The organism is Paenibacillus sp. J22R232, assembly GCF_056269165.1.
On record NZ_JBWDNK010000009.1, the window covers coordinates 1 to 230,686 of the forward strand.

Consider the following 230,686-nt stretch of genomic DNA (forward strand, 5'->3'; position numbering starts at 1 on the left):
TGGAGGATCAAAGTAAGTTCCATAAAGCCATGTAAATAGGCCAAATAACAAGCTTGGCTACGTAATTTGATTATTTGGTTGGCAGCACTCCGGAATTAAGGGGTCTAACCGAAAGTACAACGTAGCCTGCTGACTTTCGCTTTTAAGCTTTCTATTGCAGAATGTGCAACGTAGCCCCACGGCTTGCTCTTTTGAGCTCTCTGTTGCAATAAACTTCAACTTGGAAATGATTGATTGGTTACCTGTCCAGCCTCTCCCATCCCTCTACCTCAACTACGTTGCAGTTTATACACTCTAATCGTCGTTTAAGTAACCACGCTCTTGCTACGCTGCAGTTTCTGCAACAGAACTTCGCTTTTTCAGCCAGGTATTCGCTTATAAAGGGGATTCTATTGTACTTTCTGCAACGTAGCCTCGCGTGACGCCCTTCATGTGAGCTTTCTATTGCAGAATGTGCAACGTAGCCCCACGGCTTGCTCTTTTGAGCTTCTATTACAATAAACTGCAACGCAGCGCCTCATTACTTGCTTTCGAGCCCTCTATTGCAGATCATGCAACGCAAACAAAACCGAGTTAGTTAAATGAATAGTTAATCAAAAAAATAATTAGTTAATTGAATAATTAGTTAATTAAATAGTTAGCAAGGTTACTCGGGAGCAAATATGGCGCATGATTGCATGGGTTAGCACACAAAGCGAACAATCGAGGGGTTGAGAATATATTCCTACCTAATATGATACATAATTTCATATCCCTACTTCACTAACCGAACATTCAAGGGTTTGAGAGTATATCCCAACCCCATATGATTCGCAAACTCAAAATAAAAAGGTTTGAGTTTGCAAACCCTGACATTATGCTGTCAGGGTTACTTCGTTACAATTAAGCTAATCATGTATAAGAACCGGAAAAAGGAGGTCGTGAACGTATGTCTCCATCATTACGCTCAAACACTGCTGCAGCCCCGCTGCTTAGCAACAAGCAGCTAAACCGCGCTTTGCTGTATAGACAGATGCTGCTGGAACGTTCCAGCGTAAGTGCCCTTGAAGCGATAGAACGGTTGGCCGGCATTCAAGCGCAAGCTCCAACCCCGGCCTACTTCGCACTTTGGACCCGGCTTGAGAACTTCCGCCATGAGGAGCTGTCTAATCTACTCATGGAACGGAAGGTTGTACGCATCGCGCTAATGCGTTCTACGATCCATCTGGTTAGCGCAAGCGATTGTTTGGAGATGCGCCCCGCGGTTCAACCGGTTTTGGAGAAAAGCCTGCAAAGCACGTTCGGAAAAGAGCTTAGAAGCTTGGAGTCAAGCGGCTTCGAGCTTACAGCCATCGCCAATGAAGGCCGCCGGTTAGCCGAAGAACAGCCGCGTACGTTCAATGAGCTCGGCAAGCTGCTCGCTGAACAGTGGCCTGAGGCTGCCCCCTCCGCTCTCAGCGCAATCATCCGAACCCTCGTCCCGCTTGTTCAAGTGCCGCCGCGCGGCATTTGGGGCGCAAGCGGTCAAGCGATGCATACCTCCGCGGAGAGCTGGCTCGGCCATTCGCTTGCTCATGCACCTTCAATTGAACGTATGCTGCTGCGATACCTCGCCGTTTTCGGACCAGCGAGCATCAAAGACATGCAGACATGGTCCGGACTAGGCAAGCTTCGCGAAACCGTTGAAAAGCTCCGCCCTACGCTGTGCACCTACGCAGATGAGCAAGGCAACGAGCTGTTCGACCTGCCGAATGCTCCTATACCGTCAAAAGATACGGCGGCTCCGCCACGGTTCCTTTCTGAATTCGACAACATGCTGCTCTCCTATGCCGACCGCAGCCGCATCATTGCCGAACGCTACAAGCCGCTCGTATTTACCGTTAACGGCATCATTCGTTCTACATTTCTAATCGACGGATTCGTATGCGGCACTTGGAAAATCGAACAGACGCGCCAATCAGCAAGCCTTTCTATTCAACCGTTCGAGAAGCTGGCTGCTGCCGATCGCGAAGCGTTAGCTGCGGAAGGAGAGAGGCTGCTTGCATTCGCAGCCGCTTCCGCTGCCTCCCATACGATTATTTTTACTGACTGATGACCGTGATTTTTATATTTCTATTTCTATTTCTAGTTCTATTTATAGTTCTATTTTTATCCGCCCAGAAAACCGGAGGACCGCAAACAGCGGTCCATTCGGTCCAACGCTTCCGTAAGCCTCGATACCGAGGATGCATAGGAGCACCGCAGGAAGCCTTCCCCGCCTTGCCCAAAAACATGACCGGGCACAGTCGCCACCCCTGCTTCAAAGAGCAGCTTTTGGGCAAAATCGTCCGAGCTTAGGCCCGTATGCGCGATCGACGGAAATGCATAAAACGCACCTTTCGGCTCATGGCATGGCAGCCCGATCTCCCTTAAGCCCTTGACGAACATCCGTCTGCGCTGAGCATAAGATTCCATCATCATGTCCTTTTCCGCTAGGCCGTTCCGAAGTGATTCGATTGCTGCAATCTGGCCAAGGATCGGCGCGCACATCACCGTGTATTGATGAATTTTGAGCATGGCCGCAATCAGCTCCTGATGTCCGCATGCATAACCGATTCGCCAGCCTGTCATCGCAAAAGCCTTCGAAAAGCCGCTAATGAGCAGCGTCCGTTCCCTCATTCCCGGCAGTGAAGCGAAGCTTGCATGCTTCTCTCCGTAAGTCAGCTCCGCGTAAATCTCATCTGAAATGACGATCAGGTTATTTTCCTCCACCAGCTTCGCGATCGGCAGCCAATCCTCATACTGCATAATCCCGCCAGTCGGATTGTTAGGGTAGTTAATAATAAGCACCTTAGACCGCGAAGTAAGCTCCGCCCTTAAAGCCTCTGCCGTAAGTTTAAAATGGTCCTTTGCGAACGTCTCCACCTCGACGACCTTCCCGCCGTTCAGCTGTGCAATCGGAGAATACGCGATATAGCTCGGAACGGGGACGAGGATCTCATCACCCGGACCGATCAGCGCCCGCAGCGCAAGATCGATCGCTTCGCTGCCGCCAACCGTTACGAGAATCTCGTTCGTCGGTTCATAGTGCACCTGAAAGCTACTATGCAAATAACTTCCTATTTCCTCTCTCAATTCGAGAAGGCCTGCGTTAGGCGTATAGGAGGTTTTGCCAAGCTCAAGCGCCCGAACGCAAGCCGCTCTCACATGTTCCGGCGTAACGAAGTCAGGCTCCCCGACGCCAAGCGAAATAATATCCTTGTTCCCTTCCGCTAAGCTAAAAAACTTACGAATGCCCGAAGGCGGGATTTGCTGTACAATCGGCGAGATCTGCTCGCGCATGGACCATGCTTTCATCTTTTTTCCCCCTAAATTAGGCTGCTGAACAAGACGAAACGGCTTCGCCGTCCTCTGCTAGAGGAAGGTATCCGTTTCTCGTAGAAATAGAAGAATACTTTATCGTGTGAAACGTATAAAGTCTTATATTTAAACAAAAAGAGACCCATCCCTATAAAGGGACGAGTCTCCACCCGTGTTACCACCCTAGTTTCACGCCAAGCGTGACACTCTGCTCATGCATCAGTCAATACATGTTCCCGTTAACGCTGGAAATGCGGCAGAGCTTACTCTCGTTCGGCCCGCTTCTCGGAGATGGCTTTCCGCTATGGCCCGAACGTTGGTTTTCAGCTGCCCCAACTCTCTGTCCGATCAGGCCTTTAACGTACTCTTTCTCGTCATGGAATGTATAAGCTATTCAGCTTGTCATTAATCGTTAACGCTTATCATGAAATTTTCACCAATGATATCACCAATAATGCGCATATGCAATACCCATTTTTGTTTCCGCAAGACATGAATGTTTGATAGCCATTTCCTATAAAGGTTATTCATTTTATATATTTCCCTTATAAACCCAGAAGCTGTAACATCCTACTTATCTTATCTTATCTTAACTCAACGCACCTTAACTTAACTCAACGCAACTTAACTTAACACAACTCAACTTAACGCAATCATCCAGCACGTAACGCGTCGCCGCAAAACCAAGGAGGTTACTATGCAATGAGTGATATCGTAAAAAAACACTTTGACGCTGCCGCGCCCAATTATGACCGGCAGCGCCGACAGCTTATTCCCTGCTTCGATGACTTTTACGGGCTGGCAACCCATGCGGTTGCTTGTGCGAATGAGAACCCGCGCATCCTTGATCTAGGTGCCGGTACAGGACTTTTTTCATCCTTTGTGCGCAGCAAATATCCCCGTGCATCTTTTACGTTAATTGATTTAAGCGAGGAAATGCTCAAAGAAGCGCATGCGCGTTTTGGGAACGATCCGGCTTTCAGCTATATCGCAGCAGACTATACGAGCTACGGCTATAGCGGCCCATACGATGCCGTTATTTCCTCCCTCTCCATTCACCATTTGACGCATCCTGCCAAAAGAGCGCTTTTCGCGACAATCCATGCGCTATTAGCCGATGGCGGCGTGTTCGTAAACGCTGACCAAGCATCAGGAGCAACACCTTATTGGGACGAATACTACATGTCTGAATGGCTTGCGGCAATTCGTAAAAGCGGGCTTTCGGACGATGCGGTTAACGCCTCAATTGAACGGCGAAAGGTAGATATCAATGCTGGCGTAGAGGAGCAGCTGCTCTGGTTATCAGAGGCAGGTTTTGCCGAGTCCGACTGTATATATAAGCATCACGGCTTCGCTGTTTTCACTGCAATCAAAAGCAGTTCAACCAACTAATCGCATAGCCCAATATGCCGTTAATACCAACAAATTAAGTGGGTATTAACGGCGTTTTCGTTTTAGCATGCTCTTCCTTAAAACAGCAATGACGTGCATGACACAGCCTATTTCATCTCTTTTTAAAATATACCACTTGCAATCCCTTTAATTCCGAGTATAATACTAGGTATACGAAAGCCACTGAGATTGGAGCTGCTCCACATGACACATTCCGATACACGCTTTGCCGCCAAATGGGTTGACGATTATTTGGATCTATACAATTTTGCCATAACCATTGGGGACGCTGAATGGCAGCAGCAAATCATTCAAACATTGCGCGCCAAAGACAACCATATCCAGCTTGAAATCGAGCATGGCATCCGCGTTGATTTATGGCTCCGTTTCGATAACATCAATCGTAAAATGCTTGATATATATGAACAGCTGCGGAATGCCCAGCATTCGGAACAGCAGCAAAAACAGCTTCGCGAGAAAGTTTGGGAATTTAAGCTTCAACGGGTGATGATCGCAAGCAAGCTGAAAGCTCACTACGCTTTATAAGGATTTTTCGTGCGAGGGAAGTTCAGCGGTTGTTTCTAGACAAAAAAAAAGCCCGCATGCAGTGATCTGCTCTGCTTAGCTATGTAAGGTAAAGTTACTCTATTCACGCAGGCATGCAGCCATCTGCTCTGCCTATCATGCAATGCTCATTCTATGAATGGCCAGACTCATAGGTGAACGGTACTACATCGATACCTGCTCCATGTCACGCATCATTTTCATCATCATCGTAGACATTTCGTCACATTCCTGCATTTTCATCATCATCATGTTCATATCCATGCTGTCCATCATGTTCATTTCCATGCATGTATCCATCATCATCTTCATGGACTTCATCTTGCACATCATTTCTTCCATGCACATGTTCATCATCATTTGCATTGCCATCTTTTCCATGTCCGTTCACCTCCCTTAGTCATCTCTTATACAGAAGATACTACAGCCTAGAAAATATTTCAAGGCTTTTTTTGTTTTTATTATTGATTTTTCAAATGTAAATATGATATAAATAAAGATTACACTTTAATTCACATTTATCCGGTTGGATTTATCGTGATGCTCGGACAATTATAACGATTCAAAAATCCAAGGATGCTTAGAGACGCTTACTCTGTGAGCTTCCCATATTCTATCCGGCTATTAGATACTAACCGCTGGTCAAAGGGACACCTAGGAATTCCAAGCCCGCTGGTTATATCCGGATGGCCTTCATCTCAACGACAAGACGAGGCTGTGCCCGCAGGTTTTCACCATGCAGGCACAGCCTCGCTTTGGTCATAACGGGTTATTCGTTAGCTGCCGGCAGCTCTGGATTCGGGTCAGGAGCAACATCATCCTTATGCGCTTCGATGAAGGCATGCGTATCATAGAGCATGGCCGCTGCCTCGCCGCGGGTCAGCACATGTGAAGGATCGAAGTTTCCAGCCTCGTCCAAGGATGCGATTTTGTATAGAAGCGCCCGTTGAATCGTACCTTGATAATCAATCGTGATATCCTTCTCGTCTTGAATCGGAATGAACATTTTGATCGTCGGGTACTGGCCTGTCAGCTCAAGCGCTTGGACCAAATAATGGGTGAACTGCTCTTTGGTCAGCTGCGCGGACGGGTCAATATCGGCCGGGATGTCGAGGCCATTATAGTGCGCAATCACGAAATCCTCCGCGAACCATGCGTCATTTTTCACTTGCGTATAATATCCGTCAGCGGTAGGCGCTTTATTGAAATCAATGGCCGCCAAGCTGATTTGAGTCGTTCTCACGATTAGCGAAATCCCCTGCGCGGCAGTAAGGCTGTCCTCCGGATGGAAAGCCGTATCGCTCACCCCTTTTATAATTCCCTGCTGCTGCAAGGCTTCAATTTTCACTTTGCTGCCTGCATTAGCAATATCGTTAAATGGCGTAGCGGCGAAGGCCTGTGTTGTAAAGGATGCAGAAAGCATGACCGCGACCGCTGCAATGGCTGTGCTCATTCTTTTCTTCATGGTCGACCACCTCTTCTGATTGGTTTGTCCGTTCTCCTATTTGAACGGACCAATGCCCAAAAAGGTTGCAGTCACCTTATATCTATGCTCTTTTCTGCCTGCGCATATACCTCTCTTCGAAGCTGTGCATATAGCAGGCAGAAGCCGGCAATGCCTACAGCCGCCAAGATGCTGCATAATTGATACATAGCCCGGGGACCTGCTTCCTCGAACATCACGCCTCCGATTATACCCGCTGCGATACCTGATAAACCGCCCCACGTAAGCGCATAGACTGCCTGTCCCGATGCTCTGAATTCGGCGGGAACCAGAAGTACGGTCAGCTGCGTTCCGATATAATAGTAACCGCCAAAGGTTAAGCAATGGAGCACTTGGATGAATATAATTTGCTGCGCGGTTTCCGCTCCCGACATGAGGAGCCAGCGCAGCGCGAAGAGCATGCTGATCACAACCAGGCACAGCACCATCGTCCTAGCATTCTTTTTCAAGTAACGGTCCAGCAGTAGAAAAACCGGTATTTCAAAGATAGATGACCAAAAGGCTGACCACCCAATGAGCGATGCTTCCCCGCCAAGCTCTTTGATATAAAGCGCAATGAAGGTCGTATTCATCGAGTTCGGAATAGAGATAACCAAACCGATCAACAAAAACAGCAGAAAGGATCGTTTGACGAACATGGAACGGTAGTTCACCTTACCCGCATGAGCCGCCCCTTTAGCTTCGCCTTTCGGCAGCGTAAAAGCAAAGCCGAGCGATAGGAGCATCATTGCCGTATAGATCACCCAGAGGCGCTCAATGCCAATCTGCCCGATGACAGGACCTGCAGCCACCGCCATCAGCGCCCAGCCTAAGGAGCCGAACAATCGAAAAGCGCCGAATTTGTGCGCGGTCCCCTCTATGCTATTGAGTATCAAGCTGTTGGTCTGCGAGAATAGCGGCATTTGGAAAAAGAAAAAGAACAGCATGCACACATATATAAGCGTGTACGATTGAAAAAGAAAAACAAACTGCATGATAATCATGCTTCCGATAAGCATGATGATGAGAATGAGCCTAATATTGCGAATCCGATCGCTCAAATAACCCCAAAGCGGATTGGCTACAATCGAGACGACTGGCCCTCCAGCCATCAAGGCGCCAATCTCAATGGTAGTCATCCCAACCGACTGCAAGTAAAGGGCAAAGAACGTGCTGTACACGGCAATCGCGCCATAGACAAAAAAATTAAACGCTTTAATCAAATGTAGTGACTGACTCTCGTTTCGATTCATATCCCTATCCTTCATCCAGCCGTCAGCGCGGGCTTGGCTTAGAGCTTCACGGCAGACGTGCGTGAACGTGCAATGACTTCGTCCGCGCCTACCTCCCGCCCCAGCTCCTCCGACATATAAATCCCTTCGCTAATCAGCATCGTATTCAGCGCAATCTCCGCTGTCGGGAGCAGCTGCACCCTGCCCTGCAGCGCCGCCACCCAGTGATGCTGGGAGGTGCTGTAAGCATCCTCGTTTTCGTTCAGCCGATGCCTGCGCAAATCCATCATATCGAGGTCAAGCGTGCTGTCCATATCCATATCGCATACCGTAGTGTGATAACTGAATGGCTGCGCTCCCGCGCCTACTTGATCATTCGGCAGTCTTATGCCGCCTTTCGATCCGGCAATGCTGCTGCCCTCGAAGCCGCCCAGATGCACGGCCCATGCCTCCACAATATCAAGCGTCAAGCCGCCAGCAAAGCGGATAAATCCGGTTGCCAGCTCCTCAACGTCAAAGCCGCTCTGTTCTTTGCGATCCGCGCGCATTTCCGTTTCCTGATACAGCTTCCCAGAAATGCGGTCCACCTGGGGATTGCCAAGAAGATATAGAAGCTGTGCGATATGGTACACGCCCATATCCAGCAAGGCCCCGCCTGCCGCCGTCTCCTTGCGCGTGAAATAAGGCGTGCCGTAGCCATCGACAAAGGGCCGGTTTCTTCTGCGGAAGCCCGTAGAGCGTGCATGGTACAGCCTGCCAAGCATACCGCCTTCAATGAGCGTTTTAGCTGCCTTGGTATCTTTACCATATAACGTGAACAGCTGGACATGCAAATGTTTTCCGTGCTTCCGCGCAGCCTCAACCATCGCCCTGCCATCCGAATAGGTCCCCGCTATCGGCTTCTCGCAGTAGACATGAAGGCCGGCTTCCAGCGCGGCGATCGTCACGGGAGCATGAAAGTTGTTGTGCAGGCAGACATCCACCGCATCCAGGTCATCCCGTTTCAGCAGCTCGCGGAAATCCGCATAAGCATGCGGAATGCCATACTGCTCCGCCACCCGGTTCGCTTCGAGCTCATTGACATCGCATACCGCCACCAGCTCCGCTCCAGGTATTCCTTTATATTTTTCAATATGCATTTTGCCGATTTGGCCAACGCCGATAATCGCAATTCGTATGTGGTTCATCTTAGTTCTCCCCTTCGCTAGATGGGGTCCCAGCATCCGCAAGCAGCTTTTTCACCTTGGCAATAAGCAGCTCTGTCTCGACATATTGATTGCCAGGAGCATTATATTCCACGCCGTAATATCCTTGATAACCCGCTTCCTTCAACAGGTGAATCGTCGACAAAGCCCCTTCTCCGTCCACCGTCTCTTCGTCGAAATGCGTATGGTAAGCCCACGGAGCAACCAGCCTGTCCCCATCCGCCTGATCCTCCTTCCAACGGCCCAGATGCACTAAAAAACCAAAGGACGGGTGATCGACAGCTTCCGCAAGACGCTTCATTTCGTTAGGGTTGAGCGACGCGCCCATATGGTTCTCCGGTCCGATAAGAAAGCCGTGATCCGCCGCAAAAGACGAGAATTGCTGATAACGCTTAACCGTGTACTCGAATTGCTCTTCGGACATTTTTTCCTCGTTCTTATAGCTGCCCCCCGTATCGATGCGCACAGTCTCTGCGCCTAATAAAACAGAAGCCTTAAGATGAAGCAAAGCATTCTCATACAGAAGCCTGCGCATATGCTCATCAGGGTCCCACAAATGTGCCCCATCAATAGCAAAGTTAATGAGGCGCAGCTCTTTTTCATCGAGTGCCTCGCGTATTTTACGAATATAGCTTTCATCAGCGAGCTTCATGATCGGCTTGCTGCTGCGGTCTATGAAAAAACCGTTCCACAAATCAACCGCATCCATCCGGTAACGGTATTTCACGGTTTCCAAATAGCCGAATACATCCATCTTGCCTTCCAAATACAAGTTATTGAAAGAATAACCACCGATAGATATTTTCATAATTGTTCCTCCCATAATAAATAGATTTGCGGACATACCTCATTATAAGCCTCGCTTCCGATCGGCCGCGGTGCACTTTCTTCTTATTAAGGGGTAAATTTCTACTCTCGTATCCGCGCGTCAATCTCTAGTTCGATATACCTCCTCTTATTTACAAATTCAATACAATTTCTAAATGATGGGATAATAATTGGCTGATATGATCTAGTAGAAATGAACGACATACGACAAACCGCTCCGAATTAACGCTGTCTGGGAGGGATCAAGCCGCTTACATACCGACCACAGCGTCGGAGTTTTGAATCATACTACAACCCCCATTAGAGAAAGGTGATCTCATTCCATGCAAATGAAAAAAGCAATGGCCATCTCCATGATCGCAGCTGCAATCAGCGCCTCGGCAGTTACTCCGGTATTCGCTCAAACGGCAGCTGCCAAGCAAGCGGTCCAAATTAACGCTTCCACCTTTCTGGTCAATGCAAATCCGGTTACTATCCGTACAGTCGTAGACGGCGGCGTAACGCTTGCTTCCGTTCGTGACATGATTAACGCAATCGGCGCTACGCTGCATATCAACAGCGACCACACAGTAGTCGTGAAATTCGGTGACCAAACGCTGAAATTCAAGCACGCTTCCAAATCCATCACGGTTAACGGCACAGCTACTCCAATCTCACACCCCGTGAAGGAGGTCGCATACTCCACGTTCATCGAGCCCGCTGCTTTCATAGAAGCGCTTGGCGGCAGCTACGAGAACAACGCGATCAGCACGGTAGAGCTGCTGGGCGGAGCAGAGCATGCTGTATGGGCTAATGCTTCCCAGCTGATTGTATCAAACTCGGCAGGTGAAGGACGCGAGGACTACCTGGTTAACGCGGCTACCGGCAAATATGAGCTGCTGCTCACATCCGAAGGCGCTTCTGAGCTTGTCCTTTCTCCTGATGGCACAAGCGTTGCTTACTCCGATGCGAACGGTGCCGTATTCACCATTGACCTAGCAACTAAGCAATCGAAGCAGGTTAGCACGGACAATTCCATCAAAAACGAGCTGCAATGGTCTAACGACGGCGCTTCGCTGTTCTTCCTGCAAGGCGACAAAAGCTCGGTCATCGCTAAAGTAACGCTGGCAGACGGCAAAGTATCCAAAGTGCTCGAGGATAAAGTCGATTACAAAGCGAACCTTGAAGTATCTGCTGACGGCACGCAATTCGCCTTCTACGTGTTCAAGCAGCCAAAAGTAACGGCCGACAGCAACAAGGACGTTGAGCTTGATGACGTTGCGATCGATGCAACGGGAACTGAACCGCAAATCTACTTCTACAATGCGAAAGCGGCAGACAACAAGCCTGCTCAGCTTACAAAGGATACTGCGGATAAAGTGTTCCTGCAGCTTTCGGCAGACGGCTCGAAGGTCAGCTACGTGAGCGTAAGCAATGATGAAGCAAGCCTAGGTCAACTGGTAACGATCGATAACACAGGCAAAGCAAGCACGCCTGCATTTGCCGAGAAGGATGTTTATCAGCTCGTTCAAGGCGGAAGCAAGCTTTACCTGCTGACGGCAGACGGAAACAGCACGAATGCAATCTATGAGGTTGACGGCGAGACTGGCGCAAGCAAGCTGGTACAAACCGTTTCCGACAGCACATCGGAGCTGATTGTATCAGGCAGCTCTAACTTCGCGGCGCTTATTGACGGACAGCTGGCTGTATGGACTAACGGCAGCTGGAAAAACATAACTAACTAATTAATGGAGGTATTCCCTAATGAAATGGTTTAAACAACTTACAATCGCAGCGCTTATCGCCGTAATCGGCTTCAGCTCTGTTCCCGCTTCAACGCCTACCGCAACCGCTGCAAGCAAGCTGAGCGGCAAAATCGTAATCAACGGCTCCTCTGCCCTGCTGCCTTTGACGCTGCAAGCTGCCAACGAATTCAAAAAGCTTAACCCGAAAGTAAAAATCTCTGCTTCCGCTGCCGGTTCGATCACAGGTCCTCAGGCAGTTCGCAAAGGCATCGCTAACATCGGCGCAGTAGACTGGGATGCTTCCAAGGATGTTCCAGGCTTCAAAAAGTTCGACGGCCAAGTCGCTCACAAGGTAGCTGTCATTCCTTTCGCTGCTGTCGTGAACAAAAACGTTACGGCAACCAACCTAACGACAAAAGAGCTGCAAGGCATCTTCTCCGGTAAAATCAAAAACTGGAAAGAGGTTGGCGGCAAGGATGCTGAAATTATCGTCGTAAACCGTACTTTCGGTTCTGGTACGCGTGTAAACTTCCAAGACAAAGCGCTTGACGGCACAGATTTCATGACCAAAGGCGACAATTACAAAGAAGTAAAAACGAGCGGCGACATGAAGTCCGCTATTGAAACAACGCCGAACGCAATCGGTTATATGGATCTTGCTTATGTAACGGACAAAATGACAGCCGTAAAGATCAACGACATCGCTCCAACTGAAGCGAACGTAATCAACGGCAAATACAAGGTATGGGGCTACGGCTATTACATGACCAAAGGCGAGCCTACCGGCGCTACCAAAGAATTCATTAAATACGTGCAAAGCACGAAGTTCCAAAACGGTTCTTTGAAAAAGCTTAAGTTCATTCCGATCTCGGCTATCAAATAATTTTCGATCTACGGAGCGGTCGGCTTGCGCGAATAAGCGCCTGAGCCGGCCGTTCTTTCCTTCAATGGCATTAAACATGATCGCCATTTATATTTCATAGCATAACGGGCAAAGCGGCCTACCAGCCGACTTCAGCCCCGTTTGCTTAGAGGAGCTTAACGTATATGTTGGAATCCACTCATGCCGGGCGGCAGCCGCGTCTCTCTTCAGAGCTTGGCAAAGCGATACTAGCGGGCAGCAGCAAGCCGTTTGACCGGAGATCCCGCTTATTTTTCTCGAACCGCCTCTTCCGTTACCTTTGCATCGCTGCAGCCAGCTTTGTATGTCTCATTCTCTTTCTCATCCTGCTGCTCATGTTCCGTACGGGCGTCCTTACCTTCAGCCATATTTCATTCGCGGACTTCTTCTTCAGCACCGAATGGAATCCCGAGAATGAGCAGTACGGAGCGCTGATCTTCATCTTCGGTACCTTCGCGCTTACCGCGCTAACGCTGCTCATATGCGTTCCGATTTCTTTGATTATCGCCGTATTCCTCTCGGTATTCGTACCGCCGTGGCTCAAAAACATGCTTCGTCCCGTACTGGACCTGCTTGTCGGCATCCCTTCCGTCGTTTATGGGTATTTAGGCTTAACCGTCCTCATTCCGCTCATCCGCAACGTAACGGGAAGCGGCATGGGCGACGGTCTGCTCGCAGCGGCACTCGTGCTTACCATTATGGTGCTGCCAACCGTCAGCCGAATTAGCGACGACGCGATCAGCGCGGTGCCTGCCAAGTTCAGCGATGCTTCTTATGCCCTCGGGGCTACCCGCTTCCAAACGGTATGGAGAGTTCTCCTCCCTTCTGCCAAGAGCGGAATTATGTACGCAGTCATTCTTGGCATGGCCCGCGCGGTCGGCGAGACGATGGCTGTCGTAATGGTCATTGGGAATACGCCGCAGCTTGCTGACAGCCTGCTAAAGCCTACATCCGTCCTAACAAGCAATATCGTCATGCAAATTTCCAACGTTCCGTTTGACTCTACATGGAACTATGCCCTTTATTTGATGGGCTTCCTGCTCCTTGTCATCTCCCTATTGATGATCGTGGCCATACGCTGGCTTCAACGGAAAGGGGCACAAGCATGAAGCATACTTTAGAAATGAGCCCGTCAGCCAACCCGTTCAGCGGCAAAAAAGGACTTAACCGTCTAAAAGACCGCATGTTTACGGGAATCGTTTGGACGCTTGGCGTCTTGATTATCGCCTTTATCTTCGGGCTTCTCTATCTCATTCTGCAGGATGGCCTTCCCAAAATAACTTGGGATTTCATATTCGGCCTGCCGAGCGAAATCGACGAAGGCGGAGGCATCGGACCGACGCTGATCAACTCCTTCTATATTTTGTTCATTTCCTTGCTCATTTCCATTCCGCTCGGCATGGCAGCAGGTATATACTTGGCGGAGTTCGCTCCGGACAACAAGCTGATCGGCTTCGTCCGCATTTGCGTGGAGGGTCTAGCCTCCGTGCCGTCCATTATTTTCGGCTTGTTCGGCATCGCCTTGTTCGTGGAATACTTTGAGATCGGGCTAACCATTCTTGGCGGTGCAGTCAGCCTTGCCTTCCTGAATCTGCCCGTGCTTACGCGCGTCACCGAGGAATCGATCCGTTCCGTCCCTAAGGAACTGAAAAGCGCATCCTTCGCGCTTGGGGGCACGCATTTGCAAACGATCACGCGTGCATTGATTCCGGCAGCACTCAGCGGCATTATAACGGGCATCTGCCTAGTCGCTGGCCGCGCATTCGGAGAAAGCGCCGTTATTATTTTGACCGCTGGCGTTACCACCTCCGGCGAAATGTGGGATTTCAGCCTATTCTCGCCGGGTGCCACGCTCGCTGTTCATCTATGGTACGTACAGTCGGAGGCTATTGTCGGCGATGCGCAGGAAATTGCGCAAAAAGCAGCAGCCGTGCTCGTATTCGTTGTGCTGCTTATCAACTTGGTCTTCCGCATACCGCTGTGGCTCAATGCGCGCCGCACGAAACGTTCGTAACGAACACCTCCTACAATTAAGCCAAACTTTCATCAGCCGCATCCTTCCCAGATGCGGCTAATCCCCGTATAGGCATTTATTGTAAAAAAAGGATACCCTCCGCAAAACAGCCGCGCTATAATAAAGGAGTACGCACAAGATTAAAGAATGGCGGTGCTGCTCCATGGTCAAATTACCTAAGCTGACCGTTCCCAAAACCTTTCTGGAAAGATCGCATGACGTGATCACAATCCTGTTGCTGGTGCTCTCCTTTTCCCATTTCATCATAAATTGGGCTGATCTTCCGCAGACGGTTGCCATCCATTTCAACGGTAGCGGCGAGGCGGATGGCTGGGGAAGCAAAGCCGTGCTGCTGCTGCTGCCCATTCTATTGCTTGTCATTTTCATCGGGCTTTCGCTATTGCGAAAAATCCCCCATCAATTTAACTATACAGCCGTTATTACGGATCAAAACGCTCTACATCACTACAGCAACGCCATTATTCTGCTTAGCTGGGTTAAGCTTGAGATTGTGCTCATCTTCAGCTATTTGCAGTGGGCCGTCATTCAAAACGCTCTGGGAGAATCAAGCGGCATTGGCTTGTGGCAGCTCCCAGCCGCTTTCCTCATTCTGCTTGGCACGATTCTCTATTACGTGATGAAATTAAGGAAATAGCGCGATAACCGCGTTCTGCCATATTGTAGTTTCCATCTCGATATCATTTTCTGATAGAATGGATAACACAGGCTATCTATCGGAGGTTAAGATTTTGGACTATATTATATTGGATATTGAATTTAATGGACGCAAATTCGCAAGCGAGCTGCCGATGGAGGTTATCGAGATCGGAGCCGTTCGGTTGAATAGCGAGCTGCAGCAGACCGATGAGTTTTCCGCTTTGATCAAACCCATCTATTTCGCCAAGCTGAACAACTTTATTAAGAAAAAAACCGGCATACCCCAGGAAGACATCGATACCGCAAGCCGGTTTCCCAAAGTCATCCGCGATTTCACCGCATGGCTGAACAAAAGCGAGTCTTTCCTGCTGTTTACTTGGGGCGGCGAGGATTTGAAGCGAATCGTCTATGATACGCGGATGCATAAGCTCGATGACAGCTTCTGGATGGCTGCCGATTATTTCGACCTGTTGAAAGGCTATATTCGTTATAAGAACGTTACGAACGACGTCAGCGTCGAGGCTGCCCTGCTTGATCTGGAGATTGATGCGCAGGGCTCTGCCCATCGCGCGCTGGACGATGCCCGTATGACAGCCGAAGTATTCCGCAAAATCTATGGCGAGCTTGATTTCAGCCTCAAGCAGCAATTCAAGGATATGTATACGAATGCCAAGGAACGGCGCATGGTCAAAAATGCGATACGGACCATGACCTCGCAGAAGGTAGTCCCGCAATGGGAGCTATTCGCCGAGAAATATCTCGCGGGAAAAGCCAGCTTCGAGGATGTACGGAAGGTCGCTGAGCTGCAGCAGTATTTTGATGCGGAGCTGGAGAAAGCCGCCAAGCCGACCGCCGGACAAGTCGGTTAATCCGAATAACCAACAATATAACAGAAACCCCCGATTCTTCCTGCGAAGACCGCATGGAATTGAATCGGGGGTTTTACAAGTATGGGAGAATAGACAGCAATGGAACGCAGCACCAAGTCAGTCGCAACCTTTGATTTGCTTTATGTTATTGGCATTATCGCCATTTCTTTTTCATCTATTTTCGTACGCTGGTCAGAAGCCGATGTCGCCGTCATCGCGATGTACAGGCTCTATTTGACTAACCTCATCATGCTGCCGCTCGTTTGGAAGTACCGTGCAGAAATGTTCCATCTCAGCGCAAAGCAATGGCGGCTGCTTGCCTTCTCAGGCGTCATGCTCGCCCTGCACTTCCTCCTATGGATGGCCTCCTTGCGCCTGACGACCGTCGCGAGCTCCACCGTCATTCTGACATTGGAGCCTGTCATGGTCATGCTTGGCTCTTACTTCATCTTCCGCATCAAGGCAAATCGGATGATGCTATGGGGCATGGGGCTGGCGCTCGTCGGCTCCGTCGTAATCGGATCAGGAGACTTTGCCCTCTCTGGCGATGCGTTGCTCGGAGATATTCTCTCCTTGCTCGGTGCGGCTGCCGTAGCCGTCCATATGCTGATCGGCAAGCAGCTCCGCAAAGATATGAGCGCCTTCGCCTACAACTTCTGGGTTTTTGCGCTTGCCGCTACGGCGCTTGCCTTCTACAATATCGTGCGAGGCAACTCATTCACAGGCTACAGCTCGAAGGAATGGGGCTTATTTCTGCTGCTCGCGATCGTGCCGACCTTGTTCGGCCATTACCTGTTCAACTGGCTGCTGAAGCATATGAGCGCCGCCGCTGTGTCCATGTCCGTACTCGGCGAGCCTGTCATTTCCTCCTTGCTCGCATGGGTGCTCCTCAAGGAAGCATTGACAGGGTATCAGCTGGCAGCCGGGGCATTGATCCTGTTTGGCGTTTGGCTGTTCATTCGGCACGGGAAGGAAAGAACATAACCGAATATGATTATAAAAAGGCCTCCTAAACCCTATTCATAACGGTTTAGGAGGCTTATTGACGACATATTCACTATCCTTGCCGGATTCGAGGCGGCTTTATTTTAAATTCGAATTGATTGCAAGGCGCTGTCCGTTCATTTGCGAGCAGCATTTGCTCCGCAGAAGCACGCATGCCTATGGCATTAAAAAGCTATAATCGCTGCTGGTTTAGCTGATGGTCGCTGCTCTCTCAGCTAAAGCTTCCGAAAGACTTAGCTTCGGTTTCCTACTTGCTTCGCTTCATTCAGCTGCTTGCTCAGCGACAATCCGCTACTTGCTTAGCAGTAGCAGATTATAAATAACCTGCGCGCTCTCCGCGCGCGTCAGCTTGCCATTCGGCATGAAGCTGCCGCCAGCATTGCCTCGCACCAGCTCAAGCTTTGAAGCGCTTGCGACCGAATCAGCCGCCCACTCGCTTATCTGGCCGCTATCCGCATAGCCGCCGGCATCATCACCCGGAACAACATCCCCCTTGCCGTTATTGACCGCATAAGCACGCATTACCATAACGGCCATCTCTTCACGGCTAATCGTTTCATTAGGCGCAAAGCTGCTGACGCTGCGTCCATTCACAAGGCCAAGCTTGCTTGCCGTTGCCACGTATGCAGCGTACCATTTATCCGCTCCGACATCCGCAAAGCTCGCTTTCCCATCTGCTTTGACGCTCAGCGCACGAACCAGCATAGCCGCGAATTCGGCGCGCGTCACTTGCGTTTGCGGCGCAAACCGCGTCTCATTAATGCCGTTTACGATTTGTTTTGCCGCCAGCGACTTAATCGCCTGCGAAGCCCAATGCCCAGCCCCCACATCGGCAAATGTTTTGTCATAGGCAAGCACCCCGTATTTGCTGAAGTGATATACGCTTGCGGAAACCAAGCCGCCCTCAAGCGTGCCGCTAACGTATTCAAGCCTGCCGCTATCGCTCATGTAATAAATGCCCGTCATATTGTTGCCGGCATTCACATCCGTTTGGATAACGAGCTTGACCGGCTTTTCGAACGTTGACAACGGAATCATTTTACCGTCTTTAGTCTGGACGCTTAACCGAAGATCATAGATCGGAGATGCCGCTTGCACCTCAACCCCTGATTGATTCGCCATTGCAAGCTTCAGCAAGTCATCCGCCGCCGCAGTCTTCATTTCATCAAGCTCGAATACGATGCGCGCACCTCCGGCCTCTCCCGCGGGAACAAGCGATTGGAGCGAAGCCAGCACCTCGCTTGGCAGCGTTACGGCAATGCCGTCCGCTTTGAGCTCCAAAGCATTTCCCGCCAATATTTCGGAGGCATTCACCGGTAACTGAACCTTCGTTTTTCCGGCTGCAATCTGCACGGATGCCTTGCCCTGACCAATCGCCTTCAGATTGCTTTCCTGTACCGCTTGAACATTCGTTTCCTGCGATGCGCCAGGCACGCCATTATTAGACCCTTCTGTACCCGGCACTTCTAAGCTTAAAATAACCGTGCCGCCTTCGTTGCGGCCAGGCACCTCTATCGTTAGCTCGCCGTTTGCTGCAACCGTGTAGCTGCTGCCGCCGTATTCGTCGTTAACCTTGGCTCCAGACGGGAACGGAACAGCTAGCGTAACCGTTTTGCTCTCCGCAGCTGTATTAATAAGGGTTACGACATTCACATTATTATATTGTTTATTGAATGCCAGATAGCCGAGCGCATCGGAGCCTGCAAGCTTCGTACGCGTTCCCTTCGCATAAACCTTCGAGAATTTTGCTCTAATGTTCAGCAGCTTCTCGTAATGATCATGCAGCGCTTGTTCTGTCACCAATTGCTCCCAAGGCATATCCGTACGGTTCTCGCTGAACAGCCCTGCGCCCATATCACGCGCATTGGCTCCCGAGCGGCCAAGCTCCTCCCCGTAGTAAATAACAGGCTGGCCCTTTGCCGTGATTTGCAGCGCCGCTGCAATTTTCAGTTTACCCTTGTCGCCGTCCACGAAATGGGAGAGGAAACCGTCTTCATCGTGACTGCTTAGGAACTGCCCCATCGTCGCCGTATTGTCCAGCTTCGCCTCCCGATCCGCGAGATACGCATCGACAGCATCAATCGAGCCGTTTACGAATTCCCTTGCGCGATCATTAAAGCTAAAATCAAGCAAGCTGTCCATTTGACCGCTGCGCAGCATGCCTCCATCGCCATCAATCGTGCCGCCATAATATTCGCCGATTAGCTTGAAGCCAGGATCAATTGCCGTCAACGCATTTTTGAACGCCTTCCAAGTCGTGCTCTCCACATGCTTAACGGTATCTACCCGGAAATAATCGATAGAATCACCGCGCTCCGTTCTCGCCCTCTCCAGCCATCCTGTTTGCCATTCGATTATTTTCTCGCGCACGGCCGGATCCTCCGTCTTAAGGTCAGGCAGATGATCGAGCTCCCCTTCAATCGGGTTCGTGCTTGCTTGCACGCCATTCGTTCTCAACATGCCGTCAAACCGCGCCTTGTCCTCCGGCGAAATACCCGGACGGCTCTCATCAGCCTTCAACCCATAGCCCGTATGGTTCAGCACCACGTCGACCATGATTTTAATCCCCTTGTCATGCGCTTTGTCGATCAGCTCCTTGAACGTATCCATATTGCCAAGATGCTCGTCGAGCTTCGTGAAATCCTTCGCCCAATAACCATGGTAGCCGTATTGCTTCGTATTGAAGTCGGCGCCCTTATTGAAATCAATATTGTCTACGATAGGCGTAATCCACAGCATATTAATGCCAAGCTCCTTCAAATAGTCCAGCTTGTCGATCATTCCCCTGAAATCCCCGCCGTGATAAGCTTCCAAATGCTCCTTATCCACATCCGCGTTATTGGTTGAATCTCCGTCCGCGAACCGATCGGTCAGCGCAAAGTAAATACGCGCCTCATCCCAGTCAAAGTCCAGCTTGCCCGCATAGGTTCTCGCCTTCACCGTTACCTTGCCGATATGCGTGTGCTTGTTGCCGTATTCATCTACCAGCGTAATCGGAATGTCCTTGACTCCAGCGGTTACGCTGTCTTTCACCGTGATCGTCTGGGCAAGCAGCTTCGTATCCAAACTCGCCTTAGCCGATCCTCCAAGCGCGGTTAAATCCATATACCCTTCCTCGAAAACGATATCCTCCGAAGCAGCTGCCTGAATGCGCAGCACCGTGCTTTCGTTGTGCGAAATGGTTGCCGGATTGGCGAAGGCCGTCATGGTAACGACTGGCTTCCGGTACGTTATGGCCGATTTGCCATCGACCGTATTGTTAGGATCGGTCATTTCAGCCGCAGCCTCATTCTTCTTCTTTACGATAAAGGTATATTCATAAGTGCCGCCTTCTACGTTAGCCAATGTGTACGTGAACCATTCTTTGGCGGAATCATAGCTCATTTCGTATTCCGAACCGTTCACCTTGACCGACGCATCGGTCAGATCGGTTGAATGGCCATTCCGGAACAGGATATCATCCCGGTATAGGAACGTAATGCTGCCATCCTGGAGAACAGGCCCGTTAATACTAGGCAAAATATCGACCTGGCTCACCATGCTCGTAATATTCACTTTCGTAAAAGCAGCCCCAGGCGCAATCGGAATGACGCGGTCATCCGGTATATCCTGCTTCGCCGTGTTCCAATCGGTGCCTTTGCGCACGACAAACCCTACGCTTGTCGCGTCCTGTGAAATCTCCAGCAGCACCGTTGCTACTCCGTTCTCTACTTTATCGAACTCTATCTGGTCATTTTTCACGCCCGTATTCCAAATCCACAAATTCCAATCCGCGTAATTTTGGTCGGGGCGGATATAGTTCAGCTGAACGTAACGCTTCGTCGATTCGGTTGTCACGGTAACCGTAGCACTTGCAGACATGCCTTTGTAGGTTGCCGTTATCGCAGCCGAGCCTGCTTTGATTGCCGTTACTAATCCACTAGGCGAAACACGGGCCGTTTGCGGCTTATCCGACAAATAAGTCGCTGCTCCCGTCACCCTTTTTTTGCTGCCATCGCTATATTTGGCATATACAACCGTTTGATGCGCCATGCCAACCTGCAGGGAATAGCTCTCACTGCTCAGTTCGAGTCCCGTAAGCTCAGCCGCTGCCGCATCCCGCTTAATAATGACTGCCGAAAGCGGTTCAAGCGTGATAGAGTCCGCTGCAAGCGTGAAGCCGGAAGGCGAAGCCACAGCCGCAATTCCCGCTTCATCATTATCCGCGACGACCGTGCCGCCCGTTAAATCTTCGGAGAGCGTCAGCGTTCTGGACTTGCTGTCCGCATTCATGAATACGTAATAGTGCCCAGATCCATCCGTTGCTTTGTTCTTATAAGCGATCACAAGATCGTTTGCTTTCATCTCCGCGGCCTCGACCAGAGTTACGTTGGAGTCAACAAGGTCTTTGTCCCCAAGCCGGAAAGCATCCGTATGCTTACGCAGCTCAATAAGCCCCGCCGTATACGTCTTCGTTACATGATTGACCGGATATGCTGCCGCATCGTCTGCCTTCTGCCAATCAAACTGATTAATGGCATCAGAAGAATCGTAGGAGTCATGGACAAAATAACCGAACGGATTGCCCGATGCATCTGCCAGCTCATGGTACTTCTGCTCCGGCTTGCCTGCTCCGAGCCACTGCTTCGTCCGTCCGTATTCTTGGCCCGCATGCAGGAACGCCGTTCCTTGCGAGGTCAGAATGAGCAGGTTGCCCAGCCGAATCCGCTGATGGATCTCCAGGTCATTGGCTGCTATCGCAGGATCCTTCCTGATCGACTGCGCGATCACGTCATAGAGAGGGAGATTGTCATGGGCTTCGATGTATTGGACCATGTCTCCCGGGTCATCCGCAGGCGTATTGCCCGGTTGGCCCTTAATGTTGTTAAGAATCGTCGCCAAGCTTCTGGCTCCGCCAGTAATGAACCTCGGCTCGCCTTCCGAGCCGTAGCCAGACTTCAGTTCGTTGCGGATTTCATCAGAGAACACGCCGACGCTGTCCGTTTTGTCCATCCAAGCCTGGTCCGCTCCTTTCCCTGCCAACGCCGGATCAGAAGCGGCTCCGCCGAACGTTTTCCAGCCCTCGCCGATAAATAGCGCATTCGGATTCACGCTTGCAGCCGCATCGTACGCGTTCTGCACGGCATCATAGGTCGCGTCGCCCATCATATCCCAGCGCATGCCGTCGATTTTGTATTCCTCGAACCAATATTTAACGGAATCAACCATTAGCTTCTCCGCCATGTTGTGCGAGGTTGCGAGGTTATTGCCGAATCCGCCTATATTGTTGCCGTTTGCGTCTTGGAACGCATAGTAGTTAGGTACGATATCGTTCAAAAAGCTGGCTTTCGCCATATGGGTGTAGACAACATCCAGAACTACGCCCATTCCTTCATTATGAATGGAATCAATGAGACTCTTAAGTTCCTTAACTCTGAGCTCAGGGTCCTTGGCATTTTCTGAATAAGCGCCGTCCGGCGAGAAATAGCTATGCGGATCGTAGCCCCAGTTGTATTCATTGTCGATCGCCGAATACTCCCTCTCTCTTGCGCCCATGGCCGCTTCGTCACCGAAGTACCACGCCATAACAGGCAGAAGCTGAATATGCGTTACGCCCAATGATTTAATGTAAGCCAGTTTATCCTTGAATGCCGCATATGTGCCAAATCGAGCGCCCAAGTCGCCTGCTATTGTGGGATCGGAAGTAAAATCACGGATATGCGCTTCCCAGATAATCGCGTCCTCCCGCTTTTCGTAGCTATCGATTTGGGCAAAATCAAAGTCTGCGGACGGATCGGTTCCGCTCAAATCAATAATGGCCGCTTTGCCGACCATATCCCCGTCCGGGCCCGCCTCTCCTTTGGTGTTCACCCGAAACTCCGCCATCGACTTCGCATAAGGGTCGAGCACTTGTTTCGTTATGCCTTCATTGGTCACATTATATTGGTAAAAGTAACCAAGCAAATCGGTAACGCCTGCTTCGTTCAGATCCGCAGGGTCGACACGCGCCGCCCAAACGCCTTTATTGCCCTTCGACAGCCCGATGCTGCCTACGAGCCGCTCCGCATCGTTTTTGTCGTAGACGTTTGCCGTAACCGAGCTGGCTTTGGGCGCCCAAAGCTTTAAGTTAACGCTGCCTTCCGCGTACGTCGCTCCGAGATCATCTCCGCTATAGCTGTAAAGCTCATCGAGAAGTCTCCATCCCGACTCGGCGGATACCGTTTTCCCTTGGTATGCTACGCTCAAAGGCGCATGATCCAGCAAAAAGCTTGCCGTAAGAACGGCCGTTTTTTTGTCTGCGTTCAAGGTAACCTGTTCAATGGAGACGGTGTCTCCATTTCTATCTACAATGCTGATCGCTTGCTTAAGCTCGCTTGCCGCGAGTCCGTCAGTCATCGTAAACCCCAGCAGCAGCTTGCTCTCTGAAACGATCTCCGCAGAGACTAGCCCCGTCGGCTGCTCCCAGTAAGGGGAGACGTAAACATGATCGTCATTTTGCTTAATCCAAAGCTGGTTATAGCGGTCGGCTAAGCTAAAAGACCGATTACCGCCGTCTTTATCTGCATCTCCCAGCGTGCGGTTGACGACTAAGAAGCTGATCTTTTGCGCATCCGCCTGCAGGGGAATGTCGACATAGCTGCCATAGCGGTCGGTATGCTCCTCCGTAAACGCAGCCGCACCGGCTGGCCAGCCAGTTGAAGGCACCGCTACCTGATCCCACAGCCATAAGCCGTACTCGCTCTGCTTCTTGTCTTCCCTGACGTAGTGGATGCGCACGGTGTTCGCTGGGAGATCCACCGGCTCGTAATACGAAACGGCATCCGATCCCTCCGTGATCCATACCTCGTTCATCTCAGGGACGCTAATCGCAACCAGCTTATCCCCGCCGTCCTTCGTACCGTCGGTACGGTTAACGATCAGGAAACCAACCTTCTTGGCGTTAGCCGCGAGCGGAATATCTGCATAAGCACCATAGCTGTCGCGTTTATCCTCCGGAAAAGCGGTTGCGCCCAGCGGCCAGCCTGCTGACGGAGCAGCAACCTGATCCCAAGCCCATATTCCTTGGTTGTCATAACGCGCATCGGATCTGCTGTAATGAATCCGAAGATGCTCGGCAGGAATCGGGTCCCCGCCTGGATCCGAAGGGTTCGGACCGGGATCTGACGGCGCCTTGAATGCAGCCGATACCGCATGGGTTGCCGCGTTATATTGAAAGGTAACCGGCAGGTCCGCCGGTAGACTTAACGCCTGATTTACTTCGGGATACGCGGCATCATCCCACGCTGCGCCCAACAGGATTTTGAACTCGTATTGGCCCTTGGGCAAATCTTTCTTGACCGTATACACGCCGTCGAAATCGGAATCGCTCAGTATGGCAAGCGCCGCTGCCGGAGACCAATCAGCAGCGTCACCCCATTCGGTCTGCAGATTGCCTACGACACGCGGAAGCTTATCGCCAGCTAACGGTGCATAATAAGTAGAGTCGGCGATTTTATGCGTATCGTGATTGTAATAGAAAGTGACCTCTGACGCTTCAGCGAGCGTCAGCTTGATATTCCCCCCATTCTCTGCTCCGCTTGGGTTCGTATAGCTGCTGAAGCCGTAGCTCTCATCCCACTTGCCATTCAGGGCAATCTTATATTCATAAGCTCCGGCAGGGAGCTCGGCCGTCATGCTGTAATAGCCGTTTCCGTTATCCGTCATGGTCGTCGCTGCCGCCGCCGGGTCCCAATCCCCCGTATGCCCTAGCTCCGATTGGAGGTCTCCTACCAGAACCACCTGCGTCGGAACCGCGGCGCTGACCCCAATTGGAACTGCCCCCACAATGGACCACAACATCGCTGCAACAAGCAGCAAAGAGAGTATTTTTTTGCGCTTGATCATAAAGCTCATTCGTTTAAACCTCCCCGATTATTGTGCATCCTCGCTGTAAAGCATTTGCATTTCATCCTACTATCGGTTTCCTGCCGCCCTCTCTTGCACCCACCTCCAGCTCCGTAATGCAGATCTCATTCATTGTGCAATCGTTTGCATAAATAGCAAAACGAATGAAAACCTCATCGTCTCACCTCTACAAATTGTGAAAATTACGCCAGTTCAGTCATGAAAGCGTTTACTAACTTCCATATTAATACTCCGATTAAAGTACTGTCAATTGTTTTTCATCGTTTCCTATTGTAGACGCATGTATATGTGCTCGTTTCTGCGAAAATGACATCGTTTGCACAAAAGTTGCACAACCTCTTCGGACAAAAAAAAGCCGGGCTTTCGCCCAGCCCTGCTCCTGCCTCTTGATCCTATGCGACCGTAAGCAATTAATGACCTATATTCGATATTACTGGCAATGCTCACCTAGGCCTATACTCACCATTACTGGCAATGCTCACATAAGCCTATACTCACCATTACTGGCAATGCTCGCATTGGCTGATATTCGCCTTTACTGACCATGCTGGCGTTGCTCCCCCGCTGCCTGCTAATCTGCGCTTTTAACAGCCGCGATCATCAAAAACATAGGGCGGCGAAGCTCGTCCTTCATATCGGGGTACTCGGCAAGCATCTCTTGCGATGGCTGAGGCTCAGAGAGCGCCTTGATACGAAAACCAGCTTCAATCAGCGAATTGATATAAGCGGCAACCGTTCGGTGATATTTCACCACGTCATGCCCCAAGAAATTCGTTTCCCTCGCGCCTTCCGAATAATAGCCGTCAACCGGCCAATGCAGCTTCTCGCCATTCGGGCCGTAATGCCAATCCTGCGCCGCATACGCGGTGAATACAGGATGCTCCGCCGATAGCACGAACGAGCCGCCTGCTGCGAGAGCCTCATAGACGGTTCGGCTCACGCTTGAGAAATCCTCTACGTAATGCAGCGCAAGAGAGCTCAGCACCACATCGAATTCACCCGGCTGAAAAGCTAGATCCTCAATCGCGCAGTTGCGATATTCAATCCCTGCGTCATTCGTCAGCGCTCTTGCCCGTTCGAGCATATTATCCGAGAGATCGATGCCAACGACCGATCGTGCCTGCTGCTCGCGCGCATATCTGCAATGCCAGCCGAACCCGCAGCCAAGGTCGAGCACTCTTTTGCCGCTAAGCTCAGGCAGCATTTCCCGCAGGACATGCCACTCCCCAGCCGCATCCAATCCGCCGATCGAGCGAGACATCGTGCTGTAATTCGCGAAAAAACCAGGTTCATCGTACTTATTTTGTTTCATTGCATCCATCCCCTCCTAGCTGGTCGGTTTTTTGCTGCTGCGCATGCCTGCCAATACCTTCACGCCTTCCTGCTTGCCCTCCGCAAACTGATGGTATTGCTCCGATTCTCTCGGTATAAGCGCAAGCTTACCCTCTTGATTGAAGTGAAGCCCCCAGCCATACTTCTTAGGCAGCATCGAAGCACGCATGCAAGCCGTTGGCTTGGAGAAGAACGTCTCCCTTATCTCCGCTTCCCGCTCCGCAAGCTCCTCGGGCGCGATTCCCTTATGGCGTACATGCACCTCATACAGCAGTTCCTCCTGCGTATATTGGTATGGCTGCTCGGCTGCAAGCTCATATTCCAAGCTCGGCTTCGTTCGCCCCCCCTTCTTGTCAGGCGGCACCAAGCCGAACTCAGCTGGGCAATCGGGCGAAACCGTAATAAACGTATTGTAATAATTCCATTCCATGCGGCTATCCTCCTCATACCGTTTCTACTCCCATTATAGCCCATTTTGCTGCAGGAATGTCCTGATACCTAGTGCCTCTGCCTGTCCACTGAAAAATGTCCGGCTTGCAGAGGCCGATATACAACGGATTGAGTAACAGAAACGCTAAATACCGAAGAAATAGCAGCCTATTGTAGCCGTACATGTCCCGACCTGCTAATATATGGGTATAGCAAGGAGGTTATGCTTATGAAGGCAGCTGGCTCGGAAGAGATTGAACCTATCATTCAGGCACAAAAGGCTTTTTTCGAAAAGGGAACGACCAAGGATCTGCAATTCCGTCTCCATCAGCTCAGCTTGCTTAAGCAAGCGATTAAGCGCTACGAGAAAGAGATTGTGGACGCATTGTTTCAAGATTTGCGCAAAAGCGAATTGGAAACCTACATGACCGAGATCATAATCGCAACGAATAGCATCACCCATACCATGAAGCAGCTTAAGAAATGGATAAAGCCGCAGAAGGTGAAAACGCCGCTATATTTGTTCCCGTCAAGCAGCCGGATCGTGAAGGAGCCCTATGGCACCGTATTGATTATCGGACCCTTTAATTATCCGTTCCAGCTCGTGATCGAGCCGCTTATCGGAGCGATTGCCGCAGGAAATTGCGCGATTGTGAAGCCTTCCGAGAATACGCCGCGCATTTCCGCATTGATTCAGCGCATGCTCAACGAGACGTTCGAGCAAGGTTATATCCATGTCGTTGAGGGAGAACGTGAAACCACGTCTTTGCTTATTCACGCGCCCGTTGATTATATATTCTTCACGGGAAGCATCGGCGTCGGCAAGATTGTTATGGAGGCTGCAGCCAAACGGCTTGTTCCCGTTACGCTCGAGCTGGGCGGTAAAAGTCCTGTCATCGTCGATTCCACGGCGAATCTCGAGCTTGCCGCCAAACGGATAATCTGGGGGAAATGCCTGAATACCGGGCAGACCTGCATATCGCCCGACTATATGCTCGTCCATGAATCAATCAAGGCGCCTCTGCTCGCCAAAATGAAGGAGGTTATTACTAGCTTCTACGGCTCTGACATCCAACATAACAAGGATTACGGCCGAATCGTTAACCGAAGGCAGTTCGACCGGCTTGCGGCCATTCTAGAGAAGGATCAGGCCAACATTGTTTTTGGGGGAAGCACTGACGCTGCCGATTTGTTTATCGAGCCCACCTTGCTCGACGGCATCACATGGGAAAGCGAAGCGATGTCTGAGGAAATATTCGGTCCGATTCTCCCCATTATGACGTATCGTCATATTGACGAGGCTGTCCGTGCGATCAACGCCCGGCCCAAGCCGCTCTCCTTGTACCTGTTCACGGAGAGCAAGCCGCTTGAGCATGAGGTCATGAACCGCATATCCTTCGGCGGCGGATGCATCAACGATACGATTCTTCACGCTTCTAACCCTCATCTACCGTTCGGCGGGGTCGGCACGTCAGGCGTTGGCGCTTACCATGGGAAACATAGCTTCGACGTGTTCTCGCATCGGAAGAGCATTCTGAAAAAGAGCGGGAAATTCGAGCTCGGGCTTGTGTTTCCGCCATATGGCGGTAAATTGGAAAGAATCAAAAAGCTGCTCAAATGAGCAGCCTTTTGATTCTTTTTTCTTATGCCGCATTTGAAGCCTACTGCTGCTTCTTATCCGTAATCATGATTTCCCCATCGTCGAAAAAGATCGCGTGAAACCTATATGGCTTATATTTTCAAAAAGCGGCGCAGGGCAGCGATAAGCAAATCGTGGTCCTCTTGATCCGGCAAGCCGGACACAGTCACCGTACCGATCTGTCCTTCTCCGCGTATGCGCAGCGGAAATGCGCCACCAGCACCTACGTAATCGGCGAACGGAAGCCCATGCTTCGCTTCCATCGTCGTGCCTTCGCTCTGGAGCTGGCAAGCCATTCTCCATGAGCTGGCCCCGAAATGGTTCGCGACATTGTTTTTACGACGAATCCAATCCTCGTTCTCCGGTGAAGTCCCTTCCATCGCATGTAGGAATTGCCGATGGCCGCCGAGGGTTACGTCTACCGTTATCCGCTTGCCCCTTTTCCTTGCTTCCTCTACGACGGCAAGCCCAAGCTCCAGCGCGGTATCATTCGTAAACATGGAAAACCGCAGCTCCCGCTCCTCCAGCTCCATTTGCTGTATTCTTTCTTGAATGGTTAATGTCATGGTCACTCTGGCTCCTCTTTGCTCATTCTCGCAAGGATGCGTTCGCCATCCCTACGCACCCATCTTAACGCTAATGACATGTCTTGCCAACAAGCTTCCGTATCATTTTTCCAAGCGATACAGCAGGTAGCTCTCCCCGGCCGCGACCTGGAATGCGCCCTCCTCACAAGCGATAGATGCTCCCGCTTCATTGCGCACTTCAAATTCGCCACTGTGTGCAATCGTGCAAATTCCGTTCATAGCGGCGGCTATTGAAGCACGACTCCACCCGCCTCCATCCCATGCAATTCCGACCGTAAAGCCCCCTCTTGCCCTCAAACCGGATACGCTTCCCTCCGGCCAAGCGCTTGGCAGAGCAGGCAGCAGCGCAATGCTATCATTATGGCTTTGCAGCAGCATCTCTGCTATGCCCGCGGTTCCGCCGAAATTGCCGTCAATTTGGAACGGAGGCCCATCGTTGAATAAATTAGCATGCGTCGAGCGGGAAAGCAGCGTACGCACGAATCGATGCGCCTCCTCCCCATCACGCAGCCTGGCGAATTGGTTGATCAGCCAGGCACAGCTCCAGCCCGTATGCCCGCCGCCGTTGCTCAGCCTGCGCTCCATCGTTATCCTTGCCGCAGCAAGAAGCTCCGGCGTTTCCTCCGTAAGCCGTTCTCCCGGATGAAGGTCGTATAATTGTGAAATATGCCTATGGCCAGGCTCGCTTTCCTCGAAATCATAAAACCATTCCTGAAGCTGGCCATGACGGCCGGTCTGAAGCGGCGGAAGCTTCGCCAAAGCCGCCTCCAGCTCCGCTGCGAATGCCGAATCGGCTTCTAATAATCGGCATGCCTCGATGCAGTGCGCGAACAGCTCGCGGACAATGCTGATATCCATTGTGCTTGCAAGCGATACGCTGCTTAATTCTCCGCTCTCTGTCATGAACTTATTCTCAGGCGAGGTCGATGGATTCGTTACCAGATATCCGCTGGGTCCCTCGATTAAGAAATCGAGTAAAAACATGGCACTGCCCTTTAGCAGCGGATATGCCGTCTTTTCCAGAAACGAGAGATCCAAGCTGTACGCATAGTGCTCCCACAAGTGCCGGGTCAGCCAAGCACCGCCAAGCGGCCAAAATGCCCAGCTAGCGTCCCCGCCGGTAGGGACGGTGGAGCGCCATAAATCCGTATTGTGGTGAGCTACCCATCCCCTTGCGGCATAATGGATTTGCGCCGTTCGCTGACCGGACTGTTCCAGCTCGCCCAGCATATCAAAAAGCGGACGATGGCATTCGCTAAGCGCGCATGCCTCTGCAGGCCAATAATTCATCTGCGTATTGATGTTGATCGTATAGTTGCTGTTCCATGGCGGCTGCACCTGATGGTTCCATATCCCTTGCAGATTGGCAGGCTGCGTTCCGGGCCTCGAACTCGCCATCAGCAAGTATCGACCATATTGCATATACAATGCTTCAAGCTGCGGATCCTCGCCCCCATCCCGATAAGCGATCAGCCGCTTATCGGTTGGCTGTTCCGCAGCTGCCGTCTTGCCGAGATCCAGCTCAACTCTGCCAAACAACCGGGTATGATCCGCTATGTGATTGCCGCGAAGCTCGCTGCTCCCACGCTTCTCCGCGGCTGCCATTCGATCCGTACAGCGTGCGCTTGCCGCTTGTAATCCAGCAGGCGCTTTATTATAACGAACAAAGTCGGTAGCAGCAGCAAGTAGAAACGTCACTTGCCGAGCGCCTGTGATGTGCAGCTTTCCACCCGAGGTTTCCCTTACCGCGCCATTCTCAAGCAGCACCTGCAGCTGGAGCTCAAAGGAGATGCTGCCTCCCTCCTCGAATAAGACCGGCTGAGGATGATCCCCTTTGTAATTATCGGCCACGTGAGTCGGACAGTGCCCGGTAAGAAGCAGCTTATTGCGCTCTGCCCGGGTCTTATGCGGGAGCAGGGAATCAACCGATACGAGCAGCTCCAGCTCCCCCGCGCTTGCTTCATAGGTAACGACCATGACGTCATCCACGGCGCTGACGTAAGCTTCCCTTATCACTTTCCCTATGCCCAACCCGTATTCTGAAGAGGCAATGCCCGTTGCCAAATCCAGCTCGCGCCTATAGCTGCCGCTATCACTCGCCGGAAGCCCCACATGCTCGACCCACAGGTTTCCTAGCGGCTGATACGGCTCCGTATTCACACCGAGCATCTTCTCATTGACCAACCGTTCCGCTTCGGCATATTGACCGTTGTCCACGCTGTCCCGCGCCTTTTTCAAATACCTTAACGCTTCGTAATTGTTCGTATCGCGCGGGAAGCCCGCCCATAACGTATCCTCGTTCAGTTGTATCCGTTCGCGGCCCGTGCCTCCGAATACCATCCCGCCAAGCCTCCCGTTTCCGATCGGCAGCGCCTCTTCCCATTTCATTGCGGGATGCTCGTACCAAAGCTTCCAGGTTTGCTGTTCGTTTCCAAGCTTGCTCACATCAATCTCCCCTTTCGCATGATGCCGGACTATGTCCTTCAGCAAAAAAAAGAGCGGACAAGCATCCCTGTCCGCTCCGTTATGATTTGATGCCTTTTATTATTTGATGCCTTTTTTCTCCAGATCGGCCAGATGGCGCTCATACATAACCTTCTCAACCTTGTCTGCGCCTACTTTGTCCATATCCTTCACGAAATCATTGTATATGTCGTCGAATTCCTTATCCGTTCCCGCTAGCACGAGCATCGGGATCGTTTTGTTCCATAGGTTCTTAATTTTGGCGTTGATTACGCCCTCCGGCGTTGAGCCCTCCGGCTCGATGTTCTCAAGCCCTAACGAGAAGCTGTCGAAATTGTATTTCTTCAGCAAATCCTTGGCTGCCGCTTGCTCAGGCTGCTTCTCGTCGAAGTCGCGCTTGTCTGCCGCATCCCATAGCTTGCCCGAGCGCCACATCAACGTGGAAGCCGTAAAGCCATACTGGCTGTACCAGGCGTTATTGTCGCTAAGCTCAAGCGCTTTTACTTCGTCCTTCGCTTTCGGCAGGCCGTCGATCATGTCATACGTTTCGCCTTCTTTGCCGTAGCGGAAATCCAGCTGTCCTTCGTCAGACCATGCATACTCCAAAAACTTAATGATGCGTTCCGGATTTTTTGCCTTTTTCGTAATGAAGAAGCCCTGCCAGCCCATTAGGCGGCTTGCCGGGTAACGAGGCTCTTGCCCGCCGACCTTTAGGCCGTCGAGAACGACATACGTTTTATCCTCGCCCAGCGTGCTTTTGATCTTCGGATTATATTGCGTATACATGCCATTCATGAAGGCTGAGGTTACGATAAAATTAGCGCCATAAATTTTCTCGTCATATTGCTCTTGCTTCGCAATCAGCTGCTGCGAATCGAATAAACCGTTTTTCGCCAGGCTGTTCACATAACGGAATGCGTCGATGAACTTCGAATCCCTCATCGGATACAGCACGCGCTGCGTGTCGTCCTTGATCCGGTTCTCCATATTCATCGGCGAGAACGAATCAATGAGGTAATCCATCGATAGGCTGCCTTGGAAGCCCCACATCGATACGTCAAATGATTCCATGCCGACCGGGCTTAGCTCCGGATACTTCGTTTTCGCTTGCTCCAAAAATTGCTGAAGCTGCTGCTCCGTCTCAATCTTCGGTTCGCCAAGCGCTTTGTATATGTCCTTGCGCACAAACCAAGGACGAATGCCCGTAATCGGAATGCCGTTCGTCAGTCGCTCTTCCGTCTCGTAGTTATTAGGCAAATACCACAGCTTGCCGTCCACGGAATGGTATTTGATAATTTCAGGGTCGATCAGATCCCTCAGCTTAGGCGCGTATTGGTCGATAAGCTCATCCAACGAATACAGCATGCCGTTGTTAATCAGCTTCGTCACCTGCGGATGGTTCCAATCCAGCATGAGGGTATCAGGCAAATCGTTCGAGGCAATCAATGTATTCAAGAAATCGTTATCATTGCCGGTAGCAAGAAAACGGTCTATCGTAACCCCTGTTTTCTCCGTAATTTGCTTCATATTCAGCTGATCTTTCCACAAATAGTTGGAAGCCCAAGTACCATAGAAATATTGGCGGAAAGTAAATGGCGAAGTGTCCTGCTTCCACTCGAGCTCATTCGAATCGCTGGATGCCTGCGGCGCATTGGCGGCATTGCCTGTCTCTGTGTTGGCGCCGCCATTGCTTGCTGCCGGATCGTTATTTTTGCCGCTGCTGCAGCCTGTAATCGCCAAGGCCAGCACGAGTATGAATGCCAAAGCAGCCGTAAGCGACTTTCTGTTTGATTGGTTCATGATGAATGAATCCTCCCTTTTCGAATTGCTTCTATATATCGGGCAGTTTGCCCGCGGAAGCCGTTGATTAGCCTTTGACCGAGCCGATCATGATGCCTTTGACGAAATACTTCTGCAGGAACGGATAAGAGAAAACGATTGGCAGCGTCGTAATGACCATCGTTGCCAGCTTCACGGATTCCGCAGTCACTGCTTTCATTCCCAGATTGCTCGCCATTAGGCTGACATTGCTGTTCGAGCTAATAATTTGCATAAGGATTTGCTGCAGCGTCCGCAAGCTTTCGCCGCCGTACAGCATCGCGTCAAACCAAGAGTTCCAGTGGAACACCGCATTATAGAGCGCGATTGTAGCGAGTACGGGCTTAGAGACCGGCAGTACCAGGCGCCAAAATATCGTCAGCTCGTGAGCGCCGTCCACTTTGGCCGATTCCTCCATCTCCTTCGGTATGCCCCGGAAGAAGGTAATCATAATCAAGGCATTGAACACGCTGAACAAATTGGGCAAAATATAAGCCAAGAAGCTGCCCTTAAGATGGAGATATTGGGCAATGAGCAAATATTGCGGAATAAGGCCGCCGCTGAAATACATGGTGATGATGGCCAGAATAAGAAACAGCTTGCGGCCGAGCAGCTCTGGCTTCGATACGCCGTACGAGAACGCTGCGGTGAAAAGGACGGCCGTGGCCGTTCCCACAATCGTACGCAGCACCGTTACTACGAAAGCATTGATCAGGCTCTCGTCCTGCAGCACCATTTTGTAATTCTCGAAGGAAAGCACGCGCGGCCAGAAGGTGATGCCGCCCCGCGCCGCATCGGCGGGATCGTTAAGCGAAGTAATCAATATATTATAGAACGGATATAAGGTCACGAAGGCAAGCAGCACGAGCAGCACGACATTCGCCGCATCGAACAGCTTCTCCCCCGTTGTCCGGTGTACAGCATTCATAGCTAACCCTCCTTTGATATACTAGATAGTCTGTTCCGGCCTGCGGTTAGAACAGGCTTTCTTTTGTCATTTTGCGTGATGAGTAATTGGCTCCCAGCATAAGCAGAAAGGCGACGACGGATTGAAACAATCCTACCGCGGTACCATATGAGAACCTGCCAAGCACAAGGCCCATCTCATAGGAGTAGATCGAAAGCACATTCGCTTGATCCTGCGTCATCGAATTTTTCATGAGGAACAGCTGATCAAAGTTGGCATTCACGAGACCGCCGACATTCAGAATGAGCAGGATGACGACCGTCGGCTTAATCGCCGGCAAGGTTACATGCCATATTTTGCGAAAGCGTCCCGCGCCGTCCACCGTTGCCGCTTCATATAGCTGCGGGTCAATGCTCGCGATAGCCGCTAAGAAAATAATCGAGTTCCAGCCGATGTTCTTCCATACTTCCGACACGACAACGAGCGTCGTGAAGGTTTTGGGATCGCCCATGAGCAGCTGATCCTGCGTGATCAGGCCGAGCCATTGGAGTAGTCCGCTGAGCGCTCCCGTTCTCGGATCAAGCAGCGTATACATAAAGCCGACAACGAATACCCATGAAATAAAGTAGGGCAGATAAGACAGCGACTGCACGACCTTCTTCAGTCGCTGTGCCCTTAGCTCATTGAGCATAATCGCCAGCAATATCGGCGCAGGGAATCCGAATAGCAGCTTCAGGAAGCTGATTTTAAACGTATTGGCAACCGAATCCAAAAAGCTTGGATCGATAAACAGCTCTTTGAAATTGGCTAGGCCGACCCATGGGCTGAAGGTGAAGCCCTGCACCGGGTTGTACTCCTCGAATGCAATAATAATGCCGTACATCGGCACGTAATGGAATATAATTAGCCAAATGACAGCCGGCAGCGTTAGGATCATTAAGTAGCGCTGTGCCCATAATCGCTTGCCGAAAGGGCTTCGCGCAGTCCCGCTGCTTGCTTTGGGCCTTGCGGCCATAGTCAAGTCCTCCATCTGTCCACCCCTTCTCTTGATGTTTTCCCTGCTCTTATTGTAGAAGATAGAATGGCAGCGAGATATATCAAAAAGTGTGGTTTGTTTCGTTAATCAACGCACTTTTAGAAACGCTTACATTTGCCGCCTATAATAACGAACGGCTGCCTGTCGCTCAGGCAGCCGTTCGTTATTATTCGCATTCTCATTTGCGATGCAGCATGTCTTGGTACTCCCCCGGCGAAATGCCGAATGCGTTTTTAAACACGGTGCAGAAGTAAGAGGTGCTTGGAATGCCAACTTCATGGGCGACTGCCGCCACTTTATAATGAGGCAAAGCCAGAAGTGACTTGGCCCTCTCCATTCTCACCGCTGCGAGCCGGTCGTGAAACGATTGTCCCGTCGTCTTCTTATATAATGACCCTAGATAATTAGGCGATAAGAATACCTCTTCCGCTATGGACTTCAGGCTAATATCCGATGACATGTACTTCAGCTCGATCAATTTGTTCACTTGGCGGATGACATACTCTTCTTTTCCGTCGCGCTTCTCTCTTATGGCCTTAACCGTTTCCGTGATAAAATGCTGCGTGTACGCATGGATAGCGGCAAGCGTCGGCAGCGCATATAGCTGTTCGCCAGGGTCCGTACCCAAGCGTTCCTCGGTTTGGCCCGTGCCTGCCAGCACGGATAGCTCGAAGAGCAGCCCGCTTATATAATGGCGAATATAGTCGCCTTCTGCGCCTCTCCGCTCCACCAGTGCTTGGAACATTCCCTCCGCGCTGGCAAGGGCTCTTGCTTCATCAAGCGCATGGACGGCATGGACGATGGCCTTCACGTGCTGGCTGCTCCGCTGCAAGAAATCGGCGACCTCGCTTAGAAAGCCTCCTCTCTCCCGCTCCACCTGCTCCAGGCTGACAATGCCGCCTTCGTCCCAGAACGATGCATAAGCCAGCACCTGCTCCGCCTGCTTGACGGAATCCGCAATATGGGCTAACCCGTCAACAACCGTCCCTGCTCCGATCTTCATATTGGGCAGCCATAGCCATCCGCTGTCTCCAGACAGCCGCCGGACGAGCATGGCAAAGAACTCCTCCTGCTGCTCCTTAGGCTCTGGAATAACGACGATCCACTGCCCCTCCCGATTATCCGAATAAGCGATCAGACTTGGACTTGGGAATAGATTACGCAGTCGCTCCGCGGTTCGGTCCTGCTTCGTCTCCGCGATTGCATACGCCATATATCTGCCATGCTCGGAGCCGAGTCCCTCTGCTTGCGCCACCTCCCTGACCTGCTTCGGCTCTAACGTTCCGAAGAGCAAATCATGCAGCCACTTTTCCTTCATCCGCTCGCGATGCTCCTCGACCTCAGCCCGCAGCCTATCCCGCTCCTGCTTGAAATGAACGTCCTCCTCGCATTCGCGGATCACTTTCTGTACCGCTTCGAGCAGCTTCTGCTCGCTGATTGGCTTCAGGACATAATGGCTCGCTCGTATATCAATGGCTTTGCGCGCGTATTCGAAGTCACCGTAGCCCGTCAAAATAATAATTCGGATATGCGGCTTAATCTCCTTGATTTTGCGGGACATCTCCAGTCCATCCATGCCCGGCATCCGAATATCGGTAATGATGATATCCGGGTCCAGCTCCAGCGTATGCTCCATGCCTTCAATCCCGTCGCGTGCCGTGCCGCATAGCTCAATGCCGAGGGAAGCCCAATCGAGGAAATCGACCAACCCTTCCCGCTCCCAACGCTCGTCCTCAACGATAAGCAATTTATACATAGTCACGCTCTCTCCTTGGCAAACGTAATCATTACCGACGTACCAATGCCCGGTGCGCTGTGAATGCGGAAGGCATGCTTATCGCCATAATAAGAGTTTAGCCTCTCCGTTATGTTTTTCACCGCATAGCCGCTGCCGCTCGTACGCTCTATATTGCCGACAAGCAGCGCGGCAAGCCGCTCTTTGGACATGCCGACGCCGTCGTCAATAACCTTGAAGCAAAGCATGTCGCCAGGCTCAAGCGAAGCTTTAATTTGCAGAGTCCCGCGGTCCCGCTTAGGCTCGATACCATGATTCAGCGCATTTTCAACAATCGGCTGAAGGATATTTTTGACGACGCAATACTCATAGACGCGCTCATCGATATCGTAAACGACATCAAACATTTCCTCGAACCGGAACTTTTGGATCGCCAAATACGCCTTTACCATCTCCAGCTCGTCCTTTATCAGAATCTCCCGCCTACCTTTGTTTAGCACCAGCCGGTAAAACTGCGCTAAAGCACCTGACAAATGGACGATTTCCGTTGAATTCGCCTTTCGTGCCACCCACGAGATGGTAGCCAGCGTATTGTAGAGAAAATGCGGATTAACCTGCGACTCCAGCGCCTTAAGCTCCGCTTCGCGCTCCATCAGCTGGCTTTTGTACACCGTCTCGACCAGCTCGTGAATCCGTTCCGTCATATGGTTGAAGCTAATCGCAATTTGAGAAAACTCATCATTGGACTGGACAGGCACCGAGACGGTTAATGAGCCTTCTTTTACCCGTTTCATGGCCAGTACAATCCGCTTCAGCCGCGATAGCAGCGCATTCGTGATGAAATAGACGACAAAGCCGAGCACGACGAGCGCAATGAGCAAAATGCCCGTAATGGAGAATGCGGACTCCTTCACCTTCTCGTTCAGCCCGCTGACGGGAAATATCCCGATTAAGCGCAGCCCAAGATCATGCAGCGGCACCGAAATCACGACCGACTTTCGTCCGTCTACCTTCAGCACCTGATTAAACCCCGTATCGACCGGCAGCTGTGCCAAGCCTTCGTCCGTAATTTGCTGCTTGAACAATCCGCTCTTATTGCTGGATACGACATGGTTGTCCCGATCAATCATAAAAAGCTCGCCGATCTGGCCCGTGCTCTCTGAACTCAATATATCGAATAAATCACTCTCTAATATTTCGATTTCAAGCAAGCCCACCGTATCGAAATACCGGATAGAATTAATTTTCTGATAGAATGAAAATACGTTCTCCGGCTCGCCGCGCTTCGGAATATTCAAGAGCAGCTTCTCGGTGTGGAGCCCTCGCCAGCCGAATATGTTCGTATCATCGCTCGTGGCCTCCCTCACCCATGGCTGGTCCTCGATGCGGGAAATTTGATAGAAGCTGTCGTAAATTTCCGGAATCGACGGGTTCGTCATATATACGCGCAGCGAATGCACGCTTGGGTTTTGCCTTAGCACATTTTCCACGTAAGGGCTAATGTTCGACGTGTAATCGTCATAGGCAAATGAATTTTTATTGAAATCGCTTCCCAAAAAGGTTTGAAGCCTAATATCCGAGGTAAGCAGCTTCGATATGTTCTGAATCATGCTCATCTTGTTCATCAGGCTGTTGCGCGTTTGCAGCAGGTTCTGCTCCATAACCATCTGTGCCTGCGATACGGCCGAGCCCGATAATTGCAAATACAGATAAATGCCGCAGGCGGACAAGGAAACAGCCAGAATACAAAGAAACGTCGCGACGAATTTCCAGGTCACGCTTAAATTTCGGAACAACTTCGTTATTTTATGCATAAGCCTAACCTTCTCCTCTTGGTGTAAACGCAAGAAACCGGCTTCCTGTCGATGCCGGCTTGGTTTCCTTACCTATACAGCGTTATCCAAAATGGGTATGTCCTATTCGCCCGCCGCTTCTTCGCCCCATACCGACTCCATCCATTTTCTTGCAATCAGCTCATGTCCGGCAGCGGTAGGATGCACCCCATCCCATAGCCAATAGCTCGCATCTGCCCGGGTACAAGCTTCATCGAACGCTGCCTGCAGCGGAACGAAAATAGCGCCGAACTGATGTGCTAGCTCGCGTACCGTGTGACGGTAAGCCGTTATCCGCTCCGACCATGCCTGCCAATTCCGGCTTGGCGCCCCCGTGTTCAGAACAAATGGCTCGCAAAGCACGAGCTGCGCTGCAGGCAGCACCTGCTTCGTTTCCTCCAAAATATGGCGGTATGCCCGCTCGTACCGATCCGTAATTCCGCTCGCCTCCCCGTTCAGCGACCGCCAAGCATCATTCACGCCGACCAGGATGCTGATGATATCGGGATTCAAGCTAATTGCGTCTTCATTCCATCTCGCATAGAGATCCGAGGCTCGATCGCCGCTTATTCCGCGGTTGATGATGAGCGGCTGCTGCTCTGCCCATGCAAAGCTGAGCCTTGCTCCCACAATGTACGCATAGCTATGTCCCAGTATATGATTGGGATCGTCGGTTCTTCCCCTTGCCCCATCCGTAATCGAGTCGCCTTGAAAAAGAATCACTCTTTTTTCCATCATGGAATGCCCCTTTGCCTATCTCTTTCGGATCTCTAGCATCCGTATGTTTATTATAGGCGAAAAAGATATTTTTCGTAATTTCAAAAATCAACGATCCTATCCATAATCAACGGAGGAGGCGGATAAACAGGATTATGCCCGCTTATTTATGAGAGTTTTCCCATGTACAGTTTTTGTTTAGAAAGATCGTGTAATATAAAGCTTATTGCTGGATATTTCCAATTCTATCGCTGTAGGTTGCGCCAAACTGCATGCAAGCTCGCTATTTGAGAGCAGCCAAGAAAATGCTAGGGCATGCGAGATGCATAAGTAGCATTTTGAATCTGGCTGAAATGGCTGATTAGGCCTATTCCACAGGTTTCGACAAGTCTGATAGAGTAGAAATAAGTTGAGGAATAAGGGAGAAGATCACGCTTTGAGTAACAATACTACACGCAGGAACAACCGTTCCAAGGGCAAAATGACATCATTCAAGAAATTAACGTTATCACTTTACGTGGCCGTCGTTATCATTCTCGTAGCCGTCTGCGGAGTACTCTACAGCAAATATACGAATTTGGCCGGCACCAATCTTCAATTAGAGACAGCTGGGCATGCTGACGCCAATAATCAACCGGAGAGCAGCAATTCCGCTAACTCCGATTCGGTGGACGAAGGTGTTCATGAAACGTTGCCCGTCACGGATGAGCCAATTCCGGCTGGCACGATCGATGCAGAGGAAACGACAGAACCAACTGAAGATGACGGGGAAATCGGGAACAACCCCGAGCCGGCAGTCACAGAAGCGCCGGTCAAGGACGCAGTAGAGCCGACCATACCGAAACAGACGGAAAAACCGAGCCAGGATGAGAAGGATGACGAAAGCAAGCCAGATGGCCAAAGCGCTGCTGTAAAGCTTCCTACGACCTATGTGGTCCAGAAGGGCGACACTTTGAGCACGATATCGGAGAAATTTTATCAATCCAAGGACCATTACGCGCTGCTTGCGGAGCATAACCATATTCTGTTTATTAACGATATGAAAGCAGGCGACAAGCTAACGATTCCTGCATTAACCTCAGGGAACGGTACATCAGGCAGCAAGCCGCAGGAAACCAAGGATTATTCCAAGATTAATCTTCCGGCAACCTATTTAATTCAAGCCGGCGATACCCTCACGGGTATATCCAGAATGTTTTATAAATCAGCGGAATATGCGGATTACATTGCCAATGAAAATAAGCTGGACAAAAACAAAGGGCTAAAGGCAGGCACCAACCTAGTCATCCCTTCCCTTAAGAACGATAAGCCTGATGAGTCCATTGGCTCTGGTGACAATTCGGAACCATTCGAAGCCACGGAGCATACGGTGCAAAAGGGCGAGACGCTCTATAGCATCTCCAAAATCTACTATGGCACAACCAAACACGCCTTGTTTATTGCGGACTACAACCATATCGTTGATATTGATCAGGTAAAAGCAGGCACGAAATTGAAAATCCCTAAGCCTTAACCTAGTGCCTTCCGTTCCCGTCCCTTTTCCAAGCTACATAAAAGCTTGATAAGCTAAGAACGGTATGCGAATAAAAAAAGCTCCGCAATCGCGGAGCTCCCGGCTGTCGAGAAAGCCTCGGCAGTCTTTTTTGCGTCAACCTGCACGAAAACAGGCATGAAGAAGGTCGCCTCCTCCTCGATCGGAAGGCTGAACATCTTTAATCCGGCCAGTCTCATTGCAAACTTTTTCTAAAAAAGAGAACCTCCGCGCTTTGAATAAACGCGGGGTTCCCTTCAATCCGAGGACAGCACGATGCTGTTCTCCCGTCTTCCTATTAGGCTTAAGCCTCGGCAAGGCCGTTCTTCACCCATTGCGCAACCGTTACCGTACGTTTGGCCTGATACTCTACCGCTGCTTTAACGTCTTCGACCATCTTCCCGCCTTGAACGGTCACGCTTGTTCCGTAAGGATTCCCGCCTGCTTCAAAGGTTACGGGACTCGAATAACCTGGCGCAGCCACAATCGCTCCCCAATGATACATGGAAGTATATAAGCCCAGAATCGTCTGCTCTTGGCCGCCATGGGCATTCTGAGCTGAAGTCATGCCGCTTACGACCTTATTGACAAGCTTGCCATTGAACCAAAGTGCGCCTGTGGAGTCGAGAAACTGCTTTACTGGACCTGGAATGCCGCCAAAGCGCGAAGGAATACTGAAAATAATCGCATCGGCCCACTCTAGGTCTTTGTATGTAACCTCTGGAATTTCCTTCGTTTCCGCGATATGCGCCCGCCAAATGGGATTAGCTTGAATAGCGTCCTCGGTTGCCAGCTCCGGTGTCTTCAGAATGCGCACCTCGGCTCCTGCCTCTTCGCCTCCCGCTGCCGCCCACTGCGCCATTTGGTAGTTCGTACCCGTAACACTGTAATAAATAATAGCCAGCTTCACCTTTGACATGCTGAACATCTCCCTCTGTATGCTGAATAATTGGAATTAACGCTGGTATAACGGATAATCGACTTGCGTTGGCACTTGAATCATAATCATTCGAAACGGCTGTTCCCCGTTAACCAACGTGATGGATTCAGCCTGTCCTTCCGCTTCCAATACCGTAAAATCCTTTTGTTTAAACAACGCCCTGCTTGTGCCTTCCGGGCTGAAGCTCCATAAGCCGTCGCCTCTAATAGCCAGCGCCGCCGCGGAATAGCCTTCGGGAATCGTAAATGCATATTCGGCTTCAGGCTCCAAGGTTAAATCCCACACATGGACATCCGCAACGAGCTGAACGGGAGCTCCCTCTCCTATAACGGTTTTAATTTGCACACCGCCATTGGTAGTGGAAACCGGAAAATCCTCCGCATTGTATTCACGGTAAGTCGGCGTTCTTTTCACCGCCTCGTTTAAGTTCGGCTCGAACCAAATTTGAAAGATCTCCGCATCGGGTCCGGTAATTTTCTCGCGATGCGATACGCCCGATCCGGTCTGCATGATCTGCGCCCCGCCTGGACCAACCGTGCTCTCCGTACCTAGAGTATCCCCGTGCTCGACCAGCCCGTTCACTACATAGGTCATAATCTCAAAGCCTTTATGCGGATGCAAGCCAATGCTGCCGCCTTCCTTGGCATGTGCCCATGCCCAATAAAACAATGGCCCTACCCCTTTCACCGCTTCCTGCTCCTGAGGGAACCCGATGGGCTTCTGTTCAATGATTCTGCCGTTTTCGAATGAGCCGACTGCCTGCTGCAGCGGCGTATATACATTCACTTTCATCTCATTTCTCCCCTTTCTCGCTTAAAGCCTCTGCATGAAGACCAACCTTCTTCAAGAGCACAATAAGCTGCTCTTTATCCACATTCTCCATTACATTCAATTGACGGCTAATAACGGCGGCATGCTTGGGAAAAATCTCGTCAAACAATGCTTGCCCCTCTTCCGTTAATTTCACGTTTGAGCCCCTTCGGTCCGTTGCGCTTGGTTCACGTCTCACGTAACCCTTCTTCTCCAGCTTATCGATAACGTAGGTAATGCTTCCGCTTGGAATCGAGAATTTCTCGCTTATCTTCTGGATAGGCTGTGGTCCCTTGCTGTACAGCAGCTCCAAAATCATAAAATGCTCTTGGCTTACGCCGTAGCTCTCCATATCCTTGCGTATATTGTCATGCAATGCCTTCGTAGCCTTATGCCAAATCCGGAAAAGTCTGAGGTCAAGCTGGTTTTGCTCATCAGGCTGATACATGGATGTACCTCCCTGCTTTTTATCTTAATTTAATGAATTCTATTATTAGGATACATTTATCCTAATACTAGGATACCACAAAGTCAATAACATTATTCTGATGCCAAGCGTAAACGGCTGTCACCGCCCTCTGTGGATAAAGCAATCGTTTCGCAGATATATAAGCACATTCATATATGAAAACATACGAATGCTTATATATTAAAAAACCGAGACCCTCCTTAAGGAAGGCCCCGGCATTGTGCAGCATTGTGACTACTGTTTCTCTAGCAGGCGCAAAATCAATGTCAGCGCCTCCGCCCGCGTAGCACTCGCGTTCGGATCGAACGTATTGTTTCCTTTTCCTTGTATATATCCGCCTTCAATGGCTGCTGCCGCCTCATTCCTTGCCCATGCCGGGAACTCGGTTGCGTCCGCGAAGGACAATACGGCGTTTTCTTTGACTTCCAGCTTAGCTGCTCGCGCGATAATAACCGCCAGCTCCGCTCGTGTAATCTCATTGCCCGCACGGAAGGTTTGGTCGTCATATCCGCCGATCAATCCTGCTTTGACCGCTCTAGCAATATGCTCCTGCGCCCATTTCGGCAATTCCTGTTTGTCATTGAAATTCGTCGCTTCCTTGCTGGCTTCCAGCTTTAGTGCGCGACTGATCATAACCGCAAATTCAGCACGGTTGATGACGGCATTCGGATGGAACTTGCCATCCTCGTAGCCTTTAGCGATTCCGAGTCCAATCGCTTTTTCAATAGCGACTTGAGCCCAGTGCCCTTGGATATCTTTCAACTCGGTCACGACTGGCTCAATCAGTTCTTCATCGGTTTCCTCCTCTTTTTTCGGAGGAAGCACATCGGAGCCGTCATAAGCTCTGATGCTTGACTCATCGAATTTGATATGGATGTCGTACTCATGATGGTATGACATTTCGGGCCAGTCGATTTTCACCCAGCCGCTCGTTACTTGCGACAGGTCCGATACGGGGAAGGATACCACTCTCGTGTTCTGCTCCACATTTCTGCTGACCGTCGAGACGTTAGCACCGTTAAATTTTAAGCCTGTTATTTCTTTGTCCTGCATGATTGTCAGGGAGATCGTTCTGCTGCTTCCAGCTACGCTTAACTTGGCATTCGGATTAATGTAGCCTTGCATGACCGAATCCTGTTCCGTTCCGAATTTCAAGATCCGAACATTGATGCTGTATTGGCCATTAGCCAATCCTCCGGCAGGAGGATTAGTATTCGGGTCAGGAACCGTAACGTTAATTTCAGCTGCTTTGAATGCAACGACCGCTGCCAGAAGCACCGTACGTGCTGCATCCGATTGCTCCTGCGTACCTGCTGTGCTTACCGTTTCAGCGCTAGCCGTCAGGATCGCGCTTTGCAGCGTGTTTTTCGCAGCTTCAGGATATTCGCCTTTCTTGGTACCTACTACCGCATCTTTGTGAACCGCTGTCGCTTGCGTAATGGCTAATGCCAAATCCGAATTATTCACATTATTGAAATTCAAGCGAATATCATGCGTTCTGTCATAGTTTTGAGCTGGAACGACTGTGCGTACTTGCGCGCTTGCAAGTGCCGACAGATCATCAACCTTGAACGTCACGACACGGGTATTCGCATTCTGGTCTTCGCTGACAACCGTTGTTTCCGCGAAAGCTCCGCTTGTTTTGACGCGGAATGCTTGAACCGTTGCGCTATCCTTTACCGTTAGCGTTACAAACGTAGAGCCTGATTCAATCGTTACGAGCGCCGGCTTCGCAAAGTAGCTATCCATGGTTGAGAATTGCTCTTTATCCGCATGAATAGCGGAGAAGTAAAGTACGGTGGACGCCGTTTCTTTGAATGCGGCAAGCGCAGCTTGCAGATCGGATTTCTCGCCTGCAATTTGCTGCCTCGTAGCAGCAAGATTGCGCGAAGTTTGCTCAGCCGATTGAATCGCGGCCTGCAGTTCGGCTTTGGCGTCAGCGTATTGCTGCTCTTCGCCTATAACGGCTGCGGCTGTATCATGCAGCTTCTGGGCATCAACGGCAGCCTGCTTAAGCTCGTCAAGCCATGCTGCGTTATAGCTGATATACGCTTCTTTCGTCGCGTCTCCCGATTTATATCTTACAAATGAAAGTCCTACCCAGACGTCATCGCCGGCAAGCATATTGCGCGAGATGACTTGATAAACCTTTTTATCCTCAGTAGAGCTTTTGCTTATTAAAAGTGCTTTATCTCTATTTCTTGTGAACAATAATCCATCCGTGGTCATACCGCCATTTTCCAATGCAAAGGATTGAACGACCTCGGAAATGGCTGATCCGTTAAACGTGAGGTTGACACTAGTACGGTTCTGCAAGCCTTGATTCGTAATCAGAACCGCTGTTTTTCCGATCTCATCTGCAAGATTCGACTCGACCTCAGTCGGAGCCAATGAATCCAATACATAGATTTTCGTAGGTGCTGACGCTACATACTGCCAGGTTGGAAAATCGACGTAGGCATAATTTATTTGGTTAACCGCTGCATCGACTGCCGCTTGCGTTGCTTTTTCATCGTTTAAGACAGCTTTAGCAATATTAATTTGATCAATAAAATTACTTTTCGAATTCTTTGCATACTCACCTGGCGTAATCGCAGAATAGAAAGCGCCTGGATTGCCTTCTGCTGTACCTAATTCCACCGAGGACGATGCTATTTCTTCCGATAGCGTAATCAGAAGGCTAAGGCCTGATTTATCCGCGGATAATAATAAGGATTTATAAAAGCTTAATGCTGCTTGAAGCTTCGTGTGAATGGCTTGGTAAAGGGTCGTATCCGAACCTGCAGCATCTCTTTCGCTTTCTGCAAGCAGGATACTGTCATAGAATGGCGTTTTGGAGCCAACCGGATAATCACCGAAGGACGTTCCTTCGTATGTACTTTCATAGACGGAGCGTGAGACCGAGATCAATTCATTTACATGCTCAAGGGTAATCGGCTGTTCCGAGCCGCCTCCGTTATTTTCACCGTTATCACCGCCCCCGGGTTGCTGGGGAAGCGTGCTTGTATTTAGACGCAATTGTACATTATACCAGTGGTTATACGTAAATCCGGGAATATCCTTAACCTCTACGTGCATGAGAATATCTTGTTTCTTGAATACGTCTTCAATATCGACTTGAACAATCCAATTCCCGGTTCCGTTATTCGCTTGGCGATACACGGCAGGCTGATAACCGTCTTGGCCATCAACTGCGTATCCGGAACCAACTGACGTTATGACTGCTTTGCTGCTTCCAACCTTGCGTGATCCTAGATAATGAAAGTAAGCGTAACTCTTGTTCGTAATTTCATGCTCGAACTTGGCTTTGCCGTCTTGAATAATGAGCTTGCCGGCGCTGCCTGTCTGCATGAAGCCGTCGGCAGCCGAGGCTGTCTCCATATTATCTTTCCAGTAGCTGTAGTTTATTGCATATTCACCGTCTGGAACCTTTGTTTCCTGCGGCTCCGCGGCATTGCTGATTTGAAATGACATGAGCAATAGTCCCAACGCAAGCAGCATGGATAATGACCGTTTAAACCTGTTTTTCAACTTGATACACTCCCTCTTCGCTTCCTGCTTCTGATCAAACAAACGGGATGAGAAGCGGCTGATTAGATCAAGCCGCTTCTCATCCTTATCGTTCAAGCTATCAGGTCGCTATTCTAATTTGTATTACAGCCAGTCAATTTGCAGGTTGAATGTTGCATCGTGTACATCCTCGATGTATACACGAAGCTCAACCGGAATGTTGGTAACCACGTCAGCTACCGGGAATGTGAATGTTGTGTTTCCGCCAACGACCGCTCTTGTTGCAAACACGCCGTTCACTTTAAGCGATGGGAAATAGTCGCCTGTAAGCGTAATGGTTGCCGTAGAACCCGTTACGTCGGCAGCACCGTTAATAAATGCGCTCGAGTGAGTCGCCGTGAAGGACGTTGCGCTGCCAGCGGAATCTAGGAAGCGATAGCTTTGCGATGCGGCAAAAGCCGGAATAGCCATAACTAGTGCAAATACCAAAGTCAAAAGCATCATAGGAACTAATTTCTTCATCGATTTCATCATTTTCAATACACTCCCTTAGTTTTGAATTCATATTTTCACTGCCGAAAAAGGTTTAATGACATGTAAAACGCTGTTCAGCTAAAGCTAATTCCGACTTCAACCCCCCTCTCTAAAGCGAAGATATGCCCACAGAAGAAGTTATGATGAAGACAATGATAATCATTATCATCTAAGGTGCAAAAAAAATTTCCGTGGCAGGAGCATACTCTTACAGGTGCAAGTCATATGCCTCTTGAAACTATCGTGAACGTGTACATCGCTCGTCGATAGCTTGATTTTATAGTCGATAGCTAAATTATGTCAATCCATTGATTGTCACTATTTATTTTTTAAATAGTTCGACTACGTCTTGCAACATCTTTACTTGCAATAAATAAACAAATATATATTTTAAAAAATATTATTTATATCTCTAATACAAATAATTAATTCTTATTTTTTCTAAATAAAACAGTAATGAATTAACTTTCGAATTAATTGATAACGATTATCATTATTATCCAGCGTTTTTTTGATACTCTTTTTTCGGGAATATGCCTTCCAAGCTGCAAGGACTTCTTCGGTATTTAACCCGTACTTCCACTGTTCAACTAAAAAAAGCTCCCGATTCATGAATCGGGAGCCACTCGACTAGCAGCATGGTTCTCAGTTAATGATCTTCTCCATGCCACAATTGACGGAATGTATCGCTAGCAGCAAGCAGCTCTTCCGCCGTTCCTTCAGCTTCAACCTCGCCGTCACGCATCACAACAATATGATCGGCCTGCGCCAGCGCTGTTTTCCGATGTGAAACGACAAGACAGGTCGCATCTCCACGCTCACGGAATAGCCTTGACCATAGCTTCTGCTCCGTCTCGACATCGAGCGCGCTCGAAAGATCATCGAATACATATAGCTCGCTATCACGCACAAGCATGCGCGCCGCAGCGGTTCGCTGCGCTTGGCCGCCTGACAGCTTGACGCCTCGGGGTCCAATCACCGTATCCAAACCATTCTGCAGATGGCCAAGATCATCCTCTAACACCGCCGTATGAAGCGCACGTGCTAGCTGCCCTTTCTGATCCGAGGCGCCCAGCAATATATTCTCGCGCAATGTGTCGCTGTACAGCCTCGGTACTTGTGCGGTATAAGCGCTGCGCGGCGGTACAAAGAAAGAACCGGGATCCTGCACCTCGCGCCCGTTCCATCGCACGATACCGGCAGTTTGCGGCAGTAAGCCAAGCAGCGTTCGCACGAGGGTTGTTTTCCCAGATCCAATTGGACCTGTAATGACGGTAAAAGAGCCCCGTTTTAGGCTGATATTAACAGATGCGATCCCCCTGCCCGTCTCAGGATAGGTATACGTCAACCCTTCGGCATCAAGCCGATCCAGCCTTTCGATTATCTCAGGCTCCCGTTTCGCCGTTCCTTCCGCTCTATCACCCTTTAGGTACAAACGGTTATGTGCCGTCAGCACCTGAGCCGGAGCTCCCTGCAATATGCCGGTTAAACGGAGCAGCGCGACAGTCATCTGCTTGAAATAAGTGAGGAATTTGCCAAAGTTCGAAATAAACTGCGTGACGAAGGTCAAATAATAGACGAACAGGGAGAAATCGCCTACCGTGAATTCGCCGCCGCGCATTTTTTGACCGGCAAGCAGCAGAATGAGGCCCGTTCCCAGGTTAACCGAATTGGAAAAGATCGAGTCCAGCACCTCGGTCATCAGTTTATCCTTCAGCATCGTTTTGCGGCGGTTGTCATTGAGCTGCCTGAACCTCGACATCACTCGTTTCTCCGCACCCGCGACCTGAATCGCCTGCACGCTGCCGAACATCTCACTAATGGCACCCGTTACTTTGGCCGTTGACTCACGGCTGTCTGAGCGGTATTTCTGCAGCCTCGTCGTAGCAAGCTGTGCCACGACTACCACGATGACGAGCGGCAAAAACACTAGCAGCGTCATTTGCGCATCGATCCGAATGAGAATGAAACACGATACGGCCGCGAAGCAGGTCATGCCGAATACATCGACGGACCAGCTGACAGCTTCCTCCGACTGGTCCACATCATCCCGGAAATGACTGATGGCCTCGCCCGGCGAGCAAGGGATGGCCCGTGCCCCGGGTTCTTTCAGTATATGCTCCAGCAAATTCCGTCTGAGCAGCATCCCCATGCGGAAACGGAAATTAACATCCGTTATAAACCCGATCAGCACCGCCATGCTGCGGGCAAGCGCTGCCCCAATTAATAATGCGATCAACCCCCAGGTGCTATAGGCCCCCGCCGAATCAATCGTTAGCGAATCGAAAAAAGCCTTCGTAATCAGGCCCGGAAAAATCGGCATTAAATAAATGATCGTCCAGACGAGGGCATTGGTGATATACCAGCCTGGGCGGTAGCAAATCAAACGCCACATGTACGTAAAGGTGCTCATGCCAGCACCTCCTCAAGACCGGCCGCCAGCATTCTGCTGAACGTGGACGTCGGATCTGCGGCCAGCTTTACGCGGGCACCGCTCTCTACGATGCGTCCTTGATCCAGAATGACGATCTGGTCGGCACGCTGTACGGTGGCAAGGCGATGCGCAATAATAATGCATGAGCGGCTGCTGAGCAGCTTCGTAATCGCCTGTTCCATACGGAATTCCGTAAGCGGATCAAGTCTAGACGAAGCCTCATCGAGAATGACGAGACCGGGATTTGTGAGAAAAACTCTTGCAAAAGCGAGCAGCTGAGCCTCACCGGCAGATAGGCTTGCGCCGCCTGAAGCGAGTGGCGTGTCAAGCCCATCCGGCAGCGTGTCATACCAGTTCCAGAGGCCTAGCTCGCGAAGTACGGCAACGATGTCCGAATCCGAGATGCTCTCGTCATAAAAAGTGAGGTTATCCCTGACGGTGCCTTGCAAAATTTCAATGTTTTGCGTGACGAGAGCAACCCTCGATCGCAGCTCGGCAAGCTTGCAATCCCTAATGTCCGTTCCGTTCAGCCTGATGCTGCCCTGCTGCGGGTCATAGAAGCGAAGCAGCAGCCGGGCCAGCGTCGTCTTCCCGCTTCCCGTACGCCCTAGCAAACCAAGCACCTCGCCTGGCTTTACCTGCAAATTCAGCTCCTGCAAAGTTGGAAATTCATCATAGCCGAACGTCACCTCGTTAAGCTCTACCGAAAGCGGGCCTTCCTTCAGCTTCGCTCCAGGTCCATCCGCAATGTTGGGGGCGGTATCGAACAGCTCGCGGATACGAAGCAGGCTGGCATCCGCTTTCTGCAAATCCTCGATTTGGGTACGTATCTTTTCGATCGGCTTTGCCAGCAGCTCCGTATAATAAAAAATCAAATAGACGGTCCCTATGGATATAGCGCCTGCTTTCCACAAAGAGGCACTAATCGCAAACGCCACGGCGTTACCTAAAGCGAACACGATTATCGTCGTAATCCACATCGTCGAGAATCCGAGAAACGCTTTTCTGCGCAAAGGCAGCATCCGCCTCAGCAGTGAATAGAAACGGTTCATAACGAATCCGGTTGCCCCGTTCGCACGCGTATCCTCTGTCCCTTCCAGATGCTCGCCGATATAACCGTAAAATTCAGCATTGATCTGTCGCCACTTTGCCCATACAGGCACCGCAAACTTACGGATCCATTGAATGACAGTCATTGCAAAAGCCACAAAAAGCAGCATGCCTAGGCCGATCCATATGTTTTCCCGAAATAACAATACGATAATGCCGATCATTAACAGCAAGTTGCCTGCCAGATGAATAAGGAAGCTGGAGAAAAAATTCGCAAGCGCATTGACATCGCCATCGACTCGTTCAATGATTGAGCCTGACGTGTTCGATTTGTGAAACGACATGTCAAGCCGGAGACAATGCTCGGCCAGGTCGCCGCGAAGCTGATTCGTCGCGCGCCATGCCAAGTTCTCGCCCACATACGTTGCGATGACAGACACAATCTGTTGAACAAGCGAGAAGCCAATAAACAGCGCTGCTGCATAATAAAGCGGCTGCAAGGCCTTGTCGGATTGTGCCGTATCTATAAAGTAGCGGATAATCTGCGGATTAACGAGCTGCAGTCCAATAGAGGAGAAAAGCAGCAGCGTAAGGCCCGCGAGCGCCTTTTTCTGTGGAAGCAAATAGCGGCTCAGCATCATCCGATAATGGCCGAATGCATTCCTATTATTTTTCTTGCTCATATTGCTCCCCTTTCACGCTGTTGAGCGATGCCCATTTTTCAAGGATATGGATACGGCGTCTTCAAACCAATTTTACCATAGATACTAGTGGCGGGAATGAATGGCTGGACCAAAAATAAGACATTGACCCTATTATACAGCATATGGTAATCTCTTATTGAACATTGTTCAAATAAAGGAGCTGTCCACCCATGTCACCACGAAAAGCAGTCGATCAAGAGCTTAGCAAAGAGCGTATATTGGAAACGGCTAGAGAGCAGTTTTCTCAGCTAGGCTATCGCGATGTGTCCATGCGCGCAATTGCAAAGGCGCTAGGCTACTCGCCCGGGTCGCTTTATTACCATTTTCGCGAAAAAGCTGATTTATTCAGTGCGATGACAACGTCAGATTTCGATCGGCTGAACGAACTGCTCCAAGACACGATGAACCAAACCCCCTCTCCCGGTGTTGGTCAGCTGCGCATGATATTTATGCAGTTTATTCGGTTTGGCCTCGACAACAAGCGCTCATTCGAGCTGATGTTCCTCATCCAGCAGCCAGAGCTTGAATGCTATACCATGAAGCCCAAAATGGCCAGCTATGAGAAATTTTCTAAAGCGGTAAAAGGATGCTTGCAAAACATCAATCCGGAACATGTTCTCAATGATGATATGGTCTGGGTACTCTTTCTCTCCCTCCACGGCTTTGTCAGCTTCTTTATCTCCAGTTCGCAAACCTTCGAGGAAGTATACGAACTTGCTACCCTTCATGTGCAATTGCTTCTGCGCGGACTGCAATAATTTTTTCGGAATTTTATTGAACACCAATCAATTAACGAAAGAGTGATGATGTTGATGAAAAAATGGAATCGCATACTCGTGTTTTCCCTTGCCTTTGCCATAGCTGGCTATGCCGCCGTCCAGTATGGCTCATTCAAAGCCAGCGATGCCGGCCTCGTCGCCGCAAAGCTGCAAGAGCCTGATTTTCAGCTTAAGCCTTGGGTTTACGTATTGTACGTCCACATCGTAACTGCCATATTGGCGCTCGTTATTGGCCCTTTTCAAATTTTCCAGAAGAAATCAAAGCCTCGGGGAACCCTGCACAAACAGCTCGGCTATGTTTATGTGCTCTCGATCGAGCTAAGCGGCATTGTCGGCATTTATTTGTCTTTTTACGCAACAGGCGGCCTTATTTCGGGTCTAGGCTTCTTTACGCTGGATATCCTTTGGCTGGCCACAACGTGGATGGGCTTGCGCAAAATAATGGCAGGAGATTTAAAGTCACATAAAGAATGGATGCTCCGCAGCTATGCGCTTACGTTTGCGGGGGTTACTCTGCGCATATGGCTCGCGCCACTCGTTATGCTTTTTGGTGATTTCGAAGCCGGCTATCACGCTGTCGCCTGGCTTTGCTGGGTGCCTAATTTGATTATTATGGAAGCGATTATCCGCAGAAAGACTCCCAAAGCGCCACTTCGCGTCCACGACAGCCAATCCCATCCGAATCTATGATAAACTAATAGGTAAACGATATGATTCGCGAGGAGATTAATGATGATCAAGCTCGTATCTTGGAACGTAAACGGTTTGAGAGCATGCGTAACCAAAGGTTTTTATGATTATTTTAAAGAAACGGACGCAGATATTTTCTGTCTTCAGGAAACGAAGCTTCAAGAAGGCCAGATTGCCATGGAGCTAGGCGAAGAGTATGACCAGTTTTGGAATTATGCAGAGAAGAAGGGCTACTCCGGCACGGCTGTGTTTACCAGAATCAAGCCTCTCTCCGTTCATTACGGCATTGAGGAGAACGCCGAGCCCGAGGGACGCGTCATTACGCTTGAATTCGAAGGCTTTTATTTGGTTACGGTTTATACGCCTAATGCGAAACGCGACTTAACAAGATTGGACTACAGGATGGAATGGGAAGACCGGTTCCGCAGCTATTTGCTGCAGCTGGATACGGTGAAGCCCGTAATCGTGTGTGGAGATCTCAATGTCGCGCATCAAGAAATCGACCTGAAGCATCCGAAGCCCAATCTTGGTAACTCCGGCTTCACCCTTGAGGAGCGCGGCAAAATGACCGATCTGCTCCAATCCGGATTTCTGGATACGTTCAGGCATCTCTATCCGGACCGCGCGGATGTGTACAGCTGGTGGTCATACATGCCTAAGGTGCGGGAGCGGAACGTAGGGTGGCGAATTGACTACTTCCTAGCCTCCGAAAGACTTCAGCCGTTACTCATCGATGCGCAGATCGACTGCCATATCATGGGCAGCGACCATTGCCCGGTGCTCCTCACCCTCGGGGACTTATAAGATATAAGACTTATTGGACTTATAGCCGCTTCCATTTCACATGTCAAATAAGCGTTTATCCTGCACAAGTACAGGATAAACGCTTATTCTTTCCTCGCCAATGACGGAATTTACTGATTCCAAAAAAAGCTTAAGCCCCTTCAGACGCTTGAAAGAAAAGCTCGTTCGCACCAATCAAGTCGGCTGCGTTTCCGTTAACCATTCCCGCTCACGCAATATAGCCAGCGCTTTTTGCATTTTGTCGATGTATGCGGGCTCTCGGCCCGAGCACATCAATTGAACATCCCCATTACCCCCGCCGCTCGCGATGCCGTAACGGCTTAGCAGTGCGGAAAGCCGCTTCACCGTGCCCACATTGCCATCAACGATCGCTATATGCGCAGGCAGCAATTTCCTTAGAATATCTTTATAGAAAGGATAATGCGTACAGCCAAGTACGATAATGCCGTATTGATCCAAATCATAGTCCGCAAGCTTGGCAAGGAAATAGTCATTCATAATCGATTGATCGAATTGCAGCGCCTCGCAGTAATGCACGAGCTCCGGCAGCGGCAGCGAATCGACGATCCCGTATTCATCCACGCGGGATACGAGTGCGTAATACTTAGGCAGCTGCAGGGTTAGCGGCGTAGCGAATACGAGTACTCTTTTGCCAGTTGCAAGGTTCATCTCTACTGCTGGCTTAACTGCCGGCTCCATGCCAACAATGGGAAGCGAATACCGATCTCTCAAATCATTAATAGCTATGCTGGTAGCCGTGTTGCAGGCTACTACCAAAGCGTCTATGCCTTCGTTCATCATCAAACCGACCGAATCGAGAATATACGCCCTAACATCCTCTTCGGCCTTCGTACCGTAGGGAACGTGCAGCGTGTCCGCCATATACAGAAAATCCTTGTCAGGAAGCCTATGGAGCGCTTCCGCCAGCACGGTAAGCCCGCCAATTCCCGAGTCAAAAAAACCAATTCGCATGTCTCATCGATTCCTTACGTTATATTGGAATAGAATAATTAATTGTCGCTATATCCATATTAACTCATTGCTACCCGCCATTAAAGCTTAACCTTTCTCATAAATGAAAAACGTCCCTGTCCGTATGGACAAGAGACGTCTGATTCACTGCTAAGGCGCCCGCTTTGGCAGCAAGCGGACATAATCGTCAGATAATTTCATGAGCTCTAGGATATAATCGTAATCCGCGCGGTATTGACTGAAATCGGAAACGGGTTGTTTCGTTCTTATGTCGATTGCCTTCCCATCCTCGAAGCCCTTGCCTGGCACGAACAGGATGTCATTATTGAAAAACGAACCCGTAGGGAGATAATACCTCATTCCGATCACATTGCTCGTCATATTGAGCAAGTCATGCCCGAAAGCCGTATATGCCTCATCTTTAAGCGAAACGCCTAGCAGGTTGGCTAGGGTAGGCATAATATCCACTTGGCCGCCTACTTGATCCATCACCTTCCCGCCAGCCCCCGGCACATGGACGAATAACGGAATGTTAAACCGGTCCAAATCTCCGTCATAAGTTATGCCAAGCTGCTCGCTGACCCAGGCAGGATCATTGTCCTTTTTCTGAAGGCCGTAATGGTCGCCGTAGGCTACCAATATCGTGTTTTCCCACAAGCCGCTCGCCTTTAGGCCATTGATAAACTGGCCCAATGCATAATCGGTATAGTTTAGCGCCGTTAAATAATCACCGAGCTGGGTATCTTTCAAGTTGTCCGGCATGCTTATTTTCTGCTTATCGTCTGGTACCTTGAACGGATGATGGCTGGATGTCGTTACAAATTGTGCGTAAAAGGACTTGTTTTGTCCCTTCATCTCTTGCAGCTTGCTCAAACCTACCTTATACAGCTCTTCATCGGAAGCGCCGAAGGAATTAAAGTGATCATTCTCAAAAGATGGCTTATCATAGTATTTCGCAAATCCCAGCGCAGGATACATACGGTTGCGATCCCAAAATGTCACGTCGTTTATATGGAACGTGTTCGTCTCGTACCCCTTCTCGCCCAGCAGCCTTGGAAGGCTCGGAAGCACTCGGTCTCCGTAGCCCGTTGACATCGCAATGACGCCGGTTGGGTATATCGAAGTGTTCGACAAAAACTCGGCGTCCGAGGTGTTCCCCTGTCCGATTTGCTGGAAGAAATGAGGAAAATAGAAACTTTCTTTCGCGAGCTCATTCAGAACCGGAGTAATCGGCTTTCCGGCAACGGATAGATTGATCGCGAAGTTTTGGAAAGCCTCCATCTGAATGACGATGACGTTTTTGCCTTTGGCAAACCCGAAGAAATTAGGCGTTCCCGCCTCAACGGATTGACCGATTTGGTCAAAATAATCCGCCTGAAGCGCCTCGGCGCTAGCCGACGTCTCTTCTACGCTGCCGCTCCGCAGTGCCGCCTGCTCCTTGTTCTCCTTGATCGCAGCGGCAACCTGATAATCCAGAAAGCCGAGGCTTTCTGCCTGGACGATCTCATTCGGAATGGAGCTGCCTGTCCAAATGTATCCGCCTGATACGGTAACACATAGCAGCGCAGCAATTCCGGCATACATGGGCTTTGCAATCCGTTTGCGCCCTTCCAAGAGAGGACCGTTCATGCGATTCCAGATGGCGATGACAGCAAGAACGATCACGTCAACAAAAAAGAGATAAAACGAAGGCTGCATAATCGATCCGACGCTTGTCCTGACCTGCAGCACTTGATCCAGCCCATGCAGCGCGGTGTACGTCGGAACCGTCCCGTAGTAGCTGAAATAAACCGTTGAAGCAAATAAGAGAAGCGAGATAATGCCATTCACGATACCAAAGACAGCCGCCTTCCATTTGGCAGAAGTCATAAGTTCAACGATGAATAGCAGCGCCAATACAGCTGATGCATCCGCCAGAAGACGGTCTGCTTGGATACCTTGAAATATAAAATGCCTGAACAGCAGCATTTTGAGCATGATCATGATGAAAATAACGACAAACGGTGATCGGCCGTAACGTTTCGAGAATAGTAACAAGCCCTTTCACTCCTTAATTGTACATGCCTAACGTAAATAGAAAAAACCGTCATGGCATGACGGCTACTCTAAACATTAATGTTAAGGGAATATGAAGGCAAATGCAACGGTCAAAAAAATGAAACCGAGGAAGCTTTCTCGCCATTCATATATCCGGATTCGAACGCAGAAACCTCGAATATGGAATCAACGATGATTGGCAATTGGTCCCTTAATGAGCTTGCGCCAAAAACGGAACGCGCATGGACACCCTTTTCCCCGAATACCTCATGCATAACGTCGGAAAAGCCATTCAGCACTTTATGATGCTCATCGAACTGCGGATCGGCATTCACGAAGCCTTGCGCCTTCACAACCTGCCTCACCTGGCTCAGGCTTACCACAGCGCTTTTCACTACGGCAAGAACTTCGATGGCCACCTCTCGTGCAAACAGATAGCCCTCTTCCGTCGTGAAATCACTGCCAAGCTTGCCACGTACCTTCGAAGATGGCCCTTTCCCGGAAACAAATAGAAGTCCTCCGGAGAATACATAGTTCGCATAACTGGCTGCCGGCCCGCTAGCCTCCGGCAACACGATTCCTAACACCGTTAATCTTTCTTCTACACGATCATGGATAGTTGTCATAGCGTCCCTGCTTTCTACAAGCTTATCGTGGATTGCTGTCCCTATGAACAAAGCATATACTATTATTGACCCCTGCTATAGTGACAGTTATTCATGATTTTAAAGGGTCAGATTGAGTGGCAATCACCTATGGAATTAATATTTGCAAGGCTAGAGGGCACCCCGTTGTACTTATCTCTTTATCTGCACATTCGCGCGCTTATCCAAGAGGGTTCGCTCAGAGACGGAGAAAAGCTGCCTTCCATCCGCATGCTGCGTGAACAAACCAAGCTAAGCAAAACAACGATTGAAACGGCTTACCATATGCTCCTTGAAGAGGGTTACGTTCACAGCAGGGCACGCGCCGGATTATACGTTGTCCAGCCGAATGAAGCTTTAGCAATGAAGGGCACCCACTCCAACCCGCTTGAGCACCGGCAATCCATGATGCATCGCCATGCAAGCCCGGCTCCTCAGCGAAATGAACGCGTCATCGACTTCAGTTTGCTTGCGATAGATGCGGCCTCCTTTCCGATTCGCCCCTGGAAAGCCATGCTTCACGAGGCGCTTGCCATCCATTACAGCGCTGCCCATCAATATGGCGACCCAAGCGGCGAGCTTGGTTTGCGTCTGCAATTGGCCAGCTATTTGAAACGGGCAAGAGGCGTTAACTGCAATCCAGAGCAATTATTAATCGGATCAGGCTTGTCTTACAGCATTCACATACTCTCCAAGCTGCTGGATGGCAAGCATGCGGTTGGGATAGAAGCAGGAGGTTTTGCGCAGGTAAGCCGTATTTTTGAGCAGCACGGTTTCCGTGTTATCCCGGTTTCTTTCGACTGTATGGATCATCTCGTTACCGAGCTCACTGCCAACGCTATTCAAGCGCTATACGTGACACCCTCTCATCGTCCATCAGCTAAACCACTGCCCTATGCAGCAAGAAAGCAGCTGCTTCGCTGGGCAGCGGACAACAGCACGTACCTCATCGAGGATGATTACGACGGAGATTTCCGTTATACCGGAAAAACCCTTCCGTCGCTTCAAAGCTTGGACGAGCACGGCTCCGTAATCTACGTCGGAACGTACTCCAAAGCCTTCACGCCTGCCCTGCGCATGAACTATACGGTTGTGCCGCCACAGCTGTACGCAAAGCTTAAGACGATTGAATATGCCCTGGCAAGCCCATCGCGGATCGATCAATGGGCCATGCAGCTGTTCATGGAACGCGGGCATTGGTACCGACATGTTCGCAGAATGCGCAACCTTTACCGGAGAAAGCATGCCAAGCTTTTAGCTTATTTGCGCTGTTATCTGCCACAATCGCTCAAAGTTAGCAAGGAGGCTGCTGGACTTTATGTTGAGATAACAGTCAACGCCGCTGTCAGCGAAGACGATTTAGTTAGACTGGCGGCAAACGAGGATGTTATCGTATATGGACCACAGAATCTCTCTCGTCCCATTAACCGTGAAGGCGTAACGATTTACCTTGGCTTCGGCGGTTTATCCGACCATGAGATGGAGCAAGGCGTTCAACTGCTGGCTCGTGCTTGGAGCAATGTTTTTGCTCATCAAATGGATGATTAGAAGGAGGCATTATTCTGAAAAACAATCATTTCCTCACCGATCTTGACGGGACGCTGCTGCATTCCGATGCGTCACTGTCCGCATATACGGTTGAAAGCATTGTTCGTGCTATGGAGGAAGGAGCCGTTATCAGCTACGCGACGGCGAGGAGCCACATCAGCTCTCACAAAATCGTCTCCGTTATCCCTTGGAAGCACCCAATCGTCTTGTACAACGGTGCCGTCATTTACGAGCCTCTCTCTATGAAAGTCATCGGCGGTCATTGGCTGGATAACGCAACCGTGAATGAAATCATCCAAATCGGAAGATCGTTTGCCATACTTCCTTATTTATTCGCATTGGATAAGGATGACCAAGAGCGCGTGCTGCATGAGAGGCTTGTCCGCAGCGGCGACCTCGCCTTCTTCGCGAGCCGCCCTAACGATCCGCGCTTCGGAGAGCTGTCGGTTCTTGCCTGTCCAGCTTCCTTTAGAGCATTAATGATTACCTACATAGGCTTGCTTCACGAGCTCGAACCGTTAAAGGATGAGGTGAGCCGACGGTTTGGCAGCCATGTCCATATCCATCTAATGAAGGATGCTTACATCGAGAATCATTACTTTCTAGAATTCAGCCACCGCCATGCGAACAAAAAGGAAGGACTCAGGCAATGGGCCGAGCTTGTCGGCTGCAAGCCGGAGGACGTAACCGTGTTCGGAGACAACTTGAACGATCTGGGCATGTTTGAGGCCGCGGGAACAAAGGTTGCTGTTTCGAACGCACACCCCGCTCTCCATGAGCTTGCTACCCATGTGACCCTCAGCAACGATGAAGACGGCGTAGCCGAATATATAAATGCCATCAAGCATAGACAACGCAAAGAGCTGCCCTAAGGTCTTGGACCTTGAGGACAGCTCCCGGCTACCGCTTCTTCTTACTTTTTCGCTACATATTTGCGGATATCGAATGCAACGGCAACGACGATGATCAAGCCTTTGATGATCAGCTGCCAGTTCGGATTGATACCGATATAAGTCAAGCCATAGTTAATGACGGTGAATATGAGCACGCCTGCGATAATGCCTTTCACGCGCCCTACCCCGCCCGTGGTGGACACGCCACCGACTACGCATGCCGCAATTGCGTCAAGCTCGTACATATTACCATAGTTGTTCGATGCCCCGCCCGTACGTGCCGCTTCGAGCACGCCGGCCAAGCCGTAGAGAGCGCCGGCAATCGCATAGATCCACATCAGGTTGCGCGCTACGTTAATTCCGGATACGTGCGCAGCCTGGATGTTGCCGCCGATGGCGTACATGTTTTTCCCAAGACGCGTTTTGTTGAACACGACCCAAACGATAAAAGCGACGAATATCGCGATTAGCACGATGTACGGTATCGAGAACTGGCCACCGCCTATAGAGCCCGTGCCGATTTCCGTAAAATCCTTGCGCAAGCCGCCGATTGGCTGTGAGTTGTTGGGCGGCATATCGAAATAAAGCGAGTTCGCGCCATAGACCGCGACCATCGTACCGAGCGTCGCAATGAAAGGCGGGACGTTAAACTTTGCCACGATTACGCCGTTGAGCAAGCCGACGAGCAGACCCACGATGATTGCGATCGCGATCGGAATGATCAATGAAAGCTGAGGCAGGTTCGGGAAAAATTTGCTGGCATAGTCAGGCATTTGCAGCATGGATGCCGAAACGACAGCGCTGAGGCCGACTACCCGTCCAGCAGACAAATCCGTACCAGCAGTAATGAGTACAAACGCGGCCCCGAGCGCAATGATCGTGCGGGTCGAGGATTGAATCAGCATATCTCTCAGTGTGGTGATGGACAAAAAGTTAGCATCTATGATGGCGATGCCGAGAATCAGTGCCACAAGCACGATCCAGATGGCGTTTTGTGAGAATGCGTGTTTAATTTTCATGCTTTTAGCAGCTTCCATTTGTCTCAACCTCCTTCAAATCCGTTATCTTAGCCTGTCTGTGCAGCTAACCGCATAATGCTTTGCTCCGTGGCGTTGTTGCTTTCGAGAATGCCGGTGGAGCGCCCTTCCGACATAACCATAATGCGGTCGGACATGCCGATCAGCTCCGGCATCTCGGACGAAATCATGATGATGCTTTTTCCTTGCTTAGCAAGCTCAATAATAATGCTGTATATTTCATATTTAGCCCCGATGTCGATGCCCCGCGTAGGTTCATCAAGCAGCAAGATATCAGGGTTCGTCAGCAGCCAGCGTGCCAGAAGCACCTTCTGTTGATTGCCTCCCGAGAGATTACGGATCAATTGATCGACTGACGGCGTCTTCGTCTTGAACTTCTCGACGCCTTTAACGGCTTCATCCCTCATCTTCGCTTCATTCAGGAAGCCAAAACGGTTCTGATACATGCCAAGGTTGGCGATCGCCGTATTCTCCTTCACGGACAAGACCGGGAATATTCCCGTAACGCGGCGTTCTTCCGTCAACAATGCGATTTTGTGCTTCTTCGCATCAATCGGCGATTTGATCGCAATCGGCTTGCCATCCTTATAGATGGAGCCCGATTTCACGGAACGAAGCCCGAACAACGCTTCAACGAGCTCCGTGCGCTGTGCCCCGACAAGACCGCCGATCCCAAGAATTTCACCTTTGCGAAGGTCGAACGATACATCCTTGAACGAATGCGCATGCGGTGAAGTCAGTCCTTCTACCCGCAGCATGACATCGCCCGGAACGTTCGTACGCTCCGGATAACGCTCCGATAGATCGCGTCCAACCATGCGGGTTATAATCGTATCAATGGTCAGCTCGGGAGCCGGCCATGTTCCGATGTATTTGCCGTCGCGCATAATGGTTACGTCATCCGAAATGCGCAATATTTCTTCCATCTTGTGCGAAATGTAAATAATCGAGACGCCGCGTGCGCGCAGCTTATTTATGATTGCAAACAGCTGCTCTACCTCATTGCCCGTAAGCGAGGAGGTCGGCTCATCCATGACTATGATTTTCGAATTGAACGATACCGCTTTGGCAATTTCGAGCGATTGGATTTTGGAAACCGACAATTCGCCGACCAACTGGTTCGGGTCGATCCCCATGTTCAGATCCTCGAACAGCGCCACGGTGTCGCGGTACATCTTTTTATGATCTATGAACCGGAAAGGCGAAATGCCCTTAACCGGGAATCTGCCAAGCCAAATGTTCTCCATCACACTGCGCTGCGGTACGGGATGAAGCTCCTGATGGATCATCGAAACGCCAAAATTTAATGCGTCCTTCGAGTTTTTAATATCAACCTTTTGTTCATCAAGAAAAATTTCGCCGGCATCCGGCTTATAAATACCAAACAAGCATTTCATCAATGTAGATTTGCCTGCGCCATTCTCTCCCATAAGCGCATGAACCGTACCGGGACGCACCTTTAGCGTTACATTGTCCAGTGCCTTGACACCCGGAAACGTCTTCGTAATCCCGTTCATTTCAAGCAAATAAGGATGCTGCTTTGCCATTGTATAGCCTCCTTTTGTCGAACCCGTTTTGCGTAAATGGGCGAAAAAAAACAGGGGCAACGCAAGTGACGTTATTCCCCTGCTCTCGTTCATCCATGTTGTTCCAGCTTATTATTTGCTAGCTTCCGTTACTTTTTTGTAAGGAATCCATACATATTTGCCGTCCGTAATTTCAAAGCCCGTGTTATCTTTCGTTGGCGTTTCGCCTGCAGCCAGTACGCTCATCAACTCAACCGTTGCTTTACCTTGGTTAGCTGCATCGTTCAATACCGTTCCAAGCAGCGTGCCTTCTTTCAGCGCTTGCTGTGCCGGATCCGTAGCATCTACGCCGACAACCGGCATGAATTTATTGTCTTTGAAATAACCCGCAGCCTTAAGCGCCTCGATTGCGCCAAGCGCCATATCGTCATTGTTCGCGATAACTGCTTCGATTTTGTCGCCTTTGGAAGACAGGAATGCAGCCATTTTCTCTTGGCCCTTCACGCGGTCCCACATTGCCGTATCTTCGGCAAGCTTCTCGACCTGAATGCCTGCGTCTTGAATCGCCTGCACGGAGAACTTCGTGCGAAGCTCAGCGTCTTGATGGCCTGGCTCGCCTTTCAGCATCACGTATTGCAGGATGCCATCGCCGTTTTTATCGGCTTCGGGATGAGCTTTCCAGTACTCTGCTACGATCTCGCCTTCCATCGTACCGGACTCTTCCGCTTTCGCTCCTACGAAAAACGCTTTATCCCATTTCGCCAAATCGTCTGCAAGCGGCTCGCGGTTGATGAATACGACCGGAATGTTTGCTTTTTGCGCTTTATCGATAATAATGCCAGCTGCCGTACGGTCGACCGGGTTAACCGACATCGCTTTTACTTTTTTCGTAATGAACAAATCGACTTTATCATTTTGCGTCGGCTGCGAGTTTTGGCTATCTACGATGTCTACTGCCATTTTACCTTCTGCCGCCGTCTCGATGGCATTGCGCACGCCGCTCATGAATGTATCGTCGAATTTATAAATGGCGACGCCTGCTTTGGGCAAGCCGCTAGTGCTTCCCTCTCCGTTGTCGCTACCGCAACCTGCTGCTGTCACTGCCAATGCTCCAATAACGAGCGCTGCTGTCCACTTTTTCATTTTTTATTGACCCCCTGGTGGATGAATTAACTACTGCTTCATTATGTCTCACTTCTCAGGAGATTCACATGTAATATCCTCATCATTTTTATTAATATTCTCATCTGTTTTGTATTTAATCCCCCTCATTGCACAACAGGGAATAGGAGCTTCTGGTTTTTGAGCCAGAACATATTCTCCTCGGTGATGAGCTCCATCCCTATTTCCACCTGCTCAGGAACGCTCTTTCCAGAGGCGGCTTGAAGGGCATGCTTAACGCTGAGATAGCCCATGCTGAACGGATTTTGGACGATTAACGCTTGAAGCTGATTTTCCTGCAGCAGCTCCAGCAGCTCCGAGGAGCTGTCGAAGCCAACCAATTTAATCTTCTCGCCAGCCTGTCTGTGCTTCAGCTCGAGCGCAGCGCCGATGGACGTCTCCGTATTCAGTGACAATACTCCGTCCAGCTTCTGCTTATCCAGCATGCTTCTGACTGCTGCTTGGCAAGCTCCGTATTCTTCGGAACAGTACTGGCCGTCTACTAGCCGAACGCCTGGATAATCCGTGACCGCATCACGGATTCCCTTCTCTCGAAGCTTCCCGTTAATGCCTCCTTTGCTGAAGGCAATAATGGCTACGTCTCCCTTTCCTCCGAGGCGATCGGCCATCTCGCGCATGGCTGCTTTCCCGGCAAGGTAATTGTCCGCTCCGATGTATGAATCGATATGGCCTGACGTAAGCAGACTATCTATCGCAATAACCGGAATATGGCGTTTGGCAGCTTCGATGAGAAATGGCTCAAACGCAGAGTCCGCATTCGCTCCCAGTACAATTGCGTCAGGCTTGGTCTCCAGCGACTGCATCGCTGTCTGCAGCTGCCCGTCAATATCCCCTTCATCGGCAGGCGCGGATACATGCAGCGTTATACCGAACTCTTTAACGGCTGCTTGTGCGCCCATTGTGACATTTTTCCAATAGTCTCCTTTGCTTGTTCGGAGAATGAGCTGGATCGTTTTCCCCGCCTCCTCCTGCTGAGGCTCCTCGGGACCAGGATAAAGCGCGGAATACAGCAAGCATAATGCCACAAGAAAGAGCAGCCAGCTTACAATCATGCTTTTATGTTTCACCATTAAGACTGCTCCCCTCCGTCGATTTGAATAGGCGTAAGCGCAGGGAAGCGAATCGTTATCGTTGTTCCCACCTCAAGCTCACTCTCGAACTGAAGCCCATAGGCGTCCCCAAAGTATAGCTTGATTCTTTCCTTTACGTTGGTAATGCCAACGCCTGAGCCCTTCGAGCTCACAACCGTTCCCGCTTGGATCTGAGAGAGCTGCTTCTCCGACATGCCGAGCCCGTCATCTTTAATTTGGATCACGATTTCACTGCCTTCAAGCCGCACTGAAACGGCAATATGCCCTTTGTCTACGGAAGGTTCGATCCCGTGCACGAGCGCGTTCTCAATTAGCGGCTGGACAATAAGCTTCAAGGTCGGATGAACCAGCGCCTCGTCCTGCAAATCAAAGGAGTAATCGAATTTATTTTTGAACCGCATCTGCTGAATGATGAGATAGTTGCGTGCGTGCTCCATCTCATCGGCAATCGTAATTAGGCTCTTGCCTTTGCCGATGCTGATCCGGAATAGCTTGGACAATGCCGTAATCGTCGTAATGACCTCTTCATTCTTGTTCATGCCCACCATCCGTACGACCGTATTGAGCGTGTTGTACAGGAAGTGGGGATTAATCTGAGCCTGCAGCGCCTCCAGCTCATATTTGCGCTTGCTTTCCTGCTCTGACACGATTCGGACCATAAGCTGCTTAATGGTGCCCATCATCGTATTGAATCGATCGGCAAGATGCTTGATTTCAAGAGGCCCCTCATCGCTGAACGCTTTATCAAAGTCACCTCGTTCCACGCTTTTCATAGATAGCTCAAGCCGTTTGATCGGCCTAGAAATCCGGCGTGCCACCAAGCTCGACAGCAAGAATACAATGAGCACTAGCGCGATGAGGAGCTTCGACATCGAGCGGTTTAGCTCCCAGGTTGTCGTCATGACTTCATCCATGTAGGACACGCCGACGACCTTCCAACCGACGTTACCGATGGTCTGGACGCTGATCATCTTGGCTTCCTCGGACGTTTCGTCGATAAAGCTGCCATACGTATGCTTAAGCGCAAGCTCGACATTTTCTTGTTTCAGGTTTGCATAAATGAGCTCAAGCTGCGGATGATACACGATATTGCCCGCCGATTCATCCAGCATGTACACGTAGCCCTTCTTCCCCAAGCTAATTCGCTCGGACAGCTCATCGATCGTACTGAAATTGACGTCCATCAGCAGCACGCCATTCACCTGCTTGCCGTTATGCTGAACGGTAATGCTTTTGCTCATGGATACGACCCACCTGTACTGCTGCTTGTACAAATTTTGCACGTGGGGCAGCGATATCGATAGATGTCCGGCTGTATCCATCGCGCTCCGGAACCAGCCTTCCTCCGAGATTTGAAGCGTTTCTTTCAGCTCTACGTTCGGCAAATCCAGCAGCAACTGTCCCTTATCGTCAAAGAGAACTAGCGATACCGTATCGGACCGCGTAGACATCATCGACTCGAGCTGCTGGCGCATCATATCCGATTCCACATTCTCGCTTTGACCGAGCGCATGATGCATCATATTGAACAAATCGGACGTAACCTCAACATAGTTTTCGAGGTTATAGCTGACTTGATCTACGATTTGCTGCGAATTGCGAAAAGCGTTGTCCTTCGCGGTTGCCGAGAAGCGGCCGAACAGAAGAACGCTGACAATCAGAATAATAAAGATGGAAAACAGCGTGAACGATACCGTTAGAATGAATTGAATGCTTCTGCGCTGCATTACTCCTCCTTCTCTGCCGGACTGCTTCGATATTCCTTGGCGGATACGCCGGCATATTTCTTAAAGCTCAGACTGAAGTAATTGGGATCCGCGAAGCCAACCTTCTCGGCAATCTCGAAAGCTTTCAGCTCCGTCGTGCGCAGCAGCTCCTTCGCTGCTTCCATCCGCAACTGCAGCAAATACGCACCGAAGGTGAGCTTCAGCTCTTTTTTGAACAAACCGCTGAAATACCCTGCACTGACATGCAACTGCCCGCATACTTTGGCTATCGACAGGTCGCTTTCATGGAAATGGCCTTTCGTATAGCTGATCGCGTCCTCCACGATTTGTTTGTAGGTATGCTGTCTGCGGCTCGCAATGCTTCTGCGGACTTTGGCGCACATCTCCCCGAACCAAATCTTCGTCTCCTGCGGGCTGTTCAGCTTCTGGTATTGGTTTAGAATCCCCCATCCTCCGCCGATAACGTCATCCTCATCCGTTTCCAGCACCTTAGTCAGCTTAATGATCGCAGTTACCATCTCCAGCAAATAATGCTGATAATCGGGGACTGAAGCCTGCACGCGCACGATTTCGTCGAATAGACCATCAACGACCTCCTCGAGCTCCTTCTCCGTGCCAAGCTTCACCGCACTGATCAAGCTCCGCTCCTTCGATTCATCGAAAAGCAGCTTCTCCTGGACGCGTTTCTCCATATCGTCAATGCAAATAATCATATTGCTGCCAAGTATCCGCCGATAATCCAGCGCCACCATCGCTGCCTCGTAGGCATATTTCAAGTTACCGAGCTCTCTGGTGAACGTGCCCACGCCAATCATGACCGGGAACCGCAAAAACCGTTCAATGCTTTGCAGAATCTCCTTCAATGCAGTCTGCGTTTCCTCCATCATCTGTGCTTGATCGCCATCCGGACTTACCGTGAACAAAACAACCTGATCCTGATGGATAAATACTTTGCCAAGCTCATGCCTTGCCCATATTTCGCTCGCGATGTTGCTGACCGAGAAAAGCTTCAGATCCAAATCCGTCGATGACGCCAAGGATATCGATGGCTTAGCGCCATTTTGCTCCGTCTGCTCGTCCGAATGATGCACCGAGATGATGGAAACGACATAACCTTCTCCATCCAGCTGCATGCCATACTTCCTTGCTTTCGCCGCGATATCGAGATGCGGCTGCTTTCGCGTAATTAATGAGGATAAAAACTTCTCCCGAACGATGGGGAGGCTAGTGCGGTAGTGCTCCTCCAACAGCTCGACATTGCTCCGCTGTTCGCGTTCCTCGTCCATCCGCCTCGCTACCTCCACAACGGTATCGGTCAGCTGTTTCGCTGAGAACGGTTTCAAAACGTAAGCCTCTACTTGCAGATGAATCGCTTGCTTGGCATATTCAAACTCATCATGACCGGATAAAATAACGATTCGCGTAATCGGATACGCCTTTCTAGCCCATTCCGACAGCTCGAGTCCATTCATATAAGGCATGCTAATATCGGTAATGAGCACATCGGGCTCCATCTTTTCGAATAATTCCATCGCTTCCTTGCCGTTCCCGGCCGTTCTGACCTCCGTGAAGCCGCAGGCCGTCCAATCGATCTCAACCATTAACCCTTCCGTCACTTCCGGCTCGTCGTCAACGAGCAGCAGCTTATACATGTGGCTCCCCCTAAAAAGCTTGCTATGGGCATGGCGCAGGCCTGCTGCCTGCATCCCGCCAATTCCCATTTTGCCATAGATTTCGCAATTGTACATACAGAAACCTTTGATCAAGGTAACCTCTGCTCATCCATTGCCTTATTATGCAAGTACAATGAACGAAACATACGGGTTTCGCTGCACGAAGAAAAGACCGATCTCCTTCACGCAGGATCATCGGTCTTCTTGTATGGGTAAGTCAACGAGCCACATTAGAGCTCAGTCCAAGTCACCGTCAACTGGACAATGTCTTCTTGAGGGGAAGCTAACGGGCCGCCGATCATAGACCAGCTATGTTTTTTCTCGGTATTCATGCCTTGAATGATGAGATTGTTATCGTCAATGGTCTGGCCTGCCTCATCCAGCTTCTGTGCATTAAAATAGTCTTTGTACGTTTTGGTGACGGACGCCATGCTCTCTTTGGTTGAAAAGATAAGCAATACCGACTTTTTGCCATCGGTCTCCGAGGAATGCGCCGTCGTAATCTCCGCATCCTGCGGCAGCGGAAAGTCCTTCGGCAAATACGCAGGAACCTTCTCCGCTCCAGTCGTATCGGCTACCCCCGTTTCGTTCCCGTTCACGGCGGGATCATCTGCTTGGCCCACAGCGTTTTGAGATGATGTTTCTAGCACGTTCTCGCCATTTGGCTCGCTCGGGTTATTTTCTGCAGCGGCATTGCTGCATGCCCCTAAAGCCATAACCAGTGCAAATGACATAACCGTATGACTCCATATCTTCTTTTTCAATACGTCAACTCCCTCTTCGCAGTTAGGCTCCCAGGTGTCTGATCAAATGTACTACCCTCCTATCTATTACCCCTCAATGAGCGTATGAAACGTTTATCCCATCCATTCCTGCTGCTGCATGACCCGACATTAAAAACAGCAACGATATTCAACGGTCGTGCAAAGAACCGAATGCTTAAGCATAACGATAAGAACAGCCCGCGGATTACCCACGGGCTGTTCTTATCAGAGATATGATGATTGCCGGTGCAGCTGCCTTGGAGCACTTTCCTATCGCTAGCAAACGTTTTCTCGCTTAATTAACGCCCTTTAGACCCCTTCTACTGATTCTGCGGCTGAAGAATCTCATGAAGGAACGCCTCTGCAATAGCAGGGTCGAAATGGCGACCGCTTTGTGCTTTAACCTCTGTAATCGCCTCAAGCGATGTCCATGCTTTTTTATAAGGCCTCTCATGGGTAAGCGCGTCATAGAAATCGGCAAGAGCCACGATACGCGCTTCAATGGGGATTTCTTCGCCCTTTAAACCTTGCGGATAACCCGTACCGTCCCATTTCTCATGATGCGATCTCGTAATGACTTCCGCCATCCGCAGCACATCGAAGGAGCTGCCTTCCAATATGCTTGCACCGATCAAGGTATGCAGCTTCATTTGTTCGAATTCGTCATGCTCGAAACGGCCAGGCTTCAGCAGGATATGGTCGGGTATACCGATTTTCCCGATATCGTGGAGAGGCGCGGCTCTGGCAATTAGCTCGACCTGCCATTCGGGGAGGCCCAAACGGCTTGCGATGCGGCTCGATAGCTGTCCTACCCGCTGCGTATGCATGCCGGTCATGTCATCGCGGTACTCCGCGGCACGTCCAAACAGCTCAAGTATTTCAAGCTGAGCCTTCTCCAGCTGTTCCGTGCGCTGCTTGACCCGCTCCTCCAGCAAAGCGTTATGGGATTGGAGCTGTTTATGAAGCTCACGCGTTTTAAGTAAATTATTAATGCGCAGAATAACCTCCGTACGGTCATACGGCTTTGTCAGAAAATCATTCACGCCTGCCTGCAACCCTTCTTGCCTGGCCTTCGGCGTGACGTCCGCGGTCAGCATCAGTACGGGCAAATAGTTGTCATGCCCCGTCTGCTCCCGAATCAGCTTGAGCGCCTCGATGCCATCCATTCCCGGCATATGCAGATCCAGCAGTATGATATCTGGATCAATGTCCTTCAGCAGCTGCAGAATTTGATGCGGATCAACCGTGCTGAATACGTGCTCGAAGCCAGCCCTGCCGAGAATTCGCTCGAGCAAGCTGATATTATATTCCTGATCGTCTACAATTAAAATTTTGGCTTGGTTCGGAGCAATTTGAGCCACGTTCGTCCTCCGTTCAGTTAATGCTCTCTGTTTGCAATAGAAGATTTATTTTACCTAGCAATCGATCCAGCACGACCGGCTTCGTGTCGAAGTCGTCGCAGCCTGCTTGGTAGGCCTTTTCGTCATCTCCCGCCATGGCATGCGCAGTCAGCGCTATAACGGGTATGCCCTTCAACTCCTCCGAGCTTTTGAGAAACCGGGTAGCCTCCCAACCATCCATGACCGGCAAGCTCATATCCATCAGAACAAGGTCGGGACGTTCAGAGCTAGCTAGCTCAACGCCCTGCTGGCCATCGTTAGCCGTAATGACGACAAAGCCTTTGCGAGTCAACCTCCGACTCAGCATATCCCGGTTCATCTCGTTATCCTCTACTAGTAAAATCTTATACATATAGCGGTCCTCCTTTAGCTGGCTTGCGCTTATTGCCGTATATAAGAGTGAATGGTCTGCATCAGGGACTGAGGGTCGGCAGAGCAACTCTGAATAATATGATTCAAATAGTGATATAGCTTTTGCCTATCAGCCGGCGCCATGTTTTCCTCCGTCAAGAGTACGACCGGAACCGGACCCCGCTTGTCCTGCTTTCTCCATTCCTCTAAGAAAGCAAGCCCATCCATTCCCGGCATCATTAAATCAAGCACAATTAGCGAAGGCTTTACCCTCCCCATACAAGCCAGCGCAATGACACCGTTCCGCGCTTCGCATACGTTATAGCCTTCCATGCGAAGCAGCCTCGCTGCTTGCTCGTTTGGCGACTTATCATCCTCAATGACCAGCACGGTATGCTCCGCGCGGTTCACGGCATAGTGATCCATAACGGCGATTACCGACTCGTTTTGAATCGGTTTTTCGAGAAACTCAGCGGCACCAAACGTACGGCTGGACTTTATATCCTCTCCCATGGACCAGATTACAACGGGAATAGCTGCCAATTCGGAATCGCTCTTCAGCTTATTCAGCACGTCCCATCCGTCGGTGCTTGGCATAAGAATATCCAGGCATATTACCTTTGGCTTCTGCTCCTTTGCCAGTCGCAGCCCCTCTGCTTCACTGCCTGCAAATGACAGCTCCCAGCCTGTTTCAGCCAAATAGGCCGCGATCTCCTCCCGATTTATCGCTTTGTCGTTGATAAATACAACCCGGACCGGATCTTCACGCACTCGCCGAGATTCGACCTCCTCATCGAACACCCCGCCATCGTCCGCGTCAGGAGGTGAGCCGGGAAGCCAGCACGTAAAGGTCGTGCCTAAGCCAAATTCGCTTTCTACGCTTATATCTCCGCCCATGATTTGACTAAAGCGCCGGCTGATCGCAAGTCCCAAGCCGGTACCCCCATATTTCCTCGTCGTTGAAGCATCCGCCTGCGTAAAGGGTTGAAACAGCTTCTCCAGCTGATCCGGCGTCATTCCAATTCCCGTATCCTTAATGCGGAAGGAGAAACCGAATCGCTTTCCTCTCGATTCCTTGTATACATCGAATGAAATAGAGCCCGCATCCGTGAATTTATTGGCGTTGCTGAGCAGATTAATGAGAATTTGCCGCAGCTTGGTCACGTCGGAGGTGATGACCCCCTCCTCCTTGCAATCGGTTTGAAGCTTATTCCCCTTGCTTTCTACTAGCGGCCGAATCGTCGTCATGACATCTTGAATCAAATCGGGCAAGCTGTACGATTCCAGATGAAGCTCCATCTTGCCTGCCTCAATCTTGGAAATATCAAGAATATCATTGATTAAAGCGAGCAGGTGATTGCCTGCTTTGTTGATTTTGGCCAAGTCCTCGGCAAAAAAAGATTCCCCCAGCTCCTCCGCTTCCTCCTGAAGCATCTCGCTGTAGCCGATGATCGCATTAAGCGGCGTACGCAGCTCATGACTCATATTCGCCAAAAACTGGCTTTTGATCATATTCGCTTTGATAGCTTCGTCATGCGCTTTGGCCAGCTGCTTTGTCCGTTCGGCAAGCTCGGTCTCCGCTTTGACCCGATCCGTAATATCCGTACGGATCGAAATGAATTGCCGCGGGCGGCGGTCATCATTAAGGAACGGCACGATGGTCGTATGCATCCAATACTCGCTGCCATCCTTGGCCCGGTTCTTGACCTCGCCTTTCCAGACCAGCCCTTGCTTGATCGTCTCCCACATCTCTTTGAAAAAGGATTTGGGATGGTACCCTGAATTGATAACCCGATGTGTCTTGCCGATTAGCTCTTCGCGATCATACATTGAAATTTCGCAAAACTTTTCATTGGTATATGTGATGACGCCTTTGTCATCCGTAATAGCCACAATAGACGAGGCGTCCAGCGCGTTTTCAATATCATGCAAATTTTCCATGGTATGAAGCAGTTTAATTTCATTTTGCTTGCGGGCCGTTATATCTGTCCCTATGGAAACATATTGGTAGACGACGCCTTGATCATTCACAATCGGCATAACCGTCATGCTTATCCAATATTCGGCGCCATCCTTGGCTCTGTTTTTCATTTCTCCTTTCCATACGAGCTTTTGGCTGATCGTTTTCCATAAGTTTTGGAAATGGGCTGCAGGATGGTAACCCGAATTTACCGTACGATGGCTTTGTCCGATGATCTCATTGCGGTCAAACTTGGAAATCTCGCAAAAATAATCATTCACATAGGTAATCATTCCATTGTCATTCGTAATCGAAATAATGGAGGATAGCTCCAATGCCGTTAATGCATGCTTTACATCTTTAAGTTCCGTTAACATCTGCTTCTCCTATCCAGCTCATGCTGTCCGCTAAGTAGTCAACCATTATGCATGCCTAAGAAAGATAAGGCCTAATCTCAGCCAGCAAGGACTGCGGATTAAAGGCTCCCTTCTGAACGATATTTTTCACGTATCCGCTTAGCTTCCGTTCATCTTCAGGCGTAATGCTCTTCGCCGTGAGGACAACTATCGGTATGCGCCTCCATGCCTCCTGCTTTCTGAGCTCTTCTATAAATTCAAAGCCGTCCATCTCCGGCATCATTAAATCTAGCAAGATGAGCGCAGGCACTTCCTTCTCCACGCTTGCCAGCGCTACGACACCGTTGCTGGCTTCACGAACGGTATAGCCTTCTTTTCGCAGCAGTCTCGCCACCAGCTCGCTTGCCGACGTATCATCCTCGATGACTAGAATCGAGTGCTGTTCGCGGATGGCAATATATTTGTCCATAACGGTGAGGAGCTGCTCTCTCTGAACCGGCTTCATCAGAAACTCAGAGGCACCCAGCGTGTACCCCAGCTGCCTATCGCTCGTCATGGACCATACGACAACCGGAATATCGGCCAGCTCCGGATCGCTCTTAAGCGCGCCAAGCACGCTCCATCCATCCATGCTAGGCATGAGAATGTCCAGGCAAATCACTTTAGGCTTCAGCATTTTGGCTAGCCGCAGCCCTTCCGGCCCGTTCTCGGCAAAAGCCAGGTTCCAACCCGTTTTGGCGAGATAACGCTGCATCAAATCACGGTTAAACGCTTCATCGTCAATGAGCAGTATGCTTACATGCCCAGCTTCTTCCTGCGAAAGCGATGCAGCATCCTTGATTAGGGACGGTATTGCCGCAAGCGCAACAGAAGGCGAGCTTGGCAGCCAGCACGTAAAGGTCGTTCCTACGCCGAATTCGCTCTCTACCTGAATGTCCCCGCCCATAATTTGACTGAAGCGCTGGCTGATCGCAAGCCCCAGCCCCGTTCCGCCGTACTTTCGCGTCGTAGAGGCGTCTGCCTGCGTAAAGGGCTGGAACAGCTTGGCCAGTTGAGCCTGCGTCATCCCGATTCCTGTATCCCGGACGCGGAAAGCGTAGCCAGACTGCCCGCCCCTTGCTTCACTGCAAGCCTCGAAGGTAATCGAGCCAGCCTCCGTAAATTTGTTGGCGTTGCTCAGCAAGTTGATAAGAATCTGCCGCAGCTTAGTCACGTCGGCCTGAATAATCCCGTCTTCCTCGCATTTCAATTGCAGCTCGTTGCCTTTCGCCTCTACTAATGGACGGATCGTCGTCATGACATCCTGAATTAATTCCGGCAGCCTGCTGTTTTCCAGATGCAGCTCCATCTTGCCCGCCTCGATTTTGGAAATATCGAGAATATCGTTAATAAGAGCCAGCAGATGGTTTCCTGCTTTGCTGATTTTGGACAAATCGTCTACGAATGAGGCCTCTCCAAGCTCTTCTGCCTCCTCTTGAAGCATCTCGCTATATCCGATAATCGCATTTAGCGGCGTGCGCAATTCATGGCTCATGTTCGCTAGAAATTGGCTTTTGATCAGATTCGCTTGAATCGCCTCGTCATGAGCTTTCGCAAGCTGTTCCGTACGGACTGCTACCAGATCCTCCAAGTGCTCATTTAACGCAAGCAGCTCCTGATTCATCAAATAAATTTCGTCCGACTTCTGCTGAAGCTCCGAATCCTTATACGCGAATTTTCGCGAGATATAAATGCCGATTATGGATAAGGCGAGCGTAACGAGCGTCCCTGTTGAAATGTAATAAGCAAGCCATTTCTGATTAAGCACGATGCCCGTGGATAAAGCCGATGCATCCATTACATGGAATTGAGCCCCCGCCATTCCCGTATAATGCATGCCGGCAATTGCAGCCCCCATTAACAGAGCCGCTCCCAGCTTCATCCACTCGCCTGCGTTTCCTATGACCTTACGGAAATAAATCGCCAGCAAAAGCGCTGTAATCGACGCAGCAATGGCTATTGCAATAGACAGCGTGAAGTACAGCGGGTCATATTCGATGTTGATCCGCATCGCAGCCATTCCGATATAATGCATGGCCGATATGCCCAACGCCAGCAGCAGGCCGCCAAAAAACACATGCTTGAACCGGGGCTCTGGCCGTCCTATGATTAGCAACGCGATAAAAGAACCCGCAATGGCGGCGAGTACCGAAACGAATACGGTGCTTAAATCATAGCTGACCGGCTCAGGCAAAGAGAATGCGAGCATCCCAACGAAATGCATCGACCATATCCCCATGGCCATAGCGATTGAGCCGAATAGGAGCCACCCCCATCGTTGTGCCCCTTTGGCAATGCTTAATCGCTCCACCATCACTAGAACGGTATAAGAGGCGACCACGGCAACGAGATAAGAAACGGCTACTAATGTTGAATCATGTGAACCATGAAGATGATTCATGGCGGACCCCCCTTTCGTGCAATTCTTTTTTCTATAACTAAGCGTGAAGCCGCTGCTGCAGCGCTAACGACAATTGATTCAGCTGCCTAATGGCCTGATCAACCTGCTCAGACTCTTCAATCTGGCGCTCGCAAGCTTCCGTAATCTGCTCTAGAGCAGCCATTCCTTCCTCGATCACCGCAGTGATGTCATGCATTTCGGCTGTTACTCCCGATGCCCCGTCCCTCACGCGGCTCTTCATTTCCATGCTGTCGTTCGATGCTTGAACAGCATGGTTAATCTTGCTAAGATTCGATTCGATTAACTCGATTGAATAAGCTTGATCGCCTAGGCCCCCGGTCATTTCCTCGCATACAAACCGCATCTGCCTATTCGTATGCGCAGCTTGATAGGAGGAGCGGAGAATCGTATCCGAAGTATGACCGATTTGCTTGGTAAGGCCGCGAAGCTCATCAAGCAATTGATTGAGTTTTTCTTCCTTATCCCTTTTCTCCTGCTCCAGCCGCTCGGTAATCGCCTGCTTGGATCGGATTTGCCAAATTTTCGCCCCGGATATAGCGGATAAGAAGGCTATATGCATGAACGCCTTGGAGGCTTCATAATCCGCGGATCCGAGCAATATCTCAGAAAAAAAGAAATAGCCTGCCGCATGCTGCACCGCAAATATAAAATTCGTCAGAAGAACGAGCCGGATATCATCATAAGAAGCAATCACGGCAATAACGATAAAGGCTGAAAAGTAGTAGGCAGAATGCCCGCCGCTCCCGCTGATGATCGAAATACTCGAAAACGATAACGTTAACGTATGAAGCCATCGCAACAGCATATGGTCTTTTTTCATTAAGAAAACGGAGTATGCCAGCATAAAGCTTATAAAAGGCAAAATGATCGGAATAGCCTCGCCCATTGCTTGTAGAGTGAGCATTCCGTGCATATCCTGCCACGGATTCATCATTCGTGTCGGCGGAAATATGATTACGCTGAGCAAAACGGCTGCACCCGAGAACCACAGCATGAAGCTGTTCTTCCTATCTAACATGAACCAGGCACCTTTCTCGATGGATTCCAAATCTTTCTACACGATCTGATTGTACAACAACCTAGCTGAAACAATTCTGAAACTGCTTGTCCCACGACAAAAAGCCATCCCCCGGAAAGGATGGCAACCTTGTATATTTCAAGCTTTTTATTCCGCAAACCCTTTGCGTCTCCAGTCCTGAAACCAGCTCTTTACTTCAGCCTGCGGCTTCAGAGCCAGCTCCTTATTCAACATCGCATGCAGCAGCTCATACTGCTTCTCGACCGCGAACCGATCGCCTAACCGATCATATAGCTGCATGAGCTCAAAATATACGCCTTCCTCGGTAGGCACTATTTGCTGGACACGCAAATACACCGTTATGGAGCCGGTTATCTGCTCATGCGCGTCATGGAAAGCAACAATCAGTCTCGCATGCTGAAGCCAGCTGTTACGCAATCGGATCTTTTCGGCTTCTGACCAAATATATTTATATTCATCCAGCAGATCTCCGCGGTAAAGTGAAAATACGGCGATATGCTGCTTTAGGGTTTCGCATGTCAAATCAGGCAAGAGCTGCCGCTCATTCTCCCATTGCTTATAGTCGAGTACGGTTCCCTGCAGGTCCAGCATGTATCCTTCGTCTACATTTAGAATTTGAATGGGGATTCCCTCTGCCTGCAATAGCTTCCTGATCTGATAAATGGCCGTATACAGCTGGGTAACCCCTCGTTTCCCGTCGATATCGCCCCATAAATCCGCAATAATCAGCTGCTTCCGTACCGGCTGGCCGCAGTTGTACAACAAATATGTGAATAGCTCCTGTGCCTTAAACGTTTTCCAACGAAGAGCAGCCGGCTCCTTTCCTCCTCTTTCGAACTGCAAGCTCTTGAAACAATGTACTTTCACCGAATGGCTCAGCGCTGCGGATGACGGAGCCGTCTCGTTCGACAGTTTCAGGCGTGCGAGCGTTTTTTGCAGCCGTTCCTCACTCACGGGCTTCAGTATATAATCCAGGGCATCCATTTCAAACGCTTGGATCGCGAATTCATCATAGACGGTAACAAATACGATTTTCATATGCGGCAGTACCGTGAGTATGCGCTCGGCCAGCTCTACGCCGCTCATCTCCGGCATTTCAATATCGAGAAAGACGACGTCCGGGAGCTGGGTGCAAATCGCATTTAATGCAGTCTTCGGGTTCCTGTACTTTCCTATTACTCGAATATCGCTAAACCGTTCGATTTCTTCAGCCAAATGCGTCAGCGCCAAAGGCTCGTCATCTACCACTATCGTCTTCATAAATGCCCACCTTTTCAATCGGCAGCCGGATCTGTACCTCTGTCCCAAGCCCAGGCCTGCTGTTAATGACCAATCCGAACCCGAACATTTGCTTCAAGCGCCTATCTATATTCCGTATGCCCAGCCCTCCGGAGGCTGAAGATTGGAGAATGCCGTCCAGCTTCTCTTGGCTCATTCCAACGCCATTATCCTTGACGGTAATGACGACATAGCCGCTATCCTGCGTAATGTGAACATCGATGCGCCCGCCTTCCGCCCTGCGCATGATGCCGTGTCTCACTGCGTTTTCCACTAAAGGCTGGATCGTTAGCGGGGGGACCTTGAATCTGATTCCGGCCTGTACGCTGATCTCAAAATCCAGCCAATCCTCAAATCGTATTTTTTCAATATGAAGATACGAATTCACGAGCTTATGCTCCCTTTCGAACGGAATTAGCGGCTCCGAATTGTCGAAGCGGAAGCTTTCTCTTAAATAATGGCCGAAATCCGTCAGCAAGCTCGCCATTTTCTCCGGCTGCCGTTTGCTGAGCGCAACGATCGCATTTAGCGTATTAAATAGGAAATGAGGTTTTATTTGCGCTTGAAGAAAAGCCAGCTCCAATTTGATCCTCTCCCCCACGGAATGCTTCAGCTGCAGCAAGGTTCTGACTCTGACTCTAAGCTCCGAAGCCTCAATTGGTTTGGCTAGAAAATCATTTGCCCCCGCTTGGCTCGCTATAATCGCGTAATCAGAATCCCTCGCATTCGTTAGCAGCAGGATCGGAAGCTCGAATAGATTATGCTGTTCCCTTATTCGTCTGCATAGCTCAATTCCCGACGTGCCCGGCAAGGTGCGGTTTACGATCATGAGATCGACCTGACCGTTTCTTTGCGTATGCTGCAGCGCATCTTTTGCGTTTCGTACAGCAGTCACTTGATAGTTGTCCAAAGCTAGAATGTTCATTAACAATTTCAAGTTAAGCGTATCGTCATCTACGACCACAACTTGAATCGTTCCAAGTGCTTGTCCCCATTCAAGCTTTCGTATACGGGGTCTTTCTTCTTCATTCCGACTATCGTAGGCGGCTTCACCCATCCACCCATTCTGCTTTCCCAGCTCTGAAGCAGCGGCAATCTCCTCCATCGCCAGCGATTCCGGGGCAAAAGGCAGAAGGATCTCAAACGAGGCTCCTTCCGAACTACCCGATCTAACGAGCAAGCTTCCCCCATGCAGCTCAATGAGTGCTTTGATCAGCGTCAGCCCGAGCTCTCCTCCCGTTTCGGCGAATCTCAGGCTATTCGGATCCTCTTGAAGAGCATGGACCGGTTTGGTCTGCTGCGCGTTGGCAAGCCCGCTGCCATGCATCGTTATTTTTATTTTTATTTCTTGCTGGAGCGGCTCGGCATCCACTCTGATCGTCCCGTCCACGGTAAGGTTAATGGCATGGCTTATTAAGCCCGTTAAGATTTGGTTCAACCGCTGCTCGTCGGCAAGGACAAAAGGAAATGATTTGTGTTCCATCTGATTAATGACGGATATCGAATCGGTAAACACACGGAATCGAAGCCGATCGATGACCTCCTCCACCATGATGGGCAAATCCAGCGGCCTCGCATGCAAAATAATCCCTTCTTCGCGCCATCTGGAGAAGTCCAGCAGATCATCGACTAATCTCCGCATCGTCCATCCTACGGATGCGACGAGGCGCAAATCATGTACTTGGGCGTTGTTCAACTCGCTGTCAGATTGCAGACGGGCTTCGACAATGCTGATAACCGCGTTTAACGGTACAATCATTTGCTCCGAGATGCCGGCCATAAACTTATTTTTATTCCGGTCCGTCTGTTTGAGCTTCATAGATAGTTCTTTTGTTTTCCGATAGGTAAGGAAGAACTGATTCAGAAAGATAAGCGAGAACGCCATGCTGAAGCCGACCACTTGGATAAAGTATAAGAAGTTCGATTCGCCGAAACCAAGCTGGATCAACATATTAAGAAATGCGTTCGCGCCAAATAGGCAAAACGCTATAAATGTATATCTCACCTGCTCGTCGCCGTTAAGCAAGGCACGCAGCAATACGAATATGACGTAAGCATATAGGAAAACCGTTCCAATCAGCCACACCGGAATGATTTGGGAAATGACGGGCAATGGTGCCGCCATGATGACGGTTGCGAATACCGCTGAGCAAATGAGCAGTACTCTCGCAACCCATGTCCTGATATTCTGTTGGTGCTGTTTATAAACAAACATAAACATCCCTAAATTCACACCCAGTATGGAGAGCCAATAGAAGCTGACGATAGAACGGTAGGGAATGCTCGGCAACAACCAAATCAACCATCTTGTCCCTTGATTCGTAACGAGCAGCGCGCTGCACATAAAAAACAGCCCTAGATAAAGCCAACCGTTGCGAGGTGACTGTGTATGAATAAGCGTAAAAAACATAGCCAGCAGCATAAATACGGCAATCATGCCGAATTCAAATGCCGAATCCCGCTGCTGCTCGCGCAGGACTGCCTCCAGCGAGCCTACTTGAATAGGTTGAATAATTCCACCGCTGGGCTTAAAGTCGAAGTTCGCTACCTGGACGAAGATATCAAGCTCTGTCTCCCTGGTTTCCCTGACCGCTATGTAAGGCTCGACATGCGGAGTGTAGGTTGTCCGGCTCATTGAAACGGTTCCGCTTGAGCCGATCTCCTCTCCATTGACGAACAAACGATGCGAAGAACGTATCAATGGCACCCGAAAGCCCAGCATTCCTTGTTCTTTTGGAGCCATTAACACCCGAAGCCGATAGGTTCCGTAGCCAAGCGACTCATCGAACATTTCAAAAATGCTTTCATTCTTCCAATTCCCTGGTACTAATACGGTTGCAAAAGCAGGCGACGACGATAAATCATCGGCTGCGCTAACGAATAGGTTCGGATAAAACTGCCATTCCCCAGACAGGTTGAGCAGTTCTTGTTCTTCCAGCTTCAAGCCCCTAACGTCCATAATCCCCTGGCTTGCTCGTGGCTGATCCCGCGTATGCATAATGGATTTCATGTTCAACGAGGCAAGCAGCAGGGCAATGACGCACATGATCCATATGTACTTGCGATCCATTCTTATCCCCTTCTCTATGCCTGCCTGCAGCAATCGCTTTATAGATGGTATTATAACGTATTTCAACGCTATCGACCGTGCTCTTTTCTCCAATTGCAAGCCATGAGGGTCTAGCTTATCCCTTATGAATCTCCTTTGTTGCTGGCTATTTCTTCGTTATCTTGTTATATTACCTTAGGTGAGTTTCGAATCTTGTTTTTGATGAGAGCTCCTTAGACTATAGAACGCGCAGGTGACGAACATGATTGAGGTAAAAACTTCTAAGCTAAGCGATGGAGAATTCAATAGAGGCGTATTTGCTACATGCGACATACCGCAAGGAACTTTATTTCACGAGGCACCCGTCATTCCATACCCGAATGAAGAGCATGAACACATAGAGAAAACGTTGCTTGCTGATTACGTGTTTGAGTATGGAGAGCACCATACGGCCCTCCTGCTCGGATACGGTATGCTGTTCAACCATTCTTACACCCCTAACGCCCATTACGATTTGAATTTCGATAACCATACGGTCGACTTTTTTGCCTATACGGATATTGCTGCGGGCGAAGAGATTCTAATCAATTACAATGGCGAAGTTGAAAACGACGATCCGCTCTGGTTCAACGAAGGCAAGGAATAATCAAAAAAAGAGGCTGCTTCCGGATATTGCCGGAAGCAGCCTCTCTGTTTTTAAATGGAATGCCTGTTAAGGGTTTTTAAGCAAAACCGCCATTCACCCGAATGGTCTGCCCTGTCATCCAGCGTGATTCCTCGCCTGACAGAAACAACACGACGCTTGCAATATCATCCGGCTCGCCCAAGCGTCCAAGGGAATTCATATTGACGATATTTTGGATTTGCTGTTCAGACTTCCCATCCTTGAACAGCTCTGTATTAATAGGACCCGGCGCAACCGCATTAATCGTAATGCCTTTATGTCCCAGCTCCTTCGCAAGCTGCCTCGTTATTTGTTCCACCGCGCCTTTCGTAGCCGCATACGCGCTGTAAGCCGGGAACATCATGCCGTTCACCGAGGTGGAGAAGTTGATGATCCGTCCGTTTGCATTCATATGCATAGCTGCCTGCTGACACGCAAAATAGGTTCCTTTTACGTTAATGGCAAACTGCTTGTCGAAATCGTCTTCCGTCATGCTGACAAGCGGCTTGGTAATCATGACCCCCGCATTGTTGACGAGAATATCGATTTGCCCGAACGTCTCCAGCGTCTTCCGGAAAAGCATCTCGATATCGGCTACCCGGCTAATATCTGCTTGAATGGCTGCTGCTTCGCCTCCCTGCTCCATGATTACGGCAACGACTTCCTCCGCTTTCGCCGGGCTGCTTGCATAATTAACGATAACCTTCGCGCCGCTGCGCGCTAACTCCTCCGCTATTTCCCTGCCGATCCCTCTCGACGCGCCTGTCACTAAAGCTACTTTGCCTGCCAATTTATGTTCCATTTCATTCATGCCCCCTCAGGTGTCCTGTTCTTAAATCGATTATATACGCCCCTCATGCAAATATCAAGTGACAATATCGTATTTTTGTCATTAGTTACATGCGTTCCTTTTCTTTTAACTTTCCCTTTGCGTAAAAAAACAAAAGCCCCTTCGATGGCTGCCATCAAAAGGACTCAATTTTAATTTGCATATGATGATACGATGCCCGAGAGCAGCAGTCCCCACACGAGCTCGAATTGCTCATTCGCTTGCTCGGAGGACCATTCCGCAACATGCGCGGGATGATGAAAACGGGACGTTGCCATAAAGATGGCATTCGCGGTCTTTATGGATGAGCCTGACTTGAATTCCCCTGTCCTTATGCCCTCTTCGATAATCACGGCCATTTGCCCAATTAATTTATCGACATGCGATGCAATGATTTCAACCGCATGTAAGGTAACCTCGGCATACATGGCGAACATCTCTGCATCCTCAGCCGCAAATTTACGCTTGCCTGCGATTAAAGCGTCCAGCCATAACCGAAGCCTGTCCGCTGCGCTTCCGTCCTTAATCGCTGCGATATCTTCAAGCGGCGCGGCGACGGATCGGTGCAGCCAACGCTCCGTGACAGCTTCGCGAAGAGCCGCTTTGCTCGCGAAATGGCGGTATAGCGTACCATGGCTGACTCCGAGCACCTTCGCCACGTCGACCACCGACGTTTTATCCGGTCCGAAGCGCCGGAGAACCTGCTCTGCCGCGTCTAATATTTGTTCCTTGCTAAGCGGTAAATCATTTGTCATTATGGGCCGCATATAACGATTGCCAGCTCCCTCGCGAGAGTAAGGCCATCCATCATGCTGCGTTTCCCCCCTTCAACGCTTTGGTTCTATACTATCATTCGCCTTTTCAGATGACAATGTTCATACTTTGTAATCAGTCATTTGAAGGGTTATTAGAATGATAGCAGCATCGAGGATTATGATTAAAGCATTCCCTTATTTTATGAATGAAATGTAGTCCATCTTACTGTTGACCTGCAGCAGAAGCTGCTCCGCCATATATTGCGCTGAATATTTAAACCTTGTTTCCGCCCAGTACATAATGACGCCAACCGTCGCAGACATGCGGTAGCTCAGCATGATCTCATAGTCCATGGGAGGATTGCTCTCCGCCATTTCAATATGCATCACCGTCCTCATCGACTCCCTAAGCACATCCACGAGCTCGAGTCCCAGCCTTCTATCCACCGATAGCAAGGCCATGAATTCATCCTTATGCGTTTCAATATGCTCAAACAGCTGCAAGCTGGACGGATATATTTCGGTTGCCCCGACTCGTTCCATTCCTTCATAAGGTATTAACAGCGTTTCCGCAAAGCCTCTCACAAAGTCTTGACGAATTTCGCGGAGAAGCTCTTCCTTTCCAACAAAATGGTTATAGAAGGTTCCGCGGTTGTAGTCCGCCCGCTCCGTTACGTCAAGAACGGTGACGAGCTCGTAACCCTTCTCCAAAACAAGCGCTACGAACGCCTCCTTAATGGCCTGCCGCGTCCTTCTTATTCTTCTATCCGTATGGGCATCCGTCGTCATTGCAATCCGCCTCCTTTACACATGCTGTTCATATTATAGAACATCCGACTGCAAATTCGCGAAGCGATCTGCCAAATCTCAGCTTGGAATACGGAATAGCAAGTAATTCAACATTTTAGCTTATAACGTCCAATTTCTCTAACATAACCGACGATCCCTTTGTATCCGTTGGATACATGACATGAGCCGCTCTGCTGCTCATTGTCCATCGAACCGTCCGGGCGTATGCTGAATATATAGCAAGTCTGATACAAATCCACGAAAAGGAAGCGATATATAATGAGTCAAACGCAACCAAAAACAGCTGTCATAACCGGTGCTGCCGGAGGCATTGGCAAGGAGCTCGCACGCCGTTTAGCGGAGCGTGGAATCAACCTGGTGCTCGTCGATTTGAACGCGGATGCTTTGCGCCAAACGGTGGACGAGCTTGGGCTGAATGAGGATCAAGCACTGATCGTAGCAGCAGACGTATCCAAGGAAGAAGATGTGCAACACTATGTAAACAAAGCGGTCGAGCGGTTTGGGACCATTGATTATTTCGCCAATAATGCCGGTATCGAAGGACCATCCGGACTCGTAGAGGAGCAAAGCGTCAAGGCGCTTGACCTCGTGTACAACGTTAACGTCCGCGGCGTTTTCCTAGGTCTTCATTATGTCATTCCCGTGATGAAAAAGCAGAAATCGGGCGCGATTCTAAATACGTCCTCGCTTGCCGGGTTAATGGGGGCGCCGGGAATGTCGCCTTATATTATGTCCAAGCATGCGGTTATTGGCCTCACGCGCGTTACAGCCAATGAGCTCGCACCCTACGGCATCCGCGTCAACGCCGTTCTTCCCGGGACGATCAATACGCGCATGATGCGCCAAATCGAAGAAAACTCCGGCAATGTTGCAGACTTTAAAGCTGCCAATGAAGCGGCAACGCCTATGGGCCGATACGGCGAACCGCAAGAGGTTGCCGCTGTTATGAACTTCTTGCTCTCCGACGAAGCATCTTTCGTAACGGCATCCCTCTATACCGTAGACGGCGGCATGATTGGGCAGTAAGCGAGGGTTCGGCATTCTCCCCATACTTCTCAAATAAGACTCGCCAAGGCGGATTCGCGGCATTGCTTGCGAACCCGCCTTTTCGCCGCTGCCTTAGTAACCCTCATAAATCCGGCAAATTGCCCGATTGTGTGCCTACTCGGAAAGGCGTGGTCACATCTTTGTAATTCATCATCATGCTCATGCCCATAGAAGCATGCATCAGATTATGGCAATGGGCCATCCATAACCCCGGATTATCTGCTTTCAAATAGATGACTGAGCTCATTTGATGTCAATGATACCAGGATGTGCCCGGAGAAGCGGCTATAAACGTATAGGTAAACGGCTCAGTCTTCAACTATATTTATTAATCAATCAATAACAAAATTCAATTCTTTATTGCAATACGGTTCGAAAACACGCCTCATGCTTTTCTCGCCATATAGGCAACCTGTGCTAACCAAGCCTTTCTTGTCTCTTCGTCCGAACGCTGTATGGCATCAAAAACAACATGGTATAACAGCTCGAAGCCGCAGTATTCAAAAATGCCTTTATCAGAGGTGAGTCGCAGCGCTTGATCGAGCCCGCTTGCGGCATATTCGGCATTCGATTTGCCCTGCGTATGGATAACGACCGCCTTCTTTCCCTTCAATAGGCCAATTTGCTCGCCATTCACGTATTTGTAGGCAAACCCATAGGTGAACACGCGCTCAATGTATCCTTTCAGAATAGCAGGCAGCCCCGTCCACCAAATCGGATAAATAAAGGTTACGACGTCGGCCCATTTCAGATGCTCCTGCTCCTGCTCAATATCCTCCGAAATACCTCCTATAATCTCGCTGCTGCTGACAACCGCCTGGAAACCAAGCGCATACAAATCACGGATGACCACCTCATGTCCCTTTTCCCGAAGGCCGTTTACAGCCGTTTCCAATATCGCATGGTTAAAGCTTTCTTTTCTAGGGTGCGCGTATACGATTAAATGGTTCATGTTATTTCTCCTCTCGAATGGGCAAGCATTTTTTTCAACTTTTTAGAATAGCGGTAAAATACCAATCAGGAACGAAACGTATAACTATGACGATGCCATAGCAATAACCTTCTTTGTTTACTATTGATTGATCAATAACAAATTAAGTTTTAAGTATTTAATCATTTTATGCCAACAAAAGATTTCATTGTAATTAATCAATCAATAACTCGTTGTTAAAAACCAAGCAATCCTTGGCTTAATCCTCCACAGCCATTAATTCAGGTAATGACAGCGCCAATGAAATGTTGCATAGCATCCCTCTTGCCAGAAAAATAAGCGTTTTCTCCTGCGGCCGTTCGAGTCCGGCGTTTTTGAAAGCCGTGTACACGATTTGCTGGATTTCACGAAAGCCGTTCTGCATGGTCTGGGTGATCGCTTCTTCTTTGATTGTCTGTGCTTGCATTTGAAGCAGCGTTTCATTCTGGTAATCGTCCATAATTTTCACGTACGCTTGAACGAGCTCATGCTCCAGCCGATCAGGGCCTGTCGTCGCAATAACGGAGCGAAATGCGTCAAAAATGCGAGTCCAAGATACTTCTAACGCTTCCTGCAGAAGTGCTTCCTTCGTCGAAAAGAAGCGAAATACGTAGGGCTGAGATATTTGCGCACGTTCTGCCACCTTCGCAGTCGTCGCCCTATAATAGCCAATTTCCGCGAATACCTCAATCGCAGCAGAAACAATTTCCGTTCGACGATTAGCGGAGGTTGATGATGCTTTCGACATTCAATAGCCCACCTTTACGTACCCGTTTGTTTAGTAATTGATCAATCACTAAACATAGAATACGCTATATGGTCATCCAATGCAAGCCTAAAATTAAAATAGATGATAATCGATCCAGTGGCGCAGCATTCTAATAAAGAATAGCTCCTTGTCATAAGAAAAGACTGCCCTCTCTGGCATTACGCCAGGTCGTGACAGTCTCTTATCTATGGTGGGTAAGCGGATGCTTACTTGGTTTGCCCGGAATAATATGTCCGAAGCACATCCATGATACCCAACGTGTTTTTCCGAAGATCCTTGGCGCTAAAGAACACATCGCCTTTGACTTCCGCATATTTCTTATTATATTCCAGCTGGTTAATCATCTCTTGCGCGCTTTGCCAGCCAGCCTCCTTCGTTCCTAGCTTGTACGGCGAATGTCCGATATAGAGATCAACGCCCGTACCCTTCAATTCATCAGCCCACCAGTCCACGAGCTTGTCATATCTCGCGACATTGAACGACAGGCTCCAGTAAATCTGGGGAGTGACGTAATCAATCCAGCCCTGCTTGATCCATGTCCGAACGTCCGCATACATATCGTCATAAGCCGTGATGCTTGCTTTCGTATCGGAGCCTGTATGATCTACCGCCTTGTTCCGCCAGACACCGAACGGACTTATTCCGTATTCCAACTGCGGGTCTGCTTGATGAATCGACTCGCCCAGCTGGCGGACGAATGTATTAATATTATTTCTCCGCCAGTCCGCTTTCGTCTGAATCTTGGTTGAATTAAACGTTTTGAAGGTCATGTCGTCAGCGAAAGCTACATTCGACGGGTAGAAATAATCATCCAGATGGACGCCGTCCACATCATACCCGTTCACGACTTCCATGATCGCGTTAATAATATGCTGGCGTGCCTCAGGAATACCCGGGTTGATATAAAGCTTGCCGGCTGCGTTCACGATCCAATCCGGATGCTCCTTTGTTACGTGGGTAGAAGCAAGCGACTCCGTTTTCGCGTCTACATGGGCACGAAACGGGTTGAACCATGCATGAAACTCCATATTCCTCTTATGAGCTTCCTCTACCATGAATGCAAGCGGATCATAGGTCGGCGCCAAGCCCTGAACACCCGTTACGTATTTGGACCAGGGAACCAACTTGGAAGGGTACAAAGCGTCGCCCGCAGGGCGTACCTGTACGAATACCGCATTCATTCCCATGCTTTGCAATTCGTCCAGCAAGCTTACAAATTCCCCCATTTGCTTCACGGGATTCAAATAAGAAGCCGCAGAAGGCCAGTCCAGGTTATACACCGTGGACACCCAAGCCCCGCGCATGCCTGCATTCGCATCCGGTTCCGGATTCGGTTCAGGGGGCGGTGTTACAGTACCATCAGTTGGTTGGTCAACTGTGGCTGAGCGCATCGTAATCGTACGATTGCTTTGGTTCCAATTGACCTGAAGGCCAAGCTGCTCGCTAACGAAGCGAAGCGGAACCATCACACGCCCGCTTTTAATGAGTACGGTATTATCTAGTCGTACAATGTCGCCGTTCACAGTCGCGACCGTATCTCCCTTAACCATTCGAATCGTATTTCCCTGGCGGCTCGTAATGCTAACCCGCTGCTCCGTCTGGCTCCAATCCACGCTCGCTTTCAGCTCCTCGCTGATGACCCGCAGCGGTACCATCGTTACATTAACCCCAGGCATAATATACGGAGCTACATCGCTCTTTATTGTCTTGCCATCCAGCACGATACGAATGTCTGCAGCCTCGGCCGCTTGAGCTGCGGGAGCTGCTATACACATGAAAATAGCTGCGCAAAGCAGCCAAAACGTCCATTTTCTTGCTCTCATTACCTTCATTCTCCTATCCGGCTACCCATGATATACCCTTCCAGAAATTAGACGCTTTCGGCTAGCCATAGGTTGCGCCGATGAACAAGTTAACGAGCAATCGTAAGTATGATTGTACTCCCCCTTCCCCGTCGAGACGATCGGGTAACGAGCTTCTCCGCCTCGGCGAGCTAAAAAATTACGCATAAGAAGCATCTTTATGCGGCAAACAAAACATGCTATTGTTATTTAGTGGAAAATAATAGTTAGTCATGAAAAGGATTCCTATCGGTGAGTGAATTTACAGCGGGCAACCTGACGCTCGTTTCGTTCAAAGAACAAATCACACCAGATCAGTTGAGTTACATAAAGGAGCTAAATGGGGAATGGCTTGTCTTTTTTACCGGTAAACTCAACCTAGAGGAAATGAGCTGGATACGGCCAGACCGCATTCATGACTAATGTTGATGACGTTTATGCGAATATCCTATCTATTTAAAACGCAAATAATAGCCCTTCCTTGTCTTATATTGGAGGGCATTTTTATTCGTTTTATCCATAATTCGAACGACCTTGCTGTCACAGCTGCGCTCAGCTTTCTGATTTGGCTATAACGGCTTTCTTGATGCTGCTCGGCTGTTTGGCAGGCATTGAAATCAGAAACCTACACCATTCCAAGCCAGATTGATCGGGGCTGAACTAGGCTAACGCTATTACATTGAAGGCTGTTTTTCAATAAACCGAACGACTTGCGGACTGCCTTCCGTATAAACGGATTGTTTACTGCATCGTTATGCGGAGCTCTTTGGCCTGCGCATCGAGTTGAACGGCCGCTTCTCCAATGCCCATAAATTCATTGACCGCTTGCTGGATACGCTGTTGGCTCTCTGCCACTGCGGACTTTGATTGCGTCGTTCCTTTCGTCATTTCATTGACGCGGGTAACGATTCCCTCTACATAGGTTCCCACTTCTTTTGTTGCCTCCTGCACCTGACCAGCAAGCTTGCGAACCTCCGTGGCCACAACGTTGAAGCCGCGCCCGTGCTCACCTGCATGCGCAGCCTCAATCGCCGCGTTCAGGGCCAGCAGATTCGTCTGGGACGCTACGTCACGGATCGTTCGCACAATACCGCTAATCAATTCCGTCTGCTTCTCAAGCTCGCGAAGCAGGACCATATTGCCATCCGTCTCTGTAGCTACCTTCTCTATCGCTAGCTCTACGTCCTGGCTCTGCGCGATTCCGGTTTTCGCCCGCCCGAGCAGCTCCTCCGACATCTCCAGCAATTCACCCGTAATTTTGGCCGTCGCTTGCTCGCGAACATTGATATCGGTAGCTATTTTTAATACAGCCTCGACACGTCCCTCCGCATTACGGATCGGCATGTAGGTTGCCTCCAGCCAGATCATGCCGCCATTTTTGGTCATTCGCAATATTTTATCCTGGAAAGGCCTTCCGCTGCGCAAGTTATCCCATAGCAAAGCATACTCAGCGCTGTTAACGAATTCTGTAGAGCAGAACTGCCGATGCATCATGCCCGGCATCTCTTCCGGCCGATATCCCATCGCCTGCGCAAAGTTCTCGTTAGCCCATAGCACCTGTCCCTGAGCATCGAATTCAATCATCGCTAGCGACTGCTCGACAGCTGTTAGAACCGACTCCTGATCAAGCACCTGGGTAGTAGTATAATGACTTGTTAGCTGTCCGCTCATGTTGAAATTCTCCTTTATATTTCCAATTCGATTACGTATGTATTTAATAGCGTCAATCGCATTGTACAAACCTTCTACAGTTATTGCAAGTATTTTCTAGGTAAAGTATAATAGCCAGCTCTTCCAGCTAAAAACAAGGCAGGAGAAGCTAAGGCAGCGTAGAGCCGAGGTTCAAAATACTTTTGATCCCTCATCGTCACGGCGACGAATTGCCAACCGTCTCGTATTCCGCCACGGAATCGGAGGCCGTGCTTCAATGGACGGGCGGGGAAGACCGGCTTACATTCCACAAGCAAAGCGATGGCCGCTCAGCTGTAGCCCTCATTCGTGATGGCCAGAAGCTGCTGGAGCTGTAGATCAAGATCTCTGCTAGAGAGTGGCAGCTTCTCTTCGCATGAAGCGTCACTCTTCGTTCCTCTCCGGGTATATGTCACATACACTGGTTAGGGAGGTGAAGATCTATGCTTCAAATGTCTTGGTACACAAAAGCATTAGGACTAGTCGGACAGCCGGTTGGCGTGTCTTTGGCAAACGGGCAAGGCGTTACCGGCGTATTGTGCAGCATGACCGGAGGCAATGCGGTGATACTGGAATATCTCTATCAAAGCCAATTTGCCACCAAACAATATCCGTTTCAATCGATACAAGATATAAACGCCTTCCCAGGCTGCAGCGTCCCGGGCCCGTTATTCTAAGCAGCCGGTTAGAAAATCCAGTTCCCGCTTTGTACCGTTATTTGGATTAAAAGCGGATGTCCCAAAAGTAGGTTTGTTACTTGACGAGACAGCACACTTGTTGAAAAAGTCAGCGAAGATAAAGAAATGGCGGTGCTAGGGAAGCTATCCCTGCACCGCCATTTCTACTTTTAGTCTATTGCCGCCTCTTAAGCAAATGATGGTATACGGAGCATTTAAATGTGCAGTTTATCTCGAATCCCCATTCAGGCAAGGCCCATCCATTCCAGAAGAGATATCGTGCTGACATGTTATGAACGGTCATAGGATTAGGGAAGCTTAGACCGTTCTGGGAATAATAAAAGAAATCTTCGTCCCTTGGCCGACAACGCTCTCCAGCCGCAGGCCTCTGCCATATAGCTGGTTAAGCCGCCTATCCGTGTTGCGAAGCCCGATTCCCTGTCCTTCCGCCGCTTCCCCAATAAGCAAGCTATTCAATCTATTATCCTCAATGCCAACGCCATCGTCTTCAATGACAACCTCCGTATAATCGGCATAACCTTTAATCCGAATGTACAAGCTGCCTCCGCGCGCGCGCTTCAGGATACCGTGCTTTACAGCATTTTCAACAAGCGGTTGAATAGACAGCGGCGGAAGCTCAAGCATCAGATTCTCATCGATCTCCCAATGCACCTGAAGCCTCTCATCGAAACGCTCCTTCTCGATATGGAGATAGGAGCGTACCAGCTTCAGTTCATGCTCCAAAACGACAACCCGCTCCAAATTTCTTGAGTCGAAGCTTGCGCGCAAATAATCGCCAAATTCGTTCAGAAGGCTCATCATTCGGTTCGTATCGATTTCGCTCAGCGCCCCGATTGCGTTTAACGTATTGAACAGAAAGTGAGGCTGGATCTGCGCCTGCAGCCAAGCCGCCTCCACGCGCAGCCGCTCCTTGAACGACTTGCGAATGCCCGTCAGCGCCCGCACCCGCGATTTCAGCTCCAGCACGTCCATAGGCTTCGTCAAATAATCGTTCGCGCCGGATTGGAAGCCCATCTCAATGTCCTCAGGCCTGCTTCGTGCAGTAAGAAGCAGAATCGGAAGCTCCGTTACTTCAAAACGCTGCCTAACCGCTTGCGTGAGCTGGTAGCCCGACATATTCGGCATCATCACGTCCGTAATGATCAAATCCCACTCTACGGTCGTCAATTGGTTTAATGCTTCTTTGCCGCTAGTCGCCGTTACGACCTCGAAGCCCTCATGCGATAATACGTTTCTCATTACGCTTAAATTAATTGGATCATCATCCACGACCAGCAGCTGCAAGCGGCTTACCGAACCTCCTGCCTGCGGCGCGTTCACCGGATCCGCAAAGGCGGACGCTGCTTCCCGCAGCATCGCCTGAACCGGAAGAGGGATTACTGAAGGCTTTTCTTCATCTACAGAAGCATTGGCTAACGGCAAAGCAAAGGTGAATGCAGTTCCAAAACCAAGTTTTGAGCTGACCGTAATCTCGCCTTCATGAAGCTCTATAAGCTGCTTGACAATGCCGAGACCCAGCCCTAAGCCGCTTGCATAAGCAGTATCACCGTCGACTCCCTGCTCGTAAGGCTCGAATGCTTTCCGAAGCTGTGCCTCGTCCATTCCGATACCCGTATCCGTTACGGTAATAACCGCTTGCCCGTCTTTCATTCGCGCGTCTACGGCTATGATGCCTTCATCCGTAAATTTCGCGGCGTTGTGAAGCAAATTAAATAAAATTTGCACAAGACGGTTCTCATCGGCAAGCACGGCAGGCAGCTCATCCGGAATGCGGTTGACGAGCTGAACAGGCTTGCCCGATGTCATCAAGCCAATCATGTCGCAAACGCCGACAGCAACTGCTTGAACGGAAACAGCCGCCAACTGGAGGCGAACCTGCTTCTCTTTGAGACGTGAAATATCAAGCAAATCATTGAGCAAGTATGACATGCGCTTGCCTACCGATAGGAGCAGGCCCATATTGTCACGATTTTTGGCATCGTCCACTCTCTCGTCTCCGCTTAGGATCGTCTGGGCGATGGCGAGCATGCCATGCAGCGGATTTCGCAGCTCATGAGAGGTTTGCACCAAAAACTGATCCTTGCGTTTATCTTCCTCGAGAAGTTTCTCGGCAAGCTTAGCCGTTTGATCCGAGCTCCGCAAATAACGCTTAAACCAATAAGAACCGAAGGCAATAAATGTTGCGATCATATCGAACGGGTAAAAGCCCATCTCCATCCAGCCCGTGTTTTTGACAATGCCCCAAATCGAGTTAACCGTAATCGCGCTGATCCCAAGCAAAATAAAAATAACATCTTTATTTCCTTTGCGCGCAGCCATAAATACGATAACCGGAACAGCCAAGAAAGAAATCATAACGAGCGGAACGTGGATATAATCCGTATACGTCAGCCATTCGACGGGCAAGAACGGAATGGTTGCCGCGTATACGGCACTAATTGCCGTATAAACGCGCAGTCCCCGAATTTGGCGTACCTCCGGCAGCAAGCATCTCGTGTATAGGAGAATGAGTACGGCCATCCCCAGATAAGACAAATAATATAGTTTGAGATTCCATTCGTAGCTAATCGGAAGCCATGCAATAAGCAGGTAGCTGTTATCGATGAGAATGGAGACAATGCCAAACAGCAGCAATAGAAAAAAGTACACCAGCGCCTTTTGCCGGACCCCCATTCCATAAAGAATAGCGGAATAAATAGCATGGCCCAGCAAAACCAGACATACCGATAGCTGCAGACCCGCGGAAAACCATGTGGTTCTGTGTACGGCCTGGTCGCTGCCGAATTTGATCGGCCAATAGATCCCCCCTGCGATCCGATCATTGAAATTAGCAACCTGAACAATAATCTCGATCTCTGCTTCGCCAGAGGAGAAGGTACCCGAGTACGGAACGATTCGCGGTTTATAGCTGTCAGCCGATGCGCCCGGCTGCCCGGCTTGAGCGATAACCCGGCCATTCACGATAATCTTTGACGATGCTGGGGTCGTCGGCAAATGGATGCCGTAGACGCGGTCTCCATCCGGTTTGACCTGTATGAGCAGGCGGTATGAACCGTAACCGAAGGTCGGGTTCCTGTCGTTTCCAAAAACATGGTTCCAGTTGCCCGGAACGTTAATCATCTGCATAGGCAGCTGTTCTTCCTTATCAATAGACGCTGAATTCGCCAGCAATTGATTCGGATAAAACGCCCATTCCCCGTTAAGCGAAATGGCTCTCCCCGATTCGAAATCCCACTCACGCAGATCCAATTCGCCGTGAATGGCATGCGCAGGCTCCGGTGGCGTTACGACAAAGAGCCAATAAAGCCGCAGGCTTGTTAGCGCTATTAAAAACAAAGTCATGTATACGATTATTTTTCTATTCTTTTTCATAGCTATATTTTTCGACAAAAAAGGATTGATTCCTGTCGGCAAATGAAGCTCGCCTTATAAAAGCTTCCAGCAGGCAGGAACAATCCCAATTCATGTCTTACATCTTCCTTTGATAAATAAGAATGCTTACTGCGTTGCTGCCGAAAATGAGCGCCATCCATACGGAAATGGCTGCCTGGATATGATCTGGATTAGGCTCCGCGAATTGGAAATACAAGATTTGAAATACGAAACCGGCCAATATAAAAATAAAGGCAATCTGGCTCGACTTGGCGAGTATCGTCCTGCCTCTCTCGTCTCTGCCGTCATTGCGGGCAAACCCAATATAAGCACCCAAACTCGCGATTACAATCATCATCATGACAATATAGATGGCCGTCAACATTATGCCTCACCTTTGCCTTTCTTCCCATAAATGAAAATCTCGTCAATTCTTTTCTCGAACAACTGCGCAATCTCGAAAGCCAGCATGAGCGAAGGATTATATTTGTTGGATTCCAGCGAGTTTATGGTCTGCCTCGTGACGTCAAGCTGCTCAGCTACATACTTCTGGGTCCATTTCCGCTCTGCTCTCAGCAAGAACAAATTGTTTTGCAATGTACCTTTGCTGATATCCAATATTCCGATCTCCTTTATGTCAAAAATATATTACATTTGTATTATATTTCTTACTCTCAGCCTTTGTCAACCATTTTACTGCCCCTCTTTCACTGGCTTTCCTAGCCATAAAAAAAGCCCTGCGATTACGAGCATCACAGAGCTTTCTTGACTATTGCGTTACGTTCCCGGCGGTATCTCCGGTGGAACATCCGGTTTGATCTCCGGGACGACATCCGGTTTGATCTCGGGCGGTGTCTGCGGAATAATTTCCGGTGCCGGCTGATTAGGCAGGATCTCCGGAGAAGCCGGCGGCGTTATTTCAGGTTTATTATCCGGATTGATGTTCGGAATTTCTGAGGTCACATTCAAGTAATCTGGCATAGCGCTGCATCTCCCTTCGTTTATAAGTATGTATACCCCAAACCGGCGCTATACTAACGAGCAATTTAAAATAAAGAGATTCTGCGATCCCTTAGCATTGCGCGGCATCTGCAAGGTTTTCATTGTAATTGAGAAACAGCCTTCTTGTCGTTTTATGTCCGGCATGTATGCCGATAATTAGCAATGAAAAAGGATGGGGCCTCAGCAATGAGACTCCATCCTTTCTGTTCTATTCCTCCACAACGCCAAGCGCCTTGTTCTTTTCCTTAAATCGCTCATTGTGAGAGGAAACGTAGGCTACTTTCGGTGCCTCGGGGTCCATATACAGCTTCGCGCTGTTCACGGCAAGCGCCGCATCGGTGAACGCCCCGGCGATGAGATTAAGCTTGCTATCGAAGTTGGCGAAGTCGCCCGCTGCGAAGATGCCAGGAAGGTTCGACTCCAGCTTCCCGTTGACAAATACATTCCAGTCATCCATCTTAAGGCCCCAGTCCTTAATGCCGCTGAAATCCGCCTTCAGTCCGTGATTGACGATCACCGCGTCTACTGTGAATTGTTCGGCCTCTCCCGATTCAAGATGGGCAACCGTCACGCGGTCAATCATTTCCCCATTGCTGCTGGACAGCTGGGTCACCTCGTACGGCGTCCGAACCTCAACGGAGGATTCCTTCATCTTGATGATATTTTTCTCATGCCCGCCGAATTGCTCGCGCCGGTGCACGACCGTAACCTGCTCGGCGATAGGCTCCAGCTCGTTTGCCCAATCGACTGCCGAATTGCCGCCTCCGGATATGAGCACGCGTTTCCCGCGGAAAGGCTCCAGCTCCTGAACGGTATAGTGCAGGTTAGAAACCTCGTATCGCTCAGCCCCTTCGAGCTCAAGCTTCGCCATTCTCAGAATGCCGCGCCCGATTGCCAGAACAATGGTGCGCGTCCAGTGCTTCTCCCCTTCAGAAGTAACGAGGATATACGTGCCGTCCTCCTGCTGCTCCATCCCATACACCTGCGTACCAAGTATAATCGTAGGATCGAAGGTTTTTGCCTGCTGCTCCAATTGAACGATTAGCTTCTCGCAAAGTGTGGGCGTCACTCCGCCAACGTCCCAAACCATCTTCTCGGGATAGATCAGCATGCGGCCTCCAAGCTGCTCATTCGCATCGATCACCTTGGTTTTCAAATCTCTCATTCCGCTATAGAAAGCAGCGTACATCCCAGCAGGGCCGCCGCCAATAATTGTGACATCGTATAATTCCAATTGCTCCGTCAACGTATTACCTCCTGAAACCTATATTTGAGATTGATTCTCACTATAATTGTAGACTTCGATCTCTCTTTTGATCAATGGACAAACTGTAAGGAGATTTTGTACAAACTTTGCAATTCGCTCTTATCATAGACACATTGACTAAGCAAGCGCATGCAGGATATCGTCAATTTTTTTGATGTTGGAGATAACGCCGTAATTCATCCAAGTCATAAAATCCACCTCATATACGCGGTTGTTTCTTACAGCCGGAAGAGCGGACCATAGCGGATGCTGAAGCAGCGCCCTCTCTTCACCGTCAGCCTGGCTATGCCATTTGTCGAATGTAACAAACAAATGATCAGCCGTTAGCATGGACAGCTCATCCAGCGAGAGCCTTGTCATTCTTGCATTGTTTCCCACAGCCTCAGCCTTCTGTATCCGGTGCGGGCATAAGCCCAAGTCTCCATAAAGTACGGCTGTGGCAAAACCTTTGCCCGTATCCGTATATTGATGTACGAAGTCGGCTGATATTCGCAAAAATGCGACGGTCTCTCCGCTCATGCTGCTCAGCTTCGTTCGAGCCTCACTTGCTTTTGCCTCGTAGCCCGCAATGACTTCCTCGGCCCGCTCCGAGCGCCCGACATAGCTGCCGACCATTCGAAGCAGCGCCCGCCAATTATCGCTATGCTCATCCAAAACGCAAAGAGGAGATACGCTGCGGCATTGTACGTATTCACTGTTCTGATAACGGTCCCGCAAAATAATAAAGTCGGGATTATGCGCAGACAGCGCTGTGAATTCATCGCTTTGCTCATCGAATGTCGGGACATGGTGAAGCGCTAGGTAATCCTGCTTCCCCCATTTCGCGTGGGAATACTGAACGACCGGCAATATATTAAGCGCGACAAGGAAATCCTCCAAAAACGGAGCCGCAACTCTGGGCTGGTCGCGGTGGCTGCGCCGGAATTGTCCCGGCGAAACGCCTACCATCTGCTTAAAGCGCCTATTGAAATAATATTCATTCGTGAACCCGGCATGCTCCGCAATTTCAGATAAGCGTTCTTCTCCCCGCATCAGCCGGCGCTTGGCTTGCTCGATTCGTACGCCATTCAAATATTGGAGCGGCACCAGCCCTGTCTTTTCCTTAAACAGACGGGTATATTTCCATCGGTCAATTCCCGCTAGGTCAGCCAATTCCTCAACCGTCAGCACATTCCGGTAATGCTGCTGGATATGCCGAATGGATTGGTCGATGCCTTCCCATTCAGCGGAGCCGAGCCTGCCGTTTACAGCCGCATGGTCTTGATTCTGGCTGATGAGCAGCAGCAGAAGCTCTTGAAAGCGGACAGAACAATGAAAACGTCTCAGCTCTTCCTGCTCATGCGTGCAGCCACAAATATCCTCGATCAGCTCCAGCACTCTGGCGAACGGCGTGCAAGCCAGCTCCGCCTTCGCTGGCAGTAAGTTATTTGCTCCTTTATCCTCTTTAACCGACTGCGATCCGAATATGAGCAAGTAGTAGGAAACGCCTTCGCCTTCCGGCTCCAATGCGGCAGCTGCCTCAGGTCGAAGCAAGAAACATTTTCCCGTACCCATTGCAAGTGGCGCCTCGCCCTTCATATGAATGCTGCCCCGACCTCTGGTCACAAGGAGCAGTGCATAAAAGCTTGCAGGTATGACCGGCTCGTGATCACGCTTCGCATTTCTTATGGACCGAATCGTTTGCAGGTTATATTGAGCGGCAGGAGCCGTAATCATAAGTTCGCTGTTGTGTTCTTCCATCGTTGAAACCCCGTTTCAATAATGAGAATGATTATCATTATTTATTGTAACGCAAAAAGAGCGGCTCTTCAACCATCGTTGAAAAGCTGCTCTTTCGGGATACGAAACGGCCAGCAAGACGCTGGTTTTTATGATTAAACCATTAAGGGGCCATCAGCTTCAGCAATTCGTCCATTTTTTTGAAATTCGCGGTGATCGCGCCCGTTTGCCAATAAGATCTCTCAACCGGATATACATGGCCTTCCTTCACCGCAGGAACGGCTTTCCAAAGCGGGCTATCCAGCAATTCCTTCAAAGCTTTGGCATTCTCCTCATCCTCCCAAGTTCCGTTCGAAGGGAGAAATACGATATGGTCCGCTCCGAGCTCGGGTACGGCTTCCTCAGACAATACCATATTGCCCTCAGTCATCGCTTCCGCAAATGCAGGCGCCTTAAGCTCCAAATCCTTATAAAGGATTTGACCGACAAATGAGTTTTGCGTACCAAAAATATTAATGGATTTGTCCACCACATTCATTCGGAGCACAACGATATTCTCATCGCCAACTGCCGCCTTCAGCTCCTCTTTCACTTCGGTGATCCGGTTATCGTATTCTTGCAATACCTGCTCTGCCTTCTCCGGCATTCCCAATAGATCCGCGATCACCTTCAGCGTTTCGCGAGTGTCAGACAACACCTCGTCCGTAAGGCGATAAGTAGGCGCTATTTTCGAATAGTTCTCGTAAATGGCTTCATCCACCTCGCCGGCGGCAATAATCAAGTCGGGCTCAGAAGCAAGAAGTGCCTCAATGTTGCCCGTCACATCAAACAATGGAACATCTAATTCAAGATAGTCCTGTTTGCCCCACATCGGGTTATAATATTGCACGATCGGCGTCACGCCAAGGGCAACCAAATAATCCTCGCGATATAATGCTGATACGCGTTTCGGTTGTACCGGTATTTCTACCTCACCGAATTGATCCGTAACCACTCTCTTTTCCGCAACCGCATTAGCTGCTTGGCTACTCGTGTTCGTTTCCGTTGTGGCGGAAGGCTGCTGCACTGCAGCATTCTCCGTTTGATCTCCCTCAGCACCGCAACCAGACAGCATGATAGCTGCCGAAAACAACGATATGTATCCTGCTTTTACCAATCCCCGCAAAGCCATGACCGTACCCTCTCCTATGCCCATTCATTTTTGTAAACTCGAATAATGATTATCATTATCACTCACATAGGCTCGATTGTACCTCACAACGCTTGCGGTGCTCAATGCACATTCTGAACAAAAATATTTATACAAACTCGGCAGCTGCTCGGATAGCGTGCTTAATCCCCAAAATTACAAACAACATATGAATCTGGTTTCATTCCGCTTTATCTAAAAGGTTTTCGTTCCTCACGGTAAGCTACCCGGATTCTTTGCGCACAGCATATCATTCATATTTAAATTATCACCTTTTGAACTTTTTATAAATCATCCATTCCTGGGAGTTATCTTCATAAAAGTTAGGGGCATGTCCATATGATATGCCCCTAGTTTATTCACTGTCACAACGTGGCTACGAACATACCTTGCAAAAGCTTACTGCTTGGTAATCATCCATGTGACCCCGTATTTATCTACCACTTCTCCATAATAGGCTCCCCATGGCTGAAGCGCGAGGGGATGCTTGCTTTCGCCTCCCTCGCTTAGCTTGGAATACGCTGTTCTGGCTTCTGATTCGTCATCATAGTTCACAGAAAGGCAGATGCTGCGGTTATACGCAACCGGCTCGAAGGAATCGGAGATCATTAGCGTATTTGCACCCGCCACCGTCAAAGCCAAATGCATCACTTTATCCTTCATCGCCTCGGGGATTCCCGGCGTGTCAGCGAATGTGCTGAGGAATTGAATCTCTCCCCCGAGTGACCCTATATAAAAATCCGCCTGGCCTCTTGCATCCTCCGACATCAAATAAGAGTTGATTCTTGCTCCCATAACCATTCAACAACCTTCCCGCTTAAATTTGTCTTTCTATATAGGACGACGTATGAACGATTGTGAAATCGACAAAGGAAAGAAAATATTTTTCATATATCCATTTACGCTACAGCATTCAGATTATTCCGCCAACACAGCTCATTACCTCTGAAGCTCCAATGATGTTCCCCAAGTGATTCTTATCTCTGGCTTTGTATGAATGGTTAATGGTCGCACATAATTTTCATCCATAAATTTAATCTTTATGCCTTCTGACTGCTGCTCCTTAAAAATTAAGATTTCATTTATGTTTTCTAAATCTAATTGCAATAGAGAATGCTGATCTACTCTCATGATGATTTCCCCGCATCTATTTGCTATGCCAATTATAAAATCAATCTCTCTATTCTCCCTAGCTAGCCTAAACTTTGTATCGCCGTACACCCATGGAATTCCTTCTTCAATGAGGCCTGCCTCACACTCAAATAAGTATTCCAACTCAAATAGCTCTGGGTGGTTCATACGATCGCCTGCTTTCGGAAAAATCCTGATATATATTGCGCATATTAAGGCTCATACCATCACATGTCTGTGAAATTGCTTGAAACGGGTCCCTTGATGCGTAAGCTCCCCTTGGTCACCTACAACTATCAGGCCATATCTGTCCGCTCTCACCGCTAATTCAATACGCGATTGATCATCCAGCTCGAAAGTAATGTAGTAATCCGTACTTGCGCTGGAATCGCCGGAACCTCCCCATACCTCTGTCCGCTTGTCAACGACCGTCACGAATCTTGTTACGGCTTCCGAAGCATTATTGCCCATCCAGGTCCTAATTCCCTTTACGATTACATAGAGGAATGTACCGACTACGATAACTAAGAGGAATCCTCCAAACCATTTGAAAAATAACGGCATTTCCTTTAGGAATCCGAAAAATCCGGGGCTCTCATCAAAACCAATCATATCATCTCTCCTTTGAGCGGATACCAAATACAAAAATCAATAGCAAATAGAATGATCGCTTAATCTATGCTGTCTATAAACGCAATAATGTCGTTATAAAATTTTTCTTTGTCCTGCCCCTTAAGAGCATGCCCGGAAGCTGCATATTCCTTGACCGTGAGCTTTGGGCACATGCTCTTATACCGTTCGAGGTCAGAGTCTGCCACTAATGAACCTTCAAGCAGACCTCGCGCCACTAAAACAGGCACATCAAAATTTCCTTTCAACTCGATTTGCCGCGATTCCGTCTGTATCCCTCTCACAGCCTCCGGCCTAATTTGTTGCGTCCGGTTAAATGGAATGAGATAGTTATGAATGTAATCTTCCGGCCACTCTTTATCCATTGCCCTATGCTCTGGTGGATAGTCTCCAACCATAATCGATTTAACTTTCGATTTGTGCTTTAATGCATATCCTAATGCATAAGAAACGCCGCGTGAGTAACTGAACAAATGAAAGGGGCCCAGCCCGGCATTCTGTACAACGGCTTCAATATCAGATATATGCTCGCCCAGGTTATATCCAAAGCTGGGTGTTTCACTTTCACCTCGTCCTCGGAACGAGAGGATCACGCTCCTTCTTGGCTGCACGGCTTCAAGCAAATCAATATACTCATCCGCCGTTTCTGATAACCCGGGACAAACGACTAATGTCGATTTGGCAGGATCGCAGCTATTGACTGAGTCCAAGTAATGTATTGCTATCTCGCCATTTGTCACATGCTTGGATATGTACAATGCCGTACCTCCTCTTCGAATAAGGAATGCGAATAGCTAATTATTTGTCTGCTTTCTCCCCTGCAATCCGCGACGGTTGAGCCCTGCACCCCTCACAAAAAAAGTACGGGAGCCCTCAGCGCTTCCGTACTCTTTCATATAAAGCTACATTCTGCGGCTGCTTCGCATCGAAGCCAAACAAACCAGCTGGTACACCAGCCACACGACTCCTGCAACCAGCATCATATCGAATACGACGTTGAACAGGAACAAATGCTTGCCCATATCCGCTTGGCCATCGCCAAGAATCGGGATCAGAAAGCTGAATATTCCGGTCAGGCCAAGCAATAGCATCAGCTCAACCGCAATACGGGAACGCTTGTCATAACGCCGCAGCCATTCGAAGGCTGCCGCCGCGAAATATAGCCCGTAAAAAACCGCGATAAACCACAATGCGTTTGGCATATAATGGCGCTTGAACTCGCTCCAAGTGCTGTAGCTGTATGCGATCGCGCCTGACGGCTTGCCTTCTGATTTCTCGAAGCTGCCTAAGTAGTAAGGCCTTATGGTCATCCCGTTCTCCGCGGCATACTCCATTTTGCTAATCAGCCTGGCAGGATGCTTGAGATAAAAGAGCAATACGTCCATATGCGAGATTCGGTCATAGAATTCCGCCTTTAAGGATGGATCATTCTGCTTAATTGCTGTGTCTCCTTGGAAATAATTCGTTCCTGCAAGCACCGACAATCGGCTAGGCAGCCCAAGCTCCTTCAAATCTCCTTCCACGTCCGGCGATTGATTCAAAATGCCAAAAAATACGGTTTGGTACATATTAATATGCTTGAAATCCTTCGGCGCCGCTGCATACATGACAATAGAAGCAAGGAAAGTCGCTGCGGACAGGATAATCGCGAGCTTGCGCCAGCTTTTGTCTTCTTTGAGCCAAGCATACCGTAGGCCAAGAAGGGCAAAGCCTACGCCAATCGGCGCGTTCTGCGTTTTGGAGCAAACAAGAAACAGAATGGCTGCAAAGAAAAGCACCAGTGTCTTGCGGGAAGGCTCCTCTTGCTTCGTAAGCAGCAGTCCGAGACCGATCGTCACTAAAAGGAATACAAATGACACTGGCTCCCCGAACAAAGAGTTGAAGTAAGCTACATACCCAATATCAGAGAAGACAAGCAGCATGAGCAGCGCCAGCACAACTGCCGTAACAACCGACTTTGTCTTGTTGTATTTAATAATAAGATAGCCTGCCGCAATCAACAATGCTGCATAAATACCGCCAAGAATCCGAACGTCAAACGCCGATCCGTTAAACAATTTTCCAATAAACCTAGCTATCGTTACAACAATAAACTGCGTAGACGGATAAAAGCCTCGAAAAAAATGATCATATGCAAAGTATGCATGCGCATAACCAAAAAAGCGATCCTCATACGACTCCAATTCATCATAATAATTCAATCCGGCCGAACCCATCATTCGTAGAAAATCGCCGTTGTCTGCCACTCCGATAAACGTTCCTCCGAAAAGCAGCCATATCGCGATGCAAGACGCTAGTACTACATATACATTTTCGATAGCAAAAAGCTTTCTCATCACTCTCTCTCTCCTACCCTATCAACTTCTCCTTCTCCGGTGCATGGCACACCTAAAATCTAGTAAAGAAGGAAACATTAAACTCAATCGTACCCCTGCCTTAGACAATCGTCAAGCTTGCCCAACTTGCACAGAGCAAAAAAAGCCGCCTTTATGAATCTAAAGGCGGCTCAGTCTTGCAAAGCGACTATCGTTATGCTCCCGGTTTCTTATGCACCCAGTATTTGTTCAATGCGGGCTAGACTATCCGCGCTTAGCTTAATTCCCGAAGCCTTCACATTCTCCTCTACCTGCTCCGGCCGGCTTGCGCCTACCAGCGCACTGCTTACGTTAGGCTGTCTTAGAATCCAAGCCAAGGCAAGCTGTCCTACCGTGAGCTCAAGCTCCTTCGCCACCCGGCCTAGCTCAATGACTTTGGCAATCTTCTCCTCCGTCACTCCCTTGCGCATGCCTTCCAGCTTCGAAGCACGGCTGCCTTCAGGAATATCGCTCACCGAGCTGTATTTGCCGGTAAGGAGGCCTTGAGCCAGCGGAGAGAATACAACTTGGCCAATTCCGCCGCGTTCGCCATACGGAATGACTTCTTTCTCAATATAACGATTAAACATATTATAAATCGGCTGGTTAGCAACGATACGATCCAATAAGTAGCGATCCGCAATCGCATGCGCTTCTACCATTTGAGCAGCCGTCCATTCGCTTACCCCTACATATAATACTTTCCCTTGCCGAACCAAGTCGCTCAGCGCTCGAAGCGTCTCGTCCATCGGCGTATTCGGGTCATGCCTATGGCAATAGTACAAATCCACATAATCTGCACCAAGGCGGTTCAAGCTGGCATGGCATTGCTCCATAATGTGCTTGCGCGACAATCCGCGGTCATTAGGCCCCTCGCCCATTTCCCCGAATACTTTCGTCGCGAGCACGTAGGATTCGCGCGGGAATGCCCGCAGCGTCTCGCCCAGCAGCTTCTCTGCTTCCCCTCGCTCGTACACATTTGCCGTGTCAAAAAAATTGACGCCAAGTCCATATGCCGATTGAATTGCTTTCACGGCATGATCGCGCTCAACGTATCCGCCATATGTCAACCAGCTGCCTAGACTAATTTCACTAACCTTCAAACCGCTTTTTCCCAAATGACGAAATTGCATTTTTACTCAGCTCCTCGTTATTCGATGCTCGCAAGCCATCAAAGCGCTATCTAGGCTTGCTTCTTTATTCTAGAGAAGTTGTTACTTATAGGGAAGAAGGGAAAAAAACATCACTATCTAGCGTGGAGTATAGATACTATATCATGCGTAACTACTCCTTTAACCAACTACAACCAATCACGCTTCTCCTATAAACATACGAAAACAGGAAGGACTAGTCCCGGCATGCCGGGTGTCCTACCTGCTTTTGCAATGATGCGGTTATCCCCCATTAATGAGCAGCACAGGCCGTTTAGATGCCGTGGCATTCTCTTTGGAGGCGACATCGACGCCAACATCCTCGGTTAAACCGACGATACGGAACGAGATCAAGCTGCCTGCATGGCTTTGAACGAAAGAGGTTACATCCAAATAGACATAGCCGCCTTCGGCGCTTGCCGTATCCGAGCCCTGCGAGGTGCCGGCCTCTGTTGGCCGGTTCGTATATTTTAGCGTCGATTCGCTCCATGACTGATTGCTGATGCCATATGCCCGCATAGGCACCGCTAGTGACGCGCTATGCAAATTCTCTACATAGAGCTTGATTTTCGCCGAGTTGATTGTCCCTGTTACCGCTGCCTTATTAAATTTCAAATAGGCTTCCCGCACGTAAGACGCGTTGGAATCTCTCTTTTTCACCGTCATAACCGTCTGCGCCCCATAGATATCTGCGCTGTACGTGCCGCCTCTTACGTGGCTATCCTCAATAACAGCAAGTGTCGTACCTCCAATGCCAGTGCCACCGCTTGTCGGCTTCCACCAATTCCCGGTCAAATAAAGCATATTCATTAAGTTGTACGTATCGCTAAAGTAATCCGATTTATTATTCTTTATCGCGTCCCAGCCCGCATTCACCCAAGCTTGATGGCTCGTGCTCGTTGTTGCGGCCGATACCAGCGGAGCGGTAAACACCGCTGTGCCATAGCTGTTCAAGGCATTTCCGCTTAATGTGTATCCTGCCGTGATGGAGGATGGCGAACCGCCTGTCTTGCCTTTAATCCAAACCGCTATTTTGTCAGCGATGGTTTTGCCTCTCGCGTCGCCATATAGCGCATAATCCATGACCATTCTTAGAGGTACCCGAGCGGCGTTATAGTAGTATTGATTGGTTTGCTGGAATTCGTCCAAATACCACTCCGGTGCAGGCTTGGCTGGCTGGTCTACGATAAAATCGGAAATTAATCCCGTTGTCGAGGCGTAGGCATTGCTGACTTGGGAGTAAGCCGTATATAGAGCGTTGATGACGTTCAGCCAAGTTTGATCGCCAGTGACCTCATGAAACGCGCGGAAATGGCTTAGCATCCAATCCGATGGCCGGGAATGCGATGCACTCGTAGAATCCCAATCACCCAAGTTCAACCGGTTGCTTGTGGTGACATTGCTTTGCTTAATCGCATTTATCATTGCTGTCGCTTCGGACAAATAGTTCACCGTGCCGCCTGACCCCCACTGATTGTGAGCAAGGATTAACGAATAAGCGATATCCAAATCCCCGTCGGTCGCCGAGCTGAAATGCCCTTGCGCGTTCGCGTGGTCAGCTACAACCCAGCCCATTAAGCTTGGATTGACGGAGCTTTTGAAAGCGCGGGCAGTCTTGAACAATCCGTTGTATATCGTCTGCGCATTCGTGTCATGACCTGCCATGAGCGCTGTGATGACCATTCCATAGCCCTGTCCCTCGGAGGTGCCGAGAGGCGTAAATCCGTCCGCATCGCCTGTAATTTCTCCCTTCACATAATAACCGCCAGGAAGAGAGGACAAATTATTTTTCAGATACTTACCCTTCCAATAATCATAATACGAGGAGACCGAAGTATTCATAGCGCTTTGCGTGACGTGATTCGGTTTAATGATGCCCGCATAATTCACCTGCTGCGGAAACGGCTTTGCCTCGCCTGCTGCGTGCACCGTATCCGCAAATGGCTTCGGTAGCGGCGCAAAGCTTGCGAGCACGATCGCGGCAAGCCCAATGGCAACCGCCTTCTTGCACGTATAAATCGTTCGATAAACGGATTGAAACATGTCTATTCCTCCCTAAAATTGTTTAAGCGCTTTAACTTTTAAAATAAAAAGAACCGAAGTTATATGCAAGCTGCGTAAAGGGAGCGCTCGAAAGTGATTCTATCACACATTTTACCTAGGAAATAGATGTAATTCGAATCATATGTTTGCTAGAATGACGCGGTATTTGTCGAGCGGTCACAATAAAGTTTAAACGGTTATACATTCACTTGAAGGATATGCCCCATCACATTAACCGATGCCCTTTGCCGTGGAGCCGTATGGGAGATGAACGCGATTAATGCCCACCTTAATGTCGCTAGCCTTATAAACAGACGCTTAGCTGCTAAGCTAAGCACCTGTTAAGCGATCCATGCTCGTTCCCGTCATTGCGAACCGGCTTTGCTGCCTACCCATGGACCGAAGTATGAATCGGCAACGGAAATCCATGCGTTCCGAGGATACGAATGTTCAGCCTATCCCTCCTTCGGAAGTATGCTCCGGTTCATCACTGGGGAGGAGAGAATAACCGATGTATTGACATTGCCGAAGGGCATAAGCCGCTCTACAAGCTCGCTTAGCGCATCCATCCCCGTAACCGACGCTTTCAAAATATAGCTGACCGTACCCGTTACGCGATGGCATTCCATAATTTCATCGTCATTCATAATTCGCTTCTCAAATGCTGTCGGGAATACCTTCAGTTCACTCATCTGTATGATGACCTGAATGTTTCTCCCGATCGCGGCCGGCGACACCCTTGCGCCAAATCCCGTAATGACGCCCTTCTCCTGCAGTCGAAGCAGTCTTTCCGATATGCTTGGGCGGCTAAGGGAGAGTCGCTTGGACAGCTCGCTTACCGTCATTCGTCCATCCTCCTGAAGCAATTGGAGCAGCGCTCTGTCAATTGGATCAATCATATCTATTCCTCCTTCACAATGGAGACCAAATGCTGTTATTTTCTTCAATGTTACATAAACTCACATAAATTTCATTCAGTTTATCATATAAGCGTTTCCTCTTGTTTTGTATGCTTAAATGAACAAACTCAAGCAGGCGGTGCATGCGATATGGCAAGGAAGTCAACCGACAAAGTGAAGGCAAACAGAAGGAAATGGCTTCATTTTGCAGCAAGCTGTCTCGTTACGGCCAGTGGTCTGGTTATCTTGAAGCATTCGCATATCGTTACCGGAGGCACGGCGGGACTTTCTTTAAGCATATCCCCTCTGATCCATGTCCAATTCCACTATTTGTTCATTCTGCTCAACCTTCCGTTTTTTGTGTTCTCCTACTTTTACATGGGCAAGCCCTTTACGATCAAAACCATCCTAGCCATCGTTCTTCTCTCCTTGTTTAGCAGCATGGACAGCGTATTGCCCGCATTCACGCTTCCTCCGCTGCTTGGGGCCTTTACCGGCGGGGCATTAATCGGTGCCGGCATTACCGCTCTGTTCAAAAATGGCGCTTCATTGGGCGGTGCGACGATTCTAGCGATTTATTTGCATAAAAATTACGGAATCAATCCCGGCAAAATCAACTTTACGTTCGATCTTCTAGTCGTCATCACCAGCCTAACCGCATTCTCGCTTACGAGCGGGCTGTACTCTGCGCTCTCTATCGCCGTCGCCTCCGGCGTATTATCCTTTTATAAAAAGAAGAGAAAGCGCACCGAATCTGCCAAAGCAGAGCCCTTGCCCAGTACCACGTCCGCTCTCCAGTAACGTTTGTAAATGAAAAAGCTGATCGCGGGTGTCCTCCCGCGATCAGCTTTTCCTTGCCGCTTCATACTCTACTCGGTTGCTGTCCATTCATTCGCCGCATGTACGATTAATGGCTTATATGATCAATCCCATTAATGAAAATCCGCGGGCTGCCCGCCAATTCCTATAGCTCGATGGAATGACGGGCATAGGTGTCGTCTACGCATTCTTTTTCCGGATCTGCTTATCCCGGTTCTCGCCCCATTCTTTGGCCTGAGCCGTGGCGATTGCAATCGCCCTGCCTTCTTCATAGCCATCCTCCAATAACGCGTTGGCAATTTCGATCGCTTTATTCCGGACAGGAGCCATGAAATTTTTCAGCGAATCGGGGTACTCGTCTTTTGTCCAAGGCATCTGCTATCCCTCCTTCCTATCGTGATTCGCAAGCTTGCAGCTCGCGCCGCAGCCAGCATAAGCTGCTATTATTTACCCATATGGGTGTCGTGCTTAAACAGATTTAACAGCAAAACGGCCTCAGAAGGCTATTGTTCGTAATATGCTGAGGCACAGGCTCCCACTGACACAGTAAACAGCCGCTACCCTGCAAATATGCAGGATAGCGGCTGTTTATTATCGCGGTTCTATATAGGTTTCACTTTCACTCTATATTTCAGCCCGTATCCTCTACATCGAAAATTGAGGCAAATAGCGGTGATGTGCCGCGAGCAATTGGTCAAGCACCTGCTTCGCTGCCGCTACCGAGCCTACCAGCGGATGTATGCAAAGCGCCTGCAGCGCCTTATCGTAGTCGCCGTGAACGGCTGCTTCGACCGTCAGCTCCTCGTAGGCCTTTACCACTTGCAGTAGTCCGCGAATTTGTGGTCCCGGTTGCTCGGATAATGCGATTGGATGCGCTCCTTCAGCATCAATAATCGCATTGACCTCTACGCTGGCATCATCCGGCAAGCAGGCAATAATGCCATTATTCCGTACATTAACCGTTTGGATATCGCCTTTGTCGTTATAGATTGCCGTCATCAGATTAACCGCTACCTCGGAATAGAAAGCTCCGCCCCGCTGCTCCAACTGGGGAGGCTTAATGGCAAGCTGAGGGTCTTGGTACAGCTTGAATAGCTCATCTTCCAGCCGCATGACCGTTTCAGCCCTCGTTCCAACGGACTGCATCGCCGCGAACTGCTCTTGAAGCATCTCATCGCGCAAATAATAGTAACGGTGATAGGCGCATGGCAAAGCTCCTAGCGATTGCAAAAATTGCGGGTCCCAGTCCAGATCGGGTATATTTTTCATGGTCATTCCGCCCGCGCCAGCCATCTCACGAAGAAATTGCTCCGTAATGTCCGCGCCCCTCACGATAATACGGGTAGTCCAGTTCAGATGGTTGATGCCCACCCATTCCAACTGTACCTTGGTCACCGGAACCTCGCACAGCTCCGCAATCTGATTGCGGAGTCCAATAGGCAAATTGCATAAACCAATCGTTTTTACGCCTCCGTATTTCAGCACCGCTTCCGTTACGATTCCTGCCGGATTGGTAAAGTTAATCAGAAAGGCATCCGGCGCAAGCTCACGGATATCGCGGCAAATATCGAGAATGACCGGAATGGTGCGCAGCGCCTTGGCGAAGCCGCCAGCACCGGTCGTCTCTTGCCCAATCATTCCGAGCTCGGCAGGAATGCGCTCATCGAGCGAACGAGCCGCCAACTGCCCTACGCGGATTTGCGTGCTGATGAAATCGGCATCCTTAATCGCCTCACGCCGGTCGAGAGTGACGCGAATATCGACTGCAAGCCCCGCCTTCTCGAACATCCGCTTCGCCAGCTCGCCGATTATGCGCAGCTTCTCCGCGCCTGCCTCCACATCGACAAGATAAAGCTGCTTAATCGGAAATTGATCGTAGTTTTTAATAAACCCTTCCATAAGCTCCGGCGTATACGAGGAGCCTCCGCCAATAACCGCGACCTTCAAATCTTTATGTTTCATTCTTGATAGCCTCCATATTGTACAAAAATAGGTTCGAGCGATTCCGTCCCATGAATGCCCGCCCGCTCCAGCGCAAGCAATACCGCGCCATATACAGGCGCCATTTCTGGAATGACGAGTTGATCATCGTTGTTCTCCGACCGCAGCGTCGCCTGCAGCTCATTCATCAAGTGGGGGCTGCGCCCCTTTTGAAGCACGCTGCCAATCAACACGATCGGAATCGGTTTGCCTTGGTTTCCGCCCAGCTTGCGGATAACGGCGTTTGCTGCCAGCCCAAGCTCTCTTCCCGTATCTTTCAGCAGCCCGATAGCGAGCGAATCTCCGTCAGCGGCCGCTTCATGCAGCACGATCGTCAGTGCTTCCGGCACGTTGGAAATGTCCTCGTCGAGCAGCCGCTCAATGGTAGTGCCCAAATGGTCATCGCCAAAGTAAGCCGCAACATAATCCGTCAGACTGCTACCTGCTTCACGGCCCTCCCATGAGCGAACGGCAGCCTGAAATGCCGCCGCGGCCAAATACTCTCCGCCTGCCCGGTCACCGAACAGCTCGCCAAAGCCGCCTACCTGGACGATCTCCCCCTGGCTGCTTCGTCCGGCCGCATTCGTCCCGCTGCCGCAAACGAGCACGACACCGGCATGGCTCCTGCTGCCCGTCCGCAAGCCGATCATCGTATCGCAGACAACGTCCCAGCTTTTGAACGGAATCGTAGCCAGTGCAGGCAATAAAAGCGAAAAGTCGATAGCGCGATCGGCTCCAGCAAGTCCGTATTGCACAAAATCAATTTGGTCCATGCGGAGACCCGCCTTTTCCAGCGCCAAATCAATAGCTTGCTTGATATGACCTAATGCCGCATCCACGCCGATCCTTTGATGATTGCCGCAGCCTGCAAATCCGGCCCCTAGCTTGATGCCTTGATCATTTACGATGACGGCATACGTTTTGCTGCCGCCGCCGTCAACCCCCATTACGATAGCTATAACAATCCCCTCTTTCCTCATGGCCGTAAGCGCATTCGGCTGCAGCTCTGCTGGTGTGGCAGAAGCAGCCGGTTCAAGGCAACAAGAAAGCCTGGACGGCTATTCAGTCATGACGACCGACAGCGCCCAGGCCAGGTTACCGAAACCTTTATTCGCCTTCGATCATTCCGTAGTATCGGCCCATCCAATAAGGAAGCGTAAAGGCCGTTGAATTGCTCATGTATCCATCATTGTAATCCACGCCGCCATATACGCCGTCACTAACATTCTCATCCGCAACGAACGGATTTTTGTTGTATTTGTATACTTTGTTCTCATCCGGCGGAAGCACGCGGTTAAGCAGCAGTTCCTCTTCGTCCCTTGCGCTGAAATCATCTAGATGCAGCACATCCTTGCGGGTTGAATTCATCACCGGCAGCTCAATGCGAATTTGCGGCGAGCGGTACATCATCCATACCGCCGACTCCAGGTCGACATCCGTGTTATCCTGATTCGAGAATTGGTAGACGAACGTGTACAGCGGATTGAGCTCGCGGCTCATATTTACCCACCATTGGTCCAAAATTTCCCGTAAATCCTTCACCCGGCTGGAGCCTGGGTCCTCTTCCAGTTCCAGTTCGATCAATGGCATGAACGAAATCGTAAACAAATGCTCATCGGAGTAGTTAACGGACAGCGTCACGTCCTGACGGGCGACGATGTCTTCGATCCTAGCCGGATCAGAGCTGTAATCGTCGAACTCCATATAATCGCGAGGAACGATATCCAGTCTCCGCTGCAAATGCTCCTTGGCGAAGTGGATGTATCCTTTGCCGTTTTCCGTTCCATCGTAGCTGTAATTCCACAGATTATTATAGGCTTGCTCATACTGCGCATAGTGCTCGCTGTAATCCGCTTTGCCCTTCGTTAAATACATCGTCGTTTTCAAAAAGCTCATAATTTCAATCGCGTTCAGCGGCCCGTCTTCATAGCCATAAGCAAACTCCCCCGGATTTTCCGGATCATCCTTCAGGAAATAGGAAGCAAACCATTTGGACCATGTCGTGGAATTGCCATGCGCGTCCACGATTCTAAAATCATTCGTAAGGATATGGTTCATCATCCGGTCTGCGAATTGGACCGTCAGCTCTTTCAAGTGAGCATCCTCACTGGAAGATCCGTCGAATAAATAGCGGTCTGCGTAATAGAAGAGACTGAAATGGGCCAGCACCTCATCCGCCGACGTATCTACCTTATAAATGATGTCCGTATCCGATATGCCCATGTCGCGGTACAAGGCCGCCAGCATCGGATCAAGATCCTCATTGATATCGGACTTCAAGCGCCAAGCGACGCCGGGCTCCAAGTAACCGACATTGCGCGGACCAGACACCGTCGTGTCGAATACGACAGGATAAATCCAATCCGGACCGTAGTAATTTTTGGTTCCCCAATCCGCATCATACGTTCTTCCGGTCATCGTCTCGTAAGCCTGCTTCGCTTCAAGGATTAAGTCAGGATCGGTAATCTGAAAGTTTTCAGCGCCTTTATCGCCAACAGCCTCGCGTGATTTCACCGCAAGCGCGTATCCGCCTGCTCCGGCTTCCTTCACTTCGAACCATAAGCCGCTGCGTTGCTCCTCCCCCTTCACGATGTAGGAACGCGTCGGGAAACCGTCTGCGCGGCCCGAAATTTGATTCAGCAGCAGTACCGCCTTGGTGGCTCTTGTTGCAGCAGCTTTAGCCTCCACGCGTTCTTGCTCGTTTCCTTCGCGCAGTGCTGTCTGGTAACGGAAAATCTCGCCAATGGCATATGCCGCTGTCCATAAGCCGTCATTGTCATTCGTTCTTGGCTTGCCCACATATTGTCCATTTACGATCGAATAATATTGATCCGGAATCATTCCGTTACGGTCATTGACCGTCTTCATGATATCTTCCTGAATATCCGCTTTTTCCTTCAGCGTCTTATTTTCCATAGCCAAATGGACGACGCCCTTGGCGTTCTGGATCCAGACGCCATTGCTGCCGTCGCTGTAAAGCCCGGTTACGACGTCATCGCCATTGTAGAGGTAGCGGGGGCCTGATAAATACTGCACGTAATCACGCGTATCCGCTTCGCTGAAATTCATGCGCGTAACCCCGCTTTTCGTTCCAATCCAAAGGGTATCGCCATCCTGCACGAATGCCGTCAATTGCTCCTCGCCGATCACTTTAAGCACCTGCAAATCGCTAGGTATCACCAAGGATGCCGCAAAGCCGGCTAGGATCGCGTCTTTGTCAGCTAGCGCCGAAAATTCCGAAGCGCTGTAATACTTCATGTCTTTCTGAGCCCGCTCCTCTAACGCGACGGGAGCAAATTTAGCGCTAGGCAAGGCTGCCGTGGCAGCAAAGGCGCTGAGCGGAATCGAAGCGAATACGCTGGCGCCAATAACGGCCGATACCATTGACTTGGTCCATCTTTTCATCGTGAGCCCTCCTCGTTATTTTATGGACGATTTATATTTGATTTGAGATACGGAATCTTTCGTCAGCACCCAAATGACATCGCCTTCCACAAGCAGCGCTTGAATCTCGCCCTTGAAATGCTCATCCTGGCGGAAAACCTCGACTTTGCCCGCATCCTGCTCATAAATGTTGAACCTTGTCAGCTCATTGGCCGAGGCTACCCATACCTTCCCGTCCGTATCCAATACGGAAGCAACGATATCGTCATCGCTAACCGGGAAAATCGATGGCTGTAGGGTCATCGTGTAATCAAGCGTTTTTTCGCCGATCAGCACGAGGTGATAGTTTCTAAGCTTCACAGGCACTTTCTGATCTGTAAAGCTAAAATATTTCACTGTGCCTACAGGATCCGGTGTTGGAGTTGGAACTGGAGTCGCCGTCGGTTCAGTTGTTGGTGTTGGCTCCGTTGTTGCCGTTGGAGCTGGTGTCGCTGTCGGCGTTGGCGTAACTCCAGGTGTCGGCGTCGTGCCCGAATTCCCGCCGCCCGTGCTGCCGCCAGTATTGTTCGCTGTTCCCTTCACCTCTTTGCCATTCACGATCGCCGTCAAGCCATCCTTCACGTTAACGGTGCTCACGCTTTGTTCAATCGTAACGCCGCTTGCTTGAATCTCGGCTTCTCTCACCTTGCCTGTTCCTTTTATGGAGGAGGCGCCGCCTAGCAATGCTTTGCCGATCTGCGAGGATGCGTCTACCGTTACGGATGCACCTGCGCCGGTGCCTTTGATTTCCAGTACCTCAATCTCCGCGTTGCTCAGGTCTACCACAGCTCCGCTTTCAATAACGAGCCGCTTGATCTTCCCCGTAATGCTGATGACTGCCGTAGAATCAGAAGGAGCCACCGTCACTGTGCCAACCGTATTAGGCGATTCAATGACCAGCTTGCCGGAGCGCTGGAAGACAAGGCTAGACAAAGAGCTTTCCCCTCTGATGACGACTCTAACCGGTGCCTGCTTGCGGTTTATGACCAGTTGTCCTCCGACGGTCGTGCCATCAAGCGTGACGCTGTTGACGCCGCCGCCTTCCACATAAAGGTTGCCTTTGACTGCGACCCCCTTCAACGTTGCATCGCCTTCTCCAATGCCCGAAGTCAGATATAGATTTCCGGCAATTTTAGATTGATTAAGCGAAATATCCCTTATATTCAATACCGCATTTCCGCTTGCATCGCGGTTATAGGTCCCAGCTGCATGAATCAGGTAGCCCATCACGTTATCGATCATCACTACGGCTTCCGCCCTCGTAATTTTCGCCGATGGCGCAAATTGATTGCCCGTTCTTCCCTGTGCGTACTGCTTCTCAAGCAAAGCGCTAACCGCATCCTGCGCCCATGCCGCAACCGCTTGCCCGTCGCTGAAGCCGCTATAGGCATTGGCGTTTTGCGCAGTCAGCTTGAACGCATTCGCCAGCACGACCGCGGCCTCCGCCCGCGTAATGCTCGCGGTTGGCTTCATAAGGCCCGAAGCGTCACCCTGTACGATGCCTGCGGCAAACGCTTTGGAAAATTCGTCCGCATACCACTTCGTTGCGGCAACATCCGCAAAGACTTGCGAGGAGGTGTCGCTGTAATTGAATACACGATTGACCAAGGCCACGAATTCGGCTCTCGTTATCGATTGGTTTTCATTCAAATTACCAGCTGCATCCCCTTTTAGAAGCCCTTCCGAAACCCATTCCTGCAGCGTGTCCGAAGCCCAATGCTTCGAGCTGCCGTCTGTTGCGGCGAAAGCTGCAACGGAAAATAATAACGTGCAAGCTGTCGTAAGGACGATTGCCGGTTTGCCGATTTTTCTCAACATCTACGATCCCTCCTGTTTTCTATTGAAATCCTATTGATTAAAAACCTGTTTTACTCTCTTGAAGCCTATATTCACTAGGGGTCATGGACACCGCTTTTCGAAATACCTGCGTAAAATGCCGCATATCCTGGTAGCCGACCCGCTCCGCGATATCCGTTATTTTGCAGGTCGAATGCTTAAGCAGCTCCTTAGCCTGCTCGATCCGAAGCTGAATGACATATTCCTTGTAGCCCATCCCGTTGCTTTGCTTGAACAAATGGCTGAAATAGACGGGATTCAAATATACGGCGGCTGCGACCTTCTCGAGCGTCAGGTTATTCTGGTAATTGTCCTGAATATACTTCAGCGCGGTCTGAACGATTACATTGTTGTTCGCTTCAGGCAGGCTTAGCTTTTCTACCGTCTCATCGGCTTGTGCCTGCATGAGCGTGACCTGCTTAGGGATATCGTCAAAAGCGGCCACCGGCTGTGAAACCTGCAGCCGGAACGCTCCGTTCAAGGACTGGTTCAGCTCCGTTTGCAGCTTGGCAAGCATGTCCCCGTCCTTGAACGACGCGGAAGCGAGAAACACGCCTAGCAACGAACGCTCCCCGAAGCTGACGCAAAATCCTTTGCCGCAGCTGCTCATCCACGCTGTCAGCGTTTCCTCCACCAGCAGATGCCTTCTGCGGGTATCCTCCTCAGGCAGCAGGCTGACCATAATCAGCCTGCTGCCTACGTATTCCCGTGCAATCGGAGTCATATCGTAGTGGCCGGTATCAAGTCCCGAGGCCCAGCGCTGGAATACGGCTTCCCGAATATAGTGGATATGGCGGTCAAGCTGCTCAAGCTCCACTTTGAGTGAGCGTTCGGCACGTATCGCTTCATCTGCCTCCTGCAGCAATTCAATGACCTTCTGCTTGCCGACCGGCTTCAGCAAATAATCTTTTGCTCCGTAGCGAAGTGCCTGTTGGGCGAAGGAAAAATCCGAATACGCGGAGATGACGATCCATCGAATGTCCTCGTAGTCTTTTTTCCCAACCCGCAGCAGCTCAAGCCCACCCATTCCCGGCATCATTACATCAAGGAAAACGATGTCGACCTCCGGCAGGCAAGGCAGCGCCGCTTCCCCGGAATCGGCCGTTTGCACGATGGCCGACGGAAAGGCAGCCTCAATCGTCCGCTTCACCCCATTGCGTATCGTCGGTTCGTCATCCACAATCAGAATCCTCATAACGCCGCCTCCCTGTCTGCACGCCGAATCCCTTGAAATGGCAAGGTGATAATCATCTGTGAGCCTTGGCCAACAGCAGATCGGACCGTAAGCCCGTAAGCTGTCCCGAATCGATAGGCCAGCCTGCGATGAACATTTGCGAGGCCTACGCCGGATCGCCCGCTCAAAGGTACTGAATTTTCAAACATCTCATTCATGACGGCAACCTTCTCTGGGGCAATGCCGATGCCGTTGTCCTCAATGGTGATGACGATATTCTGGTCAATGCGAGCGACCGCAATTCGGACAATCCCTCCGCTCCCCGCATGGCCAATGCCATGTATGACGGCATTCTCGACGATCGGCTGCAGGGTCATTTTCGGCAGGGTCAGATCGAGACCGTACTCTTCGCCTTCGAATTCGAATCTCAGCTTATTTCCGAAACGTGCCTGCGTAATGAGCGCATAGCGCCTGATCTGCTCCATTTCTTCCCCTAGCGTCGCTGAGGAGCCATTCGACCAATCGCTGCTGTAGCGAAAAATGCTCGATAACGCTAACACGACATTGCCTAAATACTCGTTGTCCTTCTCATCGAGCATCCAATACACCATATCGAGCGTATTGTAGAGAAAATGAGGATTTACCTGGGATTGAAGCGCATTCAATTGTGCGATTTTCTCGCTCTCGGACACCTGATTGTTTCGTTCAATCAGCTCGTTAATGCGCCGAACCATCTGATTGAAGCCCTCGGTCAGCAGCTCGGTTTCCTTGAACGATTTTAAAACCGGGGCTTCCTCGAACCTTCCTTGGCCAACCAGTCTCATATGCCGCATTAATTGCTTGAGCGGCGCCGTAAACGTAACCGAGACCAGCAAGGCGAATACGAGTGATACCACCAGCAAGCCGATCGTCAGACCGGTTAATAACCGTTGGATCGTATTGATCTCGACCGTCAAGTCGGATACCGGCGTTACGCTTACCGCATACCAGTTGTTCGTATTCAGCTTGGACACGACAATCTGCTCATCACCCGCGACAAAACGGCTGGACGTAGCGTTCTCGATCATGGGCAGCATGAAGCTTGGTTTCGACTGAAGCAAGGATACATCCAGATGGGCGATGACCTTATCCGACTCAGCAAGAAACGAGATCGAATGGTCTGTGACATTCATATTGCTCAAAATCGTCTGCAGCGCGTTCGGCTTAATCTCGATCAGCACCATGCCAATCGAATGGGATTTGTGCAAGTCCGTCAGCTTTCTTCCAAAGATGAATACGGGCCCCTTCTCGTTCTGATCGATAACCGAATGCTGCCTCATGCCAATCCATACGGTTTCTCCTGCCGATTGCTTAATCTGCTCATACCACGCCCGGCTGGCGAAGTCCGGGTCGATCACTTGCGTACTGCTTCCATAGCTGTACAAGCCATTGTCCAGATTAAACAGGTGGATGCCCAGAACATCGTCCCAAGAATAATAGATTGATCCCAGCGCGTTCGTAATGGTCCTCTCGTTGATTGCCCTAACCGCTGAGTTCGACTCTTTCTTGCCGAGCAGGCGCTGTATATCGGTGTTTGTAACGATCGATCGGCTTAAGCTGTCATAGCCCTTCAAGAGCAACTCGACATGCTCGCGTGCCTGGGACACGTTTTTGTAAGCCGCGTCGCCAAGCATGCTGTTGATTTGCTCGGTTGAGCGCTTCGAATACGATAATGAAAAGACGATAAGCAGGCAGAACGAACATGCAGAGAATAAAAGAAATAACCGTGTGCCGAATGAACGGAATTTGAACATTGTCATCATTATTGAACACCTTTTTCGTCGCAATATAATGAATAATGTCCGCATTATAACACGATATTTCAGCCTTTTATCGCTCCTGCAACCATTCCTTTCGTTATTTTTTCAGACAGTATGAAATAAATGGTTATAACTGGTATTGCACCCATTATTAAATAGGCTCCAATGGCTCCATGATTCGTTGAATACTGGCTGAAGAAGCTGTAAATCCCGAAAGGCAGCGTTTTTAAGCTTATTTTAGAAATGAAGGTCGAAGCCAGGATATACTCGTTCCATACGTCAATAAACGTCAGAATCGTCACCGTCATGAGCGGAGGAGCAATGATCGGCAGCATAATGTTAAAGAAAATGCGATAGACCGATGCCCCATCCATGCTCGCGGACTCTTCGATTTCACGGGGCACCGTCCGGAAGAAGCCGGATAGTATAAACACCGCGATCGGAATCGCAAAGGCGATATACGGCAGAATGAGCGAGAGATGCGTATTCAGAATGCCGATATTTTTGAAAATGACTACCAGCGGCAGCAGCGTCGATTGAATGGGAATCATGATGCCGATCAGGAAGAGCAGCATGACTGCCTTGCCCCATTTCCAATTGAAACGGGTAATGGCATACGATACCATCGCGCTTAATACCAGAGTGAACAGCAGCGTAATGCTCACCACGATCAGGCTGTTCGTTAAATACTGCAAATAATGTCCCGCGGTATAAGCCGAGGAGTAATTATCCCACTGCAGCGTGGCTGGCAGCGACAGGAATTGTCCCGACATAATCTCCTTATTCGTCTTGAATGAATAAAGCAGCAGCCACACCAGCGGATACACCTGTGATACAAATAGAACGGAAAACAATATCCATACCGCGATTTTTCTCATTCGGTCCACCTCATTGCCTGTTATTCCTTCCCTTGCTTCCCGTGCATGTGCAGCTACTGCATGCTATCCTCGGAGCTTTTGAACAATTTATTGAGCAGCACCGTTGCGAGCAAACATTCGATAACCAGGAAGATGGAGATCGCGCTCCCGTACCCGTATTCCAGCGCCGCAAATGTCTTGTTATACATATGGGTCGAGATCACCTCGGTCGCGTGTGCCGGACCGCCCGCGGTCATTACCATCACCATGTCGAATACCTTCAAGGAGCCGATTACGGCTAGAACCATCGAGATTTTGAAGACGGGAACGACGAGCGGGAACGTGATGTAGCGGTCTGCTTTCCAGCCGTCCGCCCCGTCGATTTTGGCTGCTTCGTATACCTCCTGCGAAATATTCTGTATCCCGGTGAATTGAATCAGAATATGGTAGCCCAGATACTGCCAGAGCGATACGAAGAACAATGCAAAAATCGATACCTCGGGATCGGCAAGCCACGTTCTCGTCCATGATTCCAAACCTACGAAATCAAGCGCATTGTTCAGCAGTCCGCCAAGAGAAGCCGGATTATAGATCGATTTCCAAAGCTGCCCGATTACGACCACCGAGAGAATGACCGGCAGAAAGTAACTCGACACGAGGAAATTGGGCTTGCGCACATAACGGGTCAGAAGCACGGCAATGAGCAAGGCGATGGGAATCTCAGCCATGGAGAAGAAAGCAAACATGATCGTTCTCCATACCGATGGCCAAAAGACAGGATCATGAGCCAGCATCGTTGAATAGTTGGATAGGCCAACGAACAGCTTCTCTCCGATGCCGTTCCATTGGAACAAGGAATAATAGGCGGCGACGGAAATCGGTACGAATACGAGCACCACATATAAGATGAGGCAAGGGAGAACGAAAACCGAAAGGGTCAGTTTTGAAATTTTGGCGGCGTGCATCGAATTATCCTCTCCCTTGCATGAGCTGGTTTCGTTTACTGGTTGTTGGTTTCAAATGCATTTTGATGCTCTCGAGCGGTATCTTCCGGTGGAATGGAGGATACGAACAGATTTTGAATGCTGTTGAGATGCGTCTGCGTCGTACTTGGATCCATCGTATTATCGAAAGCAATATCTCCGCCTTTTACCTTCTTGAAAATATCGAGTACGTCAATTGCCAGCTGCGAATACCCAGCCTGTGCAAAATCCCCCTGCACGACTTGCGCCACGCCAACCGCGTTTTTGAATTCAAACGATACCTTCGGATAATTCGTCATGAAATAATGAAGAAAATCCTTCGCTTCTTCCAAATGCGGGCTGTTCGCCGACAAAGCAAAGCCTGTGCCCGGCCCCAGCATGTATTCATCCAGATCGCCTTTACCGTCTACCGTAGGGAAAGGGAATACGCCAACCTTGCCTTTGATTTCCGCGTCATCCATGGCCCCGGTCGCCCAAGTGCCCATGAAATACATCGCCGCTTTGCCGGAAGTAAATAGGCTCTCCGCCGAATCGTAGTCGTAGGATGTCGCCCCTTCTTGGAAGCCCTTAGCTTCGATAAACTCACGGAACTTTGCCACGGATTGAACAAACGCAGGGTCCATGAAATCCTTCGTTTTCGCTTGAACATCGCTCAAGTAGCCCGGACCCGCCAGACGAAGGAGGATATTCATGAAGAAGTAGGAACCCGTCCATGTTTCTTTCTCGCCGACTACCATCGGGATAATTTGTTTGCCGTTAAACGTTTCTGCCGCCTGGATCAAATCGTCAAAGGTCGTTGGGATAGCTACACCCGCCTGCTCAAACAGTTCTTTGTTGTAATAAATGACGGCAATATTGTTGCCATCTGGCAGCGCGTACACATTATCATCGAACGTATAGTAATCTAAAATGCCGCTATGAAAGCTGGCGCCGAGACCGTCACGGTCCAGAATATCATTGAGAGGCGCCAGCTTGCCGCCCTCGACGAATGGCGCCATCTGCGCCGCTGCGTTCACAACCGTAATATCCGGCATATCATTGGATGCCGCTTGCGTTTTTAGTTTAATTTTTTGCTGGTCGATATTAAGGGAATCGACTTCGATCTTGATGTTCGGGTTAGCTGCCATGTAATCATCCGTAATTTGTCTCATCACCTTATGCTGCACATCGGTAGCATCGGGATAATGATTTTGAAAGGTCAGGGTAATCTGTTTCTTGGATTCCCCACCTTCCTTGACGGCCGTGGTTGGCTGCTCCGTGCCGCCATTGTTTCCGCTGCATGCGGTCAACACGAATAGCAGGCTGCACATCAGCAGTAAAGCAGACTTTCGTTTTGCATGATTCAAACCTTTCATCCCCCTTGTCGAACGTTGTCATTCCTATCTACAATTATGGCCCCGCCCGCCTCCACTGACTATGCGTAAACTATAGGGAGAATGTTCAATTATTATAGAAATGTAAAGAAAACACCCCTGTGAACATACCAAACAAAAAAAGGCCTTCCAATAATAGGAAGACCTTCTTGTTTGCTCAATCTTAATGATCTGCGATTGCTACCCAATGCCCCTTCTTTACTTCAACAAAAGTCGAGTGCTCCAGTCCGTAAGGGTCGGCTTTGGAGGCTTCGGTATGCGGCACTGCTTTTTTCAACGATTCAACCTTTGGATCGGGTACGGGAATCGCCGCGAGCAGCGATTTCGTATAGGCGTGAATCGGATTGGCGTACAGCTCCTCGCTTTCGGCAAGCTCGACGATTTTCCCCTTATACATCACCGCGACGCGATCGCTGATATGCTTGACCATCGATAAGTCATGAGCAATAAACAGATAGGTCAGCCCCAGCCGCTGCTGGAGCTCCTCGAGCAGCTTCACAATCTGTGCTTGTATGGAAACGTCCAATGCGGATAACGGCTCATCGCATACGATAAACTCCGGCTCAACGGCCAGCGTCCGTGCGATACCGATCCGCTGGCGCTGCCCGCCGGAAAATTCATGGGGATACCGCAGCGCATGCGAAGCATCAAGCCCCACCATCTCCAGCAGCTCCTCTACGCGTCTTTGACGCTCCTGCTTCGTTGTCGCTATCCCATGCACATCGAGCGCTTCGCCGATAATATCAACAATGCGCAACCTTGGATTGAGGGAGGCATATGGATCCTGGAAAATCATCCCCATATGCCGCCTCATCGTCTTCATTTCCGTGCGGTTCAATTGCTGCAGCGGAATGCCCCGATAGAGCACTTCGCCTCCTGTCGCCTCGTTTAATCGAAGAATCGTGCGGCCAGCCGTCGACTTGCCGCTACCGGATTCGCCAACCACGCCAAGCGTCTCGCCTGCCCGGATATCGAAGCTTATATCATTAACTGCCTTAACAATTTGTCCTTTGCCCATATCGAAATATTGCTTAAGCGCCCGCACCTGAAGCAGCGGCACATCATCCGCCTGCCTAGCGAGCGCCGGAGCAGGCTTTGCCTTTTTCTTCTCGTTCAGGCGAGGCAACGCGTTAAGCAGCTTGATTGTATATGGATGCTGCGGATTCGCAAAGATCTGCTCCGTCGTTCCCGTCTCGACGATCTCGCCGTCTTTCATAACGACAACACGGTCACACATGCCCGCGACTACGCCAAGGTCATGCGTAATGAGAATAATGGAGGTTCCCAGCTGCTTCTGTATATCCTTCATCTGATTAAGAATCTGCGCCTGTATGGTCACATCGAGCGACGTAGTCGGCTCGTCGGCGATGAGCAGCGAAGGCCGGCATGCGAGCGCTATGGCAATCATAACCCGCTGACGCATACCACCGGAGAACTCATGGGGATACTGTAAGTAGCGAGCTTCGCTATTTGGAATGCCTACAAGCTTCAGCATCTCAATCGCTTCGGCTTTCGCCTGCTGCTTGTTCAGCTTCCGGTGCTTAATCAAGCTCTCTTCAATTTGCTTGCCGATCCGCATCGTCGGATTAAGGGAGGACATCGGATCCTGGAAAATCATTCCGATATCCCGGCCTCTGATGCCTTCCATCTCCTTATCGGACTTAAAGGCCAGGTTCTGCCCTTGGAATAGCACCTCGCCATTCTTTACCATAGAAGGCGGCGATGGCAGCAGCCTCATAATCGTGCGGGCAGTAACGCTCTTCCCGCTCCCGGACTCACCAACGATGCCCAGCGTCTCGCCTTTATGAACTTCAAAGCTGACATGGCGAACGGCTTCTATTTCCTTGTCATGAGAAAAGAATGATACTGATAAGTCGTTAACTTGAAGTAATGTATGCATATCGTCACCTACGTTGTTATTATTTTCCAATAAAAGCCAAAAAGATTTCAAAAAGTAAGTAACTAATTTATATCTCAACCCTATTATATATTGTATAATGATTATAGTTTCAATCCAACCTTATGGTTATTGACTTTTTTCAATCCTTAAAATAAAATCTACTATATCGATCGGAATAATGCAATTAAAAAAAGCTTGAACGAAAAGGAGCGGACTAGCTTGATAGGGCACGCTACTGCAACGGGTAATGGCTTCGCTGATCGTTTGGCCGCCATATACCGCAAAATGTTATTACATCCATCCTATAGGCTGCTTCTCCTGCTTGCTGGAGCACCTGTTACCGTTATCGTTTACGTAGCGTACCAGCTGCTCAAATCCAAGAGCGGCTACAATGCCATCGTGGAAGAAACGAGAAACAAGCTGCTGAAATCGGGTTACCTGGACGAGCTGCTGCTGGAAGCCAAGGACCAGCTGCAGCGGAAGCATCGCTTCTTCGAACAGACGGTCAGCACGGAGCAGACCGCGCGCGAGGCCAAACAGATCGCTGCACTGAAATTCGAAGAAACACTGCAAGCGCAGTTAAAGGAACGTTTGTCCAGTCAGAGCGGCTTGAAGATTACGTTCGGCGACACTTACCATTCATTAGCGATGAACCCCTTCTTTATGGTTCTTTCGGTTATCATCGGATTGCCCATGTATGTGCTAATGGCCATCTATGCCAATCCTTATGTGAAATATATCGTAGAACGGCTGTTCATGGCCATTTTCGTTATTTTCGGAGTCGCCATCCTAGTCTTCACGATTCTTTACATCTCGCCGATGAATCCGGCAGCGAATCTGCTGGGCGAAACCGCTACTGCCGAACAAATTGCAACGTTCAACCATCTTTACGGATTGGACCAGCCTTATCTGGTTCAGCTATGGAATACGATTAAAGGCATATTAACCTTTGATCTTGGCAAATCATTTGCCGGCAACGAGAACGTAACAACGGCAATCGCGAATAAATTTCCGGTTACGCTAACCTTAACGTTTATCTCCACGTTGATCGCCGTTCTAATCGCCCTGCCGATCGGGATCCTGTCCGCTACAAGGCCGAATTCCTTTCTCGATTATACCTTTATGTTCATTGCCTTGCTTGGACTATCCATTCCCAACTTCTGGCAAGGACTTATCTTCATCCTTAATTTCTCTATTAAACTGCCCTGGTTGCCCGCCACTTATAATCCCGACAATTGGCTGTCCGCGATTATGCCAATCGTCGTGCTAGGTACGGGACTAACGGCTGCGGTAGCCAGAATGACGCGCTCCTCGACGCTGGAGGTCATTCACGAGGATTATATTACGACCGCCAAGGCAAAAGGACTTGCACGCAGGCATGTACTGTGGAAGCATGCCGTCGGCAACGCGCTTATCCCGATCATTACGGTTATCGGCCTCCAGTTCGGCGGCATGCTCGGCGGAGCAGCCGTCACGGAGAAAGTATTCAATATTAGCGGTATCGGCAGCTATATCGTAGACAAGCAGTTCATTCCCGATATCCCGAGCATTATGGGCGGGGTTGTCTATACGGCCATTACCATTTCCATCGTGAATGTGATTGTCGATTTGCTGTATGCGTTTTTTGATCCGAGAATTCGTTCCAAAATGAAACAATACTAAAGCAGGTGCTACTTTTGACGAATCCGTCCATCACCAAGCAAGAAGTCCAGTTCCGGCTGAAGTCCAGCCAGGAATATGGGCAAGCAAGCTTCTCAGGCATCGTATCCTTGGCTCTGGCGATTGTCCTGCTGCTGAACAGCTATATGCCCAGCACGGGAGCTTTCAAGCCTGCCGTCCTTATAGCCGGTCTCGCCTATATCGTGTTTACGCTGCTTCAGTTCGGCGTATGGGCGATCATTCGCAGGGATCTCATTCGAAATGGCGCCATAAAGCGTTCGACGAGGTCGCTCGGATATGTGCTGCTGCTCAGCTTGCTGAGTGCCAACATATTTATCGCCACCTCTGCTTTCCAGCTTGTGAAGGCGAAGAAAAGCGCTGCCTATACGCTGGCCGCATATGCATGGCTTACAACGGTTCTCGTTTTCGCCGTTTCCGCGCTCAATCTATTCAAGCCTTATGTGGCAAACGGATTTCTGACAGGCATGTTTCTGTTGATTGTTGCAGCCGTTCTGCAGCTTGCCGCTCTGCTTCTTATCGCTAAGCATGCCGACAAGGCCATATTGCCTCGCTGGATGTGGGCGGTTGCCGCCGTGCTTCTTTTGACCTCGGCCAGCGGCAATTTATTCGCCTTGTTTCTGGGGCTGCTGCTTATCTCCAAGCTTCGCGACAAGGGCCATACGTCCGGCTCCAAGCTGGGCGAAGTCGTAGAGCGCCTTTCGCGGAGCTCCACTTCGATGCTCGGGCTGCTCTTTATCCTGTTTTTGCTTACGTTGTCCATTACCAGCTATCTGACCTTCGATTACGGCATGGCCATTGCTAACAATTACAGCTTAATTCTGCAATCGCCGAATCTAGCCTATCCGCTTGGGACAGACAATTTCGGCAGGGATTTATTTTCAAGGATCGTATTCGGCGCCCGGATCTCATTGGTCGTTGGCCTTATGTCCACGCTCATCCCGGTCGTGATCGGCGGCGTGCTTGGCGCCATCTCCGGTTATTACGGACGCCATACGGACAACGTAATCATGAGAGCGCTGGATATCCTGTATGCCATTCCCGGTATATTGCTCGCCATCGCCATCATTGCGGCTTTCGGCGCAAGCACTGTCAATCTCATATTAGCGCTGAGCATCGGAGCCATTCCGACCTATGCGCGAACGATGAGAGCGAACGTGATGCTCGTATCCACGCTTGAGTATGTGCAAGCTGCACGCGCATTCGGCGCAAGCGACGGCGCCATTCTGTTCAAGCACATCGTGCCGAACTCCATCGCGCCCATGATCGTAAAGTCCACGCTTACGATAGGCACGGCTGTCATCTCCACCAGCAGCTTGAGCTATCTAGGACTCGGCGTAGAGCCGCATATTCCGGAATGGGGCAACATCCTCAAGCTTGGCAGCGCGTACCTGGAGACACATGCTTATACGGCCATTTATCCGGGGCTTGCCATTATTGCGCTCGTACTCTCGTTCAACTTCCTTGGCGACGGCCTGCGCGATGCGCTCGACCCAAAGCTGGACTAACGGGCAGCTTTTTAAACACGTAACTCATTCATATTCCATCGACTGCTACGTTACGAAACCATGAACGGACGATGAATGAATGTGAGTTAAACATAGAAATAGAATATATATCTGGAGGGAATACCATGAAGAACAAAACCAAGATTGGCGCTTTGCTGCTGCTTAGTGCTTCCATCATGCTCAGCGGTTGCAGCGTAACCACCAAGAACGACGCCGCGGAATCACCAAAGCCGTCCGAAGGCACAGAGCCAGTCGTGGACAGCAGCCCGGCCGATATCGAACTGCTCGGCATGAGCAGCAATGAGGCTGACATTAACATTATCCGCGATCAGCTGACTAAGAACGGATTCAACGTGAAGCTGAATGTACAAGCCGATTACGGCAGCTTCAAGTCCCAGCAGGACGCAGGCAACTTCGATATCGCATTGTCCAGCTGGACAACGGTAACGGGAAACCCGGATTACGCGGTTCGCTCGCTTTTCAAAACAGGCGGGGATTACAGCATTCTAGCGGATGCGGATATTGATGCCCTGATCGATGCTGCAGGCGCTCAAACACCGGCAGAGTATACGGAAACCTACAAGCAATTCGAGCAGCAGCTCGTATTCGACAAGGCTTATATCGCTCCATTGTACAATTCCTTGAAGGCGCAAGCGTTCAACCAAGAAGTACTGAACAAAGATTCCGTTCGCATCTCGAAATCCCGTTCGCTACCTTGGGAAGCTCTGGATTTCAAAGACACGGCTAAGCGTGCCAAGGACGCCTTGGTGCTGCAATCGACGATGCCAACCTTGACTTCGCTTGACCCAATCAAAGGCAACGACGGCTCCATCAATATTATTAATACGAATATGTACGTTCGCTTGGTGAACCTGACGGATGACGATAAAATCACTTCCAACGGCTCCCTGTCTTACAACCATGCCATTGCGGAAGGAAATTCTGATTACTATTTCATCCTAAGAGACAATATTAATTTCGCTCAAATTAAAAACAAGCTTGCCGTTGATACCGGCGAACGCGTTGGCGCAGACGATGTTATCTTCTCCCTTGACCGGGCGAAAGACAAAAACTCCGTACCTGACCACCGTACGTTCACGCTTCATGAGCATATCTCAAAAATCGAGCTCGTTACCGACGCAGCTTCGCTTGATAGCGTAAAAGTAACAGGCGGCGGCGATAGCGTGAAAGCAGCGCTAGAGAAAGGCCTTAGCGCACCGATTTCTGCACTTGTATCAGACAAAACGCAAGCAAGCAGCAAAGATGGCAAATACCAGGTCGTGAAGCTAACAACTACCGAGCCTTTCCCGCAAGTATTGAACTATTTGGCTCACCAATCCGCAGGCATCGTGTCCAAGAAGCAAGTGGAGAGCATCAATACGTATGACGTAGCCAAATTCGACGTGAACAAAGACATCCCTTACGGCGACCAGAACACGGTAACGGAAGGCAGTGCATACAACAACACACTTTATACGAGCGGCCCTTACATCCTTTCCAGCAAAAACGATTACGAAGCCATTTTCTACAAAAACCCTGCTTACTTTAAGGGCACGGACAATGAGCCAAAAATCAACAATATCAAAATCCGTTTCATCAAAGACGCGGACAGCAGCTTATCCGCGCTGCGCAGCGGCGAGATCCACCTTTACTACGGCGTTTCCGAAACGAAATACGATGTAGTTAAAAGCGACAGCAAGCTGACGCTTCAAACGATTCCGAGCAACGCGGTTTCTTATCTGCTTTTCAACACAAAAAACCGTCCGGTAGCAACTAGCGCTGATTTGAGAAAAGCCGTGCTTTACTCCATCAATCAAGACGAGATTCTTGCATACTACGGCGGCAATAAATTCAAAGCGGTATCCACGCTGAGCCCGCTTGTTGACACAGGACTAGAGCTGAAGGCCGATTCGGCGAAAGTGAAGGAATTCCTGGCTGCATACAACGCAAGCAAATAAACCTTCATAACGAAGCAGAAACGCCTGACTGCGTCTTTTCTATAGACGCCATCGTTTCGGCGAAACGTATCCTTATATTTGGAAAAAGACTGCCTCAGCTCATCCACGGTGACGGGGCAGTCTTTTTCTCATATGGCTGATCTTATGCAAAAAACGAAAAGGAGCAACTGCATATGTCCAATATCAATAAACCTGAAGCAAGCCTCTCCCAGTGGGATGCCCTAATGCTGGAATCGCTCAAAGCGCATGGCTGGACGAATGAAGAATTGATTAACAAAGTGCGTACCGGAGATCTTCCTGTGGATGATAGCAAATTCCAATTTGATTATAAGGGATTAACCGCGTTTGCCTCCGAAAATGCGAGCAGCTTTGAGCAGGCCGTGAATCAAGGCTACCAGATCAAATACAATACGATTCGCGGCATCCATAGCTGGATTCTCGTTGCGCTTCGGCATGAGGCAGAGCTGCTGCTGGAGCCTGGCCATGAAGCGGTAGTTGCAGCCTTGTCAGAGGGAGAAGCTCAGCATCTGACCTCCGTCCTTTCTTTTGGGTGGCATCTGGTTCTGCTACGCGATGCGCAGGCCTCGGGCGGCAAGGCTTCATACCGGATTGAGCCTATCCAGCGTTGATTCCAGACCAAATAGGATCTTTCGACCAGCATGCCCTGCTCATAGAAAGATCCTATTCTTAAGCGCGAATTAAACCGCCTTCATTCGGTTATTCCTTGGCAAAACCCTTTTTCGCATCTGCACGGCCGGCGAATTATAATGTTGAAGCCGCTTCACCCACGAAGGAAGCTACCTGCTCATAATCGAACGTCTGCCCCTGACGCAGCTTGAGCGTTTTCCTCTCTGGTGGGCCATTGAACAATTCCTCTGGAAGCGACAGTCCGCTCGCATTAAAAATAGTGAAGCTTACCGCGTCCTTGGACGTCGAAATTACGGCTGCATATTTTCCATTGTGCAAAAAATGAGGCTTCTTGTATTGCATACGCTCTTGAATACCCGGAACAGCGGCATGCACGGCCTTGCGCAGCTTACTGCAAAGCTCCCCCTGCCAAGGCTCTTTTACCGTTTCTATAAAATCCGATACTTCCTGATTCATCTCTCATTCTCCTTTTCGCCGATCATATTTGTGATGCTTATCCTTGGCGGCTGGTTGCATAAAAACAAACCAATGGGCGCCTAATTACTGACTACCATCTTTTTTTGAGCATACCGAGCTGGTCCCGCAGATCAGCCTCTAAGGCTAACCCTTTCGAGCTGGTCAGCAGGCTTGCTTCCTCACAAAGCAGCCGAAGCTCGATCTCTCCCTCGCCGCAGCCGCTGGGATTCGGCATGCGCAGCGCCCAGCGAATCGCTTCCTCTTCCGACTCCACGTCAATTAGCGTGAACCCGGCAATAAGCTCGCGCGGCTCCTCGAATGGTCCCGCCAACACTTGCGGCTGCTCCCCGTGCTCCGCATAGGATATGCGAAGCCCGCTCGCGCTCGGCTGCAGGCTTTCTGCTGTGAGAAGCTTGCCCGAACTTGCCAAAGCTTCATTGAACGCTGACATGTTCGCAATAAGCTCCTCACCGGGCTTCACGCCCGCCTCGGAATATTTAGTCGCCTTCACTATCAACATATATCGCATTTGAATTGCCCTCCCGTCTTGGAATGCAGGCCTCATGCAAACCTGCCTCTATATAAGCAACGAACGGGCAACGCGATATTCGACAGACTTCATTACTTTTCACAAAATATTTTCCCGCAAGAAGAGCCGGCTTCGCCTTCCTCTGCAGCAAAAGCAGTCGTTTCACAGAGATATAATTGCATTTATATGTGAAAACATATACATTCTTATATATCAAGCGTAAACGGCTATCGCCGCTCTCTGTGGCAAAAGCATTCGTTTCGCGGATATATATATAAGCTCATTTATTTGCGAAAACATATAAACGCTTCTATACCAAAAAAAAGCCTCCGTGGCCGCCGTAGATCCGGGGCAGGAGACTCGCTTCATATTCACTCGCATTCTGCCGCCCGTCTGAGGAGCAGCTCGCGCTCACGCGCATTTCGTGTCATGGAAGCGGCTCGCTCAAACTCGCCGCGGGCCTCATCCATTCGGTTCAATTTAGCCAGAAGATCAGCGCGCACGCTCGGCAGCAGATGATAATCCTTCATCGCGGGCATAGCCGTCAGCTCATCAACCAGCTGCAGCCCAAATGCCGGGCCAAAGGCCATCGCAATCGCCACTGCCCTGTTCAATTCAACGATAGGCGACGGCATGACGCGCAACAAAGCCTCATATAAAGCCGAAATTCGCACCCAGTCCGTATCCGCGGCGTTACGGGCCTTTGCATGGCATGCGGTAATGGCAGCTTGAAGCGCATAGGGCCCCATTGTTCGTCCCAGCTTCTGCGCACGGTCAAGCGCGGCCAAGCCGCGCCTGATGAGAAGCTGGTCCCAGTGCGCACGATTCTGATCCATCAATAGGACCGGTTCGCCCTCACCATTTACGCGCGTTCTGAACCGTGAGGATTGCATTTCCATTAGGGCAACCAGGCCGTGCACTTCTGGCTCCGCAGGCGCAATCTCCGCAAGCACGCGTCCTAGCCTTAGCGCCTCCTGGCAAAGCAATGGCCGCAGCCAGCTGCCGCCTGAGGTCGCGGCATAACCTTCATTAAACATGAGATAAATGACCTCGAGCACCGTTGACAGCCTATCCTTCAGCTCTTCGCCTGCGGGAACCTCGAAATCAACCCGCATGGCGCTGAGCGTGCGCTTCGCACGAACGATACGCTGCGCGATGGTCGATTCCGCAACGAGAAAAGCATGCGCGATTTCATCCGTCGTAAGACCGCACAACAATCGGAGCGTGAGCGCTATACGAGCCTCCGGCGATAAAGCCGGATGGCATGTCGCGAAGATGAGCCGCAGCAGATCATCTCCAACCTCGCCATCCAGCGACATGTCCACCTCCTGCTCCGTATACAGCTCGCTGCCGCGCCCTACCTCTTCATATTTCTGTTCGCGCAGCCTGCTCCTGCGGATCAAGTCAATCGCGCGCCGCTTCGCCGTCGTCATCAGCCATGCGCCCGGATTATCGGGTATTCCAGCTTCCGGCCATTTCTCCAACGCGATAACGAGCGCATCCTGAGCCAGATCCTCCGCGAGTCCCACGTCGCGCACGATGCGTGCCAGCCCAGCGATCAGCTTAGCCGACTCCATTCGCCAGATCGCATCAATCGTACGCTGGACGGCTTCCTTCGTCATTGCTTCTTAGGTCCTTCCATCTTCTCGCGAAGCGCGGCTTCCATCGCCAGCGTTTCCGGATTTTGCGTCAAATCCTCCGCCCCCATGATCTGCCGCAGCTCAATCTCCCCTTGACCGTTGCCGTGCGGATCCGGCATCCTCATCGCCCATTCAATCGCTTCTTCCCGCGATTTGACCTCGATAAGCGTATAACCCGCGATAATCTCTTTCGCCTCCGTAAACGGACCGTCGATCACTTTCGGCTTCTCTCCCGGATTCGGGTAAGAGATGCGAATCCCGTTAGAGCTTGCTTGCAGCCCATCTGCTGCGAGCAGCACGCCTGCCTTGGCCAATTCCTCATTGTAGCGCAGCATCGCTTCCAGCAGCTCCTGACTTGGCATTACCCCTGCCTCGGAATCCGTCGTACCTTTAACAATCATCATGAATCTCATCGTTATTCCCTCCTGAATGTATGATGGATACGCGGTGATTGGTCCTCATTCCAACGGCCAATCCCGCTCCTATATAACCGACGAATAAGGGCAGATAGAATCGACAGCCCACACTGCAAATATTTCGATGACAATCATTTTCCTTCTCCTGCTTCCAAAATAGGTATTCGTCATGCCCTATCCATACTCCTCTATAGCGGTGCGTTCATCAATGAAAGGACAGCCCGCTTCCCTGTTACATGAGACATATAAAAAAGAGCCGAGCGACTTCATCCGCTCGGCTCTTCTTTTTCAATCCCTTACGCGTAAGCTTCCTTATTTATGTGCCTTGGCAACCTGTTCAATCAATGCGTCAACCGCTTCGTCGACCAAGAAAGGGCCATAATTCCATTTGTCCCGCGTCACGTTAATGATTCTGTTTTCTTTGATCGCCGGTATCGCTTGGTAGACCGGCTCTTTGAATAGCTCCATCATTTGGGCCATCTCTTCATCCGTCATTTGGGTGAAGAAATAATCGGCAGGCTTATTCACGAACTCTTCCAAGGAAATGACACTTCCTCCGTCGGCATACTTTTCGAACTGCTCCGGCAGCTTGAACCCGTAATCATCATAGATCAGCTTGCCAAGCGTACCGCCTTTGCCTCCTAATAGGATTTCTCCCTCGTAGAGGATGAACGTAATGGCGGTCGTACCCTCCGCAATATTGATGTCGATTTGATCGCGAATCCGCTGCAGCTTCTCCTCGAACTTGCTAATCCACGCCTCAGCTTCGTCCTTGCGGTTCATAATGTCACCCATCGTACGAAGCGTATTAATGACATCCGGATCGCCGCCCCATGCTACGGCAATCGTCGGCGCGATTTTCTCGTATGATGCGAATGCTTCTGCTTTGTGATAATCGGGAAGTATAATCAAGTCGGGCTCCAGCGCAGAAATAGCCTCTGCGTTGCCTAACCCCTCGCCGATGCTCTCTACTTCAGCCATATCCTCCGGATATTGGTCCAATGTGCCTTGGTCGGCACCTACCGGCTTTAAGCCAAGCGGAAGCAAATAACCGCCATATGTAACAACGACAACTTTGCCAGGATTCGCTGGAATTTCTACCTCACGGTCCAAAGCATCCTTATACATTCTTTTCTCTGCCGGCAATGCGTTCGCCGATTCATTCTTTTGCTCGTTATTTGCCTGAGCAGTCGGCTGCACTTCAGCCCCCGTGCCGCCGCATGCGGCTAACAGCAAAGAAAGGCTGAATAATAAGCTCACTGCAAAAGAAGGCTTAAACCTAACGTTCATTTCATTCACTCTCCAAGCATTTTGTTGATAATGATTATCACTATTAACAATATAGCTTTCCTCCGCTTGGGACGCAATGAACGATTCGGGCATAATATTCGTACGAATTGAACCTTTTAATCCGAGACGGTGCATTTTGAATTGCGTCGGCGTAGCGCCAGTCTGCTTTTTGAAAAGCCGGTTGAAATAATAGATATCGGTATAGCCTACACTCTCCGCTATCGTGCGGATAGGGATATCCGTTTCCATGATTAATGATTTGGCTTTATTCATGCGGACCCGAACGAGATATTCCATCGGACTGCTTCCATATTTGCGCTTGAACACCCTTGCAAGATAATGCGTGCTGTAATGAAACACATTAGCAATCGTCTCCATGGGAATGGATTCCCGGTAATGCTCATGAATAAATAGTGAGATCTGCGCGGCCAAATCAGGCTCCGCAAGCTCAGCGCCATCCAGCTGCAGCTGCCGGAACTGCTCATACACGAATTGATAGAATAAGCCTGCCGCTTGCAGCCGTTCCAGCTCCTCCCCCTTGGTCCAATGCATAAACATACGCTCGAGCAAGGAAAGCAGCAGAATAGGATCGCTCGCACGGAAAGTGTAGGACCTCTTGAAACGCGCAAGCTTCTCCATCCGCTTAGATGCGTTGTCACCTGTTAACGCCATTATCGGCTTATATAAAATCAGGTAATAATCAATGGAACGATTCAAACCTTTCTTATGGAGAATGGAGTCTTTTCCACCATGAAGCACATGATAGCCCATTGAAGAAACATCGATGCCATCCAGCTTCAGCCATGCCTCTCCCTGATTGGCAAATAGGAAAGCGTTGGAGGGAAGCCGATAAGCGCGCCTCTCCTCCCATGGCTTTAAGACGATATGGCGAATGTCTACTATTTTAACCGGCGTCTGGCTCCATAATTGGATCGTTTCTGACCATTCCATAGTTACACCTCACAGCAAATATATCTCATTATAAATCATGACGGATAGAAGCGGCTATTTCCTCTTTCGGTTAAGCCCCTTAGCCCAACTCAAGCCATAAAAAAACCTTTACTCCTGCCTGGAAAATTGCGATGAAAGGTATAGTAGGCTAGAATGTTCTTTAGTTAGCCACAAGGCGGTGAGCTTGTTTGATGAAGACCGATAAGAGCATGAAAATAACCGAATTCGGCTCACTCGAAGACATGAGTTTCAAGCTTCGCGAAATAGAGCCCATCAGCATCCATGCAAACGACTGGAAACTTAAGCTTCAATTTATAGAGTCGCATCTGCTTCTGGTGGCTGCAAGCGGCCAAGGCCAATTGACCATAGACGGAAGATTCATTGAACTGCGGCAAGGCAGCGTATATCTATGCGTACCGGGCCAGCTCGTCGAAGCGGCAGTAGACTCTTTGGACGGGCGAGGGTTTTACCATATCCGATTCGATGTTTTTGCGGATAATAGACAGCCGCTCCCTAGCAGCAGCGTTGACGATCCGCTCAGCCGCTTCCCGGTAAAAGGGGAGGTTGTTATGTCGTCTCCCGTTACGGTGGGCACTTTATGCGAAACCATCTGGCAGCATATGAAGGACGAGAGCCCGCTCAGCCGGTTTCGCGGACAAATCCAATTCCAAGAGATGCTGCATACGATACTGCAAGACGCGGTTCTCGAGCATGAAAGCGACTCGGAAGCGGTGCTTGAATACGTAAAAAGCTATATGAAGCAGCATTACCAGCAAGAACTGACCATCGAGCATTTGGCCAAGGTAGCCGGCATTAGCCCCCGCCATTTCATGCGCCAATTCAAAAAAAGATATGGCTGCAGCGCAATCGATTATTTGGCGATCTACCGGATTGAGCAGGCGCAGCAATTAATGAGAAGAGGCGGTCCATATCGCATACGGGACATTGCACGTCATGTGGGCTACCCTGACGATATTTATTTTCGGCGCAAATTCAAACAGGTATCCGGCATACCGCCAGCTGCATTCATAAAAAACAATAGGCAAAAAATCGTTGCATACGACGCCTTGAACATCGGGCAGCTTCTCGCTCTGCAAGTGACGCCTTATGCAGCGCCAGCCGAACATCCCTGGACCGATTATTATCAAAGAAAATATGAGACAAACTCCGTGCTTGGCTTAAGCCCCCTGAATGCCGAAAAGCTGGAACAACTAAGGCTTGCGGCACCCGATTTCATTATCGGTACCGACCTTCTGGTTCCGAGCGAGGTACAATACAAGCTAAATGAAATTGCGCCCGCCTTCTTTGTTCCATCGGTACGGAACGATTGGCGCACGCTTCTCCGTCTAACCGCACAGTTCTTGGATAGAGCAACCATCGCCGAAACCTGGTTGGATCGATATGAGAAAAAAGCGTCGTTTGTCAGCGATCAGATGAAAGATGTTTTCAAAGACGACAGCCTCCTCATTCTGAGAATCGCCGGGGGCAGCTTCACGCTGCTAGGCAGCAAAAGCATTGCAACTGTGTTTTACGATGATTTGCATATCCGGCGCGCGCAGCGTACATATGAAGAAATAACCGATTTGGAGGTTACGCCCGAACAGCTTACAGCCATCGACCCGGATCGCATGCTGGTCATCGCAAGCGATGACCCCCATTCGCAGTCAAGCTGGCACTCGCTTATGCTCTCTGAACAATGGCGTTCCCTGAAGGCCTATCAGCAGGGCAGGATTGACTTTCTTCCTGCTTACCCATGGATTGAATATAACGCTTTTACTCATGATCTTATATTGGATGAGGCACTGAAGCTATGGCATGATCGTACATGAAATTTTGTCGCTATCGTCAATAGGATGAATGGACAATTTCAACTATACTCCTGTTATGTGATAATGATTATCAATTTTAATTGGCGATAGTCATTAATAAATTAGATTTTCAGGAGGGGCACCACGCAATGAAAAGAAATGCACGTGTATTGGCAGGGTTGATGATGATCCTGGTCGTGCTGATTAGCACAGCCTGTGCGGCAGCGAAAACAGAAAACAACACTACGGGCGCAACGAATGAACCTACCAGCCAGCCGAGCGCGGAAGCGCCTGCTGCAGAGCGGGTTATCAATAGCCTTAAAGGAGATATTACGATCCCAACCGATCCCCAGCGGGTCATTGGACTTTCCGTCGTCTATCCTGAATTTTTGTATGCGCTTGGCGTCACGCCGGTTGCCGTACAAAACTACCATGAGGAGTACCCTTCCTATTTGGAAGAAGGATTTAAGGATACGGTGAAAATGGGCATCGCCCAAACGCCTAATTTTGAGGCCATTCTTGCCGCTACGCCTGATTTGATCATTGCTCCAACATGGTGGTCCGATAAGGATTATGATCAGCTATCCAAAATCGCTCCGACCATCCTTCTGCCGGAGCGCGATAATTGGAAGGATGAGCTGCGTGATATTGCCGGCGTGCTTGGAAAGGAATCACTGGCAGAGACGGTCATAACCGATTTGCAGGCGAAAGAAACAGCGGCTAAGCAGAAGCTGGATACCCTAGTCGGGGACGAGACGGTTATGTACATGATGGTCATGGAGAAGGAAATCATCATTTACGGAGAATCAATTGATCGGGGCAGCTTTATTCATGAGCGGCTTGGCCTAAACCCCGTTAAAGAATTCCCGCAAACCGAGCGCTCCATCTCCATATCTTTGGAAAAAATACCTGAATACAATCCAGACCATATCATCCTGCAGCTTAATAACGAGTTCAATGAAGCTATCCAGAACCGCTATAAAGAACTGCTGGAAAGCTCGCTTTGGAAAAATATGACCGCGGTTAAAAACAACCACGTTTATACGATGGCCGGCAAGGAATGGTTCAATCTGGGGATGTCCCCGCTCGCAGACAGCTATGCGATTGACGAAGTCCTTAACGTATTTGAGAATAAGCAATAATACCGAACACTAATAGCAGGCACGGTTAAATCAAGGCGATTGAAAGAGCTGCTTTTTCTAGCTCCTTCAAGGTCTGGTTGCGCCGTGCCTGCTTCCGTATGATGGCAATCTTCCCTTTCGCTTCATTCAGTCTCCCCCGCTTCTGCAATAGCCGATCCCACCTTATACTTTCTATTCGCCTCCAGCTGCTGAAGCATGACTATTTATGAGAATAAATATCATTTATAATTAGGGAATCCATTGTACATCAATGAGTACGTAGATAGAAGGCAGGTTGCATAAGGATGAACATCAACGATCATATTGTCCTGTGGAGTCATTCACATTGCAGAATTGCAGATATTCGCCGAGTAGTTCTGAAAGCGGGTGAATCCTTATGCGCCTATACCATCCCAGCTAGTATATTTATGATGTCTGTACGCGGAACGGCGGAGTTGAGCCTGGACGGCGCCGCACATACCGTACTGCGTATTAATATCTTTCATGCCGGCAAAGGGTCGCTGCTGGATATACAGGCCGGCGCCAGCGGATTTGAGTATTATGTCATTTATTATAAGGCAAGCCTCGCCATGCCTGTCCGTCATGAATGGGTTCGGCTTGCGGAGAAGCTGCGTCCTTTTGATGCCCAATATAGCTTTGTTCCCTTAGCGCCAATAGCACTACAGCGCTACCTGTCTGATATGCACAAGGAGTGGCAAAAGGCAGATACGCTCACGCTGCTTCGCGTACAGGCTTTGTTCCAGCAGTTTATCCATGAGCTGTTGAACCAGATGCACACGCAGGGCATTCGGCCCGAGAAGCGCGACCTGGCCGCGCAAATCATCTCGATTATTCATGAACGCTACGCGGAAGCTCTCACTCTGGAGATGCTATCCGATAGCTTAAACTACAGCGTTCCCCATCTCTCCTCCTACTTCAAAAGCCGCACCGGCCTCTCCCCCATTGATTATCTGATTAAAGTGCGCGTAGATAAGGCAGCTGCCCTGCTACTCGATACGGATGCTTCCCTAAAGGAAATCGCTGCCGGAGTAGGCTATCAAGACCCTTATTATTTGGGGAGGCTCTTCAAGAAGCATAAAGGCATCTCGCCGTCAAAGTTCAAGGCAGAACGTGCAGCAAAACGAAAAGCAGAAGATTGTCCCTCACCTAGCATGAGATCCTCCATTGTCTCTCCATACTCGCTCGACTATACTTTTATGAGTGATAATGATTATCACCTAAAAGATGGGGGAGAGTTAAACATGTTTACGGAGTCCAAAACGCCAATCGCAGCGATGCTGCTGTTGAGCTTTATGCTCGTACTCAGCGCTTGCGGAGGAAATAACGCGCCGGAGGCAAGCAGTACGCAGCCAACCGAGACAACCGCAGCCAACGAACAACCGCAAACCAAGCTTATTACGACGGTTACCGGAGAAATTGAGGTTCCTACGCATCCTAAGCGAATTGTTGCAGGAGAATACTTGGGCAGCTTGATTGCGCTCGGCGTTACTCCTGTCGCTACGTCCAATCATCATATTCAAAACCCGTATTTCGGAGAATCCTTGAAGGATGTAGCGGATATCGGTGAAGGAAACGGCAACGTTGAAATGATCTTGGATATGCAGCCTGACCTTATTATCATGGACGATACCTATCCCGAAATGAATGAGCAATTGCACAAAATCGCGCCGACCGTTATCGTCCCTTATGCATCCCTCAAAACGGTCCATGACGAAATCGCTTATTTCGGTGAACTGCTGGGCAAGGAGCAGGAAGCCGAGCAATGGCTTGCCGATTACGACCGCCGCACGGCTGAAGCCAAAGAAAAAGTATTGAAGGTCATACCTGCTGACAGCACATTCTCCGTACTTGAATTAATGGATAAGAACGTATCCGCGGTAGGCGCCAATTATGGAAAAGGCGGTCAACCGATCTATGGTGCCTTTGGATTCAAGTCTCCCGCTGTTGTCGGTCCAGAGCTGACCGATCCAGGCTGGGCTTCCTTATCTAGCGAAACGCTGCCCAAATATGCAGGGGATTATATTGTTTTAACTTCCGATTCGCATACGTTGGAGGACCTAAAAGCCGATCCCATATGGAACTCGCTCGACGCAGTCAAGAACGACAGGGTGTTTCTATGGGAATCCAAACGTTCATGGTATTGGGACCCCATTGCTATCCTGAGCCAAACAGAAGAATTGGCGGATTGGCTCGTTAGCATCAAGTAGGCATGTGTGGGCAAGGAAGCAATGAGCAGTCATGCTGGGAGAAGGCAAAGCCAGCCAGCTCAGACTCAGCAAAACAGCGCAGCGGATTTTGATAAAAAGAGTATTACATTTTTTCCAATAGAAACAGCGGCAGCGATGGACGAAAAATGCGTCCTCGCTTGCCGCTGTTTTATTGTATTTGATGTAGGGTACTTCTCTACTTGCAACGGCAAGCAGTCATCCTCCAGCGGGATTTGCACCTTACCTCTTGGGCTCAAGCTCTGAGTGGTCTACGCCGTATAGCGCATCCATATGCTTCATGTGAGCAGTTCCCCAATCGTTTAATGCCTTTAATACAGTGCTTAACCCTTTGCCGTATTCCGAGATTGAGTATTCTACTTTAGGCGGAATTTGGTTGTACACCTCACGGTGAACGATATTGTTATGCTCAAGCTCTCTTAATTGTTGGGTAAGCATCTTTTTATTTATATCCGGTATCGCTTTTTGAAGCTCGCCGAATCTCATTATGCCGTTTGAAATAAGCTGAAGCAGAATGGCCGGCTTCCATTTTCCCACTAAAATATCCAGCGCGGATTCAAACTTGCAATATTCTTTCATTGCGCTCCTCCAATTCCCCTTGCTCGTTAAGGTAACTTTTTAGTGACTACGTTAAGATAAAGTGCCTACTTGCTGGGATTGATCATTAGGGTCTACTATACCATTAGTAGATTTCAAATACATAGGCAGGAGGCTGGAAACAAATATGAATATCGCGGTATGGATTGTTCAAGGGCTCGCAGCATTCGGATTTGTCTATTCAGGCTGGTTGAAGGCGTTTCAGTATGAATCTGCCAAAAGGTCTTGGGGATGGGTAGCAGACGTTCCCAAAGCGTTCGTTGTCTTCATCGGGTTAGCAGAACTGCTGGGGGCAATCGGGCTCATTCTGCCTCAAGCGACGAATATGGCGCCGATATGGACACCTATCGCCGCAGCTGGGCTAGCCGCAGTCGTACTTTTAGGCGCCATCTTCCATGTTGCCCGCAAGGAATACCGGGAAATCGGCGTTAACATTGTCTTTTTCGCGTTAGCTCTGTTTATTGCGATCAGTCGTTTTTAAATCAAGGATTATCTAACGGCAAAGTAAAGCTTGAATAGGAATTTCCCGCATTTTATAAAACGAAGCCACTCCATTGTTAGGAGAGGCTTCCATCATTTATTCAGTGTTTGAACGATCGTTTCTCTTTTGCTTGTTGCTATGATGCTCCTCTTTATTCTGCATTTATATAATAACCATGAGATAATGAGCGATTCACCGGCCTGATGGCTTGAAACCTTATCTATAAAATAGACGACTTTATCGTCCATTGTTTGTTATGAAAGACAAGCCCATATACAGAACCTGCCTTCGTTTTATAACTCTCCATGTTGTTGTACATATCGTCAAAGTCTATGACTTCACCAATGATGTAAACGGGTACTTCCAAGCTGCTTCTCGATTTAATGCTCCGATATGAATCAACAAGTATACCCTCTTTCGCTAATGATAATAATTGGTTTGCAAGATCCAGCCCCATGGGAAGCAAGCTTCTTTTATACTTTTTCAGCTTATTAGGTATGATATGGCACATCGCTTCCAAATAGTCGGCTTTATCTTTATGGAAAACCTTGTTATACCATCCATCATCATGGGCTAGGTATGCAAATCTGTTATTAAGTTTATTGAAAAACGGACTGTTTAACGCCTTTTTATAATGGCCCAAATATAATAGCTCTGCTTTTTCTTGAGCCTCTAGACGGTCAAGCGCTTCAATATCATCAAAATCTATCCAACAGAAATCTCCATATTGATAAACATTCTGACGGTAAAGGTCATTCAACTGTTCTTTTCTTACGAATTCTAATTGAAGCCCTTTATGATAATCTTCTCCTGCATACCCCGATGCAAGCAGCAATACATGATTTAATTCATGAGAAAGAGACGCAGTGAAATCCGCAAACTCTATCCCCATTGATGTTACTGATTGTTCTTCTTCCTTATAAATCATATAAATAACGTCTCTTGCATTCATAGGAAATCCTCTCTTTATACAATTCTGCGGAGGGAGAAATCTGTGCGGAACTCCGCTTTTTATCCCATTTTATGGTACCACACTTCCCGCAGCATATCACTTGCTTTCAAAAGCTCGAGCGCATCAAAAAGCCGGCAACCCTCTATACAGCGGGCTACCGGCTTTTCGCAAACAGGATGCAACTTATTCGTTATGCGAGTCTGTTCCGTTGAAGTATCAGTCACCCTTGGATGCAAAAAAACCTCATTAACGGTTGATTTTGTCCTTTAGCTCGCCCAGCTTCTCCTGCGCTACGCCTTTGAGCTTATCCAGCTTGCCTTCGGCTTGGAGGCTCTTGTTATCCGTCGCTTTGCCGTAATCATCCTTCACTTCGCCTTTTGCCTGGTTCGCGAAGCCTTTTATTTTATCCTTCAATCCATCTGTATTCATATCAATCAGCTCCTCTATACGAGTATGCTCTTATCTTACCTCCAAAGGGTCATTCTGAAACATCGGATTGAAGACGAATGCTTGTCGATCAGCTGCTTCAGAATCTGTTGACCAACGACAAAGTGCCTCCGCCATCCAGTCGGACGGAGGAGGCTGGTTAGATCTATCCGTTCATATATTGCAAATATTGCAGCAGTCTCTTCAACATAACCGCGCTTTGCGCCCTTGTCGCGTTCGCCTGCGGAGCAAACGTCTTATCGCTCACGCCTTGGATAATCGATAATCCAACTAATTGGTCGATCGCATGGATGGCCCATTCCGAGATATCTGCACCGTCGGCAAACAGCTGCGGCTCATCCGTGTTTCCCGCTTGCTTCATCTGCCCCGCGTACGTAATGGCTCTCGCGATCATGACAGCCATTTGCTCTCTCGTTATACTGGCATTAGGCCGGAATGCACCTCCCTCGAAACCATCGATTAAACCTGCTTGCTGAGCAGCTCCTACCGCACCCGCATACCAACTCGACGTTTTCACGTCCATAAACAGCTCTTCGTTGATAAGCTCGGGCAGCCCTAGCGCTCGTACAAGCAGTGCGGAGAACTCAGCCCGGGTAATGGTATGATCTGGAGCGAAGCCTCCATCTGGCTGGCCATCGACGATCAGCTTATTCGCCAGCAGTTCAATCTCTTTTTGCGCCCAATGCCCTTGTAAATCTTTAAAGCTGCGGTTGGACTGGATAATCGTATACACCCCATTATGAGGCGAATGAATCGTCACCGTACCATCACCACCAAATTGCGAGGGAGCGAAGTGGAGCTTATTGCTCGCATCCATCCATACTGCCGTCGCTTTGCTCGATTCGACTGCTGCCGAAAGCTTGATTGTTCGCTTAGCAGCTGCATGATTCCCTACGTTTAGAGCCTTGCCGTCAATAGCCAAGAGGAACTCTATCGCTCGATCAAGCCTAAGCTCTGCTCCAAGCCCGCTGGCAGCTTGCCTAATTGCCTCGTTTGCCATATCGGGCGCTGGCGCTACCGATACCGAGATCATGCTGGATCCCGTTATGTCTTTGATGGATTGAAGCGGCATTTCCATGGAAATCTCGTTCACGGTCACCTGCACGATAGCATTAGGAGCTCCGTTGCGCCCGTTCAAAAGCGCAGCCGAAGGCAGATTCACTTTTACTGCCGAGCCGAGTCCCTCTATTGCAATGACGATATCCCCGTTGCCAGCGGCAAACGCCTTCTCCAGCTGCTCCGATGTCAAAAACAGTTCTTTGATGGCTTGGCCGTTAGCAGACGTTCCCGCTGCAGCCCGCACTTCTGTTCGGACACCACCCAGCTTAATAGTAGCCACGCTCGGAGAAACGCCACCTGAGCTTCCTGAACCAGGCACTGTCGCGACGATGCCTGTAACCGAAATCTCCTTAATCGTTTCATTTCCTGCGCCATCGCTGGCGTAGACTGTGTATACACCGTTCGCATGGACACTGAATTGTTTTGCAGCCAAAATGTCCGTGCCCGTTCCGCCATTGAAATCAACAACGCTATGGCTTCCAGGCAGCCACATGAGCTTGTTCAGCGTATTTCCTGCTGCTGCACCATTAATATCCGCTGTCACCGCTACCTCCATCATATCGCCACCGCTTCCTCCAGCGCTTAGAATCAGATTCGGCGGAATCGCTGCGACACGAATCAAGCTCGTATCCGGGACTGCATATTCAATTGAAGCGGCCGTACCGCTGCTCACCCGCTGAATACCCGCTCCAATTGGCAAATCGAGCTGCGGAGCAATGGAGATCCCATCCTCATCCTCCATCCCCTCCGGAACGGCATACGCGAAGGATAGCTCTGAAACCGGAACGCCTTGCGTGCCCGTATATGAAGCGTACACGACCTCTGTCGTGCTGCCCGTACCTATAGTAAGAGGTATTCTAGGCATGCCTGTCACAATGACCTGATACCCATATTTCACTATGAACGGCAGGGTTGCGGCTTTGCCATACAGGCGATCTGCCGGAGCCTCTACTACTATGGCAATCCAAGCTGTTTCGAATTGTTCGATGGCGTCTTTAATACCGGTTATGGCAGCATTGATCTGTGCTTGAGTTTGGTTTGCTGCATCATCAGATACAAGCTGCGCCTCCGCGATTGCGGCTTGCAGCTCGGAACGAGCCGCTGCTGGTGCTTCTCCTACGTTCGTGCCTTCAGGATGATCCGTCAGCGCTTGGTTCGCCTCATCCAGCGCCGCTTCTAAAGCTGCCGATTCTCCTGCTTGTATAACGGCATCCACGAAAACATCCAACGCTTCTCTCAAATCGTCAGCGGCAGCATCCACCTGCGCTTGGGTTTGGTTCGCCGCATCATCAGATACAATCTGCGCCTCCAAGATTGCGGCCTGCATCGCAGAACGAGCTGCCGCTGATGCCTCTCCTACATTCGTGCCTTCGGCATGATCAGCCAGCGCCTGATTCGCCTCATCCAGCGCATTGTGGAGTGCCGTCATGTCTGGCGTGACGATCGCATCTTTGAATGCTTGAGCGGCCTCAACTAAATCTGCAGCCTCATTCTGCAAATCAGCAGCCACATTAATCTGGGTGATGGCATTCACAAAGCTTTCGGCATCTGCCAGTGCCAGCTTGAAATCATTGTAATCAACGACCGGCACCTGCCCAACTGCCGTACCAGGCATACGGTCATGCAAGAGCTGCCTTGCCGCTTTTATCGCTTCGAATAACAGGGTGCCATCTACAAAGGTGAAGCCCTTGCTTGCCGCATACGTTTGTACCCTTGAGCCTGCATAACTGAACATTTTCAAATCGGCCGGAATGGCTTGGTTGTTATTAAAGGAAAGTGGGTCAATGACGGTCATCCCGTTCAGCACCGTTACACTTGAGAGCTGGTTGTAACGGAAAGAATAGCCGCCTATGCTTGTTACGCTTTCCGGAATGACTACACTCGTCAATTGATTGCCTCTAAAAGCAAAATCGCTAATGCTCGTCAAACTTCGCGAAATGTCTACATGAGTCAGAGCATTGTTGGAAAACGCCTCCTGCTCCATGCTTGTTATGCTATCTGGCATAACCAAGCTCGTGAGCAGATTATTTCTAAAAGCCCTTTCTCCAATAAAGGTCAAGCTGTCCGGAAGCTCGACGCTAGTAAGGAAGTTATAGCCGAACGCATTGTTGCCAATGCTCGTCAAGCTGCTTGGAAAAGTGACGCTGTTAAGATCAGTAATATAAAATGCCGTTTCATCAATAGCTACGACTGGATATCCCCCCAATGTGTCCGGAATCGCAACATCGGTTGACGCTCCTCTTGGGTAATCTGTAATGGTCGCAAGATTATCGGAAACCGAATAGGTGAAATCCCCCTCCGTATCTGCATGCACGAACGGAACATGCGATAAGGCAGCCCAGCACGCCACCATAGCCGTTAATAGGCATAAAGCTAATTTTCTCATTTTTTTGTCCCCTCTCTTGCTTGAATAACCTGTGTTCTAGAAGGATGACTAGCTTGTCACGAGGTAGGTCCTCTTTCCCCCCGCCTTGCCCACCAGACTCTCACCGTGTTTATACTAACAGCAGAGAATAAAAGAATAGTGAAAGATCTGCTGCCTGAAAACATAAAACCCCGCGCAGCATCAAGGCTGCGCGGGGTTTTCAGGTATTAAAACTATTTTCGGAAATAGTCTTGCATGGAATAAACCGGCTTTTCTTCGCATTAAACGTTCATTTGCCTTACTTCCCTAGAAAGCTGTCTACTATAAATTCCAATTGCGCGTCTAATGAAAGCGGATCGTTATAATAGGAGCCTTTTTCATCAATAAAATAAACCTGATTATTCTTCACAGCAGGCAGCGTCTTCCACAATTCGCTTCCGTAAACGACATTGGAGTCGCCGTCGTCCCAACCCCAATTGCTTGTAAAGATGTAGTCCCCTGCGTATTCAGGCAGCAGCTCAAGCGTTAAGCTCGCGCCGAACTCCGCTCCGTCAATCAGTTTTTCCTGAATAATGGCTGGAGCCTTAAGGCCAAGGTCTCCATGAATGATTTCGCCGCCGCGGCCGCCTTTATTTCCCCAAGCATAAATCCCTTTGGCGAAAGGCTGCAGAATAGAAACCGTCTTGTCTCCCACAACTTCCGCGATCTTCGGCTTAACCTCGGCAATCTTGGCATTCCACTGTTCGATCCATTGCTGAGCTTGCTCTTCCTTGCTTGTGATTTTACCGAATTCCACCAACAGCTCCTGCGGCGTTCCCGCTCCATACTTGAGTCTGACCACCGGCGCGATTTGCGCCAAACTCTCATATTGGGCTTCTTCGATATAATCAAAGGTAATGATAAGATCCGGATCCAAATCTAAAATAGCTTCCATGTTTGGTTCTGCGCCAATATCAATGACATCAGTCAGCTTGTCTTTGTGATAAGGGCTTTGCAGCGCATCCTGCGTTGCCGCAACAGGCGTAACGCCAAGTGCAAGCAAATTGCCGATCGCGCTTCCCGTCAAATCAATAATGCGTTTCGGTTCAGCTGGAATGGTAACTTCTCCTTTGCTGTCCGTATAGATTTTGGTCGCCGCAGCGCTGCTTGGCTTCGCAGTCTCCGCCACTCCTTCTTGGCTGGCGTTTGCAGCAGCATTCCCGTTCGTGCCTGCATTCGTATTAACTGCATTCGTGGCACTTGAACATGCACTAATCAGCAAAGTAAGGCATAACAGCAAGGTTGCCGTTGCTATTGAAGCCGACTTGTTTACTTTCTTCACATGTATTCCCCCTCTTACTGCTAAATGATAATGATTCTCGTATTCATTGACACTATAGCACCGAGAATCCGCAGTAACAAGGGCAGATTTCATATGAAGCATGGGCAATTCTGATACCGAATCCGAATTCTGATAGCTTGCCCTGAATTGTGCCGGAGGCAGGCCATAGCTTTTCTTAAAGCTGCGGCTGAACGTATGCGCATCGGGGTAGCCCACAAGCTCGGCAATTGCCTGAAGCGAATGGCTGGAGCGAATCAAATAACCCGCGGCTGTCTCCATGCGAATGCGATTGAGCAACCGAATCGGACTCTCGTTCATCCGGTTCTTGAACAGCTTCGTCAAATAGCTGACGCTGCAGCCAAACTGTCCTGCTATCGTCTCTAATGTGACCGGCTTCATATAGTGGTCCTGCATGTAACGCAGCACTTGAGCCATCAAATCGGGCTGGGCCTGGTTTATCCCTTGGCTTTGTATTTGACCGAACAGCTCATGAACAAATTGATAAAATAATGTCCGCGCGTGAAAGGCATCCAGTGGGCTATTCATCATCCAATCCTCGTGCATGCGCTCCATTTTCTCCAGCAAAGGCAAGGGATAAAGCGGAACGAAGCGATAGGGATATTGAAAGGGGTTGTCTCTCTCCATCTGTCGGTTTCGGCTGCTAGAGACCGGCACCATCACAACGGCTTTATATAAAACCAAATAATAGTCAAAGGTTTCCTCCGCTAACATCGATAGGACTGCACCGCGCCCGCCATGCAGGATGTGGTCTCGTCCCACTGATTGCAGCGCATCATCTATCCTTACCTGGGCATGTCCGCTTCGCGCGTAAAGAAACGCACTGGCCGGCAGGCGGTAGCTTTGCAGCTCCGCTCCGGATTCCAGCACCCCATAGCGAATATCCAATACTTTAATGGAAGCCTGATTCCAACATGCAATATGATCATTCAGCTTCATCGCCGTTTACTGACCTCCATCCGTTGCTTCCTCTACTCTCATTATATGGATTGCCAATCTCACCGTAAAGAGCGAAGACCAATAGAAGCCCCGCCATACAAGGATCCCCAGGCATTCCCAATGGCCCAACCACCTTCATCGTTCGAACCTCAATCCGGCATTTGCCCGTCCAGCCCAAACCATAAGATTACACATGATATACGTAGGAATACATCTTCAGCATGCTTTACAACTCATTTATGCTAAGTGTATAAGATCATACAAAAATTGCATGATATTCCATGTTATTTGACGATTAAGAAAACCAATATTTGATAAATATCGGTTTTCTTTGCGTTCTTAATCGTGACAATAAGGGAGGTGGTTGCATAGGGGGACGAAGCTGAACAGAAATGTAAGCGCATTAATTATGGGTTGTACATCATTTTAATAGGAGGCACTTTATGTATCCAATGAGCAAAATGCTAAGTAAAAACCCAATCGCCATCTTGTTTCTCGCCTTTGCTGTACTATTGTCGCAATTCACGCTGTACCCTCCCGCCGCTTCTGCCGCTGGGGGACCTAATCTCGCACTGGGCAAGACGGCAACAGCCAGCGGGCACGCCGATGTGTATGTCGCAGGCCATGTCAATGACAATAACCAGGGAACGTACTGGGAAAGCACGAACAATGCGTATCCGCAGTGGATTCAAGTCGATCTTGGCGCAAGCACCAGCATCGATCAAATTGTACTGAAGCTTCCTGCCGGCTGGGGGACGCGCGCACAAACGCTTGCTGTTCAAGGCAGTACTAACGGTTCTACGTTCACCAATATTGTCGGCTCGACGAGCTATGCCTTCAATCCGTCGGTCAACAACAACGCTGTAACGATCAGCTTTGCCGCAACCAGCGCCCGCTACGTTCGATTGAACATTACGGCTAATACAGGCTGGCAGGGCGGACAAATTTCCGAATTCGAAATCTATGGCTCCACAACAACGCCTACTCCTACTCCTACTCCTACTCCTACTGCTTCTCCAACGCCTGCACCTTCCGGCACTTATCAAGCTGAGAATGCTGCACTTGTTTCCGGCGCGAAAGTGAACACCGATCACACCGGCTTCTCGGGCACCGGCTTTGTAGACGGCTACTGGACACAAGGCGCAACGACCACCTTCACAGTCAACGCAGCTGCCGCAGGCAACTACGATGTGACGTTGAAATACGGCAACGCTCAAGGCAGCTCCCGTACGCTGAGCATTTATGTCAATGGCTCGAAAATTCGCCAGACTACGCTTGGCAACCTAGCGAACTGGGATACTTGGGGGACAAAAAGCGAGACACTATCGCTTAATGCCGGCAACAATACCATTGCATACAAGTACGACTCTAGCGATTCGGGCAACGTCAACTTGGATCAAATCGCAGTAGCGCCTTCAACTTCGCTGCCTACGCCTACTCCAACGGTCGCTCCAACTGCCATCCCTACTTCTACACCAACGGCTACGCCAACGCCAACAGCGACTCCAACTCCTACTGCCACACCTACTGCTACACCTACACCGACAACAACACCGACGCCTCCTGCAGGCGGCAACCTAGCTTTGGGCAAATCGATTACTTCCTCCTCTACGGTTCACACGTTCGTAGCAGCGAATGGAAACGACGGCAATACGGCTACATACTGGGAAGGTGGCAGCAATCCGAGCCAGCTGACAGTTGATCTTGGCTCCAATCATACGATTACTTCGATCGTCGTGAAGCTGAATCCATCCAGTGAATGGGGCGCTCGCACCCAAACCATTCAAGTGCTGGCCAACAATCAGGACAACGCTGCGTTCACCAACCTTGTTTCATCAGCAGCGTATGCGTTCAACCCTGCCAGCGGCAACTCCGTAACGATTCCAGTCTCGGCTACCGCCAAGCAAGTAAGGCTGAACATCACAGCCAACACCGGCTCGTCTGCTGGCCAAGTGGCCGAGTTCGAAATATATGGCACGCCTGCTCCGAATCCGGATCTCACGATTACAGGCCTGTCATGGACGCCATCGGCTCCTGTTGAGACGAGTGCGATTACGTTGAGCGCAACGGTCAAAAATAACGGAAGCCTCGGCTCTCCCGCGTCATCCGTTAACTTTTATTTAGGCAATGTACTTGCCGGATCTGCTCCCGTAAGCGCGCTGGCGGCTGGCGCTTCGGCTACCGTATCGCTGAATGCGGGGACGAAAAATGCCGGCACGTATGCGGTTAGCGCAAAGGTTGACGAGGGCAACGCCGTTGTCGAGCAGAACGAAGCCAATAATGCTTACAGCAGCACGGCTTCGCTGATCGTTGCTCCCGTATCAAGCTCGGACCTCATTGCAACCGCTGCATGGAATCCAAGCAATCCTAGCGCCGGCAATGCCGTTACCTTTACGGTCAATGTGAAAAACCAAGGAAACATCGCCTCTGCTGGCGGCGCTCATGCGATTACTGCCGTTCTTAAAAATGCAGCCGGCACGACCGTTCAAACCTTGACCGGCTCCTACAGCGGAACGCTGGCAGCGGGACAATCAGCCAACGTGACCGTGGGTAGCTGGACAGCGGCCAACGGCAGCTACACGCTAACGACAACGGTTGCAGTAGATGCGAACGAAATCAACATCAAGCAAGCCAACAATACAGGCACTGCGAACCTGTATGTGGGCCGCGGTGCGAATATGCCTTTTGCTATCGTTGAAGCCGAGTCGTCCGCCAACACGACAAACGGCACGAAGCTGGCTCCAAACTTCACGCCAGGCGACTTTGCAGGCGAAGCTTCCGGACGGTCCGCCGTGCACCTTGATGCCGCAGGCGAATATGTAGAGTTTACGCTTGGCTCTGCTGCTAACGCATTCGTTCTCCGCAATGCGGTTGCCGAGAATACGACGGGTACCATTAGCATTTATGCTGACGGCGTCAGCAAAGGAAAATTCACCGTTTCATCCAAGTTCTCCTACTTGTATGCGACACCTAGCACGCTTGGCCGATTAGGCTACGACAATGCGCCTGGAGCAGGCTTAACCGCCTATTGGCTCTATGAAGACGCTCAGCTTATGCTTGACCAAGTATATCCGGCAGGCACAAAAATCAAAATTCAAAAGGATGCCGGTGACGTTCCGTGGATCTATGTCGACATGATCGAGACGGAAAACGTCGCTCCTCCGGCATCAAACCCTGATCCGAGCAAATACGTGGAGGTATCCAGCTCCAAGTCCATCGAGCAAGCGCTCAATGAATTCAGACAGGATGCCACGAAAAAAGGAATCTTTATTCCTGCCGGCCAATGGACGATTAACAGTAAAATCTTCCTCTACGGTCGCGCGACTGAAATCATAGGCGCCGGTCCGTGGCATACCAAATTAGTTGCGCCGCAGGACCAATCCAACACGGATGTCGGCTTCAATATCGGTGCTACCGCTAACGGCTCAACCATCAAAGACTTGTCGGCATGGGGCAACTATATATACCGTACGGACGGCCCAGGCAAGTTCATCGATGGCAATGGCATGCAGAATGTAACCGTTCAGAACATTTGGGTCGAGCATTTCATCTGCTTGTACTGGGGCGTCAACTCCTCCTACAATACGTTCAAGGACAATCGGATCAAAAACACATTTGCAGATGGCATCAACATGACAAACGGTTCATCCTATAACGTCATCGACAACAACTATTCCAGAGGTGCCGGAGACGATGCCTTCGCCTTATTCAGCGCGGTAGATGCCGGCGGTTCCTACAACGTAGGCAACAGATACATCAATCTCACCGCTACGTGCGTAAGACGCGCAGCCGCTTTTGCCGTATACGGCGGCTCAGATAACCTCTACCAGAACCTTTACGGAGCAGATACGTTGACTTATCCGGGCATCACGATCAGCAGCTTAAGCTTCGGCTACAACACATTAGGCTTTGGCGATGTGGATACCGTAATCGACGGAGTAACTTTAGATCGTACGGGCGGCGACTTCTGGACCAGCGTCGGCGCGGATGACAAGATCAATGATTATCAAAACTTTGGAGCCATTTGGTTCTTCGGCGGAGACAGAACGTTCAAAAACATTTTGGTGAAAAATGTGGATATCAATAACCCGGTATACTTTGGCCTTATGTTCCAGACCAAGTCGCCGGAAAACCTCGCTATGCAAAACGTTCGCGTTGAGAACGTCAATATCAACAACCCGACTCGCTACGGGATTAAGCTTGTAGCCAGAGGAGAGCAAGGCCAAGGACCTGTTATCGGGCAAGCAAGCTTTACGAATGTGAAAGTAAATAACCCAGGCGTTGCGGCTATCTACGGCGAAGACAAAAGCCCGAACTTCACAGTCGTAAGAGTATCCGGAAACAACTGGTAATCAATCTGCAATTATGCAAAAACAGCTTACTCGGGAAACCTTGTAAGCTGTTTTTGTCGTGTGTATTCTTTTGGGGAAACGTTGTTTTAAAGATACTCTCATTAATAATGCTCTCCATATATTCGAAATTAGCTGCATTAACTTTGGAAGATTCGCAGATGATTCCTATCGTGACCGCAAATTTGTTAGTATGATAGGGGAGCCCACTCTACTCTTCTGTGTTCAGTTCGTAGGTACTGTCTGTATTCAGTCAGTAGGAGCTTACTCTACCTGTTTCGTGTTCATATACGTTGAACAATCATTCCGCGGACTGCCTGTCCGAAATCCATCTATCCATCCATTAAGGAGATCATCGATGCTAATCACGAAACTCATCCAGCTTTTTGGGCTTGGTTTAACGTTATCCGGACTATTCATAAGCGAGAATCAAGCCTCCCCCATTCCCGCCGAGCAGATTTCTTATTTCATTGCACCCCAAGGCAGTGATTCGAATGCGGGGACGATAGACTCACCTTGGAAAACGGTGCAGCATGCCGCGGATCTGGCGGTGCCCGGCAGCACCGTGTATCTGCGCGGCGGCGTCTATAAGCAGAAGCTCGTCATTGCCCGCTCCGGCTCTGCTGCCAAAGGAGTGATCACGTATTCCAATTATCGATCCGAGAAGGCGGTACTCGACGGAACAGGTCTCACGGTAGAGGGCTTGGAGGGAATCATCACCCTCAACGATGCTAGCTATATTCAGGTAAAAGGCTTGGAAATTCGGAATTTCAAGTCGCGTTCGAGCGATGCCGTTCCCGTTGGCATTCTCGTTCAAGGCGCAGGAGGATATATTCAGCTCGCGGACAATAACGTTCATAGCATTCAGAATACGGCTGCTCCTGCGGGCAAGAGCTTGCATGGCCGTGATGCCCATGGCATTGCTCTCTACGGAACGAAGGCTCCCCACTCTCTCCATCACCTGACTATCGCAGGCAATAAGCTGTATAATCTGGTACTCGGGTCTAGTGAGTCGCTCGTGCTGAATGGCAACGTTGAGCAATTCACCATTTCGAATAACCATATTCATGATAATGACAATATCGGAATCGATATTATCGGATATGAAGGCGTCGCACCGAGCCCCGCATACGATCAAGCGCGAGACGGACGGATACAAGGGAATACCGTATACAACATTTCGTCCAACCACAACCCCTCCTACGGAACAAAGCTGCCCAATGACAGCAACGCGGCAGGCGGCATCTATATCGATGGTGGGAAAAATGTTGTCGTTGAGCGTAATCTCAGCTACCGCAATGATATTGGGATTGAGCTCGCCTCCGAGCATAGAGGCAAAGCGACGAGCGGCATTACCGTTCGCAGCAACGTCATTCATAGCAACCGGCTCACGGGAGTCGCAATCGGGGGCTATGATAAGCAGCGCGGATCTACGACAGGCAGCCGCATCGTCAATAACACCATTTACGACAATGACACCTCCGGCAGTGGCAGCGGGCAACTGTTCATCCAGTACGATACGAGCAATAATCTCATCCGAAACAACATCATAGCTTCAGCGTCCGGGAACATGATGATTTACAATGAATACAAGAAGAATACCGGCAATGTTATTGATTATAATTTGTATTTCACTCCCGATACAGGAACAAAGGCCGCGTGGGTATGGAAAAATAAAACCTATGCAGGGTTGGCTGCTTTTCAATCCGGTACGGGCCAGGATGGTCATTCCCTGTTTGCCGATCCGAAATTTTCAAATCCAAAAAGCTTTGATCTCCGTCTTAAGCCAGGCTCTCCTGCCACTGATAGAGGTTTTAATGATAGCCAGTTAAAGCATTCGCGCGACTTTGACGCAAAACCGCGATTAAAAGGCAAAACGATTGATATCGGAGCTTTTGAGTGATGGCAAAGGAATGAATTCGCTCTTGTTGCCCGTAGAAAAAACTACTGCAATCAGAAAACGTATGGACAGGTTGTTTACTCCCCTTTTCCCCCGTATAATTATTCCATATATTTCAACTATTCACTGAAGTTATGGGGGATTGACGATGGTTTTCGTGGCATTATTGAGAGGCATTAACGTTGGCGGCAACAATAAAATAGACATGAAGCTCCTCAAGGGGACATTTGAAGAAGTGGGCTTGCAACAGGTCATCACGTATATCAATACGGGCAACATTATTTTCACAGATGATACTCGTAGCGCTGACCAGCTTTCCGCATTGCTTGAGGAGGCTATCCTTCGCGACTTTAAACTGTCCATCAAAGTGATGATTCGATCATTGGAGGACATTCAAACGATTATGGATGCCCTGCCCATTGAATGGGCGAATAACCCGAGTATGAAAAGCGACGTGCTTTACTTGTGGGACGATGTCAATGAAGAGTCTGTCCTCGAGAAGCTGTTAATCAAGCCCGATATTGACCGCGTTATTTACGTCAACGGCGCCATTCTTTGGTCGTATGATAGAGAAAACGCGGGTAAAAGCGGCATGAACAAGATTATCGGCACAAAGCTCTATCAGCGAGTGACGGTCCGAAACGTCAATACGGCGCGCAAAATTCACGAACTCATGAAAGCAGCGGAGCAATCCGTAATCAATTAAAAACTTGACACTTTAAAAGAACTCTCAGCCTTTGTATAGCCAAGTGACTGCTCGCAAACAGCCAAGGAGACCTACATCCCTTGGCTCTTTTCTATATGCGAATATTTGTACAAGTAAGCATTCAGATAAAATTTTAGTTCATATGACCTTTTATGCTGAAGCTAAGTAATCTATCTATTTTTTTCTCCCGTACTGCTTGGCATAAGACATAATGTTACGGTATAGGGTTTTATCTTTCAAATGCTTTAAAGGATAGAACTGAGGTCTCGTGTTCACCTCTAGAATCCAAACATTCCCTTTGCTGTCTAAGGCAATGTCGAGCCCCAGCTCCCGGAATCCGCTGCTATGCTTGTCAAATAATTTCCCGACTGATTTGCCCAGCTTCTTTAGTTCCTTCTCCTTGCGTTCGATGCTTGACTGGCTAAAACCTGCCTTAGACAGCGTTGTCCGGAAATAACCCAGCTCGCCGCCTTGATGGTAGTTTGTCGCAACTTTGCCTGGCATGCCTACCTTGGTGAAAAGCGCCGTGCTTTTCCATACGCCGTCATTCGATTTTTGAACCATGACGCGGATATCAAAGGGTCTACCCTTTACGGTAGCCAGCTTGATGCCTTTCTGCAGGAGATAAGAACGGTTTTTGGCTCGCTTCTGCAATTGATGATAGAGGGAATCCTTCGTGGCGCAATGGTTTTTTTGTGAATTATGCTGTACCTGGTAGCCATTGTCCCGTTTTTTAATGCGTACGATATTGAAGCCGCCCGTTCCGCCGGTGGGTTTGAAATACACCGTTGAATGCTGAGAAAGAAGAGTGCTTAGATTGCTTCGGTTAAAGAGCAAGGTACGGGGAACGTATTTTCTTATGCTTGCGTTCTTAAGCAGCCACTTCGTTTTTACCCATTTACTCTTAATCGTTGTACTGTGATAACTCATAATATCCAAACCCCCCTTTCTACAGCATATGGGAGGCTAAGATGGTTTGCTCGTGCTCTTGTCTAGTAGCTTCAAATAGACCTGTATGTCATTGAACGCAAAAAAATAGCGCCCGTATTTCCGGGCGCTATTCGTTATTAAGACGCTGTATGCAATGGCGTTCCTATCCACTCCTTGGCGAATAGGAGCGAAAATGGCTGGGAACGCTAAATATAAAAACGTAGAACTAACCCTGTGAAACGGGTTGCGGTACGCTGCTCAGACCAAGTGATTGTGCTGTCGAGGAATGAACCTCGCGTAACAGCTCCGGATTATTCATGAGTGACAAGCCGTAAGAAGGAATCATTTCTTTTATTTTCGGTTCCCACGCCTTCACATGCTGCGGGAAGCATTTGTTAATGACCTCAAGCATAACGTGAACGGCGGTAGAAGCGCCCGGCGAAGCGCCAAGCAACGCAGCTACGGAGCCATCGGCAGCGCTGACTACCTCTGTACCAAATTGAAGCGTCCCTTTGCCGGCAGGCGTATCTTTAATGACCTGCACACGCTGTCCTGCCACCAATAGGTCCCAATCCTCGCTTTTGGCATTCGGGACGAACGCTCTGAGCTCTTCCATGCGCTTTTCCTTCGATAACATGACTTGCTGGATCAGGTAGGTGGTCAATGGAACGTTTTTGGCACCTGACGCAAGCAGCGTTAACAGATTATCAGGCTTTACGGAAGTGATCAAATCGAACATAGAACCGGTTTTCAAAAACTTAGGCGAGAAACCGGCGAATGGTCCGAATAACAATGATTTTTTGTTGTCGATAAATCTAGTGTCCAGATGCGGAACAGACATCGGCGGAGCGCCTACCGCAGCTTTGCCATATACCTTAGCGTGATGCTGGGCAACGACATCCGGATTGTTACATACCATAAAGAGTCCGCTTATTGGGAATCCTCCGATATGCTTCCCTTCGGGAATATCGAATTTCTGCAGCAGATGCAAGCTTCCTCCGCCGCCGCCGATAAAAACAAACTTGGCATTATGGCGTTCAACGGTTCCGGTATCGACGTTCTTCACTTTCAATTCCCATGTGCCGTCGCTTGCACGTTTAATGTCATTAACGCTTTTTTTGTATTGGATATCGACGTTTTTCGTCTTCAAGTGATCGAACAGCATGCGCGTCAAAGCACCAAAATTGACATCTGTCCCCGTGTCGATTTTGGTTGCTGCTATCGGTTCATTCGAATTGCGCTCATTCATAATTAGCGGAATCCATTCCTTCAGCTTCTTCGGATCATCGGAAAATTCCATCCCTTGAAACAATGGATTGCTTGTCATCGCATCAAAGCGTCTTTTTAAAAACGCCACGTTCTGTGTCCCTTGCACTAAGCTCATATGCGGCAATGGCATAATAAAGTCCTGCGGATTGCGGATCAGGTTGCTGTTTACTAGGTAAGACCAGAACTGCATGGAAACCTGGAACTGTTCATTCACATTGATCGCTTTGCTAATATCTACAGATCCGTCCGGCTTTTCTGACGTGTAGTTCAGCTCGCATAGCGCCGCATGTCCCGTTCCCGCATTATTCCATTCGTTAGAGCTCTCTTCTCCTGCGCTTGCAAGCTTCTCAAACACTGTAATTTTCCAGTCAGGTACTAACTCTTTCAGCATTGACCCCAAAGTCGCACTCATGATTCCGGCACCAATTAAGATAACGTCTGTTTTGGTTTGTCTGTCGCTCATTTTTACCTTCCTAACACTCTAATATTTGAAGAAAAGATATAGGCGCTCCTGCTCAGGCTGCACTGCAAGCCTCTTTACGTCCTAGTCACAAACCTTTTCTGTATCAATCATATCCTGATCATTGTGCAACACCATGATTAACAAACTTAACTACCTACTATTATATGATAGTTATATGCTATTTAAAAGCTGGTAAATTTCAGTGAGGATATGCAGCTCGGTACGAGCAATTAGATATCGTCCAAAAGGCATTGATAAAATGTAAAACATTGGATTCGATCGATTTTTCCGTGTATGGCAGATTTGGGTGTCCGTTGCTAATTTGTCATAGTCTAGCTATTTAAGCTGATTAAATAATCCTTCACAGGTTGCATACGAATGGACTACTCTTCAACCGATCAACAAATAGGCTGGAAGACTGTTTTTAAATATGTAAATAAATATTGACATAATGTATACTATATATTACATTATGTTTGAAATACTTTACTCGAGGTAAAGATTATCATACAGGAGGAATGAATATGTCTTATCAAGAAAAAAAGAATATCGTATCCTTAATGAGCACCGTACTGATTTCAACCATCTATTTTGTGTATGTGCTGCAAAGGTACCAGGATGCGACCCTAGACCAAACTGAAACCTTTCGGTACTGGGGAAGCGCCATCTTAATCCTAATTCCGTTATCGATCGTAGCCAAAATCATCATTCATATTATGTTCAGCATCATTAACACCATTGCAACGAAGGAAAAGGATCCTGCATTTTCTGATGAGCTAGACAAATTAATTGAATTAAAAGCCACAAAAACATCACATTATGTTTTTCTTCTTGGTTTTGTTCTCGCGATGGGATCTCTGGTAATGGATATGCAGCCCTCCGCCATGTTCATTATTCTTTTTTTCTCCGGCTTTGCAGCAGAGCTTGCTGGAACTGTCACACAGCTTTATCTATATCGGAAAGGAGTCTAAGATGGGCAAATCTCTTATTAGTAACAACATTCGGAGCTTACGGTTCAACCATAATGAAATGACTCAACAACAATTGGCTGAAAAAGTGGGAGTGACACGGCAAACCATCGTGGCGATGGAGAAAGATAATTACTCCCCTTCCCTGGAGCTAGCCTTTCGTATCGCGATCGTCTTCAACATGCCTTTGGAATCGGTATTCTCTTATCAAGATGATCCAAGAAAGCAAGAGCTGTAAATACAATGCTGTGCCGTTAGTTGCCTGGCGGGCATATGGCATGCTTCGTTCATAAGGAGGAGTCTAATCATGAGGGTAGTTTCAGCGGCCAAATACGGGGCACCAGAGGTGCTCCAGCTCAAAGAACTCGAAAAGCCTATTCCCAAACACAATGAAATATTGGTCAAAGTGCATGCGACGTCCGTAAATGTCGGGGATTGCAGAATGCGCAGCTTCACCGTTCCCCCCTTATTCTGGCTTCCTGGCCGGATCGCTTTAGGCTTCAGAAAACCCCGAAATCCGATATTCGGCATGGAGCTCGCCGGTGAGGTGGAAGCAGTCGGCAAGCATGTGAAAAGATTCAAGGCGGGGGATCCCGTCGTCGCTTCGACCTTCGGGATTCATTTTGGCGCCCATGCCGAGTACAAATGTTTTCCTGAAGACGGAGTAATCGTAAGCAAGCCGGACAATATGACCTATGAGGAGGCTGCCACGCTCTCTATTGGAGCAACAACCGCATTGTTCTTTCTCAAAAGAGGAAACATTAGGCCCGGACAAAAAGTGCTCATCATTGGCGCCTCCGGATCGGTTGGCACGTTTGCCGTTCAGCTTGCCAAGTACTTTGGGGCGGAAGTAAGCGGGGTATGCAGCACTGCCAATATAGATATGGTGAAAGCTCTGGGGGCTGATACGGTAATCGATTATACCCAAGTCGATTTCACCCTTAATGGACAAACGTACGATATTATTTTTGACACGATAGGCAAGACGGCGTTCCCATCATGCAGACGCTCGCTCAACAAGCACGGATTTTATCTTCATACGGGCATGGCTGGCGCAGAAATGAAAGTACTATGGTACTCGATGACAACGGACAAGAAAGTGATTGGCGGTACGGCTGTACCAAGAACAGAAGATCTCCTATTTCTCAAAGCGCTTGTAGAGGCCGGACGGCTAAAAACAGTCATCGATCGCTGCTATCCGCTGGAGCAGATGGCCGAGGCGCATAAATATGTCGAGCTAGGCCACAAAAAAGGCAACGTCGTCATCCGTTTGCTGGAGTGAAATACATCGCCTAAGGCAAACGCCCATCTGGCGATGTATTCAACGCTTATAGACGAACCTACTCGGCTCTTTTCTACTTAATTCAAGGTCGCAAGCTGTGCGTTTAAATCTGCGATACGCTTGTTCATATCCCCTCTCAGAAGCCCACCGTGATAACAGACGACCGTTTCAATATCGAACGCTTTGAATTTCCCTACAGAACGGATAGCTTGCTCCATGTTCACCGTTGAGTATGGAGAGGAACCCAGTAATTCGCCATTATGGACAACTAGGGCATCTCCCGCTATCAGCGTCTTGCTTGCCTGATGGTAGAGGCTAAAGTGACCCGGCGTATGGCCTGGCGTATGAATGACGGTTAGTCCGCCTCCTATAGGAAGCGTCTCTCCGTCTTCTACAAGCCGGGTTACATTCGGCTTGGACGGATGAAGGAAAATACGCTCGAACTGGGCCCGAAGCTCTGCTGGCAAAGAGTCGAGCTCTGCGTTCAATCTCTCTTGGGGAAATTTCAGAAGCGGCGCTTTCCCATCGATCGTGTCCCTATCGTCTTCGTGGGCGTATACCTCGAACGCTGCCGTGCCCATATCCGCGATGAACTCCGGCAAGCTGCCAATGTGGTCGATGTCCTGATGCGTCAAAATAATGGCTTGCAGCGGGTTCGTGGAAATTCCGGCTTGCTTGGCATAGGCAAGAATGGTGCTCGCTGAGCCAGGCATCCCCGTATCCAATAACGTCCAAGAGTCGTTATCGTGCACAATGATTGGATGAATCGTCAACGAACGGTCGCCAAGCCTCATCTCTAAGTCCAACATCTCTAAACCTTCCGCAATGCGCATCCTTGTTGCCGAGCTGGCGCGTGGGGCCAGCATCGGCACACCTCCTTTGTTGGCATAAAATAAAAACTAATAAGTTCAATATAGAACTAATGAGTTTTATTGTCAACGGCAGAACGTTGACCTTGCTTGCGACACATGGCAATATAAGGTGGGGTGGTAGTTCACATGAAAGATTTAAAAAAGGCCGCAATTCTTGAAACGGCCATGGATTTATTTCGCAATAAGGGCTATGGTGCCGCCTCCATGCAAGACATCGCTGAAGCGTGCGGGATGGCCAAAGCCAGTATATACAAATTTTTTGCATCCAAAGAGGACTTATTCACAGCGACGTTCGTCGCTTGCCATCAACTGCTGCTTGATCAGGCGAATGAGCTTGAACGCACCGGAATGGTTTCCGGCCTTTCATCCAAGGAGAAGCTGAGCCGCAAAATCGATTTCTATTTATACTACGTTCTTGAAAATTACTTGTTTATGATCGAGTTCGGCGAGTCTCCTATTAAGGAAAACGAGTCGTTCGTGGAAGCTCAGAAGAAAATAAACATAACTTTGCTTACCTGGCAGAAGGAGATGCTGATCGAAGCATTCAGCGAGCAGCTCGAGCCGTATGTGTGGGACGCAGTCATGATATTCCGGGGCATTCTTCGCGAATATACGAATGGCGTTTTGCAAAAGGTCATCCCATTGCCGATCCCTGAGCTCGCCGATTACATCGTTGATCGCATGGAAGCCATCGTTCAAGACTTGATGCAAACGGCACCCAAGCCGATTATCGGAGAATGGATTATCCGCTTCGATCCGCCCAACCGCAAAGATAAGGAAGCCCGTAAGGTAACGGTTAGCGAATTTCTTGCAGCGATGGAGGAGAGAATAAAGTCCCTCCCCTTGCCGACTTCCACTCGCTTAGAATTAATAGAGGTTGTTGCCCTGCTGCGCAAAGAAGTGCAGGCAGAGCAGCCTAACCTCACTCTGCTCCGAGTGCTGAAGGCCCATTTGGAAGCTGTTCCTGAGCTGCGCTCGTATTTGCGCCAGCTCAAGCTGATGATGAGCTAGATGGTCGCGAATGGAGCTTTACGCGAGATTGAAACCTGATCCGGAATACCACACTATGGGGATAGGCCGCCATCTTATCAAGCACGTTCAAAACAAAAGGCCGGAACTCCTACTAAAGGGGTTCCGGCCTTTGGACCGTTGATGCATCAAGGTGATCCATTTATCTGCTAATCCTTTAGCGTTTTACTAGAGTCTCGCTAACGGCGCGCTACATACTGTCTAACCTTACATCGACTCGTCTGCTAGGTCATTTCACTAACAGTCCCGCATCCGTTGTCGCCTCTTTCGGCTTGCGGTGCGTAAGACGATCCAGTCCTTTGTGTATAAGCGGAAGGACAAAGCGGTCTAGTCCGAAGCGTCCTGCGTTAGTACCGGCAAAGATGACAACCATTCCGAGAAGCAGAAGCCAAGGGTTCGTGCTTACAGTACCGGCGAACATAAACATGAAGTTCATTAAGGCTCCAAAGAAAGCGGCAGTAACGGTCAGCGTACCAAGGATGAGTCCAAGTCCGACTAGGAATTCCCCCAAAGGGATCGCATGGTTAATGATCTTAATATTTGGCAGTGCAAAGTTTTCTAGAAAAGCCGTAAAAGTGGGGTAAACTGCCTCGCCTGTGGCTTTGTCCAGCACAGGATTGTTCACGGCTGCTTGGAGGAAGCCCGTTGCATCGAAGGGCTTTGCTCCTGTAAGCTTATGCCATCCGGCGGTCAGCCAAGCATACCCCGCTACAAAACGTACTATAGTGACTAATATACCAGCGATTTTATGCTCTCTCCAAAATTTCAGCATGATACTCACTCCCGGTTTTCATTTTTAGATTGGACGACTATTGCTTTTAAAATGGACCTATCATTGTTGAATGAACTGCACTTTCGCCGACATTCGAGATCGTAATCTATTCATCGGGCTCACCATCCTCATTCCGTTTCTAGCTGCTGATACGCTTGTTGTATTTGATGTCTTTATTATAAAACGCAACTGAGGCAGACATTGTGATTAAAATCACAATGTCTGCCTGAGAAGGTGAATACTTTGTGAATAGAGGCTCTATCCAAAAAGACTGGAAATCCTCCATAGAGGGCTCCCAGTCCTTTTGCTTGTTGCGCATATGCAGAAAGCTTATGTAAATTTAAATGAATGAAGCATGCGTATCATTCAAACAGCCTTAAATCCGTTTTCGCTATTTGCTTCTACTATCAGATCGTTCAATTAACAGGTGTATCTTTCAATAAAATTTGCCCGTCTGCATAAATAATATCCGAAATAAAATCGGTTCCCTGCGTATTGAAATGAGCAAAATCCGTCATGTTTGAGATAGCTGCTGCGTAAAGGGACAAGCTGCCGTCATGGTTATCCACGAGGGTCATATCCTCATTCATACGCACGTATGGCAAGGTAACCATTTCTTTGGCAGTCGGGTTGAAATATCCGATAAGGGAGCGGTGTAACCCGGAGCCCCATGAATAAGTAACATACAATTCCGGTTCCCCGTCACTATCCAGGTCGGCTAGAGCCATGCTCGTAACCCCATACCCGCCGATACTCTCGCCAAGCGGATATACTTCTCCCTCAAACAGTAAAAAAGATGCTGCGGATTGACTATACTTGAAAATGCGATAATCAGAGTTTTCTGTAATCGATGCCGGCGTGATGTTAAAGCCGTTGTCATTGTCATAACCAGATTTGAATTCCTTTTGCAATGCTAGAAAGGCATCTACGCCGTCCTGCGTCCCCGCAATAACTGCAGCTTCGGGTGTTTCCTCGTCAAGCTTCGCTATTTCATAAATACTCCATATATATTCGCTCTTTAAGCTATTCGCTTTGTCCTTGTGCATTTTAGCCAGCCATACCTCATCGTCCAGCAGATATATACGATAACCTGGATTAGCGTCAGAGTGGTTAAGAATAAACTGATAGCGCTGCTTAAAGCTGGAAATAGCAGGAGCATTCACGCCCCCCGGCATCATAAAGCTGTTCTTGAATTCCTGCTCGTCAAAAGCTTCTCGTTCATAGACAGCCGCCATTTTCTGTTGATTTCCCGCGCCGTCGGTTACGATAAGCGAGTTTTCAGTAAGCGTATAGTACTCCGTAAACCCATCAAAGGCCATAAACGAGCTCAGTGGATTCATGTATACTTGCCCTTCAAAACGATAGCTTCCATACGGCTCGTCGGCTTTTTTCAATGCTCCATCCATCATTGGATTTGTGGTACAGACGGCGACTGCCAGTATGCAAATAGCGGCAGCAAAGGCGATTACTCGTTTTTTGGGAGACTTAAAGCGCAGTATATTCTTTATACGCTCCCGAACGCCCGTCTCTCCGAAGGCCAGCGGACTTGCAGTCGGTAAACGACGATTAGCGGCAAAACCGAGCAATGACGTACAATATTCCTTCGCGATGCCGGAGCCGGCCCCTGACAGCACCTTTTCGTCACAGCTCATCTCCATGTCTTTTGCCATCAATACGAAGGCAAGCCACGCAAGCGGATTAAACCAGTGGACGGCAAGAACGACAAAGGCAAGCGGCTTGACTAGGTGGTCATTCCTCTTTAAATGATAGGCCTCATGCTTCAAAATATAGAGCCGCTCCTGCTCCCGGAGTCCAAAGGGGATATAAATTCGCGGCTTGAAAAAACCAAGAATAAATGGCGACCGAATGCTGTCGGACTCGAATATATGTTTATCCAGACGAATTGCCGTTGCCATGCGACGTTTCAAACGGAAGTAAGATACCATGGAATAAATAAGCAATGCCGCGGTGCCTGCACTCCACACGATTGTGCCGAGTTTAATTCCTATTTGGAGTGGATTCTCGCTTTCGGCCGGGGCAGCCGGGGGGAGGCTTTCGCTTATGAGGGCGTTCATGGTCGGTATGCCCACTGTCATCTCTGGCTTCTCCATATATCCGATATCTGCTGAAACATAGCTCAGCGTTGCTTCACCGTTCTTCTGTGCCGCAGTCATATCAAAGGGAGCCGCATTAAAGAGGCTGAACTCCGATGAAATCGACACCGGACAGACTAATCGGAACAGAACAATTGCCCATAGCGCATAAGAATACTTCTTCGGCGCCCGTTTCAGCAGCAGGCGAATGAGAAGCACGGCGATGATCACATACGTGGCTGTGAGGGACATATTGAATATGCTTAGAAACAACGTTTCCACGCTTATCCCTCCTTATGCTCGTCAATTAGCCGCTTTAGCTCATCAGCTTCCTTATTGGAAAGAGCTTTGTTGCCGAAAAAAGCAACGAGAAACTGGGGCAGCGAGCCCTCAAACGTCCGCTCAATAAAATGCTCGCTTTCATACGCTTGTATTTGCTCCTTTGGGATCATGGAGCTTACAATGGTCTCCTCATTTTTAAGCAATCCTTTTTCACACATTTTCCGAAGCACGGTATAGGTGGTAGGCTTCTTCCAGCCAAGCTTTTCCGAGCAAAGGGTTACCAGCCTTCCCGATGCTACCGGCTCGTTCTCCCACACGACAAGCATAAAGCGATAATCACTTTTGCATAGCTTCAAGCTACTCATCATAACCTCTCCTATCCGGTTTATAACTATAAACCTTTGTACTGAGTTTATAACTATAAACCAAGATAGTCAATGAAAATAGGCAGGAAGCGTTAGGCTAGTTCTTCAACCGATACTAGATACAACGAATTACCTACACTAAATAGCACGCGATTCTCTCGAAAATCCTGTGTCAGCGGCACGAGAGGCTCGGCCTTTTCATTCATAAAATGGATCTTATGCCCCGCGGACAATTTCCCTGGCCTTTCATTTCTCTTGAGCACGCAGGTACCGCTCTTCCCATATCCGCCATCGAATAAAAAGTGGTAGCCATCCGTACAAAACCCCGACGATCCCGAAATTTCCGGATTGATGAAGGAAACCTTGGGCTGCTCATGTCCGCCTGTAATGCAGCCGAGCAAAAAGTCCGTATAATAATAAAACCAGACCTCCCCATCATTAACGGCATTAAGCGCGTAACAATCAGCAATGTTCGATACTTGATCCTCATAACGCTTGTTGCCCTGCTCGTCCCAAGCCAAAAGGCCCTGTGCGCCGATCGGTTTATGCCAACCGTTGTTTCCGAACACGCCTTCGTCGAAGTAACTGGTCCATATGGTCCCTTGTTCGGTTACTTGGACGCTTTGGATGCCATCTCCAAGCATAAATGACCGTATCGTATTTCCTTCATAGTCACACACTTTGGCATTCAGATCATAGTCGCCTACGCCATAATAAGAGCAGCGTGCTCCCACTAGCAGCAGCTGCCGATGAAGCGGCTGGACATAATGATAATTAAAATGCTGGTCCGCAATGACCACTTCCTCGATATGTTCATCGTCTAAATACAATACTTTGTAAGTGTACGATTTCTTAAGGACTGATGGGACGAACATGCCTCGTTCCCGTACGGGAGTTTGGTTGATAAGTAGAACATACATGCGGCCATCCGAGCCCATTTGTGCAGAGACGATCTCGAAACCTTCCGTATACGCGGAAATATCAGCATAAGGCTGAAGTTTCACTGTTTTATGAAACATGCCAACTCCTCCTCAAAGACAGTTATACAGCCACATTCTGAACTGGTTATTTGTATGATGTCTGAGTAGAAGGCTCCTGAACATGGTCAAAGTATGGCGATGCTAAAAGCCCTATTTCCTTGTATGGGATAGCCTACTGCCATATTCCTAATCAGCACAAGGAATGAACTTTTATTGGTAAGCTCGCATGGTTAGAACAGATGAAAAAACCACTCCCTTTGCGGGAGTGGTTGGCGGTAAATTTAGTATTCATCTTTCTAACTCTACTTCTTTAATCCGTTGGATTAACCGCAAAGAGGGAATGGATATTGCCCTCGGGATCAGCGAAAAATCCGGTTGTATGCCCCCATGCTTTACTCACCGGTTCAGTAATAGCAGTAGCGCCCTTCGCTACAAATTGCTCAAATAGCTCATATACCGCTTCTGGAGAATGGCATTCAAAGTTCAGCTCGAAAGCCTGGCCTTTGCGTTCTTCGATGAAGGAATGATGCTTGCTTGTATTGTCAGCCATCAACGGCCTAGAGCATATCGCGATACGCACTCCCTTGTTATCGAATTCCACATAATGCTCTTCTTCGACTACTATTCTAAATCCAATGACATCTCGATAAAACGCTGCTAATGCAGATACATCGTTAGCTAGCACTGTTATCCCTTCTAATCGAACGTCCACGACTCGTCCCCCTTGCTTAATATCCAAATTATAGCACTTAATCTATCATTATGGCTCCAGCTGTCATAATAATTGAACCGCTATTTTTCATCACTAAAATAAAGCTGCTCCCGAGCCACAGTTCGAACGCTAACGTAACAGCGGAGATACGACTCAGCCAGAAATGGTGGCGTTAGCAAAATTAATGAAGGAACTACTTCGTTGAACTAAACGATATCGATAGCTGAATAACAACACCGCGGCAGCTGGCCAAATACGATTGACTGCTTTTTTATTGAGCTATCGAGCATTCATACGCATTATACTTTTCCATTTCATGGTATTCTTTAATAAGATTCAACTCTGTAGTGTGGATACCCTATGAAGAAATAAGGAACCATTCAGCTGATTTTAGAGTTAAATACAGGCTTTATACTCAAGAAGAGGGAGGCAGAAAGAAACCCGTATTTCAAGGCTACCGCTCCGATTTTTTTTACGATGGAGAGGACTTGAACACAGGAATATATAGCGCCATTCATCCTGAGTTTGAGGATGAACATGGGAATGTCATTTTAATAAACGATAAACCTGTACCCTCGGAAGGGACAGCTAGAATGTGGATTATTTTTCCTGAAATGAGGAAAAAAGTACATGAGAATCGGATTAAAGTTGGAGTTGTCGGTTTTTTTATGGAGGGTCCGCGGAAAGTTGCGCGCGCAGAAATTATTGAAATTTTAGGGCTGCATTTAAATGCAAATTTATTACGCTAAACAGGACTCTATAGCTTAACAAAATGGCAGCAGGCGGCTTATGACGTTTGGCTGTTTTTTTGTTGAGGTCATCCTTTGTAAAAACGATAACTATCTATGGAAAAAACACATAAGCTGGTTGTGAAGATGTTTCACAAAGTGGTTCAACGAGCTCTGAAAAATGCAGCCCCATCCCAGCTAGTATTTAATAGTAAAGACATAATTGCTAAAGATAATACGGCGATGATAATTACCGCGATAAGTAAAGCTAGTAGGCGTGTTTTCAAGTAGCATTTCCCTTTTTGTTGTGACTTGTTTCCAACCTCGTTAACTATTTAATTAAAGCACGCAATAATAAGCGCGTAAATATACTTCTCGTACTAATATGCGTACTATTTTCTCGTAAAGTGAATTTCGATTGTTATAAATCTTGTTTTTAAGTAAAGCATTCTTTGAAATTCCATATTGTTACATTCATTCGCAAAGTCTATAATTTGTATTACTAGCCATTTAGGAGGAAAGTAAGAGGTGTCCTACAAAACAACCGCAGAAGAGATAATGGAAGGTAATTATGATCGTCCTTTCGGCGTTAAAATCATTGCAATATTAATGATATTAGGCAGTATAATACTGCTAATCACGCAGGCATCCGCCTTTAAGATTTTAAGCGAGGCCTCGTCGCTCCTTGGGGTGTCGAGTCTGTTTCTCCAAATAGCTATTGGATTTTTGGGTCTGCTTGGCGTAGCAGGTGGGGTTGGCATGTGGGTAGGGAAGAAATGGGGCTGGTGGCTAGCAATCTTTTATTTCACATACTCCCTAACCCGCAACCTTAATATGCTAGGTTCTATTCCAGGAATTATGGAGCAGTATGGAGCGCCAGGTAACGCTGCTGGGCATTACATTAAATATGGGCTACGGGTTTTATGGAATATTTTGTTACTGAATTACCTGTGCCGCGAAAGCATAACTTCCTTTTTCAAAACAACGGAAACGAATAAGTTAAATGCTCTAGTAACCGTATTCGGAATTTGTGTAGCAATATTTGTGATAGGCTGGCTATTAAGCATGTTATAGACCTAAAGTAAATTTATGATAACTCCAAAAATCAGCGACAGTCTAAGACTTCATTTCCTAGTCCAAGGCTGCCGCTGTTTTTAATAATATTTTATATCTGAATCTGCTCGTTCAACGACGTTGTCCTTTGTTCGCTGCCCACATTACGGAATTGACGAGACGATGAGCCGGGTGATGTTGGCTCCTCCCATACCGCCGTTCATTCGAATCACGTTGTTATTGCCTGGGTTCAATTGGATTACTCGGCTGACTCGACCCGTGTAAGTGCTCCAGCCTCCTGTCCCCGGCAGCGAAAGAGCATAGCCGCTTCCACTAAGATCACCGCTCGCATTCACCGTAAAGGTTGCCGCGGCTTCCGCGGAAGCGTAAATAACAGTAAGAAGCGCCTGGCCGCCTGCGCCGCCGTTGACTCCTGAAACTTCAAAGTAGGAACCTGGGATATGCAGATTTTCTATGCTCACGCCCGATCGGGTCGCTCCTCCTCCAAAAGACACGTTATTTCCGCTCACCGCATATTCCGTTTCCTGAGCAGATTCCGGGACCAAGGATACGATGACGCGAGATATGTTCGCTCCTCCCATACCGCCGCTGAGCTTGATTATGTTGTTCGTGCCCGCATTCAAGTCGATCAGTCGGTTGGTCCGGCCGGTGTAGCTGCCCCAGCCTCCCGTGCCTGGAAGGGAAAGAAAATAACCGTCCCCTGCGGGATCTCCGCTAGCGTCCACCTTAAAGGCAGATCCGCTGTCGCCTGAAGCGTAAAGCACGGTTAGCAGAGCCTTTCCGCCTGTGCCTCCGTTGATGCCGTTCAGCTGGATATAGGAACCTTGCGTATGCATATTTTCAACGTTTGCACCCGGCCGGGTTGCTCCTCCGCCAATCGATATATTACTGCCGTTCATGGCATATTCCGTTTTTTGAGTATACTCATCAAAGCTTTCATTGATCAGATCATCATACTTGATCTCCGTAGCATGGGAACGAGGGCCAACTGCCGGAACTCCTCCGGTTGTCTGTATGACCTTCTGAATAGTCCCATCCGTATTGAAATACAACCGGTCTACAGCCACGGAACGCAGCGTACCGTTGGAAGAGATTTTGCCATTATGGTAGAACATATACCAGTTGCCCTTATACTCCACAACGGAGCCATGCGACGTTTCGCTATTCAATACCGGATCTAGAATAATGCCGCGGTTCACCCACGGTCCGAGCGGACTGCTGCTGGTAGCGTACCGCATCCGGTTCCCGCCTGGATTATTATCGGAATACGTTAAGTAATACACGCTTCCCCGCTTAAAGACCCAAGTGGCTTCATGGAAGTCCTCCAGCTCGGTGAACTGCTCGACTGGTCCGTCTATCGACACCATGTCGTCAGCGAGCTTCATTCCATAGCTGTTGCCTCCGCCGCCAGCATAAAGGTAATAGTCTCCATTGTCATCGCGGAACACATTGGGATCAATTAAATTGCTGCCGGGAAGCCCGCCTATATAGCCTTGGACAGAAAAATCCGCGGCAGGCTTATCGCTGGTTGCTACCCCAATTTTCCAGGAATTGTTCCAATTCGAATCGCTGGGATGAGGGAAATAGAAGTAATAGGTTCCATCCTTGTACGCGGCGTCAGGAGCCCACATAAACCCGCCCTCCGGCCGACCCCACGGGACATCATCGGCACGCAGAATCTCTCCTTCGTCCACCCAGTCCACCATATTATCAGAGGAGAAGACATGATATTTATCCATCAAATCGCTACCCCTGGAAGGAAATATATCATGTGAGGCGTATACATAAATACGTCCGTCATTCCAAACATGCGCAGAAGGATCGGCTGTGAAAATGCTAGTGAATATGGGATTTCCAGACTGAGCGACGGTATCGGCAGCTACAGACGAGGACGTAGATCCGACAAAGACGGACAGCAGCATGGTTCCTGATAAGAACAGACTTAACAGCTTTTTTTTCATTATTGTTACCTCCTCAATCGTATATTCGGGTTGCATCCCGGCATAACCTTACAGCTTCATTCCATTAATCTGCTTAACAATCAGACAGCAAGAATAATTCTACCATCACCTCTCCATATTTGAATTGAAAGCGCTTTAAATAGAAGAATCATTAATAGCTTACAATATTTGTAACGTGGTATGTAGTAAGGCATTATTAAACTTTCCCTGTCATTCTTAGCCTAATTGGCAAATATCGGTATGCGATGTTTTCAGAAACAAAACTGCAAACGCCAGCACGAAGCATCATAAAGCTTCTTTGCGATTATTTGAAACTTGATCGAATGATTTGCAATAGATACAACTGCTGGCTGTAGCTGCCCCTATTTCAATTCTGTTGGCGAATCCATTTGCTTATTTTATAATAGAGCAAAGCCGTTTCGCACGGCATGACATGTATGCACAAAGGAGCTGAAGCAGCTTGTCCACCACCTCAACTGTAGAAATACACCTGTCCACTGCCATAGGCAATGATCCTGTTCTTCCTGCAACGATCGATATGGGAGACGGTGTTCATGCAGCCGTTAACTGGGAAACCATCCAGGCAGAGCAGTATGGGAAGCCTGGGACATTCATCGTACGGGGAGTAATGGCCGGAGGCGAATTTCCGAACCCGCTCATCTTGAACCGGGCCGATCCTTATATCATCAAGCATACAGACGGTTATTACTATTTCACAGGCTCTGTGCCAGAATACGACCGCATCGTGCTGCGCAGATCGAGAACGCTTACAGGATTAGCTGCAGCGGCGGAAACCGTCATTTGGACCAAGCATGCTGCCGGCGAAATGGGCAATCATATTTGGGCACCGGAGCTGCATTTTATAGATGGAAAGTGGTATGTCTACTTTGCAGCCGGAACAGCGGAAGACAAATGGGCCATACGCCAGTATGTGCTGGAATGCGGAGCGGATAATCCCTGCACAGGAGACTGGCTCGAAAAAGGGAAAATCGCCATGAATTTCGAGAGCTTTACGCTCGACGCCACCACCTTTGAAGTGAACGGCATTCGCTACCTGGCATGGGCACAGGTCGACGAGGCATCCAATCTTTACATCGCGCGCATGAGCAATCCATGGACGATTGAAGGCGACCAAGTCCGTATCGCTTCACCCATGCTGGAATGGGAACGGCATGGTCATAAAGTAAATGAAGGACCCGCCGTTCTTGTACGAAACGGCCGCGTATTCATGACCTATTCGGCAAGCGCAACCGATGATCGGTACTGTATGGGCTTGCTAACAGCAACGGAAACCAGCGATTTGCTGGACCCCGCATCCTGGACCAAATCACCGGAGCCCATATTCCGCAGCCATCCGGCAGCCTGTGAGTACGGCCCGGGCCATAATAGCTTTACGCGCGATGAATCAGACGAATCAGATATTCTCGTCTACCATGCGCGCTCTTATAAGGAAATCGAAGGCGAGCCGCTCTATGATCCAAACCGGCATGCACGGATCCAGCGTATGGATTGGAATGAGGATGGTACGCCGAGGTTAGGCTATCCTGGTCGCCATGCGCACCAAGCTGCTTGCATCGTTACAGTCGAATAGAATCGTGACAAGCTAATGCCGCGGAGGATCATTCTTCCGATAGATAGATAGAAAGAGAGCGAACAGGATGATTTCCCGCCGCTCTCTTTTGCATTCTAGAAGCCCTAATAAGGGATGCCGCCTCATGAATTCCTGATACAGCATCCAACACCTTATCAAATCCGCCTTGCTAATAATAAATCGATCCAATGCATGCACGAGTTAAGCCTCTGAGCATACCTATTTCCTCCTCCTTATGACCAGTCAATCAATACACCGTTGTACTGATCTTTATGATTTCTCAATCCTTCATAAGCATCTGGCGCTTGATTGGGTTTAATAACATGACTGATTAACGGTTCGAGTTTCAACCGATTCTGTCTCATAAGCTCAAAGACAATATGTGAATTTCTTACTAAGGAATGCTTAACAAACCGATTCGGGCCAGTCGGATAACGCCACTCATGGGCACCTTTGAACGTAATGCAGCCAAGGTTATACAAATGGCAATGGTTCAGCACATGCGTAACATCAGTATTGTATTCTCCTCGCGGACTGCCTAGAAATATGATTTCCCCTAAGGAACCGATATAGCTCAAGCTATCCACGGCCACCTTTGGCACGCCCGTTGCCTCAATATGCGTGGACACGCCTTTACCTCCGGTAATTTCCATAATTCTATCTTTCGCATTTTCTTCTAGACCATTAAGCGGATAGTCTACTCCGCATGCACGAGCTGTATTCAGTCGTTCGTTAGCAAGATCAATCCCGATAACCGTTGCACCCTGCAAGCGTGCAAGCTGCGAAGCTAAATTGCCAACAAGGCCCAAGCCAGAAACGCTAATATAATCGCCTAGTTCAATAGCGGAAACTCGCACGGAGGTCATTGCTACTGTTGCCATACGCGTAAAAGGAACCCATCTTAAATTCAAGCCCTCAGGAACTTTAATTAATACATCCTTAGTTCCAGCATATTGGTATTCTTGGTGACTGCCATAATGGAACACAATGTCGCCTTTTTGGAAGTCAGTTACATCCTTCCCTACCTCTATAATACGGCTGACACTAGCATAACCGGGACATACGGGATGCGGTGCCCAGCTTTCGTTGCCAGATAGCATCGCAAGCTCTGTGCCGGGGCTTATCAATGAATAAATTAATTGAACCAGAACTTCGCCATTCCCTGGTTTCCTTGCTTCGAGTGGCTCCTCCACCGTTTCTACTTGCCAAGGACTTACAAACATAATTTTTCTGTTTTTCATAAGTGATCACTCCCCTTCTTTAATTACCTATTAATGTAAACCCATGCAAGCAGAAAGTCTTTACCTGTAAAAATGATTTTTTGTCTGATACTACGATTTTATTTTCTAATAAATAAACCATGAATTCATTTATCCCTTTCGATAGTTGATATTGTTGGATTTATCGTGCAGCTTTGCATGCCATTAATTTATCTGTAATTCTTAGCTACTCTTTCAGTACTTTATATACTCCACTGCCTCATTGGCCAAACGAATGACGCCATTACATACAAAAAGGCGCCTGTACTCTCCTTGATCCAAGGAAGATACAGAAACCTTTTATTGCCATGTTAGCCTAGTCGGTGGTTTGAATGTTTGTTGACTGTGCTGCGGCATACCTGCTTGGCGTTATTCCGACATGCTCCTTGAAGGAGCGGCTAAACAAATGAATACTAGAGAAGCCAACCATTTCCGCTATTTGCGTAAGCGTCTTGCCACCCAATAAAATGTTGATCTTTGCCTGTTCAATCCTGACATGCTTCAAATAGTTATATACGGTAATTCCAAGCTGATTTTTAAATAAATACGACAAGTGATTAGGCGTTACGCCCGCATAGCTGCTCACGTCCTCATTCTTGAGCTGAGCATTGGCATAACGTTGATTCATGCACTCGATTGCTTTCTCGATGGTCGGCCAGCCTTTAGTCATTTTCCCGTTACTTTGATTATGTTCAGACTGGTTTTTGAAAAATAAATGCAACAGCTCCAGACACAGTGATTTAACGAAAAGAATATTTTTCTGGACCGGGCTAGCTATTTCTTGCAACAATTGAAAAAACCGCTTCTTGCAGTCCATTCGATCTGACAGCTTCAAATGAGCTACCGGATGTATGTCAGCCATGCTCATTTCCTTAGCTAGAATATCATCCCTTCTAAAATGAACTGCGCTTGTGTTCTTCAATTCACTCCTGTTTCCATCATAAAACAAATCAAAATGAAAAATATATTGAATAAGCGGAAGGTCCGAGGTAGATCGAATAAGGTGAGACATTAACGGATGCATGACAATCACATCTCCTTCACCTACTTCATATTTAACGCCATCAAGAATAAAATCCGCTTCTCCTTGCTCGATGTACGTGTAGACATGATCATGATCCATCCACTCTCCCGTCAAGGAAAATGACTTCATAATTCTTCCTGTTCGAACAAAGGGGGAAATGCTATTCAACCATAAATGATGATTCAATTGTGATCCTCCTGGGGATATTCGGTTGCCGCTGAGCTTGTTCATTGATCCCGCCATATCTACAACGAGTAATCCGGCTTATTATAAACCGCTCAGTCTTAATCCATTCGTGTAATGTGCTATGAAGATAGTGTACTACGATTATCGCAGCTAATCCTAGCTTTCGGGTTTTTATTCCTTGATCAAACTTACCGCTATTCGCCTTTTACATAGCCAGGGATATTGCTATTTTAAAAATGACAGAATTAATTGGGATTGTAGAGTATGTCGAAGGAAGATCCACCGAAAGCTTGCTTTTGTAGGACTGATGGTTTACGTGCCAGCTGTCGTATGGAATGGGGCCATGTCTCAGGAGGATCAGCTTTCGCTGTTTTTGCATATTTTATTACTGCTTAACTTTGGGGTGGCAGTTGTAACCAGCATCACGGTTTTGGAGACGAAACGAGAGAAGTATATTGTGGTAAAGCTCATGCGGATGAAGCCTGCCGCATATATGCAAGCGTCGCTGGGCTATCGTGATTGCTCTTCCTTTGTCTGCTATATTCCGGTTATGCTGTTCTTCACCTCTTTTCTGTAAGTGGTTTTAAAAAGCGCTTGTTGACTCCTTGCTTTATTCGGTGATTCCGGGCAAAAGCAATGAAGTACATCACCATATGTACGATGTACTTCAAGTCCCATGCTGATTGCGGTTTAAACTATTTCCACGTCCCACGTCTCCAGCGGGTTTTCCTCATACGTAATCCATTCACTCAAGCTGTCGAATTTGGATCATCGATTTTATATCCGATTGTCTTTCTGGATAGCTTTAAAAGCACTTATTTACAAATATTAATCTTATCTAAATTATTATACATGGGATACGTACAGCCAATATAGGCCTTCTCATTTGTAAATCTCATGACCAATTCGTTGGGAGTTGTGAGGCTGTATAACTGTATACTGATATCCAAATTATCAACAGGCTTCAGTATATTTACGATATAGTCCATGTCTTTCTGACCAACATCGCCATTCTTTTCAAAAATGTAAAACGTTTGGGCTCCCGTATACCACACATATTCCCTAAACGAATAAGTCGGATCTAAATTCTTTTTATAGTACGCTTGTGTTGAGTTCATCAATTGTATTTCTTTTTGACTTTCACGATCCGCTCTCCGCTGGTCTACATATTTATGCCCAATATCTAAATAAAAAAGTAAAGACAACGTTCCAAGGATGACTAATATTCCGTATTTTGCAGACTTGAATCCGTATTTGCTAACATTCCAAGCAAGAGCAAATAGCCCTGTACATATCACGAAACCGTACATAAAAGTTGATTCCGATTGCGGAATACGTGTTAGAGACATTAATTCAAAATGAAGCATCTCCAAAAGAACTCTTCCGATAATCCAAGAAATTAGGACGATAAGTAATAGTCTAATGTTAATAATGATAATAATGAAAACCTCCTATAATAACTGTCTCTCCCATATATAATCTCTTTATTAATTTCAATTTTATCGTAAGGGAATAATTACAATTCCCATAGTACCAACTTATAATAGTACCTTTTCAACTGATCATTAGTCTTAAATAGTCACTAAATTTGTAACTTAACTAAACATAGAGATAAATTACTTGTCTCGACTGGGAAATTCAATAACTGTTGTCTATTGCTACAAGTCTTGTTGATTCCATGTTGATTCGGCTTATAAGAGTATTAGTGCGTTGATTTCCGCAATAACGAGTGAACATATAAAAGCGGATTCCTTAAACACGAAGAGATTCGACGTTTATGTATAATCATGGATTCTACAATGTATAGTAAGCATTCTCAGAAGTGGGGTGTTGACTTCGAGGCATAAAAAAATACATCGCCATAGCCTACAGGCTCTTGGTGATGTATTCATCGTCTAAGTACTACTATACGTCTTTAAGTTTTGCTCACAATCCGGTAACAATGGAGTTGTCATTATACGTGATCCAATCGCTTCAGCTATCGGATTCTACTTGAAAGAGCTTAGAGGAATGGGCTCGACCTTTAGGCTACGCGAAGGGAACGGCATTTACTAGCCTATGGCGATCATTGGTACAGCACTCGAAGACTAACTCCTATCATTCTTATGCCAATACTTGTGATACGGTTCAGCTTGCAGGGTTAATCGGCCAATTTTTGTTTAATTCGGTATACTCATCTATTCAGCATTCTAAGCCGCTCGATCCGGCTGTTCCAAAATGTAGTAAAAAGACACTGAGATTCTACCCATCAGTGTCTTTTTAATTGATACTTTTTCACCATCATCATGTTCATCGTTAAACCTAGACTCATTCTCTTTAGCCCTATTCGCTGTAATCTAAAGCAGCTTAATCAGCTCTTCCAGCTCATCAACCCATACTTTTGCAAGTTCAAAATTAGTATCTTTTAAAGCCAATTCAATTTTCATTTCAAGTGACTTTTTCTTTTGTTCCGTTTCTAAATAATCTTTATTAAAATGACTCGCATAAATCATCTGTCTAAATTTTCGCATACTCATTTTACTGATCGTCTTATCGTCAATAATTAACACATAATCCATTCCATTTACAACCGAATAGAAATCATGGGAAATCATAAGAATCGCGCCTTTATAGTCTTCAATAGCTTTGTCCAGTGCGATCTGCGTATAGATGTCCAAATGGCTTGTCGGTTCGTCAAGAAGCAGTAGGTCGGCTTGACTGGCAGAAACTTTAGCCAATTGAAGCAAGTTTTTTTCTCCACCGGATAAAGATTCGATCTTTTGATTCAGTATTTCTCCTTCAAAGCCATAGTTTGAAAGATACGATCTAATCTCATCATAGGTTTTAAATCCGGCATCGATGAATTCGCTTAGTATCGTATTGGAATCCTTTAGCGTTTCGCCCTGAAGCTGAGATAAATAAGCCACTTTAACATCTGCATTTATTTCGATTGAATCATGATTGTTTTGAAAGATTTTTCGAAGTAAGGTCGTTTTCCCTGTACCGTTTGCACCGATAATGGCTACTTTATCCGTAGACTTGATCTCAAAGTTCACATTTTCCAAAAGCAGCTCATCAAAGGAAACGCTATAATCATGGACATTGACCACGATGGTGTCTTCCATTTCATGAGACATACCAAAACGAATATCCGGCTGCTTAATATCGACAAACGGCGCTTTGATTTTACGCGCTTCCAATCTTTCTTGAAACTTGACCCTGGCTTTTAACGCTCTGCCTCTGGATGCTCCCGAATTATAGGTGGCGATCGTTCGAAGATTATCGATGATGTGCTCGTTTCTCTCGATTTCTTCCTTTTCGGCGATGGTGAATTCTTGCAACTCGATTTTGGTCTGAAGCAACGAGAAGTTATACTCGATATATCGCCCATCAAACTCTTGGATCTCCGTATTTTCGAGATGTATGATTTTGTTGAAGCAATGATTCAACAGATATCGGTTGTGCGTAACCACCAGCAGCATGCCTTTATGGGAATTGATCAATTTTTTAAGCGCATTTAGGTTTTCAAAGTCCAAAAATACATCGGGTTCGTCCATAATCAGCAAGTCCGGACGGATAAGCATTTCCTTCATTACTTGAATGAGTTTGAATTCCCCGCCGCTCAGGTGGGATACGTTAAGATCTTTCAACTTCATGAGATTTGCCAGATTTAGCTGCTTATTAATGGCGTTTTCAAAATTGTCCCCGTCCATCGACTCGAAGGCGTCCAAAGCCGATTGATACTTTTCCAGCAGCGAATCCATATCCGACGTGGTTGCCATTTCAGCATAAATCGATGTGATTTCATCTTGTATCTTGATAAATTGTTCTCCGATATATTCAAAAACGGTCATTTCTTTGGTTTTGTCCACTTGCGAGAACTGACTCACATGCCCGATTCTGCAATCCGGGTCGATCTCTAACTTGCCATCAAACAAATATCTTTCCGGATCCGTCAGGATATCGATCAGCGTACTTTTCCCGCTGCCGCTTGTTCCGATAAAAGCGCAATGTTGACCCTCTTCAAGCGTGAACGAAATGTTGGTATAGAGTTCTTTTTGCGGAAACGAGAAGGATAAGTTATCAACTTTTATCATAGTGTTACCTTTCTTGATAGCTAAAATGGCGATTATTGTTAGATGTATGTCTGTGGAATAGCGGCTTGTTTCTACTTTACCACTCCGTTTTTCAACTGCATAGGCTTCGCTTCGTTGGACAGAAAAAAATAAATGTTTATCGTCAGTAAAAAAGGTTCGTCGCAGCAGTCACCCACGATGAACCCTTTCATATAAAGCAACTACATGATAACAACGACATTATCACTTTCTAAAACCCGGAAGGTCAGGGAATTGACTTGCCAGAAATCCTTGAAAACCCGAAAACCTTGGATTTCCACCTTCTCCGCCTTCTTCATCAGCCAAAACAAGCTGATAAGCCACATTTTGTGCAGTTACTAAGTTCTAATCACACTCCTTAATTTCCGGTGCTCCATCTAATGCCTTCCATCCGATTCCAATCCATTCAAATTCCAGACAACTTTACTTGGAATTATACATTGTACGCCAAAACGGTAGGTTTCCTCATTCGCCAACTTCGCAAAGTCATGAAGGGTAACCCTATTAAATATTGTCCATATTAAAGTCTTTTAGCTTTACTAATTCCTTTTTCCCTCTATTTCCTTTTTCCACTCGGGCTTTACCGTTCTCATCCGTTGTTTTAAATATATAATCCCCCGTTAACAGGTTATAATCTTTTTCTTCTGCAGTTTCTTTCGTAACATTGCCCGTAAAATAATTACCCTTTGTTGCTCCAATTAAATACCAATCCTGATCTTGAAATCTGAATTTATACTTGTTATACCATCTCCAATTACTCCCGCCATAATCACTTACTATTACCGATCCTTTATTTATGGAAAGACTATCAAATGGATCCCCCCAAACTCCGCCTTCATCCGCTTTAAGAATAACTTTATCTGCAATTATGGATAAGGAATAAGAGTTGAATGCTGTACCAAATGCAATGATTAATGCACGTGGCTGCGCGCCTTCCGATTCGTTCATATCCTTGTCTTGCTCTATAATGGCTGCAATATCAACAACCCCGTCGTTGTTTAAATCTCCTTCTGCACGTATCGGTTCTCCTTGATCCTTCTCAAAAATTTTCCATCCAGAAGGGATTAACGAATGGAAGTCGTTTGATTTATTTGAGCTTCGTGGACTTTCTTTCATTTCTTCTTGCATAGTATTTTCACTATTGGTTTTTGAAATGATAACTCGTTTGTTTTGTTCTGAATCGATTTTTGTATTAGAAGAAATAGCATGTTTACTATTGGAATCATTGCATGCACTTAAGGTTGACAATAAAACAACAAATAAGGTAACAACATAGATATGCTTCATTCCGTTTCACTCGTTTCTTCTTTGGTTGTAACTTCAAAAGTTATGTCAAAATAAATATTTATGAGTTTCGCAAATCAATTGGGATGATCATTCGATTATCAAATCATTTGTATCATGCCATTATGCCTATCGCTCCCAGCTCGTGTCATACTACAGAGGCATCGACAATAAAATACAGCCTGGAATCCATCCAGGCTGCCTACAAGTCCATTGAATATGTCGCTCTATCCCTAATTTGTTATCTCCATATATATGCTCCTACAGAAAGGAATCGAAGGGCGATGACAAGCCTGCCAAATACTCTTTCACGAGATGGTGAATGTCAGCTAACGAGCATTCTTTTATAATCATCCGTTTCCCCGCTTTGCAGTCGTAATGGATATCGCTTACACCTGCTCCACTGAAGCTTCCTTGATGACCGGCAATCCCGCTTCAACTAATCTTTTATTACGAATGAAGAAAATGGACAGTACGAGCATTAGCACTCCCGTTCCGACCAGCAACCATTCAATCTCAACGATATCCGATAGCGGACCGAATATGAGCATCCCGATTGGCATCATCGAAGTCGAGATCATGCCGAATACGCCAAAGATGCGCCCCAAATAATTCGGATCAACCTTCTCTTGCAGCATGACGGTGGTCGGTGTGTTAAACACGGGAATGGCAACGCCGAACACCGCCATCACAGCCAGGTAAATCCAAAATACAGGAACGATACCCAAAACTACCGTACAAACGCCCATAATCAGGTTAGCAAAGGTCATCGTATATACTTTGTTGCGGAAGCCGCCCCATGAGGCGATAATCGCTCCTCCGGCCATCATGCCGATAGAGAAAGCGATTTCGATAGCTGTTAGCCGCCAATAATCATCCCCGAAGCTGCGAGTCACTTGCAACGGTGTTAAAAAAGCAGCCGGTGCCATCAGCACAAAGAAAAAGGCGAAAAATATAAAAAAGGTTTTGAGAAAGCTGTGGTTTTTAATGTAGCTCAAGCCTTGTTTAAAATCATCCAAATAGCTAGTCGATTGCTGGTCGGCCGCTTTTTTATGCAAAGGAATTCTCAAGAAGGAAGCTATCGTAAAAATCGCTATCGCCGCTGTAACCACATCGATAAAGAAGATGACTTCGATCGTTGCCATTGTAAGCAGCGTCGCGCTTACGATAGGCGCAACAAACATCATGAGCGCTTGAAGGCTTCCGTTTATGCCATTCACCTTCGTCAGCTTATCCTCGGGTACGATCTGGGGCAAAATAGCCCCAACCGCAGGGGTTTGAATGCCGGCGCCGAGTGCGCGAACGGCAGCAATGGCAAACAACAGCCAAATCTCTTTATAGCCGAGTAAAAACGTAATCGCGAGAATTAGCGTAACAACGGCAATCATCGCATCTGCTATTATGATCAGATTTTTTCGGTTGAATCGGTCTGCCCATACCCCTGCAAATGGCGATAACAGAAAGGTCGGAATAAATCCGCAAATAATGAATAACGTCATCATCATGCCCGATTTTGTAGTGAGCGTCACGTACCACATAATCGCGTACTGCACTAATGCAGAGCCAAATAACGAAAAGGTTTGACTGCTCAGAAAGATAATAATGTCTCGTTTCCAATGCTTGTTTTTATGCTCTTCGGATGGTGTCATTTTCTTTATCTTACTCCCTTCTTTTCCGCACAATTCTAGCATTGCTAGAAATGCTAGATTCCTACTATTAAGTAATTGCCAATCTCGGTATGTCTAATCCTAATTGCGTTACTATTTTCTAGTCGCGTATGATCATAACCATAGCCGTCTCTTCGTCACCCCGATGAATGGCACGCTCACTGCTCTTCTTTATTGGACACGATGTCCAATAAATGCTGCAAACTGGCGATCCCCCGCACTTGCTCAACCAATGCATAATCGATGTATTGAAGTGATTTAAGGGCAATTTCCTTTGCCTGCGCGACATTATGGTTATCAAGCTCCGCTACCACCTCACGAACCGTATCCAAGGAATATACAACTCTTTGAACCGTCCGGATAATAAGCACTTTGCGGATATCTGAAGGGCCATAGATCCGAAATCCGCTTTCCTGCTGACGTTCGGGCTTAATTAACCCTTCCTTCTCCCAATGCCGAATGGTGGATGTAGATACGTTTGCTTCTTCGGCTACCTCGCCTATCGTAAACGAGTGTTTATTGCGGTACTTAGGAAGATCATTCAATTCTTTCAGATCGAGCATGCCGACTGTTTTTTGCACGATTTCTTTTTCCGCATTCAATCTGACTTGTGCCTTGTTAATTATCCATAAAGCATCCAGCTTCTCTCCACGAATGATGCGCGGCATCACCTCTCGAATCAATTCCATTCCAAAACCGGTATACATCGCTCGTATGCATTGGAAATAAGCTTCATGCTCTTTTGTATATAGGCGGTACCCGTTTACTGCTCTCTCGACATAAGGAACAAGCCCCCAAGCCTCATAATGCCTTAAAGCGCTTGTGCTTATATGTAGTTTTCTTGCTATTTCAATCCCTTTCATCTGATCCCCTCGTCTAACCCTGTCATTTATCATTAAAGCATATGACGGGTTTATTGCTTTCGACCATTCTAACATATGAATATGAATCAACAAACCTTATCATTTGCATCAATGTGTTACGCTTGATGCATAATGAACATTCAAAAAAGACGAGGTGGCTAATCATGCTTAGAATCAAACCGATTTTACCATGTCCATCCATAAAGGAACAAGTTTCCTTTTATGAGAGCTTAGGTTTCAAAACGATTCAAATTTATACCCGGCCACATCCATATGCAGTTGTTCGCTACGGCTCGTTGGAGCTGCATTTCTATGTAACCAAACGTATATTGCCTCATGAAAACCCTCAGATGTGCTATATCGAGGTAGACGATGTGAACCAGATTTATGAGGCCTTTACTGCCGGACTGAAACGGGATACCGGGAAAATTTCCCGTACAGGCATTCCGCGAATTTCAAAAATAAAGCATTTGGCAGAGGATCGAAGGTTTATGATGACAGATTTAGGGGGAAATACGTTTTATATCGGAACACCGAATACCGCTTTCTCCGATCCTACTTTTTATAGAACCATTGAGAGCGTGGCGTATGCCAAACATTTTGAGCTGCTATATGATTTAATGTATTCAAAAGAGGATATCCAAGCAGCGTTTAATACGTGGGAGAAATTCTTTCCTGCTGAAGATATAAATGCGATGCATGCAGAGGATTTGGATGCAGCTAAAATATTGCTGGTTGCTTTGGATATTCATATCCAACGCGATAAAGCAGTGAGCCACAGCATTAACGATAAGCTTAAAGAGCTATTAAGCTCTCACGACACTGAAGATCCCGATTGGAGCAGAGTCTCGCAACAATATAACGACATCATGAGCGGTGAATAAAAAACGCACTTCCATTCAGGCCAAAGAGTACAACGCTTCACGAGCGATGTACTCTAGTCCGCAACCCGCTGATCCGAGCCTAATCAATCATCCGTTTAATCTCGTCCACGATCAGGCTTGGCTCGGTGTACATGACCATATGCCCGGAATTCGGAGCTTCTACCAAACGGCCCGCTAGTGCGGTCGCCGTCTTCCGATGGGCTTCGTGAAGCGCCGGGCGAAATTTCCGTTCCATTCGCGATATATGAGTACCAGAGATGACAGACACCTTAGTGCCTGCAAGCTTCAACGGACGTTCTCGAAGCGCCCTTAAGTCCGCAAGAAAAGGAATTCCTTCCGCTACCATCGTTCTAGCTGCCTGCAGCGTGAAATCCTCTCGGTGATGCTCCTTATAAACATCGGCAGGCAATGCCTTGCCGGGCTTGCTCCCCATCAGCCGATATAGGCCTACTCTGGCGAGCATCGGAATGAGCTTATTCATCCTCGGGTAATGCTTCACGGACGAATCCTCGAAATACAATCCGCAATGCTCGTCCGTCTGATCAACCAGAACAAGCCCGCGTATGCGCGCGGGATCCATTGCGGCAGCCGTGCGAATGATCGGTCCGCCCCAGCTGTGTCCGACGAGGACAAACGGGCCTGTGCCAAGCTGGTTCAATAAGAAAATCAAGTCATTAGCCATTCTGGCCAGCGTCCTTGGCTCCCGGTCCGGCTCACTCCTTCCGATACCAGCCCGGTCGTAGACGACGGCGCGCGCATGCTCGGCGATAAGCGGCTGCACAAGCCCCCAAGCACAGCGGGACGAGCCCATGCCCGATTCGAATACGACGGTCAGCTTGCCTGCGCCTTTCTCCATATAATGCAGCTTGCGTCCGTCTGCGGTCTGAATATAGTGGCTATTTCCAAATCTATGAGATTGCGTGTCCGGCATCTTGGTTTTCCACCTCTCCATAATGAATGATTATGATTTGCATGCTGCTTGTATTCCCTGGCCTAAACTCTTCTCTGTTCACCTGCCACTTATCAGGAATAATGAATAACTCCCGCACGTCTCTATCATAAGCCAAGCATGGGCAGACGTTTTCGTAATATTGTTCGAACACGGCTGCTACCTTCATGTTTTCAATCGTACCCATGCATACATTCGTACGGTGGGGATAAAGTCAGAACTGATCCGTTATATCTATCCAGCCCGTCCAGTCGGGCAGCTTCTGCAAGCCCCAGTACTCGAGAAACATAGTAATGACTCCGCCCATATCCGTTGTCGAATAGCTGTAATGCTTGAACGATCCGTCCGGATTGTCCAGTCGCAGCTCGACGTTGATGCCGTTCACGGACCCCCTTAACGGAAATGCCTGCATATAGCTGCTACCCTCTATCGGTAGGCTCGGATCCATGACGATAAAATCATCGGGGTCGGTATCGAATCCTTGAATAATATCTATAATGAGCGAGGCCTCTAATGCATCATTCTGATAAGTAGCCCCTTGAGTCGTAATGGTGTAGGTCACGCCGCTGCTGCCAGTAACGCTCAAGTGCGCGGATTTATTCATCGTTTATCCTCCTTGGCTGCTCTACTCTTTGACTTTAGCCTTCTCCCTTCTATTATACCCCACCCCCAAAATAGTGGGATATTCGAAAATCCGATAAGTCGTTTAATTGAGTTGTTTATTTTATTATGGTTCAGGTGCCGCATTATCAAAGGTCATTTGAATAACCATATTAAATGGCATTTGACTTAAACCATGGTTTAAGTCGTATCCTATTCCTGTCGGCATGCATTATAAAATTTGGAGGCCTCCAGATGAAGTATTGTTCAATAAGCGAAGTGTCAGCCAAATTCAATATTCCGGAATCAACGTTACGTTATTATGAAAAAAAAGGACTACTGCCTCTAATAGAGCGTGATGCAGCTGGAAGGCGATTATTTTCAGAAAATCAGATGACGCTCCTTGAAATCATTATTTATTTGAAAAACACGCATATGCCAGTAAAAGGTATCAAACAATATGTTAATTGGGTAGTAGAGGGAGATAGCACTACTGAACGGCGACTTGAAATGATGAAAAACCACAAGCAAGCCGTTCTAGCTGAAATTTCTCTAATGACAGTCGCCTTAAACGCAATTGACGTGAAAATAACGCGATATACGAAGCGTATGATACGCATGAAAAATGAGATGAAAGATGAATTAAAAAAAAATGGAGAAGAGGAAGTCTAATGGAGCTTTCAGGAAATACAATACTCATTACCGGCGGCGCCTCAGGAATAGGACTAGCTTTTGCGGAACGCTTTATACAAGCTGGAAATACCGTCATTGTTACTGGGCGGCGTGCAGCTGTACTTCAAGATGCGAAAGAAAAACTGCCGAGCCTTATTACTTATGTGAATGATTTGAACATTGCCTCCGAGCGTATACGTCTATTTGATTGGGTAACGTCGAACTATCCGGAAGTAAATGTGTTGGTTAACAATGCAGGAATTCAACAACGCTTTAATATGCTAAAATCAGACGCAAAGAACGATTGGAGTTATTTTAATCATGAAATCACAACCAACATCGAAGCTCCTATTCATCTCTCGATGCTGTTTGCTCCTTTTTTTGCCTCCAAAGAAAAAGCAGCTATTATAAACGTGACATCAGGATTGGCTTTTACGCCGTTTGCAATTGCTCCGATTTACTCCGCATCCAAAGCAGCGCTTCATTCGTTTACAATGAGCTTAAGACATCAACTTGCTGAAACGTCTGTAGAAGTAATTGAAGTGGCTCCTCCTGCAGTGAATACGAGCTTAGGCGGAGCCGGGTTACATGCGCAAGGCGAACCGTTAGATGCCTTCACAGATGGCATTTTCAAAGGACTAGAAGAGGGACAACAGGAAATTGGATACGGCACTTCTGTGGATCGTTTACGTATGTCGCGAGATAAAGTCGACGAATACGCGGAAAAAATGTATACGGCCACGAAAGGCTTAATTGAATAACCTGCCAAGCGCAAAAAAGACTGCTCGAAAGCGATTAGCTTTTGAACAGTCTTTTTTTGGGCTCGCTATTTGGTTTGTCTACCTATTGAGGGCCGTCTACGATTCTACCCGTATTTACTGTGATGCTTGCTGGTACAATATAGTTGCCTGCATCATCCCCGGAAAGGGTATAAACGATTTTCACCTGTTTATTGGTTCCGATTTCTGCATTATTGTAAGTGGCTACCGCATGCACGGTGACATCATCGCCATCAACAACGCCAATTAATGTACCCGGTGTTAGGACAGCTGTTACCGTTCCGTCATAAACCTTGGTTGGCAGTACCGGCGGTGCAATTTTTAGTTGTTTTGCAATGATTACTCCTGTATTTACTGTAACCTCGCCTGGAGGTGAATAATTTGTAGAATCTGCCCCGGATAGTGTATACGATACGACTATCTCTTTGTTCGTTCCTACGTTCTTATCAGAAAAAGTGCCTAGAGCATGTACCGTTACGTCATCCCCAGGACACATCCCGACTCCTACACAAGAGCCTTCTCTAGAACCTGCCAGCACAACTGATTCGTTGTTACCGTCATACACTTTGAAATTGGTGATCAGGTCAATAATAATACCCGTATCTAGGTGATATTGTACGTATGCCATGTAATTCGTGTTGTCTGCAGGCGCAATATAATTGCCGCTATCCACTCCCGACAGCGTGTAAACAATCGTTATTGGACTTGCACTTGCATTGACGAGGGCATTTGTAACGTACAATGCTTCCACGCTCACTGTCACGTCTTCACCCGGAACTACCCCAAGCAATGCCCCTGCCGATACTTCTACTTCTGAATTGCCCTCTAGCGATTCAACAAGCGACAATAGTGGATCCTCGATCGATAGTTGAGCCGCAGAAATGACCCCTGTATTTACAGAGTAACTTACAGGCGCAATATAGTTGCCCGCATCCGCTCCACCTATCGTATAAGCTACGGTAATCGTTTTGCCTGTTCCGATTGCTGCGTCATTGTAGGTAGCCACTGCGCTTACGGTTACCGTTTCGCCGCTAACCACTCCCACCAACGAGCTTGCAATCACTTCTGCTGAATTCGTTCCATCATACATTTTCACCGCTGCCAGCGTCGCTGGATCCGCAGTAGTCAGCTCCTTCTTAATCATTACGATTTCATTTGAAACGATCGATATATTGTTGGAGGAATCCACTGCGTACACAACATAATTGCCTGCTTGTAAGCCTGCTGTCGTAATCGTGGCACTAGCAGCTGCTTCCACGGATTGTTTTTTGCCTACAAATGCATCAACGGCTTGGTTTAATGCTGTCAGGGTTGCAGCCGTTGTTGCAGGGACTAGATATAAATGTCCCTTCTCATTGCTTTTGGCATTGATGTCATCGCCATATGAGATTTGCCCAATCGTTACGCCGGATAGAACCGGAACCGTTGTATCGCTCCCGCCAGTCGAAGGTGTTGTCGGCGCAGGCGTTGAAGGAATAGTCGTTGGCGCTGGTGTTGGTGTAGGAGTCGCCGCTCCGTTACCCGGTGTGTTTTCCAAAATTTCTTTTACGGTAACCGAACGGTATAATACGACCACTGCTTCAGCGCGCGTAAGCGGTTGATTCGGTTTGAAGTTCGTATCACTGGCATAACCTTTCAAAATCCCGTTCGCTGCTCCCGCTTCAACCGCTGCTTTGGCCCATGAGGCGATGGAGCCTGAGTCTGTAAAAGTTGTTCCTGCATTGCCAGTTTCCGAAAGATTCAAAAGGCGATCGACGATAACGGCGGCCTCCTGCCTGCTGATTGGGTTGTTTGCACCGAAAGTCCCATTCGCATAGCCCTTAATGTAGCCCGCTTTGGTCGCCTTGGAAACCTCGACGTATATCCAACTTGATGAAGTAACATCGCTGAAGGAAACCGTCGCTGTTTCTGTGAATCCATAGGAACGGTTAATCAAAGTAATGAATTCCGCTCTTGATATCGTGTTATTCGGTTTGAAGCTGCCGTCTTCATAACCTGTAACATATCCTTTATCGATCCAATCTGATACCTGGCTTTCCGCCCATATTCCATTGATATCCGTTTTCGAAGCTTCTGCAGCGCCAAAAGCTGCTGGTACCGATGGAAGCAGCATAACTGTAATGAGCAAGGTGGACGCTAGCTTTTTCGTATAATTCATTGATCGTATTCCTCCTATTTTCATTGCAAATTACAGATTGAAACATTTTTATCAACATGATTTGATATCACAATTTGACAACTAAAGTAAAAAAATAAATATTTTTATCAAATTTTGTCGTTCCTTCTCACTATAGAACAGTTCTATTAAAAGGTATATCCCCCAAATGGGGGATACATTTTATGTAATTTCGTTTCAACTCTATGCTCATGTGTAAGACTTATCTGATCTCACTTATGAGATAGCGCTGAGAAACATAAAAAAACCGTTTCTTCGTAAATGGAATCACCATCTACGAAAGAAACGGTTTTTTACATTTGGCTTAAGAAAGCGGCCGCGCAAAAGTCACGATTCCGCTTTCCTTCACCGTAATAAGGGATTACTTAATAACGACGTATTCCAAGTTAACCAGCTTCGCATAGGTCACGATTTGGTCTGTCGTCAGATTCAAGGAAACGACGGTATGGTGGCCGCCGCCATTCTCGATCCAAGCTCTTACTCCATCTTGGAAGTTAGGCTTAACCGTCCACAACACGCGAGCTACAGGAAGGTTAGGAGCCGGAACCGTCGGCTCGAATGCGGAAACCTCATTGATCAGCAATTTATAATGAGTGCCGAAGTCCGCCATCGATACAACGACGCCTTCGCCGGCTTTGCCATCAAATATGAGACGCGCCGGATCTTCGCGATCGCCGATTCCAAGCGGTGAAACAATAATCGTAGGCTTGTTGCTTGCCAAGGATGGATCTACCTCAAGCATATGGGATTGCAGGATGGCTTCTTGGCCGGCTGCCATCTCGTACGTGTAATCCTCCATAAAGCCCGTGTTTTGATTGCGGCTCATCACCTTCAGCAAGCGATCGAGCGCGGCAGTCTTCCAGTCGCCCTCGCCGGCAAAGCCGTAGCCTTGCGCCATCAGGCGTTGGACCGCTAGGCCAGGCAGCTGTTTCATTCCATGCAAATCCTCGAAGTTCGTCGTGAAGGCATTATAGCCTCTCTCGTCCAAGAAACGCTTGATGGCGATTTCATAGCTCGCTTGGACTCTAACGCTCGCTTCCCACGCTTCTTTGCTGTTCTTGCCGTAATCGAACGTGTAGAGTTCTGCATATTGAGCCATCAGATCATCGATTTCCTGCTCCGTAACGGCATTCACATATTGCACAAGGTCGCCGATGCCGTAGTAGTCCACGGTCCATCCGAATTGAATTTGTGCCTCTACCTTGTCCCCATCCGTTACGCCAACATTGCGCATGTTGTCGCCGAACCGCGCGACTTTGATATGGAAGCTTTCATTATAAGCAACCGCAACATCCATCCAATCGGCAATTTGCTGCTGCACTTCCGTGCGTTCCCAGTAGCCAACGACGATTTTATTTTGTTTGTTCAGACGGGCATTAATAAAGCCGTATTCGCGGTCACCGTGAGCGGCTTGGTTCAGGTTCATGAAGTCCATGTCGAGCGTTGCCCACGGAATGCTTTCATTGAACTGGGTTGCCAGATGAAGCAGAGGCTTCTGCAGCAATTTCGTGCCGCGAATCCACATTTTCGCAGGCGAGAACGTATGCATCCACGTGATGACGCCTGCCACTTCATCGCGATAGTTAACCTCTTTCATGATGCTTGTAATCTTATCGGCGCTGACAGCCAGATCCTGCAAGACAAGCGGGTAAGGGAGCAGGCCACTGTCATTCAAGGCATCGGTCATCGTCTGCGCGTGCGCCTTCACTTCAGCGAGCGCTTCTTCCCCGTACAGATGCTGCGAACCTACGACGAACCAAAATTGTTTAGCTGCTGTTACTGACATTGTAATCATCCTCTTTTCTGTTTTTAAAAATAGGTATAGTACTTACTTTTGCCCGTAGTAGGCATCTTTCCCGTGCTTCCGAAGATAGTGCTTATCCAGAATGCCTTGAGGCAGTTCTTTGGCAAAATTGTTCAATTGACGCGCGTACAGGTTCATTTTACAAACTTCCTCCAGTACGACGCTGTTCACGACTGCCGACTTCACGTCTTTACCCCAAGTGAACGGCGCATGTCCTTGGAGCAGGACAGCCGGGATCGCCATGACATCCAATCCGCGCTTCTCGAACGTTTCGATAATAACATGACCCGTCTCCGCTTCGTATCCGCGGTCAACCTCCTCTTGGTTCAAGAACCGTGCGCAAGGCACGGCGCCATAAAAGGTGTCCGCATGCGTCGTTCCCATTACGGGTACATCGAGACCCGCTTGCGCCCAGATGGTTGCCCAGGTCGAATGAGTATGCACGATCCCGCCGATTTGCGGGTAGTGTTTGTACAACACAGCGTGAGTCGCCGTATCCGAGGAAGGTCTCATTTCTCCATCGACCACATTACCGTCAAGATCCACAACGACCATGTCGCTCGGTTTCATTTTCTCGTAGCTGACTCCGCTCGGTTTGATCACGAACAGGCCGCTTTCCCGATCGACGGCGCTCGCATTGCCCCAAGTGAATTTCACAAGGCCATGCTTCGGCAAATCCAGATTCGCCTGATATACCTCTTCTTTCAGTTGTTCTAACAACGTTAGTCCCTCCCGTTCTCTAGCAGATGGTCTACAGCGGCTTGTTCGATGGCAAGCCCTGCTTGGTATCGTTTAATGAATACTTGGAACCCCTCGACATCCGCTCTATCCGGAGCGATCTCCTGCCCTTCGGCATCTTTGAACACTTTCTGCTCAAGGAACTCGTCCAGGCTTTCTTCTTGATCCTTGTTAGTCATGTAGGAAGCCAGAAGCGCCATGCCCCATGCCCCGCCTTCGCCGGCCGTCGACATAACCGAGATCGGCACGTTCAATGCAGCGGCCAAAGCTTTTTGCCCAACGACAGGTGTCTTGAAGAGGCCCCCATGAGCCAAGATGCTGTCAATCGCAACCTGTTCGTTTTCGGTCAAAATATCCATTCCGAGCTTCAATGCCCCGAATGCAGTGATCAAGTGCGTTCTCATGAAATTAGCCAGCGTAAAGTTGCTTTCAGGCGAGCGAACGAACAACGGCCTGCCTTTTTCGATTCCCGTAATATTTTCGCCCGAGAGATAGCCGTAGCTTAGCAAACCGCCGCCATCCGGGTCGGCTTCCAACGCCTTATTCAACAGCACACTGAACAATTTGCCGGAATCCGCGTTGTACCCCATGGCTTCGGAGAATTCGCGGAACAATCCCATCCAGGCGTTGAGATCGCTGGAGCAGTTGTTCGCATGCACCATGCCGACCGGGCTGCCATTCGGCGTCGTGACCATGTCGATCTCCGGATAAACCTTGGATAATTCTTTCTCCAATACGATCATTGCAAAAACGGAAGTTCCCACGGAGACATTTCCCGTACGTTTCTTAACGCTATTCGTCGCAACCATGCCTGTACCGGCATCGCCTTCCGGAGGACATAAGGGAATGCCTGACTGCAAATCCCCGGCAGGATCCAGAATCGCGGCTCCCGCCTCCGTCAGCTCGCCAGCTTGCTCGCCGGATAGATTCACTTTAGGAAGAAGATCCTCCAGCTTCCATGAATATCCTTTGTCCGCAATTAATTCATTGAATTGCTTGACCATCGTTGGATGGTAATTATGGGTTGACTCATCTATAGGGAAGATGCCGGAAGCATCTCCGATGCCAATCACTTTATTGCCGGTCATCAGCCAGTGGATATATCCAGCCAGCGTCGTAACGAAATCAATGCGCGGCACATGCTCTTCTTGGTTTAATATGGCTTGGTACAGATGCGCAATACTCCAGCGCTCGGGGATATTAAATTGGAGCAAGCCCGTTAGTTCCCTTGCTGCCGCGCCCGTTGTTGCATTGCGCCAAGTCCGAAACGGCACGAGCAGGTCGCCTGTGCTATCGAATGCCATGTAGCCGTGCATCATAGCGGAAAATCCGATTGAACCCACGGTCCTAAGGGTGACTCCATAATTACGTTCTACTTCCTGCTTCATTTCGCGGTAAGCCGTTTGGAGGCCTGTTATAATATCCTCCTGGTTGTACGTCCAATATCCGTCTTTCAACAGATTTTCCCATTCGAAGCTTCCCGATGCGATGGTCTCGAAACGACGATCGATCAATACCGCTTTGATCCGCGTAGATCCAAATTCGATGCCAAGCGAGGTTTCTCCCTTGGTAATTGCTTCTTTCCAATCCACTTGATTCATAATCACGTATAGCCCCTCTCTGTTCGTAGTTTGCACGGAAATCTGATCGCTCCTATCGCGATTTCATTTCGTGATGGAACCCACCGATTTCTATGCTAGCTGCTTCCCAACGGATCGGTCTCTCGATGAGACAACCGGAAAATTCCGATAGAAAGAAGGCGCTTTCTCTTACTGACAGCCTTAGTATATTTTCTGTACGTACATTTGTCAATATAGTCTAATAGTTATACTAACATAAGTTATTTTAGCACCTTAATTGGTGTCATTCATAGCATCTGTCTAATAATGAACATGCAACTTGTACGGTTAAAGTCACAAATGATGGCATTTCGTTTGCATTTCAAGCAAATCATGCTAAAATGTGTACGTACAACTTTCCGAACAATGATGAAAGAAGTGGATTGCGTGAAACCAAAGTACCAGCTCATAATTGACGATATCAAAAGCTATATCCTCTCTGGAACGTACAAAGCAGGCGAGAAAATCCCTTCGGAGCTCGCTTTGCAGGAGAGCTACAACGTAAGCCGACAGACGGTTCGAAAGGCCATTCTGGAGTTGTCGAACGAGGGATTCCTGCGAAGCGAGAGGGGATCCGGCACGTACGTGAGCAGCCAATACCGCTCCAGATCAGGTACAAAAACGATGAATAAAACGATCGGTGTCATCACAACCTATATCTCCGATTACATCTTCCCCTCCATTATCCGCGGCATTGAAAGCCGGTTAAATGAAGATAACTATTCATTGCTGTTAGCCAGCACCAATAATGATATCTCCCAGGAGAAAAAAGCGTTGGAAATGATGCTGTCCTACGGCGTGGACGGGCTAATTATAGAACCTACTAGAAGCAACGTGTATAACCCCAACATCGCTTACTATCTATCTTTTAAGGAGCAGGACGTTCCGTTCACGATGATCAACGCCTATTATGAAGAACTTGAAGTTCCTTTCTTCTGTCTCGATGACGTGCAATCCAGCTATCTCGCAACCCGGGAGCTGATTGCCAAAGGACATACCCAGATCGGCATCATTGCAAAAATGGATGATCTGCAAGGGAAGTTCAGAATGAAGGGATTTATCAAAGCGCTAGGCGAAGCCAAACTGCGGTTCCAGCAAGAGCATGTGCTTTCATTCGATACATCGACAAAGTCGGGCCTGTCCGCTAACTTGGAAGTGTATCTGCACGACAACCGGGATGAATTGACCGCGCTTGTATGCTACAACGACGAGGTGGGCTTGGAGGTTGTAAATGTGTGCCGTCAACTCGGGATATCCATTCCGGACGACCTATCTATCATCGGCCAAGACAATTCCTATATCGCCAAAAACGCCAATATCAAGCTAACGACGCTGACGCATCCCCAAGAACAAATGGGACGCGACGCAGCGGACTGGGTCATTAAAAACTTACAAGGCAAAAAAGACCTTCCCGTGAGCACCTACTACCAGCCCGTATTAATTGAAGGCGAAACCGTAAAAGCTATCGAAGTGGAATAGGAATCGGCACGGCGAAGCATGCGAAGGAAACGTTGGTGCTAGAAAAGTGAACCAGCTTATTTGCCCGACTCCTATAAGCATAGATGAGGACGGCCTTATGAGGCCGTCCTCTTGTTGATATCGCCACTGCTTGCTTGTTTGCTTCATTATTAACTGCGGCTCCCAAATGCTGATCATGCCGTTACCGCGCTAAATTACCTGTAAAAGGACAACACCCAGCACACGTCATTCCTGTCGGTAACAATTGCAAGTAGGCCGTTAAACGGAGCTTCGTATATTTCCGTATTTATTGTCCCACTGGTTGAAAATTCATCATAAATTTTACGGAATGCTTCCTCCGTCTCCAGTTTCAGAAAAACCCTCACATAATCGCCTTTCCGTGCAGGCTTCGCTGCTTGGGTGTCAGCAAACTTCAGGACTGCGTTCTCCACATTCAAGTCCGCATTCAGCACCTCTTCCCCTTGCTTGCGCAGAATCACGATCTCCCCGCCAAAAACGCTTTGATAATACTTCATTTCGTCTTTACAGTTATCGACTACGATAAACGGGCACGCTATCATCCTTTACATCCTCCTAAGGTTCATTTGTTCATCCTTTAAAAGTCGAATTTCTATTGCTTACGTGACATTTGACTAGATATTCATTTATACGGACGCCTTGCCCGCATTAGGATACACACTGCGCCTTGTTTCCTCTTTTTCAACTCAATGATCGTATTAGGATTCATCCTGCCTGCTTAAATTGCGAAGCACGATGTTCAACAGGTTTATTAACCGGTCATAATCCTCGTCAGCAATGCCTTTCCTGGTTCTAATCTTGACCCGATTCAGCGCCGCCTGCACTTTCGGTACGACATCCCGTCCCGCTTCTGTCAAATAAAGCTGCTGATAGCGCTTGTCGGCGGTATCCGCTTCCCTTCTCACATATCCTTCCGCTTCTAGCTTGGCGATTGCCTTGGCGGTAGTTGTCTTGTCGATGAGCAGCTTTTCGCTTAATGCTTTTTGCGTAATGGGCTGATCAGATGCGATTGCCATGAGGAAAATATACTGCCCGCTCCCGATTCGATAGGGTGCCAGCTCAGCAGAGATTAAGATTTGCATGTGACGGTAGATGGCAGAGATGTACTGTCCGTGTGATTCGGTTTCATTCTTGCCGGCAGGTTTCCATTGTTCACTCAGAGTACTCGCCCCCAAATAGGATGTTATTGCATCTAATATCATCATATGAAATATAGAATGCTATTGCAACTAATTTTCTGTAAAATTTTATGCGTTTTTTAATACTCCCCAATTAGGTGTCCCATTCTAAGGATCCTTTCAATCGTTCGCGGTATCTCAGCCTGTGGCGGCGCTTTTACGAATACATGCTTGGTTTGGAGGTTTATGTAGGAACTTTCAAGACCGGAGCGTTGACTCGGGGCATAAAAAATACATCGCCTAAGGCTTATAGCCCACATGGCGATGTATTCGAATTCAGGCCAATTCCTCCAGCACCTTGCCAAGTCGTTCAAGGTTCTGTTCATTACCCTGTATGCAGTACGGCTTAGCTTGTTCAAAATCTTCTTTTTTCTTAAAAAGCTGACGGAAGGTGACCTTGGTACGGCCTTCGCATTCTTCAAAGGTGGCCGTTATTTTAAATTCGTGGCCGGATAGATGATCAATCACGACCCGCTCCGGCGGCAGAAGCTCAACAAAGACGTTATGGTTAGGATAATCTACGCCATTCGGCCCGTGCATGGTGTATCGCCAAGTGCCTCCCGGCCTCATATCGCATTCATGAAACGTATTCGTGAAGCCTTGCGGTCCCCACCACCTAGCTAGTAAATCAGGGGTTGTCCAGGCCCGAAATACTAGCTCCCGAGGGACATCGTACTCGCGCACAGCCATAAGCTCATTCTCGCCAATAGTCATGTTCCTACCGCCCTTCTACTGCCTTACCCAGAGCGTCCAACATGATATTTGTACCGTGTTCCCGTACTTCCAGCGTATCGTGTCCGTCAAAGAACGCACCTTGCTCCGTGAAAATCAGCTTTGTGCCGCCCTCCACCTTGATCAGCTCGACCGTTGTGATCGAGACGGAGATGCGAATGCCGTCCGAATCTAGCGTGTAGGTATAGACAATGCGCTGTTCTGGAACAAGCTCCTGGTAGTAGGCATCGAACGTAAACACCGGACCTTCCGGCGGCCCTCCGCTGCTGTACTCGCGCCCTCCAACCCGGAAATCAAAAATGTCTGGCTTCGAAAACCACTTGGCTTTGGCAATCGGATCGGCCCATGCGTGATATACCCGTTCCGGCGAAGCGGCATACACCCGTTCTACGACGAATGTTCCATGCTTAACGAATCGTTCGTTCATTAATCTTCCTCCTTATGTTTCGGAATTCCGTCCTCTTCGGCAAGAAAGTCTCCTAGCAGGTCCAAATGCTGCCCCCAACTCGCTTTCCGCTCAATGACCGGTTTCTCAAATTCCATCTTCATCGCTTGCAAAAGGCCCGTGAAATCTTCAACCGTTAATTCCGACTTGCCCTGCATAAGCTTCGATACATGTCTGAGCTGATCCAACAATTTCTGCTGCAGCTTAATCTGTTCTTTGATCTGGTCTATTTGGAGGCCCACGATTTCAAGCGGACTGATCTGCCCGCCAGTCAACGCCGACTTAATCTCCTCTAGAGATAAGCCCAGCTCCTTAAGCGATAATATCTGGTGCAAGCGCGACAAGTCCGATTCATTGTACAGCCTATGGCCGGATTCCGTTTGTCCCGACGGAGAGAACAATCCGATCTGATCATAAAACCGCAAGGTTCGTACGGTAAGTCCCGTTAGCTTGGCAATATCCCCGACCTTCCAATGTCTCTTCATGAACCATCCCCACTCTTTGTCGCTAGCTAAGTACCGGTATCTCCATTGTAAAACATTACGTTACGTAAGGTGCAAGCGAAAAAAGCCGCTTTACCGATTTTTTTCCCCACTGATTTTGACCGCTAGCTATTGTGTCTGGGGCCGGAAACTAACTCCCTAAGGTTCCAAAAACGAGGATACGGTTTACCGCGCTGTCCGTTACGGCAAGTTCTAGGGCCTTCTTTAGCGAAATGGTACTTTTATCAAAATGGAAAGTTTGCTTTACATTGCTTATATGGCGCGATATACTCCACTTATGGGAAGCTAGCTTTCCATATGGAGGGTGAACGCATTGAATAACCGTTTAGAAGAAATCCGCAAGCAACGCGGAATTAAGCAAGAAGAATTAGCGACGGCTCTTGAAGTCTCAAGGCAAACGATTGGTTCGCTGGAAAACGGACGTTATAACCCATCGATTCTTTTAGCGTTCAAGATTGCTCGGTTTTTCGGTATGAGTATCGAAGACATTTTTATTTATGAGGAGGAAAACGTATGAATAAAATGATTTCGTTTTATTTTCTTGCCATTGTAGGCTTAGGACTACTAGCAGGTGGTCTGTACTTCATCAAAACAATTGAAGATCCACAAGGGATGCTGCAAGCGTTGCCATATATTTGCTTTGGGATTGGCTGCGGTATTTTCGGTCTCAGTATGGGAGAAATAATCGTCCGGAGCGCTATGAAGCATGATCCCGCCGCAGCAAAGCAGCTAGAGATTGACAATAAGGATGAGCGTAATATGGCAATCGCGAATCGGGCAAAAGCAAAAGCATATGACATCATGGTTTTTGTGCTTGGAGCTTTAATTACGGCATTTGCCTTGATGGGTATAGATATAATCATGGTGTTGCTGTTGGTTTTTGCCTATCTGTTTATCGTTGGATTTAACTCTTATTACCGTCTCAAGTACCAGAAAGAGATGTAATTAAATGCCTGTTTTTTTACAAATCATATTTCAACCTATTAATCATAAGGAATGGTGACGATGACGAAATTATTTTACAGTGGTTTAAAATATGGAGAAAATGATGTGGTCATCAAATTATTGGTGGATATACAAAATGATTGGTTCGAGATCACGCATACGAAGGAAGTGTCCCAAGTAATGAATAAATCAACAGGTGAATATATCATCGTAAATCGAAGCACCTTGCAATTTGAGGTTGTTTCATAATAAGAAAACCAGACGGAACCGATTCCGCTTCAGCTTGTACGGAAAGCTATAGCAATGATACTCATGCATGATTTTCAACGCTATTTGAAAAAAATTTTTCCGTGCAGAGGAGTGTCTCCCCAGTTCACTGCATTCTCTTTCCTACCATGCCGCTCCCCGTACGCCGGAGGATTCTTCGCTGCTGATCCAAGTTCTTAACAGCTTCCATGGCCTTCGTCCAAGTTCACGGGACTCGGCTTCCTCTTCTCCCTCTTGCGAGGCCTTTTTGACGACGCGGCAGGATTCACTTTATGTTACGGTCTGGCATGTTGCTCGCCCTGTCTCCGACAGGTACTTTGGTCGATTCGCTTTTACGCACAGATTTTGCCGTACGCAAGAATCCAAGCTACGCGAGGCTTGGCCCATCCCGCGACTGGACTTTCACCAGCTAGAGAATGCGTGCCTCTGGGCACGCTAAACAAAAAAATCACATTTGGCAAGGTATACGGTTTCGAAAACCGATAGCACTTGCCAAATGTGATGCACTTAAATCATGAGGCCTATTCTATCAAAGCAGCAGTCCGAATGTCAGGCATATGACATATTCCGCCCGATCCGACCGAAAAGAACCGTCCGCGTAACCCTCAATCCACCCGCTTGCCGCCGCAAGCCGAATATCCTGTTCGGCCCAATGTCCTTCAATGTCGGTGAATGCAATTGCAAGCTGCCCCAACTCGATGCTTACAGCGATCTCCGGCGTATGGATCGTCCTGTTCAAGTCGGAATCGACAACCTGACTTCATGCAGGCGAAGCTCCGCCGCGCCGCTCGCTATCCGCTGGAATTGCATGGTCGCAAGCGTGAAATCTCCGCTTTCCCCCGTCGTATATCCGGTCTTGGTGTGCGCCAGACGCAGCCGGTTCCGCTCGACTATCGGGCTGATGCTCATCCCTCCGCCTGGCATGCGTTCCGGACATTCGCCAGCCTGATGCGGCTCTGATCGTACTGCAGCCGCAGTATATCAGGCGTTTACTGTGTCCGCCATTCATCCAATATCATTCTGGCTATTGCGGCAATCGAAAGGATCGTAATTTCGTTCTCATCGTAAATGTCGGCCATATCGATCTCGCTCCAGTCCGGATGATCCGAGGTTGCGCCGAAAAATTGTAAGACAATCGACAAATCCCGAGTCGTAATGGAAGAAGCGCCCGGTACGAGCGAGACGATTCCATTCATGAATTGTTGGAGCTGACCCTCCAGGGCAGCTATCGCTGCCTCAGATCTTATTGCACAATGAGATCGGCGACATTAAATCCTTCTTCCGATTCGCTCAATCCATCCAGTGCGATATTGCAACCGGACTTCCGAGCCGACACGCCATACTTCATCGCCGGTCACTGCCGCCGCAGGGGAGGCCGGCGCCTCGGCAGGCTCCACTTGAACGGTTGCAGAATCGGTGTACTCCCCGTCAATAGTCGAAACCGTGATCACGGCCGTGCCGACGCCGGTTGCCGTGATGTTGCCTATCCCGTCGACGACTGCGACGGACGGATCGCTGGAAGTCCATTGCACACGCTTGTCATCCGCTTCCACAGGCGTCACCGTTGCGTACAAGTGTACGGGCGCGTCCCCGATCGCCAGCGAAACGGCATGCCTGTCCAGACTGACAGCCGTAACGGGAACAAGCTGTGTAACCGTAATATTGTCATACAGAGCCGAGGCGCCGCTTGCCGTCTTCAATCCGATCCTGCCGCCGGCTATGGCCGCGTCCGTGACCGTGAACAATGCATTCCCGTTGATGGAAGCTTCGATCGTCCCGCCTGAAACCTCGGCGCGGACTGTATGCCAGATGCCGGAGGCTACAGCATAGCCTGCCGTCCCAATAACCGACATATTCCCTTCATGCACCTTGACCAGCCGCAGTTGCTGCGCCGTGTAATCGGCCTCCAGACGATACATGTTGTCCGCATCCTGATAGCGAAGCAGCAATGCCGCTATGTCGGACGCCCCGCCGCTTTCGTGTATGAGGAAGTCTGTCTGCACCGCATAGTCGGACCATGCCGCGCTGCCCGCCGCAATGCGCCCTGCAGCCGAACCGCCATGCAAAGCCAACACCCGGTTCGGGTATAGAGGAGCTGCGTTCCATGTGCCGACATCAACTGTCCAGTTCTGAATATTTCCGTCGTCGAAATTGTCGGCGAACAACTCTTGATCATTCATATCCCGCACGAGCACATCATCCACATAAGTCCGTGTATTGTATGATCTCACGCCGATTTTGCCCGTTGCAAAGTCTGCGTCCTGATAGTCGAACATATGCTGGTCGTTCACATAGGCGGAGAACGTGCTTCCGTTCGCCACAATTCTCAGCTCGTAGCGCGAGCCATGCACGATCGGGTACGGCACGCTGTGCAGCGCAGACCATGAGCCGTTCTTTTTCTTGAGAAACCTGACCATATTGGTCGCCTTGTTCAACTGAACATTATACATGTTGTTCCCGTCCTGGTAGCGGAAAGCAAGTCCGGAGCCGCTGCCGTCGGAAGACTGATCCGTCAGGATAAAAGAGGCCTGCACCGTATAATTGCTCCAGGACGTCGAGCCCGCTGCAATCTGACCGTCTCCGGTTGCAATGTGGAGCGCCAGCGAATGCTCGTGGACATTCTCCCATTGTCCCTCCACTTGTTCCCAGCCGGCCAGCGTGCCGTGTTGGAAGTCGTCCTTCAGGAAATTGCGATCATAATAATGATCATACAGGTAAATCCAGGTGCCGGCGGAAGTCCCGACATACACGCGCGGCAAATTCGGGTGAAACTTCACGGTCCAAATGTCCGCCGTTCCCTTCAACCCCTCCACCAATCTCCAGGTTTGTCCGCCATCCAACGACTCGAACAGCCCCGGCGACGGCGTCAAGCCGCCATTCTCTGTGCCTCCTGCTACAAAGTGCAGCGGATTATTCGGATTTTGCGCGATATCATAGATCGGCAATGCGCCATTGGGACTGCGCACGAGACCGTTGCTTTCCCCGATTTGCGTCAGCGTGCTGCCGTCCAGACGATACAGCCCGTTGGCGAAGCTGCCGATCCAGAGCCGATCGGGCACGACCAGATCCGGCACGACGTTCTGAATGCCGGAGATCGCCGATGTGACGGTTGTCCAGGTCGCTCCGCCGTCCGTCGACTTGTACAAAATCCCGCCGTCGGTCGACCAGACCATATCGCCGTCGAGCGGGGAGATCGCCGCGATCCGCCTGCTCAGCTTGGACCAGGTGGCGCCCCCGTCCGTGCTTTTGTTATCGCCGCCGTAAATAATATCGCTGTTCTGCGGGTGATAGACGATCACCTTCGCCCGGATGCCTTCCGTACCCGGAATTTCCGTAAAGTTATAGCCGCCGTCGAAGCTTTCCTTCAGAATGGTCGAATTGTACCAGTCGCCGAGATTGATAATGAGATGTTGGCTGTCTTCCGGGTCCCGCGCAATGCTGTGCACCGTCTTGTGACCGCTGTAGCGGGGCTCGTACAAATCATCCATTAAATATTCCGCAAGCGGAAACTGCTCCCCGACCCCGTAAAATCTGGTTTTGACCAGACCGCGGTCTATGGCGGCAATGTACACGTTATGGTCGTCCTCGTCATCGAACAGGAACTGGCTGGCGCGCAGGCCGGAGTATCCGCTGTTGCTCGGAGTCAGATTGGTCCCGCCGTCCTCGGACGTATACAGCTCATTATCCAACGGAACCCATATTTTCCCCGGAGAAGTGGGATGTACGCCGATGGACTCGCTGTAATAACCCCAGTTTTGTTTTTTGAATGCGTTTTCACTATGAACCGCAGCCATCTGCCAGTTCAGTCCGCCGTCATCGCTGTAGCGGAAATTGTATTTGCTGCCATGCAAGGACAAGTAGATCCGCACGTCTCCCTGGCTGTCCGGCGTTCCCGGCACCAGCCGATTCAGCCGTCCGCCCGAATCGATGCTGCCCGGCATGCCAAGCTCGGTCCACGACGCGCCGGCATTGCCGGTGCCGAACAGCTTGCCGTCCGCAATCGCGATCCAGCGATCCGGATCATCCGGCCAGACGATGACGCTTCTCGCCTGAAGTCCGCTCAGCCCGATATTGTGCGCGGTCCAGCTTGCGCCGCCGCCCGTGCCAACCATAATGCCTTGCGTGTCCGTAGCGGCAAGGATGCGGTCGTTGTCCTCATCGACCCACAAATCGTGGATCGTGATATTGGAGAGGCCGATCAGGTTCCACGTCTCGCCGTCATCAACGGATTTGAAGACGCCTTTGCTATGGGAAGCGGCGAAGATCGCACGATTGCCCGATCCGTCCGGCTCTCCGAAACGAATCACCTTGTTCGTCGCTCGGCGATAGTAGGAGGTGGACAACACCTGCTCCCAGCTTGCGCCGCCATCCGTACTTTTCCATATGCCGGAGAATGGCGATTCCAGCGTCGGATTGGCCGTCGAATGCGGGGAAGCCGCTGCGTACGCAATGGATTCGTCATCCGGATCAAAGGCGATGTCGACCGTTCCCATCAAACCAAAGCCTTCGTTGCTGCTCCTCCAGGTAACGCCGCCGTCCTCGCTTTTCCAGATACCCGATGTGTCCGAGCCGACCAGCAAATGCTGAGGATTGCTCGGTGAAACGGCAAGTGAATACATCATTTGGGCGCCCTCTCCGCCCTTATAGCCTAGCAGCGCTTGTTCGGGTGTCGTGACATGATACTGAACCCACCAAGGAGTATCGTATTGGGTAGTCGTCAACGCATCGACATCTGTGCCCGGCGGCAAAGCCGTAATTGACGTCGGATATTGAATCGGCGCGGCCGCCGCGCTTTGCTCAGCTGGCCATCCCACACCTCCCGTCGCCAGTATAAATACCAGCGCCAAAAGCCATTTCTTCATTCCATTTTCCACCTTTCCATAGAATGGTCCAACACCTTGCCCGGCCTAAGGCGCCTAAAGCCATATTCGCTGCAAGGTGTCGGTACGGTTCAATATAGGGGCGGATCTCTGATTTTGTACAGACCTCATTTTGACGATGGTTCTGATATTAATTGCTTCCTGCGTGATCTTCTCTATACTTGCTTGGCGTGGTTCCGGTAGCTTTCTTGAAGGCGGTGAAGAAATGACTTTTCGTCTGAAAGCCGGATTGGGCGGCTATATCGCCGATCGCCCAATTCGTCTGCACCAGCAGCTGTTTGACCTTGGCGACGCGCTGCTCCAGCAAATAATCAGATAAAGATATGTCGAAATGATTTTTGAACAAGGTCCGCAAATAGTTGGGCGATAAAGAGATGTGTTCGGCGATCTCTTCGACAGTAAGCGCGGAATTATGCAGATGACTGTTCACATATACCTTTACTTCCGACAATACGTCCGCCTTCTGGTTGCGCTGCTCCGCGAGCTGCCGCATAATCTGCTCCAGCCATTGTTCAAGCCATAGGCGCAGCTCCTTCAGGCTGCCGAATTCGTCAAGCTTGCCCCGAATACCCGTCATGCCGCGGAACGAAGTGGAATCCAGCTGCCGGAACGATTTTTGAAGCATAAACAAAAGCTGCACTGATTGCAGCTTGCTTTCGCGGGCGGACAAACCTTGCAATTCCATGAACAGCATGTCGAGCAGTTTGCCCACAGCTTGCCGGTCATGGATGCGAACGGCCTGAACAAGCCGGTTCAGTTGTTCGTACCCGATGCCTCCGTCGGCCGCTTCCAACCGCAGATCGCCCGGCAGGTATATCCGGTTGTCGCCCGTAATAAAGGAAAGCATGGATTGCTCATACGTTTGCCTGTAAGCTTCATAGGTCGGCTTGCCCGGCGGCAGGGCATCGCTGAAGCCGATGACCAGAGACAGATTGAGCCATTGCGCTACATTATGTCTGGCAAGTTCCAGCGCCTCCAGCAGCCTCTGTTCAGCTTCGGCATCTTCCGCAGCCGGGAACAGGATAACGATATGATCGTCCTCCGGATCAGCCGTTTCGACGGTCAGTCCCGCCATTTCCGTTGTTTCCTCCATAATATTGCGTATCGCGTACTTCAGTAGCTTGCGCGAATGAAAGTCGTAAGTCTGACAAAAGAGGCCATATTGTTCGATTCGGCCTACCGCGATTTGCAAAGGCTGATTCAAATCGATTCTGACTTCAGATTGCAGCCGGATGCGGTAAGCGGCGCTGACCGAAGAACTGAGCAGCCACTGCCGCACCATATCTTCCTTGACCAGATGACCACTGCTTCTCAGCGACTGGCTTTGTTCCTCGACTCGCTTGAACAGATAATCGATGCCTTGCTGAATCAGCGTGTAGTCGCGCCGCCCCCCCGTATCTCCGGCAGACTCCTCCTCCGGGTTCGAGGAAGACCCGCCCTCCCGGTTCAGTCCACTCAATCGATCGGCTATTTCGGAGAAAGGTTTGTAATTCCGTTTGGACAATACATACAACACAAACAATACGAATGCCACCATCGCAAAAAACATGCCCGTCATATTAAAGTTCAACTGAAACAGTTGTTTCTTCCATATATCCAGCGGCGCAATCAGATAGAGATGCCAGCCCTCCGAGGACAGAACGGTAGATTGTGCGCCCCATTCTTTGCCGTCTGCTGTAAATTGCCAGCGTCCGCCACCTATCGAACCCGTCTCCTTGGTTAACAGAGAAGCAGACCAACTCGCGTCTACAGTTCCCAGCACGGAGCTCTGCCCCTCGTCAAGCAGCAGGATGCGGCTATTAAATTCATTGCTGCCGAGCAACAGATCGCTCTCAAGCTGCTGCTTGTCCAGTACAAGGGCGATTGCTCCCCGCGCCGTCCCGGTGCTACCGTCCTCGAGCAGCAATATAATTTCATTCTGTCCGTTAAGCGCGTAGGAATAAAAACGCATGGCTCCCTGCCGCGGACCTTCCAGAACCTGCCTCAGGAAGTTCTGATCAGGAAACAGCGCAAAGCTGACAACGCCTCCTCGCGACGACAGCGCTTCTTCTGTTGCAAAGTGAAACAAATAAATGTCGCTTAACAGCCGCTCGGTCGCAAGAAAATTGATAATGGCCATATCCGTCAAATGATTGTGATAAGACTGCTTGTCCTGCATGGCAAACCACCCGCGAACCGCTTGCTCTTGCTGCACCTTAAGCCCGGCTATTTTCAGTCGCTGCAAGGTAAATTCCAGATTGGCCTTCAGGCTGCTCAGCCGATTCGTCATCGTTTCATTGACTTCCGAAACGGCGTAACGAGACACCTGAGAGGTCAAATACCAGGAATAAAGCGCAGCAACCAGTAAAAAAACAAGTGACATAACTGCTACGACACGCAAATATTGCTGCTTGATCCTCAAACGCCTAAACATGCCGATCCCCCTCCCCCAAAGCAAAACCATTGTCGCAGTACCATCGTTAAAATGCAACCCTTTCATATATGTATTCACAGCATTATAGCCTATTGTTAAATGCCGAACCTGCCAATCGTCAAAATGAGAACCCGTGTAAAATTGAGGTCTGTACAATACCGGCAACCGCTTCTATATTCAGACGTACCGGCGGTGCAAAGCATGCATGCAATAAACGAGGATTCGACTTCTAGGGGTGATGCAATGAACAAAGCAAACCATACGATCGCAAGCAATAACATGGGAAGGATGTGGCGCATGATCGCTCGGCATAATGTACACTATCTGATGCTTCTTCCAGGATTGCTGTACTATGCCATCTATAAATACTTGCCCATGTATGGCGCTGTTATTGCCTTTAAAGATTTTCAAATCTCGAAGGGGATCTGGCACAGTTCGTGGGCAGATCCATGGTTTAAACATTTCAAATATTTTTATGATTCGCCTTACTTTACCCAAGTCATGACCAACACGATGCTAATCAGTGTGTATAAGCTGATCTGGCTGGTGCCTCCGTCGATACTTCTCGCCATCCTGCTCTCGGAGATCAGGTCGAAGTGGTTCCGCAATACGGCGCAATCCATCATGTACATGCCGCATTTCATCTCGTGGGTCATTATTTTCGGCATCACCTTGGCGCTATTCTCCGAAGGAGACGGACTGCTGAACAAATGGCTTCGAGAGGCAGACATGAATACGTTGCCGCTGCTGACATCCACGGAATGGATCAGAACCTTGATCGTCGGCTCCGATTTGTGGCAAAATCTCGGTTGGGGAGCTATCGTCTATTTGGCCGCAATAGCCGGCATAGATCCGACGTTGTACGAAGCTGCGCGAGTCGACGGGGCGAGCAGGCTGCGCATGATCTATCACATCACATTGCCCGGCATTCTCAATGTCATCATATTGATGCTGATCCTTCGTCTGGGCACGATTCTCGATGCGGGCTTCGAGCAAATTTATATTATGTACAATGTACAGGTTTACGAGAAGGTCGATATCATCGACACATGGGTATTCCGAACCGGGATGGAGCAATTCAACTTCAGCTTGGGCGCCGCAGTCGGCCTGTTGAAATCGGTTATTGCCTTTATACTGGTAATTGGCGCCAATACTGCGGCGAAGAGAATGGGGGGACGTATATGGTAATGGGCTGGAAAGAGCGATTATTTGAGACGACCGTTTACGCCATCTTAACGATACTGTCGATCTGCATACTTTTCCCGCTGCTGTATGTGTTCTCCGTATCGCTAACGCCGTTCAGCGAAGTGCTGAAGAATGGCGGGTTCACGGTCATTCCGCGCCAGGTTACCTTCGAAGCGTATGCGTTGTTCCTGAATACGGCGACGATTCCGCGCGCTTATGCCGTATCCTTGTTCGTTACGGTTGTAGGCACATTGCTTAATGTTCTGCTTACCGTACTGATGGCTTATCCGCTTAGCCGCAAGACATTGCCCGGGAGATCGTTCATCCTTTTCCTGGTATTGTTTACGATGATGTTCAGCGGCGGCATCATACCGACCTATCTGATCGTGAAGGAAACGGCATTGCTTAACACGGTGTGGTCGATGATTATACCGACTGCAGTCGGTACGTTCAGTCTTCTAATTACGAAGACATTTTTCGAAAATATACCGGAGGCGCTGATCGAGGCTGCGCGTATCGATGGAGCCAAGGAAGGCCGTGTGTTGTTCGGCATTGTCGGGCCGATGTCGCTTCCGGTTATCGCAACCATCAGCACCTTTTACGGGGTCATGCATTGGAATGAATTTTTCAACGCGATTATGTATATTACCGACACGTCTCTCTATCCGCTGCAAGTCGTGCTGCGCAGCATTCTAAATGCATCCCTTACGTCCGAGATCAATATGGAACAGACGGTTCCAACCACCACTTTGCAAATGGCCGGCGTCGTGCTGACCGCGCTTCCCGTAGTGGCGGCTTATCCGTTCGTTCAACGTTTCTTCACGCAAGGCATGCTTATCGGATCGGTTAAGGGCTAGACACAATCCAACCAAAATACAGGTATAGAAAAAGGGGATAAAACAATGAATAAACGGTTAAAAACGTTTGTTATGGCAGGAATGACGCTAAGCTTGCTCCTTGCCGGCTGCAGCCAGGGCGGCTCGAATGCGCCGGCGGCCCCGGAACCTTCTCCCGTTTCGAGCGAGAACGGCGACTCGTCCTCGGGGAAGAATAATGAAAATCGTGATCCGGTGAAACTTAGCGTATTTATCGGCGGTCCGGGACTGAGCGATGCAGATAAACAAATTCAGCATCAGATCGGAGAGAAGCTCGGCATCACATTTGATTTTAATGTTATGCCCACCGGAAGCGGCAACGATTATGCGAATCAGATCAATGTTCGGGTTGCTTCGGGAACGGCTCCCGATATTTTTTCGGTCAACAATGATCAGATGCACCAATTTACCCGCCAGGATCTGATTCTGGATCTTACTCCTTATCTCGATCAACTGCCTAACATTAAGGCGACCTACACGGAGAGCGATTTGCGCAAAGGAGAGGCGGACGGCAAGCTGATGGCATTGCCCAAGCGTGCATCCGTGCCGTATCGCGCTCTTATTATCCGCAAGGACTGGCTGGACAAGCTCAAGCTTGAAGCGCCAAAGACAATCGAGGACATGGCCGCCGTGATCAAAGCTTTCCACGAGCAGGATCCGGACGGCAACAACAAGAAGGATACGTACGGGTACACGGGCTATGGTCTCGACGCGTTCTCTCCAATCTTCGCAGCCTTCGGCACAAGCTACGGCTACTTCAACTCAGCGCTTCCCGTCGGCAACCTGACGGTCAAGGACAACCAAGCGATCTACACGACTACGCAGCCGGAGATGAAAGACGCGCTTGCCTTTATCCGCGAGCTTGTCGCATCCGGAGCCGTCGATCCCGACCTGTTGACGAACAAAGGCAATATGGCTCCTACCAAAGCCCAGAAAGGCCAAGTCGGCATGATCTATGCCAACTGGTCCGACATGTTCAAGGATGAGCATGTTCAACTAATCAAAGAGACGAATCCCGATGCGGAGTTTATTACGATTCCGGCTCCGGAAGGACCAGCCGGCGCGTATATGGGAGCATTCGACGAAAGCACCGCCGACTGGAGAATCGCGCTTCCCAAGACGATCGAAGAAAATCCTGAAAAGCTGGAGAAAGCTCTCGCCTATCTCGACTTTATCACCGGGCAAGGGGAAGGGCAAAATATGGTGATGTTTGGCTTGGAAGGAACCCACTATGAGAAGCAAGGAGATTCGATCGTAGCGCTTCCGGCCATGTCCGATCTTGGAACCACCTTTCAGCTGCAACTGACCGGGCGCGACGAGTTGCCTTATCTGTATTCGAAATTTCCGAAGCAGCAACCTTACATCGATTATTCCGTCAGCCAGCCGTATCTGAAAGTGTACAACAACTTCCCGAATATTCCTGAAGGGGTCAACAAGGCTGACAAGGATCGTTATGACAACGAGGAAATTACCAAATTCCTGTACGGTCAGCGACCGCTCGACGAGTTCGACAAATTCGTGGAGACGCTGGACAGCACATTCAAGCTGCAACTGTATATTGATGAAGCCGAGAAGGCATTCAAAGCCAGCGGACTTATCCAATAGCTTACAATTCAGGCCAAGGGACTACCGTTCCCTTGGTCAATTTAATCGCTCGGAAGGAGTATGAACCTATGAAACGGGTTGAAAAGCATGCGGATGTGGTTGTCTGCGGCGGCGGGCTGGCGGGCGTGTGCGCAGCTGTCGCTGCAGCCCGCGGCGGAGCAAAGACCGTGCTGATCCATGATCGTCCTGTACTCGGCGGCAACAGTTCTTCGGAGATACGCGTCATACCGCAAGGCGCTGCCAACTATAATGCCTACGGCAGAGAAACGGGAATTATCTCCGAGCTGCTGCTTGAAGAGCGGGCGGTGAACCACGAACCCAATCAGGTCAACGGCCGAACGAACAGCGTCTGGGATATGGTGCTGTACGATCTGGTTATGCGAACTCCGCTGCTCTCTATGTTTCTGAATACCGCGGTTTACGGGATAGAGCTGGATGACCGGGGGGCGCTGTCAGCCGTACATGCCAGAATAGCCAATGCGGAGACTGATCTGCGCATATATGGACGCATGTTCGTCGATTGCACCGGGGACGGGACCATCGCAGCTATGGCGGGATGCGAATTCCTCATGGGAACGGAGGCTCGTTCGGAATACGGCGAACCGCATGCGCCGTTGACTGCAAGCGCTGCCGTGATGGGCAGCTCCATCCATTTTCGCGCGCGCGACATGAAACGTCCGATGCCTTACCGGGCTCCGGAATGGGCGGTTGCCTACGACAATCCGGATGTGTTTTATAAAGGCGGCCGGGCGCTGTCCGATCCCGAAGGCGGATTCTGGTGGATTGAGCTGGGCATTCCCTGGCATACGATTACGGACAACGAGACGATTCGGCACGAACTGACCCGTCATGTGCTGGGCATATGGGATTACATGAAAAACAAGGATCCGGACATGATGGAGAGAACGGCCAACTATGCGATTGACTGGATCGGACAAGTGCCGGGCAAACGCGAGAGCCGACGCATCGTCGGCCTGCATACGCTCACCGAATTGGACATTGTCGAGCGGCGTGCTTTCGAGGATGTTGCCGCTTACGGCGGATGGTATATCGACTTGCATGAGTCGGGAGGGCTGCTGGCGGAATACAGCGAGCAATCCATAGTCGACGGCGAACATTCCGCCTATATGGACAAAAGTTATGTAGCGCCGTATGGCATCCCGCTGCGTTCTCTGATCGCCCGCGATGCGCCGAATTTGCTGCTGGCCGGCCGCAACATCAGCGTCACTCACGTCGCGCTCGGCAGCACCCGCGTGATGGGAACGACGGCGCTGCTCGGCCAGGCGGCAGGAACGGCTGCCGCGATTGCCGCCCGCGAAAGCGCAGAACTGCACAGTTTGCCTGCGGAGACGCTGCGGCGTCTGCAGCAGCAACTGCTGCGGGATGGTTGCTTCCTGCTCGGCTGTGTGAACGAAGACCCGCTGGATCTTGCACGCGCCGCTGCCGTTCATGCAAGCAGCGAGGCGACCGTGGGTGTTCTGGAGCCGCAAGAACCAAATTCGGAATCAAGACTCGCTCCTCCGCTGCTGGGGAGCCGTCTTGCGCAATGGATTGCCGCAACCGCTTCGCTGCCGCAGTCGATTGCCGTTTGCCTACGCAATCGCTCGTACGTTGTCCAACAGGTAGCGGCAACGCTTGTGGCTGTCAACGACATCTGGGACTACCGCCCGGGCGGGGAATCCCAGCTCGCGTCAACGGTACTGCATGTGCCGCCGGGCGAAGCCGTCTGGGCAACGTGGGAGCTTGGCACGCTCGGGAGGACAGAGCGGCATGGCTATGTTCGCCTTGAGCTCGGCCCCAACGATGCGTTGGCTTGGCATTATGCCGCTCATACACTGCCAGGGCTTCCCGCAGCGTACGAGACGGTCGGCTACTCCTGGCGCAGGTTGGGCAATGGAGAAACCTTGTCCTTCGCCGTCTCGCCTCAGCAGCGGATGTACCCTGCCGCCCATGTCGCGAGCGGCGTTACCCGTCCGTTCGCCGCCACCAATCTATGGCGCTCCGATCCCGTTCAGCCATTACCGCAATGGATTCAGCTCGATTGGAGGTCTCCGCAGCTGATCACGCAGATGGAGCTTACCTTCCCGGGACAACTGCGCATGGACTATCGCTTCTACCCGCCCCTGTTTCGCGATCCTGAGTGTCCATCCGACTACAGCATCGAAGCTCGAATCGGCGGATCATGGCAACAGCTCGTCCGAGTGGGGGGAAATTATCAGAGCCGACGCGTTCATCGCTTGCCGTCGCCTGTAACGACGGCGAGCCTGCGCATCGTCATCCATGCGACAAACGGCGACGCGTCCGCTTCCCTTTACGAAGTGCGCGTGTACGGCGAGTGATAATAAGAAAGGACCTCAAGCTCCGCTTTACAGCGGAATCCGAGGTCCTTTCTCTTATGCGGCTGCTTGCCGGATCAATATCCTTACAGCCCTTGCAACTTATAAAAACGCGCGGCGTTCTCGCCGAACAAGGCATCGCGCTCTTGCGCCGACAAGCCGGAAGGGAGCGACTTGAGCAATGCCTCCACAACTTCGTCGTAGCTGCAGGTCGTCAAGCAGACAGGCCAATCGCTGCCGAACATGATGCGATCCGCTCCGAATGCTTCCACCACATGATGCACATATGGAACCAGATCGCGCCACCCCCATTGCTCTTGATCCGCCTCCGTCACCAGGCCCGACAGCTTGCACATTACACCCGGATACCGGGCAAGCTCCGTCATCCGAGCCGCCCATGGCTCGAATAATCGGGCGGCAATCAACGGCTTGGCTGAGTGGTCGATAACCGCTCGAAGGGTCGGTATCGCCTCCAGAACTTGCAGTGCGTCGCTCAGATGTCTCGGTCTAAGCTGCAAGTCGATCGGGAATTCGTCCTCCGCCAGAAGCCTCAGGCTATGCATAACTCGAGGTTGCTGGATCCATCCGTCCGGCAAATCCTGCAGCATGGGGCGTAGCCCCACAAATCCCTCGTGCTTGCGAAAGGTCCGATAATGTCCGGCGAACTCCTCCGAGTTCAGATCCAGCCACCCTACTACTCCCGCTATGCTCTCCTCTTCCTCATACAAGGAGAGCAGAAACCTCGTCTCCTCCATCGTCGGAGCGGCCTGCACGACAATGGTCTTCTCCATGCCGTGCCGCTCAAGCGCATCGTGCAGATGACTCGGCAAGTAATCTGCATACAGAATGCCCTTCTCCGGATTCAGCCAGCCGTAATCCCCGCGTACCGTCATCCAATAATGCTGATGGGCGTCGATTCTCATGGTTTCCTCCCGAACAGCATATCCGTGTAGTAGTAATAAGGCCCCGGCATTACCGTATTCTCAGTCGCAACGGGCATTACATACGTTCTTAGCTGAGCGCCGCTCTTCCTGTACACCTCCACCTCGACTTCGTAGATTCCCGCCGCCATCGACAGCTCGTAATATTGCTCCCGGGGCGCCCGATGATACGCCGGCATGAACTCGGGGATATGTTTGCAATCGATGACCATTTCACCATTGAGCTTAAGCGCAACGGGGCTGTCAGCTGCCGCAATGAGCCGCACCTGCCGATCGGAAGGATTGTACAACGTCGTGCTTGCCCGGTACCAACCCTCCTCCTCCGTCCCCGCAAGCTTCTCCCATTCGATGCGATTCCCCGGACATGCGACTTCAATGCCTTCGCCGCCTTGCGGTCCCCACATGGTCCAGCAAGAAGCTGCGACCAAGCTGAACGGCACCCGCTCGGTTGCCCATACGGCATAATCATGTTTCCTCGTCCAGCGAAACGCCAGCTCGTAGCAAGCCTCCGTAACGGCGGACGCGAGAATATCAGCGTTCCATTGTACAGACTCACCCGGCTGGAGCACGGTCTCAAACGCTTGCGGTCCCTCCCAGCCAAGCGGCTTCTCCAATTCAAGCTGCCCCGTCATCGCGGTCAGGGAGCGATTGGTCAAGGTGAACTGCAACGTTTTCGCTTGATTGGCTGCGATCGCCGGCCCTTCCGCTCCGTATTCGACAGTCAACTCATGGGAGGGATGCTGCACCGTTCCTTTCGGCAACACATAGGACTGGGAAGTGGCGGTTCTGGCCCATAACGCCTGCACGCCCTCCAGCGCAAGCTCGCGACGCTCCCAATGTCCAGGCTGATTCGGGCTCACGGCGATGTCGGCATCCGCTGCCGCCAAAACCTGCTTGCCGATCCGAATGGTGCGACGGGTCAATTCATCCAGGTTGCCTGGAGCTGGAAATCCATTGATCGGAGGGCTCACTACGACACGGTCGCCGACCGGCTTGACCCACTTGTCCGGGAGAGCGTCCGGCCCCATCAGCATGCCCAGGATGGCACCAAGCGTAGCGGCTGTACAGTCGGTATCGTACCCGCAGTTTACGGCTTTCAGGATCGAATCCTCGAAGCCGCTGCCGTACAGCCAGCCCAGAATCGTAAACGCAATATTTTGCGGGGCATCCGTGAAGTTGTCGCTGCCGTGATGCTCCAGAATAAGCGACCGGGCTTCCGTCCAGCTTCTCCCCTCGCGATGCCAGCGGATCAAATCCCTTACGGCGCTATAAGTGCGACTGTAGTCCGGAATGCATCTCATGCCGATTTCGATCAAACGGTCGCGATCCTTTTCGAAAAAAATCGAGCTCTCGATGGCAGCAAAAAACATTTCGCCGTATACCCCCTCGCCGCCCGCGTGGTCGACAATGGCATCCTCATACGCGTAACATGCCGCTTTCTCCGGCAATCCGGGAGCAACCATTGCCCATATTTCGGAACGGATGGGAGAGCCCATGCAATTAGCGAACGGATTGTTGAATGATCCGGCTACTGGCGCTATCAGTCCTCTTCGCAAGTTGGACAACGCGTACCCGTATTCGTCGAACGGGAAAAAAACATGATCCAGCCATTCCTGCCCCAACTCTCGCGCCGTCAATCCGGGACCATACTGTTCCAATGCGTGCAACCATACCAGTTGGAGGTCAAGATCATCGTTCTCCAGCGGTCCGTCCGGCAGTTCCGGATAAAATGTCAAATTCAGCAGTTCCTTGACTCCCTCTACCGGAGCGCCCAGAGTGCCCCCGATATTTTTCCCGAGCCATCCGCCGTATACAATCCGATAATAATCCTGTTCATTCAAAATATTCAAACCGTACAGCCTCCCTCATCGTTTTTCGCGTATAATGGATTCGTGGACATGTTCCGATTATAAGAGCGGTCTTTGAGATGAAGCCATGGACACGATTGAGATGTTTTGAAATAAAGAACGGGAAGAGGCCAGTTGATGTATTATTCCATGTCGCGATTATCCGTAATGGATGTGAAGTGGACCGATCTTTTGGATGCGCATACGAACTCTTCGTTTTTCGGCAAACATTATAATCCGTATTACGAGCTGATTGTTGTGGCCGACGGCACGGTAAATTTGGAAACAGGCAACGACAAGCTGATATTGCAAGCTGGAGATTCATTGTTGTTGGCTCCATGGGAACAACATAACGGATGGAAATCCGAACAGCGGCAGGGGAAATTTTATTGGGCCCAGTTTTCCTGCGATCCAGGGATGGACATCTTCAGCATAAATCGTCTGTCCGAACTTAATATTATGCATGCCAAAAGAACCGAATTGCGCACAGTGGAACTCGGTCATGAGGATCTTCTGGTCATCCCCCGCTATTATCGAAATAGGCAAATTTACAGATTGCTTAGTCGTTTCGAAGAGCTTGTGGAGACGATGAAGCAACCGCGAGGATACTTCCGTTACCATAGCACTCTGCTGATCGCCGAAATGTTTGGCCTAATCGCCAATGACTTTTTGGAGCAGCACCATAAGGACCAGGCCTTCCCGACTTCTTATTTTGCATTCCACAAACTGGTCAATTTTTTAAACAATTTTTATGAGTCCAATCTCACTAGTGCAAAACTTGAACAGTCCATGGATTATAATTATGAGTATTTATGTCAGGTGTTCAAAAAATACACGGGCGGCACCATATCCCGCTATATCCAACAACTCAGGGTGCAAAGAGCCAAATATCTGCTGCGCAATACCGAGAGCAGTATCCAGGAAATTTCGCAGGAAGTCGGTTACTCGGACCCGTTCTACTTTAGCCGTCTCTTCAAAAAAGTGGAAGGCGTTTCGCCTCAATATTATCGGAATTTTAATCAGGCGAGTCTTTCCGGGAAGAAGAGTGAGTAGAAGTCAAAAGTAGAGTAGAGAACTAAATTTTCATGGAGGGCGCAAGCCCTCTATTACTCTTCAGTTCCCCCTTCATCAAACCGGACGTGAGGTTTTCCCTCATCCGGCTTTCCGATGTTCTTCTTCCTTCAGCTTTACGGTACTTTTCTTAGTTGGCGAGTTTCTATAATCCCGCAAGCTGTGCCGCAATGGCCGCTTGCCTGGACTTACTGTATGAATCGCCGCCTCGGGTTTCCCTTGAATGCGGTTTGGAGTTGTCGAGCTTTTCCTTTGGCGTCGTTAGCAGGTTATCCTGCATTCACTCACTCTTACCTCCTCTGGCACTTAACAAAGTAGGGTATTGGCTTTCACCGCCCTTCCCTCCATGAGGTTTTGTTGTCCTCACTTCACAGGTAGTATGGTTATGGTCCCCTCCGACTCCCTTCCCGCAGCTCGCCACTGCACCTTTCGCGCTTATAGGTCCGCTCTCTACGTTTTTTTTCTACGACAGCGCAATTAACTAACAATTCAATTTTCCCCGCTTTTGCTCCAATCTACTGAGATAAGCATCCGGATTCCGATTAAATCGTTTGCGTTGAATATCACCAGAGAGTCGATTGTCCCAGCGTTGCTTACACGATTTGAAATCTTCAAAACTAACGGAACGCAAACTTGAAATGACATGGGGCTGGCGAAGCGCATCGTGTACTAAGACGCTCACCTCTCCGTCACGCATGATGTAACTATTCCAGCTTCGCAAACCTTACGTACAGGGTTTCATTCCCTTTCTCGGGCTGCACACCATCCATCGAAAGGACGATCCTCCGTTTAGCGCCGTCGTTTCGGCCAAGACACTTCGTACATGTTCACTCAGGCTTTCCGCCAATAGGATTTGGTAGCGTTCGTATAGATTTTGAGCATGGCATTTACTAACCGGGATTCCGCGGTCGTTCAAAGTCACAGTGATTTCACTCACCGTTCGATGTTGCCTGAAACGATGGTCGCCAACGAGACAGAGTACGTCATAGCTGTATGAGGAATGCTTCGTCGCGAGCATCTCCGCCTCCGCCGATTTATATGTGGCTCCGGCGTGCAGGCAATCTGAGTTCTTACAAGCATAAGCAACGCTCCAAGCATGAACAACACCGTCGAGAGTCACGACTTTTTTATTCCATGCCGTATGCGAACGACGTAGCTTTTGATCGCAATGAGGGCAGTGGGTCATCTAAGGTCTAAACCAAACTTTCAGGGTGCTCCCTAATCGATTTTTTTCAGCATAGGGGACAACTCCTTCTCGATCTGATTCCCCCTTTACTTTCGACATCCAGACCGAAAATGCTTGCTAGTTAGTCTTGCTGTCGCAGAAAAAAAACCGAACGATGATGAACCAAAAGCAACGTAGGTCTAAGAGGTTATCGGGTATATGCATCGTTACGGAAACTTTTGCTTCTCAATGTCATGACGTACATTGAGGAGCAAAACTTAGTTCGCAAATCATTTTTGATATAATGAAGAAAATGGATGAGAAAGAAGAGGATGGCCTGTGAAGATCGACGCCGATGCGATCGCAAAAGAATTCGCCCAAGGTGCCCTGGTCATTAAACGCGTGTATCTCGGTGTCCTGAAACCGAATGTCCGTTATCCGGAAAACTATACCGATGAGCCGACCGCGTTGTCTGGCTTGCTGTTCACCATTAAAGGAAAAGCGACGTTTGAGTTCAATGATAGGGTCTATGAGGTCGAAGGCGGTAAAGCTGTCCACGGGGCGGCAGGCATGCGATTGCGGCATTGCGTGGAAGGAACGGATGATCTCGAATACGTACTCGTCCATTATGAGCTCTCGGAGCAGAGCTCGGAGACACAGATTGGCATCCCATACACTAAGATGAGCTATCTAATGGAATACGGGGACAATCCTGTCATGACGGAGAAGCTGTACTTGTTGAACCAAGCGTGGAATACGCCCGGTGATATTGCTGCTATTCGATCCAAGGAGCTATTTTTCGGCATTCTTCACGATATGCTGACAGCCTCGCAAGCTGGACGCATGCAAGATGATCGCAGCGAAATCGATGGGATCATCGCATTTATGCATAGCTTTTACATGGAGAGCCACTCCGTCGAATCGTTGGCAGCACGCTGCGGCATGAAAGCCAAACGTTTTTCGTATTTGTTCAACAAATATACGGGGTGGTTCCCTATTGACTTCCTCATACGCCACCGTTTGGATCGAGCCAAGCAGCTTCTCGCCTCCACCGATTATGCCATTGTCCAAGTCGCGGAAAGCGTTGGCTATTCGGATACGCATTATTTTGGCAGATTGTTTAAGAAATACGAAGGCTGTTCCCCTGGCGAGTATCGCAGTCGTTTAGGCAATCGTCCACATCTGTTTCGATAATCGTCTATTTTGAGATACGTTACGTTTATTTATAATGGGTGTCAGCATGCAACGATTGCGAAATCGCCCAAGGATCATCGGGTCGTTGGAACAAAGAGAGTAGGTCTTAGCTCTATGACAAAAAATGAATGCATTACGATCGGAGGAAGGAGAATCCAGCTCTATTTGCCTCCATCCTACTTTACCTCAGACAAGAGATACCCTGTCGTCTATGTGCAGGACGGAGGGGACCTTATCAAGCATTGCGTCAACCATCTGTACCGTATGTTCCTGGAAGGGTGGCTGCCGGAATTGATATTGGCAGGCGTCGAGACGCCCGACAGGCAGGCGGAATATGTTCCGTGGTCTGCAGAGGCTGTCTCCGAGGCGCATGTGCTTGGCGGAAAAGGCCGCGCGTATATCGATGAGCTAGCGGATCGAATTAAGCCTTACATGGATAATCATTACCGCACCGTTCCGAATGTCGAGCGCACGTCTCTCATCGGCAGCTCATTGGGAGGATTAATTACCTTATTCGCGGCGTACTCCAGGCCCGATTCATTCGGCAATATCGGACTCATCTCGCCATCTTTGGGGCATGAAGGTTTAATGGCGTTCCTCCGCGAACAGCCGGCACTGCCCGATCATCTTCGGCTCTTCCTCTCCGTAGGCGCGCAGGAAGGAATGGAGGATCGCAGCGTTCCGCGGAATGTGGTTCATGCGCTTGAGCTTCTCAAGCTTTGGCAAGCGCAGGAAATTCCCGAAAGCCGACTAGCGTTCGAGCTGGAGGAAGAAGGAACGCTCGATACGCTATTCATCGTGAAGCAATTCCCGAAAGCGCTCCTTTCGTTTTATGGACGGGAAGCGGAAAGGCCTCCGGTACAAACTCGGCATAAGGCAGAGAACTGCGTTGCCGTTACTTCTACTTATGAGATTCCCCGAACTGAAACGTTCAGGCTGCGAGCTGAACGCACGGGGTTCAGCTACCGCATCTTCGTCTCCGAACCGATGAGATCGGCTCCGGCCGAAGGATATCCCGTGCTATACGCGCTGGATGGAAACGCTCATTTCGGCTCCCTGTCTGAAGCGATGCGAATGCAGTCATGGCATCCCCGTGGACTCACGCCCGGGTTAATTGTGGCAATCGGCTACGAATCGGATGAGCCATTCGTGTACGGGCGCAGGCTCTACGATTTCACCGTCGAAACTCCGGAATCGGATCTGCGTTCTGATGGCATGGCTTGGCCCCCGACAGGCGGCGCGGATTTGTTCCTAGCGTTCCTGCAGGAGCAGGTTTTGCCGTTCATTCAAAGCCGCTATCCGGTAGACATAACCAGGCTGTCGTTATTCGGCCATTCGCTGGGAGGTTTTTTCTCCTTGCATGCCCTTTTCAATCGACCTTCCCCTTTCCGTACGTTTATCGCGGGAAGTCCTTCGATTTATTGGAATGATCACGATCTGCTGCGCAGGCTCCCGGCATTTGAGGAGAAGCTCATCCGGGGAGAAATCAACGCCGAGCTAATTATCGCAATCGGCTCCGAAGAAGATGCTTCGATGATCGAGAACGCGAAGCTGCTCTATCAGAGATTACAGCCGTTTGAAAGCCGAGGATTGGCTCTATCGTATATGCTTATCGAAGGAGAAGAGCATTTGTCTGTCATCCATCCGATGATCAGCAAAATATTTAGGCTCGTATTTCATAACGGTTGTTAAGCATTTCCCATCGCATTCGGTAATTATCCACCTTCGGTTCGGTAATTGTCCATTTTCAGAAAACAAACTTTTTGGCATAATGTTATTAATAATGAAAATCATTATCAAAACAAATGCAAAAAGGGGAAGAGAAACCGACTATGAAGAAGTACGCTAGAAGATACACGTTTATCATGGTGATATGTACCGTATTGTTGCTTAGTGCTTGCGGCAATTCCAACAGTACGAATATCGCGCCTTCAGCTTCGCCGGCCGCATCCGAATCGCCTTCTGCTCCACCGGTTGCGATCAGCGTCAAAGACGATTATGACCATCAGGTCGAGATTAAATCCCCCGAGCGAATTCTCGCTCCTTATATGGAAGATGCGCTAGTAACGCTAGGCGTAACGCCCGTAGCGAAATATGCGGCGGGCAGCACGGTACAAGAGCATCTCGAGCCATGGCTTGCCGACCTTCCTACGATCGACCTGATGAGCGGCATCTCCCCCGAAGCTGCACTTAGCTTCGAGCCCGATCTTATCTTGATCAGCTCGCACTTCCTTCCCGTCGATAAATACGATACCATTGCCAAGGTTGCCCCGACTTATTTGATCAATGGAGAGACATCAGATTGGAGGGAGCAATTGCGTAAGGTCGCCGAGCTGCTGGGCAAAGAAGAAGTGGCGGAACAGAAGCTGACCGAATACGATGCCAAGATTTCCGAGATGAAGGAGCAATTGTCGAAGTCGGCTGAAGGGAAGTCGATTGCAATCGTATGGCCGGCGGAAAAGGAACTATACTTGGTGGGAAGCGACTTCCTCTCAGGTAAGCTGCTCTACGGCGAACTAGGATTGAAAGCACTTGATCTGTCGAATGTGACGCCTGACAACTTCGGTTCGATTTCGTTCGAGAAGATACCGGAACTTGATGCGGACGAGCTGTTCATCATTACGCCAGAAGGACAAACCGAAGAACAGGTACGCGGGCTAATGGACAGCTTGCCGCTATGGACAACGCTGCCTGCTGTTAAGAACAATCGCGTTCATCATGTATCCTCCGGTCACTGGGTTAATTCAGCCTATATGGCGAACCTCGCCGTGTTGGAGGACGTGACCAAAGCATTGCTTCCGTAAGTGTTTGACGGCATTTAATAAAGACCGAGTGTCCTTTGCACTCGGTCTTTATATTGGTATTTTAGATCACCCAAGAAAGTAATCCTTGTGTTGATGTTTGCAAATTCCCACATATTGATTTAATTCTCCGCGCTCCTCCTTCTCTCCCACCGCCACCGCGTTTTCCTCATATGTGGTACAATCGCTCCAGCTCCCAACATAGAGCTGCACTATTCCCATATCCCGCTTCCGTTAGTACCAGCATAATAGGTATTGCTGTAACGCCAGCGGCACAATAAGTAATAATTTCCAGGTTGAAAGGAATATTGTTATTTCCCCTCTCGAATCCAATCCTTGTGCATTAATGCTTTCGCAAACTTATTGTCTTTTATATAGTTTTGCAAAATATGATGGGTCGAGAACATGACTTCCACCTCATACCACTTCTCATTATTGAAATAATCACTTTCACCCGTCAGAGAAACTACGGTCGTACCGTCGAACTCGGTATATTTGAATTGATTGGCCTCGTTAGCGTCATAGGTCAGCTTTATCTTTTCGCAAATCGGCCTTTTCCCCTTCGCGAACGGGCTCTCCTTCAAGCCCTCTTCATACGACTTCTCGTAGCCTTCCTGGTACCCCTCCTCTTCACTGACCAGATGCCATTCCTGATCCTCCAGGCCATCGCGATGGCCGTCCTGCTCCCCACGCTCATACCAGTAGTCATAGCGGCCGTCAGTATCGCCCGCATCGTAGCCGTCACGGTAAGATTGATTGTCATGCATATCATTATATTTCTCGTACTCGGTGTAGCCCGACTCATAATAGCCGTCCTCTCTGCCATGGGAATGGCCGAACTCATATTGCTTGGCATCAAATTTCCCCTGCTCGTAGCCTTTCTCATATCCCTCGCTGTAGACACCATTATTTCCGTTATCCTCGTAGTAGTCCATGTTGTCATTGTAGGCCGCCTTGCCGTGATCGTAGCCCCAGTCATACCCGTAATCATAGACGATGTCGCGAAGCTCAATAGACTCTCCTTCACCCTGGTCAACGCGCGTCTCAAGCTCCTTCACAAGCTCCGACAGCTCTTTTTTGCTGCCGCGCAACTCATTGAGCCTCTCGATTAAGCCCTCCCGGTTTTCGATAACGGTCTTGAGCAGATTGCTTGTCGTCAGCACCAGCTCTTCGGCGTCGATATCCGTTCGTGCGACTTTGCCTCTAGTCTTTTTGTCGGGCTTGGCTGCGATCTGGCCTTCACCCTTCTTCTCGGACATACTGGACTTTCCGCCGGCAAGCGGAGATTCCATGTTCAGGTTTTTCTTGAATTCCGCGCCGTATCTGCCGCCCTTGGTGTTGACCTGATACCAGTTGGCTGTCAGCTTGGAGGCGTAACGCACTTCAATTTTCTTCTTCTTGCTTCCTAAATCGGTAATGACAACACCGGTAGGCTTATTGGCAAGCTTATCATAAGCCTGCAACTTCGGATTACTGTCTTTCATAACCGCTGAATCATCCTTGTACTCTACGTCTACGGTGTATTTGTACCAATCGCCATCCTCGTTCACCGGATCACGAACGAGCTTCTCAATATTCGAGCTTTGCAGCGTATTCGCCGAGCCCGAGATGGCGGTCAAATTCCGCGGGTCGTTGCCTGGTCCACCCAGCTTTTCATTAAGCAGATGGCCCGAGATATAGGATTTGCCCGATAGCGCCTTGAAAGCATTGACCCTCGCCTCCGCATTGGCATGACTCGGCGATGTTCCCAGATTATGATCGGGACCAACGAGCGCCTCTACTCGCTTTCCTTCACCCGCCAAGCCGTCGATTGGGCTCCACTGCGCCTTGGTTTTGGCATCGGCTCCGGTGGTCAGCGTTGTGCCTCTTCCATGCTCGATAGCTGAATGGTTAGGATCGGCGTCATCCCTCTTGCCCTTGAACTTGCCCCATCTAAACGTATCGCCGCGTTCGTCAATGACCTCTTGATCCCGGACCAGCGCACGCTGAATAGGTGCACCCGCGGAGGTAGCCGGAAGAAGTCCAAAGGACTTCATCTGAGGAATCGCGGCAGAGGACGCTGAACGGCTTGCTGATGCCGACAGCGTGTGCGAGCCTGTTCCCAGCCTGCTCGCTTGCGCTCCCATTTGATCCGCTTCCTGCTCCAGTGCGCTGTTATCATTGATGGCCGCACCCTTGAGCTGAGTGGTCGGTCTGACCCGCCCCTGCCGCTGCTGCACGACATGCCAGCCTTCATGCGGGAGATGCTGCTCTTGTCCTGGCGCAATATGGACGTCATTGCCTTGCGCATAGGCGTGAGCCTGAAGCTCCGCCGGGCGTGAGGAGTTGTAATGGACGGATACATCCGACAAATCCATGCCCGACATCGTCTCAAGACCGCTCTTCAGATTATCCGGCATGCCTGTCCGATTAGGCTCTGCCTCCTTGGCCAACTGTGCAGGAGGTCTCGAACTCTCCGAACCGCCAAGCGCTGAACCTACTGAACGGCTTGCCAGCAGCTGCTTAACCGCACTATTGCCTGCTTTTTGCTGAAGCTGCAAAATCGACTCCGGCGAATACCCGCCGTACATTCCGCCGAAGCCTCGCTCTGCCGTGACCGGAGCAGCGGTCTCCGTTTTTCTTTGTACGGCCGCAGTTGGCACACTAGCCTTTGCCATCTCATCCTTCAAGCTTTAACCCCTCCGGTTATCTTATTTTCCTTAGTAATTCGGAGTTCATCTCACAAATCCTTCCAAACATGTCATAATCGCTTGCAACACAAATACCGCATAGCTGTTCATAGAAATAACCCAGGTAATATCATACCGATGTTTACTTGGAAGTGATTATTTGGTGATGTACCTTATGCGTGGCTAGTTAGCTTGTGAAAATGGTATCGCAATCGAAGTGCAAAAGTTAACTGATTTACCATCAGTCTTTGGCGGCTTCTTTGCATTCATTTTATGAGGTGAGATGTTGATTCTAGGTTGATTTTGAGCAAAAAAAACACATCACCCAAGGCACTCGGCCTAACTGGTGATGTATTCATCAGACGTATGCTACTATGTTGTTAAGCCTTCTCTTCGTCGCCAGTGGCAATAGGATTCCCCTCATAACTAATCCAATCGCTCCAGCTCCCCGCATACAACCGTACTTTCGTGAAGCCCGCTTCCTGTAGCGCAATGATGTTTGGAGTAGCCGTGACGCCGGAGCCGCAATACACGATCAACTCGCCGTTCTTGTCCAGATCATGGAACCGATCAGATTGTGCGGCGACGTCCTTCCACGCGCCGGATTCCGTTAGGCTGTCTTTCCAGAAACGGTTAATCGCGCCCGGAATATGGCCTGCGACGCGGTCGATCGGTTCAACCTCGCCGCGGTAGCGAGGACCTTCGCGCGAGTCGATGAGTGTTACTCCCTCGCTGCCCAGCAGCTCCTTGACTTCGTCCATTTCCGCTAGCATATTGTGCTGCACAGTTGCGAGGTATGTCCTAGGCTCAACCATTTCCTTCTCGGCTGTTACCGGCAATCCTTTCTTGACCCAAGCCGAGAAGCCATCATCCAGCACATAAACCTGCTTATGCCCCATATACTTCAGCAGCCACCACAGTCGGGAGGCCATCGCTCCGCCTTGATCATCATAAGCGACCACAATTGATTCGTTGCTTATGCCAGCCCTGCCGAACGTCACCGTCATTGAAAAAATATCTGGTAGCGGATGTCTCCCGCCATATTCCTCGACCTCGCCGGACAGATCCTTCTCCAGGTTCATATAAACAGCCCCCGGAATATGCGACTCCTCGTACGCTCTTAGACCCGCACCGGCATCGTCCAAACGAAAACGGCAATCCGCGATGACTAGTTTCGGATCACCCATTTTCTCCTTCAGCCATTCCAACGACACGATGTTATTCATTCCGACTCGCCTCTTTCCTTCATTTATGTAATCCAACATGGAATCTTATCATGATACTTTTACCTTAGCTTGCTCCGTTGACCTACCTATCTATAGTAAATGGTGTGAATCCATACTTCAATGGAGCGTTTCAGCCCATTATAAAACAAAAGCCGGCAGTCTCTCCACTAGAAAGACTACCGGCCTGCGATTTTTAATTCGAGATCAATCGGTTGCTATCGCATCGTTTTCTTCGTTCCGCACCCTATTCCGCATAGATACAGTCCGCGATCATTATTATTTAATCATCTGAAATACTTGCTCAACGTCTTTGTCACCGCGGCCGGACAGGTTAACGATCAGGATCTGATCCTGATCCATCGTCGGCGCCAGCTTCTTAGCGTAGGCAACAGCGTGCGCGCTCTCCAAAGCAGGGATAATCCCTTCCGTACGGGACAGCTCTTGGAACGCTTCCAGCACTTCTTCATTGGTAACCGTCGCGTATTCGGCGCGACCCGTCACCTTCAAGTGGCTATGCTCCGGCCCGATGCCCGGATAATCGAGCCCTGCGGCGATCGAATACGTCTTCCGCGGCTCTCCTTCCTCGTCCAGCAGTACCAAGCATTTGAAGCCGTGAATCATGCCCGGAACGCCTTCCGTTAAGGTCGGGGCTTGATCGGGTTCAACGCCAATCAGGCGAACGCTCGGCTCGTCGATGTAATGAGCGAATGCGCCAATCGCATTGCTGCCTCCGCCCGCACAGGCCACCACTGCATCAGGCAAACGGCCTTCCTTCTCCAAAATCTGCTGCTTCGACTCTTCGCTGATGACCGCCTGAAAATGCTTGACCATCGTTGGAAACGGATGCGGACCAACCGCGGAACCGAGCAAATAAAATGTATTTTTATAATTGCGAACCAAATCGCCCAGCGCTTCGTCCACGGCGTCCTTCAGTCTGCCCTGTCCCTTATCAACTGGCACGACAGTAGCTCCGAGCAGCTCCATCCGGAACACATTAAGTGCCTGGCGGCGCATATCTTCGGCTCCCATGTAGATAACGCATTCCATATTAAACATGGCGCATGCCGTAGCGGTAGCGACACCGTGCTGGCCGGCACCTGTTTCAGCAATGATCCGCTTAGCGCCCATCCGCTTAGCGAGCAGAATCTGACCAATGGCGTTGTTGATCTTATGCGCCCCGGTATGATTCAGATCTTCGCGCTTCAAATAAATTTTGGGCCCGCCCCATGCTTTTGACAGCCGCTCCGCATACGTCAGCGGGCTCTTACGGCCAACGTATTCACGCAGGTAATAGCTAAGCTCTTCCTGGAATTCCGGATCTTCTCTGAACTTGTAAAATTGCTCGCTCAAATAATTTAGCACTTCCTGCAATTCCGGCGGAACGAAGCTGCCTCCGAATTCCCCGAAGTACCCCTCTTGCTGCAACTTTTGGTCCATAAAGTAAGCGCCTCCATAAAATAAAATGATAATCTCTCACAACTATATTACCATAAATTTCAGCTATATTTTATATAGGAGATTTGCAATTCGATAGAATGATAATTAAGCTAAATGACAAGACTTTGCTAACTGGATGAAAACAAAAAATCCTTGAATCATCAAGATTCAAGGATTTGCTTTTAATAGATTTCAGATCCGGCTTACCGTCTTGTCTAAAGCCTTTTGCTCGTTCCTCGCTTCTACCGGTCTCCCGCTATCCGCGCTCCAATCGCTCCAGCTGTCGGTTATGTCATGGAAGTCGTTTCAGATCGGAAGCTTTGAGCATGTACAGAGCAACGGGATCTCTTGGTTTCATTATGCCGTTGACGATGCCACCCCTCAGGCCCTCACGATAACGCTACGAAATCCAAAGCTTGTCAAAAGCGGTACTCCAGCGCCATTGGTTCAGAGACAGAACTAAATGAAAAACTATTAAACGAGCCCCTAGACTAGGTACTTAGGAAAAGTATTTAATTTGTGGGAACCCGTTTACCCATTATGCTAATGCTCTTACTTAAACTCAATTTTTCTATCTTTATAATAATATTCCTTGTCATGGTCATTAATTTCACGCAGCACACGGCAGGGATTGCCGACTGCAACCACGTTGGAAGGGATATCTTTCGTTACAACGCTTCCTGCGCCAATAACGGTATTATCACCAATTTTGACTCCTGGGACAATGATAGCACCTGCACCAATCCAAGCATTCCGGCCAATATGTACCGGCATATTGAACTGTGTTACATTTTCGCGAAGATGGGGAACAATGGGGTGCCCTGCGGTAGCTACCGTTACATTAGGACCAAACATCGTATGGTCTCCCACATAAATATGGGTGTCATCCACCATAGTCAGATTAAAGTTGGCATAAATACCTTTTCCAAAATGTACATGCTTTCCACCCCAATTTGCATGAAATGGCGGTTCAATATAACAGTCATCACCTATTTCAGCAAACATTTGCTCCATAAGCTGTTTACGCTTCTCCACCTCGGACGGACGCGTTGCGTTAAAATCATATAGTCTCTCCAGACATTTGCTCTGTTCAGTTAATAACCCTTCATCGGTACAGTTGTATAGCTCACCCGTATGCATTTTCTCATATGTTGTCATTTAAAGATCCTCCGTTATTGTTCTACTTCAATTCCACAATTCGATTGATCTCGGTGCCTTCCGTATTTTTGCCGAGCAGCCTGCGCAGCAAAAACTTCACCATTTTGAATTTATTGCCTATATCCCAATATTCAGCAGTTTCAGCCTCTACCTTGATAAGAATAAGGTTCGGATCATCTACATGGGTTTCCAAAAACTTCTCGTATGCCGGACTCCAAAATTGCTTCAATTTCTCAGCGCTCTCCACCAACTCAGCCTTGCCCCGAATGGAGACGAACGATTTGCCTGCATAGGCGATATTGACTTGCGAATTTCGCAGCAGCTCGTGGAATTTGCCTGTATCTTTTTTCGTCAAAAACCACAGATCGCCATCGAACTCGACGTCCTGCGTTTTCATGGGACGCGACACAAGTCCCTCCTCCGACACAGTCGTCAGCATTGCAATTTCAATTTCTTTAATCAATTCATGAACCGTTTCAATCGCTTCCCGATTATCTGAACTTGAATGCATGGCAGTTCACCTTCCCAAAGGGTATTTTCATTTAGTATGGCATTTAATGCATTTTGCCAAACCCTCGGAATAGCATTCAGTCCAAACCAAGGCAAGTCATTCACCTGTGGCTGGGTCAAGTCGAACGGATCACCAACAAACTAACGTATTTGTTATCTAAATGAATGTTCCTCTAATTTTCTCATCGCACATAGCACTACAATATTCTGACGAATCACCTTGCTATTTTACGAAAGACATCTTCCCCATCTAAAAACACATGATTCCTTCATCTATGTAGTCAATCACTATTATCTCTTTCTTATTCCATCCCGCTCCAGCAGCGGAGCAAAGAAAGCCCCGGTAATCGCAATCGCCCGCTCTAGATCATCTGTTGTTCCCGCAAAAGGGTGCACCGTCCCGAACGTATGAGTCGCTCCCTCCAGCTGCGCGAAGCGATGTTGCGGAGCTGCCGCCTGGAGCAAATGAAAACCTGCAAGCAAACGTTCCGAATCCTGACCGCCTTGAATAAACAATACAGGTGTCTGCAGTGCTGCCGCCTTAGCAACAATGGCGAAGCGCTCGCGATTCAAGTCAATATCTTCAAACACGACAGCCTCAATCGGCATTTCCTGCTTCGTTCTCGCATTAGTGACATATCCAATGCCATCCCGCAGCACCTGCTCGCGAAACGCCGCTCCGAATAAGTTCACATTCGCAATCCCGTTCCATGAAACGACTCCGCGAATTTCGGGATGCTCTGCTGCAAAAAGCACGCTGTTCCCGCCACCGCGGCTGTGCCCTACTAGAAAAATCTGACCGTTATCCAGCCTCGCAGACAGCGGTAGACTTCCAACAAGCACGGCTTCAAGAACAGCCGCCAAGTCCTCCTGCTCCTGCGAATAAGTGTTGCGTGCGAACTTATCCAACTCGTCGAAGTCCCGCTCATCCACACCGTTATGCGAAAAATTGAACGTAATGACCGCATAGTCCTGCTGCGCGAATCGCTCAGAAGCATACGGGAAGAACCCCCAATCCTTAAAACCCTTGAAACCATGCGCAAAAAGGAGAACCGGCCGTCGCCCTCCCTCCTCCTTCACTCGAATATCGCCTCTAATCAACACGCCCGGCTCCAGCTCTAACGTAAACGTCTGATGCACAATGCTCGAATGACTCACCTGCAGCACCTTCCCCATCGCTATTTTGGATAACCATAAAGCATATTTGTTTTCCCCAAGCTGTCTTTAATCATCATAGCACCAAATCACAGAATATAGGTAGGAATACATAGTTATTGTCAAAAAGATAACTACACCCACGCGTCGTTTGAGTACCCGCGAGCCTCCCAATAGCCCACATGCTCACCCTTGATTAGCTCAATACGATTCAGCCATTTTACCGACTTGTACGCATACATTTTTGGCACAACCAAACGAACAGGTCCGCCCAGATCGCTTGGAATCGGCTTTCCGTCGTGCATGACCGCTACGATGACATCATCCATATCGGCTTGTTCAAGCGTAAGGGTGTCCGTGTACACACCATCCCCCGAATAAAACTTCACCGTCTCCGCTCCCGACTTCACGCCTGCTAATTTCAGAAGCTCCTTGAGCGGGATGCCCTCCCACGTGTTTTTGTATACCGACCAGCCCGTCACACAGTGAAAATCACTCACTTGAACCGTCCGCTTCAGCGCCACGAACTTCTCCCAGTCCCATTGAAAAGATTGGTTGACGAGCCCATCGATCTTGAACGACCAATCTGCATTCGTAAAAGAAGGAATCGGCGTGACCGTGTACACCCGGAACTGCCCAATCGCACCGCCTCCAATCGGAGGAGCCGATGCAGGGAGCGGCTGAGGTGCCGGAATGAGCGCATTGGCATCGTTCTCGATCAGCTTGTCAATCGTCTGGCTCCCGCCCACGCTGCCAAGCGAGGTGCCGAGCCATTTTAAGAAGGAGGGTCCGACCGTCACGGCAAGGCCGAGCCCGATCGCGCCGCGTATGAACGCTTTTCGCGTATAGACGGCCTGCGGCGAGCCTGCTGCTGGGTGCAAGGAACCTGACTCCGCTTCCTTCCGCTCATCCTTGATCGTGCGTCGATTCGGCTCCTTCAGCCATTTGACCCGCGTAATGGAGTGGTAAATGATGTAAGGCAGCCCGATCCACGTCAACAAATCATGTACCGTAAGCGCAACATTGGATATAGCAGGACCAACCGCCTTAAACTGCCACAGCAGCACGCCGGAACCGAACCAGCCAAGCAACAGCCCGAGCACAACAAGCACATTGAACCGCTGCCACGGCTTTTGCTTCAGCTGCTTCCAATGCTTGCCCGCGAGAAGCAGGTAATAGACGACGGGCAGAATCGACGCGATCCCGACAACGATATGCGCCCATTTGATCCAGACTCGACCTTCGCCCAGAAAGCCACGCCAAAAACCGCCAATAAGAATAAGTCCGGTCAGCGCTAAAATCACAACAATCCAGCCATTCCAAGCATGCAGCGAAACGAGCTTTTTCCCGTAGCCCTTGCGCAATCGCTCAATCAGTCCGCTCATTCAGGCCATCTCCTTTTTTGTCTTTTCATTCTTTTCATTTCTTTGCTTTCTTTTCTTTTCTTTTCTTTTCTTTTCTTTTCTTCTCTTTACTTTCTTTTTCTTTGCTTTCTTTTTCTTCTTTTTTCTTT

General features: G+C 49.3%; 187 protein-coding genes, 1 pseudogene and 1 other annotated feature (1 of these 189 cut by a window edge). Of the genes and pseudogenes, 58 read left to right on the forward strand and 130 right to left on the reverse strand.

Features of this window, described 5'->3' with window-relative positions; genetic code table 11:
* Positions 1 to 928: 928 nt before the first annotated feature.
* The gene (locus tag AC0YN3_RS22600; RefSeq protein WP_475777219.1) at positions 929 to 2,071 is read left to right on the forward strand and encodes a winged helix DNA-binding domain-containing protein; all 1,143 of its coding nucleotides are present in this window, start codon (positions 929 to 931) and stop codon (positions 2,069 to 2,071) included.
* Between the two features lie 56 nt (positions 2,072 to 2,127).
* Here AC0YN3_RS22600 and AC0YN3_RS22605 read toward each other — a convergent pair whose 3' ends face one another.
* Positions 2,128 to 3,315 carry an aminotransferase class I/II-fold pyridoxal phosphate-dependent enzyme gene (locus tag AC0YN3_RS22605; protein WP_475777220.1) on the reverse strand — a complete coding sequence of 396 codons (1,188 nt, stop codon included), beginning with the start codon at positions 3,313 to 3,315 and terminating at the stop codon, positions 2,128 to 2,130.
* Between the two features lie 154 nt (positions 3,316 to 3,469).
* Positions 3,470 to 3,705, reverse strand: a binding site (T-box leader).
* Positions 3,706 to 4,020: 315 nt separating this feature from the next.
* Between AC0YN3_RS22605 and AC0YN3_RS22610 the strand changes: the two genes are divergently transcribed.
* Complete coding sequence (locus tag AC0YN3_RS22610; protein ID WP_475777221.1) at positions 4,021 to 4,710, forward strand: class I SAM-dependent methyltransferase; 690 nt, start codon at positions 4,021 to 4,023, stop codon at positions 4,708 to 4,710.
* 204 nt (positions 4,711 to 4,914) lie between these two features.
* Entirely contained in the window at positions 4,915 to 5,256 is a 342-nt protein-coding gene (locus AC0YN3_RS22615; RefSeq protein WP_475777222.1) for a hypothetical protein, read from the forward strand.
* Positions 5,257 to 5,439: 183 nt separating this feature from the next.
* Here AC0YN3_RS22615 and AC0YN3_RS22620 read toward each other — a convergent pair whose 3' ends face one another.
* The 5 genes from AC0YN3_RS22620 to AC0YN3_RS22640 form a co-directional block, all read right to left on the reverse strand.
* On the reverse strand, positions 5,440 to 5,655 hold the full coding sequence (locus AC0YN3_RS22620; RefSeq protein WP_441944983.1) for a hypothetical protein: 216 nt from the start codon (positions 5,653 to 5,655) through the stop codon (positions 5,440 to 5,442).
* Between the two features lie 388 nt (positions 5,656 to 6,043).
* Positions 6,044 to 6,739, reverse strand: coding sequence for an S-layer homology domain-containing protein (locus AC0YN3_RS22625; protein WP_475777223.1), 696 nt, complete (start codon positions 6,737 to 6,739; stop codon positions 6,044 to 6,046).
* A gap of 71 nt (positions 6,740 to 6,810) precedes the next feature.
* Positions 6,811 to 8,010, reverse strand: a complete 1,200-nt coding sequence (locus tag AC0YN3_RS22630) for an MFS transporter (protein WP_475777224.1) — start codon at positions 8,008 to 8,010, stop codon at positions 6,811 to 6,813.
* Between the two features lie 38 nt (positions 8,011 to 8,048).
* Positions 8,049 to 9,176: a Gfo/Idh/MocA family protein gene (locus tag AC0YN3_RS22635; RefSeq protein WP_475777225.1), complete on the reverse strand. Its 1,128-nt coding sequence runs from the start codon at positions 9,174 to 9,176 to the stop codon at positions 8,049 to 8,051.
* Between the two features lies 1 nt (position 9,177).
* Complete coding sequence (locus AC0YN3_RS22640) at positions 9,178 to 10,002, reverse strand: sugar phosphate isomerase/epimerase family protein (RefSeq protein ID WP_475777226.1); 825 nt, start codon at positions 10,000 to 10,002, stop codon at positions 9,178 to 9,180.
* Between the two features lie 343 nt (positions 10,003 to 10,345).
* On the opposite strand from AC0YN3_RS22640, the gene AC0YN3_RS22645 reads away from it, so the two are divergent.
* The 8 genes from AC0YN3_RS22645 (at position 10,346) to AC0YN3_RS22680 (ending at position 17,370) form a co-directional block, all read left to right on the forward strand.
* Positions 10,346 to 11,746, forward strand: coding sequence for a stalk domain-containing protein (locus AC0YN3_RS22645; protein ID WP_475777227.1), 1,401 nt, complete (start codon positions 10,346 to 10,348; stop codon positions 11,744 to 11,746).
* A 19-nt stretch (positions 11,747 to 11,765) separates the two neighbouring features.
* Positions 11,766 to 12,629, forward strand: a complete 864-nt coding sequence (locus AC0YN3_RS22650; RefSeq protein ID WP_183566433.1) for a phosphate ABC transporter substrate-binding protein — start codon at positions 11,766 to 11,768, stop codon at positions 12,627 to 12,629.
* Positions 12,630 to 12,793: 164 nt separating this feature from the next.
* Positions 12,794 to 13,756 carry a phosphate ABC transporter permease subunit PstC gene (gene pstC, locus AC0YN3_RS22655; RefSeq protein WP_475777228.1) on the forward strand — a complete coding sequence of 321 codons (963 nt, stop codon included), beginning with the start codon at positions 12,794 to 12,796 and terminating at the stop codon, positions 13,754 to 13,756.
* Between the two features lie 14 nt (positions 13,757 to 13,770).
* On the forward strand, positions 13,771 to 14,661 hold the full coding sequence (gene pstA / locus AC0YN3_RS22660) for a phosphate ABC transporter permease PstA (protein WP_475777393.1): 891 nt from the start codon (positions 13,771 to 13,773) through the stop codon (positions 14,659 to 14,661).
* A 163-nt stretch (positions 14,662 to 14,824) separates the two neighbouring features.
* Positions 14,825 to 15,316 (forward strand): DUF1648 domain-containing protein, encoded by a 492-nt coding sequence (locus tag AC0YN3_RS22665; protein WP_475777229.1) that lies wholly within the window; start codon positions 14,825 to 14,827, stop codon positions 15,314 to 15,316.
* 94 nt (positions 15,317 to 15,410) lie between these two features.
* On the forward strand, positions 15,411 to 16,187 hold the full coding sequence (locus tag AC0YN3_RS22670; RefSeq protein WP_475777230.1) for a 3'-5' exonuclease: 777 nt from the start codon (positions 15,411 to 15,413) through the stop codon (positions 16,185 to 16,187).
* A gap of 99 nt (positions 16,188 to 16,286) precedes the next feature.
* Positions 16,287 to 17,171 (forward strand): DMT family transporter, encoded by an 885-nt coding sequence (locus AC0YN3_RS22675; RefSeq protein ID WP_475777231.1) that lies wholly within the window; start codon positions 16,287 to 16,289, stop codon positions 17,169 to 17,171.
* A gap of 58 nt (positions 17,172 to 17,229) precedes the next feature.
* Positions 17,230 to 17,370: a hypothetical protein gene (locus AC0YN3_RS22680; protein WP_475777232.1), complete on the forward strand. Its 141-nt coding sequence runs from the start codon at positions 17,230 to 17,232 to the stop codon at positions 17,368 to 17,370.
* A gap of 113 nt (positions 17,371 to 17,483) precedes the next feature.
* On the opposite strand, the gene AC0YN3_RS22685 is transcribed toward AC0YN3_RS22680, so the two are convergent.
* The 3 genes from AC0YN3_RS22685 to AC0YN3_RS22695 all read right to left on the reverse strand — a co-directional run bounded on the left by AC0YN3_RS22685 (position 17,484) and on the right by AC0YN3_RS22695 (position 26,838).
* Positions 17,484 to 25,064, reverse strand: coding sequence for a pullulanase (locus AC0YN3_RS22685; RefSeq protein ID WP_475777233.1), 7,581 nt, complete (start codon positions 25,062 to 25,064; stop codon positions 17,484 to 17,486).
* Positions 25,065 to 25,647: 583 nt separating this feature from the next.
* The gene (locus tag AC0YN3_RS22690) at positions 25,648 to 26,388 is read right to left on the reverse strand and encodes a class I SAM-dependent methyltransferase (protein WP_475777234.1); all 741 of its coding nucleotides are present in this window, start codon (positions 26,386 to 26,388) and stop codon (positions 25,648 to 25,650) included.
* Positions 26,389 to 26,403: 15 nt separating this feature from the next.
* Entirely contained in the window at positions 26,404 to 26,838 is a 435-nt protein-coding gene (locus AC0YN3_RS22695) for a DUF6157 family protein (protein ID WP_475777235.1), read from the reverse strand.
* Between the two features lie 228 nt (positions 26,839 to 27,066).
* Here AC0YN3_RS22695 and AC0YN3_RS22700 point away from each other — a divergent pair, with 228 nt between their 5' ends.
* Positions 27,067 to 28,458, forward strand: a complete 1,392-nt coding sequence (locus AC0YN3_RS22700) for an aldehyde dehydrogenase (RefSeq protein WP_475777236.1) — start codon at positions 27,067 to 27,069, stop codon at positions 28,456 to 28,458.
* Positions 28,459 to 28,568: 110 nt separating this feature from the next.
* Here the strand turns inward: AC0YN3_RS22700 and AC0YN3_RS22705 are convergent, their stop codons facing one another.
* The 8 genes from AC0YN3_RS22705 to AC0YN3_RS22740 all read right to left on the reverse strand — a co-directional run bounded on the left by AC0YN3_RS22705 (position 28,569) and on the right by AC0YN3_RS22740 (position 39,592).
* Positions 28,569 to 29,042 (reverse strand): heme-degrading domain-containing protein, encoded by a 474-nt coding sequence (locus tag AC0YN3_RS22705; protein ID WP_475777394.1) that lies wholly within the window; start codon positions 29,040 to 29,042, stop codon positions 28,569 to 28,571.
* 102 nt (positions 29,043 to 29,144) lie between these two features.
* Positions 29,145 to 31,508 (reverse strand): glycoside hydrolase family 95 protein, encoded by a 2,364-nt coding sequence (locus tag AC0YN3_RS22710; protein ID WP_475777237.1) that lies wholly within the window; start codon positions 31,506 to 31,508, stop codon positions 29,145 to 29,147.
* Positions 31,509 to 31,607: 99 nt separating this feature from the next.
* Complete coding sequence (locus tag AC0YN3_RS22715; RefSeq protein ID WP_475777238.1) at positions 31,608 to 33,326, reverse strand: extracellular solute-binding protein; 1,719 nt, start codon at positions 33,324 to 33,326, stop codon at positions 31,608 to 31,610.
* Positions 33,327 to 33,393: 67 nt separating this feature from the next.
* Positions 33,394 to 34,272 carry a carbohydrate ABC transporter permease gene (locus AC0YN3_RS22720; RefSeq protein ID WP_183566486.1) on the reverse strand — a complete coding sequence of 293 codons (879 nt, stop codon included), beginning with the start codon at positions 34,270 to 34,272 and terminating at the stop codon, positions 33,394 to 33,396.
* Positions 34,273 to 34,318: 46 nt separating this feature from the next.
* Entirely contained in the window at positions 34,319 to 35,281 is a 963-nt protein-coding gene (locus AC0YN3_RS22725; RefSeq protein ID WP_441945005.1) for an ABC transporter permease, read from the reverse strand.
* Positions 35,282 to 35,465: 184 nt separating this feature from the next.
* Positions 35,466 to 37,043: a response regulator gene (locus AC0YN3_RS22730; RefSeq protein WP_475777239.1), complete on the reverse strand. Its 1,578-nt coding sequence runs from the start codon at positions 37,041 to 37,043 to the stop codon at positions 35,466 to 35,468.
* A gap of 2 nt (positions 37,044 to 37,045) precedes the next feature.
* The gene (locus AC0YN3_RS22735; protein WP_475777240.1) at positions 37,046 to 38,836 is read right to left on the reverse strand and encodes a cache domain-containing sensor histidine kinase; all 1,791 of its coding nucleotides are present in this window, start codon (positions 38,834 to 38,836) and stop codon (positions 37,046 to 37,048) included.
* A 102-nt stretch (positions 38,837 to 38,938) separates the two neighbouring features.
* Complete coding sequence (locus AC0YN3_RS22740; RefSeq protein WP_475777241.1) at positions 38,939 to 39,592, reverse strand: SGNH/GDSL hydrolase family protein; 654 nt, start codon at positions 39,590 to 39,592, stop codon at positions 38,939 to 38,941.
* Between the two features lie 415 nt (positions 39,593 to 40,007).
* Here AC0YN3_RS22740 and AC0YN3_RS22745 point away from each other — a divergent pair, with 415 nt between their 5' ends.
* Complete coding sequence (locus tag AC0YN3_RS22745) at positions 40,008 to 41,084, forward strand: LysM peptidoglycan-binding domain-containing protein (protein ID WP_475777242.1); 1,077 nt, start codon at positions 40,008 to 40,010, stop codon at positions 41,082 to 41,084.
* Positions 41,085 to 41,406: 322 nt separating this feature from the next.
* Here AC0YN3_RS22745 and wrbA read toward each other — a convergent pair whose 3' ends face one another.
* The 7 genes from wrbA to AC0YN3_RS22780 form a co-directional block, all read right to left on the reverse strand.
* Positions 41,407 to 42,021, reverse strand: a complete 615-nt coding sequence (gene wrbA, locus AC0YN3_RS22750; protein ID WP_475777243.1) for an NAD(P)H:quinone oxidoreductase type IV — start codon at positions 42,019 to 42,021, stop codon at positions 41,407 to 41,409.
* Between the two features lie 36 nt (positions 42,022 to 42,057).
* Entirely contained in the window at positions 42,058 to 42,834 is a 777-nt protein-coding gene (locus tag AC0YN3_RS22755; RefSeq protein ID WP_475777244.1) for a pirin family protein, read from the reverse strand.
* Between the two features lies 1 nt (position 42,835).
* Complete coding sequence (locus AC0YN3_RS22760; RefSeq protein WP_475777245.1) at positions 42,836 to 43,300, reverse strand: MarR family winged helix-turn-helix transcriptional regulator; 465 nt, start codon at positions 43,298 to 43,300, stop codon at positions 42,836 to 42,838.
* A gap of 255 nt (positions 43,301 to 43,555) precedes the next feature.
* Positions 43,556 to 46,852: an NEAT domain-containing protein gene (locus AC0YN3_RS22765; protein WP_475777246.1), complete on the reverse strand. Its 3,297-nt coding sequence runs from the start codon at positions 46,850 to 46,852 to the stop codon at positions 43,556 to 43,558.
* Between the two features lie 123 nt (positions 46,853 to 46,975).
* Positions 46,976 to 47,365 (reverse strand): hypothetical protein, encoded by a 390-nt coding sequence (locus tag AC0YN3_RS22770; protein WP_475777247.1) that lies wholly within the window; start codon positions 47,363 to 47,365, stop codon positions 46,976 to 46,978.
* Between the two features lie 649 nt (positions 47,366 to 48,014).
* Positions 48,015 to 49,778, reverse strand: a complete 1,764-nt coding sequence (locus tag AC0YN3_RS22775; RefSeq protein ID WP_475777248.1) for an ABC transporter ATP-binding protein — start codon at positions 49,776 to 49,778, stop codon at positions 48,015 to 48,017.
* Positions 49,775 to 51,532 carry an ABC transporter ATP-binding protein gene (locus AC0YN3_RS22780; protein WP_475777249.1) on the reverse strand — a complete coding sequence of 586 codons (1,758 nt, stop codon included), beginning with the start codon at positions 51,530 to 51,532 and terminating at the stop codon, positions 49,775 to 49,777. Before AC0YN3_RS22780 ends, AC0YN3_RS22775 begins: the two co-directional genes overlap by 4 nt.
* A 191-nt stretch (positions 51,533 to 51,723) precedes the next feature.
* Here AC0YN3_RS22780 and AC0YN3_RS22785 point away from each other — a divergent pair, with 191 nt between their 5' ends.
* Genes AC0YN3_RS22785 through AC0YN3_RS22795 form a run of 3 tightly spaced genes read left to right on the forward strand, consistent with a single transcriptional unit; the run spans position 51,724 to position 53,826 of the window.
* On the forward strand, positions 51,724 to 52,311 hold the full coding sequence (locus tag AC0YN3_RS22785; protein WP_475777250.1) for a TetR/AcrR family transcriptional regulator: 588 nt from the start codon (positions 51,724 to 51,726) through the stop codon (positions 52,309 to 52,311).
* 54 nt (positions 52,312 to 52,365) lie between these two features.
* Positions 52,366 to 53,022 (forward strand): DUF2306 domain-containing protein, encoded by a 657-nt coding sequence (locus AC0YN3_RS22790; RefSeq protein ID WP_475777251.1) that lies wholly within the window; start codon positions 52,366 to 52,368, stop codon positions 53,020 to 53,022.
* A gap of 45 nt (positions 53,023 to 53,067) precedes the next feature.
* Positions 53,068 to 53,826 (forward strand): exodeoxyribonuclease III, encoded by a 759-nt coding sequence (locus AC0YN3_RS22795; RefSeq protein ID WP_475777395.1) that lies wholly within the window; start codon positions 53,068 to 53,070, stop codon positions 53,824 to 53,826.
* A gap of 174 nt (positions 53,827 to 54,000) precedes the next feature.
* Here the strand turns inward: AC0YN3_RS22795 and murI are convergent, their stop codons facing one another.
* From murI to AC0YN3_RS22810, 3 genes are all read right to left on the reverse strand, one after another.
* Complete coding sequence (gene murI / locus AC0YN3_RS22800; RefSeq protein ID WP_475777252.1) at positions 54,001 to 54,798, reverse strand: glutamate racemase; 798 nt, start codon at positions 54,796 to 54,798, stop codon at positions 54,001 to 54,003.
* 150 nt (positions 54,799 to 54,948) lie between these two features.
* Positions 54,949 to 56,835, reverse strand: a complete 1,887-nt coding sequence (locus AC0YN3_RS22805) for an LTA synthase family protein (protein ID WP_475777253.1) — start codon at positions 56,833 to 56,835, stop codon at positions 54,949 to 54,951.
* A gap of 110 nt (positions 56,836 to 56,945) precedes the next feature.
* The gene (locus AC0YN3_RS22810; protein WP_475777254.1) at positions 56,946 to 57,461 is read right to left on the reverse strand and encodes a RidA family protein; all 516 of its coding nucleotides are present in this window, start codon (positions 57,459 to 57,461) and stop codon (positions 56,946 to 56,948) included.
* A 129-nt stretch (positions 57,462 to 57,590) separates the two neighbouring features.
* Here AC0YN3_RS22810 and pdxR point away from each other — a divergent pair, with 129 nt between their 5' ends.
* Both pdxR and AC0YN3_RS22820 read left to right on the forward strand, forming a co-directional pair.
* Positions 57,591 to 59,027: a MocR-like pyridoxine biosynthesis transcription factor PdxR gene (gene pdxR, locus AC0YN3_RS22815; protein WP_475777255.1), complete on the forward strand. Its 1,437-nt coding sequence runs from the start codon at positions 57,591 to 57,593 to the stop codon at positions 59,025 to 59,027.
* Between the two features lie 14 nt (positions 59,028 to 59,041).
* The gene (locus tag AC0YN3_RS22820) at positions 59,042 to 59,899 is read left to right on the forward strand and encodes a Cof-type HAD-IIB family hydrolase (protein WP_475777396.1); all 858 of its coding nucleotides are present in this window, start codon (positions 59,042 to 59,044) and stop codon (positions 59,897 to 59,899) included.
* A gap of 41 nt (positions 59,900 to 59,940) precedes the next feature.
* Here the strand turns inward: AC0YN3_RS22820 and mglC are convergent, their stop codons facing one another.
* The 14 genes from mglC to AC0YN3_RS22890 all read right to left on the reverse strand — a co-directional run bounded on the left by mglC (position 59,941) and on the right by AC0YN3_RS22890 (position 80,835).
* Complete coding sequence (gene mglC / locus AC0YN3_RS22825) at positions 59,941 to 60,957, reverse strand: galactose/methyl galactoside ABC transporter permease MglC (protein ID WP_475777256.1); 1,017 nt, start codon at positions 60,955 to 60,957, stop codon at positions 59,941 to 59,943.
* A gap of 29 nt (positions 60,958 to 60,986) precedes the next feature.
* Positions 60,987 to 62,504: a sugar ABC transporter ATP-binding protein gene (locus AC0YN3_RS22830; RefSeq protein WP_475777257.1), complete on the reverse strand. Its 1,518-nt coding sequence runs from the start codon at positions 62,502 to 62,504 to the stop codon at positions 60,987 to 60,989.
* Between the two features lie 111 nt (positions 62,505 to 62,615).
* Positions 62,616 to 63,626, reverse strand: coding sequence for a galactose ABC transporter substrate-binding protein (locus AC0YN3_RS22835; RefSeq protein ID WP_475777258.1), 1,011 nt, complete (start codon positions 63,624 to 63,626; stop codon positions 62,616 to 62,618).
* 125 nt (positions 63,627 to 63,751) lie between these two features.
* Positions 63,752 to 64,735 (reverse strand): substrate-binding domain-containing protein, encoded by a 984-nt coding sequence (locus tag AC0YN3_RS22840; protein ID WP_475777259.1) that lies wholly within the window; start codon positions 64,733 to 64,735, stop codon positions 63,752 to 63,754.
* Entirely contained in the window at positions 64,735 to 66,483 is a 1,749-nt protein-coding gene (locus AC0YN3_RS22845; protein WP_475777260.1) for a cache domain-containing sensor histidine kinase, read from the reverse strand. Before AC0YN3_RS22845 ends, AC0YN3_RS22840 begins: the two co-directional genes overlap by 1 nt.
* Entirely contained in the window at positions 66,483 to 68,135 is a 1,653-nt protein-coding gene (locus AC0YN3_RS22850; RefSeq protein ID WP_475777261.1) for a response regulator, read from the reverse strand. Before AC0YN3_RS22850 ends, AC0YN3_RS22845 begins: the two co-directional genes overlap by 1 nt.
* Positions 68,136 to 68,386: 251 nt before the next feature.
* Positions 68,387 to 68,920, reverse strand: coding sequence for a hypothetical protein (locus AC0YN3_RS22855; protein ID WP_475777262.1), 534 nt, complete (start codon positions 68,918 to 68,920; stop codon positions 68,387 to 68,389).
* Positions 68,921 to 69,240: 320 nt separating this feature from the next.
* Positions 69,241 to 70,281, reverse strand: coding sequence for an HD domain-containing phosphohydrolase (locus AC0YN3_RS22860; RefSeq protein WP_475777263.1), 1,041 nt, complete (start codon positions 70,279 to 70,281; stop codon positions 69,241 to 69,243).
* Positions 70,282 to 70,294: 13 nt separating this feature from the next.
* On the reverse strand, positions 70,295 to 70,672 hold the full coding sequence (locus AC0YN3_RS22865) for a response regulator (RefSeq protein WP_475777264.1): 378 nt from the start codon (positions 70,670 to 70,672) through the stop codon (positions 70,295 to 70,297).
* Between the two features lie 29 nt (positions 70,673 to 70,701).
* Positions 70,702 to 73,008, reverse strand: a complete 2,307-nt coding sequence (locus AC0YN3_RS22870) for a PAS domain-containing protein (RefSeq protein WP_475777265.1) — start codon at positions 73,006 to 73,008, stop codon at positions 70,702 to 70,704.
* 55 nt (positions 73,009 to 73,063) lie between these two features.
* Entirely contained in the window at positions 73,064 to 75,427 is a 2,364-nt protein-coding gene (locus AC0YN3_RS22875) for a response regulator (protein WP_475777266.1), read from the reverse strand.
* Between the two features lie 37 nt (positions 75,428 to 75,464).
* Entirely contained in the window at positions 75,465 to 76,466 is a 1,002-nt protein-coding gene (locus AC0YN3_RS22880) for a hypothetical protein (RefSeq protein WP_475777267.1), read from the reverse strand.
* A gap of 147 nt (positions 76,467 to 76,613) precedes the next feature.
* Positions 76,614 to 77,747: a response regulator gene (locus AC0YN3_RS22885; RefSeq protein ID WP_475777268.1), complete on the reverse strand. Its 1,134-nt coding sequence runs from the start codon at positions 77,745 to 77,747 to the stop codon at positions 76,614 to 76,616.
* Positions 77,725 to 80,835, reverse strand: coding sequence for an ATP-binding protein (locus AC0YN3_RS22890; RefSeq protein WP_475777269.1), 3,111 nt, complete (start codon positions 80,833 to 80,835; stop codon positions 77,725 to 77,727). Before AC0YN3_RS22890 ends, AC0YN3_RS22885 begins: the two co-directional genes overlap by 23 nt.
* A 241-nt stretch (positions 80,836 to 81,076) precedes the next feature.
* Between AC0YN3_RS22890 and AC0YN3_RS22895 the strand changes: the two genes are divergently transcribed.
* On the forward strand, positions 81,077 to 81,460 hold the full coding sequence (locus AC0YN3_RS22895; protein WP_475777270.1) for an SET domain-containing protein: 384 nt from the start codon (positions 81,077 to 81,079) through the stop codon (positions 81,458 to 81,460).
* 76 nt (positions 81,461 to 81,536) lie between these two features.
* Here the strand turns inward: AC0YN3_RS22895 and AC0YN3_RS22900 are convergent, their stop codons facing one another.
* From AC0YN3_RS22900 to AC0YN3_RS22910, 3 genes are all read right to left on the reverse strand, one after another.
* Positions 81,537 to 82,280, reverse strand: a complete 744-nt coding sequence (locus AC0YN3_RS22900; protein WP_475777271.1) for an SDR family oxidoreductase — start codon at positions 82,278 to 82,280, stop codon at positions 81,537 to 81,539.
* Positions 82,281 to 82,459: 179 nt separating this feature from the next.
* Positions 82,460 to 83,062 (reverse strand): TetR/AcrR family transcriptional regulator, encoded by a 603-nt coding sequence (locus AC0YN3_RS22905; RefSeq protein ID WP_475777272.1) that lies wholly within the window; start codon positions 83,060 to 83,062, stop codon positions 82,460 to 82,462.
* 195 nt (positions 83,063 to 83,257) lie between these two features.
* Positions 83,258 to 83,851: a TetR/AcrR family transcriptional regulator gene (locus AC0YN3_RS22910; RefSeq protein WP_475777273.1), complete on the reverse strand. Its 594-nt coding sequence runs from the start codon at positions 83,849 to 83,851 to the stop codon at positions 83,258 to 83,260.
* Positions 83,852 to 84,130: 279 nt separating this feature from the next.
* Between AC0YN3_RS22910 and AC0YN3_RS22915 the strand changes: the two genes are divergently transcribed.
* On the forward strand, positions 84,131 to 84,898 hold the full coding sequence (locus AC0YN3_RS22915) for an SDR family NAD(P)-dependent oxidoreductase (protein ID WP_475777274.1): 768 nt from the start codon (positions 84,131 to 84,133) through the stop codon (positions 84,896 to 84,898).
* A 103-nt stretch (positions 84,899 to 85,001) separates the two neighbouring features.
* Here the strand turns inward: AC0YN3_RS22915 and AC0YN3_RS22920 are convergent, their stop codons facing one another.
* The 4 genes from AC0YN3_RS22920 to AC0YN3_RS22935 form a co-directional block, all read right to left on the reverse strand.
* Positions 85,002 to 85,166 carry a multicopper oxidase domain-containing protein gene (locus tag AC0YN3_RS22920; RefSeq protein ID WP_475777275.1) on the reverse strand — a complete coding sequence of 55 codons (165 nt, stop codon included), beginning with the start codon at positions 85,164 to 85,166 and terminating at the stop codon, positions 85,002 to 85,004.
* A gap of 138 nt (positions 85,167 to 85,304) precedes the next feature.
* Complete coding sequence (locus AC0YN3_RS22925) at positions 85,305 to 85,871, reverse strand: NAD(P)H-dependent oxidoreductase (RefSeq protein WP_475777276.1); 567 nt, start codon at positions 85,869 to 85,871, stop codon at positions 85,305 to 85,307.
* A 238-nt stretch (positions 85,872 to 86,109) separates the two neighbouring features.
* Entirely contained in the window at positions 86,110 to 86,637 is a 528-nt protein-coding gene (locus AC0YN3_RS22930; RefSeq protein ID WP_475777277.1) for a TetR/AcrR family transcriptional regulator, read from the reverse strand.
* 227 nt (positions 86,638 to 86,864) lie between these two features.
* Positions 86,865 to 88,481, reverse strand: coding sequence for a family 10 glycosylhydrolase (locus AC0YN3_RS22935; protein WP_475777278.1), 1,617 nt, complete (start codon positions 88,479 to 88,481; stop codon positions 86,865 to 86,867).
* A 270-nt stretch (positions 88,482 to 88,751) separates the two neighbouring features.
* Here AC0YN3_RS22935 and AC0YN3_RS22940 point away from each other — a divergent pair, with 270 nt between their 5' ends.
* Complete coding sequence (locus tag AC0YN3_RS22940) at positions 88,752 to 88,922, forward strand: hypothetical protein (RefSeq protein WP_475777279.1); 171 nt, start codon at positions 88,752 to 88,754, stop codon at positions 88,920 to 88,922.
* A 318-nt stretch (positions 88,923 to 89,240) separates the two neighbouring features.
* On the opposite strand, the gene AC0YN3_RS22945 is transcribed toward AC0YN3_RS22940, so the two are convergent.
* Positions 89,241 to 90,170, reverse strand: a complete 930-nt coding sequence (locus tag AC0YN3_RS22945) for a methyl-accepting chemotaxis protein (protein ID WP_475777280.1) — start codon at positions 90,168 to 90,170, stop codon at positions 89,241 to 89,243.
* 182 nt (positions 90,171 to 90,352) lie between these two features.
* Between AC0YN3_RS22945 and AC0YN3_RS22950 the strand changes: the two genes are divergently transcribed.
* Both AC0YN3_RS22950 and AC0YN3_RS22955 read left to right on the forward strand, forming a co-directional pair.
* Positions 90,353 to 90,526, forward strand: a complete 174-nt coding sequence (locus AC0YN3_RS22950; protein WP_475777281.1) for a hypothetical protein — start codon at positions 90,353 to 90,355, stop codon at positions 90,524 to 90,526.
* 114 nt (positions 90,527 to 90,640) lie between these two features.
* Positions 90,641 to 90,865, forward strand: a complete 225-nt coding sequence (locus AC0YN3_RS22955; protein ID WP_475777397.1) for a hypothetical protein — start codon at positions 90,641 to 90,643, stop codon at positions 90,863 to 90,865.
* Between the two features lie 318 nt (positions 90,866 to 91,183).
* Here AC0YN3_RS22955 and AC0YN3_RS22960 read toward each other — a convergent pair whose 3' ends face one another.
* The 16 genes and pseudogenes from AC0YN3_RS22960 to AC0YN3_RS23035 form a co-directional block, all read right to left on the reverse strand.
* Positions 91,184 to 94,258: a hybrid sensor histidine kinase/response regulator gene (locus AC0YN3_RS22960; protein ID WP_475777282.1), complete on the reverse strand. Its 3,075-nt coding sequence runs from the start codon at positions 94,256 to 94,258 to the stop codon at positions 91,184 to 91,186.
* A gap of 97 nt (positions 94,259 to 94,355) precedes the next feature.
* Positions 94,356 to 94,643, reverse strand: a complete 288-nt coding sequence (locus tag AC0YN3_RS22965) for a hypothetical protein (RefSeq protein ID WP_475777283.1) — start codon at positions 94,641 to 94,643, stop codon at positions 94,356 to 94,358.
* Positions 94,643 to 94,870, reverse strand: a complete 228-nt coding sequence (locus tag AC0YN3_RS22970) for a helix-turn-helix transcriptional regulator (protein WP_376769685.1) — start codon at positions 94,868 to 94,870, stop codon at positions 94,643 to 94,645. The genes AC0YN3_RS22965 and AC0YN3_RS22970 overlap by 1 nt, the downstream gene beginning before the upstream one ends.
* A gap of 165 nt (positions 94,871 to 95,035) precedes the next feature.
* A complete protein-coding gene (locus tag AC0YN3_RS22975) occupies positions 95,036 to 95,239 on the reverse strand; it encodes a hypothetical protein (protein WP_475777284.1) in 204 nt (67 codons plus the stop codon).
* 229 nt (positions 95,240 to 95,468) lie between these two features.
* Positions 95,469 to 96,506: an NAD(P)/FAD-dependent oxidoreductase gene (locus tag AC0YN3_RS22980; protein ID WP_475777285.1), complete on the reverse strand. Its 1,038-nt coding sequence runs from the start codon at positions 96,504 to 96,506 to the stop codon at positions 95,469 to 95,471.
* A 138-nt stretch (positions 96,507 to 96,644) separates the two neighbouring features.
* Entirely contained in the window at positions 96,645 to 98,267 is a 1,623-nt protein-coding gene (locus AC0YN3_RS22985) for a helix-turn-helix domain-containing protein (RefSeq protein ID WP_475777286.1), read from the reverse strand.
* A 142-nt stretch (positions 98,268 to 98,409) separates the two neighbouring features.
* Positions 98,410 to 99,417, reverse strand: a complete 1,008-nt coding sequence (locus AC0YN3_RS22990) for an ABC transporter substrate-binding protein (protein ID WP_475777287.1) — start codon at positions 99,415 to 99,417, stop codon at positions 98,410 to 98,412.
* A gap of 417 nt (positions 99,418 to 99,834) precedes the next feature.
* Positions 99,835 to 100,230, reverse strand: coding sequence for a VOC family protein (locus tag AC0YN3_RS22995; RefSeq protein ID WP_475777288.1), 396 nt, complete (start codon positions 100,228 to 100,230; stop codon positions 99,835 to 99,837).
* A 144-nt stretch (positions 100,231 to 100,374) separates the two neighbouring features.
* Positions 100,375 to 100,734 (reverse strand): hypothetical protein, encoded by a 360-nt coding sequence (locus tag AC0YN3_RS23000; RefSeq protein ID WP_475777289.1) that lies wholly within the window; start codon positions 100,732 to 100,734, stop codon positions 100,375 to 100,377.
* A gap of 51 nt (positions 100,735 to 100,785) precedes the next feature.
* The gene (locus tag AC0YN3_RS23005) at positions 100,786 to 101,178 is read right to left on the reverse strand and encodes a DUF2500 domain-containing protein (protein WP_475777290.1); all 393 of its coding nucleotides are present in this window, start codon (positions 101,176 to 101,178) and stop codon (positions 100,786 to 100,788) included.
* A 59-nt stretch (positions 101,179 to 101,237) separates the two neighbouring features.
* Complete coding sequence (locus AC0YN3_RS23010) at positions 101,238 to 101,954, reverse strand: alpha/beta fold hydrolase (RefSeq protein WP_475777291.1); 717 nt, start codon at positions 101,952 to 101,954, stop codon at positions 101,238 to 101,240.
* A gap of 144 nt (positions 101,955 to 102,098) precedes the next feature.
* Positions 102,099 to 103,532, reverse strand: coding sequence for a glycan biosynthesis hexose transferase WsfD (wsfD, locus tag AC0YN3_RS23015; protein WP_475777292.1), 1,434 nt, complete (start codon positions 103,530 to 103,532; stop codon positions 102,099 to 102,101).
* 209 nt (positions 103,533 to 103,741) lie between these two features.
* Complete coding sequence (locus tag AC0YN3_RS23020; protein ID WP_475777293.1) at positions 103,742 to 104,683, reverse strand: aldo/keto reductase family protein; 942 nt, start codon at positions 104,681 to 104,683, stop codon at positions 103,742 to 103,744.
* Between the two features lie 261 nt (positions 104,684 to 104,944).
* Positions 104,945 to 105,496, reverse strand: a complete 552-nt coding sequence (locus AC0YN3_RS23025; protein ID WP_475777398.1) for a CBM96 family carbohydrate-binding protein — start codon at positions 105,494 to 105,496, stop codon at positions 104,945 to 104,947.
* Positions 105,473 to 106,744 (reverse strand): annotated as a pseudogene (locus AC0YN3_RS23030) (family 8 glycosyl hydrolase); the annotation flags it as partial. The pseudogene AC0YN3_RS23030 and the gene AC0YN3_RS23025, both read right to left, overlap by 24 nt.
* Before the next feature lie 455 nt (positions 106,745 to 107,199).
* Positions 107,200 to 107,640 (reverse strand): Lrp/AsnC family transcriptional regulator, encoded by a 441-nt coding sequence (locus AC0YN3_RS23035; protein WP_475777399.1) that lies wholly within the window; start codon positions 107,638 to 107,640, stop codon positions 107,200 to 107,202.
* A gap of 153 nt (positions 107,641 to 107,793) precedes the next feature.
* Between AC0YN3_RS23035 and AC0YN3_RS23040 the strand changes: the two genes are divergently transcribed.
* A complete protein-coding gene (locus AC0YN3_RS23040) occupies positions 107,794 to 108,444 on the forward strand; it encodes a YitT family protein (protein WP_475777294.1) in 651 nt (216 codons plus the stop codon).
* A 198-nt stretch (positions 108,445 to 108,642) separates the two neighbouring features.
* On the opposite strand, the gene AC0YN3_RS23045 is transcribed toward AC0YN3_RS23040, so the two are convergent.
* The 11 genes from AC0YN3_RS23045 to AC0YN3_RS23095 form a co-directional block, all read right to left on the reverse strand.
* Positions 108,643 to 108,837, reverse strand: a complete 195-nt coding sequence (locus AC0YN3_RS23045; RefSeq protein ID WP_475777295.1) for a DUF2188 domain-containing protein — start codon at positions 108,835 to 108,837, stop codon at positions 108,643 to 108,645.
* A 270-nt stretch (positions 108,838 to 109,107) separates the two neighbouring features.
* The gene (locus AC0YN3_RS23050) at positions 109,108 to 110,424 is read right to left on the reverse strand and encodes a 6-phospho-beta-glucosidase (protein WP_475777296.1); all 1,317 of its coding nucleotides are present in this window, start codon (positions 110,422 to 110,424) and stop codon (positions 109,108 to 109,110) included.
* Positions 110,421 to 111,422 (reverse strand): N-acetylglucosamine kinase, encoded by a 1,002-nt coding sequence (locus tag AC0YN3_RS23055; protein ID WP_475777297.1) that lies wholly within the window; start codon positions 111,420 to 111,422, stop codon positions 110,421 to 110,423. Before AC0YN3_RS23055 ends, AC0YN3_RS23050 begins: the two co-directional genes overlap by 4 nt.
* 127 nt (positions 111,423 to 111,549) lie before the next feature.
* On the reverse strand, positions 111,550 to 113,847 hold the full coding sequence (locus AC0YN3_RS23060; protein ID WP_475777298.1) for a hypothetical protein: 2,298 nt from the start codon (positions 113,845 to 113,847) through the stop codon (positions 111,550 to 111,552).
* Positions 113,848 to 113,862: 15 nt separating this feature from the next.
* Positions 113,863 to 115,683 carry an S-layer homology domain-containing protein gene (locus AC0YN3_RS23065; RefSeq protein ID WP_475777299.1) on the reverse strand — a complete coding sequence of 607 codons (1,821 nt, stop codon included), beginning with the start codon at positions 115,681 to 115,683 and terminating at the stop codon, positions 113,863 to 113,865.
* A gap of 37 nt (positions 115,684 to 115,720) precedes the next feature.
* Complete coding sequence (locus AC0YN3_RS23070; protein ID WP_475777300.1) at positions 115,721 to 116,896, reverse strand: response regulator transcription factor; 1,176 nt, start codon at positions 116,894 to 116,896, stop codon at positions 115,721 to 115,723.
* The gene (locus tag AC0YN3_RS23075; protein ID WP_475777301.1) at positions 116,893 to 118,677 is read right to left on the reverse strand and encodes a cache domain-containing sensor histidine kinase; all 1,785 of its coding nucleotides are present in this window, start codon (positions 118,675 to 118,677) and stop codon (positions 116,893 to 116,895) included. The genes AC0YN3_RS23070 and AC0YN3_RS23075 overlap by 4 nt, the downstream gene beginning before the upstream one ends.
* 59 nt (positions 118,678 to 118,736) lie before the next feature.
* Positions 118,737 to 119,552: a carbohydrate ABC transporter permease gene (locus tag AC0YN3_RS23080; protein WP_175598084.1), complete on the reverse strand. Its 816-nt coding sequence runs from the start codon at positions 119,550 to 119,552 to the stop codon at positions 118,737 to 118,739.
* A gap of 53 nt (positions 119,553 to 119,605) precedes the next feature.
* Positions 119,606 to 120,496, reverse strand: coding sequence for a carbohydrate ABC transporter permease (locus AC0YN3_RS23085; protein WP_139993136.1), 891 nt, complete (start codon positions 120,494 to 120,496; stop codon positions 119,606 to 119,608).
* 35 nt (positions 120,497 to 120,531) lie between these two features.
* Positions 120,532 to 121,860, reverse strand: coding sequence for an extracellular solute-binding protein (locus AC0YN3_RS23090; protein ID WP_475777302.1), 1,329 nt, complete (start codon positions 121,858 to 121,860; stop codon positions 120,532 to 120,534).
* A 190-nt stretch (positions 121,861 to 122,050) separates the two neighbouring features.
* Positions 122,051 to 123,787: an ABC transporter ATP-binding protein gene (locus tag AC0YN3_RS23095; RefSeq protein ID WP_475777303.1), complete on the reverse strand. Its 1,737-nt coding sequence runs from the start codon at positions 123,785 to 123,787 to the stop codon at positions 122,051 to 122,053.
* 219 nt (positions 123,788 to 124,006) lie between these two features.
* Here AC0YN3_RS23095 and AC0YN3_RS23100 point away from each other — a divergent pair, with 219 nt between their 5' ends.
* From AC0YN3_RS23100 to AC0YN3_RS23115, 4 genes are all read left to right on the forward strand, one after another.
* On the forward strand, positions 124,007 to 125,449 hold the full coding sequence (locus tag AC0YN3_RS23100) for an ABC transporter permease (RefSeq protein ID WP_475777304.1): 1,443 nt from the start codon (positions 124,007 to 124,009) through the stop codon (positions 125,447 to 125,449).
* Positions 125,450 to 125,463: 14 nt separating this feature from the next.
* Entirely contained in the window at positions 125,464 to 126,972 is a 1,509-nt protein-coding gene (locus AC0YN3_RS23105) for an ABC transporter permease (protein WP_475777305.1), read from the forward strand.
* A 125-nt stretch (positions 126,973 to 127,097) separates the two neighbouring features.
* Entirely contained in the window at positions 127,098 to 128,930 is a 1,833-nt protein-coding gene (locus tag AC0YN3_RS23110; protein ID WP_475777306.1) for an ABC transporter substrate-binding protein, read from the forward strand.
* A 173-nt stretch (positions 128,931 to 129,103) separates the two neighbouring features.
* On the forward strand, positions 129,104 to 129,559 hold the full coding sequence (locus AC0YN3_RS23115) for a hypothetical protein (RefSeq protein WP_475777307.1): 456 nt from the start codon (positions 129,104 to 129,106) through the stop codon (positions 129,557 to 129,559).
* Positions 129,560 to 129,692: 133 nt separating this feature from the next.
* On the opposite strand, the gene AC0YN3_RS23120 is transcribed toward AC0YN3_RS23115, so the two are convergent.
* From AC0YN3_RS23120 to AC0YN3_RS23140, 5 genes are all read right to left on the reverse strand, one after another.
* A complete protein-coding gene (locus AC0YN3_RS23120; protein ID WP_475777308.1) occupies positions 129,693 to 130,034 on the reverse strand; it encodes a DUF1801 domain-containing protein in 342 nt (113 codons plus the stop codon).
* Between the two features lie 91 nt (positions 130,035 to 130,125).
* Positions 130,126 to 130,563, reverse strand: a complete 438-nt coding sequence (locus tag AC0YN3_RS23125; protein WP_475777309.1) for a YciI family protein — start codon at positions 130,561 to 130,563, stop codon at positions 130,126 to 130,128.
* Positions 130,564 to 130,934: 371 nt separating this feature from the next.
* The gene (locus tag AC0YN3_RS23130) at positions 130,935 to 132,185 is read right to left on the reverse strand and encodes an RNA polymerase sigma factor (RefSeq protein WP_475777310.1); all 1,251 of its coding nucleotides are present in this window, start codon (positions 132,183 to 132,185) and stop codon (positions 130,935 to 130,937) included.
* Positions 132,182 to 132,616, reverse strand: coding sequence for a YciI family protein (locus tag AC0YN3_RS23135; RefSeq protein ID WP_475777311.1), 435 nt, complete (start codon positions 132,614 to 132,616; stop codon positions 132,182 to 132,184). Before AC0YN3_RS23135 ends, AC0YN3_RS23130 begins: the two co-directional genes overlap by 4 nt.
* A gap of 315 nt (positions 132,617 to 132,931) precedes the next feature.
* Positions 132,932 to 134,860: an ABC transporter substrate-binding protein gene (locus AC0YN3_RS23140; protein WP_475777312.1), complete on the reverse strand. Its 1,929-nt coding sequence runs from the start codon at positions 134,858 to 134,860 to the stop codon at positions 132,932 to 132,934.
* Positions 134,861 to 135,051: 191 nt separating this feature from the next.
* On the opposite strand from AC0YN3_RS23140, the gene AC0YN3_RS23145 reads away from it, so the two are divergent.
* Both AC0YN3_RS23145 and AC0YN3_RS23150 read left to right on the forward strand, forming a co-directional pair.
* Positions 135,052 to 136,689, forward strand: a complete 1,638-nt coding sequence (locus tag AC0YN3_RS23145; RefSeq protein ID WP_475777400.1) for a helix-turn-helix domain-containing protein — start codon at positions 135,052 to 135,054, stop codon at positions 136,687 to 136,689.
* A gap of 128 nt (positions 136,690 to 136,817) precedes the next feature.
* Entirely contained in the window at positions 136,818 to 137,810 is a 993-nt protein-coding gene (locus tag AC0YN3_RS23150; protein ID WP_475777313.1) for an ABC transporter substrate-binding protein, read from the forward strand.
* Between the two features lie 25 nt (positions 137,811 to 137,835).
* Here the strand turns inward: AC0YN3_RS23150 and AC0YN3_RS23155 are convergent, their stop codons facing one another.
* Positions 137,836 to 137,958 carry a hypothetical protein gene (locus tag AC0YN3_RS23155; protein WP_475777314.1) on the reverse strand — a complete coding sequence of 41 codons (123 nt, stop codon included), beginning with the start codon at positions 137,956 to 137,958 and terminating at the stop codon, positions 137,836 to 137,838.
* 136 nt (positions 137,959 to 138,094) lie between these two features.
* Between AC0YN3_RS23155 and AC0YN3_RS23160 the strand changes: the two genes are divergently transcribed.
* Positions 138,095 to 140,017, forward strand: coding sequence for an AraC family transcriptional regulator (locus tag AC0YN3_RS23160; protein ID WP_475777315.1), 1,923 nt, complete (start codon positions 138,095 to 138,097; stop codon positions 140,015 to 140,017).
* A gap of 240 nt (positions 140,018 to 140,257) precedes the next feature.
* On the opposite strand, the gene AC0YN3_RS23165 is transcribed toward AC0YN3_RS23160, so the two are convergent.
* On the reverse strand, positions 140,258 to 140,614 hold the full coding sequence (locus AC0YN3_RS23165) for a winged helix-turn-helix transcriptional regulator (protein WP_475777316.1): 357 nt from the start codon (positions 140,612 to 140,614) through the stop codon (positions 140,258 to 140,260).
* Between the two features lie 145 nt (positions 140,615 to 140,759).
* On the opposite strand from AC0YN3_RS23165, the gene AC0YN3_RS23170 reads away from it, so the two are divergent.
* Positions 140,760 to 141,113 carry a DoxX family protein gene (locus AC0YN3_RS23170; protein WP_475777317.1) on the forward strand — a complete coding sequence of 118 codons (354 nt, stop codon included), beginning with the start codon at positions 140,760 to 140,762 and terminating at the stop codon, positions 141,111 to 141,113.
* Between the two features lie 220 nt (positions 141,114 to 141,333).
* Here the strand turns inward: AC0YN3_RS23170 and AC0YN3_RS23175 are convergent, their stop codons facing one another.
* From AC0YN3_RS23175 to AC0YN3_RS23190, 4 genes are all read right to left on the reverse strand, one after another.
* Positions 141,334 to 142,065: a peptide ABC transporter permease gene (locus AC0YN3_RS23175; protein WP_475777318.1), complete on the reverse strand. Its 732-nt coding sequence runs from the start codon at positions 142,063 to 142,065 to the stop codon at positions 141,334 to 141,336.
* A gap of 246 nt (positions 142,066 to 142,311) precedes the next feature.
* Entirely contained in the window at positions 142,312 to 142,494 is a 183-nt protein-coding gene (locus tag AC0YN3_RS23180; RefSeq protein WP_475777319.1) for a CsbD family protein, read from the reverse strand.
* Positions 142,495 to 142,657: 163 nt separating this feature from the next.
* Positions 142,658 to 145,957 carry an S-layer homology domain-containing protein gene (locus tag AC0YN3_RS23185; RefSeq protein WP_475777320.1) on the reverse strand — a complete coding sequence of 1,100 codons (3,300 nt, stop codon included), beginning with the start codon at positions 145,955 to 145,957 and terminating at the stop codon, positions 142,658 to 142,660.
* 277 nt (positions 145,958 to 146,234) lie between these two features.
* A complete protein-coding gene (locus AC0YN3_RS23190; RefSeq protein ID WP_475777321.1) occupies positions 146,235 to 148,214 on the reverse strand; it encodes an ABC transporter substrate-binding protein in 1,980 nt (659 codons plus the stop codon).
* 443 nt (positions 148,215 to 148,657) lie between these two features.
* Between AC0YN3_RS23190 and AC0YN3_RS23195 the strand changes: the two genes are divergently transcribed.
* The 3 genes from AC0YN3_RS23195 to AC0YN3_RS23205 all read left to right on the forward strand — a co-directional run bounded on the left by AC0YN3_RS23195 (position 148,658) and on the right by AC0YN3_RS23205 (position 155,169).
* Positions 148,658 to 152,566 (forward strand): discoidin domain-containing protein, encoded by a 3,909-nt coding sequence (locus tag AC0YN3_RS23195; protein ID WP_475777322.1) that lies wholly within the window; start codon positions 148,658 to 148,660, stop codon positions 152,564 to 152,566.
* A gap of 355 nt (positions 152,567 to 152,921) precedes the next feature.
* Positions 152,922 to 154,466: a right-handed parallel beta-helix repeat-containing protein gene (locus AC0YN3_RS23200; protein ID WP_475777323.1), complete on the forward strand. Its 1,545-nt coding sequence runs from the start codon at positions 152,922 to 152,924 to the stop codon at positions 154,464 to 154,466.
* A 145-nt stretch (positions 154,467 to 154,611) separates the two neighbouring features.
* Positions 154,612 to 155,169 carry a DUF1697 domain-containing protein gene (locus AC0YN3_RS23205; RefSeq protein WP_475777324.1) on the forward strand — a complete coding sequence of 186 codons (558 nt, stop codon included), beginning with the start codon at positions 154,612 to 154,614 and terminating at the stop codon, positions 155,167 to 155,169.
* Positions 155,170 to 155,343: 174 nt separating this feature from the next.
* Here AC0YN3_RS23205 and AC0YN3_RS23210 read toward each other — a convergent pair whose 3' ends face one another.
* Together AC0YN3_RS23210 and AC0YN3_RS23215 are read right to left on the reverse strand one after the other, a co-directional pair.
* On the reverse strand, positions 155,344 to 156,099 hold the full coding sequence (locus AC0YN3_RS23210; RefSeq protein WP_475777325.1) for a YheC/YheD family protein: 756 nt from the start codon (positions 156,097 to 156,099) through the stop codon (positions 155,344 to 155,346).
* A gap of 226 nt (positions 156,100 to 156,325) precedes the next feature.
* Positions 156,326 to 157,831 (reverse strand): malate:quinone oxidoreductase, encoded by a 1,506-nt coding sequence (locus AC0YN3_RS23215; RefSeq protein ID WP_475777326.1) that lies wholly within the window; start codon positions 157,829 to 157,831, stop codon positions 156,326 to 156,328.
* 524 nt (positions 157,832 to 158,355) lie between these two features.
* Here AC0YN3_RS23215 and AC0YN3_RS23220 point away from each other — a divergent pair.
* The 3 genes from AC0YN3_RS23220 (at position 158,356) to AC0YN3_RS23230 (ending at position 160,081) form a co-directional block, all read left to right on the forward strand.
* On the forward strand, positions 158,356 to 158,802 hold the full coding sequence (locus AC0YN3_RS23220) for a hypothetical protein (protein ID WP_475777327.1): 447 nt from the start codon (positions 158,356 to 158,358) through the stop codon (positions 158,800 to 158,802).
* Between the two features lies 1 nt (position 158,803).
* Positions 158,804 to 159,037, forward strand: coding sequence for a helix-turn-helix transcriptional regulator (locus AC0YN3_RS23225; protein WP_475777328.1), 234 nt, complete (start codon positions 158,804 to 158,806; stop codon positions 159,035 to 159,037).
* Positions 159,038 to 159,106: 69 nt separating this feature from the next.
* Positions 159,107 to 160,081, forward strand: coding sequence for an NAD(P)-dependent alcohol dehydrogenase (locus AC0YN3_RS23230; protein WP_475777329.1), 975 nt, complete (start codon positions 159,107 to 159,109; stop codon positions 160,079 to 160,081).
* 77 nt (positions 160,082 to 160,158) lie between these two features.
* Here AC0YN3_RS23230 and AC0YN3_RS23235 read toward each other — a convergent pair whose 3' ends face one another.
* The gene (locus AC0YN3_RS23235; protein ID WP_475777330.1) at positions 160,159 to 160,947 is read right to left on the reverse strand and encodes an MBL fold metallo-hydrolase; all 789 of its coding nucleotides are present in this window, start codon (positions 160,945 to 160,947) and stop codon (positions 160,159 to 160,161) included.
* Positions 160,948 to 161,079: 132 nt separating this feature from the next.
* Between AC0YN3_RS23235 and AC0YN3_RS23240 the strand changes: the two genes are divergently transcribed.
* Positions 161,080 to 161,964: a TetR/AcrR family transcriptional regulator gene (locus AC0YN3_RS23240; protein WP_475777331.1), complete on the forward strand. Its 885-nt coding sequence runs from the start codon at positions 161,080 to 161,082 to the stop codon at positions 161,962 to 161,964.
* A gap of 247 nt (positions 161,965 to 162,211) precedes the next feature.
* On the opposite strand, the gene AC0YN3_RS23245 is transcribed toward AC0YN3_RS23240, so the two are convergent.
* The 5 genes from AC0YN3_RS23245 to AC0YN3_RS23265 all read right to left on the reverse strand — a co-directional run bounded on the left by AC0YN3_RS23245 (position 162,212) and on the right by AC0YN3_RS23265 (position 167,186).
* Positions 162,212 to 162,754, reverse strand: coding sequence for a DoxX family protein (locus tag AC0YN3_RS23245; RefSeq protein WP_475777332.1), 543 nt, complete (start codon positions 162,752 to 162,754; stop codon positions 162,212 to 162,214).
* Between the two features lie 416 nt (positions 162,755 to 163,170).
* Positions 163,171 to 165,129, reverse strand: coding sequence for a M56 family metallopeptidase (locus tag AC0YN3_RS23250; RefSeq protein WP_475777333.1), 1,959 nt, complete (start codon positions 165,127 to 165,129; stop codon positions 163,171 to 163,173).
* Positions 165,130 to 165,131: 2 nt separating this feature from the next.
* Positions 165,132 to 165,497 carry a BlaI/MecI/CopY family transcriptional regulator gene (locus tag AC0YN3_RS23255; protein WP_475777334.1) on the reverse strand — a complete coding sequence of 122 codons (366 nt, stop codon included), beginning with the start codon at positions 165,495 to 165,497 and terminating at the stop codon, positions 165,132 to 165,134.
* 89 nt (positions 165,498 to 165,586) lie between these two features.
* Positions 165,587 to 166,513 (reverse strand): hypothetical protein, encoded by a 927-nt coding sequence (locus AC0YN3_RS23260; RefSeq protein ID WP_475777335.1) that lies wholly within the window; start codon positions 166,511 to 166,513, stop codon positions 165,587 to 165,589.
* Between the two features lie 271 nt (positions 166,514 to 166,784).
* Entirely contained in the window at positions 166,785 to 167,186 is a 402-nt protein-coding gene (locus AC0YN3_RS23265; protein ID WP_475777336.1) for a VOC family protein, read from the reverse strand.
* A 488-nt stretch (positions 167,187 to 167,674) separates the two neighbouring features.
* Between AC0YN3_RS23265 and AC0YN3_RS23270 the strand changes: the two genes are divergently transcribed.
* Positions 167,675 to 167,935: a hypothetical protein gene (locus AC0YN3_RS23270; protein WP_475777337.1), complete on the forward strand. Its 261-nt coding sequence runs from the start codon at positions 167,675 to 167,677 to the stop codon at positions 167,933 to 167,935.
* 507 nt (positions 167,936 to 168,442) lie between these two features.
* Positions 168,443 to 168,988: a hypothetical protein gene (locus tag AC0YN3_RS23275; RefSeq protein WP_475777338.1), complete on the forward strand. Its 546-nt coding sequence runs from the start codon at positions 168,443 to 168,445 to the stop codon at positions 168,986 to 168,988.
* Between the two features lie 143 nt (positions 168,989 to 169,131).
* Here AC0YN3_RS23275 and AC0YN3_RS23280 read toward each other — a convergent pair whose 3' ends face one another.
* On the reverse strand, positions 169,132 to 170,949 hold the full coding sequence (locus AC0YN3_RS23280) for a family 43 glycosylhydrolase (RefSeq protein WP_475777339.1): 1,818 nt from the start codon (positions 170,947 to 170,949) through the stop codon (positions 169,132 to 169,134).
* Between the two features lie 460 nt (positions 170,950 to 171,409).
* Here AC0YN3_RS23280 and AC0YN3_RS23285 point away from each other — a divergent pair, with 460 nt between their 5' ends.
* Positions 171,410 to 172,540, forward strand: coding sequence for a family 43 glycosylhydrolase (locus AC0YN3_RS23285; RefSeq protein WP_475777340.1), 1,131 nt, complete (start codon positions 171,410 to 171,412; stop codon positions 172,538 to 172,540).
* Between the two features lie 233 nt (positions 172,541 to 172,773).
* On the opposite strand, the gene AC0YN3_RS23290 is transcribed toward AC0YN3_RS23285, so the two are convergent.
* Complete coding sequence (locus tag AC0YN3_RS23290; RefSeq protein WP_475777341.1) at positions 172,774 to 173,781, reverse strand: zinc-dependent alcohol dehydrogenase; 1,008 nt, start codon at positions 173,779 to 173,781, stop codon at positions 172,774 to 172,776.
* Positions 173,782 to 174,115: 334 nt separating this feature from the next.
* Positions 174,116 to 175,009: an AraC family transcriptional regulator gene (locus AC0YN3_RS23295; RefSeq protein ID WP_475777342.1), complete on the reverse strand. Its 894-nt coding sequence runs from the start codon at positions 175,007 to 175,009 to the stop codon at positions 174,116 to 174,118.
* A 316-nt stretch (positions 175,010 to 175,325) separates the two neighbouring features.
* On the opposite strand from AC0YN3_RS23295, the gene AC0YN3_RS23300 reads away from it, so the two are divergent.
* Positions 175,326 to 175,586, forward strand: a complete 261-nt coding sequence (locus AC0YN3_RS23300; RefSeq protein ID WP_475777343.1) for a hypothetical protein — start codon at positions 175,326 to 175,328, stop codon at positions 175,584 to 175,586.
* A gap of 238 nt (positions 175,587 to 175,824) precedes the next feature.
* On the opposite strand, the gene AC0YN3_RS23305 is transcribed toward AC0YN3_RS23300, so the two are convergent.
* The 5 genes from AC0YN3_RS23305 to AC0YN3_RS23325 all read right to left on the reverse strand — a co-directional run bounded on the left by AC0YN3_RS23305 (position 175,825) and on the right by AC0YN3_RS23325 (position 182,917).
* Positions 175,825 to 176,376 (reverse strand): hypothetical protein, encoded by a 552-nt coding sequence (locus tag AC0YN3_RS23305; RefSeq protein ID WP_475777344.1) that lies wholly within the window; start codon positions 176,374 to 176,376, stop codon positions 175,825 to 175,827.
* A gap of 969 nt (positions 176,377 to 177,345) precedes the next feature.
* Complete coding sequence (locus tag AC0YN3_RS23310) at positions 177,346 to 179,085, reverse strand: ABC-F family ATP-binding cassette domain-containing protein (protein WP_475777345.1); 1,740 nt, start codon at positions 179,083 to 179,085, stop codon at positions 177,346 to 177,348.
* A gap of 522 nt (positions 179,086 to 179,607) precedes the next feature.
* Positions 179,608 to 180,390 carry a hypothetical protein gene (locus tag AC0YN3_RS23315; protein ID WP_475777346.1) on the reverse strand — a complete coding sequence of 261 codons (783 nt, stop codon included), beginning with the start codon at positions 180,388 to 180,390 and terminating at the stop codon, positions 179,608 to 179,610.
* A 386-nt stretch (positions 180,391 to 180,776) separates the two neighbouring features.
* A complete protein-coding gene (locus AC0YN3_RS23320) occupies positions 180,777 to 182,036 on the reverse strand; it encodes an MFS transporter (RefSeq protein WP_475777347.1) in 1,260 nt (419 codons plus the stop codon).
* A 176-nt stretch (positions 182,037 to 182,212) separates the two neighbouring features.
* Positions 182,213 to 182,917 carry a MerR family transcriptional regulator gene (locus tag AC0YN3_RS23325; RefSeq protein ID WP_475777348.1) on the reverse strand — a complete coding sequence of 235 codons (705 nt, stop codon included), beginning with the start codon at positions 182,915 to 182,917 and terminating at the stop codon, positions 182,213 to 182,215.
* 164 nt (positions 182,918 to 183,081) lie between these two features.
* Between AC0YN3_RS23325 and AC0YN3_RS23330 the strand changes: the two genes are divergently transcribed.
* Entirely contained in the window at positions 183,082 to 183,801 is a 720-nt protein-coding gene (locus AC0YN3_RS23330) for a VOC family protein (protein WP_475777349.1), read from the forward strand.
* A gap of 79 nt (positions 183,802 to 183,880) precedes the next feature.
* Here AC0YN3_RS23330 and AC0YN3_RS23335 read toward each other — a convergent pair whose 3' ends face one another.
* Positions 183,881 to 184,732, reverse strand: a complete 852-nt coding sequence (locus AC0YN3_RS23335) for an alpha/beta fold hydrolase (RefSeq protein WP_475777350.1) — start codon at positions 184,730 to 184,732, stop codon at positions 183,881 to 183,883.
* Positions 184,733 to 184,964: 232 nt separating this feature from the next.
* A complete protein-coding gene (locus AC0YN3_RS23340; protein WP_475777351.1) occupies positions 184,965 to 185,354 on the reverse strand; it encodes a hypothetical protein in 390 nt (129 codons plus the stop codon).
* 251 nt (positions 185,355 to 185,605) lie between these two features.
* On the opposite strand from AC0YN3_RS23340, the gene AC0YN3_RS23345 reads away from it, so the two are divergent.
* A complete protein-coding gene (locus tag AC0YN3_RS23345; RefSeq protein ID WP_475777352.1) occupies positions 185,606 to 186,022 on the forward strand; it encodes a MerR family transcriptional regulator in 417 nt (138 codons plus the stop codon).
* Positions 186,022 to 186,783, forward strand: coding sequence for an SDR family oxidoreductase (locus AC0YN3_RS23350; RefSeq protein ID WP_475777353.1), 762 nt, complete (start codon positions 186,022 to 186,024; stop codon positions 186,781 to 186,783). The genes AC0YN3_RS23345 and AC0YN3_RS23350 overlap by 1 nt, the downstream gene beginning before the upstream one ends.
* An 82-nt stretch (positions 186,784 to 186,865) precedes the next feature.
* Here the strand turns inward: AC0YN3_RS23350 and AC0YN3_RS23355 are convergent, their stop codons facing one another.
* The 4 genes from AC0YN3_RS23355 to AC0YN3_RS23370 form a co-directional block, all read right to left on the reverse strand.
* A complete protein-coding gene (locus tag AC0YN3_RS23355; protein ID WP_475777354.1) occupies positions 186,866 to 188,959 on the reverse strand; it encodes a YDG domain-containing protein in 2,094 nt (697 codons plus the stop codon).
* A 379-nt stretch (positions 188,960 to 189,338) separates the two neighbouring features.
* Entirely contained in the window at positions 189,339 to 190,763 is a 1,425-nt protein-coding gene (araA, locus tag AC0YN3_RS23360) for an L-arabinose isomerase (RefSeq protein ID WP_475777355.1), read from the reverse strand.
* A gap of 42 nt (positions 190,764 to 190,805) precedes the next feature.
* The gene (locus AC0YN3_RS23365; protein WP_475777356.1) at positions 190,806 to 191,501 is read right to left on the reverse strand and encodes an L-ribulose-5-phosphate 4-epimerase; all 696 of its coding nucleotides are present in this window, start codon (positions 191,499 to 191,501) and stop codon (positions 190,806 to 190,808) included.
* A 2-nt stretch (positions 191,502 to 191,503) separates the two neighbouring features.
* Positions 191,504 to 193,120, reverse strand: a complete 1,617-nt coding sequence (locus AC0YN3_RS23370; RefSeq protein ID WP_475777401.1) for a xylulokinase — start codon at positions 193,118 to 193,120, stop codon at positions 191,504 to 191,506.
* Positions 193,121 to 193,525: 405 nt separating this feature from the next.
* Between AC0YN3_RS23370 and AC0YN3_RS23375 the strand changes: the two genes are divergently transcribed.
* Positions 193,526 to 194,617 (forward strand): substrate-binding domain-containing protein, encoded by a 1,092-nt coding sequence (locus tag AC0YN3_RS23375; protein ID WP_475777357.1) that lies wholly within the window; start codon positions 193,526 to 193,528, stop codon positions 194,615 to 194,617.
* Positions 194,618 to 194,811: 194 nt separating this feature from the next.
* Here AC0YN3_RS23375 and AC0YN3_RS23380 read toward each other — a convergent pair whose 3' ends face one another.
* The 5 genes from AC0YN3_RS23380 to AC0YN3_RS23400 form a co-directional block, all read right to left on the reverse strand.
* A complete protein-coding gene (locus AC0YN3_RS23380; RefSeq protein WP_475777358.1) occupies positions 194,812 to 195,177 on the reverse strand; it encodes a VOC family protein in 366 nt (121 codons plus the stop codon).
* 156 nt (positions 195,178 to 195,333) lie between these two features.
* Complete coding sequence (locus tag AC0YN3_RS23385; RefSeq protein WP_475777359.1) at positions 195,334 to 195,840, reverse strand: MarR family winged helix-turn-helix transcriptional regulator; 507 nt, start codon at positions 195,838 to 195,840, stop codon at positions 195,334 to 195,336.
* A 249-nt stretch (positions 195,841 to 196,089) separates the two neighbouring features.
* Positions 196,090 to 196,527, reverse strand: coding sequence for an SRPBCC family protein (locus tag AC0YN3_RS23390; protein ID WP_475777360.1), 438 nt, complete (start codon positions 196,525 to 196,527; stop codon positions 196,090 to 196,092).
* 4 nt (positions 196,528 to 196,531) lie between these two features.
* Complete coding sequence (locus tag AC0YN3_RS23395; protein ID WP_475777361.1) at positions 196,532 to 196,972, reverse strand: SRPBCC family protein; 441 nt, start codon at positions 196,970 to 196,972, stop codon at positions 196,532 to 196,534.
* Entirely contained in the window at positions 196,972 to 197,475 is a 504-nt protein-coding gene (locus tag AC0YN3_RS23400) for a MerR family transcriptional regulator (RefSeq protein WP_475777362.1), read from the reverse strand. Before AC0YN3_RS23400 ends, AC0YN3_RS23395 begins: the two co-directional genes overlap by 1 nt.
* Positions 197,476 to 197,806: 331 nt before the next feature.
* Here AC0YN3_RS23400 and AC0YN3_RS23405 point away from each other — a divergent pair, with 331 nt between their 5' ends.
* The 3 genes from AC0YN3_RS23405 to AC0YN3_RS23415 are packed head-to-tail and all read left to right on the forward strand — an operon-like array spanning position 197,807 to position 198,687.
* Positions 197,807 to 198,010, forward strand: a complete 204-nt coding sequence (locus tag AC0YN3_RS23405) for a helix-turn-helix transcriptional regulator (protein WP_475777363.1) — start codon at positions 197,807 to 197,809, stop codon at positions 198,008 to 198,010.
* The gene (locus AC0YN3_RS23410; protein ID WP_475777364.1) at positions 198,007 to 198,438 is read left to right on the forward strand and encodes a hypothetical protein; all 432 of its coding nucleotides are present in this window, start codon (positions 198,007 to 198,009) and stop codon (positions 198,436 to 198,438) included. The genes AC0YN3_RS23405 and AC0YN3_RS23410 overlap by 4 nt, the downstream gene beginning before the upstream one ends.
* Before the next feature lie 60 nt (positions 198,439 to 198,498).
* Positions 198,499 to 198,687, forward strand: coding sequence for a hypothetical protein (locus AC0YN3_RS23415; protein WP_475777365.1), 189 nt, complete (start codon positions 198,499 to 198,501; stop codon positions 198,685 to 198,687).
* Between the two features lie 547 nt (positions 198,688 to 199,234).
* On the opposite strand, the gene AC0YN3_RS23420 is transcribed toward AC0YN3_RS23415, so the two are convergent.
* From AC0YN3_RS23420 to AC0YN3_RS23440, 5 genes are all read right to left on the reverse strand, one after another.
* Positions 199,235 to 199,444 (reverse strand): S-layer homology domain-containing protein, encoded by a 210-nt coding sequence (locus tag AC0YN3_RS23420; RefSeq protein ID WP_475777366.1) that lies wholly within the window; start codon positions 199,442 to 199,444, stop codon positions 199,235 to 199,237.
* A complete protein-coding gene (locus AC0YN3_RS23425) occupies positions 199,441 to 199,614 on the reverse strand; it encodes a hypothetical protein (RefSeq protein ID WP_475777367.1) in 174 nt (57 codons plus the stop codon). The genes AC0YN3_RS23420 and AC0YN3_RS23425 overlap by 4 nt, the downstream gene beginning before the upstream one ends.
* A gap of 80 nt (positions 199,615 to 199,694) precedes the next feature.
* A complete protein-coding gene (locus tag AC0YN3_RS23430; protein WP_475777368.1) occupies positions 199,695 to 199,901 on the reverse strand; it encodes a hypothetical protein in 207 nt (68 codons plus the stop codon).
* A gap of 72 nt (positions 199,902 to 199,973) precedes the next feature.
* Positions 199,974 to 203,567: a 3-keto-alpha-glucoside-1,2-lyase-like domain-containing protein gene (locus AC0YN3_RS23435; protein WP_475777369.1), complete on the reverse strand. Its 3,594-nt coding sequence runs from the start codon at positions 203,565 to 203,567 to the stop codon at positions 199,974 to 199,976.
* A gap of 148 nt (positions 203,568 to 203,715) precedes the next feature.
* Positions 203,716 to 205,998 carry a helix-turn-helix transcriptional regulator gene (locus tag AC0YN3_RS23440; RefSeq protein WP_475777370.1) on the reverse strand — a complete coding sequence of 761 codons (2,283 nt, stop codon included), beginning with the start codon at positions 205,996 to 205,998 and terminating at the stop codon, positions 203,716 to 203,718.
* Positions 205,999 to 206,241: 243 nt separating this feature from the next.
* Between AC0YN3_RS23440 and AC0YN3_RS23445 the strand changes: the two genes are divergently transcribed.
* The 4 genes from AC0YN3_RS23445 to AC0YN3_RS23460 all read left to right on the forward strand — a co-directional run bounded on the left by AC0YN3_RS23445 (position 206,242) and on the right by AC0YN3_RS23460 (position 212,002).
* Positions 206,242 to 207,186, forward strand: a complete 945-nt coding sequence (locus tag AC0YN3_RS23445; RefSeq protein WP_475777371.1) for an ABC transporter permease — start codon at positions 206,242 to 206,244, stop codon at positions 207,184 to 207,186.
* A complete protein-coding gene (locus AC0YN3_RS23450) occupies positions 207,180 to 208,040 on the forward strand; it encodes a carbohydrate ABC transporter permease (protein WP_475777372.1) in 861 nt (286 codons plus the stop codon). Before AC0YN3_RS23445 ends, AC0YN3_RS23450 begins: the two co-directional genes overlap by 7 nt.
* Positions 208,041 to 208,085: 45 nt before the next feature.
* On the forward strand, positions 208,086 to 209,663 hold the full coding sequence (locus AC0YN3_RS23455) for an extracellular solute-binding protein (protein WP_475777373.1): 1,578 nt from the start codon (positions 208,086 to 208,088) through the stop codon (positions 209,661 to 209,663).
* Positions 209,664 to 209,731: 68 nt separating this feature from the next.
* A complete protein-coding gene (locus AC0YN3_RS23460) occupies positions 209,732 to 212,002 on the forward strand; it encodes an FAD-dependent oxidoreductase (protein ID WP_475777374.1) in 2,271 nt (756 codons plus the stop codon).
* Between the two features lie 83 nt (positions 212,003 to 212,085).
* Here the strand turns inward: AC0YN3_RS23460 and AC0YN3_RS23465 are convergent, their stop codons facing one another.
* A complete protein-coding gene (locus AC0YN3_RS23465) occupies positions 212,086 to 212,922 on the reverse strand; it encodes an amidohydrolase family protein (protein ID WP_475777375.1) in 837 nt (278 codons plus the stop codon).
* Positions 212,919 to 214,790: an ADP-ribosylglycohydrolase family protein gene (locus tag AC0YN3_RS23470; RefSeq protein ID WP_475777376.1), complete on the reverse strand. Its 1,872-nt coding sequence runs from the start codon at positions 214,788 to 214,790 to the stop codon at positions 212,919 to 212,921. Before AC0YN3_RS23470 ends, AC0YN3_RS23465 begins: the two co-directional genes overlap by 4 nt.
* Before the next feature lie 165 nt (positions 214,791 to 214,955).
* Between AC0YN3_RS23470 and AC0YN3_RS23475 the strand changes: the two genes are divergently transcribed.
* Entirely contained in the window at positions 214,956 to 215,840 is an 885-nt protein-coding gene (locus AC0YN3_RS23475) for an AraC family transcriptional regulator (RefSeq protein WP_475777377.1), read from the forward strand.
* A 163-nt stretch (positions 215,841 to 216,003) separates the two neighbouring features.
* Here the strand turns inward: AC0YN3_RS23475 and AC0YN3_RS23480 are convergent, their stop codons facing one another.
* Positions 216,004 to 216,138: a hypothetical protein gene (locus tag AC0YN3_RS23480; protein WP_475777378.1), complete on the reverse strand. Its 135-nt coding sequence runs from the start codon at positions 216,136 to 216,138 to the stop codon at positions 216,004 to 216,006.
* Positions 216,139 to 217,362: 1,224 nt separating this feature from the next.
* Here AC0YN3_RS23480 and AC0YN3_RS23485 point away from each other — a divergent pair.
* The 3 genes from AC0YN3_RS23485 to AC0YN3_RS23495 all read left to right on the forward strand — a co-directional run bounded on the left by AC0YN3_RS23485 (position 217,363) and on the right by AC0YN3_RS23495 (position 221,021).
* Entirely contained in the window at positions 217,363 to 218,217 is an 855-nt protein-coding gene (locus AC0YN3_RS23485) for a helix-turn-helix domain-containing protein (RefSeq protein ID WP_475777379.1), read from the forward strand.
* Positions 218,218 to 218,331: 114 nt separating this feature from the next.
* On the forward strand, positions 218,332 to 219,909 hold the full coding sequence (locus AC0YN3_RS23490; protein ID WP_475777380.1) for an alpha/beta hydrolase: 1,578 nt from the start codon (positions 218,332 to 218,334) through the stop codon (positions 219,907 to 219,909).
* Positions 219,910 to 220,049: 140 nt separating this feature from the next.
* The gene (locus tag AC0YN3_RS23495) at positions 220,050 to 221,021 is read left to right on the forward strand and encodes an ABC transporter substrate-binding protein (protein ID WP_475777381.1); all 972 of its coding nucleotides are present in this window, start codon (positions 220,050 to 220,052) and stop codon (positions 221,019 to 221,021) included.
* A gap of 308 nt (positions 221,022 to 221,329) precedes the next feature.
* Here AC0YN3_RS23495 and AC0YN3_RS23500 read toward each other — a convergent pair whose 3' ends face one another.
* From AC0YN3_RS23500 to AC0YN3_RS23535, 8 genes are all read right to left on the reverse strand, one after another.
* Positions 221,330 to 223,687: an eCIS core domain-containing protein gene (locus AC0YN3_RS23500; RefSeq protein WP_475777382.1), complete on the reverse strand. Its 2,358-nt coding sequence runs from the start codon at positions 223,685 to 223,687 to the stop codon at positions 221,330 to 221,332.
* 380 nt (positions 223,688 to 224,067) lie between these two features.
* On the reverse strand, positions 224,068 to 224,913 hold the full coding sequence (locus tag AC0YN3_RS23505) for a sulfurtransferase (protein WP_475777383.1): 846 nt from the start codon (positions 224,911 to 224,913) through the stop codon (positions 224,068 to 224,070).
* Between the two features lie 276 nt (positions 224,914 to 225,189).
* Complete coding sequence (trpB, locus tag AC0YN3_RS23510; protein WP_475777384.1) at positions 225,190 to 226,350, reverse strand: tryptophan synthase subunit beta; 1,161 nt, start codon at positions 226,348 to 226,350, stop codon at positions 225,190 to 225,192.
* 552 nt (positions 226,351 to 226,902) lie between these two features.
* On the reverse strand, positions 226,903 to 227,508 hold the full coding sequence (locus tag AC0YN3_RS23515; protein ID WP_475777385.1) for a sugar O-acetyltransferase: 606 nt from the start codon (positions 227,506 to 227,508) through the stop codon (positions 226,903 to 226,905).
* A gap of 22 nt (positions 227,509 to 227,530) precedes the next feature.
* The gene (locus tag AC0YN3_RS23520; RefSeq protein WP_475777386.1) at positions 227,531 to 228,019 is read right to left on the reverse strand and encodes a pyridoxamine 5'-phosphate oxidase family protein; all 489 of its coding nucleotides are present in this window, start codon (positions 228,017 to 228,019) and stop codon (positions 227,531 to 227,533) included.
* A gap of 290 nt (positions 228,020 to 228,309) precedes the next feature.
* Positions 228,310 to 229,176 (reverse strand): alpha/beta hydrolase family protein, encoded by an 867-nt coding sequence (locus AC0YN3_RS23525; RefSeq protein WP_475777387.1) that lies wholly within the window; start codon positions 229,174 to 229,176, stop codon positions 228,310 to 228,312.
* A gap of 131 nt (positions 229,177 to 229,307) precedes the next feature.
* Positions 229,308 to 230,558, reverse strand: coding sequence for a molybdopterin-dependent oxidoreductase (locus AC0YN3_RS23530; protein WP_475777388.1), 1,251 nt, complete (start codon positions 230,556 to 230,558; stop codon positions 229,308 to 229,310).
* A protein-coding gene (locus tag AC0YN3_RS23535; RefSeq protein ID WP_475777389.1) for a hypothetical protein crosses the window boundary here: on the reverse strand, positions 230,559 to 230,686 show its 3' portion. The gene runs 4 nt beyond the window's last position; the window shows 128 of its 132 coding nt (coding positions 5-132); its start codon lies off the right edge, out of view; it ends in the stop codon at positions 230,559 to 230,561. It lies immediately after the preceding gene.

Bases quoted from the DNA above. Each gene is read 5' to 3' on its own strand.
- AC0YN3_RS22600 (WP_475777219.1), top strand. From the start codon at position 929: ATGTCTCCATCATTACGCTCAAACACTGCTGCAGCCCCGCTGCTTAGC.
- AC0YN3_RS22605 (WP_475777220.1), bottom strand. From the start codon at position 3,315: ATGAAAGCATGGTCCATGCGCGAGCAGATCTCGCCGATTGTACAGCAA.
- AC0YN3_RS22610 (WP_475777221.1), top strand. From the start codon at position 4,021: ATGAGTGATATCGTAAAAAAACACTTTGACGCTGCCGCGCCCAATTAT.
- AC0YN3_RS22615 (WP_475777222.1), top strand. From the start codon at position 4,915: ATGACACATTCCGATACACGCTTTGCCGCCAAATGGGTTGACGATTAT.
- AC0YN3_RS22620 (WP_441944983.1), bottom strand. From the start codon at position 5,655: ATGGAAAAGATGGCAATGCAAATGATGATGAACATGTGCATGGAAGAA.
- AC0YN3_RS22625 (WP_475777223.1), bottom strand. From the start codon at position 6,739: ATGAAGAAAAGAATGAGCACAGCCATTGCAGCGGTCGCGGTCATGCTT.
- AC0YN3_RS22630 (WP_475777224.1), bottom strand. From the start codon at position 8,010: ATGAATCGAAACGAGAGTCAGTCACTACATTTGATTAAAGCGTTTAAT.
- AC0YN3_RS22635 (WP_475777225.1), bottom strand. From the start codon at position 9,176: ATGAACCACATACGAATTGCGATTATCGGCGTTGGCCAAATCGGCAAA.
- AC0YN3_RS22640 (WP_475777226.1), bottom strand. From the start codon at position 10,002: ATGAAAATATCTATCGGTGGTTATTCTTTCAATAACTTGTATTTGGAA.
- AC0YN3_RS22645 (WP_475777227.1), top strand. From the start codon at position 10,346: ATGCAAATGAAAAAAGCAATGGCCATCTCCATGATCGCAGCTGCAATC.
- AC0YN3_RS22650 (WP_183566433.1), top strand. From the start codon at position 11,766: ATGAAATGGTTTAAACAACTTACAATCGCAGCGCTTATCGCCGTAATC.
- pstC (WP_475777228.1), top strand. From the start codon at position 12,794: ATGTTGGAATCCACTCATGCCGGGCGGCAGCCGCGTCTCTCTTCAGAG.
- pstA (WP_475777393.1), top strand. From the start codon at position 13,771: ATGAGCCCGTCAGCCAACCCGTTCAGCGGCAAAAAAGGACTTAACCGT.
- AC0YN3_RS22665 (WP_475777229.1), top strand. From the start codon at position 14,825: ATGGTCAAATTACCTAAGCTGACCGTTCCCAAAACCTTTCTGGAAAGA.
- AC0YN3_RS22675 (WP_475777231.1), top strand. From the start codon at position 16,287: ATGGAACGCAGCACCAAGTCAGTCGCAACCTTTGATTTGCTTTATGTT.
- AC0YN3_RS22685 (WP_475777233.1), bottom strand. From the start codon at position 25,064: ATGAGCTTTATGATCAAGCGCAAAAAAATACTCTCTTTGCTGCTTGTT.
- AC0YN3_RS22690 (WP_475777234.1), bottom strand. From the start codon at position 26,388: ATGAAACAAAATAAGTACGATGAACCTGGTTTTTTCGCGAATTACAGC.
- AC0YN3_RS22695 (WP_475777235.1), bottom strand. From the start codon at position 26,838: ATGGAATGGAATTATTACAATACGTTTATTACGGTTTCGCCCGATTGC.
- AC0YN3_RS22700 (WP_475777236.1), top strand. From the start codon at position 27,067: ATGAAGGCAGCTGGCTCGGAAGAGATTGAACCTATCATTCAGGCACAA.
- AC0YN3_RS22705 (WP_475777394.1), bottom strand. From the start codon at position 29,042: ATGACATTAACCATTCAAGAAAGAATACAGCAAATGGAGCTGGAGGAG.
- AC0YN3_RS22715 (WP_475777238.1), bottom strand. From the start codon at position 33,326: ATGAACCAATCAAACAGAAAGTCGCTTACGGCTGCTTTGGCATTCATA.
- AC0YN3_RS22720 (WP_183566486.1), bottom strand. From the start codon at position 34,272: ATGAATGCTGTACACCGGACAACGGGGGAGAAGCTGTTCGATGCGGCG.
- AC0YN3_RS22725 (WP_441945005.1), bottom strand. From the start codon at position 35,281: ATGGAGGACTTGACTATGGCCGCAAGGCCCAAAGCAAGCAGCGGGACT.
- AC0YN3_RS22730 (WP_475777239.1), bottom strand. From the start codon at position 37,043: ATGTATAAATTGCTTATCGTTGAGGACGAGCGTTGGGAGCGGGAAGGG.
- AC0YN3_RS22735 (WP_475777240.1), bottom strand. From the start codon at position 38,836: ATGCATAAAATAACGAAGTTGTTCCGAAATTTAAGCGTGACCTGGAAA.
- AC0YN3_RS22740 (WP_475777241.1), bottom strand. From the start codon at position 39,592: ATGATGGAAAAAAGAGTGATTCTTTTTCAAGGCGACTCGATTACGGAT.
- wrbA (WP_475777243.1), bottom strand. From the start codon at position 42,021: ATGTCAAAGGTGAAGCTGGCTATTATTTATTACAGTGTTACGGGTACG.
- AC0YN3_RS22755 (WP_475777244.1), bottom strand. From the start codon at position 42,834: ATGAAAGTGAATGTATATACGCCGCTGCAGCAGGCAGTCGGCTCATTC.
- AC0YN3_RS22760 (WP_475777245.1), bottom strand. From the start codon at position 43,300: ATGTATCAGCCTGATGAGCAAAACCAGCTTGACCTCAGACTTTTCCGG.
- AC0YN3_RS22770 (WP_475777247.1), bottom strand. From the start codon at position 47,365: ATGATGAAATCGATGAAGAAATTAGTTCCTATGATGCTTTTGACTTTG.
- AC0YN3_RS22775 (WP_475777248.1), bottom strand. From the start codon at position 49,778: ATGAGCACCTTTACGTACATGTGGCGTTTGATTTGCTACCGCCCAGGC.
- AC0YN3_RS22780 (WP_475777249.1), bottom strand. From the start codon at position 51,532: ATGAGCAAGAAAAATAATAGGAATGCATTCGGCCATTATCGGATGATG.
- AC0YN3_RS22785 (WP_475777250.1), top strand. From the start codon at position 51,724: ATGTCACCACGAAAAGCAGTCGATCAAGAGCTTAGCAAAGAGCGTATA.
- AC0YN3_RS22790 (WP_475777251.1), top strand. From the start codon at position 52,366: ATGAAAAAATGGAATCGCATACTCGTGTTTTCCCTTGCCTTTGCCATA.
- murI (WP_475777252.1), bottom strand. From the start codon at position 54,798: ATGCGAATTGGTTTTTTTGACTCGGGAATTGGCGGGCTTACCGTGCTG.
- AC0YN3_RS22810 (WP_475777254.1), bottom strand. From the start codon at position 57,461: ATGACAACTATCCATGATCGTGTAGAAGAAAGATTAACGGTGTTAGGA.
- pdxR (WP_475777255.1), top strand. From the start codon at position 57,591: ATGGAATTAATATTTGCAAGGCTAGAGGGCACCCCGTTGTACTTATCT.
- mglC (WP_475777256.1), bottom strand. From the start codon at position 60,957: ATGGAAGCTGCTAAAAGCATGAAAATTAAACACGCATTCTCACAAAAC.
- AC0YN3_RS22830 (WP_475777257.1), bottom strand. From the start codon at position 62,504: ATGGCAAAGCAGCATCCTTATTTGCTTGAAATGAACGGGATTACGAAG.
- AC0YN3_RS22835 (WP_475777258.1), bottom strand. From the start codon at position 63,626: ATGAAAAAGTGGACAGCAGCGCTCGTTATTGGAGCATTGGCAGTGACA.
- AC0YN3_RS22840 (WP_475777259.1), bottom strand. From the start codon at position 64,735: ATGGTGAAACATAAAAGCATGATTGTAAGCTGGCTGCTCTTTCTTGTG.
- AC0YN3_RS22845 (WP_475777260.1), bottom strand. From the start codon at position 66,483: ATGCAGCGCAGAAGCATTCAATTCATTCTAACGGTATCGTTCACGCTG.
- AC0YN3_RS22850 (WP_475777261.1), bottom strand. From the start codon at position 68,135: ATGTATAAGCTGCTGCTCGTTGACGACGAGCCGGAAGTGACGGAAGGG.
- AC0YN3_RS22865 (WP_475777264.1), bottom strand. From the start codon at position 70,672: ATGTATAAGATTTTACTAGTAGAGGATAACGAGATGAACCGGGATATG.
- AC0YN3_RS22870 (WP_475777265.1), bottom strand. From the start codon at position 73,008: ATGTTAACGGAACTTAAAGATGTAAAGCATGCATTAACGGCATTGGAG.
- AC0YN3_RS22875 (WP_475777266.1), bottom strand. From the start codon at position 75,427: ATGAATCATCTTCATGGTTCACATGATTCAACATTAGTAGCCGTTTCT.
- AC0YN3_RS22880 (WP_475777267.1), bottom strand. From the start codon at position 76,466: ATGTTAGATAGGAAGAACAGCTTCATGCTGTGGTTCTCGGGTGCAGCC.
- AC0YN3_RS22885 (WP_475777268.1), bottom strand. From the start codon at position 77,747: ATGAAGACGATAGTGGTAGATGACGAGCCTTTGGCGCTGACGCATTTG.
- AC0YN3_RS22890 (WP_475777269.1), bottom strand. From the start codon at position 80,835: ATGGATCGCAAGTACATATGGATCATGTGCGTCATTGCCCTGCTGCTT.
- AC0YN3_RS22895 (WP_475777270.1), top strand. From the start codon at position 81,077: ATGATTGAGGTAAAAACTTCTAAGCTAAGCGATGGAGAATTCAATAGA.
- AC0YN3_RS22900 (WP_475777271.1), bottom strand. From the start codon at position 82,280: ATGGAACATAAATTGGCAGGCAAAGTAGCTTTAGTGACAGGCGCGTCG.
- AC0YN3_RS22905 (WP_475777272.1), bottom strand. From the start codon at position 83,062: ATGACAAATGATTTACCGCTTAGCAAGGAACAAATATTAGACGCGGCA.
- AC0YN3_RS22910 (WP_475777273.1), bottom strand. From the start codon at position 83,851: ATGACGACGGATGCCCATACGGATAGAAGAATAAGAAGGACGCGGCAG.
- AC0YN3_RS22915 (WP_475777274.1), top strand. From the start codon at position 84,131: ATGAGTCAAACGCAACCAAAAACAGCTGTCATAACCGGTGCTGCCGGA.
- AC0YN3_RS22920 (WP_475777275.1), bottom strand. From the start codon at position 85,166: ATGAGCTCAGTCATCTATTTGAAAGCAGATAATCCGGGGTTATGGATG.
- AC0YN3_RS22925 (WP_475777276.1), bottom strand. From the start codon at position 85,871: ATGAACCATTTAATCGTATACGCGCACCCTAGAAAAGAAAGCTTTAAC.
- AC0YN3_RS22930 (WP_475777277.1), bottom strand. From the start codon at position 86,637: ATGTCGAAAGCATCATCAACCTCCGCTAATCGTCGAACGGAAATTGTT.
- AC0YN3_RS22935 (WP_475777278.1), bottom strand. From the start codon at position 88,481: ATGAGAGCAAGAAAATGGACGTTTTGGCTGCTTTGCGCAGCTATTTTC.
- AC0YN3_RS22945 (WP_475777280.1), bottom strand. From the start codon at position 90,170: ATGAGCGGACAGCTAACAAGTCATTATACTACTACCCAGGTGCTTGAT.
- AC0YN3_RS22955 (WP_475777397.1), top strand. From the start codon at position 90,641: ATGTCTTGGTACACAAAAGCATTAGGACTAGTCGGACAGCCGGTTGGC.
- AC0YN3_RS22960 (WP_475777282.1), bottom strand. From the start codon at position 94,258: ATGAAAAAGAATAGAAAAATAATCGTATACATGACTTTGTTTTTAATA.
- AC0YN3_RS22965 (WP_475777283.1), bottom strand. From the start codon at position 94,643: ATGTTGACGGCCATCTATATTGTCATGATGATGATTGTAATCGCGAGT.
- AC0YN3_RS22975 (WP_475777284.1), bottom strand. From the start codon at position 95,239: ATGCCAGATTACTTGAATGTGACCTCAGAAATTCCGAACATCAATCCG.
- AC0YN3_RS22985 (WP_475777286.1), bottom strand. From the start codon at position 98,267: ATGGAAGAACACAACAGCGAACTTATGATTACGGCTCCTGCCGCTCAA.
- AC0YN3_RS22990 (WP_475777287.1), bottom strand. From the start codon at position 99,417: ATGGCTTTGCGGGGATTGGTAAAAGCAGGATACATATCGTTGTTTTCG.
- AC0YN3_RS22995 (WP_475777288.1), bottom strand. From the start codon at position 100,230: ATGGGAGCAAGAATCAACTCTTATTTGATGTCGGAGGATGCAAGAGGC.
- AC0YN3_RS23000 (WP_475777289.1), bottom strand. From the start codon at position 100,734: ATGAACCACCCAGAGCTATTTGAGTTGGAATACTTATTTGAGTGTGAG.
- AC0YN3_RS23005 (WP_475777290.1), bottom strand. From the start codon at position 101,178: ATGATTGGTTTTGATGAGAGCCCCGGATTTTTCGGATTCCTAAAGGAA.
- wsfD (WP_475777292.1), bottom strand. From the start codon at position 103,532: ATGAGAAAGCTTTTTGCTATCGAAAATGTATATGTAGTACTAGCGTCT.
- AC0YN3_RS23020 (WP_475777293.1), bottom strand. From the start codon at position 104,683: ATGCAATTTCGTCATTTGGGAAAAAGCGGTTTGAAGGTTAGTGAAATT.
- AC0YN3_RS23040 (WP_475777294.1), top strand. From the start codon at position 107,794: ATGGCAAGGAAGTCAACCGACAAAGTGAAGGCAAACAGAAGGAAATGG.
- AC0YN3_RS23045 (WP_475777295.1), bottom strand. From the start codon at position 108,837: ATGCCTTGGACAAAAGACGAGTACCCCGATTCGCTGAAAAATTTCATG.
- AC0YN3_RS23050 (WP_475777296.1), bottom strand. From the start codon at position 110,424: ATGAAACATAAAGATTTGAAGGTCGCGGTTATTGGCGGAGGCTCCTCG.
- AC0YN3_RS23055 (WP_475777297.1), bottom strand. From the start codon at position 111,422: ATGAGGAAAGAGGGGATTGTTATAGCTATCGTAATGGGGGTTGACGGC.
- AC0YN3_RS23060 (WP_475777298.1), bottom strand. From the start codon at position 113,847: ATGAAAAGATGGACCAAGTCAATGGTATCGGCCGTTATTGGCGCCAGC.
- AC0YN3_RS23065 (WP_475777299.1), bottom strand. From the start codon at position 115,683: ATGTTGAGAAAAATCGGCAAACCGGCAATCGTCCTTACGACAGCTTGC.
- AC0YN3_RS23070 (WP_475777300.1), bottom strand. From the start codon at position 116,896: ATGAGGATTCTGATTGTGGATGACGAACCGACGATACGCAATGGGGTG.
- AC0YN3_RS23075 (WP_475777301.1), bottom strand. From the start codon at position 118,677: ATGATGACAATGTTCAAATTCCGTTCATTCGGCACACGGTTATTTCTT.
- AC0YN3_RS23080 (WP_175598084.1), bottom strand. From the start codon at position 119,552: ATGAGAAAAATCGCGGTATGGATATTGTTTTCCGTTCTATTTGTATCA.
- AC0YN3_RS23085 (WP_139993136.1), bottom strand. From the start codon at position 120,496: ATGCACGCCGCCAAAATTTCAAAACTGACCCTTTCGGTTTTCGTTCTC.
- AC0YN3_RS23095 (WP_475777303.1), bottom strand. From the start codon at position 123,787: ATGCATACATTACTTCAAGTTAACGACTTATCAGTATCATTCTTTTCT.
- AC0YN3_RS23110 (WP_475777306.1), top strand. From the start codon at position 127,098: ATGAAGAACAAAACCAAGATTGGCGCTTTGCTGCTGCTTAGTGCTTCC.
- AC0YN3_RS23115 (WP_475777307.1), top strand. From the start codon at position 129,104: ATGTCCAATATCAATAAACCTGAAGCAAGCCTCTCCCAGTGGGATGCC.
- AC0YN3_RS23120 (WP_475777308.1), bottom strand. From the start codon at position 130,034: ATGAATCAGGAAGTATCGGATTTTATAGAAACGGTAAAAGAGCCTTGG.
- AC0YN3_RS23125 (WP_475777309.1), bottom strand. From the start codon at position 130,563: ATGCGATATATGTTGATAGTGAAGGCGACTAAATATTCCGAGGCGGGC.
- AC0YN3_RS23130 (WP_475777310.1), bottom strand. From the start codon at position 132,185: ATGACGAAGGAAGCCGTCCAGCGTACGATTGATGCGATCTGGCGAATG.
- AC0YN3_RS23135 (WP_475777311.1), bottom strand. From the start codon at position 132,616: ATGAGATTCATGATGATTGTTAAAGGTACGACGGATTCCGAGGCAGGG.
- AC0YN3_RS23140 (WP_475777312.1), bottom strand. From the start codon at position 134,860: ATGGAATGGTCAGAAACGATCCAATTATGGAGCCAGACGCCGGTTAAA.
- AC0YN3_RS23145 (WP_475777400.1), top strand. From the start codon at position 135,052: ATGAAGACCGATAAGAGCATGAAAATAACCGAATTCGGCTCACTCGAA.
- AC0YN3_RS23150 (WP_475777313.1), top strand. From the start codon at position 136,818: ATGAAAAGAAATGCACGTGTATTGGCAGGGTTGATGATGATCCTGGTC.
- AC0YN3_RS23160 (WP_475777315.1), top strand. From the start codon at position 138,095: ATGAACATCAACGATCATATTGTCCTGTGGAGTCATTCACATTGCAGA.
- AC0YN3_RS23165 (WP_475777316.1), bottom strand. From the start codon at position 140,614: ATGAAAGAATATTGCAAGTTTGAATCCGCGCTGGATATTTTAGTGGGA.
- AC0YN3_RS23170 (WP_475777317.1), top strand. From the start codon at position 140,760: ATGAATATCGCGGTATGGATTGTTCAAGGGCTCGCAGCATTCGGATTT.
- AC0YN3_RS23175 (WP_475777318.1), bottom strand. From the start codon at position 142,065: ATGAATGCAAGAGACGTTATTTATATGATTTATAAGGAAGAAGAACAA.
- AC0YN3_RS23180 (WP_475777319.1), bottom strand. From the start codon at position 142,494: ATGAATACAGATGGATTGAAGGATAAAATAAAAGGCTTCGCGAACCAG.
- AC0YN3_RS23185 (WP_475777320.1), bottom strand. From the start codon at position 145,957: ATGAGAAAATTAGCTTTATGCCTATTAACGGCTATGGTGGCGTGCTGG.
- AC0YN3_RS23190 (WP_475777321.1), bottom strand. From the start codon at position 148,214: ATGAAGCTGAATGATCATATTGCATGTTGGAATCAGGCTTCCATTAAA.
- AC0YN3_RS23195 (WP_475777322.1), top strand. From the start codon at position 148,658: ATGTATCCAATGAGCAAAATGCTAAGTAAAAACCCAATCGCCATCTTG.
- AC0YN3_RS23200 (WP_475777323.1), top strand. From the start codon at position 152,922: ATGCTAATCACGAAACTCATCCAGCTTTTTGGGCTTGGTTTAACGTTA.
- AC0YN3_RS23205 (WP_475777324.1), top strand. From the start codon at position 154,612: ATGGTTTTCGTGGCATTATTGAGAGGCATTAACGTTGGCGGCAACAAT.
- AC0YN3_RS23210 (WP_475777325.1), bottom strand. From the start codon at position 156,099: ATGAGTTATCACAGTACAACGATTAAGAGTAAATGGGTAAAAACGAAG.
- AC0YN3_RS23215 (WP_475777326.1), bottom strand. From the start codon at position 157,831: ATGAGCGACAGACAAACCAAAACAGACGTTATCTTAATTGGTGCCGGA.
- AC0YN3_RS23220 (WP_475777327.1), top strand. From the start codon at position 158,356: ATGTCTTATCAAGAAAAAAAGAATATCGTATCCTTAATGAGCACCGTA.
- AC0YN3_RS23225 (WP_475777328.1), top strand. From the start codon at position 158,804: ATGGGCAAATCTCTTATTAGTAACAACATTCGGAGCTTACGGTTCAAC.
- AC0YN3_RS23230 (WP_475777329.1), top strand. From the start codon at position 159,107: ATGAGGGTAGTTTCAGCGGCCAAATACGGGGCACCAGAGGTGCTCCAG.
- AC0YN3_RS23235 (WP_475777330.1), bottom strand. From the start codon at position 160,947: ATGCTGGCCCCACGCGCCAGCTCGGCAACAAGGATGCGCATTGCGGAA.
- AC0YN3_RS23240 (WP_475777331.1), top strand. From the start codon at position 161,080: ATGAAAGATTTAAAAAAGGCCGCAATTCTTGAAACGGCCATGGATTTA.
- AC0YN3_RS23245 (WP_475777332.1), bottom strand. From the start codon at position 162,754: ATGCTGAAATTTTGGAGAGAGCATAAAATCGCTGGTATATTAGTCACT.
- AC0YN3_RS23255 (WP_475777334.1), bottom strand. From the start codon at position 165,497: ATGATGAGTAGCTTGAAGCTATGCAAAAGTGATTATCGCTTTATGCTT.
- AC0YN3_RS23260 (WP_475777335.1), bottom strand. From the start codon at position 166,513: ATGTTTCATAAAACAGTGAAACTTCAGCCTTATGCTGATATTTCCGCG.
- AC0YN3_RS23280 (WP_475777339.1), bottom strand. From the start codon at position 170,949: ATGAAAAAAAAGCTGTTAAGTCTGTTCTTATCAGGAACCATGCTGCTG.
- AC0YN3_RS23290 (WP_475777341.1), bottom strand. From the start codon at position 173,781: ATGAAAAACAGAAAAATTATGTTTGTAAGTCCTTGGCAAGTAGAAACG.
- AC0YN3_RS23305 (WP_475777344.1), bottom strand. From the start codon at position 176,376: ATGCTTCATTTTGAATTAATGTCTCTAACACGTATTCCGCAATCGGAA.
- AC0YN3_RS23310 (WP_475777345.1), bottom strand. From the start codon at position 179,085: ATGATAAAAGTTGATAACTTATCCTTCTCGTTTCCGCAAAAAGAACTC.
- AC0YN3_RS23315 (WP_475777346.1), bottom strand. From the start codon at position 180,390: ATGAAGCATATCTATGTTGTTACCTTATTTGTTGTTTTATTGTCAACC.
- AC0YN3_RS23320 (WP_475777347.1), bottom strand. From the start codon at position 182,036: ATGACACCATCCGAAGAGCATAAAAACAAGCATTGGAAACGAGACATT.
- AC0YN3_RS23325 (WP_475777348.1), bottom strand. From the start codon at position 182,917: ATGAAAGGGATTGAAATAGCAAGAAAACTACATATAAGCACAAGCGCT.
- AC0YN3_RS23330 (WP_475777349.1), top strand. From the start codon at position 183,082: ATGCTTAGAATCAAACCGATTTTACCATGTCCATCCATAAAGGAACAA.
- AC0YN3_RS23335 (WP_475777350.1), bottom strand. From the start codon at position 184,732: ATGCCGGACACGCAATCTCATAGATTTGGAAATAGCCACTATATTCAG.
- AC0YN3_RS23340 (WP_475777351.1), bottom strand. From the start codon at position 185,354: ATGAATAAATCCGCGCACTTGAGCGTTACTGGCAGCAGCGGCGTGACC.
- AC0YN3_RS23345 (WP_475777352.1), top strand. From the start codon at position 185,606: ATGAAGTATTGTTCAATAAGCGAAGTGTCAGCCAAATTCAATATTCCG.
- AC0YN3_RS23350 (WP_475777353.1), top strand. From the start codon at position 186,022: ATGGAGCTTTCAGGAAATACAATACTCATTACCGGCGGCGCCTCAGGA.
- AC0YN3_RS23355 (WP_475777354.1), bottom strand. From the start codon at position 188,959: ATGAATTATACGAAAAAGCTAGCGTCCACCTTGCTCATTACAGTTATG.
- araA (WP_475777355.1), bottom strand. From the start codon at position 190,763: ATGTCAGTAACAGCAGCTAAACAATTTTGGTTCGTCGTAGGTTCGCAG.
- AC0YN3_RS23370 (WP_475777401.1), bottom strand. From the start codon at position 193,120: ATGAATCAAGTGGATTGGAAAGAAGCAATTACCAAGGGAGAAACCTCG.
- AC0YN3_RS23380 (WP_475777358.1), bottom strand. From the start codon at position 195,177: ATGATAGCGTGCCCGTTTATCGTAGTCGATAACTGTAAAGACGAAATG.
- AC0YN3_RS23385 (WP_475777359.1), bottom strand. From the start codon at position 195,840: ATGATGATATTAGATGCAATAACATCCTATTTGGGGGCGAGTACTCTG.
- AC0YN3_RS23390 (WP_475777360.1), bottom strand. From the start codon at position 196,527: ATGACTATTGGCGAGAATGAGCTTATGGCTGTGCGCGAGTACGATGTC.
- AC0YN3_RS23395 (WP_475777361.1), bottom strand. From the start codon at position 196,972: ATGAACGAACGATTCGTTAAGCATGGAACATTCGTCGTAGAACGGGTG.
- AC0YN3_RS23400 (WP_475777362.1), bottom strand. From the start codon at position 197,475: ATGAAGAGACATTGGAAGGTCGGGGATATTGCCAAGCTAACGGGACTT.
- AC0YN3_RS23410 (WP_475777364.1), top strand. From the start codon at position 198,007: ATGAATAAAATGATTTCGTTTTATTTTCTTGCCATTGTAGGCTTAGGA.
- AC0YN3_RS23415 (WP_475777365.1), top strand. From the start codon at position 198,499: ATGACGAAATTATTTTACAGTGGTTTAAAATATGGAGAAAATGATGTG.
- AC0YN3_RS23425 (WP_475777367.1), bottom strand. From the start codon at position 199,614: ATGAGCATCAGCCCGATAGTCGAGCGGAACCGGCTGCGTCTGGCGCAC.
- AC0YN3_RS23430 (WP_475777368.1), bottom strand. From the start codon at position 199,901: ATGAATGGAATCGTCTCGCTCGTACCGGGCGCTTCTTCCATTACGACT.
- AC0YN3_RS23435 (WP_475777369.1), bottom strand. From the start codon at position 203,567: ATGAAGAAATGGCTTTTGGCGCTGGTATTTATACTGGCGACGGGAGGT.
- AC0YN3_RS23440 (WP_475777370.1), bottom strand. From the start codon at position 205,998: ATGTTTAGGCGTTTGAGGATCAAGCAGCAATATTTGCGTGTCGTAGCA.
- AC0YN3_RS23445 (WP_475777371.1), top strand. From the start codon at position 206,242: ATGAACAAAGCAAACCATACGATCGCAAGCAATAACATGGGAAGGATG.
- AC0YN3_RS23450 (WP_475777372.1), top strand. From the start codon at position 207,180: ATGGTAATGGGCTGGAAAGAGCGATTATTTGAGACGACCGTTTACGCC.
- AC0YN3_RS23455 (WP_475777373.1), top strand. From the start codon at position 208,086: ATGAATAAACGGTTAAAAACGTTTGTTATGGCAGGAATGACGCTAAGC.
- AC0YN3_RS23460 (WP_475777374.1), top strand. From the start codon at position 209,732: ATGAAACGGGTTGAAAAGCATGCGGATGTGGTTGTCTGCGGCGGCGGG.
- AC0YN3_RS23465 (WP_475777375.1), bottom strand. From the start codon at position 212,922: ATGAGAATCGACGCCCATCAGCATTATTGGATGACGGTACGCGGGGAT.
- AC0YN3_RS23475 (WP_475777377.1), top strand. From the start codon at position 214,956: ATGGATGTGAAGTGGACCGATCTTTTGGATGCGCATACGAACTCTTCG.
- AC0YN3_RS23480 (WP_475777378.1), bottom strand. From the start codon at position 216,138: ATGCAGGATAACCTGCTAACGACGCCAAAGGAAAAGCTCGACAACTCC.
- AC0YN3_RS23490 (WP_475777380.1), top strand. From the start codon at position 218,332: ATGACAAAAAATGAATGCATTACGATCGGAGGAAGGAGAATCCAGCTC.
- AC0YN3_RS23495 (WP_475777381.1), top strand. From the start codon at position 220,050: ATGAAGAAGTACGCTAGAAGATACACGTTTATCATGGTGATATGTACC.
- AC0YN3_RS23505 (WP_475777383.1), bottom strand. From the start codon at position 224,913: ATGAATAACATCGTGTCGTTGGAATGGCTGAAGGAGAAAATGGGTGAT.
- trpB (WP_475777384.1), bottom strand. From the start codon at position 226,350: ATGGACCAAAAGTTGCAGCAAGAGGGGTACTTCGGGGAATTCGGAGGC.
- AC0YN3_RS23515 (WP_475777385.1), bottom strand. From the start codon at position 227,508: ATGACAACATATGAGAAAATGCATACGGGTGAGCTATACAACTGTACC.
- AC0YN3_RS23520 (WP_475777386.1), bottom strand. From the start codon at position 228,019: ATGCATTCAAGTTCAGATAATCGGGAAGCGATTGAAACGGTTCATGAA.
- AC0YN3_RS23530 (WP_475777388.1), bottom strand. From the start codon at position 230,558: ATGAGCGGACTGATTGAGCGATTGCGCAAGGGCTACGGGAAAAAGCTC.